General features: G+C 59.9%; 146 protein-coding genes, 1 tRNA gene, 1 pseudogene and 1 riboswitch (1 of these 149 running past the window's edge). Of the genes and pseudogenes, 55 read left to right on the top strand and 93 right to left on the bottom strand.

Annotated elements, in window-relative coordinates:
- Positions 1–120: 120 nt before the first annotated feature.
- Both HMPREF2860_RS01480 and HMPREF2860_RS01475 read right to left on the bottom strand, forming a co-directional pair.
- Positions 121–822 carry a potassium channel family protein gene (locus HMPREF2860_RS01480; RefSeq protein ID WP_049172150.1) on the bottom strand — a complete coding sequence of 234 codons (702 nt, stop codon included), beginning with the start codon at positions 820–822 and terminating at the stop codon, positions 121–123.
- Positions 815–2,245, bottom strand: a complete 1,431-nt coding sequence (locus HMPREF2860_RS01475) for a TrkH family potassium uptake protein (protein ID WP_070628498.1) — start codon at positions 2,243–2,245, stop codon at positions 815–817. Before HMPREF2860_RS01475 ends, HMPREF2860_RS01480 begins: the two co-directional genes overlap by 8 nt.
- A gap of 422 nt (positions 2,246–2,667) precedes the next feature.
- Here HMPREF2860_RS01475 and trpB point away from each other — a divergent pair, with 422 nt between their 5' ends.
- Positions 2,668–3,993: a tryptophan synthase subunit beta gene (gene trpB / locus HMPREF2860_RS01470; RefSeq protein ID WP_070628497.1), complete on the top strand. Its 1,326-nt coding sequence runs from the start codon at positions 2,668–2,670 to the stop codon at positions 3,991–3,993.
- A 66-nt stretch (positions 3,994–4,059) separates the two neighbouring features.
- On the opposite strand, the gene HMPREF2860_RS11125 is transcribed toward trpB, so the two are convergent.
- The 3 genes from HMPREF2860_RS11125 to purD all read right to left on the bottom strand — a co-directional run bounded on the left by HMPREF2860_RS11125 (position 4,060) and on the right by purD (position 7,680).
- On the bottom strand, positions 4,060–4,215 hold the full coding sequence (locus HMPREF2860_RS11125) for a hypothetical protein (protein ID WP_162837147.1): 156 nt from the start codon (positions 4,213–4,215) through the stop codon (positions 4,060–4,062).
- An 815-nt stretch (positions 4,216–5,030) separates the two neighbouring features.
- A complete protein-coding gene (locus HMPREF2860_RS01465) occupies positions 5,031–6,158 on the bottom strand; it encodes a pyridoxal phosphate-dependent aminotransferase (RefSeq protein WP_038626546.1) in 1,128 nt (375 codons plus the stop codon).
- Positions 6,159–6,405: 247 nt separating this feature from the next.
- The gene (gene purD / locus HMPREF2860_RS01460; protein WP_070628509.1) at positions 6,406–7,680 is read right to left on the bottom strand and encodes a phosphoribosylamine--glycine ligase; all 1,275 of its coding nucleotides are present in this window, start codon (positions 7,678–7,680) and stop codon (positions 6,406–6,408) included.
- A gap of 81 nt (positions 7,681–7,761) precedes the next feature.
- Between purD and HMPREF2860_RS01455 the strand changes: the two genes are divergently transcribed.
- The 3 genes from HMPREF2860_RS01455 to HMPREF2860_RS01445 all read left to right on the top strand — a co-directional run bounded on the left by HMPREF2860_RS01455 (position 7,762) and on the right by HMPREF2860_RS01445 (position 9,834).
- The gene (locus HMPREF2860_RS01455; RefSeq protein WP_038626548.1) at positions 7,762–8,184 is read left to right on the top strand and encodes an HIT family protein; all 423 of its coding nucleotides are present in this window, start codon (positions 7,762–7,764) and stop codon (positions 8,182–8,184) included.
- A gap of 167 nt (positions 8,185–8,351) precedes the next feature.
- Entirely contained in the window at positions 8,352–9,071 is a 720-nt protein-coding gene (locus tag HMPREF2860_RS01450) for an esterase/lipase family protein (protein WP_038626550.1), read from the top strand.
- Positions 9,061–9,834, top strand: a complete 774-nt coding sequence (locus tag HMPREF2860_RS01445) for an esterase/lipase family protein (RefSeq protein ID WP_070560511.1) — start codon at positions 9,061–9,063, stop codon at positions 9,832–9,834. The genes HMPREF2860_RS01450 and HMPREF2860_RS01445 overlap by 11 nt, the downstream gene beginning before the upstream one ends.
- A 9-nt stretch (positions 9,835–9,843) precedes the next feature.
- Here HMPREF2860_RS01445 and HMPREF2860_RS01440 read toward each other — a convergent pair whose 3' ends face one another.
- Both HMPREF2860_RS01440 and HMPREF2860_RS01435 read right to left on the bottom strand, forming a co-directional pair.
- A complete protein-coding gene (locus HMPREF2860_RS01440) occupies positions 9,844–10,686 on the bottom strand; it encodes a PaaI family thioesterase (protein WP_038626554.1) in 843 nt (280 codons plus the stop codon).
- A gap of 138 nt (positions 10,687–10,824) precedes the next feature.
- A complete protein-coding gene (locus HMPREF2860_RS01435; protein WP_016421434.1) occupies positions 10,825–11,199 on the bottom strand; it encodes a hypothetical protein in 375 nt (124 codons plus the stop codon).
- 524 nt (positions 11,200–11,723) lie between these two features.
- Between HMPREF2860_RS01435 and HMPREF2860_RS01430 the strand changes: the two genes are divergently transcribed.
- Positions 11,724–13,226 (top strand): hypothetical protein, encoded by a 1,503-nt coding sequence (locus tag HMPREF2860_RS01430; protein ID WP_070560509.1) that lies wholly within the window; start codon positions 11,724–11,726, stop codon positions 13,224–13,226.
- A gap of 493 nt (positions 13,227–13,719) precedes the next feature.
- Here HMPREF2860_RS01430 and HMPREF2860_RS01425 read toward each other — a convergent pair whose 3' ends face one another.
- The 3 genes from HMPREF2860_RS01425 to HMPREF2860_RS01420 are packed head-to-tail and all read right to left on the bottom strand — an operon-like array spanning position 13,720 to position 14,466.
- Positions 13,720–13,929 (bottom strand): hypothetical protein, encoded by a 210-nt coding sequence (locus tag HMPREF2860_RS01425; protein WP_070628496.1) that lies wholly within the window; start codon positions 13,927–13,929, stop codon positions 13,720–13,722.
- A gap of 1 nt (position 13,930) precedes the next feature.
- Complete coding sequence (locus HMPREF2860_RS11380; protein ID WP_083309489.1) at positions 13,931–14,092, bottom strand: helix-turn-helix domain-containing protein; 162 nt, start codon at positions 14,090–14,092, stop codon at positions 13,931–13,933.
- The gene (locus tag HMPREF2860_RS01420; protein ID WP_070628495.1) at positions 14,065–14,466 is read right to left on the bottom strand and encodes a DUF6011 domain-containing protein; all 402 of its coding nucleotides are present in this window, start codon (positions 14,464–14,466) and stop codon (positions 14,065–14,067) included. The genes HMPREF2860_RS11380 and HMPREF2860_RS01420 overlap by 28 nt, the downstream gene beginning before the upstream one ends.
- Positions 14,467–14,689: 223 nt before the next feature.
- Here HMPREF2860_RS01420 and HMPREF2860_RS01415 point away from each other — a divergent pair, with 223 nt between their 5' ends.
- The 5 genes from HMPREF2860_RS01415 to HMPREF2860_RS01395 all read left to right on the top strand — a co-directional run bounded on the left by HMPREF2860_RS01415 (position 14,690) and on the right by HMPREF2860_RS01395 (position 19,022).
- The gene (locus HMPREF2860_RS01415; RefSeq protein WP_070628494.1) at positions 14,690–14,884 is read left to right on the top strand and encodes a hypothetical protein; all 195 of its coding nucleotides are present in this window, start codon (positions 14,690–14,692) and stop codon (positions 14,882–14,884) included.
- Between the two features lie 168 nt (positions 14,885–15,052).
- Positions 15,053–15,685 carry a hypothetical protein gene (locus HMPREF2860_RS01410; protein ID WP_070628493.1) on the top strand — a complete coding sequence of 211 codons (633 nt, stop codon included), beginning with the start codon at positions 15,053–15,055 and terminating at the stop codon, positions 15,683–15,685.
- Positions 15,678–16,415, top strand: a complete 738-nt coding sequence (locus tag HMPREF2860_RS01405; protein WP_070628492.1) for a hypothetical protein — start codon at positions 15,678–15,680, stop codon at positions 16,413–16,415. The genes HMPREF2860_RS01410 and HMPREF2860_RS01405 overlap by 8 nt, the downstream gene beginning before the upstream one ends.
- Before the next feature lie 9 nt (positions 16,416–16,424).
- Positions 16,425–18,374, top strand: coding sequence for an FtsK/SpoIIIE domain-containing protein (locus HMPREF2860_RS01400; protein WP_070628491.1), 1,950 nt, complete (start codon positions 16,425–16,427; stop codon positions 18,372–18,374).
- A gap of 9 nt (positions 18,375–18,383) precedes the next feature.
- Positions 18,384–19,022, top strand: a complete 639-nt coding sequence (locus tag HMPREF2860_RS01395; RefSeq protein ID WP_070628490.1) for a hypothetical protein — start codon at positions 18,384–18,386, stop codon at positions 19,020–19,022.
- Positions 19,023–19,342: 320 nt separating this feature from the next.
- Here the strand turns inward: HMPREF2860_RS01395 and HMPREF2860_RS01390 are convergent, their stop codons facing one another.
- From HMPREF2860_RS01390 to HMPREF2860_RS01350, 9 genes are all read right to left on the bottom strand, one after another.
- Positions 19,343–19,753, bottom strand: coding sequence for a hypothetical protein (locus tag HMPREF2860_RS01390; protein WP_070628489.1), 411 nt, complete (start codon positions 19,751–19,753; stop codon positions 19,343–19,345).
- A 209-nt stretch (positions 19,754–19,962) separates the two neighbouring features.
- On the bottom strand, positions 19,963–20,556 hold the full coding sequence (locus tag HMPREF2860_RS01385; RefSeq protein WP_070628488.1) for a hypothetical protein: 594 nt from the start codon (positions 20,554–20,556) through the stop codon (positions 19,963–19,965).
- A 35-nt stretch (positions 20,557–20,591) separates the two neighbouring features.
- On the bottom strand, positions 20,592–23,435 hold the full coding sequence (locus tag HMPREF2860_RS01380; RefSeq protein WP_070628487.1) for a bifunctional DNA primase/polymerase: 2,844 nt from the start codon (positions 23,433–23,435) through the stop codon (positions 20,592–20,594).
- Between the two features lies 1 nt (position 23,436).
- Positions 23,437–25,392, bottom strand: a complete 1,956-nt coding sequence (locus HMPREF2860_RS01375) for a DNA polymerase (protein ID WP_070628486.1) — start codon at positions 25,390–25,392, stop codon at positions 23,437–23,439.
- 50 nt (positions 25,393–25,442) lie between these two features.
- Positions 25,443–26,048 carry a hypothetical protein gene (locus HMPREF2860_RS01370; RefSeq protein ID WP_070628485.1) on the bottom strand — a complete coding sequence of 202 codons (606 nt, stop codon included), beginning with the start codon at positions 26,046–26,048 and terminating at the stop codon, positions 25,443–25,445.
- A 3-nt stretch (positions 26,049–26,051) separates the two neighbouring features.
- Positions 26,052–26,474, bottom strand: a complete 423-nt coding sequence (locus HMPREF2860_RS01365) for a hypothetical protein (protein WP_070628484.1) — start codon at positions 26,472–26,474, stop codon at positions 26,052–26,054.
- 2 nt (positions 26,475–26,476) lie between these two features.
- Positions 26,477–27,070 carry a helix-turn-helix transcriptional regulator gene (locus tag HMPREF2860_RS11190; RefSeq protein WP_210386739.1) on the bottom strand — a complete coding sequence of 198 codons (594 nt, stop codon included), beginning with the start codon at positions 27,068–27,070 and terminating at the stop codon, positions 26,477–26,479.
- Positions 27,071–27,739: 669 nt separating this feature from the next.
- A complete protein-coding gene (locus HMPREF2860_RS11120; protein ID WP_070628482.1) occupies positions 27,740–27,940 on the bottom strand; it encodes a hypothetical protein in 201 nt (66 codons plus the stop codon).
- A gap of 123 nt (positions 27,941–28,063) precedes the next feature.
- The gene (locus HMPREF2860_RS01350) at positions 28,064–28,822 is read right to left on the bottom strand and encodes a hypothetical protein (protein ID WP_070628481.1); all 759 of its coding nucleotides are present in this window, start codon (positions 28,820–28,822) and stop codon (positions 28,064–28,066) included.
- A 78-nt stretch (positions 28,823–28,900) separates the two neighbouring features.
- Here HMPREF2860_RS01350 and HMPREF2860_RS11115 point away from each other — a divergent pair, with 78 nt between their 5' ends.
- The gene (locus HMPREF2860_RS11115) at positions 28,901–29,074 is read left to right on the top strand and encodes a hypothetical protein (protein WP_168164990.1); all 174 of its coding nucleotides are present in this window, start codon (positions 28,901–28,903) and stop codon (positions 29,072–29,074) included.
- On the opposite strand, the gene HMPREF2860_RS11005 is transcribed toward HMPREF2860_RS11115, so the two are convergent.
- A complete protein-coding gene (locus HMPREF2860_RS11005; RefSeq protein WP_141752972.1) occupies positions 29,063–29,278 on the bottom strand; it encodes a hypothetical protein in 216 nt (71 codons plus the stop codon). The genes HMPREF2860_RS11115 and HMPREF2860_RS11005 overlap by 12 nt on opposite strands.
- A gap of 113 nt (positions 29,279–29,391) precedes the next feature.
- Positions 29,392–29,616: a hypothetical protein gene (locus tag HMPREF2860_RS01345; RefSeq protein ID WP_141752971.1), complete on the bottom strand. Its 225-nt coding sequence runs from the start codon at positions 29,614–29,616 to the stop codon at positions 29,392–29,394.
- A 281-nt stretch (positions 29,617–29,897) separates the two neighbouring features.
- On the opposite strand from HMPREF2860_RS01345, the gene HMPREF2860_RS01340 reads away from it, so the two are divergent.
- The gene (locus HMPREF2860_RS01340; protein ID WP_070628479.1) at positions 29,898–30,086 is read left to right on the top strand and encodes a hypothetical protein; all 189 of its coding nucleotides are present in this window, start codon (positions 29,898–29,900) and stop codon (positions 30,084–30,086) included.
- Positions 30,087–30,114: 28 nt separating this feature from the next.
- Entirely contained in the window at positions 30,115–31,578 is a 1,464-nt protein-coding gene (locus HMPREF2860_RS01335) for a tyrosine-type recombinase/integrase (RefSeq protein ID WP_083309488.1), read from the top strand.
- Positions 31,579–31,690: 112 nt separating this feature from the next.
- Here HMPREF2860_RS01335 and HMPREF2860_RS01330 read toward each other — a convergent pair.
- Positions 31,691–31,766: transfer RNA gene (locus tag HMPREF2860_RS01330), tRNA-Thr, on the bottom strand.
- Positions 31,767–32,126: 360 nt separating this feature from the next.
- On the opposite strand from HMPREF2860_RS01330, the gene HMPREF2860_RS01325 reads away from it, so the two are divergent.
- From HMPREF2860_RS01325 to HMPREF2860_RS01315, 3 genes are all read left to right on the top strand, one after another.
- Positions 32,127–33,779 (top strand): threonine/serine exporter family protein, encoded by a 1,653-nt coding sequence (locus HMPREF2860_RS01325; RefSeq protein WP_070628477.1) that lies wholly within the window; start codon positions 32,127–32,129, stop codon positions 33,777–33,779.
- A 221-nt stretch (positions 33,780–34,000) separates the two neighbouring features.
- On the top strand, positions 34,001–34,378 hold the full coding sequence (locus HMPREF2860_RS01320; protein WP_038626573.1) for a hypothetical protein: 378 nt from the start codon (positions 34,001–34,003) through the stop codon (positions 34,376–34,378).
- A gap of 71 nt (positions 34,379–34,449) precedes the next feature.
- A complete protein-coding gene (locus tag HMPREF2860_RS01315) occupies positions 34,450–34,869 on the top strand; it encodes an META domain-containing protein (RefSeq protein ID WP_224786626.1) in 420 nt (139 codons plus the stop codon).
- On the opposite strand, the gene HMPREF2860_RS01310 is transcribed toward HMPREF2860_RS01315, so the two are convergent.
- Complete coding sequence (locus HMPREF2860_RS01310) at positions 34,851–35,474, bottom strand: flavin reductase family protein (protein WP_038626576.1); 624 nt, start codon at positions 35,472–35,474, stop codon at positions 34,851–34,853. The two genes, HMPREF2860_RS01315 and HMPREF2860_RS01310, sit on opposite strands and share 19 nt — an antisense overlap.
- Positions 35,475–35,575: 101 nt before the next feature.
- Entirely contained in the window at positions 35,576–36,682 is a 1,107-nt protein-coding gene (locus HMPREF2860_RS01305; protein WP_038626578.1) for a LacI family DNA-binding transcriptional regulator, read from the bottom strand.
- 317 nt (positions 36,683–36,999) lie between these two features.
- Between HMPREF2860_RS01305 and HMPREF2860_RS01300 the strand changes: the two genes are divergently transcribed.
- From HMPREF2860_RS01300 to HMPREF2860_RS01290, 3 genes are read left to right on the top strand one after another with little or no spacing between them, the layout of a single operon-like run.
- Complete coding sequence (locus HMPREF2860_RS01300; RefSeq protein WP_070560478.1) at positions 37,000–37,962, top strand: metal ABC transporter solute-binding protein, Zn/Mn family; 963 nt, start codon at positions 37,000–37,002, stop codon at positions 37,960–37,962.
- A gap of 2 nt (positions 37,963–37,964) precedes the next feature.
- On the top strand, positions 37,965–38,645 hold the full coding sequence (locus HMPREF2860_RS01295) for a metal ABC transporter ATP-binding protein (protein WP_070560476.1): 681 nt from the start codon (positions 37,965–37,967) through the stop codon (positions 38,643–38,645).
- Positions 38,645–39,517: a metal ABC transporter permease gene (locus tag HMPREF2860_RS01290; RefSeq protein ID WP_070560475.1), complete on the top strand. Its 873-nt coding sequence runs from the start codon at positions 38,645–38,647 to the stop codon at positions 39,515–39,517. Before HMPREF2860_RS01295 ends, HMPREF2860_RS01290 begins: the two co-directional genes overlap by 1 nt.
- Before the next feature lie 556 nt (positions 39,518–40,073).
- On the opposite strand, the gene rlmB is transcribed toward HMPREF2860_RS01290, so the two are convergent.
- From rlmB to HMPREF2860_RS01275, 3 genes are all read right to left on the bottom strand, one after another.
- Positions 40,074–41,018: a 23S rRNA (guanosine(2251)-2'-O)-methyltransferase RlmB gene (gene rlmB / locus HMPREF2860_RS01285; RefSeq protein ID WP_038626584.1), complete on the bottom strand. Its 945-nt coding sequence runs from the start codon at positions 41,016–41,018 to the stop codon at positions 40,074–40,076.
- A gap of 57 nt (positions 41,019–41,075) precedes the next feature.
- Positions 41,076–42,479, bottom strand: a complete 1,404-nt coding sequence (cysS, locus tag HMPREF2860_RS01280) for a cysteine--tRNA ligase (protein WP_049171927.1) — start codon at positions 42,477–42,479, stop codon at positions 41,076–41,078.
- A 139-nt stretch (positions 42,480–42,618) separates the two neighbouring features.
- The gene (locus HMPREF2860_RS01275) at positions 42,619–43,194 is read right to left on the bottom strand and encodes a CarD family transcriptional regulator (protein WP_038626586.1); all 576 of its coding nucleotides are present in this window, start codon (positions 43,192–43,194) and stop codon (positions 42,619–42,621) included.
- Positions 43,195–43,348: 154 nt separating this feature from the next.
- On the opposite strand from HMPREF2860_RS01275, the gene HMPREF2860_RS01270 reads away from it, so the two are divergent.
- A complete protein-coding gene (locus tag HMPREF2860_RS01270) occupies positions 43,349–44,035 on the top strand; it encodes a hypothetical protein (RefSeq protein WP_070628476.1) in 687 nt (228 codons plus the stop codon).
- 289 nt (positions 44,036–44,324) lie between these two features.
- A complete protein-coding gene (gene radA / locus HMPREF2860_RS01265) occupies positions 44,325–45,884 on the top strand; it encodes a DNA repair protein RadA (protein WP_070560471.1) in 1,560 nt (519 codons plus the stop codon).
- Here the strand turns inward: radA and HMPREF2860_RS01260 are convergent.
- Both HMPREF2860_RS01260 and HMPREF2860_RS01255 read right to left on the bottom strand, forming a co-directional pair.
- Positions 45,881–46,600 (bottom strand): hypothetical protein, encoded by a 720-nt coding sequence (locus HMPREF2860_RS01260; protein WP_070628475.1) that lies wholly within the window; start codon positions 46,598–46,600, stop codon positions 45,881–45,883. The genes radA and HMPREF2860_RS01260 overlap by 4 nt on opposite strands.
- Before the next feature lie 4 nt (positions 46,601–46,604).
- Positions 46,605–47,237 (bottom strand): carbonic anhydrase, encoded by a 633-nt coding sequence (locus HMPREF2860_RS01255; protein WP_038626595.1) that lies wholly within the window; start codon positions 47,235–47,237, stop codon positions 46,605–46,607.
- A 29-nt stretch (positions 47,238–47,266) separates the two neighbouring features.
- Between HMPREF2860_RS01255 and HMPREF2860_RS01250 the strand changes: the two genes are divergently transcribed.
- Complete coding sequence (locus tag HMPREF2860_RS01250) at positions 47,267–48,199, top strand: HhH-GPD family protein (protein WP_070560467.1); 933 nt, start codon at positions 47,267–47,269, stop codon at positions 48,197–48,199.
- Positions 48,200–48,261: 62 nt separating this feature from the next.
- Positions 48,262–49,524: a lipase family protein gene (locus tag HMPREF2860_RS01245; protein ID WP_224786627.1), complete on the top strand. Its 1,263-nt coding sequence runs from the start codon at positions 48,262–48,264 to the stop codon at positions 49,522–49,524.
- 39 nt (positions 49,525–49,563) lie between these two features.
- Here the strand turns inward: HMPREF2860_RS01245 and HMPREF2860_RS11110 are convergent, their stop codons facing one another.
- Both HMPREF2860_RS11110 and HMPREF2860_RS01240 read right to left on the bottom strand, forming a co-directional pair.
- Positions 49,564–49,740, bottom strand: a complete 177-nt coding sequence (locus HMPREF2860_RS11110) for a hypothetical protein (protein WP_005510144.1) — start codon at positions 49,738–49,740, stop codon at positions 49,564–49,566.
- 334 nt (positions 49,741–50,074) lie between these two features.
- Entirely contained in the window at positions 50,075–50,908 is an 834-nt protein-coding gene (locus HMPREF2860_RS01240; RefSeq protein ID WP_070560465.1) for a DUF1266 domain-containing protein, read from the bottom strand.
- 130 nt (positions 50,909–51,038) lie between these two features.
- Here HMPREF2860_RS01240 and HMPREF2860_RS01235 point away from each other — a divergent pair, with 130 nt between their 5' ends.
- Together HMPREF2860_RS01235 and HMPREF2860_RS01230 are read left to right on the top strand one after the other, a co-directional pair.
- Complete coding sequence (locus HMPREF2860_RS01235) at positions 51,039–51,599, top strand: hypothetical protein (RefSeq protein WP_049180937.1); 561 nt, start codon at positions 51,039–51,041, stop codon at positions 51,597–51,599.
- Positions 51,599–52,444 carry a hypothetical protein gene (locus HMPREF2860_RS01230; RefSeq protein WP_038626603.1) on the top strand — a complete coding sequence of 282 codons (846 nt, stop codon included), beginning with the start codon at positions 51,599–51,601 and terminating at the stop codon, positions 52,442–52,444. The genes HMPREF2860_RS01235 and HMPREF2860_RS01230 overlap by 1 nt, the downstream gene beginning before the upstream one ends.
- 126 nt (positions 52,445–52,570) lie before the next feature.
- On the opposite strand, the gene HMPREF2860_RS01225 is transcribed toward HMPREF2860_RS01230, so the two are convergent.
- Positions 52,571–55,303: an ATP-dependent Clp protease ATP-binding subunit gene (locus HMPREF2860_RS01225; RefSeq protein ID WP_038626605.1), complete on the bottom strand. Its 2,733-nt coding sequence runs from the start codon at positions 55,301–55,303 to the stop codon at positions 52,571–52,573.
- A 159-nt stretch (positions 55,304–55,462) separates the two neighbouring features.
- Positions 55,463–55,699 carry a hypothetical protein gene (locus HMPREF2860_RS01220; protein ID WP_049180939.1) on the bottom strand — a complete coding sequence of 79 codons (237 nt, stop codon included), beginning with the start codon at positions 55,697–55,699 and terminating at the stop codon, positions 55,463–55,465.
- Between the two features lie 366 nt (positions 55,700–56,065).
- On the opposite strand from HMPREF2860_RS01220, the gene HMPREF2860_RS01215 reads away from it, so the two are divergent.
- On the top strand, positions 56,066–57,784 hold the full coding sequence (locus HMPREF2860_RS01215; RefSeq protein ID WP_070560463.1) for an AMP-binding protein: 1,719 nt from the start codon (positions 56,066–56,068) through the stop codon (positions 57,782–57,784).
- Positions 57,785–57,896: 112 nt separating this feature from the next.
- On the opposite strand, the gene HMPREF2860_RS01210 is transcribed toward HMPREF2860_RS01215, so the two are convergent.
- The 26 genes and pseudogenes from HMPREF2860_RS01210 to dacB all read right to left on the bottom strand — a co-directional run bounded on the left by HMPREF2860_RS01210 (position 57,897) and on the right by dacB (position 87,450).
- Positions 57,897–58,724, bottom strand: a complete 828-nt coding sequence (locus tag HMPREF2860_RS01210) for a hypothetical protein (protein ID WP_070560461.1) — start codon at positions 58,722–58,724, stop codon at positions 57,897–57,899.
- A gap of 149 nt (positions 58,725–58,873) precedes the next feature.
- Positions 58,874–60,331, bottom strand: a complete 1,458-nt coding sequence (locus tag HMPREF2860_RS01205; protein WP_070560458.1) for a purple acid phosphatase family protein — start codon at positions 60,329–60,331, stop codon at positions 58,874–58,876.
- Positions 60,332–60,551: 220 nt separating this feature from the next.
- Entirely contained in the window at positions 60,552–61,763 is a 1,212-nt protein-coding gene (locus tag HMPREF2860_RS01200; RefSeq protein ID WP_049181140.1) for an acyl-CoA dehydrogenase family protein, read from the bottom strand.
- Between the two features lie 42 nt (positions 61,764–61,805).
- The gene (locus HMPREF2860_RS01195; RefSeq protein WP_038626632.1) at positions 61,806–63,212 is read right to left on the bottom strand and encodes an acyl-CoA dehydrogenase family protein; all 1,407 of its coding nucleotides are present in this window, start codon (positions 63,210–63,212) and stop codon (positions 61,806–61,808) included.
- Between the two features lie 122 nt (positions 63,213–63,334).
- Entirely contained in the window at positions 63,335–64,822 is a 1,488-nt protein-coding gene (locus HMPREF2860_RS01190; RefSeq protein ID WP_038626634.1) for a metallophosphoesterase family protein, read from the bottom strand.
- Between the two features lie 131 nt (positions 64,823–64,953).
- Entirely contained in the window at positions 64,954–66,486 is a 1,533-nt protein-coding gene (gene lysS / locus HMPREF2860_RS01185; protein WP_038626637.1) for a lysine--tRNA ligase, read from the bottom strand.
- A gap of 70 nt (positions 66,487–66,556) precedes the next feature.
- Positions 66,557–68,119, bottom strand: a complete 1,563-nt coding sequence (locus tag HMPREF2860_RS01180) for a polyamine aminopropyltransferase (protein ID WP_070628474.1) — start codon at positions 68,117–68,119, stop codon at positions 66,557–66,559.
- Positions 68,120–68,629 (bottom strand): DUF350 domain-containing protein, encoded by a 510-nt coding sequence (locus HMPREF2860_RS01175; RefSeq protein ID WP_083309487.1) that lies wholly within the window; start codon positions 68,627–68,629, stop codon positions 68,120–68,122.
- A gap of 2 nt (positions 68,630–68,631) precedes the next feature.
- Positions 68,632–69,096, bottom strand: coding sequence for a DUF4247 domain-containing protein (locus HMPREF2860_RS01170; RefSeq protein ID WP_070560456.1), 465 nt, complete (start codon positions 69,094–69,096; stop codon positions 68,632–68,634).
- Between the two features lie 4 nt (positions 69,097–69,100).
- Positions 69,101–69,640, bottom strand: coding sequence for a DUF2617 family protein (locus HMPREF2860_RS01165; RefSeq protein WP_141745472.1), 540 nt, complete (start codon positions 69,638–69,640; stop codon positions 69,101–69,103).
- An 11-nt stretch (positions 69,641–69,651) separates the two neighbouring features.
- On the bottom strand, positions 69,652–70,266 hold the full coding sequence (locus HMPREF2860_RS01160) for a DUF4178 domain-containing protein (RefSeq protein WP_049181134.1): 615 nt from the start codon (positions 70,264–70,266) through the stop codon (positions 69,652–69,654).
- A gap of 170 nt (positions 70,267–70,436) precedes the next feature.
- Positions 70,437–72,632, bottom strand: coding sequence for a PhoX family protein (locus HMPREF2860_RS01155; protein ID WP_049181133.1), 2,196 nt, complete (start codon positions 72,630–72,632; stop codon positions 70,437–70,439).
- 246 nt (positions 72,633–72,878) lie between these two features.
- Positions 72,879–73,301: an aspartate 1-decarboxylase gene (gene panD / locus HMPREF2860_RS01150; protein ID WP_038626645.1), complete on the bottom strand. Its 423-nt coding sequence runs from the start codon at positions 73,299–73,301 to the stop codon at positions 72,879–72,881.
- A 314-nt stretch (positions 73,302–73,615) separates the two neighbouring features.
- A pseudogene (gene panC, locus HMPREF2860_RS01145) lies at positions 73,616–74,557 on the bottom strand (pantoate--beta-alanine ligase); the annotation flags it as partial.
- A gap of 97 nt (positions 74,558–74,654) precedes the next feature.
- Complete coding sequence (locus tag HMPREF2860_RS01140) at positions 74,655–75,575, bottom strand: Rossmann-like and DUF2520 domain-containing protein (protein WP_038626649.1); 921 nt, start codon at positions 75,573–75,575, stop codon at positions 74,655–74,657.
- A 64-nt stretch (positions 75,576–75,639) separates the two neighbouring features.
- A complete protein-coding gene (locus HMPREF2860_RS01135; protein WP_038626651.1) occupies positions 75,640–76,890 on the bottom strand; it encodes a DUF6779 domain-containing protein in 1,251 nt (416 codons plus the stop codon).
- Complete coding sequence (locus tag HMPREF2860_RS01130) at positions 76,887–77,393, bottom strand: DUF3180 domain-containing protein (RefSeq protein ID WP_038626653.1); 507 nt, start codon at positions 77,391–77,393, stop codon at positions 76,887–76,889. The genes HMPREF2860_RS01135 and HMPREF2860_RS01130 overlap by 4 nt, the downstream gene beginning before the upstream one ends.
- Positions 77,394–77,395: 2 nt before the next feature.
- Complete coding sequence (gene folK / locus HMPREF2860_RS01125) at positions 77,396–77,908, bottom strand: 2-amino-4-hydroxy-6-hydroxymethyldihydropteridine diphosphokinase (RefSeq protein WP_038626655.1); 513 nt, start codon at positions 77,906–77,908, stop codon at positions 77,396–77,398.
- On the bottom strand, positions 77,905–78,309 hold the full coding sequence (folB, locus tag HMPREF2860_RS01120; RefSeq protein WP_005510214.1) for a dihydroneopterin aldolase: 405 nt from the start codon (positions 78,307–78,309) through the stop codon (positions 77,905–77,907). Before folB ends, folK begins: the two co-directional genes overlap by 4 nt.
- A gap of 5 nt (positions 78,310–78,314) precedes the next feature.
- Entirely contained in the window at positions 78,315–79,256 is a 942-nt protein-coding gene (gene folP, locus HMPREF2860_RS01115; RefSeq protein ID WP_038629186.1) for a dihydropteroate synthase, read from the bottom strand.
- Positions 79,257–79,342: 86 nt separating this feature from the next.
- Positions 79,343–79,918 (bottom strand): GTP cyclohydrolase I FolE, encoded by a 576-nt coding sequence (gene folE / locus HMPREF2860_RS01110; RefSeq protein ID WP_049181131.1) that lies wholly within the window; start codon positions 79,916–79,918, stop codon positions 79,343–79,345.
- A 9-nt stretch (positions 79,919–79,927) separates the two neighbouring features.
- The gene (gene ftsH, locus HMPREF2860_RS01105; RefSeq protein ID WP_070560454.1) at positions 79,928–82,600 is read right to left on the bottom strand and encodes an ATP-dependent zinc metalloprotease FtsH; all 2,673 of its coding nucleotides are present in this window, start codon (positions 82,598–82,600) and stop codon (positions 79,928–79,930) included.
- 269 nt (positions 82,601–82,869) lie between these two features.
- A complete protein-coding gene (hpt, locus tag HMPREF2860_RS01100; protein ID WP_038626661.1) occupies positions 82,870–83,454 on the bottom strand; it encodes a hypoxanthine phosphoribosyltransferase in 585 nt (194 codons plus the stop codon).
- Positions 83,455–83,576: 122 nt separating this feature from the next.
- Positions 83,577–84,650 carry a tRNA lysidine(34) synthetase TilS gene (gene tilS / locus HMPREF2860_RS01095; RefSeq protein WP_224786628.1) on the bottom strand — a complete coding sequence of 358 codons (1,074 nt, stop codon included), beginning with the start codon at positions 84,648–84,650 and terminating at the stop codon, positions 83,577–83,579.
- Positions 84,643–85,923 (bottom strand): amidase family protein, encoded by a 1,281-nt coding sequence (locus HMPREF2860_RS01090; protein ID WP_070560452.1) that lies wholly within the window; start codon positions 85,921–85,923, stop codon positions 84,643–84,645. Before HMPREF2860_RS01090 ends, tilS begins: the two co-directional genes overlap by 8 nt.
- A gap of 48 nt (positions 85,924–85,971) precedes the next feature.
- Positions 85,972–87,450 carry a D-alanyl-D-alanine carboxypeptidase/D-alanyl-D-alanine endopeptidase gene (gene dacB, locus HMPREF2860_RS01085; RefSeq protein ID WP_235191271.1) on the bottom strand — a complete coding sequence of 493 codons (1,479 nt, stop codon included), beginning with the start codon at positions 87,448–87,450 and terminating at the stop codon, positions 85,972–85,974.
- A gap of 124 nt (positions 87,451–87,574) precedes the next feature.
- Between dacB and HMPREF2860_RS01080 the strand changes: the two genes are divergently transcribed.
- The 4 genes from HMPREF2860_RS01080 (at position 87,575) to HMPREF2860_RS01065 (ending at position 93,556) form a co-directional block, all read left to right on the top strand.
- Entirely contained in the window at positions 87,575–88,048 is a 474-nt protein-coding gene (locus tag HMPREF2860_RS01080; protein WP_005510088.1) for an inorganic diphosphatase, read from the top strand.
- 153 nt (positions 88,049–88,201) lie between these two features.
- Positions 88,202–88,498: a rhodanese-like domain-containing protein gene (locus HMPREF2860_RS01075; RefSeq protein ID WP_038626665.1), complete on the top strand. Its 297-nt coding sequence runs from the start codon at positions 88,202–88,204 to the stop codon at positions 88,496–88,498.
- A 157-nt stretch (positions 88,499–88,655) separates the two neighbouring features.
- Complete coding sequence (locus tag HMPREF2860_RS01070; protein ID WP_038626667.1) at positions 88,656–89,510, top strand: MarR family winged helix-turn-helix transcriptional regulator; 855 nt, start codon at positions 88,656–88,658, stop codon at positions 89,508–89,510.
- Complete coding sequence (locus tag HMPREF2860_RS01065) at positions 89,507–93,556, top strand: Pls/PosA family non-ribosomal peptide synthetase (protein ID WP_070628473.1); 4,050 nt, start codon at positions 89,507–89,509, stop codon at positions 93,554–93,556. Before HMPREF2860_RS01070 ends, HMPREF2860_RS01065 begins: the two co-directional genes overlap by 4 nt.
- A 306-nt stretch (positions 93,557–93,862) precedes the next feature.
- Here HMPREF2860_RS01065 and metE read toward each other — a convergent pair whose 3' ends face one another.
- Positions 93,863–96,172 (bottom strand): 5-methyltetrahydropteroyltriglutamate--homocysteine S-methyltransferase, encoded by a 2,310-nt coding sequence (gene metE / locus HMPREF2860_RS01060; RefSeq protein WP_070628472.1) that lies wholly within the window; start codon positions 96,170–96,172, stop codon positions 93,863–93,865.
- Between the two features lie 38 nt (positions 96,173–96,210).
- Positions 96,211–96,394: riboswitch (cobalamin riboswitch) on the bottom strand.
- 209 nt (positions 96,395–96,603) lie between these two features.
- On the opposite strand from metE, the gene HMPREF2860_RS01055 reads away from it, so the two are divergent.
- A complete protein-coding gene (locus HMPREF2860_RS01055; RefSeq protein ID WP_070628471.1) occupies positions 96,604–97,725 on the top strand; it encodes a Dyp-type peroxidase in 1,122 nt (373 codons plus the stop codon).
- 267 nt (positions 97,726–97,992) lie between these two features.
- Here HMPREF2860_RS01055 and ppk2 read toward each other — a convergent pair whose 3' ends face one another.
- Positions 97,993–98,892 carry a polyphosphate kinase 2 gene (gene ppk2, locus HMPREF2860_RS01050; RefSeq protein ID WP_005510168.1) on the bottom strand — a complete coding sequence of 300 codons (900 nt, stop codon included), beginning with the start codon at positions 98,890–98,892 and terminating at the stop codon, positions 97,993–97,995.
- Positions 98,893–99,046: 154 nt separating this feature from the next.
- Here ppk2 and HMPREF2860_RS01045 point away from each other — a divergent pair, with 154 nt between their 5' ends.
- On the top strand, positions 99,047–99,523 hold the full coding sequence (locus HMPREF2860_RS01045; RefSeq protein WP_049181125.1) for a DIP1984 family protein: 477 nt from the start codon (positions 99,047–99,049) through the stop codon (positions 99,521–99,523).
- A 456-nt stretch (positions 99,524–99,979) separates the two neighbouring features.
- Here HMPREF2860_RS01045 and groL read toward each other — a convergent pair whose 3' ends face one another.
- Positions 99,980–101,605: a chaperonin GroEL gene (gene groL / locus HMPREF2860_RS01040; RefSeq protein WP_038626677.1), complete on the bottom strand. Its 1,626-nt coding sequence runs from the start codon at positions 101,603–101,605 to the stop codon at positions 99,980–99,982.
- Between the two features lie 378 nt (positions 101,606–101,983).
- Here groL and HMPREF2860_RS01035 point away from each other — a divergent pair, with 378 nt between their 5' ends.
- The 8 genes from HMPREF2860_RS01035 (at position 101,984) to HMPREF2860_RS01000 (ending at position 111,102) form a co-directional block, all read left to right on the top strand.
- Positions 101,984–103,369: a dipeptidase gene (locus HMPREF2860_RS01035; protein WP_070560443.1), complete on the top strand. Its 1,386-nt coding sequence runs from the start codon at positions 101,984–101,986 to the stop codon at positions 103,367–103,369.
- A 225-nt stretch (positions 103,370–103,594) separates the two neighbouring features.
- Positions 103,595–104,149, top strand: coding sequence for a 2-isopropylmalate synthase (locus tag HMPREF2860_RS01030; RefSeq protein ID WP_070560441.1), 555 nt, complete (start codon positions 103,595–103,597; stop codon positions 104,147–104,149).
- A gap of 222 nt (positions 104,150–104,371) precedes the next feature.
- Positions 104,372–107,506 (top strand): Na+/H+ antiporter subunit A, encoded by a 3,135-nt coding sequence (locus tag HMPREF2860_RS01025; protein ID WP_168164989.1) that lies wholly within the window; start codon positions 104,372–104,374, stop codon positions 107,504–107,506.
- Positions 107,503–108,018: a Na(+)/H(+) antiporter subunit C gene (locus HMPREF2860_RS01020; protein WP_038626682.1), complete on the top strand. Its 516-nt coding sequence runs from the start codon at positions 107,503–107,505 to the stop codon at positions 108,016–108,018. Before HMPREF2860_RS01025 ends, HMPREF2860_RS01020 begins: the two co-directional genes overlap by 4 nt.
- Positions 108,008–109,714 (top strand): Na+/H+ antiporter subunit D, encoded by a 1,707-nt coding sequence (locus HMPREF2860_RS01015; protein WP_070628469.1) that lies wholly within the window; start codon positions 108,008–108,010, stop codon positions 109,712–109,714. The genes HMPREF2860_RS01020 and HMPREF2860_RS01015 overlap by 11 nt, the downstream gene beginning before the upstream one ends.
- The gene (locus HMPREF2860_RS01010; RefSeq protein WP_070628468.1) at positions 109,711–110,364 is read left to right on the top strand and encodes a Na+/H+ antiporter subunit E; all 654 of its coding nucleotides are present in this window, start codon (positions 109,711–109,713) and stop codon (positions 110,362–110,364) included. Before HMPREF2860_RS01015 ends, HMPREF2860_RS01010 begins: the two co-directional genes overlap by 4 nt.
- Positions 110,345–110,755: a monovalent cation/H+ antiporter complex subunit F gene (locus HMPREF2860_RS01005; protein ID WP_038626686.1), complete on the top strand. Its 411-nt coding sequence runs from the start codon at positions 110,345–110,347 to the stop codon at positions 110,753–110,755. Before HMPREF2860_RS01010 ends, HMPREF2860_RS01005 begins: the two co-directional genes overlap by 20 nt.
- The gene (locus HMPREF2860_RS01000) at positions 110,752–111,102 is read left to right on the top strand and encodes a monovalent cation/H(+) antiporter subunit G (protein WP_038626688.1); all 351 of its coding nucleotides are present in this window, start codon (positions 110,752–110,754) and stop codon (positions 111,100–111,102) included. The genes HMPREF2860_RS01005 and HMPREF2860_RS01000 overlap by 4 nt, the downstream gene beginning before the upstream one ends.
- A 170-nt stretch (positions 111,103–111,272) precedes the next feature.
- On the opposite strand, the gene HMPREF2860_RS00995 is transcribed toward HMPREF2860_RS01000, so the two are convergent.
- The 4 genes from HMPREF2860_RS00995 to HMPREF2860_RS00980 form a co-directional block, all read right to left on the bottom strand.
- Positions 111,273–112,496: a glutamate--cysteine ligase gene (locus HMPREF2860_RS00995; protein WP_070628467.1), complete on the bottom strand. Its 1,224-nt coding sequence runs from the start codon at positions 112,494–112,496 to the stop codon at positions 111,273–111,275.
- Between the two features lie 17 nt (positions 112,497–112,513).
- Positions 112,514–113,071, bottom strand: coding sequence for a hypothetical protein (locus HMPREF2860_RS00990; RefSeq protein WP_070549995.1), 558 nt, complete (start codon positions 113,069–113,071; stop codon positions 112,514–112,516).
- Between the two features lie 226 nt (positions 113,072–113,297).
- A complete protein-coding gene (locus HMPREF2860_RS00985) occupies positions 113,298–114,224 on the bottom strand; it encodes a LytR C-terminal domain-containing protein (RefSeq protein WP_239392994.1) in 927 nt (308 codons plus the stop codon).
- A gap of 42 nt (positions 114,225–114,266) precedes the next feature.
- A complete protein-coding gene (locus tag HMPREF2860_RS00980) occupies positions 114,267–114,611 on the bottom strand; it encodes a DUF3263 domain-containing protein (protein ID WP_239392993.1) in 345 nt (114 codons plus the stop codon).
- A 198-nt stretch (positions 114,612–114,809) separates the two neighbouring features.
- Here HMPREF2860_RS00980 and HMPREF2860_RS00975 point away from each other — a divergent pair, with 198 nt between their 5' ends.
- Both HMPREF2860_RS00975 and HMPREF2860_RS00970 read left to right on the top strand, forming a co-directional pair.
- Positions 114,810–115,391, top strand: coding sequence for a peptide deformylase (locus HMPREF2860_RS00975; RefSeq protein WP_070628466.1), 582 nt, complete (start codon positions 114,810–114,812; stop codon positions 115,389–115,391).
- Positions 115,392–115,394: 3 nt separating this feature from the next.
- On the top strand, positions 115,395–116,567 hold the full coding sequence (locus HMPREF2860_RS00970) for an N-acetylglutamate synthase, CG3035 family (protein WP_083300202.1): 1,173 nt from the start codon (positions 115,395–115,397) through the stop codon (positions 116,565–116,567).
- 46 nt (positions 116,568–116,613) lie between these two features.
- Here the strand turns inward: HMPREF2860_RS00970 and HMPREF2860_RS00965 are convergent, their stop codons facing one another.
- Positions 116,614–117,441 (bottom strand): RDD family protein, encoded by an 828-nt coding sequence (locus tag HMPREF2860_RS00965; RefSeq protein ID WP_222867038.1) that lies wholly within the window; start codon positions 117,439–117,441, stop codon positions 116,614–116,616.
- Between the two features lie 121 nt (positions 117,442–117,562).
- Between HMPREF2860_RS00965 and HMPREF2860_RS00960 the strand changes: the two genes are divergently transcribed.
- From HMPREF2860_RS00960 to HMPREF2860_RS00950, 3 genes are all read left to right on the top strand, one after another.
- Positions 117,563–118,360: an exodeoxyribonuclease III gene (locus HMPREF2860_RS00960; RefSeq protein WP_049181117.1), complete on the top strand. Its 798-nt coding sequence runs from the start codon at positions 117,563–117,565 to the stop codon at positions 118,358–118,360.
- A gap of 241 nt (positions 118,361–118,601) precedes the next feature.
- The gene (locus HMPREF2860_RS00955) at positions 118,602–119,165 is read left to right on the top strand and encodes a MarR family winged helix-turn-helix transcriptional regulator (RefSeq protein WP_016421518.1); all 564 of its coding nucleotides are present in this window, start codon (positions 118,602–118,604) and stop codon (positions 119,163–119,165) included.
- A 42-nt stretch (positions 119,166–119,207) separates the two neighbouring features.
- Positions 119,208–119,525, top strand: coding sequence for a hypothetical protein (locus HMPREF2860_RS00950; RefSeq protein ID WP_172954624.1), 318 nt, complete (start codon positions 119,208–119,210; stop codon positions 119,523–119,525).
- A 37-nt stretch (positions 119,526–119,562) separates the two neighbouring features.
- Here HMPREF2860_RS00950 and HMPREF2860_RS00945 read toward each other — a convergent pair whose 3' ends face one another.
- Positions 119,563–120,066 carry an NUDIX domain-containing protein gene (locus tag HMPREF2860_RS00945; protein WP_038626710.1) on the bottom strand — a complete coding sequence of 168 codons (504 nt, stop codon included), beginning with the start codon at positions 120,064–120,066 and terminating at the stop codon, positions 119,563–119,565.
- A gap of 135 nt (positions 120,067–120,201) precedes the next feature.
- Here HMPREF2860_RS00945 and HMPREF2860_RS00940 point away from each other — a divergent pair, with 135 nt between their 5' ends.
- From HMPREF2860_RS00940 to HMPREF2860_RS00925, 4 genes are all read left to right on the top strand, one after another.
- Positions 120,202–121,860 (top strand): hypothetical protein, encoded by a 1,659-nt coding sequence (locus HMPREF2860_RS00940; protein ID WP_070560431.1) that lies wholly within the window; start codon positions 120,202–120,204, stop codon positions 121,858–121,860.
- Positions 121,857–122,936: a glutamate ABC transporter substrate-binding protein gene (locus tag HMPREF2860_RS00935; protein ID WP_070560428.1), complete on the top strand. Its 1,080-nt coding sequence runs from the start codon at positions 121,857–121,859 to the stop codon at positions 122,934–122,936. Before HMPREF2860_RS00940 ends, HMPREF2860_RS00935 begins: the two co-directional genes overlap by 4 nt.
- Entirely contained in the window at positions 122,933–125,398 is a 2,466-nt protein-coding gene (locus tag HMPREF2860_RS00930; protein ID WP_038626716.1) for a serine/threonine protein kinase, read from the top strand. Before HMPREF2860_RS00935 ends, HMPREF2860_RS00930 begins: the two co-directional genes overlap by 4 nt.
- Before the next feature lie 112 nt (positions 125,399–125,510).
- The gene (locus tag HMPREF2860_RS00925; RefSeq protein ID WP_070628465.1) at positions 125,511–126,362 is read left to right on the top strand and encodes a L,D-transpeptidase; all 852 of its coding nucleotides are present in this window, start codon (positions 125,511–125,513) and stop codon (positions 126,360–126,362) included.
- Positions 126,363–126,602: 240 nt separating this feature from the next.
- On the opposite strand, the gene HMPREF2860_RS00920 is transcribed toward HMPREF2860_RS00925, so the two are convergent.
- Positions 126,603–127,799 carry an acetate kinase gene (locus HMPREF2860_RS00920; RefSeq protein WP_038626720.1) on the bottom strand — a complete coding sequence of 399 codons (1,197 nt, stop codon included), beginning with the start codon at positions 127,797–127,799 and terminating at the stop codon, positions 126,603–126,605.
- 5 nt (positions 127,800–127,804) lie between these two features.
- Positions 127,805–129,130 (bottom strand): phosphate acetyltransferase, encoded by a 1,326-nt coding sequence (gene pta, locus HMPREF2860_RS00915; protein WP_235191282.1) that lies wholly within the window; start codon positions 129,128–129,130, stop codon positions 127,805–127,807.
- Between the two features lie 715 nt (positions 129,131–129,845).
- Between pta and HMPREF2860_RS00910 the strand changes: the two genes are divergently transcribed.
- Positions 129,846–131,234 carry an FAD-dependent oxidoreductase gene (locus HMPREF2860_RS00910; protein ID WP_038626724.1) on the top strand — a complete coding sequence of 463 codons (1,389 nt, stop codon included), beginning with the start codon at positions 129,846–129,848 and terminating at the stop codon, positions 131,232–131,234.
- 33 nt (positions 131,235–131,267) lie between these two features.
- Here HMPREF2860_RS00910 and HMPREF2860_RS00905 read toward each other — a convergent pair whose 3' ends face one another.
- The 6 genes from HMPREF2860_RS00905 to HMPREF2860_RS00880 all read right to left on the bottom strand — a co-directional run bounded on the left by HMPREF2860_RS00905 (position 131,268) and on the right by HMPREF2860_RS00880 (position 138,394).
- A complete protein-coding gene (locus HMPREF2860_RS00905; protein WP_038626726.1) occupies positions 131,268–132,038 on the bottom strand; it encodes a sirohydrochlorin chelatase in 771 nt (256 codons plus the stop codon).
- Between the two features lie 55 nt (positions 132,039–132,093).
- Positions 132,094–133,395, bottom strand: a complete 1,302-nt coding sequence (locus HMPREF2860_RS00900; protein WP_070560422.1) for a sulfate adenylyltransferase subunit 1 — start codon at positions 133,393–133,395, stop codon at positions 132,094–132,096.
- A complete protein-coding gene (gene cysD, locus HMPREF2860_RS00895) occupies positions 133,395–134,321 on the bottom strand; it encodes a sulfate adenylyltransferase subunit CysD (protein WP_049181109.1) in 927 nt (308 codons plus the stop codon). The genes HMPREF2860_RS00900 and cysD overlap by 1 nt, the downstream gene beginning before the upstream one ends.
- A gap of 152 nt (positions 134,322–134,473) precedes the next feature.
- A complete protein-coding gene (locus HMPREF2860_RS00890; RefSeq protein ID WP_070628464.1) occupies positions 134,474–135,238 on the bottom strand; it encodes a phosphoadenylyl-sulfate reductase in 765 nt (254 codons plus the stop codon).
- Between the two features lie 250 nt (positions 135,239–135,488).
- Positions 135,489–137,195: a nitrite/sulfite reductase gene (locus tag HMPREF2860_RS00885; protein WP_070628463.1), complete on the bottom strand. Its 1,707-nt coding sequence runs from the start codon at positions 137,193–137,195 to the stop codon at positions 135,489–135,491.
- A gap of 173 nt (positions 137,196–137,368) precedes the next feature.
- Positions 137,369–138,394 carry a sulfite exporter TauE/SafE family protein gene (locus HMPREF2860_RS00880; RefSeq protein WP_038626735.1) on the bottom strand — a complete coding sequence of 342 codons (1,026 nt, stop codon included), beginning with the start codon at positions 138,392–138,394 and terminating at the stop codon, positions 137,369–137,371.
- A 252-nt stretch (positions 138,395–138,646) separates the two neighbouring features.
- Here HMPREF2860_RS00880 and HMPREF2860_RS00875 point away from each other — a divergent pair, with 252 nt between their 5' ends.
- Both HMPREF2860_RS00875 and HMPREF2860_RS00870 read left to right on the top strand, forming a co-directional pair.
- Positions 138,647–140,152 (top strand): FAD-dependent oxidoreductase, encoded by a 1,506-nt coding sequence (locus HMPREF2860_RS00875; protein ID WP_049181107.1) that lies wholly within the window; start codon positions 138,647–138,649, stop codon positions 140,150–140,152.
- A gap of 64 nt (positions 140,153–140,216) precedes the next feature.
- Positions 140,217–140,720, top strand: coding sequence for a phosphoribosyltransferase (locus HMPREF2860_RS00870; protein ID WP_038626740.1), 504 nt, complete (start codon positions 140,217–140,219; stop codon positions 140,718–140,720).
- A gap of 90 nt (positions 140,721–140,810) precedes the next feature.
- Here the strand turns inward: HMPREF2860_RS00870 and purT are convergent, their stop codons facing one another.
- The 6 genes from purT to HMPREF2860_RS00840 all read right to left on the bottom strand — a co-directional run bounded on the left by purT (position 140,811) and on the right by HMPREF2860_RS00840 (position 147,677).
- Positions 140,811–142,031 carry a formate-dependent phosphoribosylglycinamide formyltransferase gene (gene purT / locus HMPREF2860_RS00865; RefSeq protein WP_049181106.1) on the bottom strand — a complete coding sequence of 407 codons (1,221 nt, stop codon included), beginning with the start codon at positions 142,029–142,031 and terminating at the stop codon, positions 140,811–140,813.
- 116 nt (positions 142,032–142,147) lie between these two features.
- On the bottom strand, positions 142,148–143,179 hold the full coding sequence (locus HMPREF2860_RS00860; RefSeq protein WP_049181105.1) for a nucleoside hydrolase: 1,032 nt from the start codon (positions 143,177–143,179) through the stop codon (positions 142,148–142,150).
- 96 nt (positions 143,180–143,275) lie between these two features.
- Positions 143,276–144,532, bottom strand: a complete 1,257-nt coding sequence (locus tag HMPREF2860_RS00855) for a glycerophosphodiester phosphodiesterase family protein (RefSeq protein WP_038626746.1) — start codon at positions 144,530–144,532, stop codon at positions 143,276–143,278.
- A 205-nt stretch (positions 144,533–144,737) separates the two neighbouring features.
- Positions 144,738–145,376 carry an LppP/LprE family lipoprotein gene (locus HMPREF2860_RS00850; protein WP_070628462.1) on the bottom strand — a complete coding sequence of 213 codons (639 nt, stop codon included), beginning with the start codon at positions 145,374–145,376 and terminating at the stop codon, positions 144,738–144,740.
- Between the two features lie 163 nt (positions 145,377–145,539).
- Complete coding sequence (locus HMPREF2860_RS00845) at positions 145,540–146,130, bottom strand: LppP/LprE family lipoprotein (RefSeq protein ID WP_070628507.1); 591 nt, start codon at positions 146,128–146,130, stop codon at positions 145,540–145,542.
- Between the two features lie 257 nt (positions 146,131–146,387).
- On the bottom strand, positions 146,388–147,677 hold the full coding sequence (locus HMPREF2860_RS00840; protein WP_016421542.1) for an adenylosuccinate synthase: 1,290 nt from the start codon (positions 147,675–147,677) through the stop codon (positions 146,388–146,390).
- A gap of 51 nt (positions 147,678–147,728) precedes the next feature.
- Between HMPREF2860_RS00840 and HMPREF2860_RS00835 the strand changes: the two genes are divergently transcribed.
- Positions 147,729–148,673, top strand: coding sequence for a hypothetical protein (locus HMPREF2860_RS00835; RefSeq protein ID WP_224792239.1), 945 nt, complete (start codon positions 147,729–147,731; stop codon positions 148,671–148,673).
- A gap of 128 nt (positions 148,674–148,801) precedes the next feature.
- Positions 148,802–149,494: a DUF1707 SHOCT-like domain-containing protein gene (locus HMPREF2860_RS00830; RefSeq protein ID WP_070560418.1), complete on the top strand. Its 693-nt coding sequence runs from the start codon at positions 148,802–148,804 to the stop codon at positions 149,492–149,494.
- Positions 149,495–149,580: 86 nt separating this feature from the next.
- Here the strand turns inward: HMPREF2860_RS00830 and HMPREF2860_RS00825 are convergent, their stop codons facing one another.
- The 8 genes from HMPREF2860_RS00825 to HMPREF2860_RS00790 form a co-directional block, all read right to left on the bottom strand.
- Entirely contained in the window at positions 149,581–150,984 is a 1,404-nt protein-coding gene (locus HMPREF2860_RS00825) for an FUSC family protein (protein WP_070628505.1), read from the bottom strand.
- A gap of 97 nt (positions 150,985–151,081) precedes the next feature.
- The gene (locus HMPREF2860_RS00820) at positions 151,082–151,492 is read right to left on the bottom strand and encodes a DUF3151 domain-containing protein (RefSeq protein ID WP_038626757.1); all 411 of its coding nucleotides are present in this window, start codon (positions 151,490–151,492) and stop codon (positions 151,082–151,084) included.
- Positions 151,493–151,625: 133 nt separating this feature from the next.
- Entirely contained in the window at positions 151,626–152,843 is a 1,218-nt protein-coding gene (locus tag HMPREF2860_RS00815) for a glycoside hydrolase family 76 protein (RefSeq protein ID WP_005510131.1), read from the bottom strand.
- A 71-nt stretch (positions 152,844–152,914) separates the two neighbouring features.
- Positions 152,915–153,586 carry a TrmH family RNA methyltransferase gene (locus HMPREF2860_RS00810; RefSeq protein ID WP_070628461.1) on the bottom strand — a complete coding sequence of 224 codons (672 nt, stop codon included), beginning with the start codon at positions 153,584–153,586 and terminating at the stop codon, positions 152,915–152,917.
- Positions 153,573–154,418: a lysoplasmalogenase family protein gene (locus HMPREF2860_RS00805; protein ID WP_070628460.1), complete on the bottom strand. Its 846-nt coding sequence runs from the start codon at positions 154,416–154,418 to the stop codon at positions 153,573–153,575. Before HMPREF2860_RS00805 ends, HMPREF2860_RS00810 begins: the two co-directional genes overlap by 14 nt.
- Before the next feature lie 109 nt (positions 154,419–154,527).
- Entirely contained in the window at positions 154,528–155,088 is a 561-nt protein-coding gene (pyrE, locus tag HMPREF2860_RS00800; protein WP_070628459.1) for an orotate phosphoribosyltransferase, read from the bottom strand.
- Between the two features lie 51 nt (positions 155,089–155,139).
- A complete protein-coding gene (locus tag HMPREF2860_RS00795; RefSeq protein ID WP_070628458.1) occupies positions 155,140–157,179 on the bottom strand; it encodes a type III secretion system chaperone family protein in 2,040 nt (679 codons plus the stop codon).
- A 207-nt stretch (positions 157,180–157,386) separates the two neighbouring features.
- Positions 157,387–158,217 carry a sulfurtransferase gene (locus tag HMPREF2860_RS00790; RefSeq protein ID WP_070628457.1) on the bottom strand — a complete coding sequence of 277 codons (831 nt, stop codon included), beginning with the start codon at positions 158,215–158,217 and terminating at the stop codon, positions 157,387–157,389.
- Positions 158,218–158,348: 131 nt separating this feature from the next.
- Between HMPREF2860_RS00790 and HMPREF2860_RS00785 the strand changes: the two genes are divergently transcribed.
- The gene (locus HMPREF2860_RS00785; RefSeq protein ID WP_187402509.1) at positions 158,349–158,642 is read left to right on the top strand and encodes an SDR family oxidoreductase; all 294 of its coding nucleotides are present in this window, start codon (positions 158,349–158,351) and stop codon (positions 158,640–158,642) included.
- A 24-nt stretch (positions 158,643–158,666) separates the two neighbouring features.
- Here HMPREF2860_RS00785 and HMPREF2860_RS00780 read toward each other — a convergent pair whose 3' ends face one another.
- From HMPREF2860_RS00780 to clpB, 3 genes are all read right to left on the bottom strand, one after another.
- On the bottom strand, positions 158,667–160,205 hold the full coding sequence (locus HMPREF2860_RS00780; protein WP_049181098.1) for an HNH endonuclease signature motif containing protein: 1,539 nt from the start codon (positions 160,203–160,205) through the stop codon (positions 158,667–158,669).
- 230 nt (positions 160,206–160,435) lie between these two features.
- Positions 160,436–161,083 (bottom strand): GNAT family N-acetyltransferase, encoded by a 648-nt coding sequence (locus tag HMPREF2860_RS00775; protein WP_038626776.1) that lies wholly within the window; start codon positions 161,081–161,083, stop codon positions 160,436–160,438.
- Positions 161,084–161,269: 186 nt separating this feature from the next.
- A protein-coding gene (clpB, locus tag HMPREF2860_RS00770; RefSeq protein ID WP_049181753.1) for an ATP-dependent chaperone ClpB crosses the window boundary here: on the bottom strand, positions 161,270–162,498 show its end. The gene runs 1,351 nt beyond the window's last position; the window shows 1,229 of its 2,580 coding nt (coding positions 1,352–2,580); its start codon lies beyond the right edge, outside the window; the stop codon is at positions 161,270–161,272.

The following is a 162,498-nucleotide window of genomic DNA, read 5'->3' as shown; positions in this document are numbered from 1 at the left end:
ACTCGCACAGTTTCACATTTGCAGCCCGTTGAGCTGGGCGTGGACCCCGCCTTTCCACACTGTTGGTCGTTGATTTCCATCGCGACGGAGCCCCGCGTGCACGGACTCCGTCGCTTCCTGTTACTCTCCGGCGAATGTCTCCAACTGCCGAATAGCGCCGGAGACAATCAGGAGATCACCTGCGGAAATGCGGTCGTCGGCAAGCGCAGGGCGGAATCGCTGACCGCGCTTTTGTACGGCGACAACCGTAATCGGTGCGCTCTGGTTAATCTCCGCCACGGTCTTATCCAGGCAGTGGATTGGTGGCGCAACTTTACCGACTGCGTAGTCGCGGTCGAACTCCAGGAAGTCCTGGACCTTGCCGCCGATGAGGTGCGCGATGCGGCGGCCAGTGTCGGCCTCCGGGCGAATGACGTGGTGCACACCAATCTGGCCCAGGATTTTGGCGTGGGCCTGGTTATCGGCCTTTGCCCAAATCATGGGCACCCCCATATCTACCAGCGCAGACGCGGTCAGTAGCGATGCCTCGATGTCACTGCCGATGGCGATAACAACACGTTCGGCTTCATCGACACCGAGCTGCTTCAGTACCTCCGGCATGGTGGTGTCGGCGGTGACCACGTGGTCGAAGGTCGAAGACAGCTCCTGAACCACCTTTTCGCGATGGTCTACGCAGAGAACCTCGATACCGCCAGCGACCAGCTCCTCGCCGAGTGCCTGTCCGAAACGCCCCATACCGAGGATGACAACAGGCGAAGAGCTGGCTTGGTTGGAGAAATGATCTGCAAAACCAGCAAACGGGTTGAATTTCGAGTTAGCCAATGAAGGGCCTTTCTTCTGGATATTCGTAGACGCGCTGGCGTGGGCGGGCGGCCAAGGCCGTCGCCAAGGCGATTGGGCCAACACGTCCGGTGAACATCAGCACGATGAAGATTGCCTGTGCTGCCACCGGCAGGTCGGCGGTAATACCTGTGGAAAGGCCTACCGTGGCGAAAGCACTGATTACTTCAAAAAGAATTTGGTCAGTAGAAAACTGTGGTGCTAGGAAACTGACGGCGATTACTGCCAGGAATACCTGGCCGATACCGAAGGCAAGGACTACGAGAGCCTGGCGCAGCACCTTTGGGTTGAGGCGCCGCCTAGCCACGGACACGGAGGTGTCACCGCGAATCTCCGCGAGAACAGCGGCGAGAATGACTGCCGACGTCGTGATTTTCACGCCACCTGCAGTACCGCCGGTGCCACCACCAATGAACATGAGGAAGTCAGTGCCCAGCAGTGTCGATGGATGGAACTCCGCGTAATCGAGCGCGTTGAACCCCGCGGTACGCGGGCTCACACCAGCGAAGAATGAGTTGAGTATCTTCTCCCCCGCGGTGAATCCAGACATGGCATTGGACCACTCCCCAAAAGCCACCATGAGCGTACCCAAAGCAATCAGCAGAATCGTGCCTTTAATGGTGAAGCGAGTAGTCAGCGACCAGCGTTTAGGCAGCTGTCCTCGAGTGCAGACACTCAGCCACGCTTTGCCGTGCCGCCAGGCCTCGAGCAAAACAGGAAAACCCAGACCACCCACGATGAGGGCGAAGGCCAGTGGCAAAAGCACCCAGGCATCGCTATAGAACCCGATGACATTGTCGGTATACAGAGCGAAACCGGCGTTGTTGAAGCTTGAGATGGCATGGAACAAGCCTTCCCATGCAGCCTTTCCCCAGCCATACCCGTATTCGGAGTGGAACCGCAGCGTAAGTGCCACTGCCACCACAAACTCCACCAACAGAGTGAAGCTAACGGCAGCACGGACAACCCACGAAATCTCGCCCATATCCATACCGCGGCCTTCAACGCGGGCACCGGCACGGCGGTTCAGGCCGAGCCTTCCTGCTACGAAGAGGCCGAAAAGTGAAGCCAAGGTCATGAACCCGAGACCACCCAGCTGAATCAACAACATGATGACGACCTTGCCGAAGGTTGACCAATGGGTGGCCGTATCTACGGTGATCAGGCCGGTCAGGCTTGTTGCCGAGGTGGCTGTGAACAGCGCATCAGACAGCGCCGTGGGCAAACACATATCCCCAGGGCTCGGGGCGCACTGCCCCGTAGGATGGCTATTGACCGCCGAAATCGGCAGCATTAACAAAACCGTGCCAGCGGTTATCAAGGCGACATAACACCACACCACCAACGTCGTGGGACGAACTCCCCGACGTGTTTTAGTGGCCTGCCGCGACAGCGTAATCACCATCGGAACGTTAGTCCTCGTGGCCAGCGATGTCGAGGGGAATGCTGATATTCCGCCTCTGCATATGCCGGGACTTAGCGGGGAGCTGCTTTACGACCCCAGACACCGTTGCGATATCCCGTACACATTTCGTGCCCCATCCCCGCCCCCACACCCCACCCCGCTTTGGCTACTACGGAAACCTTGAGTTATGGTCAGATTCATGATGACACCCCTGATGAACACACCCGCGCCGTGCGGCGCACAGTGGTGGTGGCTCGCCTAAGTCCGCGAGCAACGTCACGTCATCTCATTAATGTCGACGGCAAACCCGTCAAGTACGAGCTCGCAAGAAGATAAATCTGGCGGGCTCTTTTCTTTTATCGGTTCGGCGAAGAGAACCAGGGCCCGCTGAAATAAACAACAGCAACGAAAGGCTCTCTTCAATGACTGATTACAACCCCAGCGCGGATGCCATCGCCAAGGCTGCAGCACCGACTGCAACCAGGGTGCCGTCGGCAAGCGTTAACGGCGCGGGCGAGGTGCGCGAAACCCTCTTGCCTGCATTTTTCGGTCGCTTCGGTGGACAGGAAGTGCCGGAGTTCCTGCTGCCAGCACTCGATGAGCTGGAAGCGGCTTACATCGAGGCGATGAGCGATCCGGAGTTCCAGCGCGAGCTGGAAGAACTGCGTCGCGATTTCCTCGGCCGCGCAACCCCGCTGTTCGAATGCCGACGTCTATCCACGCCGAACACGACGATTGTGCTCAAGCGCGAGGACTTGAACCACGGCGGCGCGCACAAGGGCAACAACGTGGTCGGCCAGGCGCTGCTGGCAAAGCGCATGGGAAAAACCCGTCTCATTGCTGAGACGGGTGCAGGCCAGCACGGCACGGCCACCGCGATGGCCGCAGCGCTGCTGGGACTTGAGTGCGAGATTTACATGGGCGCGCACGATGTCGCCCGCCAGCACCCCAATGTCGAGCGCATGGAGCTCATGGGCGCGAAGGTCGTTCCCGTCACCACCGGCGAGGCCGGTTTGAAGGATGCTATTGACGAGGCACTGGTCGAGTGGAGCAAGACTCTCGACTCCACTTTCTACCTGCTGGGCACAGCCGCCGGGCCGCACCCATTCCCCACTATCGTGCGTGAATTCCAGCAGGTCATCTCGGAGGAGTCACGCAGTCAGATGGTCGAGCGTTACGGCAAGCTTCCCGACGCTGTCATCGCAGCCGTCGGTGGCGGCTCCAACGCCATTGGCGCATTTGCTAACTACATCGACGACTCCGATGTCGCCCTCATTGGCGTCGAGCCTGCAGGTGAGGGACTCGACACCGATCGTCACGGCGCGCCCATCAATGGGGGCAAGACTGGTGTCCTTCACGGCATGCGCTCATTTGTCATGCTTTCCGACGACGGCGAGGTGTTGCCATCGCACTCCATCTCGGCGGGCTTGGATTACCCGTCCGTTGGCCCGGAGCACGGCATGCTGAAGGAGAATGGCCGCGCCAGCTATGTCGGAATTACCGACGAGGAGGCGCTGGAAGCGTTCCAGCTGCTCAGCCGCATGGAGGGCATTATTCCGGCGATGGAATCCTCGCATGCGCTGGCGCAGGCCATTAAAATTACGCGACTCCGTGAAACCAACCCTGCCGCTGGTAGCGAGTTCGGGCTGCCGGTTCACGAAGGCGATGAGCCTTTGTTGTTGCTCGTGAACCTGTCGGGTCGCGGTGATAAGGATATGGAGCAGGTCCGGGAGTTCCTGAACCAGTAGGAATAACCAGTAGGTATTGCTTCCCCACTAGCTGCCTAGCAGGAATCGGACCAAAGCTAATTCTTGTTAGGCAGCACGGCGATCGTCAGCGGCGATGCCCTGCTTCGGGTTCGCCTCCACGATGGCTTCGGCAAGCAGCGATGCCAGCGCATCCTGCTTGGATTCCTTGCCGTCCTGGAAAATCGGGGACACAGTATCCATAATCTCGTTGAATGCGTTCATCAGAGGTCACCTCTCTTAAGATCTCTTTGATCTTTATTGTTGGACTTCTCCAACCGATTCTTTGCGATTCCGCAGTTGAAACAATGTTTCATCGAACCGTTTGGAACTTATGACTTGCAACCGTAGACGACAACACAAGACCTGGCAAGCACTAAACTTTATTTTTAGTTAACCGTTTGTTAACTTTTGGACACTTTTTAGCTCAGGCACTGAGCCACAAACAGTGCCCCTCAACGCCGCCCCATACCTCGCTTTACTGCCCTTGATAACCGCTTCAAAATCACGCTCTTTTACACAGCCGAAAGCCAGGCGCGAAAGTCTCTTTTGGCCGAACATAAACTATCCCCACTGAAAGCGCTTGTAACCATCGTTGAATGTGGATTACACACCACACTCAATCGTCACCCCGCGCACGAATAGCCACCAGCTTCCCAGGGGTCCACCCCAGCGCCAGTTAAAGAAAAGAACCCACTGCCAGCATAAATAGCCCACCGACAGAGCTGTCGACCGCCGAAACCACTACCGTGAAGGCCATCCCACCCCTCTATCAACTCAACCCTAGCCTCACTGGATGTGGCCGCAGCCACGAAGCCTTCAATCAGAGGCAGTTTTTCCGCCTTTACGGCGAACGAGCAGTCAGGAAAACAGAGCCCCAACGCCTCCCTCCCAAAACTGCCCCAACATCAGCCCAGCAAGCGGTTACCGACACAGGATTTAAAGCAGCGATTCGTCCACCGAGCCCCTATCTCAACCGACCTCAAAAACACCCCTGAAAGGGTGAGGTAAATCACATCGCAAACGTCGCTAACGGCCGCTTAACCACGACCAGTGAACGCCCCAATACGCCGAATAGCCTCTTCCATCTCGGAAGTCTCACCGGCGAAGCAGAGGCGAACCCACTCATGGCCGTTCTCTGTGTCGAAGTCGATTCCAGGGGCAACGGCCACGCCCGTTGCAGCCAACAGTTCCCGAGCCCATGTCATGGAGTCGACGGAGTTCGGGTCGTCGTAAAGCCCTGCGATATTGGCATAGATATAGAAACCGCCGTCGGGCGGGGCGATATTACCGAGACCGACGCGGGGCAGCCCCTCGAGCAAAACGTCGCGGTTGCGCGCGTAACGCCTCACGTGCGAATTGAGCTCGGCAATGGACTCGGCGCTGAACGCCTCTACCGCCGCTTCCTGCGAAATTGCCGGTGGGCAGACAGTGAGGTTGGCTTCGAGTCGATCCAGGGGCGCACGCAGCCACTCTGGAACGATGAGCCAGCCGACGCGCCAGCCGGTCATCGAGAAGTACTTACTGACACTGCCGACTACGACCGCCGCATCAGAAAACTCGCGTGCTGACGCGCACTTTCGACCATAGGTAATGCCGTGATAAATCTCGTCGGAGATGAGCAGGCAATCGTGCTGCTCGCACCACTTCGCAATGGCACGCAGCTCGTCGGCATCGATAATGGTGCCAGTGGGATTGTCCGGACTGGTGACGATCACGGCCTTGGGCACGCGCGGAAGTTCCTGCAGGTGTTGGACAGTGAGCTGAAAGCGGGTCTCGGGACCACAGTCAATCTCGACAATGTTGGCGCCGAGCGCCTGCAGAGTATTGCGGTATGCGGGATAGCCCGGGCGCGCGAGCACAATATCGTCGCCGACGTCGAGCGCTGCGAGGAAAAGTGCCACGAAACCGCCGGAAGAACCGGTGGTGATGACAACATCAGCAGCCTCCGTGGCCGTGCCGTAGTTTTCACGATGCCAGGCGGCGATGGTTTCGCGCAGCTCAGGCGTGCCGACGGCCGCAGTGTAGCCCAGAACCTGATTTTCCAAATCGGCACGAGCACGGGCAATCGCGGCAGCCGGGGCCGCAGTCGCGGGCTGCCCCACACAGAGGAACAGAGCGTCACCGTGAGTACGCTGACGCTCCTGTGCGAGCGCGAGAACATCCATCACATGGAAAGGTGCGACCTCACTGCGGCGGGATGCTAGATCGCGCTCGGGCTGGGATGCCTGCGGAGGCCCCGAAAAGTTTAACGGCTGCGGTGATTGCGGTGACTGCAACGACTTTGGCGACTGCGGAGATTCGGCGTGCATACCTTCATCTTTGCAGCCACCGAGGCCCCCGGGAAATCCAATTCAGCCCGGGTGGGTGCACCAGTGAGGTATTCGAGTGCAGCCTGACCGCCTCGAGCATTATTTAAATGGAAATGCGGCCCTCAACTGCAGGTAGTGCAATGTCGGTGCGGTAGTGCGAGCCCTCGAGCTTAATGGTCTTGATGGTCTCGTACGCCTTGTCGCGAGCCTCTTCCAGCGTGTCACCAACGCCGATGACGTTGAGCACACGGCCACCAGCGGAGACCAGCTCACCTGCAGCATTGCGGGCAGTACCTGCGTGGAGAATGCCATCTGCCTCGCGACCAGGCTCTGCACCTTCAATGACATCGCCCGTGCGCGTCGACACCGGGTAGCCTTCAGCTGCCAGCACAACAGTCAGAGCGTACCCATCACGCCAAGACAGCGGACTGAAGTCCGCCAATGTGCCGGTAGCAGCGGCGTTGAGCAGCTGCGCCACCGGGGACTCCAGCAGCGCCAGCACGGCCTGGGTCTCCGGGTCACCGAAACGGCAGTTGAACTCAATGACAGCCGGGCCGTCCTCGCCCCAGGCCAGACCCGCGTACAGCAGACCCTGGAACGGGCAGCCGCGAGCGGCCATTTCACGAGCGACCGGCTCGCAGACCTCGGTGACGATGCGCTCAGTTGCGCCTTCCGGCAGCCAGGACAGCGGGCTGTAAGCGCCCATGCCACCGGTGTTCGGCCCCTCGTCGTTATTACCGACGCGCTTGTGGTCCTGAGCCGGCAACAGCGGGACGACGGTTTCGCCGTCGACCAGGCAGAACAGGGAAACCTCCGGGCCATCCAGGAAGGACTCCAGCAGCACCGGGTTACCGGCTGCCAGCACCGCCTTTGCGTGTTCAAGAGCTTCAGCGCGGTCCTTAGTGACCACAACGCCCTTGCCAGCAGCCAGACCGTCATCCTTCACGACCCAGTTCGGGCCAAAGCGGTCAATGGCGGCCTCGATGTCTTCATCGGAAGCCTCCGGCTGAATGGCCTCTGCCGAGGCGGTCTTTACTCCAGCCGCCTTCATGACGTCCTTAGCGAAAGCCTTAGACCCCTCAATCCGAGCCGCGTCCGCGTTCGGGCCAAAAACTGCAAAGGCAGCGTCGCGCAGCGCGTCTGCCACACCCGCGACCAGCGGAACCTCCGGGCCAATAACAACCAAATCGGCCCCAATTTCCTTGGCCAGCGCAACAGCGCCAGCGGGGTCATCCACGACCAGTGGATGCATGGTGGCAATTCCACTCATACCCGCATTACCAGGGGCTACGTGAAGATCAGTAGCCTGCGGGTCCTTACTCATTGCGTACAACAGGGCGTGCTCACGGGCACCGGAGCCAATTACGAGGATGCGCATAGCAATCATCTTACTAATCAGCCCGGATAACTCTCATCGCGCCCAACCCCCTCAATCCGCTATTCGGGTTACCCTTGGCACATGAGCACAGTATTTACCAAGATCATCAACGGTGAACTCCCCGGTCGTTTTGTCTACCGCGATGACAAGGTCGTCGCATTTTTGACCATCGAGCCAATCGCACCTGGTCACACTCTGGTTGTCCCTATTGAAGAGGTGGACAAGTGGACAGACGCCTCGCCTGAGCTGTGGGCTCACCTCAATGAGGTTGCCCACAAGGTTGGTCAGGCTGTTGTCTCCGCTTTTGACGCTCCACGTGCTGGCTACCTCATCGCCGGCTTCGAGGTTCCGCACACCCACATCCATATCTTCCCTGCCCACGACATGTCCGGCTACAACCTCCAGTCGGTCGATCGCAATCCTTCCGCAGAGTCCATGGATGAGGCCGCCGCTAAGCTACGGAAGGTCCTCGGGACTGATGAAGACGGAAAGTTGGTGCGCTAATCGCCGCTTCAAACGAGGATTTTCGGGAAGAACAACTTCCGGTTCCTGCCCCTGAAGCGCAGGAACCGGAGGCGCAAAAACCGGCTGCAGCTGAAGGATCAGCATCGCTCCCCTATGCCATCTTCCGTCCGCTGCGCGGTGTTTTCGAAGATAACTGGGGAGCCAAAGTGTCCAAATCCCGGCCGTGGCCGGTCATCCTCCTGCATGGAACAGGCCAGGTCAAGGGTATTTGGGAGACCCTCGGCGGTCAGTTACGGGAGGATGGCTGGGCTGTCTTCGCGCCAGATTTTGGACACCGTGCAACAGACCCCATCAACCAGTCCATCGACATGCTCGTGCCTTACATCAAGGCTGTCCTGCACGCCACTGACGCAAAGCACGCCGTTATCGTGGGGCACTCGCAAGGCGGCTTAATTGCCACTCTGCTTTCTCTGCGCATTTCCAAGTACATCAAGCATGTTGTCTGCCTTGCCGCGCCCAATCACGGCACCAATCTGGGCGGCATCGCTTCCAGTATCACTAAGATCCCCGGCACAAAGTCGCTGATGAGCAACTTCGTTCAGAGTTACTGGGGCGTTTCCGGTTTGGAACAGCTCACGGGTTCAAAGATGGTTTTGAACTCCAATTCCCACGATATCCTCGGTCCCGGTGTTACTTACACCTGCATTGCCACCAAGTATGACCAGCTCATTTCCCCGCCACAGTCCTGTTTCTTGGATGATGGTGACACAGGCATGGTCACCAATCTCTATGTGCAGGACACGTTCCCTCAAGCAATAATTTTGCATGAGCAGATGGCGCACGATTGGCGTCCCCGCGCACTTACTCGCGAGGCACTATTCAAGCTGGTAGGCGAGGATTTTGACCCAATCGAGCATGCGGAATAGACCGCTCCTAACGCGGATTTTCCCACCGACAGCCGCACATCCGTCCTCACCAAATCCGAGTCCAGCGTCGGGGGACCTCAGAGACCCCGTTCCGGTTATCGCACTTCATGGCACGCTCGATAGTCCCGGCGCGTGGGCACCGCTTGCCGACGGTCTCCGTACCCTCGGCCGCCGAGTCTATGTACCGTCCTACGGAGACCGTGGCACTGCTGCCCTTGTAGATTCTGTCGCCGAAGTCGAGTCCTATATCAACGGAGTCTGCACTGAAACGAACTCGGACACGGTCGATATTGTGGCTCACTCGCAGGGTGGGCTACTGGCTTTCCTGCTGTTTACGCGTCTTGCAAACCATGAATGCGAGCGTTTTTCGTTTCGACGTGTCATCAGTGTGTCGGGCTCTGTCGGCGGTGTAAATCTGACTGGAATCTCCCGCATTTTGGGCTGGTGGAATGGGGCTCCTGCCCGCTGGCTAATGGGACAGGCTTTAGCCGATCAGATTGCGGTAGCTGCAGGAAAATATGAACTTCCTGCAGCCAACACTGCCCCGCACCTCCGAGGGCGCAAGGCAGCCGCACCTGACTGGATTAATGTCATCAGCCACCATGACAACCTGGTCATTCCGTGGTCCGATACCGCGCAGAGCTTCCTGCCAGACAGCCAAACTGTTTTGCTCGAAACCGAGCTGGAGGGCAGGTCTGTTGCGCATTGGAAGCAGCAAACAGACTCCGAGGTGATCGACCTAATCACTCGGCTATTGGCGTAGGGCTTCGACCTAGAACTTGGTCAGCGACTCGCGCGCGGTGACGACATCCGCAAGCAGCTGCTGCGCGGCTGGCGAGGGGTTATCGGAGGTGAGGGCCTCAATGACGACGTCGGGAAGCCCTGCGGCGCGGTAGTCGTCGACAGTGACATCGCCGTACTCGAGGACCCCGTGGAGCCATGCGACTGCACGCGACTCTGGCGAAATGCAGCGTCGTGCGGTGCGTTCCTGCTGGACGAGCACATCACGGTTTTCCACCCCGCGCATCCCCAGCCGCGCAAGAGTACGAGCAGCAGAGATGAGGTTCTCACCGGCAACACGATCCTGCTGATTCGGATTGGCCGGCGGCTTCTTACGACCACGACGGCGCACGTAGAGCTCCTGCTGACCAATACCGACCAGGGAACCATCGCGGTTTCGGATTACAGAGGTGTATGGAACGACCGTCGAATAGCCACCTTCGGTTTCGGCCTTAAGCTTTTCGACCATCTCATCCGGCACCTCTACCTCGAGGTACGCACCATTCTTACCCGGCCGGATAAATTCAAACGACCCAGTTCGCGTCCACGCCTCGTACTTCTTGACATCCAGGCGCTGCATAACCAGCGTGCCAAACAGCACATCCGTCATCGAAAACAGTGCACCGCCAAATGCCGCGCCATGCATATTCGCAGTCAGAGCGTTTAGGCGCAGCTCCAATCGTCCCTCAGACCAGTCATCCGCAATCTCGGTGATACGGATGCCGGTGCCAAACAGCGGCGGCCAAATGTTCAGCAAGAACTTTGCCTTAGCCGGGGACATCTCTTTCTCAGCAAGTTTGTACAGGGTGCGTCGCAGCGATGGACCAATAGACATAACTACTTACATTAGGTGTTGACCGGGCGAACGCGGGCATTATTGTCAGAAAACAAAAGTGTGTCAGCTTCAGCACATGCTTTACGACGGTTCCCGCGCCCCACCTTTTATTAAGACAGCGACTATTTCAGCGACTATTTAGGCAGCAAACCGTTCCGCCAGCGTATTGACGCGCAGAGTGAAGAAATCCCGCAATTCCGCGTAGCGGGAATAACCATAAATCCCGCGGTCAGCTGGGTCATCATATTCCCAGCGCTCAGTCTCTACATCTGGCGCGATGTAGTCCGAAACGTCGATTTTCCCCACAACAATGACCACATCCGCACTGTCTGCGAGAGACGGCGTGAGTTGATGAGGATCGCCATCGCACCGTGCCCCCACCTCACAGAGCGCACGCCGCGCGTCTTCATCCAGACCGCGGTCATCATCATCGATGCTGATACCTGCTGACAAAACTGTCAGGCCTGGGGCAGCTTGCCGCAGCAGCCCTTCGAGTACGCGTGAGAGTCCCATGTTTGAACTACTGACAAAGAGCACCTCTGACATGGCTCTATCGTAGAATATTTTTCTCGGAGAAATCACCCCAGCTTGTGGGGTTTTCTGGAAGGTTTTGCAGAAAAATGCCAAAAGCGCCCATAGCGCAGGCCCTTCCCCGAGACCAGCCCTATCGACGCTTATGACTTAAAAACAAAGTCCACTTTACATGCGCATGCAACCCCTGTGAAGCATGGGGCTAGAGTTGCAGATGTGAACGTTCCGTGGCCTGTGATTTTCCGGCTGTCGGTGTTGCGCTGTCCTATCGATGCAATATTCACCTATCGATACGCAGCAGCGTGGCCATAAGTGGAAAGCTCATCCATATGTCGACCGGGACTTCCGACAACGTGCGCATAAGTGACAGAAAATTCCCCCGCCCCAGCCCCCGACAGGCATTTGCCCTTTAATCTGCCTTCAAAAGAATCCTTTGCTCCCCGCCCCGGCCCCCTTAGACCGGATAAAATTGGCGGGGCCAATCGCTCGCGAATAGGAGAATCACCGTGACCGACTCTCGCGATATTAAACCTTTTGCAGCCAACCGCAGCTCCAAAGTGACCTCCATCGGCTCCATCATCGGCGCAGCAGCAGTGAGCGGCCTACTTCTCGGAGGTGTCGGTGCGGGCACCTGCTTGGCAATTCTCGATGTGCCCGAGCGCTCCGACTACGTCATGAAGACTGCGCAGCGTGAGGTACAGGCTGACATCATGGACCCGGACGATGTGCTCACCCCAGAGGAAGAAGAGCGCATGCTTCGCGATGTCTCCCTGATCGCCGCCCCTGACGTGGTCCAAGAGCTGCACTGCATGGTCTTTGCCGAGAACAAGGAAAACGTTAATGACTCCGTAGAGGAGTACCTGCGCGATAACCACCAGGAGCTCATCGGCAAGGATAAGTTTGCTGATGGCCAGGTCTTCGTCGGCGTGGGCCTTGATCCGCGCCAAGCCTTCGTCTTCGCGGGTGAGGACGTGGCTGCTCAAATGAAGCTACGCAAGAATGACAGCCATCTGAAACAGTCCATCGAAGCAATTAAGCCGGGCGTGCGGGATGGCAACATTCCTGCTGGCCTCTTTGCTGGCGCAGCGGCTGCAATCGACGTAGACCGTGCTGCGGATACTCAGTACGAGGGCGCAAAAGAGGATCGGATGGGGGCGGCCGTTGGCCTCGGGGTGGCGGGCCTGAGCGTTGGCGGCGCTGGTGTCGGCCTCGCCGGCGGTATACGCCGCAGCCGACAGAAGAAGGCACAGCAGGCACGCGAGGACTGGGACTACGTGTCGCAGACCTACACCGATGTGGCGCAACGGCTAAGGGAGATTGATATTCGAGCGCACTCGCTCCAATCAGGACTGGTGGATGAGCGCCTGCGCCAGGACTGGGAGGGTTTGCGCGATGACTTCCTAGCGATCGATAGCCAGGTTGGTTCCCTCATGTCGATTCCGGCGGATGCGCCAGATGAGCAATTCCGCTCACGCTCTGAGCTCATCGCCAGTGCGCGCCAACTGTGCGAGCGCGTGGAAACCGCTGAGGTCAATATTGAAAAGCTGCACCGCATTGAGAACGCTGATGCGGATGCTCGCCGCTATGAACTCTACGAGCTGGGGAAGGATCTGGCACAGGCAGGCTACTTGGCCGCAAGCATCGACTCGACGCTTGAGCGCCACGCGAAGGAGTTGGAAGATGCCGCCACTGAATTATCCAAGGAACCACACCATCCGCAGTTCATGGAGCGCTACCTAGAACTCTTGGATCGCTCCGCGCTCTTGTCGGAGCACGTGCAGTCCCAGCTGCAGAAGCGCAATGAGGCCGACGAGCGCCCCGAGCGCACGCGCATCTACGACTCTAATTTCTTCGCTGGCTCCGGCTACCACGGCTACGTGCCCTTCTATGTCGTGAGCACCTGGGATAGCGATGCCACCACTGCCCGCGACAGCTCTTCTAGTAGCGGCGGCGTCAACAGCGGGTTTAGCTCGGGGTTTTCCGGTTCAGGTGGTTCTTCCAGCTTCTAAGCCGGCTTACGGGGCAGAAGGGATGCGGACGTTCTGTTAGACGATTTCACCCCTCACGCTACTTAACCCCCTACTTTTCTCCTTTAAACCAAAGAACCCCAGGCCGGAAAACTTCCTGACCTGGGGTTTTGGAGCCGGAAACGGGACTCGAACCCGTAACCTACTGTTACGGTTACCCTGTAACGTTTTGACCCCAAAATGCCATTTATGCCTGTCAGAGCCGTTTCTCACGCGGTACCGGGGCAGCCCCCTTACTAAATTTGAGGCAAGTCTTTGGGATTGTACGGAGTTTTTCCGGAGTTTTTCAGGAGTAACCCCGGAGTCGGATATGTGCCGTGACCTGGGTACATGACCTACTGTGCGGTGGCTGCGAGGTGTCTGCGGTAGGCCTCGCGCCCCGTGTTTCCGGTAAAACCTGCCCGACGCGGCTCCTACTCCACGCATAGAAAAAGGGGGCCAGGATTGCTCCCAGCCCCTCCGCTCCCGGTTACAGCTACAGCCGCCCCGCGTCGTCGGGTGCGACACCCCGCGCGGGAACCGTCGCGTACCCGCCTGGACTAGTGTCCACCTCTCGCGCCGCGCCTGGCGGCTGCGCTGCACCCTGCGCCTGGTAGATGGCAACCGTCAGCAGCCCCGCTACCGCGAGGCAGGTCACAGCGACCAGCGCGATTACTGCGGCCAGTGGCTTGTTGAAATTCTCCATTTTAAAGACTCCTTTTCATTCGTTGGACTGTAGACGGACTTACCCGCAGTATGTCCGCAATCTCCGCCGTACTCTTCCCCTGCTCGTCGAGCCAACGCACCACGTCGGTACGCTCCTCGGTAATTAGTCGCGGTCTCACTGGACACCGACTTTCCCGGCACATTCGTCGCCAACTCCACGCGCCAGGCTGCGGGGGTTAGTCAGCGGCTTGCCGCAGATAGAGCAGCGCGCCACGAACGCCGTGCCGTATCCGTCGGGCACCTCCTCGGCGGGGTGACGAAGACTGTCGAGCGCCTTGGTGACCTCCTCGTCGCGGCCACGTCCTCGCAGCGCGCGACGCACTGCCCAGTACGGTGTCAGCTCTAGCGGCACTGGCCCCTCGCCGATGACCCAGCCCTTTTGATTGCTAGGCAAGTCGAGGTCACGGATTACGGCGGCCTGCTCTCGCACCCACTGCTGCACTGCCTCGGGCGGCGCTGTGCGGAGATAACGCAGCGTGTCGTCGCCGTAGGTAATCGGGGGTAATCCGGTGGTCATGGTCAAAACCTCCTGCTGTCAAAGTGTTTTTCGCTGTGTCAGAACCCCGCCGCCTTTACCTGCATGTTTGCCGGTGACCTGCGGAAATGCCCTGCCACGACTCCATTCTAAACCCGACCAGCTTTCTTAACAAGAAAGTTAAGTCTAAACACTTGACTTTACTGTCCCGAGTGGTAGTAAGATGTAGTCAGCTAACAGATGATGTAGTGAAAGGCAAACCGAAATGTCGAGAAGTACCCCCTCAACTCTGTCCACGGAGCAGGTTGCAGACCTCCTCCACGTTGACCCGCGCACCCTGACTCGCGCCCGGCGCGTGGTCGTCGGCGACCAGGAAGTCGTTGCGGTGCAGGTTGGCCGCGTGCTGCGGTGGCCCGCCCGCCCACTGCGCGAGGCGCTGGGACTGGGGGCTGGGAAATGAGCAAGAGCATGAAAAAGAAATTGGGCTACGTGGGCCTGGGTTTCCTGCTGGCCGGTGGTGGCGGAGCGGCTGCGGGAATCGACCCCACTGCCCTGCTCCGCCTACTGGGAGGCCTGCTGTGAGCACACAGGGAATTGTCACAGTGACAGTTAGTAAGGAGGTAGCGGCATGAAGGCGGTAATACTCGATGTGCCCCCGTTCCACTCGGACGGGGCGCAAAGAGAGTTCGAAGAATTTTCTTCCACGCTGCCCGGCCCGGAGCCGGTCACGGCCAAGTATGGCGGCGGCCGTCCGCACCCGCGTGATGTATCGCGGCTGGCATACGTCGCTTGCACGGCGCTGGCACTGCTCACCGTGTGGCTGTGGCTGCCCCACGGCACCAGTGGCAGCCGCGAGGCGGCGACAGCTAGCCCGGCTGTGACTAGTTCCACTGCCCCATCGCCGTCGCCGTCTCCCACCTCCTCGCCGTATGAGCGCGGCCAGCAGCTTGTGGACGACCTGGGGCAGGTGCGCCCCTACCGCCCGGACATTCTCAAGGCATGTTTCCAGTGGCCGGGTACTGGTACCCCGCCCGCTTTCCAGGTCAACGCCGACCCCGACGCGGACACCTATTTGGTGCCTGACGGCTGCGACAGCGGTTGGCGCGAGGAGCTGCCACAGGAAGCATGGGTCTGCGGTGAAGTCAGCGACTCCAAGCGGTACTCGATATATAACAAGGCACTCGACGAGGGGCGCGTGAAACAGCCGTACGCAACATATCTGATTGCCTACGGAATGATTTGTGGAGGTTCCAATGACTGACGAAACACGCGCTTTCTACCCGGTGAACGAGGCCGAGACGGCGCTCATGCAGCCACTCGGAGACCCGGATATTGACTTCGCCAAGCCACAGGAGACGGACACCCGCGCCGGACTGCTCGACCGGCTGGGGCTGCCCCGCCCGCAGTGGAGCATGCCTCGTGTCAACACCCCGCGGTGGCTGTGGCAGCCTACCTGGCGCAGGCGGTGGCTCCGCTGGCTGGCAGTGCTCGCTGTCCTGTACATCGTGTCAGTGCTGCTGCATAACGCGGCGGCGGGTTACACGGCGGTCGCTGCGATTGCCCTGTGGCTTTTCGCGTGGTTCAAAGGTCGCCGCTACGAGGTGCAGGTGCCGCCCAGCAGCGCCGTCACCGTCGTGTTCGACCAGAAAACCGGGCAAGGCCGCTTCGCTGATTTGGACGAGGCTCTGGAAGCGGGCGGCATGGCGAAAACCACCTACGACGAAAATGGCAAGGCGGTGCGTACCGGCTGCTACACGGTCGCACTGACCCCGCTGGCGGACACGGGAGACGTAGAAGCCCGTGTGTTCGCACCGAGCCAGTACAGGCTGGCTGACCTGGAAAAGAATGAGGAGCGGGTACGTCGCTGCCTCAATGTAAAAGACCTGTTCGACTTCCACATCGACCGGTCAAGCGGACAATTTGTTTTCACCATGACGACCGCCGACCGCCCCGACGCGGAAGTTGCAACGGAATCGTGGACGAACGTTTAGGAGTTAAAAATGGCTAAAGATTTCTTCGCCGGACTCGGCGATAGCGACCTGCTTCCTGTTCCCGGCGACACGGAGCAGGTAGCAGAGACGGACACGGTGGACGAGGGGTTTTGCGACCGGGCACTTATCGAGGAGGCAGTCGCCGACCTCGCGGCTTACCGTGACCGCTACTCGGAACTCGCGCAGCACGTAAAAGGCGGCAGCTTCCATGAGCCGGGTGTCGGCAAGCTCCCCGCGGAGGCGGTGCGCGACCTGCTCCGAGTGTACGGAGCGGTATTCTCCCCGCAGTCCTGGCACGACCGTGTAGTGCGGTTTGAGCCGGACTCGGTAGGCCTGACGCTGGAACTTGACCAGGGCGACGCGGTAGAAGCCCTGCGCTCTGCCGGTTTCTACGACGTGACCGGCAACGGGCTGACGGCGCAGGTCGCAGGCCACGACATGCAGGCCACCCGCGGCTATCAGCTAGTCAAGCGGGACGCGCGAAGCCTCTGGGAGCTGGTGCAGGCCACGACCCTGGCACACTGGAACCACACCATGAACAAACTGGGTTTAGCCTACGTCACTAAGCGGGCGGACGGCGTAACGAACTACCTGTGCCCGACCCCGCAGGGGTGGGGCGTGACAGGTGACGGGCGCGGGTATCTCGTAGTTAAGACCCCGCCGACAGTTGGTTTCGATGTGTGGAACCGCACGGTAGAGAAGCTGCGCGGTGTTGTCAAGTGCGACGTAGAACTTCGCCGCCTCGCTGCTGACCGGGTGGCTATCGTCACCCCGCCGCGGGCTGTCCGCATGACTCCGTGGGTACCGGGTGCGGACGAACAGCTGCACGTGACGGGCACCGAGACGCTGGAAGAGTTCTACGCGTCCTCGGTTGCTGCCTACCCTCGGCTGTCCTGGGTGCAGGGGCGCACGGCGGACGGTGAAGTGCTCTCCGCAGCTATGGCGCGCTCCCCGCATGCACTCGTCGGCGGCGGCACTGGCTCGGGTAAAAGTTTCTGGGCGAGCTGGCTGCTGACCAGCTGTGTGCTCGCGGGTGCCGACGTGATGATAGCGGACGGCAAAGGCAGCTCCGACTACGTGCCCCTGGTGCAGCACCTACCCAACGTCGCAATGTACACGAGTACGGACGCGGAGCACGTCCGTCTTATCCAGTGGGTACATGCGGAGATGGAACAGCGGTACGCGCGGCAGAAAGCGGCGGCTATCTCTGGTGAGGTGTACGAGCCTCGCCCGCTGGTTGTGCTGTTCGACGAATACGGGGCGTTTGCTAAGTCAATTGACGTCAAAAGTCACCCGCAGAATGCAGGTTGGGCAGATGTGCAGGCGAAGCTGACAACCGTTCTGCAAAAGGCTCGCGCTGTTCGTATCCATGTGCTTTTCGTGGCGCAGACCCTCTACGTGGACACTTTCCCCGGCGATATGAAAGGAAACTTGCAGGCGCGTCTCTCGCTCGGTGTGCCGGAGCCGCACACCCTCGGCGTGGTAGCTGGCGATGCGATAGAGACAGCCAAGGAACTCTCCGCGGCTATCCCCCGCAACACACCCGGGCAGGGCATTGCCATGAGCACGCTGCCCAGCGGAGAGGTCACAGCGCAACGTGTCGCAGCCCCCTACGGTTACGTGCCCGGTCGCTTGGACGGAGAGAAAAGCCCCGACGTTCGCAAGACGTGGCGGACAGTCGAAGCCGTCTACAAATCCATTCCCCGCGTCACCCCGCGACTGGCACCGATGTTCGACGCGGCAGTCGAACCAGCCGGGCGGAAAAAGGGCGAAGAGCTGCCTCCGCGTTGGCAGGACTACACGTGTGACGAGTTGGCGCAGCTGCCCTGGGTGCGGGTCACAGCCTCCGAACTAGCCGGGAAACCGTTGCCGTGGGCAGCCGAGTACGACGTACTCTCTGCCTCCTACCGCGGCCACGAGGCACGCGTTACGGGCGACGAGCACGTGACCTATCACTAGGAGGAAACAATGAAAGATACACAGAAAATTTACAGTGCAGCAGGCCGCGCACGCGCGGAGCTAGAGCAGCGGCTACAGGCGGCGGCGACTGCTACCGACGACTCCGCGATGTGGGCGGCAGCCCCCGCACTGCTCCGCGACTTAGAGCACGCGGGACACCTTGGCACGTTGCAGTGGCACCGCGACGCGGTAGGCGCACTGCACGATTTCGGGGTACCGAAGCGGGCAGTGGCGACACTCGCCGGTGTCTCGCAAGAGCGATTGTTACCGTTCGTAACTAGTCGCGCCCCGGGACTGAAAACGTTGCCGGTGACAGCCCCGCCCGCCCCTACGGAGGCTGCTACACGCCTCATGCGCGAGTCGCTGGCGCAGCTAAAATTCACACAGCAGGCGCGTATCGCGGGCTTGCAGGGCAGCCAGAAAAAGGCCCATTTTGACGCGGGCGATGTGGCAGCCTGGCTCGCCTGTGAAAAGCTCACGGAGCTAGACAGGTTGAGCATTACCAAGGGGCTAGGGGCCTGCTGCATGGCAGGTCTAGCGGTGGCAGACCTCGCCCGCTTGATGGGCACTTCCAGCACTGTAGTGTCGGCGCGACTGGCGGTTGTACCGGGGTCTAGACCGCAAGACCCGCTGATTCCCCGGGTATAGACCCCGAAAATCCGCCTCATTCCTGGGAAAACCCGGAAAAGGGCGGGTTTTCTGTCTCTAAGGGGCTAGGACTTTAACCCTAACTGTCTAGGACTTTAACGCTCCGAGTCTATGCCTATCCTCCTAGTACAAAGCGTACTTTTCTTGGTCTAGACCATGGTCTAGCACCCGGTACAGGGCACGGTACGCCTGCCGCCTGCGACCTGCCGCAGGCCGCCTGTTCCCTGCTCCCCGCAGCCTGCCGCAGCACCCGGCAGCAGCCGAGTTTTGACGCACGAAAAAGCCCCCAGGTATTTCACCTGGGGGCTAGTAGCTTGTTGCTACGCAACAGCCTTTCGGTGCGTGTGCCGACGCTGCGGCAGAACCAAACCGGCCATCTCAATCTGGGGTCGGGTGACCGTCTTGGACTCCACCTCGGCGGTGATTGTCTCCCGCCATGCGTCCTGCGCGGAGTTGACATTCTCCACCGCCGAGTTCACGGTGCGGTCTGCCTCGGCCAGCGTCTCGGCGTAGTCCGCGTCCATCTCCGAGTTAAGGGCGGCACGGGCACGTGCCTGCTCCTCCTCAAGTGCTGCCATGCGCTGCTCGCGCTCGGCCTTTACCGCGTCGTATGTATCAGTGCGCTCGGCTACTGCCGCCTGGTACGCGGCCTCTGCACGGTCATAGGTCTCCTGAGACTCCGCTACACGCGCCATAGCTTCCTGCTGACGCTCGAAAAACGATGTATACATTGGGTACGATCCTTAAATCAACTCTGGACACTTGACTACATTCTAACACGCATGTGCGAGACTGACTAGGGTGCAGCGCCGGAAACATTTTCGACGACCTGCCGCATTTTCCTAGGTCAGGCATAGGAAAAGCCCGGCGCGATTGCACTACTGCGTGGAGTAGTGCAGAGTCGCGTCGGGCGGGGCGGTGGGATAGGTGGCAGGCTAGGCTACGCAGTCTTTCGCGCGAGGATAGGCGCGTCTGCCGCGAGATTACCGCAGCCGGTCACGAGTGCCTGCTCCGCGTAGCGGGTCACATCGCGGTCTGCCCAGTAGGGAGCGCCTGCATAATAGTCCCCGAGACGCGCGACCCTGTACACGTCAACGTCGTCGAGCACGTCCGAGTAAGTCAGCTCTACGCCGGTGCGGTGCGCCTCCTCGACCAGCTGGCCGAGGGTTACCACGTCGGTGGTCAGCAGCTGGTAGAGGCGGCGGGTGCCCGTGCCGTGGAACCACCAAAAGTGCCAGGTGAAGTCTCCCAGCGGGGATAGCTCGACCTCGGCGGGGGCTACTTCGTCGGCCATCTCGTCGAGGAGGTCAGCGACCCGCTGCTGCGCCGCGACGTAGGTGGCAGGTGCCCGGCACACCCGCGACAGCGCCAGGTACAGGTCGTCCTCTGCCTCCTCCGGGTCGCCCGGTAGGTACTCGGCTGCGGCAGAGACCCCCGCAGCGGTGTCTGGGGTGAACGTTACCGAGGTGACTACCCCGTTGCGCGTGCTGCATGTAGCGGTGACAGTGCCGTCGTCGTGTTCGAAGATGTGCATTAGGTTTTCCTCTCTGCCTGGCGCGTCGGGCGGGGTTATGCGGTTGTCACCGCGGGGGCTGTCGGGCTGAATGGGGCGGCTCCGGCTATGGGGGTGACGGAGGCTAGCTGCTGTGGTTGTGCCTGCTCCGCAGCAGGTGTGCCAGCCACTGCGTAGAGGTCGCGGCCTTTGCCGTCTGCCCCGACGACAACGATGTTCCCCTCGGCCAGGAGCATGGCCCACGCCTGGTTATGCTCCGCCCTGGTCAGCCCGGCACGTGCCGTTTTCTTCACTCGGCGGTGTACCTCTGCGCGAGGCAGGGCGCCCGCCTTGGCCAGCTTCGCTAGTGCGTCCTCGGCGTAGCGCGACAGCCCCGCCTCGGCGGCGCGAGCCTCCGCCTGCTTCTCCTCATGACGGCTCTGGCCCTTCTCGGTGCTGGCGCGGGTTTTCGCGTGGCCCGCCGCGATTCGTAGGCGCTGCACGCAGACGGCATGGTGGTCCATGACGAGGCGCGCGACGCGCCACAGCTCCGGAGACACCTCCATGGAGCCATGCATGAGTGCCAGGTGAGCGGCGACCCGCATGGTCAGCAGACCGCGGTGTGAAAAGTCGTTATTGGTTTCGCTAGTGGGGTCGGCGGCCGTCGCCATTGTCGCGGTAGCCTGCTCGTCCACCCACCGCTCAAGGTCCGCCAAAGCCTCCTCCGGGAGGGTGACCTTGAAATCCTCGGAGTTCATGGCACCGTGCGGCGGGCAGATACGCACGTCGTCGCCGACCGGCTCCACGCCGGTCGGGTCGTCGTCGCGCCACAGGTGGGTGGAGGCTTCCGTGAGAATCCAGCGCTGCAGTAGGCCAATGTCGGCGTTGTCCAACAGCTGCGCCGATTTGCTGGGCTGTAGCTGGGACGACAGGTACAGCCGGTAGCTGCCGGACGCTAGCGCCGGCGACTCTGCCCCGCCGCGACTTACCGCCATGGTGCCCAGCCGGGCCGCGTCGAATGCGGTAATCAGCTCGGGGAACAATGTGGAGTTGTTGCGGTTGCCGGTTGCCAAAAGCCCGGACATCTCGGGGCTGCGGCAGGTAATCACCGGGTGCGTGAGTAGTGCCCGGTCGCCCACGAGGGTGGCGTGCGGCAACTTGCCCTTGACCTTACGAGTCTCGACCTCGTCCGCAGTCAGCGGACGAGTAAAGACGGACACTAAAACTTCGCCGCTGGCGGGCATTTGGACGCTGGCGGCGGGGTCCACGGCCTCGCGCCCCTCGTCGTCCAGCGGGGTGCCGGTAGCAAACTCGTCGAGGTCAACATCGAAACGCTTAGCCAGGTCAGCACGCGCCACCGCCACGGCCGACTTGCCCTCGCCGGACTCACCGACCGCGCAATGGAAAAGTCCAAGTGGTGAGGGTGCCCACGACTCGACGGTCGCGCACGCCGGGACGCAGTGGCCGACCATCGGTAGCGCCTCCCCCAGCAGCGTCATGGGCGAAACGCGGCGGCGCTTCGCAATCTGGTAAATCAGCCGCAGCTGTGGGGTGGCCGAGAAGATAGGCGCTAGCAGCTCCTTGCGGTTCGGGTACGCCTGGCCGTAGATAGCTTCCTCGGAGGCACGCGCCTGCTCCACACGGGCACAGCGGGCGCGCCATGCGCCCTCGGACTCGTTCCGGCGGCGCACCATGCGCGGCATGTTGCTATCCACTACAGGGGCGGTCTCCTCCTCGTCGGGCGGGGTTGGCTGGGGGTCAGTCTCGGTCACAGTAGGCACGGACACGTCGAGGCTGCCGAAGCCCTGTGCGCCGCGGTGTGACGACAGGCCGCGGGCGGACAGCAGTGCCCGCATATCGTCGCCGTGACAATAGTGTGCCTCAACCTGCGCCTTAGTGACGCGCACGGTGTCGCCGTCGCCGGTAGCCACTCCCGCCAGCTCGCTCGCCAGTGTGGACGACCACACGGTCAGCGGGCCGGAACCGTTCGAGGTGTCCACAGTGGACTCAGTACAGCCCGGCTCGTGGCCTACGCAGCTACGCGCCTCCGTTGAACCCGCAGGCTTGCCCGGGCGGAGATATTGCGGGCACCCGCACGCTGCCGGGTACGGCAGGCGGGTAAAACCCTGCGGCAGCAGCTGGCTATCCCACGACACCGTAGCGTAATGAGCGTCCAGCGGGGACAGCTGCCCCACGTCCACCTGCGAGGCGACGGGGGCCGCCTGCGTGCGGGCGCGTCGCTCACCGCGGGCTGCCAGCTCCTCGACCAGCTTTGCGGGAGCCTCCTGCACCTGCCCAGTCATGCGGTACATGCCCTCTGCGCGTGCAGACGGCGGGACGAGGACATACGCGCCGACCCCGAGCACCGAGTAGTACACGCCCTCCTCACCGCTGTCGGCATGCACGTCGAATTTCGAGCCGGGTGGCAGCCCCGTATCCTCGGGCAGCCGCAGGTACCAGTGGCCGCCGCCGGAGTGCCCGGCAGCCCGCGACCCTGGCGTGGTGACCGTCGGCTCGCCTACTCCCAGGTCGCGTGTCGCCCACTCCACCTGTGCGGGAGTGTCTGCGTCCATGATTACCAGCGGTGACCCCTCTGCGGGGGCGACGGCAAGGTTCGGCACCTCGCCGTGTTTTTCGATGTAGAGGGAGATGTATCCGTCAAGGCGCTCCTGGTCAGTGGTCGCCAGATACACACCGCCGCGCGGGGAGCCGTCCGGCTTGTACGCCGCGGGGTGGGTGGTGCGGTCAGCCTCCACCATGGCCTCGGTACGCAGGTCCTCCGCCGGGGCCTTGCCTCCGTGTTGGACGAGCAGAACCGGCAAGCCTTGGCCTGCCAGCAGGTGCGCGGCATACCGCACCGTCTCCTCGGTGTGTTCGGTTAACCCTGCCAGCTGGGAAAACGGGTCGATAGTGTTGAGCATTTTAAACCTTCTTCCAGTGGTGCGGCAGGGAGTGATTATCGAGGACGAGGCGGCGGGCGGCGGCCTCCGGGTTCACTCGCACCATGTGGCGGGTAGCCCGTGCCATAATGTCGGTCACCTGGTCGGCGACGCTCGCGTCCACCACCAGCTCGTCATGGACCGCCAGCCGGATATGGTCAGCCAGCCCGGCGGCGTGACACTCGGCGATGGCCTCCGCCAGGAGGTCGTAGGCGCTACCCTGTGCCAGGTAATTCTGGGCGGCGTAGCCGGACCCGTAGGCGACAGGGATACGGCGACCCGAGACGGTCAATACCTCCCCATAGGTGGTGCCACACGCGGCCGCGGTGCCCAGCAGGTTCTCAATTTTCGGGATTGCGGCCAGAATCGTGGCGCGCAGGCGTGCCGCCTCCCGCCTATCCTTTGTGCTGTCAGGGTCCATGCCCAGCGACTCCGCCAGCTTCGCGTCGCCCATGCCGTACATGAGACCGAGAAAGAGCGTCTTCGCCTTTTTCCGGCCCGGGTGCTCTGCCGCCTCCGCGTCGGGCACGTCCTCGGGCACGAAACCCGCCAGGCGCGCCAGGGGCAGATACGCGTCGCCGCCAGTCTCGATGAGGGCGGCGTAGTCCATCTCCCCTGCCGCTAGCGCCAAAACGACCGGCTCCATCGCTTTCACGTCGATGGACACCCACCCGTCCGGGTCGGTGTCGGCGAGAATAGCGGGGCGGGCAGCCGCGTCGAACTGCTGCAGCGCCGGGCTGCGGTAGGACGTGCGGCCCGTGATTGCGCCGAGGACATGCACGTCGGTGCGTACGCGCCCGTCAGTGCCGCGCGCGTCGAGGGTGCCGCGCATGTAGGTTGCTCCGGTCTTGCGGTAGGCGGCCACGCGGAGGTGTGCTGCGACTACCGGGTCGTCGTCATATTTTGACAGGAATGTCTTACCTGCTGCGTAGCGCTCGGGGTTTGTCTCGGTCGCGTTCTTCACGGTCGGCGCGCCGTCCGCCGCGACTTTGCCGGTTTCGACCAGGTGGGCGGTCACCCGGTGCCCGCGGTGCTTGCCGTCCTTGATGACACCGGCCTCGCGCAGCAGTGCCTCGTCGGCGGCGATTTGCTCCCGAGCCTGCTCCTCGTAGCGGGCCACCACCGTCTCGTCCACACCGAGGCCGTGGTGACATTGGCGCAGGAAAACACGGTTGACGGTCTGCTCGCGGTCCCAGATGTGCTGCACCTGCGCCTCGTCAGGTATCCAGTGGCGCAGCGGGTCGTCCGCCTCGCCTCCGTTGCCGATAACCGAGGAGGTTAGAAACTCGCCTGCGCGGCGGCGCAGCGCGGTTGCCAGTCCCGGCAGTACTGCGGTGTCGGCCATGGCACCCACCGCATAGTCTGGCAGGTCAATGTCGCCGTGGCGGTACCAGTCGGCGGTGGAGATACCGAGGGCTGCCAGCGCCTCTGTAATTGCCTGGCGGTCACCGCCCAGGTGGTCGGCCACGCAGTCGGTGAGGGTGACCGCCTGGTGCTGGCGAGTGCGCACCAGGCGGGCGGCGACCAGCGTGTCAGTAATCTTCTCGACGTACTCCGGCGACGACACGATACCGGCCTCCTTGAGGACGGACACGTCATACATGGCGTTATGTGCGATGAGGGCCGGGGCGCGAGCGATGATTTCCTGCGCCAGGGCGCGCTGCTCCTCGTCGCGGGGGTCGCACAGCAGGGCGGTTTTCCCATCGGAGAATGTAACCGCCTTGGGGCGGGCGCGGTCGGCCACGTCGAGGCCGGGGGTCTCCACGTCAAAGGCGACGGCGGGGGCGGTGCGGATACGCTCGGCGGCGACGCGCAGGGCGGGCAGGCCGCCCATCACGTAGTCCACACCGTCGATGGTGCGGGTGCCGCGCCAGGCGGGCGGGCAGGGGGTGGTGGGGTCGTAGGGGCGGCGGGTGCGCACCCACAGTGAGTCGGGCATGGTAAACTCCGTACTTGAATTGATGGTTCGGGCCTTGCAGGGCCGTGGACTTACTCGCCCCCGCGCTGTTGCAGCAGCGCGGGGGCTTTTTCGTGCGCAGCGTTGGCGGCAACGGCGGTGCGTGCCCACGCTGCCGGGTACTCGCTAGGCTCCGCCGTGACGAGGGCTTCTAGGGCTGCCGCGTGTTCTGCGCGGTAGGCGCGGATAGGGCCACGCTCGTCGCGGCCCCACGGGCCGGAGGTGTCCGGCCATGCAACATACGGCAGGCGGTAGCCGATAGAGGCGTTGCCGGTCGCGGCTACGGCGGCCAGTCCGTCCAGAGCGGTGGGAGCCTCCTCCTCCGCGAGGGCTGCGACAATCTCCATTAGGAGGCTGTGGGTGGGGATTTCCAGCCGCAGGGTCGCTCGCCCGGACTCGTGGATAGTGACCTCCCAACCTGTCTCTGCGCGGTCGATACGGATACCGCGACGTTCGGCAGCCAGTCGCTCCTGCACCGTGTCTGTAGCGCGCTGGGCGGCGGCCTCTGCGTCCGCTGCGCGGCGCTCTGCTGCGTCGCGCTTCCGGTCGCCCTCGGCGAGGAGCCGTGCAAGCTGCGCCTTGGTGTACCTCCTGCTCGATAGGCGGGCAATTTTCTGTGCTTCGGTTTCATATCGCATGGCCTATGCCGCCTTTCGCTCGGAGCGGGCGCGCTCGATGGCCGCGAGGGTGCCGCGTGCTCGCAGCGCTTTTTCTGCCGTGTCGCCTGGGAAGCGGGCCGCGTGGAGGGCAACGTCCAGCCTCAGCTGTGCGCGGCGGGTCAGCTCGTCGAGGTCGCCCTCTGGGAGGTCGCCGGTGTACAGCACCTCCTCGTGCCAGGGGCCGACGTGACGGGCCAGGTCGTGCAGGGAGATGTCGAGGTCGGTCAGGTCCACGTCGTCGTCGCCCTGCTCCGCCCAGTCGTCGCGGATTGCCTGCTGCTCCTCAGCCAGGCTTTGGAGGCCGCTAGCCAGGCCCGCGTAGTCGTCCTCGGTCAGGCGATAGTCGCCGATGGTGATGGAGCCGGTCGCTGCCAGCTCGCGCCGGAGTTCTGCGATGGTGCTCATAATTATGCTGCCTTTCGGTAGGTGGCGCTGCTCGCGCCGTTGATGATTGCGGTGTAGATGGCGGAGGTGCCCAGGGAGCGGGCCGCCTCCTCCGGGGTGTGGGGGCGACGCTGCGCGTGGGTGCCCAGCGCGGTTACTGCGGCGGTGACCTCACGCGAGGTTAGAGTGCCGCACCATGTGACCGAGACCAGCGTGCCGTCCAGGCAGGCGGCCTGCGCCAGGTCGAGCACCGTCATGGAGGCCGGGCACTCGGCGAGCGCCGCACGTAGCGCGTGGCGGTCGGCCAGTGTGAGGGTGAACCCGCCGAGCGCCACAGTCGCGCCATCGGTAGCCACCTCGCCGCGGGGAGTGCGTGAGGCCTCGACGATGGAGGCCATGGCGGCGGCTGCCGGGTCAGTGGTACGGGCGGCCAGCCACAGTTCCACGTCGGCCTCGCGGTAGAGGTGGCGGCGGTCGCCGGTCGTTACATGCAGGGGAATGTCGCCGCCTCGACGGCGGCGGGCGGACAGGGTCTGGGGTGAAAGTCCCATGCGGCGAGCGGCCTCCGGCTCGGTGAGCCACCGCTCGGCGGGGGTACTGGGTCGAAAATTTTTCATGGCCCCATAGTAACGCTCGGAATGCGCCGAACATGACGGATATATAGGCCTTTACCTGCAAATATAGCGTTGACACGTGTCAACGCTTTGAGATAGCTCCCTGCAGGGGGACAAGGAAAACGCTGGTCAGCTCACCCCCGCGAAGTTGTCACCGGGCGACCCCTCCTGTAGTGTTGACAACTGTCAACTATATAAATTCCCAGAAATATATTTAAAGCCACCCGAAAATGGGGGTATTTTCTGGTGCCCGGAAGCAGCGTGTCCACCTAGGAGGCGTGCGACGCACGGGAGACCATCGCGCCCACAATGGCAGCAGCGACCCCACAGCGCCGCGCGGAGGGCACCTTGGCGGGGATACATGTCAGGCAGCCCGCCTACCTATAGGGCCAGCAAATCAATAAGTGAGGAATTTTCCGGGTTTTGACCGCCACCAGAGACCCGAGAGAGGGGAAACGTGGTCGATGTGGCCGACCACGATTTAGAAGCGTGGTCGTTTCGTGGTCCTAAAGTCCCTGGTAGAGGCGAAAATGGTCGCGTGGTCGATTTTTGAGGGGGTCGTATGCAAAAGTGAAAAATCACGGCAAAGGGGGGGGGGAGGAAAAGACTGTAGGATAGTAGTAGCTACTTATAAGTAACACCTATAAATTTACTTCACATATAGACTGTTCCCTACCCTGCGGTGCTCCCCTCCTCCTCCTCCCCGCGCTTCCCCATCACACGCGCGAGACCCCGAAAAACGACCATGCGACCATTTTCGCTCTGACCAGCATGAATAGCGACCACGCGGCGACCACGTGGTCGGACCACGCGACCATTTCCCGCCCCGTCGTGCGCCTCCGCCGCCTTTTCTGCCCCCCCCCACACACACATTTCCCGGGCCGCCTATCCGCGCTAGCCTCCCCGTGCTATCCGCCCCACTCCCCTACCGCCGGGCTGACCAGCGGTTTTCTTGTCCCCTAAGCGTGCCCCGCGCCACGTGACGCGGGGCTAGTTTCAGTCAGTGTGTAGCGGCACGGCGAAAACGTCCTGCGTCCAGGACACCGCCCGACGCGACTTCTCGACCCTCTCCCCGTTCCCGTCGATGGTCAGCCCGACGCGGCTACCCTCCTCGGAGGTGTCCACGCCGCGGCGGGCGTGAGCCGCTAGCGCCTCGGAGTTTTCCCACTCGTGCAGTACATCGTCGCCAGGCGCGAGTGGCCCGCGCACGGCACTCTCTGCCTCCGCTGTGTGGTCAGCTGGCGCAGGCTCCCACACGTTACTCTCCACCAGGTGCGTCAGGTCAGGCCCACGGTCAGGCTCCCACACGCGACTCTCTGCCTGCTGTGTGAGGTCAGGGCCGCGGTCAGGCTCCCTGACCGCGCTTTCGACGAGGTGCGTTAGGTCCGGCCCGCGGTCTCCGCTGGTCACAGTGCCCGGCTCCACGCGCCCGGCGGCTGCCACAGCGTCCGTCTCAGCTGCCTCCGCGCCGCTGGCAGTCGCGTCCAACCCTGCTGCGGCCCGGTCGAGACTGTCAGCATAGGCGTAGTGCCCGACGCGCCACCGTTCCAGTGCAGCCTCGACGGTAGCCAGCGGCTCGGCAAACATCGGCGATACGTCGCCGTCCTGGCTAGCCTGCGAGAAGTCCGCTTTCACTGCCGCGAGCAGTTCTGTCACCGTGTCGTCGGCGAGCTGCCGGAGGTCAGCGGCAAGCGCCCGGGTCTCCTCCGCGGCGTGCCTCGTGGTGTCGATATTGATTTCTATTTTCTGCGTCATACGCCCCATTCTACCTGCACTAATAGTAGAATTGTAGGTGTCAATTGACACTAGTTTTCTATGCCCAGGGAGACCTAAATGTACGTTGTAGACCTATCTACTGGAGCCGTGAGCCGCGTCGGGCGGCCTGTGGCAGGTGCCAGTGACCCGCTAGCTGCTTACCGGCTGGCCGCCCTGCTGAACGGCTACGAGCGCCCGGCTACGGAGCAGGAGGCGGCGACGGTGGCTGCGCTACGGCGGTTAGCGGCGTGAGAAAGCTCGGTCATCTTGACCGGGGTTCTCACCGTCCGTGCCAACCGTGGGCGTGAGGGCCATACCTGCCAACCGTGTTGCCCATCGACATAGTTCCCGCCTGTCGCGCCAACCGTGGTCAAAAATCAGACAGTTGCCCGTCTGCACGGTCACGATGACCGTGCAGTCCCAACCCCGGTCATCGTGACCGGGGTTTTCAGTCATACCCCTCAGGGGGACAACTGGCTTTCAGTCGATTTCAACGGCCACGAGCGCCCGGCCATGGAGCGGTTGGCGGCATGAGAAAAGCCCCAGCCGGTTGGCCGGGGCTGCGAAGCTTAGAGCGTCACTAGCTGCTGCGGAGCTGGCAGATACGCCTCTAACTCTTCGAGTGTCATTTGCGGCACAGCGTCGCTGATACCGGAGGCGAAGCCATACAACATCATGTTGAGTTTCAGAACGGCCTGCGTGTAAGTCTCGCGGTCGTCGTAGCAGAGTACGACTTCGGGGAAAGTTATCATCAAAGTTTTGTTGTTGCAGACAGCGCGGTCAAGGTCAATCATTATGTCTCCTAGGTGTCCTGGGCTGGGATACGAGGTAACCGTAACCTGCACCCCGGACTAGCGCCGGGCACTTTCGCACAGCCGTGCGAACATGTAGGCTGTGAGCAGGTCGCCCCTTGTGGTCGGCCCTGGGCAAGGCCCCTGTGCCAGAGGACGGCACAGGGGCCGCTTCACTATCCCCCGGGTTACCCTCGCCGCGCGGCCTGACGCTAGTAGCTTTATATTCGGTTTTGCCCCGGGCGCAATCCCCCTCCCCCGCGCCCGGGGCGGGGAGACCCCTCATGGCAGACCTCGCAGCGCTCCGCGCCATTCTTGCAGGCACCGCGCCGCTGGCCGGTGTCCACACTGCCGCGCGCGGCATATCTACCGCCGAGGCGGAGTCGCTGCTAGGCGTGCCCACTGGCACCCTGGCGGGAGTACACGCTGCTGCGTGCGTAGAGACGGCGGCCTGGCTGCGGGCGTGTCGGTAGTATCCGCTGTACCCACTAGAATGGGCATATGCCCAGACCAAAGCTTGCACCCGGCCAGCGCGGAGAACCTACCCTGACCCCACTCGATAGCGACGGGAAGACAATCCCGCGCGCTCTGCGCAACACGCCGGGTCACAAGGCGCGGAGTTGGAACTGCACGATTTACTACTGCGGGTGGGACGGCAAGTCCTCCGAGGTGCGTGTCCACCGGGTACGACAGACGGACGCAGTAGAAGCAGCTCACGCGAAAGTTGACGCGGCTTTAGCGCGCGGCTCGTCGTCCACCTGGTCGGGTATTACTATCGACACCCCGCTGGCGGACGCAGCGCGCGCCTGGCTTGAGCTACGTACCAGCGACGACACCGAGGACTTGACCCGTGTCCACGGGGAGACCTCCCGTGTGTATGGTTACGTCGCGGACTACATCGACAACCCGCAGCGTGGGCTGCACCTCACCGTGGGGCAGGTAACTCACAAGGTCGCCCGTGACTTTATTTACTTGCAGCGTCGCCCTACTCCCGACGATATTGCCAAGGAGCAGGCGCAGGTAGAGAAGCGACGCGACACGCAGCGGAAAATCGTTGCCGCCTGGGAGAAGTGGGCGGCGGTTCGCCGCTCCGAGGGGCTAGCCGCGTACCCGCTCCCCGCCGACGTGACCGCGCCGGTTCCTGACGTAGACCCTGCGACGCTGCTGTATCCGTCCCGCGCAGAAATGACCTGGGTCGTGCTGCGCGGCCTCTACACCGCGCTAGCCGACAATGGTGTCGTACCCGCTAACCCGCTGCGTGAGATAGCCAAGCCAACAGTACCGGCGGCGCGGAAGTCAGCCCCGCGCGTTCTCCGCGGTGAGCAGATGGGCGCGCTCATGCGCGCGGTACATGCCTACACGGAGACCACTACGCTGCGCACCGCCCCGCCGCGCTCCCAGTGGCTCGTGCCCCAGCTCGCCCTGCTGCTGTCCACTGGCCTACGCATTAGCGAGGTGAACAGCCTCCGCTGGGAGGACATCGACACTTCCGACTCCCGCCTGTGGTGGGTCACTCCGCACCGGCAGAAGAAACGAGACTCGGGAGGTGTCCAGGAGCGTATAGCGCTGCCGCCGTCAGTGATTCCTGTGCTGCGACGCTGGCGCTCCCAGCAGGTACTCTCTCCGTGGGTACTGCCTATGCGCGACGACCCCACCCGCCCCATGACCCGCTCCGGTAAGACGCTAACCGAGGCACTGACGTGGGCACGCTTGCCGCACCGCTCCGCCGACGACGTGGCGCAGGCTGACCGGGAGCTGCTGCCGCCGGTCATCTCCTACCATGACCTGCGTCACACGGTGGCCACCGCCATGGCTGCGACCGGCAACGCGGCCCTGGCGACCTTGCAGCTGGGGCATGCCTCGGCCTCCACCACAGAGGCGGCCTATATTAACCGCGCCGTGGACGTAGACAATTCAGCCCTCATTGAAGCGTTCGCCGCCGACGCGCTCCGGCTGTTCGGATAACCCTCCGCGAGGGCGTTTTCTGGACTCGGGGCGAGTATTTCCGGAGTTTTTCCGGAGTTACGCTTCTCAAACCAAAGAACCCCAGGCCGGAAAACTTCCTGACCTGGGGTTTTGGAGCCGGAAACGGGACTCGAACCCGTAACCTACTGATTACAAATCAGTTGCGCTACCAATTGCGCCATCCCGGCAACTTTAAAGCGACCCTTTTGGCGTTAGCCGTCGCTGGCTCGAAAGAATCAGAGTCAACCTGAGAATCGAACTCAGCTGTGCCGCTGACAGGCGATTGTACAGGTTGGCAAGCAGAAGTTAAAAACGACACCACAGGAATACTGCAACCGCACTTCTTGAACACTTTTCTGCACACTAAAAGCCCCGCTCAGATAGGTAAATTCACCCCACCGAAAACGAATTGAGATTCTCCGTCACCGACGGGGTAGTGTGACTATCGCTAAATCACTGGGGCTATGTTGCTGCAACGCCTCTAGAACTCGTCTTTGCAATAGCGCTGCAACGCACCCCAGGCAGTATCGGGGAAAGGAAGTGCCGACATGCCATTCGATGGTGGCAACAAATCCAACGCCGAAGAAAACTCCGCTGCGAAGGATGATGCCTACGATGCCGAAGCCGCTGTCGCTTACCCCGCTGACCCCACTGTCTCTTACGACGACACTCCGCAGACCCAGTTTCCTGCAATCGACAATCAGTCCACCTTCAAGCAGCGCGTGATTGATTTCGTTTCCGGCCCAACGGCAACTGTCGACCTAGTGCACTCGACCACTACCCCACTGCCGCTGGCACCGATTGATTATTCCGACCCCAGCCAGGTTACGGCCGTACTCGATCTCGCTGCTCGCATCGGAGGACTGCTGCTGGCATGTGGCTCGGGCAACCGCGACACCGAGCTGCAGATTAAGACCGTGACCTCAGCCTATGGTCTCACCCAGATCCAGGTTGACATCACGTTGACCTCGGTGACGGTCTACCACCTCATCGGTGCCCGCCGCACACCAATTACGGCTATGCGCGTAGTCACCGCACCAGTGCCCGACTTCGAGCGCTTGCGCCACACGGACCGTGTCATCCGCCGAATTCGCGCGGGCCATCTGAGCCTGGAGGAGGCTATTGAGGCTATCGACAAGGTCGAGCGTGAGCCCGCAAAATACCGCCTCCGCGTCATCTACGCTGGCTGGGCGTTGCTGGCCTCATCTGTGACAGTGCTACTCGGCTCTGGTTTCGAGGTCGCTCTCATCGCGGCTGCCGTCACACTGGCCATTGTCATTGTGATTGGCGAGCTTGCCGCCCGCGAGTTGCCCACATTCTTCCAAAACGCAGTCGGCGGTCTCATCGCCACACTCTCCGCTGCTGTACTCAATGCGGCACAGGCATACCTTCCCTTTGAAATGCAGCCATCCAGGCTAATTGCCTCGGGAATCATCGTGATGCTCGCCGGCCTAACCCTCGTGCAAGCACTGCAAGACGGCATCACCGGCGCGCCAGTGACTGGCTCAGCGCGCTTCTTCGACACCATGCTGTTGACCGGCGGCATCGTCGCTGGCATCGCGATGGGCATCGAGTTTTCTGGAATGCTGGGCATTCCGCTTCCCGACGTCATCGCGGGCTCCGACCTCAACCTGGCCCAGGCGACAGTGCGGGTGATAGCGGGAACTACCGCCTCAATCGCATTTGCGTTGGCCTCGAATGCTGGGTTCACTGCGTTGGCAGTGTCCGGAACGGTCGCCCTGCTGGGGTCAATGACCTACTACTACGTGTTGACTCCGCTGGGAGTTCATCCGGTGACCAGCGCAGGCGCGGCAGCAACACTGATTGGTCTCATCGGTGGCCTGCTGGCACGACGTTGGTCCATCCCGCCGCTAATTACGGCAGTGGCAGGCGTAGCCCCACTGCTTCCGGGTATGACAATCTACCGCGGTATGCACGCACTGCTGCACGACCACCCGACCAAGGGGTTTACGGCGCTGGCCTCAGCGCTGGGCATTGCGACGGCACTAGCTGCGGGCATTGTCCTCGGTGAATGGATGGCGCGCAGGCTCCGTCGCCCTCGCGCACTGCGCGAAGACAGTGGCCTGACCCGTCCAATCCGGGCCGGTATGCGTCGCATCCGTCCTGTGAATCCGCGGAACAAGCCTCGCCGTCCACGCAACTACCGCTTCAAGGGCGGTATGAACCCGCGCGTGGACTAGCCGTACCGTGGGAGCATTGTCCACACCGCGCGACCTATCAACAACGTGGTAGAATTGGGTTTTTGAATTGTAAGTAGCGCTTAAAGCCGAAACTGCGTCATCACAATCCCATTCCTTCTCCGCTGAACTCGGTTGAGCTCAGTGACGGGAGCATATGGCGAGATGGCTGGCAGAAGTAGGTGTATTGGGCGCAATTAAGGCCATGCTTGCCAGGAGGATTCGTGCCACCGAAGGTCACAGACACTCGCACTGCTCAGAACGAGGCTCTTCACAAGGTCGAAGAAAAGACCGCTGCTGGCGCACGGCGAATTGTGGCTACCTTCGCCGAGGACTTTTACGATGCCGTCACTCTGATGTGCATGCTCGGAGTGGAGAAGGAAGGCCTGAGCTTCAAGAAGGTTCACGAGGAGTACGAGAAGGAAAACGCTCCGAAGACCGCAAAGCGCACACGCAAGTCCACTAAGAAGACTGCAAAGAAGTCGGCCAAGAAGGCAGCAAAGAAGACCACTCGTAAGACGGCGAAGAAGGCTACAAAGAAGGCCGCCAAGAAGACGACGAAGAAGGCTGCTAAGAAGAGCACCAAGAAGGCAGCTAACTAACGGGGTCACGCAGCATGGGGCGGAGCGGGAAAAAGGCGGTTGCCACAGTAGCTGTCGTTGCGGCGGTGTCCATGACGGCTACCGCATGCCAGGCAAAGCCGGCAGCGGAGATCGTCGGCAAGCAGTGGCAGATAACCGCGATTTTTGATGACCCAAACCTGCCCCACGGTGTGCCGGACGGAACGCAGGCACCGACTATTACGCTGGGGCAGACAACATATACTTTCGCTGATTCCTGTGGCAACGGCTCTGGTTCGCTGCAGTGGAAGGGCGAGGCGGTCGAATTCGGCGCCCCGGAGCAGACTCGCAGTTTGGACTGCTCAGACCAGGCGCAGACCTATTCGGAGCGCTTCCACAAGATTGTTGCGGGCGAATTCACCTACAAGCAGGACAACAACGGTCTGCGCATGCGAGAGATGAAAGACACCAAGCCAGGCGAGGATCGCCGTGGCTGGACTGCGACAACCTCGGGTTACACCGAGGGGCGCTGACGCCACTTTTGATCAACAGGCGCATCGATGCCGGGGTGAGAAACCCGTGCGTAAGAACCGCGGTGGTAAATGAGCGGATTGATTTCTTCACGCTTGCCGATAGCCACAATATCCGCCGTCACAATCCAGTGATCGCCGCCTTCGTAAACATCGACGACGGTGCAATCAATCCACACGGAGCAGCCGTGCAGTAAAGGGTTGCCCAGCTCAGAGCGGGTCCACTTCCCCGTCTTGAACTTTTCTCCATTACTGCGACCGAAGGCTGCCGAGATATCCTCCTGATCCTCAGCCAACACGTTGACGGAGAAACGTCCAGCGTTCCGTATGTGCGGCCACGACCGCGAGGTCTTCATGACAGTAAACAGAACCATCGGTGGAGTGAGGCTGAGAGAGGAAAAAGACTGGCAGGCAAAACCGTACGCCTCGCCTTCATCCTCGGTGGCGATAATGGTCACGCCAGTGGTGAACTCACTCATCGCGCCACGGATAGACATTTCATCCAATTCGACGGGGCCACCAAGTTCGACATGGTCGTCGCGGGTAGCTTCCGGACTATTGAGAGCCGCAGCTGATCGGTCGGTGCTCGAATTTGTTGAATCTGTCATGTAATAGACCTTAATCTGAATCCGAACACAGTAAAGACGAGGTGGGGTTTACCACCCCAGGAACCTCCGATAGCGCCACGATGTTGTTACCCTCGTGCCCGCTACCCGGCTGACGGTACCGACGGCGCTGCAGTTGTCGCTCCAACGACAAACTCAGTCTCTAGCAAGACGCGCGGAGCGCGACCGCTGTCCTCGTGTGCGGCCTCAAGCTCCTCGGCCAGCGCGCGGCCGACGGCAATGCCCTTCTGCCTATTCGGCTGAATCACGGTGGTCAGGTTGTGGAAGAGGGCGCGCTCAATTCCGTCAAAGCCGGTGATGGACAGATCCTCCGGAACACGAATTCCGTTCTCCTTGGCATATTCCAAGACCGCAATTGCCTGAGTATCGGTAGTGCAGACCACCGCCGTGAGATCTGGGTTGTCGGTCAGCAGCTGGCGAGCCGCATCGCGGTTGTTCTCGCGGTCATTGAGGTGACGCTCGATGATGGGCACATCTGCCTGCTGAATACCGGCCTCGGCAAGCGCTTCCAGCGCACCTTCGACACGATTCTTCTGCACCTGGTGATGAGCTTCTGCCAGTCGCTTCTCCGTGACATATCCCGAGTTCGGGGTACGCGACAAGCGCACCGAAAGGATTCCCACCTTCCTATGCCCCAACTCAGTCAGGTGCCGCACCGCGGGCTTGATGGCCTCACGGTCGTCGATGCCCACAAACGGTAGAGCCGCCGCATCTGCAGGCTGGTCGCACACGACCGTCGGCAAGCCGCGAGCGCGCACCGCAGCGAGGAACGGATCGTTGTCCGCGACGGAGTAGACCACGAAGCCGTCGACCACCGCCTGCCGAATCAGATTGAGATCTACGTCCCCGCCCTCCTCGGAGGAAGCTGGGATGACCAACATGGAGTCGCCCATTTCGCCGAGCTCTTCTGCAAGGCCGGCGAGAAAATCCACCGACGCAGGGTCTTCAAAAGCGAATGGGAGGTGCTCGGTGAACAGCACGCCGATGGCGCCAACCCGGCGCATGCGCAGACCCCGAGCCATTGGGTCCGGCCCCGGATAACCAAGCCTTTCCGCCGTTTCCAGGATGTGCTCGCGCAACTTCTCTGAGAGCTGGTCAGGGCGGTTGTAAGCATTGGACACAGTCGTGCGCGAGACCCCAAGTTCTGCTGCGATGGAAGCCAAGGTGCCACGACGACGCCGACTTTGCACGGAATACCGACCCTTCTTGAAAAACCAACAGTGACTGCGCGCTCAGCTATCTTCACTCATCTACCTCAGGTAGAAAACCTCAGTTTTATGGAAAAGAACTGCAACGAGCATTACACGCATCTAATCGCGGACAACTTTACCCAACGAATGTGCGCGACTGTCATTTCTGCCACTCCGGCAGCGATCCGCCTTGTGACTGGGTCTCCGCAGCCCCTACTATATTCTTTGAACTAAAAGACAACTGTTTTCAATAGCGGTTAATACTCAGGAGCTGAATAGAGGAAATAATTCAGCCCGCAACAGGATTGGATACATATATGAAGGCACGCTTTTCCACGCGCATCGCGGCGCTAGTCGCCAGCGCCGGCCTCGTCGCAGGTCTCGGCGCATGCTCCAGCAATGATGACAGCGCTACGTCCGCGGACAAGTCCGAAGACACCATTAAGGTGGTCACCTCCACCAAGGTCTGGGCGGACGTCGCCGACGCAGTCACCGACGACGAGAAGGTCGCCATCGACCCGATTATCGCGTCCAACGACATCGATCCTCACTCCTACGAACCGGCCGCAGCCGACATGGCAAAGGTAGAGGACGCCGATATTCTCGTCGCAGGTGGCGGGCATTACGACGCATGGCTGACCTCCTCTCTGCGTGACGCAAAGGATAAGGTCATCATCTCTGCGCTGCCGCAGGAAGAGGGCCACAATCACGATCACGACCACGAAGGCCATGACCACGACGGCCACGACCACGACCATGGCGACCACGAAGGCCACGAGCACCACCACGATGGCGAGGCCAACGAGCACGTCTGGTACGACACCGATGCGGTTGAAGAAACTGCAGAGCAGCTCGCCGAAGCTCTGACCAAGATGGGCGCCAAGGCCGACACCAAGGCTGTCGACAAGGAAATCAAGGACATCGAAGAGGCCAAGAGCAAGCTCAAGGCCGCTAAGGTTGCTCAGGTTCACCCGCTGGCCGATGACATCCTGAAGGACACGAAGATCAAGGACATCACCCCGAAGGGCTACCGTCAGTCCACGCTGAATGAGTCCGAGCCGTCGGCAAGCGATGTCAATGAAATGCTCAAGCTGATCGAGTCCGGCGAGCTGGACTACCTCATCGACTCGCCACAGACCCACGACCAGGTCTCGCAGCGACTCGTCGAGGCAGCCAAAGCAAAGGGCGTTAAAATCGTCGATGTTTTTGAGTCACCCAGCACTGACCAGTCGTTCTTTGACCTCTACAAGCAAACCCTTTCCGATATGGAGTCCGCATAACTTTGCCCTCACTGACTTTTACTGACGCAGCCGTCGAACCGCTGTGGTCCGGTCTGAATTTGGATATCGAGCCCAGCGAGTTCTTGGCCATCCTGGGTCCGAACGGCGTCGGCAAATCCACGCTGCTGACCACCGCCCTTGGCATGCGACGGCTGACTCACGGTTCAGTAAAAGTCGACGGAAACCTGGGCTACATTCCGCAGCAGCGGATGTTCGAGCCCTCGCTGCCCATTCGGGTTCGCGACCTCGTCGAGCTGGCGGCCGGCAAGAACCGCTCCGCCACCGACCAGATGCTGGAGTTTGTCGGCGCAACGGGTATTGCGGACCGTCGTGTCGGCACGCTCTCTGGCGGTCAGCAGCAGCTTGTCCGTCAGGCACAGGCGCTCGTTTCGGCGCCGGATTTTTTGCTTTGCGACGAGCCTCTGCTCTCCCTCGACCCTGCGGCACAACGAACCACGGTCAAGCGCCTGGACCGGCATCGCCGGGAAAATGACACGGCAGTCGTCTTTGTCACCCACGACATCAACCCCATCCTGGGCGTCTGTGACCGGGTGCTCTACCTGACGCCGCATGGACATGCGGTCGGATCGGTCGAGGAAATTATCACCTCAGAGACGCTCTCGGAGCTCTACCAAACCAAAATTGTGGTTGCCCGTGTCGAGGGAAAGTTGGTTATCGCCTAATGACCCTACTGGCTCAGTATTTCTCCGACACCGCCGCCCTACTCCAGGTCGGATTCGTCCACAATGCCCTCATTGCAGCAGCACTGCTTGGGCTAATTTCCGGCATCATCTCGCCCCTGATTGTCATGCGGCAGATGAGCTTCACGGTCCACGGCACCAGTGAGCTGGCACTCATGGGCGCATCCGCGGCTCTATTACTGGGTGTCAGTGTCAGCAGCGGCGCCATTATCGGCTCGGTGCTCATCGCAATAGTCCTGGCAGCACTGTCGCTTCGAGGGCGCCAAGATGCGGTTGTGGGCGTGGTTTTGAGCTTCGGCATGGGCTTATCGGTGCTGTTTATCCACCTCTACCCTGGCCGGACAAGTACCGCGTTTTCACTTCTCACCGGCCAGATCATTGGTCTGACTGACACTTCTCTATGGACGATGGCCATCGTCGCGGTCATCGTCGTCGGCGGCGTTGCCTGGAAATGGCGGCCGCTGCTATTCGCCTCCGCTGACCCCATCATGGCCGCCGCCTGTGGTGTCAACGTCAAGGCGCTATCGATCTACTTCGCGATTCTCACCGGTCTCGTCGCCGCCCAGGGCGTGCAAATTGTCGGCTCCCTGCTCGTCATCGCCCTGATTATCACCCCGGGTGCCGCGGCCGCATTCGTCACTGCCTCGCCGGTGAAGGCCATCATCCTGTCGACCATCTTCGCCGAGGTCGCGGCTGTCGGCGGCATCGTCCTCTCGCTCGCACCGGGCATCCCGGTCAGCGTTCTAGTGACGACAATCGCGTTTGTCCTCTACCTGATTTGCTACGCCATCGGAACGGTGCGGTCGCGTAAGGCAACGCGTGACGACGTTCAGGCTGCCAAGTGGAGCAAATAGACACATACGCTTTTCGGAGTGGCTTTTAAAACAACAAAAACATCGGGCAGCTCCTCGAGTGACGATTGCGGAGAAGGTGCGTCCACCTCCCCTCTCGCCACCGAGGGGCTGCCCGTATTTTTACTGGATTCTCTAAAAGCAGACTCCAATACCCCCGCTCTTTTTAAGACTGCGAGGCTGCCGAAATGGGGTGACCCGGCAGACAGAAAAACTAACGCTGAGGATGTCGTGGTCTGACATCTCAGTGACCCAAAAGCTAGCTGTACAAGCCACCGCTAGGTCCGTGAGCATCCCTAAATTACGGCCAATTACGCCCCCATTTCTAGGAGCATGATTTGCCCGCCCTCCCCTTCAGGAAACTACGGATAATTTTCTGTTGGAAGTGATAATAACGCCGTCATTTCTGCAGCGCACGCCGGAAATAGAATTATCTTTAAAGCGCTGAACTACTGGGGGTAGCCATAAGTACCGGCCGCCATTTAGAACGCAAAATACCCCACGTAAACGCCATTACTATGACGAATTGGTAATGGTGCCTACGGGGGTATCAAATGCGCTACTGGCTACTCTTTGCCCGGCGCTGGCGGGCAAACTCACTCAGAGTCACGCCGGCAGCAACGGAAGCGTTGAGCGACTCAACCCAACCGGTCATCGGAATGGACATGATGGTGTCACAGGTATCGCGCACCAGGCGCGAAAGTCCCTTGCCCTCGGAGCCGACGACCACAACCACCGGGGTGGTGCCGTCGTAAGTGTCCAGAGTGTGATCGCCACCGGCATCCAGTCCAACGACCTGGTAACCAGCCTTCTGGAACTGCTTGAGCGAGCGCACCATGTTGGTCGCCCGCGCAACCGGCAGACGCGCAGCAGTACCAGCAGAGGTACGCCAGGCGACGCCCGTAATGGCAGCCGAGCGACGCTCCGGAATCACCACACCGTGACCACCAAAGGCCGCCACCGAGCGAATGACCGCACCCAGGTTACGCGGATCAGTGATGTTATCCAGGCAGACGATAAGGCCCGGCTCACCGGTCTTGGCCACAGAATCAATCAGATCTTCGACAGATGCGTACTTGTACGGCGGAATCTGCAGGCCGATACCCTGGTGCATGGTGTTGCCGGTCATGGTGTCCAACTCGTGGCGGGGTACCTCGCGAATCGGGATACCACGGGAGTTAGCAATACGCACTGACTCCTGCAGGCGCTCGTCATTGTCGGTACCCAGCGCCACAATCAGCGCGGCCGCTGGCACCTTTGCATGCAGGCACTCCACGACCGGGTTACGGCCAACTACCAGCTCGGTGCCATCCCCCTTGCGCTCATGACGCCCCGAGTCACGGCGGCGCTTCTCTTTCGCCCGCTTATGAGCTGCGTGATAAACGCGGTCCTCTGCTTTCGGGGTCGGCCCCTTGCCACGCAAGCCACGCTTTTGGCCACCGGAGCCGCCAACGTTCTTCTTGCTTGCCTTGCGCACTGCACCACGACGACCGTTGCCTGCCATAGCTACCTGCTTCCTGTTGTTAATAGTTTTCTTTAGCCTAAAGCCAGCTTTTCAGCCCTAGTCAGCGACAGACCATGCTGGACCATCCGCGGTATCAGTTACCTCGATACCCGCTTCCTTCAGGCGGTCGCGCACAGCATCAGCCGTAGCCCAGTCCTTCTCTGCACGAGCCCGGGTGCGTTCCTCCAACTGGTGCTCAACCAGCACACCGAGCGCATGCATTGCTGCATCAGAACCGGAATCGGAGGTTGCCCACTGCTCATTCAGCGGATCGAATCCAAGGACTGCGGCCATAGCGCGGACAGCACCGGCAATCTCCTTGGCCTTGGTCTCGTCGCCGTCGGCAAGCGCCTGATTGCCTCCACGAACAGCGTTGTGGATTTCTGCGAGCGCGCGCGGGACAGCGAGGTCGTCGTCGAGCGCTGCTTCGAACGCCGGCGTCCACTCACCGATTTCGATATCGCCGAGCTTATCGACGGCACGGTGCATAAACGCCTCGATACGACGGTAGCCCGCTGCCGCTTCCTGCAGAGCCTCCTCGGAGTACTCCAGCACGGAGCGGTAGTGCGCACTGCCGAGGTAGTAACGCAGCTCAACCGGACGAACCATGGTCAAAATGTGCGGCACAGACAAAACGTTGCCGAGCGACTTCGACATCTTTTCACCGGACATGGTGACCCAGTGATTGTGCATCCAGTAGCGGGCAAAGCCGTCGCCAGCTGCGTGCGACTGCGCAATCTCGTTTTCATGATGCGGGAACTGCAGGTCGAGACCGCCACAGTGGATGTCGAACTCCGAACCCAAGTAGTAGGTGGCCATGGCCGAGCACTCCAGGTGCCAGCCCGGACGCCCATTGCCCCACGGCGTCGGCCAGGAGGGCTCGCCCGGCTTGGCGGCCTTCCACAGCGCAAAATCGTGCGCGCCACGCTTGCCCGGAGTATTGGTCTCGCCCTGCTCCATCTCGTCGACGCGGTTGCCGGACAGGCTGCCGTAGTCACTACCTTCAGCCTTTGACCAGGCATCCACGTCGAAATAGACGCTGCCATCGACAGCGTAGGCGAAGCCGTTATCCATCAGACGCTGCATATACTCCACCATCTGAGTGACATGCCCGGTAGCGCGCGGCTCAACGCTCGGCGGGAGAACACCGAGCTGGTTGTAAGCCCAGGTAAATTCGCGTTCAAAGCGGGAGACCCACTCCCACCAAGGGCGGCCGTGCTCGGCGGCCTTGTTCAAGATCTTGTCATCGATATCGGTGACGTTGCGCACAAAGGCGACGTCATACCCCTTGGCGATCAGCCAACGGCGCAAGATATCAAAGGCCACGCCGGAACGAACATGGCCAATGTGCGGCTGAGCCTGCGGGGTCGCACCGCACAGGTAAATGGAGGCATGCCCCTCGCGGAGAGGCTCAAAATCCTTCAGTTGGCGGGTTGCGGTATCGAAGATTTGAAAAGTCACAGCCCCGAGCATAGCGGGGAAATAGATACGGGTGAAAAAGAGAAAACGGCTAGCGCACACGGGCAATGTGTGTGCGCTAGCCGTTAACCGGAAAAGTGCAGAAAATCCCTACTGGAAGGAACCGGGGAAGGGAAACGACTTATGCGTCTGCGTCCAGGTCCACCGGCTTATCGTCGGCTTCATCCTTCTTCTCACCAGCGGCACCTTCCTGTGCCAGTGTGCGGTGACGTTCGATAGTGGCATCGACGCGGGCAAAGACTTCCTCGACCTTGGCCTCATCAACGCCGTCGGCAAGCGCGAGCTCACCGACGAGAACCTGGCGAGCCTTGCTCAACATACGCTTTTCACCGGCGGACAGACCGCGGTCCTGATCGCGGCGCCACAGGTCACGGACTACCTCAGCGACCTTGTTAATATCGCCCGAACCCAGTCGTTCCTGGTTGGCCTTGTAGCGGCGGGACCAGTTGCCGGCCTCTTCCACATCGGTCTCACGCAGAACGGAGAAGACCTTTAGCAGCCCCTCTTCACCGACAACGTCGCGGACGCCAACCAGCTCGGCATTCTTGGCGGGAACCTGGATATTCAGATCACTCTGCAGAATTTGCAGTACGAGGTACTGAACGGTCTCACCGTTAAGCTCTCGTTCAATGATGTTTTCGATTTTCGCAGCTCCGTGGTGCGGATAAACTACGGTATCGCCAATGCTGAATTCCATGTAATGCACACGCCCTTTCCAACGGCCTTCCACCCTATCATGTCCCCCCATGATTTTACGGGTAGTATGAGAACATCTTAGGAAGACACTAAGGTGTTCTTTAAATACTGAAAATCCTATCGCCCATCCTCAAGCTACTGGAGGAAATCTAGTCATGGCCTTCAAGTCCGTACTTCGCCGCAGCGCCCTCGTCACCGTCTCCGCAGCATCTGCAGTTGCACTTGCTGCTTGTGGCGCCGGTCAGATTTCGCAGACCGCAAATCAGCACCCGGCTGTCGACGGTGCGATGAACGGCGGCGAAGATGCTGCCGGCAAGGGTGCTGAGAACACCAACTCGGCTCTTGGCTTCGTCAACATCCGCGACGCTCACATCCTGGTTGACCCGGAGGCTGGTACCGCTGGTCTGAAGTTCTCCGCCAGCAACCAGCAGCGCGCTGCCGAGTCGGTCTACACGCTGAAGTCCATCACCGTTGAAGGTATCGGCGAGGTTGAGCTGAAGAAGGTCGCTGAGACTCCTTCCTTCGCTAAGGCTGCCAAGGGCGAGAACTCCCTACCGCGTGAGTGCCAGATCGTTGCCGGCCCGAAGTCCGTCATCGATCCGCTGGCTAAGACCGCTAAGGACAACACCGGTTGCATCGCGTACTACACCAATGAGCTGGACCCGAGCACCCTGGTTGGCGACAAGAGCAGCGCTGCCGGCCAGAACCGCGAGGCCACCTTCGAGTTCACTGACCCACAGGGCCAGACCAACACCTACGACCTGGACATCACCGTCTCCGCTGACATTCTGGAAGCTGGCGCACCGAACCGCGGTGCTGACGGCATGATTGAATCCAAGTAAGCGCAGCACGGCGCGGTTCCTGCGCTGTTCACGCGCAGCACACTATTAGCGCTGGTACAGCGCAGTCCTGTCCCGCAAATAACGCGAGGAGCTTCATCGAGCGGGCATGGGCGATTGGTCGCTTGATACGGGCCACGGCGGTACAGTCAGTCCTTGACACATGTCATTGACTCTGCCCTGGCCCGTTCTCGCGTATCTGGGGCAATTTTTTAGCGACATTTCCCGCACATCCCGCACCAAACGTTGTCGGGTCTGTCGCCCCCTCGTTTGAAGCAAAGGCGGTTGCACCGTGGCCAAGACCAAAGACGAAGCCTACGAATGCTCGGCATGCGGTTGGCAGGTGTCGAAATGGGTTGGTCAATGTCCCAACTGCAAAGAGTGGGGCACACTGGAGAAGGTCACTATCCGCTCCAGCAGAGGGAAGTCCGGCTCCACCCTTGAGGACAAAATCGCCACCCGGGCAGCCAAGCAACGTCGCCGAAGTGCTGCCACAACGGAGCCCGGCACGCGAGGTGACCGTCGTAAAGCATCTTCCACTTCCGTCGCGGCTGAGAGCCAGCGTTTAGCACAGCGCGCGCTTGACGACGATGCGGAGGAACGTTTCCTCGCCGAGACATCCGCAACAGATCGAATCCCCACTTCTTCTTCTGAGCTGACGGCCATTACCGGGATTTCCGCCAAAGCTGCGCACGCGGTGCGCACGGGCATCGGTGAGCTGGATCGGGTGCTCGGTTCGGGTATTGTGCCGGGTTCGTTGGTGCTCTTGGCCGGCGAGCCGGGGGTTGGTAAGTCGACGTTGCTGCTTGAAGTGGCCTATCGCTGCGCGGACGGCGATTTGGGGCCGACACTTTACGTCACAGGTGAGGAGTCGGTCGGTCAGGTGCGACTGCGTGCCGAGCGCACTGGCGCGCTGTCGGACTCGCTGTACCTGTCGGCGGTGTCGAATATCGAGGACGTCATCGATCTGACGCTAGAGCTCTCCCCCGGTCTGCTCATTGTGGACTCCGTGCAGACGATGCGTGCCGACGTCGAAGGTGCTCGCGGTGGTGTTGCTCAGGCCCGCGCCGTAACCTCTGCCCTGGCGGCGTTGGCAAAGGAGACCGGGACTGCGATTTTCTTGGTAGGGCACGTGACCAAGGACGGCAATGTGGCCGGCCCGCGCACGATGGAACACCTCGTTGATGTGGTACTCAACTTCGAAGGCGATAGACACTCGGGGCTACGCTTCTTGCGGGGTCTGAAAAACCGCTTCGGCAGCACCGATGAGGTGGGCTGCTTCGAGCAGACCGCGGGCGGTATTGCGGAAGTTGAGGATCCCTCGGGGCTGTTTTTGCATCACCGAACACCGACCTCGGGAACTGCAATTACCGTGGCCATGGATGGCCGCAGACCGCTGCTGGCGGAGGTGCAGGGCCTGGTAATCAACACCGAGGCACATAATCCACGACGCAATGTCTCTGGTCTCGACCCGAGGCGCGTGCCGATGGTCGCGGCCGTGCTGACTGAACACGGTAACTTCAAGCAGTTGGCCCGCATGGAGATGTACGTGTCCACCGTCGGCGGAATGACGCTGTCGGAGCCTGCCGCGGACCTGGCGATTGCGCTGGCACTGGCCTCATCCATGACTAAGCGGACCTTCCAGGACAAAACCATTGCACTCGGCGAACTGGGGTTGGCCGGCGAAGTGCGGCGAGTGACCGATTTGGAGTGGCGCCTTAAGGAAGCTCATCGAATGGGCTTCGACACGGCAATTGTGCCCAGAGGCGCAAAAGGCCCGACAGGGATGCAGCTGCTGGAAGCAGGCACCGTTGCCGAGGCCATTGAGCTTGGGTTAGGAGCTAAGCGCTAGCGCATGTTGAACGTGTAGGCGTCAGAGTTGTTGTCACCAATCACGCCGTAGAAGATGTACGACCCGGAGGGAACTGGGACCCGGTCTTCTTCGGAGCACTTGTTCGGCGCCGAGGTCAGACGCGACCAGGTGGCGGCATAGTTGACTTCCTCGCCCGGTGCCAATAACAGTTCACCGTGGCCTTCGGAGTCATTGCAGTCCACATCCGACCAGACTCGCTCATACGTTGCCAGGTCGTACACCTCGAAGCGCAACTGCTGCTCATCAAGGTTCACGCGGCATTCACCGCCGGTGGGATTGTGGACGGTAATCGCCAGAGTCGGCTGCTCATCGCCGTAGTTCGGCTGATCCGAGGTGGCCGTCACCTGCAGATCTGCAAGGGTACAGTCCTTTTTGCTCGCGAGCGCCGCCTGAGCGTCATCCTTCGCGGAGTCTTCGCCTTCCTTGTCGTCCTTCTTGGCGTCCTTGTCAGACTTGTCAGATTTGTCGTTCTCCGAGTCCTTGTCAGACTTAGGCGCGTAAGGTTCCTTGGGCTGTTCCGGAGGAGTCACCTCTTTCCCGTCATCCCTGGTGACATTCACCGGTTCAGAATCCTCGCTGTCCCGGTTTACCAGTGCGGAAATACCCCAGCCCAGGAGAACGAGGATGATAACGAGCAACACCGCCGCGGCGATACGCCGACGCCGGTAGATTTCTGGAGGCAGCTTATTGGTCACACATTTAGGTTAGCGGGTTCTCGCTGACTCCATGGGTAACGACGGTCTCAGCGCGTCCGTCCTCCAAGCGGTACCGCATACCGACAACGCCTACCTCGCCGGTCTCCAGTCGCGACGAAATCTCCGGAGAGCGATCAATAATGTGATTAACAATCTCGCGCACGTGGCGACGCTCAAATTCGTCGATTTCAGTCTCGCCATCCTTGCGAGCCGCCAGCAGCGACGGGGTGACCTTTTCAATCAGCACACGCTGGAAACCACCCGGCAGTTCGCCACCATCCAGTGCATTCTTCGCCGCAGCCACAGCGCCGCAGGACTCGTGACCGAGAACAATCACCAGCGGAACTCCAAGACCATCAACTGCGAATTCCAGCGAAGCCAGCACCGACAGGTCAGTAATCTCACCGGCAGTACGGATTACAAATACATCGCCCAAGCCCTGATCGAAAATAATCTCCACCGGAGCGCGGGAATCCGAGCAAGCCAGCACAACGGCCTTCGGCTTCTGCCCCTGCGTCAGCTGCTTACGACGAACCAAGTCCTGGCGAGGATGCGCAGTCTTGCTCTCGCAGAAGCGGAGGTTTCCGCGCACCATCGATTGCCATACACTCTCAGGAGTCCTCTCAGAATTGCTCATAGCTATATTGTGCAACGACTCTGCTGTTTATGGGAAAGCGAGAATGTAGATTGAGCTCTGCAATTAACCAATCCGACGACTTCGACGAACACGTCGATGCCGCCTTACGTGATTGGTATCGCACCAACATGCGGCCACTTCCCTGGCGCGAAGAAGGCACTTCACCATGGGCTGTGCTCGTCAGCGAAGTGATGAGTCAACAGACTCCCGTCGCCCGCGTCATCCCCTCCTGGCGCGCCTGGCTGGAAAAATGGCCCACCCCAGCCGATTTGGTAGTCGCGCCCAAGGATGAAGTCCTACGTATGTGGGGAAAACTCGGCTACCCCCGACGTGCACTCCGGCTGCGTGAATGCGCAGAAAAGATCGTCGAAAAGCACGACGGCGAAGTGCCGAGCGACGTGGACACACTGTTAGCCCTTCCGGGGGTAGGAGACTACACCGCTCGGGCGGTAGCGGCGTTTGCCTTTGGCGTGCGTACGCCGGTGGTGGACATCAACGTGCGCCGCGTACTCCGGCGACACCGTCAGGGCACGTACCTACCCGGCATCTCCAAACGCGCCGACATGACGCTCGTCGAAGAGTTCCTACCACTCGACCCCACGACTGCGGCCGAGACTTCCGTCGCACTCATGGAACTCGGCGCTACCGTCTGTCGAACGACACCCGAGTGCGAGGTCTGCCCCATCGCCACCAGTTGCGCATGGATTGCCGCCGGTCGCCCCGAACCCGAAGACCACGAAATCGCCGCTGCTAAACGGCGTGTGCAGAAGTTCGAAGGCACCGACCGTCAAGTCCGGGGCTTGCTTCTCGACGTGCTCCGCGCCGCCGACTCCCCCGTCGAACAGGCCGCTCTGGATGCGGTCTGGGATGATGCGCATCAGCGTTCCCGCGCACTGTTTTCCCTGCTTGACGACGGACTTGCGGAGCAAACCTCCGATGGCCGCTTCCAGTTGCCCCGTTAAAGCCGAGGCAATGCTCCGGTAAAGACCAGATTCGAACAAGTGCGTTGCCTAGAATTAGACACATGAATGCCACGCCCCATCGACCTCAGCGCCAGCGCTGTCTCTTTGGGGCTAGTAAGCGCAGAATTGCGCTGAGCACAGTGCTTGGAGTTGCTCTTCTGGGCTCTAGCGTGGGAACGCTCGGTGGTTGCTCGGCGGTGGATGGTCTAGGAGCGACTGGCTTCGGTTCTTCGGATTCTGACTCTTCTACGGTGAAGCGATTGCCTCCGGGGCAGGTAATTACGAAGACGCCATTTCCGGTCAATACGCCCGCACGCGCACAGCGGGTCGTGTTTTCCTCCACAGGTGCACGCGACCACCGCCAGACAGCCGTGTCCGGCACGATTTTGCAGCCCTACGCCCGATGGTCAGAGAAATCCCCGCGCCCACTGGCAGTAATTGCACCTGGAACTCTCGGCATGGCTGATAACTGTGCCAGTTCGGTCGCCCTGCGTTACGAAGCGCCTCCGACGCCTCCGGCACCTCAGCTGCTGGCACAGGGATGGAATGTTGCCATTGTGGATTACCAGGGGCTCGGCACGCCTGGGGTACATCCGTATCTCAACCGTGAGATTGCCGGGAATAACACGCTCGATATGGCGCGAGCGGCTATTGAGACTTTACAACTACCTGCAGATACTCCCATTGCGCTGTTCGGCTACTCACAGGGCGGAGGCGCCACCGCTGCAGCCGCCGAGCTAGCCGATGCGTACGCCTCGGAGCTGAACATCCGCGCTGTTTACGCCGGGGCTATTCCGGCCGATCTCACCGACACTGCACTGCATATTCGCGGCTCGGCGCTGGCGGGGCTCGTCGGTTACTTCATGAACGGCTTGATTGCAGAGTACCCAGAGACAAAAGAACCGATCGAGCGCATGCTGAGCCCGCTGGGGCAGGATTTCCTGAAGCTCACGGCCGATGAATGCATTGGCGCCACTGTCGAACGTTGGCCTCGCAATGACACCAAGGCATTCACGGCCAACGACTTAGGAATAGCGGAGAATCTGCGCTCGCCGGAGCTCTCCCCCGTCGTTCGGCGCCACGTGGAAGAACAAGCTCTGGGGACAAAGACTCCCAGTATGCCCGTATTCGTTACCCATAACGCATTGGATGATGTGCTACCCGTGACGTCGGCACGCGAACTTGTGCAGAAATGGCAAAAGGCCGGCTCCGACATCACCTACGTGGAGGTCGATACTGACCTCGGTGATGGGACGCACGGCCTTGCCTACGTGCTCACCCACGAAGAGATGCTTGCGTGGGTGAATCAGAAAATGGGGTACTAGCGGCGACAACCGCCGCTTTCCTCCATCTAGCAAGTACAGCTACTTTTTCTTCCAGCGACCACGGAAGGTCAAGCCCTTGCCCAGTCGGACGGTGTAACCGCCACGGCTGTTAATGGTCACCGGACCGATACGCTTCGAACCAGAGACTCCCGAACCCGAGTAGTTCAGCCACGTGTCCTTGTCCAGGTTCTGCTTCTTGCGAAATTGGATCCCCATTTAGTTCTCTCCCTCGGAGTTATCAGATTCGGTCTCTGCCTCGGCAGTGGCCTGATCGACAGTAGCTTTGATGTCGCCAGATACAAACGCTCAGGATACCGTCAGCACTGCCGAGAACGCCCGTCATCTTCCTCAGAATCGGCCAAGGCACCGCCCATCGGCATCAACGTTACCGACCTTGCCCCATATTGGTGAAGGTAACTTCGCCTTGCAGATGCCCCTTGAACTCGCCGTTCCTGCGCCATAGATGCCTCAATCCGTTATTTGTGACCGATTCTAATGAGCTCATGAAACCGGCCGCTGCCACGGCATCCCGAACAATGACGACAGCTAGTTAGTGCAGACCGTCTAAGGATGAAAATGGTTCCTCGGCCACGATGTCATGCAAGGGCACGCGAACCCATGGAGATTCACTGTTAGCAAGCAACTCGGTGAGCCGTTGCGATTGGTCTTTCATCGCAGCGGCAACGTCGGGCTCACCATCACTCGCCCAGATCATTCGTCCCCACCAGAAGCTTGCGGCTACGTCAGCCCACGACACGAAGTAGCGCTGCAACGCCGCCACGGCCTTATCGGAAATCTGAAGGAACTCTTCTGGAGAGATCCATCCCAGCTCCGTTGCCGCACCACCAACGCTGTGAATTCGGATTATGTCCCATGCGCGAGTAGTGGCGGGCAATGCCGGGGCTGCTGCTTTGGCAAAGTTTTCGGAGCGCAACATCCGTACGAGGTAGCGGAACTTATGTTCTGCACCACGCGGATCCACGCCTTGGACAACAAAGAAGTCTTTCAGAAACTCGATCCGCTCCTCCATCTCTGCCTCGAGCTCGTTCTCAGAGATGTCCTTCACTGCATATGCGAGCGGTAAAAGCAGGTCATTTTCCACATGCTGGTTGCCCTCAAGCAGGGCATCAATAACCTGATGCGCTTCCTGGGCACCGGTGACCCCCCAGTTTTGCTCGAGAGATGCTTTGTAGTACTTGACCGCCCTTGCGTTGATGTTCTCAACCCCTAGCGGGGTCGCAAACGCCTTATTGTGCTTGTACGTCATTCCCCACGAGTGGCGGCGCACTTCATCTTTGCTCGGCGCCGGTTCCGGCCACGGGAACTTGGCAAACCTGTAAAGCGAAGAATCATCAAACTTTGCTGGGGTGAATGTAGGGCTCATATCCTCACAAAGTACCGAGGTTTCGGGGTTGAGTCAGTGTTACTTCACGCACCACCCCACACCTGGGATGAGTTATGTCATAGTACTGAACGTCAGGCGCGGTTTTTATTGTGTTGCTAGTCTCGTGTGCATGACAGGATCCCAGATTGCATTGACCGACCGGCCAGATCTCGGTGCCGCACTTGAACGTGCCGGTAATTCCGGGATTGTGCGCACTGCCGCCGTCGCTGTTGTAGAAGGTCTTGGTGTCGACGAGATTGTGCTCGAGGCCGCCGCTACAAAAACCAGTGGAGTCGATGGCGCAGCGTTCGTCACCAACCGAAGAATTCTCGTGACCGCCAACAAGAAAGATCCGTCTCAATTCGAGTTCCTTGAACTCGACAACCTCGCCAATGTAATCGTTCTGCCTTACAAGGGTGGCTGGGCCGTCGTGGCCCAGCTCTACAACACATATAAAGTGTGGAGCGGTTTCACAGAAAAAGCTGCGAAACGTGTGCAATTTGCTGCCCAGTGGGCCCTGACCGCAGGCCGAGAGGCACGAACGGAGGCCTCGCGTGCAGTGTCGTCGACGGAGCTTTTTGAGCGATGGAAAGAAAACAAGCACCGTCTCAATCGCAATAGTTTGGAAGAGCTTGCAGGGTCGATGCGCTCCCTGTATTCCGACATTGATTCACGGTGGTGGACTGAATAATGATTCGACTTGCATACCCGGGTTCGCCCGACCGCTTTAATGGGGCAGAAGACACATCACACATCGAGCAAAACCTGGCTATTGCGGAAAATGGCTATCGCCATTACATCAAGCATGGCTCATTACTAGAAACTGGAGCATCTCCGGCAAATACGACTGCTACCTCCAGGTCAAACTCCAGCGCGGGCACGACAGGTGCTCAGACCAGCGGCGCATCGAAAGGTCTCAGTGTAAAGAAGCAGCTATTACTCCTCCCCTTAGTGATAGCGGGCATCGTGGTGCTAGCGATTGCCTACGTTGCAGCTAAAGACGCGCTCTTTAGTGACAAGTCAGACGAGTCCGCTGCTCCCGCACAGTCCGCCGCTGAAGCACCTGCCAATCCCGGCGCTTCCAACGGTGGCGCTACCGGTGCCACTGGTGGGGATACCGCTGGCGGCCTCACCCCTGCCGACCACGCACCCGAACCGATTGCTAGTTTCGTGCGGGCCTGCACAGACTATGAAGTGGTGTTTAGCTACTATGGTGCGGATAGTGCCCCCGCCCCACAGGCAATGGGTACCAACTGTTCCGTGGATACTACGAAGGCACCCGACGTTGGTTACGTAGTCTTCACCGATGACCCTGCCGCCACCGCCGCCGTTCGTGACGGCAAGCCCGTCTTGGATGCCGTTGAGATTCCGGCAGAATCAACGCGCGGTTCCACATTCAAGGCGCAGCGAGTGGAGTCCCTCATCACAGTTGCGGAAATCCTCCCAGAGGACCAGGGAATCGTTGAGTACATGATCAAAAATGATGACCCTGAAGTAGCAAAGAAAGCATTGGTCGACCTCGGCGTGGCCAAGTAGAACTACAACTCTCCGCGCTTTTAGGAAAGACCGCATATAGACACACTGCCGCCCCAGTTCCTCCTCCCATAATGGAGTCGGAACTGGGGCGGCAGTGTTCGTTGGTACTGCTAGCGGCTAAACCTCTTAGAGCGGCTGGCCAGCACCCGCACCAGCCGGTGGCGGGTTGTGGCCGTCGTCATCGGAGTCCGAACCGGACTCTAGGTCGGTTCCAGCGGCGGTGGAACCGCCGTCACCCGGTACATCCGGGGTGATGATATCGGACTCGCTGGTACCAGCGCTGCCGAGAACGTCCTTGTCTTCCTCAGACTCCCCCAGAGCACCGCCGTCGGCATCAACGTTCCCGGCCTTGCCCTTGTTGGTGAAGGTGAACTTCGCCTTGTCGACGTCCTTGGACTCGCCATCCCAGCCTTCGACATCGATGAAGACGGTCTCGCCGAGACCAACCTCACCGTAGAGAATCTTCTCGGAGAGCTGATCCTCAATCTCGCGCTGGATGGTGCGACGCAGCGGACGGGCACCGAGCACCGGATCAAAGCCACGCTTGGCCAGCAGGTTCTTGGCGCGGTCGGAAATCTCCATGGTGATGCGCTTCTCACCGAGCTGGTCGCTGACGCGGGCCAGCATGAGGTCGACCATCTGAACAATCTCGGCCTGGCTCAGCTGCTTGAAGACCACAATCTCGTCGATACGGTTCAGGAACTCCGGACGGAAGTGCTTCTTCAGCTCGTCGTGGACCTTGTCCTTCATCCGCTCGTACTTGCCGTCTTCATCGGCCTCGCCGACGCCCGAGAAGCCCATACCAACAGCCTTGGAAATGTCGCTGGTACCCAGGTTCGAGGTGAAGATCAGAACCGTGTTCTTGAAGTCCACCACTCGCCCCTGAGAGTCAGTCAGACGACCGTCTTCCAGGACCTGCAGCAAGGTGTTGTAAATCTCCTTGTGGGCCTTCTCAATCTCGTCGAAAAGCACGACGGAGAACGGCTTACGGCGCACCTTCTCAGTGAGCTGGCCGCCCTCTTCGTAGCCGACGTATCCGGGAGGAGCACCGAAGAGGCGCGAAGCGGTGAAGCGGTCGTGGAACTCACCCATATCAATCTGAATGAGGGCGTCTTCCTCACCGAAGAGGAACTCCGCCAGGGCCTTCGACAGCTCGGTCTTACCAACACCGGACGGGCCGGCGAAGATAAACGAACCGGACGGACGCTTCGGGTCCTTCAGACCAGCGCGGGTACGACGAATAGCGCGGGAGACAGCACTGACGGCCTCTTCCTGACCGATAATGCGCTTGTGCAGCTCATCCTCCATGCGCAGCAGACGCGAGGACTCTTCCTCGGTGAGCTTGAACACCGGAATGCCAGTCCAGGAAGCCAGGACCTCCGCAATCTGCTCCTCACCAATCTCAGCGATGGTGTCGGACTCGCCCGCACGCCACTTCTTCTCGCGCTCGCGGCGCTCTTCGCCCAGCTTGCGCTCCTTGTCGCGCAGACCAGCTGCCTTCTCAAAGTCCTGCTCGTCGATGGCGGCTTCCTTCTGGCGGCGCACATCGGCGATCTTGGAGTCAATCTCCTGCAGGTCAGCCGGGGCAGTCATGCGCTTGATGCGCATGCGAGCACCGGCCTCATCGATCAGGTCAACGGCCTTATCCGGCAGGAAGCGGTCGTTGATGTAGCGGTCGGAGAGCGTAGCTGCGGCAACCAGAGCCTTGTCCGAGATGGATACGCGGTGGTGAGCCTCGTACTTATCGCGGACACCGCGCAGAATCTCGATAGTGAGATCCACACTCGGCTCCGGCACGTTCACCGGCTGGAAACGACGCTCAAGAGCGGCGTCCTTCTCAATGTGCTTACGGTACTCATCCAAAGTGGTAGCACCGATGGTCTGCAGCTCACCGCGAGCCAGCTTCGGCTTCAGAATCGAGGCTGCATCAATTGCGCCCTCGGCGGCACCGGCACCAACCAGCGTGTGAATCTCGTCAATAAACAGGATGATGTCACCGCGCTGGTTAATCTCCTTGAGCACCTTCTTCAGACGCTCCTCGAAGTCACCGCGGTAACGGGAACCCGCAACCAGCGAGCCCAGGTCGAGAGAGTAAAGCTGCTTATCCTTCAGCGTCTCCGGCACACGACCGTTGACAATGTCCAGTGCAAGCCCCTCCACGACGGCGGTCTTACCAACACCAGGCTCACCAATCAGCACAGGGTTGTTCTTGGTGCGACGAGAAAGAACCTGCATAATGCGCTCGATTTCTTTCTCGCGGCCAATAACCGGATCCAGCTTGCCCTCACGTGCAGCAACGGTCAGGTTACGACCGAACTGATCAAGCACCAGCGAACCCGACTGGTGGTTACCCTCCTGCACACGAGCGCCGGAAGTAGCACCGACCGGACGCTGCTCCGGAGAACCATCGGACTCATCGCCCTGGAAACCGCTGAGCAGCTGAATAACCTGCTGACGTACGCGCGGCAGGTCAGCGCCGAGCTTAACCAGGACCTGAGCAGCAACACCTTCGCCCTCACGAATCAGGCCGAGCAGCAGGTGCTCAGTACCGATGTACTTGTGACCCAGCTGCAGAGCCTCGCGCAGAGAGTACTCCAGCACCTTCTTTGCACGCGGGGTAAACGGCACGTGACCGCTCGGCGGCTGGGAGCCACGACCAATAATGTCGACTACCTCAGAGCGCACAGCATCCAGGGAAATACCCATGGACTCCAGCGCCTTGGCAGCTACACCGTCGCCTTCACTAATCAGGCCGAGCAGGATGTGCTCCGTACCGATGTAATTGTGATTGAGCTCGCGTGCCTCATCCTGTGCCAGGACGACAACGCGACGTGCTCGGTCCGTAAACCTCTCGAACATCACTGCCCTTTCAAGTGTCTATTTTTGCCGTAATTCAATAAAGGTTGTTTCACCTAGCTTAAACGCGACGCGACGCATATTAATCCCTATAGCCGTACGCCAGTAGCGAACAGACTGGTCGAGAGGGGTGCAACGGCAGTTTCATCCTGGATCGGACGCCTAGTTGTTCACGCGGTCGTCGTGGCCATCATCCCGGTCGTCATCATCGTCGTCCCGATCGTCGTCCACGCTCTCGGTCGAAGTCACCGTAGTGGTCTCGACAGGTGCCGGATCGACGTCATCGCTATCGCCACAAGCTGCAAGACCGAAGGCCGCACCGGTTGCGACTGCTCCGACTACGGCAACTCGGGTCGCCGAAATACGTAGGAAAGTTTGATGCTTGAGACTGGACTTCATGGGTTCCCCTAAGTCATATCGGATGGCCCCACCCTCCACTACTGCGACGAGGACGCAGTCGGATTGGAACATCTTTCAAGAACTTTTTCTAGAGAAATTACCTCAAAACGGAGACTCTAAGTACGGCGACAACATTTCTCGAGACAGAAAAAGCCCCGCACTTTTGAACGTACTCCCTGGTCACACCTCAGGTCTTTACAACTATTCGTTTCTGATAAAAAAATTTTGCAAAAAGCTACACAAAAGTGACCTAGGACACTTATTCTTACTGTAAAAGAAACTAAATCGGCGGTCCTACCGATGAGGTTTCGCCTGATTAGGCCTCTCCGAAGACCACAGGACATGAACCACGGAAGATGAGTGACTATGACATCTAATCCACAGACCTCGATTTTCAATAAGGTGCGCAAAGCTTCGCGAGCTACCTCGGACCTCGTTCTCGGACTCGCACCGGTGACGCAGGCTGGCGTCCTCGGCTCGATGGGACCCGGCGCTGCTGGAAAGGCATTGAATTCCATCTACCGTTGGGACTTCCTGCCAGCTGGTCTCCTCGGCATTGCAGCCGGCCGCGACCCGCACCACACCGCGATTATTGATGACGGCGGCTCGCTGACCTACGAAGAACTGCACGAGCGCTCCACTGCCCTGGCTCGAGCACTCCGCCACGGTGATATTCAGCAGCGCAACCGCATCGGCGTGCTGGCTCGCAACCACCGCGGTTTCATTATGGCGCTGTGTGCCCACGGTCGCCTCGGCACCGACCTGGTACTGCTCAACACCGGCGCCTCTGCCGAGCAGACTCTGGCCGTGATTCGTGAGCAGAAGATTGACTTCCTGTTCATTGATGAGGAATTCACTCACATGTTGCCGGAGGACTTCGATGAGTGCCCGGTCGCAGTGTCGTGGTTCGAAAACTACGGTGACACCTCCTGTGTTCGCGAGGGCTGGACCTCCATGCAGGAGATGCTGAAGACGGCACCGCCGGCAAAGTGGCCAACCGCCGAGCTGCCAAGCCGTCCACGCCGTGGCCGCGTTATTATTCTGACTTCCGGAACCACCGGCACGCCAAAGGGCGCCAAGCGTCCGGAGCCGCGCAGCTGGATGCCGGCATCGTCCATCATGAGCCGCATTCCGCTGCGCCAGCGTCGCCCGGCTTACCTTGCGGCTCCGCTGTTCCACACCTGGGGATTCGCAACTGCACAGCTGTGCATCGCACTGCGTTCCACCATGATCATGCGCCGCAAGTTCGATCCTGCCGACAGTCTCCGCATTATCGAGCAGCACTCTCCGCACACCATCTTCCTGGTGCCGACCATGCTGCAGCGCATGATTGAGATTCTCCCGGAGAACTACGACATCGGCGCGACATCGCTGAAGGTCATCGCATCCTGTGGCTCGGCCATTCCGGAGGGAATTGTCACTAAGACCCTCGAGCGTTTCGGACCGGTTCTCTACAACCAGTACGGCTCCACCGAGGTCAGCTGGGCAACCATTGCTACCCCGGATGAGCTCAAGGCAAACCCGACCACGGCAGGTCGCGCACCACTAGGCACTCGTGTCCAGATTCTCGACGAAGACGGCAACCGCGTTGCCGATGGCGAGACCGGTCGGATCTTCGTGGGCAACAACATGTTGTACGAGGGCTACACCCGCCCCGGCGCGGACAAGCAGGTCATTGACGGCATGGTCTGCACCGGTGACCTGGGTCGAATGGAAAATGGCCTGCTCTACATCTCCGGTCGCGAGGACGACATGATTGTCTCCGGTGGCGAGAACGTCTTCCCACGTCAGACCGAAGATGCACTCAGCCAGCTCGAGGGTATCCGCGAGTGCGCAGTCGCAGGTGTTCCGGATGAGCGCTTCGGTCAGGCCCTGGTCGCCTGGGTTGTCCGCGACGACTCCCCTGAGGGCCGTGCCCTGACTAATGAGCAGATTCGCACATATGTCAAGCAGCACCTCAGCCGATTCGCCGTTCCGCGCGAGACCGTGTTCCTCGATGAACTGCCACGCAACGCAGTCGGCAAGGTGGTTCCTCGCCACCTGCCGAAGCCGTGGGAGAATGTCACCGAGGAGAAGGTGGCTTAGGGCGCAGGGACCGTCGTAAAGCGAACGGCAGACACGAAAAGGACGCGGTAAAAACTTCCGTTATGGAAGTTACCGCGTCCTTTTTGCGTGTCCTAGGAAGAACTAGAGCTGATTAGCCAGCGTTCAAAACACCGTAGTCCGTGACGGGCTCACGGAAAATCTCTTCGCCGTCCTGGGTCACGGTTACCGCATTCGGAGTGACGGTATACGTGTAGCCACCATTTTTCGCGACAGCACGGTTCCCGGAGAAACTATCTACTGTGTACGCATCCGGGGTATCCGAAATCTCACCGAAGTCACCAATGTAATGGTGCTGCTGGCGGTTATTGGAGTTCTCACAAATCACGGCCTTACCCGAAGAAGTCTCCGCCAACACACGCGCGTAATACCCACCCGAGCAGCGAGCGGTACTGCCAACCCAACCTTTGGCATCGATATCATCGCGATTCATACCGAACGCACGAAGACCAAAATTTCCCCGCTGCGTAGTGGTAGGAGCGCTGCTCTCCGGCTGCTTCGTCGTTTCCGGCTCGACGGTCTGGGTATAGGTTTCCGTGTACGTCTCCACCGGCGCCGGGGACGCAGTGCTTGACGACGAGTCCCCTGCCGCAACCGTATCGGGAGACTGCGGGGAATTATCGGAGGAATTATTCAGGTAGTACGCGCCACCGATACCGGCGACCGCTGCAAGTGCGACACCGACGATGCCCAAAACCACGTACAGACCGTTGTTGCTCTTCTGCTCAGGTACCGGAGCCTGCTGATAAGCCGGATACTGCTGGGGTGAACCTCCCTGGTTCGGCCCCTGCGACTGGTACTGGTACTGAGGCTGGTACTCGTCTTGAGCCCCACCCTGCGGCTGCTCCCAGGCAGATGTTGCATAACCGTCCTGCTCCCAATCCTGCGGGGAGGACGAACGCGGGTTGTACTGGTCGGTCATCGCTAAATTCCTTATTACTTCAGAGCCACACTTGTGCTCGGCCAATAACGTGGTGGCTTGCGACTTCGCCCACAGCGGAACTTGCCACTACGTATTTTCCATTAACACTATGCGTTGCCCAGCGTACCCTGCTAGAAGCTAGCACTAGCTCAGAGCGGCACTTTGTTCTTGAAGAAATTGACGTAGTTCCGATCGGAGATCTTTCCCAGCATAAACTCTGGCTCCAACCCGAACATCGACCAACGAGTCTTCGTTGACCAGGCCAGCGACTGCGGTGTTGTGGTGCGGTGGTAGCTGATCTGGTAACCGTCAGTGTGCACTCGAATCTGCGTGTATCCACCCGGATAGCCAAGTGCAGCACCCCGCTCACAGAAGTCCGTATCCCCATAGTCAGCGATACCACGACGGCTGCGGTGCGTATGACCAGCGAACACACCTTTGGCACCCGGCGTGGCAGCCAGGATCTCCTGGAAAATCTTGGCCTGCTGAGCCTCGACCATGAATGCCTCACCACCGAAATGCGAACGCACCGCATCCTGAGTAAACGGGTGGTGCGCAAACAAAATTGTCGGACGCTCTGGATCCTCTGCTAGTTCAGCACGCAATGCACGCATCTGGCGCTCATTAATACGCCCACCTGCATAACCAAACTCGGCAGTATCAACACCGATGAGACGCACTTCGCCGACGCGAGTCGACCAGTGCTGCTGCGTCGGCACAAGACGCTGGCTGAAGTAATCCGGAACCGCGGTCTTGCCCTTGCGGATTCCGCGTCCCCGGAAACCATTGATATTGGGCAGTCCGGGCGGGTGCACATCGTGATTACCACGGGTGACAAACCAGTTTTTCCCAAACTCACCGAAAGTATCCAAAACCCTGATGAGCTCGTCATACTCCTCAGGACGGTTGCTATCCGTGCAATCGCCATTGACGACGAGAGTATCTAACCCGGCAGCCTTTACCGTGTCCACCAGTCCCTGCAATTGCATAGAGGCGAAAGGCTGCTCTCCTGGATCAGAGGAAAGACCGAGGTTGCCAATGCGAATGCCGTCATGATTGGGCTTACCAATGTGTGTGTCATTCGTCAGCGCGAACGTCGCCAAATGTGCACCCGCCAACGCTGGCAGAGTACTTACGACGCCTGTCTTCTCCGGCGCCGTCTTGCTCAAGGTGATATTCAGCGATGGGACCGCGCGGCAGTTGTGGGACCAGCACTCAAAGCGGTACTCCCGTCCCGGCTCCAACCCGTCAATGACCACATGGTGGTAGCCCGACTCTGAGTACCCCTCGTGCACGAGCTCTAGCTGCGTTGAATCCGTTGGAGCAAGCAGCACCCGCTCATCCGAAGGAACGGTCGGCTTAATAAAGCCATACGCTGTCTGCACTCCCGGAGCATATGTTGCCCATGTAAATGCCACTGACGTATCTGTAACAGTAATGACCTCCAAGTCGCTAGCCAGTACCTGCCACGACTTGGAATCCGACTGGGTAAGCCCCAGCCCCGACGTGACGTACTCCAGGCCGTACGCTCCCGAGGTTTTCGCGACGGCCATTGAACTTGCAGCAAGAGTTGCAACAGAGAGGTAGGCCCGGCGGGAAATGCTCATGGCCAATAAGCCTAGAACCTAAAGATGAAAAATAGATGAACTCTTCCTCTAATCTCGGAAAAATAGGAGCACAACAACAAAAAACACACGACTACAACAGCGCAAAATAAAACACCGCCCTACCAGGTCATGGAAGGACGGTGTTTTAAGAAATGTGGCTTGAGCATCTCAAGTGAACTTTTACCGGCTCACCAGTATGTAGATTGCTCTGAAGCTGTAATTACTTCAGTTCCTTGGAGGACAGCCCCAGGGTGCGGCGAGCAACAACCAGCTGCTGAATCTGCTGGGTTCCCTCGAAGATATCCAGGATCTTGACGTCGCGGGACCACTTCTCCAGCAGGTTACGCTCGGAGTAACCGAAGGTGCCTGCCAGCTGAACGGCACGCAAGCAGATCTCAGTGCCTGCGCGGCCGGCCTTGGCCTTACACTCAGAAGCCTCCAGGGTGTTCGGCTGCTTGTTGTCAGCCATCCACGCAGCGCGCAGAGCCAGGAGGTACGCAGCCTCCCAATCGGACTCCAGCTTCAGGTACTCAGCTGCAGCAGCGCTCTGGGTGTGTGCCGGTGCATCGTAGTCAATCTCGATGCCGGCCTCTTCCAGAATGCGACGCAGCTCTTCCAGCGAAGCACGGGAGACACCGATGGCCATACCCGCAACCAGCGGACGAGTGTTGTCGAAGGTCGCCATTGCGCCGGCGAAGGACTTCTTAACGTCAATCTCCGGGGAACCCAGCAGATTCTCCTTCGGAACGCGGACGTTGTCCAGGCGGAGCACTGCAGTATCCGAGGAACGAATACCCAGCTTCTCTTCCAGGCGCTCCACGGTGAAGCCCGGGGTGCCCTTCTTCACCAGGAAGGACTTGATGGCAGCGCGGCCCTTGGACTTGTCCAGGGTCGCCCACACAACGACGGAATCGGAACGCTCACCAGCAGTAACGAAGATCTTCTCACCGTTGATGACGTACTCGTCACCATCGAGCTTGGCAGTGGTGGAAACAGCGGAGGAGTCAGAACCGAAGGACGGCTCGGTAATTGCCATGGAAGCCCAGGTCTTACCGAAAGCCTCCAGCTGCTCATCAGTAGCAACAGCTGCGATAGCTGCGTTACCCAGACCCTGGTACGGCAGGGACAGGGTCAGACCCACGTCACCCCAGCAAGTCTCAATAACGTTGAGCAGCGAAGCCATGTTGCCACCGTTTTTCACACCGGTACGCTTCTTTTTCTTGTCATCGCCACGTCCACCGGAAGCACCGGAGAAGCCACGGCCACCATCTGCCATGCCGTCCATCATGGAGGCAAGGGTGTCGAGTTCCTTCGGGTACTCGTGCTCAGCGAGATCGTACTTACGGGAAATCGGTCGGAAGATCTCAGCGGCGGCCTGATGCGACTGGGACGCGCCCGCCTTGAGGAACTTCGGCAGTTCGAGGTTAATCATTTTCTTTCCTCTTAATTCTTTTCGGCTGAAGTATCTAGCGGTTTACAGAACGACGATGCCTTCGGCGACACCAATTGCGCGGAGGTCACGGTACCAGCGCTCAACTGGGTGCTCCTTGGTGAAGCCGTGTCCACCGAGCAGCTGCACACCGTCGGAACCAATCTTCATACCCTTTTCCGTGGCGAAGGTCTTAGCCAGAGCTGCCTCGCGAGCGAAGCCGCGACCCTGGTCAGCGCGGGAAGCACCGCGGAGGGTGATCATACGGAGACCATCGAGCTCAATCTTGATGTCGGCGACCATGAAGGCCACTGCCTGGCGGTGGGAAATCGGCTCGCCGAATGCCTGACGCTCGTTGACGTAAGGAATGACGTAGTCGAGAACTGCCTGAGAAGTACCCATTGCAAGCGCAGCCCAGCCGAGGCGGGAACGACGCAGAATGTCGAGGTATGCCTCTTCACGATCCTCAGCAGAGGTGCTAGCACCGCCGAGAATGTTCTCAGCCGGAACCTTGACATCCTTCAGGATGACACGGCCCATTGCGGCACCGCGCAGACCCATGGACGGGTCAGCCTCAACGTGGAGGCCCTCAGTGTCGGACTCAACGATAACCAGAGCTGGCTTACCCTCGAGCTCAACACCGATGATGAACAGCTCAGCTGCGCCGGCGTTCGGAACGAAGGACTTAACACCGTTGAGTACCAGCGAATCGCCCTCGCGCTTCGCGGTGGTTTCAGGCTTGCGCGCGTCGAAAAGCGGACGCGGCTCTGCGAGAACAACAGCGGCAGCCGGGACGTTCTCGCCAGCGAATGCCGGCAGGTAGGTCTTCTGCTGCGAGTCGGAGCCGTGAGCGGTCAGGGTGGCAGCGACACCGGCCGGAGCCAGCACAGCCAGAGCCAGACCCATGTCTCCGTAAGACAGAGCCTCTGCGACCAGCGCGTTGGTGGTGACGTCCTCACCTGTAGCGATGCCCTCGAAAGCCTCCGGAACGTTGATCATGGTGACGCCCAGCTCAGAAGCCTCAGAGACGAGGTTCTCCGGCGGAGTTGCCTCGTGGTCGGACTTGTAAGCAGCCTCGCGCAGACGAGACTCAGCGAACTCCTTCACCGTCTCGACGATCATCTGCTGATCCTCGGTCGGGGTGAGGTCGAAGAGCTTCTTTGCCTTCTCCTCGGCTGCGGCCTCCTGTGCAGCCTGGGCTTCCTCAGCCGGACGCTCCGGCTTACCGGAACCGGAAATCTTCTTAAACTGACGATTCGCGGCACCAAGGGTCTTAAAACCGGACTTGGTGGACTGGTACACCACGCGGTCGATCTTTGGCTGAAGGTCGTACTTCTGGGCGAAGTCCGAACCAGTAATCGACGTGATGAACCGCATTGCCGCTCCGATAGCGTCGCGACCAGGGTTATTGCGGCCGACAGTCGAATCTTCGCGGTTCTTCTTCTCGCTCATGTGATCATGGCCTTTCGAGTCAGAACTATTACTGGCATAACAATAAATGAATCACGTGACCGTTGTCACAGGAATTGAAAAAACATTGCCAAGTAACAGAAAACTTTCAGGTTTCTAACTTGTCAGGCGATAACACGGTTAACAACGTAGTTGCGATCAGCGAGCTCACCAAGCAGCGCCTCGGGCTCGAAGCCGTACATCGCCCAACGGGCACGCGCAGTCCACGCAAGCGCATCTTCACTGCTCAAACGATGGAAATTAACCTGGTAACCACCGGAATAGACATGCAGCAGCGTGTAGCCACCGGGGTATGCCTTGCACGCGCCGGTCTCCAAATAATCAACGCCGGCACCAAAATCACCGCGAGTACGCTTTGCACGGTGGGTGTGACCTGCTCCCGCGAAGAATACACCCGAAGCGTCGTTAAGCAGCTGCTGCAAACGTCGTGCATCAGCGCTATTGAGAATGAATATGGGGCCGGCAGCATTTGTCCAGCCAGCCTCAGAAGTAATTGGGTGATGAGCCAGCACAACCGTCGGCTTGTTGGGGTCGCGCTGTAGTTCTTGCTCTAGTGCATCGAACTGTCCCGGGCTAATCTCGCCACCGGACTGATCCAATTTCGACGAATCCAGACCGATGACGCGGACCGGCCCCTGCTGAGTGACCCACAGTTCTTGTCGCGGACGCCCCAGTAGGACTCCGAAGGGATCGCGATGATCTTCGGTGCCCTCCAAAACCGGGAATTCGTCGTAGCCAGCAGACGGATCGGCATCTGGCTTATGCGGACGATCGTGATTTCCGCGGGTGACAAACCACTGCTGCCCCTGAGCGCCAAAAGTATTCATAATCTCGGCAAATCGACGTACCTCCACCGGACGTGCCTCCGACGTGGCATCACCGTTGATGAAAACCCTTTCAATACCCATCCCCCGAAGCTCAGCGAGGGCAGCCGTCAACATGACCTCGGGGTACGGTGCGGCACCGGCTTCAGGGAAAATAGGTGCAGGCAAATTGCCGACAACAATACCGTGCCCGTTTTCGCCGATATGCGTGTCGTTGAGGATGGCAATCGTGGTCAGATACTCCCCCTCCGGAGCGACCAACGTCGTGAACCGTCCAGTTTGTTCAGGCGTATCGGGGAGGTTTCGGGTAATTAATCCCGGCTCGGCGACCAGCCCATTCGATCGACATTCGAAACGGTACGTGGTTCCAGGCCGCAGCTTATCGACGGTCACAAAGTGGTAGCCAACCTGCGCCTCGTCCTTATACACCACGGGCAGCTCGCCGCCCTCATCAGCGTCGACTGGCACTAGCGCAACTTCAGTATCGGCCGGTGCCAGTGGAGCCAGCTTCCCCCACGCTGGATGTGGGCCTGCATACGTCGCCCACGAAAATGTCACTGACGTATCGGTCACGGTCACGACTTCCAGATCCGTCACCACGAGGCCACTGGTCAAACCTGTTAATGGAAACGGCGCCTGGTTCGGAGCCGCCGATGCAACTGCTCGCGTCCCGACGCTATTGACGGCCACCGCTACCGCTCCCGCTGCTGCTCCCAAGCGCAATACGGATCGCCGATTAATTTTCTTATTCCCATTTACCGAAGTCATGGGTGAAGAAATTACGGGATAAAGATAATCCCGGTGATAACACCGGGATAACTACACATGAATTCGCCGACCAGCCGTAATTTTCCGGCTGACCACTACTTGAATAACTTCATGCTAAAAAGAAGCGTCGCTTACGCTTCCGGCTTCACAATCGGGAACAGCACGGTTTCGCGAATACCGAGACCGGTCAAGGCCATCAGCAGGCGGTCAATGCCCATACCCACACCGGTCGTCGGCGGCATGCCCTGTTCCATTGCGTGCAGGAAGTCCTCGTCTAGAACCATGGCCTCGTCGTCGCCACCGGCGGCCAGTCGCGCCTGGTCCTCGAAGCGCTCACGCTGGACAACCGGGTCAACCAGCTCGGAGTAGCCGGTAGCCAGCTCGAAGCCACGGACGTAAAGATCCCACTTCTCGGTCACGCCCGGCTTGGAGCGGTGCTGACGAGTCAGCGGAGAGGTCTCGACCGGGAAGTCGCGGACGAAAATAGGACCGTCGAGCTGATCTTCACAGAGCAGCTCCCAGATTTCCTCGACCAGCTTGCCGTGGCCCCAGCCGCCCTTCTCCGGAACCTCAAGTCCAATCACGTCGGCGATTGCTTTTAGCTCCTCGACGGTCGAGTCGATGGTGACTTCCGGCTGACCAGGGAACTTGCGAGCAAGTGCCTCGTTCAGCGACGGGTACATCTCAATCTGCTTCCACTCGCCGCCGAAATCGAACTCCGTGCCGTCGGCAAGCGTAACGGTCGTCGAACCGAAGACCGCGACGCAGATTTCCTGAATGACCTCGCGGACGGTGCGGGCGGAGTCATCGTAGGTGCCGAAGGCCTCGTAGTACTCCAGCATCGCGAACTCCGGGCTGTGCGAGGAGTCGATGCCCTCGTTACGGAAGTTACGGTTAATCTCAAAGACTCGCTCCATACCGCCGACGACGCAGCGCTTGAGGAAAAGCTCCGGCGCGATACGCAGGTAGAGATCAATGTCCAAAGCGTTGGAATGAGTCACGAATGGACGTGCAGCTGCACCGCCGTGCAGAGTCTGCAACATCGGGGTTTCGACCTCGAGGAAACCGCGACGTTCAAGGGCGTGGCGCAGCTCGCGGATGACCTTGATGCGAGTCAGTGCGTTAGTACGAGCCTGCTCACGCATAATCAGGTCCGTGTAACGGTGACGCACACGGCTGTCCTCGGACAGATCAGCGAACGACACCGGCAATGGACGCAGAGCCTTCGAGGCCATCTGCCACTTGGTAGCCATTACGGACAACTCGCCGCGGCGCGAAGAAATTACGCGGCCAGTAATGAGGACGAAGTCGCCCATATCTACGTCCGACTTCCAAGCAGCCAGGGCGTCCTCGCCGACCTCAGCCTTGGAAAGCATGGCCTGCAGGGTCGTGCCGTCGCCCTCCTGCAGAGCGGCAAAGCAGAGCTTGCCGGTATTACGGATAAACATGACACGACCAATGACGGTCACGACATCCTGAGTCTCCTCGCCGGCCTCGAGGTGGCCCCACTCTTCGCGGACATCCTTGAGAGAGTGCGTACGGGGAACCTCGACCGGGTACGGCTGAATTCCAGCCTCGAGCAGGCGGTCACGCTTCTCGCGTCGAATGCGCAGCTGCTCAGGAACGGTGGCGGTGTTTTCAGGGGTCTTCTTCGCGTCAGTCACGGCTATAAAGGTTAGCCGACTACACCGCCGACCTGCTACTCGCCCGGCTCTTTGCGAAATACTCAGCGCACTACTCCCCCGCCTGCCGCCAACCTCGACGAATATCCTCCACAATTCGAGGATGAGCCAGTGTCGACGGTTCCAATTGTTGCGGACCGTTATCAGCACCGAACACAGCCGCAGCCCGAGCCACGTCAGGAGTGAGGAATTTCAGCGGCGGGGCGCCGTCGTAAAGCTCGAGCGTAGGAGGCTCAGGCTCGGCCTGCGCGAGTACAAACCCCCAGTCCCCGAAGGTGGGAACATGCACATGGTACGGAGTGGTCGACCAGCCTGCGGCACGAATCGAGCTGTCGGTGCGCCAGAAGGCCTGCGGCGTCGAAAATGGCGAACCCGACTGCACCACCAGCTTCGCGCCCGGCGCGGCCACCGTACGGATGAACCCGTAAAACTCCTGAGAGTAAAGCTTGGCTAACACTGCGTTGTCGGGATCGGGAAGATCTGCGTAGATGGCGTCGAATTTTTGCGTCTGGGTCTTGCCACGTGCCTGATCGTGGAGCCATGCGAAAGCATCCGCAGTAACCTTCTCCACTCGGGGATTGTCCAGGCTGCCGCCGTTATCTTCCCGCAGCACAGTGCGGGCGACCTCGATGACGTCCGGATCCAGATCGACCTGAACAATGCGCTCGATGTTGGGCATCCGCAGCAGCTCCCGGGCAGCCAGCCCATCTCCCCCGCCGAGAATCAATGCCGACTTCGTGTCTTTATCCACCGCCGGGTAGACCAGCGACTCGGTGTAGCGGTACTCGTCACGACTGGAGTACTGCAGTCCCCCGTCGAGATAAAGCCGCCGGTCCCCGCCAAATCGGGTGACGACGATGTCCTGGTACTTCGAGTGCTTGGCAAAAACAATGGGTTGGGCGTAGAGCGACTGCCGGGCGGTCGCCTCGATGTCCCGGATTCCGGCCAGCAACGCAACCAACCCAACCAGCGCCGCGACGAGGGCGGCGACAGCTGTGACAAGTGCCCGGCGGGACAACATCTGCTTCAGTAGCAGCGCGGCAATTACCAATGCCGCGGTGACGTTGATCAGTCCGGCGATGGCAGTGGCCTTCAGCATTCCCACTGTAGGCAGGAGCACAAACGGCCAGATTAAACCGCCGACCAAGGCTCCGAAGTAGTCCGCGGCGTTGAGATTCGCCAGCACGCGACCGGTGTCCTCTGCGGAGGACGTCCGACCGGTCTGCAGAAGTGTCATGAGTAACGGCACCTCGGCGCCAACCAGCGTTCCGATTATGAAAGTGGCAGCGACCAATGCTCCTAGGCTCTCACCTGTAACCGAAAATACCCAGTACAGGGCGGTTGCGGACACACCGCCGAGCAAACCCAAAGCACACTCGATACCGAGGAAAGACACCGCGGCACGGCGCACAAACGGTTTCGCCACGACGGCGCCAAAACCCAGCGCTGCGACATAACCGGCCACAATCAGGGAATTCGCAACGACGTCACCGCGGCCAAGAGAAGCCGACAGCGCCAGTAGCGCCAGCTCATAGACCAGGCCGCAGGCAGCGCAGGCCGCCACAGAGCCCAGCAGGAGAGCCCGCCAACGCCGGGAAGTCGTGGTGGTCTCCATCTATGACAGCGCCACCGCGTTAATCACACCGATAACGATGAAGGCGGTCGCAGCCAACGCCGCTCGGGGGCGTACTTTCGCGTCCATCACGACATCACGGAAGCGCCCCGGAATCAGGGCTTCCAGCACCAGCAGCGATGCTGCCTGCAGCACAATGCCGAGGGCACCGTAGACGAGGGTCTCCCCCAGGCCAATCATCAGGGCGTCGTCGGATGCGCGGATTACCGAAACGACAATGCAGGCCAGCGCAATCTGCTGTGAGCCCGCTATCATCGCGGCGCCCGCACGGTTTTCGAGAAACACCAGGTCGCGCAGTTTCCCAGGGGTAATCAGATCAAGGACAATGAATCCGACTACAAGCACTAGGGCACCCGCAAGGAAGTAACCGATGGTGGCCGGTACTCCGACGGCCAGATGCTCGCCCACTGTTGACTGCGCTGTCTCTGATGTCTCCGACCGCGCCGTGAGGATAGCCGTCCCGGTGGTGGCCATGTACGTTACTGGGCCCATGTTTATTTCGCTCCTCCGAATGATCCGGCCGATCCACCCGAACCGCCGGAGGGGGCGGAGGGACCGAAACCGGGGCCGAGATAGATGAAGTGCCCACCCGAATAGCGGCCACTAAATGATTCTCTGGTTATCAGGCACGTGTCCTTCGACCCTGCCTCAGGGGTCTGACGCGAAACGATGAACAGGTGCTTCTTCGTCCTCAGGTACGCCGCCCCGCCATCTTCGTTGTAGGCCTGTGGCTTGATCTCTTCTTTCAGCTCACGCCCCACCTCAATGGGGTCGCGGTCGCCACAGGTCCAACGTCGATCAATTCCGCTGCTGACCTGCGTCGCAGATGCTGCGCCGGGCGCGGACTGATAGCGCTCGCTAATCCTCTCTTCCGCAGATTTCCCGCCGACGAAGAAACCAGCCAGCGTGACCATAATGCCGACAACGATCAGTGCGTAACCAATACTTCCGCGTCCCATAGACTCAGGAACCTCCCTTTACGCGGTCTGCCTCAGCCCCATGGTTACCAGCAACGGCAGTCCAAGTATTCGACGTCCACACGAGCTGCCCCGGCGGGTAGCCGTGCCACGTATCCCAGCGATACCCCTGCTCAATCGGCTCCGCAGACAACACAGTCAGCGCGCCGGGAGAACCGGGAAACTCTGCGACGACCGAATGGGGATGTCCCGCTCCGAACTCACGCCGTAAAGCATTTGCGCGCTGAGCGAAGGCTTCTGGCGAGAGGTTCTCCACACGAGCTTTCACCATCACGCCCGCCCCGCTCAGAGGCACACCGTGTGTCGCAGTACAGGAAATCTCCTCGGTAAAGCACGGGTTCTCCCGCTTACCGACGAAAACCACATGCGACGCTCCGAGGACACCGAGCGTCAGCGACGGTGTTTTGCCGTCGGGGTGTGAGATAACCGCCTCGCAGAGGGTGTCCGGGACTTGGCCGTCAAAAGCAACGCGGAGTTGCTCCGCAGCGGTGTCTTTGAACGGCACATCTAGAATTGCCAGCGACATAGTGACCGTCACTAGCGATTGTCCGTGTCCGGATTATGGTCCGGCGCTGCCATAACATCAATCTCACCGGGAAGAATCCTAATACCGGTGGATGCCTCCCACATCGAGTCACCGTAGCGTTCCAGTCCGAGCAAGCGACCGTCACCGGACTTGTAGTCGACGAAGTCCGTAGCCCCCTCGGGCGGCAGCCCAGTGGTGCCAATCGCGGTGTAGCGGGCGGTCCCCCGCTCTTCCTCCCAGTACTCCACACCGTCGACAACGATGGGATTAGCTGGTTTGAAGCTACCTGGAAGCTTGCGCCACCAGGTGAGGATGACTTCACCCTCATCTTCCTCAACGCCGAACCAAGAACCATCTGCCCCACCGTCGACGAGATGTTCCCACCAGCGGAACGGTCCCTGAGAGAGCTCAAGTGATCCGCGCACAACATGAGAGGCACCACCGTAGTTCAGGATTGCGCCCGGTGCGACAGAGGTTGGGCCGTACTTGCGGTACTCATCAGTCATCAGTGGATCGACGAAGCGCTCCCGATCAGACCCCGGAACCTGAGTATTCCGACGCGCTACAACAACGACGATGACCCCGATGACAACGAGGATGATGCCGATTATGACAATGCTGTTCACTAGGATTAATCCCATCGATAGTGTGGTGGCGCTGAGAAAACGCCCGATTACTAACTTTCTACCGAATACAGTCGCGGCGCGTCGTCGAACATTATTTTCGTTCGAGACGCGCCGCGATAGGTCTACGCGCTAATCCGCGCGTTTTTGCTTAGCTCCTTGCCAAGGGCAACCTACACACCAATCTTCTTGCCATCAGTGCGTACAACCTGAACGACTGCCGGGCGTGGCTGCTCCTTGCCACCGTCCGGCCAGTGCGAGGTCGGGTTGGTGGTCGGGTCCGGGTTGTCGCCGACCGGGTGGCCCTGATCCGTTTCAATCTCGCCCGGGTGCTGGACGTTGACCATCACGCGGTTGGAGAAGATTTGCGGACCACAGGTCTCAGCAGCAACCGGAACAGTCAGGAAGCACTTGGTCTCACCACGACGCTCGCCTTCGACAGCAACGGCGAACAGGCCGTCGTTGGAGTCCAGGGCGTTGCCGTCTGTGGAAACCCACAGGTTGCCGTACTCGTCGAAGGTGACGTTGTCCGGGCAGGAAATTGGCGAGACCGATTCCTTGTCGAAGCCACCGAAGTAGGTGTAAGCCTCGTTCGGGTCACCGCAGACCAGCAGAAGGTTCCACTTGCCCTTGGTACCAGCGTGGTCATCTTCCATCTCCAGAACAAGGCCATTCTTGTTCTCGGTGATTGGTGCAACCTCAGTCGCACCCTCATAGGGGCGCCCTGCGCCATCAGTCTTCTTGGCGGCCTTGTTGTCCTGGGTCTTGCCAGAGCTATCCGGGCTCGCCTTACCGCGGTACTTGTTGTTGGTCAGCGCCGCGTAGACCTTACCGGTCTTCGGGGACGGCTCGATATCCTCCGGGCGATCCATGCGAGTCGCACCGACCTTGTCACCGGCGATGCGGGTGTAGATGCAGACCTCTTCGGCGGTCATGCCATCAACGTGGGACTCGTGCTTGCCGTCTGCCTTGGCGGTCATCAGCGGAAGCCACTCAATGTCACCGTCGAAACGGCCGTCCTTCGGCAGCTCACCGGAGCCGTCAATCTCGGACTCGGAATTACCGTTGAACTTACCGACGTAGAGCGTGCCCTCGGACAGAATGCCCATGTTGTGCTTGAGGTCGCCTTCCTTAACCTTGCGGGAAGAGACGAACTTGTAGATGTACTCGAAACGCTCGTCGTCGCCGGAGTAGCACACAACCGTGCCGTCGTCGGTGACGTAAATCTGACCGGCTTCATGCTTGAAACGACCCAGTGCGGTGTGCTTGACCGGGGTGGAGTTCGGGTCAGATGGGTCAATCTCCACCAGCCAGAAGAAGCGGTTCGGCTCATTCGGCTCCTTGGAGACATCGAAGCGGTCGTAGTACTTCTCCCACGCGCGATCGGACAGCTCTTCATTCTTGACCGAGTAGCGCTTGAGCTTCTTAACTGTGTCCTCGTCCTTGAGCTTGCCAACGTTGCCGAAGTACTGGTCGACGTTCTCCTCGCCGGACAGGTAGGTACCCCACGGAGTAACACCACCGGAGCAGTTGTTCAAAGTTCCCTCGACCTTCATACCGCTCGGGTCAGCCTTGGTCTTCAGCAGATCGTGACCAGCAGCCGGACCGTCAACTGTGAACTCGGTGAAGCCAGTGATACGACGGTTACGCTTGTCGCTCAGGATCGGCTTCAGGAATCCCTTGTCATCCTCTTCCACAGCAAGGATGGTCTGCCCGTGGGCAGCCAGTCCGATGTCGACCTGCTCCTTAGTGGCATCTTCCTTCTTGTAGGCACGGAACATCATCGGCTCAGTGGTGTACTCGTGCGAGCAGACGTACAGCAGTGTGCCGTCTTCAGCCTTAATCAGGCCAGCGAAGTCATTGTTGAAGCCGAACTGCTTCAGCTGGTTTTCCGGAGTCTGCTTGTCAAAGTCGAACTCCGGGCCACCTTCGTGGATTGGGTCGCCCCAGCGAATCAGAACATTCTGCTCGTAGCCGTCCGGGATAACGACTGCGTCTTCCGTGTTCGGCTTAACGGCGTCGAAACGCATACCCTCCGGCGATTCGCCCTTGCTACCGTCACCGGCAGCAGTGGTACCGGAGGCATCGGAGCCACCTGCGGCACTGCCCGAATCATCAGAGGAGCAAGCGGCCAGCACGGCGCCACCGCCGACCGCAAGAGCACTAGCACCAGTGACCTTCAGTGCAGCACGACGGGAGAATGCGCGCTGGGAGAATGCCTGCTTCGCAACATCACCGAAGTACTGGTTGTCAGAGAACTCATTCGGAGCATCGTCAGCACAAGCATTACCACACTTGTAAGTGCAGGTCAGGGAGCTGCGAGAGGTAGCAAACGGATTTGTCAGCAGATTCTTGCCAATACGAACCACGGGGGACACCGCCTTTGTATAGCTTCGACTAGATGAGGAAATGGAAAACTAAAACTTTTAGATCCTCTAAGAAGCTAAGGACGTTGCGTTACCTTTCGGTTTCTAAAGATCAACTCGCCAATGAGCTTTAGCTGACGGTCTAATGGCTTACAATTTAACGCAAAGTAAACACCCTGGTGTGTGGTTTTCCCGCTCGGCTTTCCCTCCAACTACGCAGTCGAGACCCAGCTCTGCGGGCTGCGTGGACTAGCCCTGGTTCTCAGGACTACGCGGATTCTTCAAATCAGAGCCTTCCGGCACATCCGCCGGGTCAGTGCCGCTTTCTAGAATCCTGTTATTCTCATCGACGAAAATGACATTCGGCTTGTACGTACGCGCCTCAGCGTCATCCATCATGCCGTAGCCGATGATAATAACCAGGTCACCCGGCGAAATCAGACGAGCGGCGGCACCATTGATGGAAATGATGCCCGAGCCGCGCTCTCCGGTAATGCAGTAAGTGGTAAGCCGGTTGCCATTATTGATATCGACAATGTCGACGGCCTCGCCTTCAAGCAGGTCGGCCGCTTCCATCAAATCAGCGTCAATCGTGCACGATCCAACGTAGTGAAGATCAGCCTGAGTCACCGTGGCACGGTGAATCTTGGACTTCAACATAGTGCGAAACATGAAAAAGGTAGGTCCCTTCCTGGATTCGTCCCCTGGATGCTTGCCTACCGCGGCACCCCTTAGCGTGGCAGGTTGTTAGTCGGCACACTATAATACGACAACTTCCCAGCCACGAAAAACTACTTCGAAAAGCCGTCCTACTCGCTGTCCTGCTCAACGCCAAAGCCGGCGTTCTTCAGGTTTTCTTTGCTGGACTCATCTTTCAGGCGGGCATCTCGAGCAGCGCGGACCTTTTCCTGCAGCTCAGCCAACTCAGCGGCCTCTTGCTCAGTCAGCTCGCCGTCCAGACCCGCAGCCGACAGGGCCGCTGACGCAATTTCGGCGTCCTTCTGCCCGAGCTGACCGAAACCGTTTGCCGAATCCGGGCGCGGCGCACCCAGAATCAAGCCAACATTATCAATGAGACGAGTAGTGCCGACCTTCGCAGCAACCAGTAGGCGAGCTTCAGTCTCCTGGCCGTCGCCGCGCAACGCCTCGTCGGAAAGCGGGGCGAGCGCAGCGTCACGCAGCTCCAAGTAATCCAACTCGACCTCAGGCTGGCTGGCGAGCACACCACGCGCGGTTTCCAGCACAGCATCCGCACCACGGTCCGCGACAAAAGCACCGGCAGTCAGCGCAGCGGACAGGGTTACTGCGAGATTGCGCTGCTCCTCGGAGAGGTAGCGGTTGCGGGAGCTCATAGCCAGCCCATCGGCCTCGCGGATCACTGGCACACCGTGCAGCTGCACCGGCATATTCAGGTCAGTGACCATCTGCTGCATCAGGCACAGCTGCTGGTAGTCCTTCTCACCAAAAACAGCATCAGTGCAGTTGGTGATGTTGAAAAGCTTGTTAACCACTGTCAACGCGCCGGCGAAATGCCCCGGGCGAGTAGCGCCTTCAAGCTCCGACGCCAGCGGACCCGGCTGCACGGTCGTACGGAAACCGTTGGGGTACATCTCCTTCGCGTTCGGAGCAAAGACCAGCTCAGCACCTACAGCGCGGAGCTTCTCCACGTCTTCCTCCAGAGTGCGCGGGTAGGCGTCAAAGTCCTCCCCCTCACCGAACTGCAGCGGATTGACAAAAATCGACACCACCACAACCGCGCGCGGCAGCGTCTTCGCGGCCTGTACTAGTTCAAGGTGCCCCTGGTGCAGCGCACCCATCGTAGGTACAAGCACCACCGGCCGCCCGGTCTTCCGCAACGCACGGGTGACCTGCGCGATTCCCGCAATAGTCTTGTGAACAGTTGTCTCTCCGGCGGTATAACCCGTCATGTTTCCTCCGCGTTCAGATCTACCGGACCAAGCTTTTCGTCCGACGGCAATACCTTACGCCACATCCCGGATGACCAGAACAGCCAGTCCGCTCAGGTCATCGGCGTAGGTACCGCAAAACCTCGTTGGCGCCGCGCAGCTCGGCGATGCGCTCGGCGAGGGCCAGGTAGGCGGTTCCCATTTCCGGCGCCACCGCTTCAATTTCACGTTCGTGCTTGACGACAGTCCCCAAGTCGTCCCGCGTCACCGGGCCAGTCAGCCCCCGGGAACCCCACCTCAAGGCATTGTCCAATGAAGCTTCCAGCAGTGGGCGGAGCAGCTCGGCGGCTTGGCCTCGACGCAGCTCAGCTATGTCGGTGTCTTCGGCTGCTGCATCTCCGCCGATAGTGGTTGCCAGCATTTCTACTGCATCGACCACAACTGCGCCCAGACCGTTTGAGCCGTGTGCCATGGCCGCGTGATAGAGGCCGCGGTGCCGTTCGTTGATGAACACCGGACGACCGCCGAGTTCACCAATGAGCAGTTCACTGACTGTTTTCGCGAGCTCATCCCCGACCGTGATACCCCATGGGCAACCGGTCAGGAGCTCGGAGTCGTCGTCAAGCCCTGCGAATGTCATTGCGGGATGGGCGGCGATGGTCAGCGCGCCGGTGAGCGCGACCGGATCGAGCACGGCACGCCCGAGGGAACCAGAAGTATGCATGACGATGCGCCCGGGACCAACGTGGCGGGCGACTTCCTCGGCGACCTCTGCGATGGCGCGATCCGGCACAGCGATGACGATGAGCTCGCAGGTGGAAGCTGTGTCGGCAATGCTGCTGACCTGTGCGTTCGGGAGACGTAGATGCGCTCGTGTGACAGATTCTGGTGAGCGCGCGACCACGTGAGTGACACGATGTCCACAGCGCTCTAACGCCTGGCCGAGCGCAACCCCGACTTTTCCGGCAGAAATAATCCCCACCGTCAACCGCGGAGCGGTTGTCCGATGGGGATGGGAATCATGCTGGCTTTGCGTCATGACTGACTAGGTTAGACCAAACCAGCTATGTGCGGTGAGTAGGTCGCGCACACTCGGTAAGCGACTAGGCTTCTTCGTCCTCGCGCTGCTCCCTCTTCTTGCGCATCTGCGCCATCAGCTCGGCAACCGTCAGGCTGCCCTTGTTGTCCTCAGCACGGCGCCGACCGTGGCTTGCAGGCTCCTGTTCAGGAGCCTGAGCTGGCTCTTTTGCGAGGTCCTCATCGCGAATGGTCTGCAGCTGGCGAGTCGGAGAGTCCGAGGCGGCGTCCGATTCCGGCGCAGCGAATGGGTGCCGTGCACCGTGTGCCTCGTGCGCACCGCCCTGAGAATCTTCCTCTGCGGCGTCCTCGGCCGGGGTTTCCTGCCAGTTGATGGCGCGGAAAGAGTTAGTGGAGAACTTCTCCTTGGAAACGGTTTCGTCATCCTTGGAGTCGGCGACTTCGGGGACGTCAACCGGCTGACCAGACGGCGAGAATGTACGGCGCATGTCGGTGGCCTCGGCATCTTCAACCGGCGAAGCGGAGCCAGTGCCACCGTGCTGGGTATGAGCACCGACAGTGCCGTTGGCGGTCATTTCAGCACGGTGGGAAGTCGCGCGTGGTGTCGGCCGGTCGTGGCCTGTCGGGTTCTTCATTGGCGAAGCCTGCTGCGGCGAGTCAAGCTCACGCAGACGCTCGGCCTGAGCGCGAAGAGCAACCTGCTCGTCGTCGAAATCCTCACCCATGAACTCAGCAAGCTGGGCGCGCAGTGCAAAGACCTCAGCGCGCAGCGCCGCAATGTTGTCATCGTTGTTGCCCTCAAGCGAATCCAAGTAGTTCTGCTCGAGAATCAGTTCCTGCTCACGGTGAGTGGCCAGCTCGCGGTCAAGCTCCACCTTGTGCAGCTCCTCGATTGTCTCCAACCGCTTGCGCTCCAGCGCAATAGTCTTGCGGTATCGAGTCACCAGCACAGCCCCGATAACTGCCGACCACAACGCCAGCAGCACGGCAACCTTCATCCAGCCGGCAGAGCTGGCAAAGAGCATGACGATACTGGCAATCACCGCGAGCACCAGCAGCACAACCATGAGAATGACGGCGGTTTTCTCCGTCATACCATCGGTAGAACTAAATTTCGTCACATCATTGCTCTGCTCATCTGCATATGCCGCATCAGCCCCGGAATTAGCTCCAGCGGAGTAGCTTTCGAAGGCTGAAGAAGGCGACGGGGACGGAGACTCAGCCATATCCGACGAAGTAGCTGCCGCGTCGCTCTGAAAATATGCGGCATCACCCGAGCGCTTCGGGTCATTACCGGCGTTGGAGAGGTCAGTCATAACTCCCACCCTACCGAGTTAGTTCCCATTTCCCCGCTAGGAGGCGAAGAATTTTCGCCATCAGTTGGCAATTGGCAAACTTTTTCCAGCCACAACCCCGCCGCAGCGAGCAAAATGCCAGATACTGTGCCGACAATCATGATCGGTCCATCGGCCTGTGCGGCCGCAAGTTCCGTCCACTTCGGCAAGGCCCACAGCACGCCACCGGCGTACAGTCCTCCGAGAATCGCACCCAACCACGCGGATGCCGTACCGACCACCAGCCATCGCGACAACGTTAACGGCTGCACCTGACTGCGATCCTGCCCGACCTTCGCCTCTTTCAGTACCGACTTAATCCACCGCGCTGCCGCCACACAGACTGCTGTGAGCAACCAGGGAAACCCCAGGTCCCACCAACTTCGCGGCCCGAGCGCACCGAAAAACTGTGCCAGAATCATCCATGACGCCAGCGCGAGAACCAGCGCAGATGCTGCCAACGTAATTGGTGAGGTCGGTTTCATCTCTAGGCCCCTTCTCCATCCGCGCTGTCTGCTAGGCGCACCGCGTTTACGTCTTCAAGTGCCAGCTTATCGACGAGTTCCGCGACCCGAACTCCCTCCAATTCGGCATCCGGGTCGGCATCGAGCCATGGCACCAGCACAAAGGCACGCTCGGTTGCCCACGGGTGCGGCAGGGTCAGAGTCGAATCGTCAGAAATAATCTCCTCGCCGGATTCCTTGTCGATGACCTGCACAATGTCCACGTCGAGCGCCCGCGGCCCCCAGTGAATTTCACGCACTCGACCAGCGTCATTTTCCAGTTTCCAACCAGCTTTCAGTAGCTCCATTGGTGTCCGGCGCGTGTCAACAATGAGTACGGCGTTGAGGAAGTCACCCTGCTCTACCCCACCCCAAGGCGGGGTGGCATAAATTTTTGAGGCTGCGACCAATTCATCGGCGAAGAAGTCCTGCACACCTGTTAGGTTTTCTCGCGCGCGATCCATGTTCGCGCCGATAGAAAGAACTGCGCGAATCATGCCAACCGCTTCTTCCGCGAACGGCGAGCTGTCACCGCAGCGTCATCGAAGTCGAGCGGAATGGGCGCATGTGGTTTGTGAATGGTCACTTCCACCGCATGCAACAGTGGGGACAATCCGCGTTCGGCGCGGGCGTCGTCGTCGGCAAGCACTGCTTCGGCGATCTCGGTCGCGACTGTTTCAATGAGGTTGCGAGGAGTGCCGGTCAAAATCCCGTGCGCTGTGGCTGCAATGTCGGCGTAGTTGACGGTGTCGTCCAGCTCATCGCTCGCAGCAGCACCGGAGAAATCCAGCCACAGGGTGACATCACAGATGAAGTCCTGGCCATCCCGGCGCTCGAAGTCGAGACAACCGTGGTAGCCGTGGGCTTTCAGACCTTTGAGTTCAATACGATCAGCCACTGTGTTTACGCGTCTCCTTCCAGAGTCGACTCGGCTGGTGATTCCGCAGCCGACTCGTCGTGCTGCGCAGCGCGGTTAGACCCACCTTCCGGATAGTCGCCGGCCGCTGTGTAACCGGTCAGTGAACGTCCAAGGTTCCATGCCTGCGCCACACGCACTGCGTCGAGGTTGTCGGCCACATTGTGAACTCGAACCGCCCATGCGCCCGCCGCTGCGGACAGCGCGGAAATTGCGGTAGTCGCGGCATCAGCCTGCTTTGGTGCGCGTACCTCACTGCCAACGGCGGCGACGAAACGCTTGCGGGAAGCACCGACCAACACGGGGAAACCGAGGTCAATAAGCTCCGGCAGGTCGTGGAGGAGCGCCCAATTGTCATCGGCATTTTTGGCAAAGCCCAGGCCTGGGTCGAGGACAATATTTTCCTCGACGATTCCGGCGCCCATGGCACCGTCGACAAGCTGAAGCAGGTGCTCACGGACATCGGCGACAATGCCGTCCGGGTGAGTTTCGGCGCGCCCAGAAGCGGAGCCGAAGCGATCGGTCTTCCAGTGCATCAGACAGATGGGCACATCGGCATCGGCGCAGACTGCGTACATGTTGGGGTCTGCGAGACCGCCGGAGACATCGTTGATGAATACCGCACCCTCGGCGATTGCTGCCTCTGCGACACTTGCGCGCATTGTATCGACGCTGATCAGGTGCCCGTCTGCCGCGAGCTCGCGGACCACCGGCACGACCCGGGCAATTTCCTCATCCTCGGAAACGCGGTGTGCGCCAGGGCGAGTGGACTCGCCACCGATGTCGAGAATATGTGCGCCTTCAGCGAGGAGCTCGTGCGCATGGGCAATCGCCGCGTCGAAGGTCTTGTACAGGCCGCCATCGGAAAAGCTGTCCTCGGTGACGTTGACAATGCCCATCACCTTGCAGAGCTGATTCTCGACACCCATCTCCGCCTGCTGTCCTGCCTGCGCTTGCAAGGGGGATTCAGTCACCTTGTTGTCCAGCCTTTCCAATCGACCATTTAACTGTTGCGTTAGCTCTTGCGGATCAGCGCCATTGCCTCTGCGCGCGAACGGGCATCCGTCTTGAAGCCACCGCGGACGGCTGATGTCACCGTGCGCGCACCCGGCTTACGGATACCGCGCATGGCCATGCAGAGATGCTCCGCTTCAATAACGACAATCGCCGAGGCCGGATCCAGCCGCTCCACCAAGGCATCCGCAACCTGACTGGTCAGCCGCTCCTGCACCTGCGGGCGCTTCGCATAGCCATCGACCAGACGAGCGAGTTTGGACAGGCCCGTCACACGACCGTCCTTGCCCGGAATGTAACCAATGTGGGCAACGCCAAAGAACGGCACCAAGTGATGCTCACAGGTGGAGTAAATCGGGATGTCCTTGACCAAAACGAGTTCCTGGTGATCCTCGTTGAAGGTCTTCGCCAGCACCTCAGACGGATCTTCAAACAGGCCCGCGAAAACCTCGCGGTAGGCTCGCGCCACTCGCGCCGGTGTCTCCTTCAGGCCTTCCCTGTCGGGATCCTCACCGACGGCAATCAACAGTTCACGAACCGCAGCCTCGGCTCGCTCCTGATCGAATTCGCGCTCCATGATGTGTACTTATCGCTCCTCGTTGGTGTCCGGCTTGTCCTGCCAGGCGCTGTTGTCTTCGTTTCGTTTGACGACGCTGTCTTTATCCGAATCGTGCATCTGTGCACCCTTGTCATCGGAGTTGTCGGCGTTCTTCGCGTTTTCCGAACGTTCTGTGTGTTCCGGCTGCTCGTTATCCGGCAGGCGGAATCCGCGCAGTTCCTGCTGCTGTCCCGCCGACGGCATCACCGTAGTCGGGGTGGCATCGCTACCAGAGTTTTCCTGGTGGTGACGTCCACCCTGCCTGTCCCACGGCATCTTCGGAGGGGCAGGGATATTCGCGGGGCCGTTGCCACCGTCGCTACCAATACCGGTTGCCTTCGAGCCGAAGTCCGGGGAGCCTGCCGGGTAGTTAGCAGTGCCCGGGTGCTGGCCACGCGCGTTGCCCTGGCCATCCTGCGAACCCGGCTGGCTCTGCCCCTCCGGGCGAGGAGCCGGTGCCGGTGCCGGTGCGGCAGCCGAACCGTGCGTGCTGCCGGTATCCTTCGGCGGCCAACCTGGTGCGGTCCAACCAGCCGGCGGTGGGGTGCCACCGTAAACCGGAACATTTGGTCGGTCCTGCTGAGTGCCTGGCAGACCCGGAGCACTAGCATTACCGGCACCAGCGGAGCCTGCCGCCCCCTGACCATTGCCGTTGTTGCCCGCGTCCTGGTTCTCCGGTTCGCGGCGACGCACCGGCGCGAAGATGTTGACACGCTTCGGCGGTTCCTCACCGCGCTCGATTGCCAACTCCACCGGTGTCTTCACCGGTTCGCGGCCATCGGCCGGGTGTTTGGTGTCCCTATCGAAGAAGTTCAGACGCTCACGCGGAACGACATCGGTGAAGATGACTTCCAGATCCGGACGACGTAGGGTCTCCTTCTCCAGCAGTTTCTCAGCCAGAACATCGAGAGTGTCGCGGTTTTCCTTCAAGATGGCGTAGGCCTCGTCATGAGCCTTATTGATCAGCAAACGAACCTGCTGATCAATTTTCGCCGCCACATCTGGCGAGTAGTCCAGAGAGCCGCTGCCACCGCGGCCGACGAACGGGTCGCCCTGCTCCTCCCCGTACTTCACCGGGCCGAGCTCCGGCGACATTCCGTACTCGGTCACCATGGCGCGAGCAATCTTGGTGGCCTGCTCAATATCGGCAGAAGCACCGGTAGTCGGCAGCCCGAAGACCAGCTCCTCGGCAGCGCGACCACCCATGGCGAAGACCAGACGAGCAAAAAGCTCTGGCAGGTTATACATGCCCTTGTCGTCCTCGGGGACGGTCAACGCATGGCCACCAGTGCGACCGCGAGCCAAGATGGTGACCTTGTAAACACGCTCGATGTCCTTCAGCGCCCACGCAGCCAGGGTGTGACCACCCTCGTGGTAGGCGGTGACCTTCTTCTCCTGCTCGGAGATTACCTTGGAGGTACGGCGCGGACCACCGATAACTCGGTCGACTGCCTCTTCCAGCGCATCCGCAGTAATGATATTGCCGTTGACGCGAGCGGTCAGCAGCGCAGCTTCATTCAGCACGTTCTGCAGATCAGCACCGCTCATACCGGCGGTGCGCTTGGCCAGCGACGTCAGATCCGCGTCCGGCCCCAGCGGCTTGTTCCGAGCGTGGACCTTCAGAATTGCCTCGCGGCCCTTCAGGTCTGGTGCACCCACCGGAATCTGTCGGTCAAAACGGCCCGGGCGCAGCAGCGCCGGGTCGAGAATATCCGGACGGTTGGTCGCAGCCATGATGATCACACCTTGACGATCACCAAAACCATCCATTTCCACCAGCAGCTGGTTCAGGGTTTGCTCACGCTCATCATGGCCGCCGCCCATACCGGCACCACGCTGGCGACCGACGGCGTCAATCTCGTCGATGAAGATAATGCACGGGCTGTTTTCCTTGGCCTGATTAAACAAGTCACGGACACGAGAGGCACCGACACCGACGAACATTTCGACGAAGTCCGAACCCGAGATGGTGTAGAAAGGCACTCCTGCCTCACCAGCGACGGCGCGGGCGAGCAAGGTCTTACCGGTACCGGGAGGCCCGTAGAGCAGGACACCACGCGGAATCTTGGCGCCGAGCTCCTCATAGCGAGCTGGGTGCTGCAGGAAATCCCTAATCTCGTCGAGTTCCTGGACGGCCTCATCGGCACCAGCAACATCCTCGAACGTATTGGTCGGGGTCTCCTTGTTCAGCAGCTTGGCGCGGTTGCCACCAAAGCCGAACATGCCGTTCTTGCCGCCTTGCATGCGGCTGAAGAAGTACATGATGACGAAGAAGAAGATCACCATCGGCAGCAGGAAACCCAAGGTGGACATCAGGAAGGAATCCTGCGTGACCTTGGTATTGAACTTCTCCATGCCCTTGGCGGCAGCGACCTTGTCAAAGACCTGGTCGGTCGCACGCGCTGGATACTTGGTCATCACCTTCGTGACGTCCTCAGTACCCTCGACCTCCACGCCCTTCTTCAGGGTGAGGCGAATTCGCTGTTCGCGATCGTCAATCTGAGCTTCCGTGACATTGCTCTTATCCAATTGGGTCAGGGCAACGGACGTATCCACCTCGCGGTATTCCCGGGAATCATCCGCCAGCTGAGTAATAGCAAAGAGGATAATCAGGATGATGCCGGCAACGGTGGCAAACCGGAACACCTTTTTCTTGTCCATACAGTGGGTTCGCTTTTCGCTCTCTACATCTATTAGTTGCTTTTATTAATTGTACGCATCAACGAGTTCTTCTCGAAGACACATCAATGACACAACATGGGGCCAGGGCTCATGGCACCTGACCCCACAGTAGGCATAACGCATCGCAACCGAAAAAAGTTTCCAACTCCTACTCTTCATAGCTAGAACACAGCTAGAACAGCGTGAGGGTGCGCGCGCAATGCCCGTCGTAAAGCATCGGCACTGTGCAGTAAGTGCCGAAGATTGACCTAGTTCTGATAAACGCGCGGGTGCAGCGTGCCGACGTACGGCAGGTCGCGGTAGCGCTCGGCGTAATCCAGGCCGTAACCGATGACGAACTCGTTCGGAATATCGAAGCCAACATCCGCAACGTCCAGTTTGGTGCGCACAGCCTCCGGCTTACGCAGCAGCGTAATGACCTCCAGGGAGCGCGGATTACGGTTGCGCAGGTTCTTCATCAACCAGGACAGGGTCAGACCAGAGTCAATGATGTCCTCAACGATCACGACATCGCGTCCCTCAATATCGCGATCCAGATCCTTCAAAATACGCACCACGCCTGACGACGAGCTGGAGTTTCCGTAACTGGAAACCGCCATAAACTCCATCTGGCTGGGAATGCTGAGCTGACGGGCGAAGTCAGTCAGGAAGAACACCGCGCCCTTGAGCACTGCGACCAGAATCAGATCGCTGTCGGCATCTTTGTACTTCTCATTCACACGATGCGCCATCTCGGCAATGCGAGCATGCAGCTCCTCTTCGCCAATGAGAACTGCCTCTACCTCATCGCCGTAGGGGTTTGCGGGGACGTTGAAATCCTTCACATCATGCATCGCATTTCCTTTCCGCACTTCTATGGCGGCGTGTCGATGGAGCGTAACTGCCCCAGTGCAAGTTCAGGGTTAAGGCAACCGATAGTTCTCAGCCGCCGGAAGTTGGATTGCGGCACCTTTTCTTAAGACACCGCAGGACGATTCATTACCAATTGTAGAGTGCCATCTTTTCGCTCAACGACCAACCTGGCATTTCTGTCAGCACCATCGCGCCCGCGGGTCACCGGCACTTCCCCCTGGCCGTGATAGCGGTGCACGAGCGCCATAACCATGTCGATCTGTTTACTGCTGGGCTCGGCACCCGCTTGCCTCAACCAACGAGCGAGGACGCGCACCGCGATGGCGTCGTCAAGCTCAGCGACCCCTCGCACAGACAGGCTCCCGCTTGCCGACGTCACTTCCTCCCCCAGCAGCGCATCCAGAGCCGACTCGGCGTGAGCGTCCAAAAAGTCATTGTCGACTGCTGCAATCCCCGCAGTCTTAGCGAGATTTTCCGCAACTCCCGGACCCAGCTCCTGCTCCAGCAGCGGCAAAATCGTCTTTCGAACCCGGACACGGGCGTAATGGTCGTCCTGATTGTGTGGGTCGTGCCAGACTTTTAGGCCCAGCTCTTCACAGCAGCGCTGAGTGTCGGTGCGTCGCACACCGAGCAGCGGACGCAGAATCCGAGTCCCGTCCGACCACGTGAGATTGTCTCTGATAGCGGACAGCGCCTGCGGGCCGCCCCCTCTGGCCAGCCGCAGCAAAACTGTTTCCGCCTGGTCGTCCAACGTGTGGGCGAGCATCAGTGCCGCACCTCGAGATTGGGCAATCTGCCGTAGGACTCGGTGTCGAGCCAAACGCGCCTCGTATTCGGGACCGCGGTCGGAATCGTTATTGATATCGACCGCGATAACCTCGGCCGTAGCCCCCATCCCCCGAGCCATGGTGGCGGCACGCTCGGCGACTTCTGCAGAGCCCTGCTGAAGCTGATGATCAACGACGACGGCGTGAACGTTGCGGCCGGCCAGTGCCCCCTTGGACCCGAAAGCTTCCGCACAGGCCCCGGCGGTCAGGGCGAGCGAATCCGCACCGCCGGAAAGCCCAATGACGATACCGCTGCCCAACTCCTGCCCCACCTGCGGCACTATCGCGCGAACAGCTTGCCGAATGATGAGGAAATGAGGGCTGCGGTCCGGCCAAAAAGGTCTAGCCAACGCGCCCACCACTTGCGATGGTTTCCATCGCTGTAAGCAGAATTCGCTCCTGAGTCGGGCGCGCGATTAGCTGCACCGGCAATCCAGAAGTCGGCTCCACAACGATGCCGGCCGGGAATCCCAGGTAATTCCACGTCGAAACGTAAGGGGTGAAGCGCAGATTGGACAACAGGTTCACAATCCAGGGCATGCGATGCCATGCGCGGATCCGCGGTGGATTCTTGGCCAGAGCCGGAGTAATCAAGATGGTGTCACCCGGCAGCTCACGCTCGATGCGGGCGCCATCGCGTGCCACTTGGCGGCCATTGATTGTGAAACGCAGCAAGCGCCCAATGCCAGCGTGGACTCGGTTGCGCCACTCCAGGTGATCCGGGCACGGCTCGTCACGAAGCTGATCTGCCACCCCCGCAGTCCAGCGCGCGAGCATCGGCAGCGGGTTCAGCGGGTACGGCATGTTCTTTTCCGTGACGGCAAAGCCCTTGTCCGCGAATACTCTCGCCGCCTGTTGCGCCGCATCGACGTACTCCGGTGCAGCCTTTAACCCGAATACGGGCGCAGTGGTGTCCACGCTGACGGCGAAGTTTTCAGGCAGGGTCTTCGCCGGATCCTCCGCATCCACCATGCCATTTGTGAGGATCTTGGTAATCAGGCGCAAGTCCTCGTTGTTGACTGTGAGCACCCCTTGGACAGACATTCCGTACCAGTCATTGCCGCCCACGCGCCCCGGCATTGTTCCCGGGGTCGCCTTCAGGGTCGAAAGCCCGCAGCACGCTGCAGGGATACGCAGCGACCCCATGCCGTCGTTGCCCTGCGCAAAAGGAACCATCCCAGCGGCGACAGCCGCTGCGGATCCGCCGGAGGACCCACCCGGGGTGTGCCCCGGCAGAATCGGATTATCGACGGCCAGCCCCGGCAGCGTCGTCGTCCCCCACGTACAGAACTGCGGATTCACCGTAGTTCCCACCGCGATTGCACCGGCGCTAGTCAACTGCTGGACAAACGGGTTCTCTAGAGCAGTGTTTTCCTTCAGCGCGAATGGCACACCTGCGAGCGGCAACTCCGAGAGGTTCTCGCTGTGCTCGAGTTCCCGCGCAACCTGCAGAGCCCTATCCGCCCACACTTCACGGAAGGCATGAATCCCTCCATCCAGTCTGGCGATAGCGTCGAGACTGCGCTGCACGCTGTCGACCGGGCTTAGCTTTCCCTCGCGAACCTGCGCGGCAATCTCGTGGACGGTGGGCAAGTTCCTAATCGCGGAAGTGTGAGAGGCCATTGCGGATTCATCTCCTCAAATTATTTTCAGTGGTAAATGAATCTCAGTTTAGATATCTGCCAGGGCGCTCGCTGCCTTATCGGACGCAGCTCTTGCCGGCAACAGGCTCGCCTCGTTGGAAATCAGTGCGAACGTCAGCACCTGTCCCGACTTCGTCACCACATACCCCGCCAACGCCGAGGCTTTATTCAGCGTGCCTGTCTTCGCACGGACGATGCCCGCCCCGGACTGGCCGGCAAAGCGCGTCGCCAGAGTGCCGGACACCGCCGCCACCGGCAGGCTATCCAACAGTGGGCGCAACGACGTGCTTTCCGACGACTCCTGTGACTCCCCCAGTCCCCCCTGCTCGGCCGATTCCACCGGACCCGCGGCGGAATTGAGCACCTCGGAGAGATGCTGCGGAGAAATACGGTTATCCGTGCTCAGGCCGCTGGAGTCCGACAGCACCGCACCATCGAGAGGAAAACCGTGCTCCGCGAGAGTGTCACGCACGGCACGTGCGGCCCCATCAAAGGTCGGCGGCAGACCGCGAGAGATAGCCACCTCACGGGCAATGGACTCGGCGAGCACGTTGTCGCTGTAGTTCATCATCTCGTGCACACGGGTAACCAGCGGGGCTGACTGCACGAGCGCGATGAGGTTTGGATCCAGAGGCAGTGACTGACCATCCTTGGCCGCATCCCTCAGACTGCCTCCGTTTTCCGCACCAAGCGCCTCGGCCAGTGCATCAGCGGCATCCACAGCCGGCGTGGCGCTGCGCTGCGATTCTTCATTCGTCGGATCGATACGACCGGCGTCCATCATCACCGACTCCACCGGTGCGATGTAGCCGTCCTCCAGCCCCGCACGCTCCCAGGTCTCGTGGAAACTCTCGGTGAATAGAGAGTTGTCGAGATAGACCTTGCCGACCCCCTCCGGAATGACCACGGAAATCTTTTTCGCCAACTCAGCGATTGAAGCCGAGTCCTGGAAGAACCCTTCCCCGTCCTTGCTTAAGGTGGGGTCGCCCCCGCCGTGCAAAACGATGTCATTAGTCCCCGTAACCCGGTAGACGCGAGTGGAAACCCGATGATCTTCACCTAAGTCCAACAGTGCGGCAGACGCGGTGAGAATCTTCATGCTGGACGCCGGCAAGGCCACCGCGGTGTCATTGATCCCCCACAGTTTCTGGCCGGTCGAAGCATCGCTGACAATTCCATGCAGCTCACCGAAAGCTGGATCAGCCGCAGCAGCGTCCATGATGGCGCTGACTTTTTGGGCCAGAGTGCCGTCGTCAAGCGAAGACTGCGCAGCCGTCACAGGAGCGGAAACATGACTGACGGCGGGCGGCGCATCGACCACAGTCTGACGATTGTTATTGACGACAACCGCTACGCCGCTGCCCGCTGCAATAACGAGAACACCGGCGATGGCACCGCCGATTTTCAGTCCGCGCGACTTCTTGGATTTGCCGGATTTTACGGAACTGGGCGATTTTGGCGTGCCCTTAGCGGCGGTTTTGGAGCTGTCAGAGTCGGTACTCCCCACGGTCACAAACACCTTCTTCCTGGAAACAAAACCTCACTTAAGGTGCACAAATAAACGGTTTTGAGCGGGTTTCGCATAAGATAGCCGTCAGAGAAGTGTACACCGATTATAAGGAGTCATCGCCGTGAGCGTTGAGGTCACTATTGAGATCCCGAAGGGTCAGCGCAACAAGTACGAAGTCGACCATGAGACCGGCAAGGTCTACCTCGACCGTTACCTGTTCACCCCAATGGCCTACCCGGCCGACTACGGCTTCATCGATGAAACCCTCGGCGAGGATGGCGACCCGTTGGACGCTCTCGTAATCCTGCCGGAGCCGGTTTTCCCGGGCGTTATTGTCAAGGCTCGTCCGCTCGGCGTTTTCAAGATGACCGACGAGGCCGGCGGCGACGACAAGCTGCTGTGCGTCCTGGATGACGTCCGCTTTGACCACTACCAGGACATCGACGATGTCTCCCAGTTCACCAAGGACGAGATTGAGCACTTCTTCGTCCACTACAAGGACCTGGAGCCGGGCAAGGAAGTTTCCGGTTCGGGCTGGGGCGACAAGGCCGAGGCTGAGCGCATCCTGGCTGAGGCTATCGAACGCCACAAGTAAGAGCCACAGTTAAGAATTGCGCTGACCAACCCCCCTTCCTGGGGTTCACCCCTTTGACGCAGTTCCTGTGATTCAGCGCTACGGCCGTCGGAGTTTTCCTCCGGCGGCCTTTGCGCTTCCGGCGATAAGGCCAGATTGCGTATAGTGCGCACTATGGAAACCGTAAACGTATCTGAAGTACCCGAAGACGCACAGATCATTGATGTCCGCTCACAGATGGAGTGGAATGACGGCCATGCCACCGGCGCCATTCACATCCCCATGGAAGAGATTCCGTCCCGCTACGGCGAGCTGGATCTGGATTCCGACATTTACCTGATGTGCCGCTCCGGTGGACGTGCCGCTCAGGTTTCTTCCTGGTTGGAGAAGAACGGTATCGACACCATCGTCATCACCGGTGGCATGATCGACTGGGAGCACTTCGGCCGCCCGATGGAGAAGGCCAACTAAATCAACTACAACTGCCCTGCCTACCTGCAGGGCAGTTTTTCATTTATTTACCCACCCCAAAGCACCGACCTTCTAACAATCCGCAGGCAAACAGGGGCATTATTAGTTGGCCATGTCCCATTATTGATGGTTCCCCAGATTGTCTAGTATGGGAAGTATGTCTGATTCATCCGTACTTTCCTCGGCAGACTCCGCCGACGCCAGCGGTGGTGTGGCAGCCGACGTAGGCGCGAAGGTGCCTGCTGTCGACGCACAGAGCGGCACCAAGGCGAAGAAGGCTCGCAAGGGGGCGAAAGCCAAAAACAAGGCCAGTGCTAAGGCCAGAACTAAGTCCAAGTGCAAGCCCGGCTCCGCAAGCGAACCCGCCGTCGCACCGGCGGCCCTGCGCAAATCCGCGTCCTGGTGTCTGGCAAAGCTCGACGCGGCTGTCCGTACCAGTGTCAACGCGGCTCTTGGCCGCACTCAGATTGAGTCGATTTCCATCCGCGGGTATTGGGTTCTGGAGGCCATCGCCGATGGCGGCGACATGGCTCAAACCGAGCTGAGCGCACTGCTCGGCATGGATCGCTCTGACATGGTTCGCCTAATCGACTCTCTGGAGTCGGCAAATCTAGTCGAGCGCACCCGGGACTCCAAAGATCGTCGCCGCCAGCTCATCGCGCTGACAGAAACGGGCAACACCACCCGCGCATCTCTGCGACGCTCACTCCGCAGAGCCGAGCGCGCCGCCGTCTCCGAATGTGCACCCGAGGTACGCGCACTGCTTGCATCGCTTGCCGACGACTCCGCTGCAAGCCACGAAAATGACACCGGTACTCCGCTTTCTGACAATGCCGGCGCGAAGAATCCTGAGACCGCTACCCCAGAGGCCACGGCCACTGAGACAGACACCAAGGGCATGGCGGAGAATAAGACGCAGGCGACGTCGTCAAGCGATGCCCAGCGTCCTAAACGGAAGAAGTCGAAGAAGAAGAAAAAGCGCAAGAAGAATAAGAAGGGGGCTCTCAAGTGACAACCACTGAAGCGAAGTTCCTACGCACTACGGAACAGCCGCTTGAGCGCACACTCATTGACATTGTCCGGGCGACCGCGCGAAGGTTCCCTGAGGCTGAGGCCATCGATGACGGCGAGGTTGTCGTCACGTATGCGGAATTGATCAACGAGATTGATTCCACAGCTACGTGGCTCTACGAACAGGGCATCCGTCGCGGCGACCGCATTGGTGTGCGGATGCCGTCGGGAAGCCGCGAGCTCTACCTGGCAATTTTGTCCATTATGGCTGCCGGTGCCGCCTACGTTCCGGTGGATGCGGACGACCCCGACGAGCGTGCCGAAATGGTCTTCGGCGAGGCCGGTATCGCCGGTTACTTCGATGCTGAAGGCCTACATTTGGCTGGCTCCACGGCACGTAATCGCCCCCGCCCGCTGGACTCCGACGCCGACTCCGACGAGGAAGAGACGGAACCGACGCCGCCAAGCGCACGCGAGATTATCTCGCAGGAGCCCACTCCTGACGATGACTGCTGGATTATTTTCACCTCTGGCTCCACCGGTAAGCCCAAGGGCGTGGCGGTCACCCACCGCAGCGCCGCCGCTTTTGTCGATGCGGAGGCCCGATGGTTCTTGGCCAACCACCCGGAAGGGCCGCTCGGCCCGGACGACCGCGTTCTCGCCGGCCTGTCCGTCGCCTTCGACGCCTCCTGTGAGGAAATGTGGCTGGCCTGGCGAAATGGTGCCTGCCTGGTGCCGGCCCCGCGTTCGCTGGTGCGCTCCGGTGTGGACCTGGGCCCATGGCTGATTTCCCGCCACATCACCGCTGTTTCCACGGTGCCGACACTGGCCGGCCTGTGGCCCGCCGAGGCACTCGACAGCGTGCGCCTGCTCATCGTCGGCGGCGAGGCCTGCCCGCAAGAGCTGGTCGAGCGACTGTCCACCCCAGAACGCGAAATGTGGAACACCTACGGCCCCACTGAGGCCACCGTCGTGGCCTCCGGCATCGAGCTGAAGCCTGGCAAGCCCGTGACCATTGGTTTTCCTCTGGACGGCTGGGACCTCACCGTTATCGACGAGGAGGGCAACCCCGTCCTACCGGGCACCAAGGGCGAGCTGGTCATTGGCGGTGTGGGACTCGCACGATACCTGGATCCGGAGAAGGACGCCGAGAAGTACGCGCCGCTGCCAGCCCTGGGCTGGGAGCGCGCGTACCGCACCGGCGACCACGTCATCATGGATGAGGACGGACTGTACTTCACCGGCCGCGTCGACGATCAGGTGAAAATCGGCGGGCGCCGTATTGAGCTCGGCGAGGTCGAGGCGCACCTGGCTGCCCTCCCCGGCGCTACTCAGGCGACTGTCGTGGTGCAGAAGACCGGTGCTGGCGACTCCATCCTGGTCGGCTACGTCGGCGCCGGTGGCGACGCCGCAGCCATGGACTACGACAAGTGCATGGACACTCTCCGCGATGCCATGCCAGCCGCGATGGTGCCACGCCTGCACATCATGGATGAGCTGCCGGTACGCACCTCCGGCAAGGTCGACAAGGCGGCGTTGCCGTGGCCACTGCCTGCGCGTGCGGGGGAGGGCGACGTCGACAAGCTGAACCCTGTGGAGAAATGGCTGTCCGATATCTGGGCGGACGTGCTGTCCGTACCTGCGCCCGGCGCGGCCTCGGACTTCTTCGCCCTGGGCGGCACGTCGCTGGCGGCGGCGAGCGTCATCGCGCGTATTCGTCAGCGCGCCCCACAGGTCGCCGTGCGCGATCTCTACGACCACCCACGCCTGGGAAACCTCGCCGAGGAACTGGTCGCTCGCGGTTTCATCAGCGACGACATGCTTGCCGACGACGCCAGCGACCCCACCGCCCACCTGGAAAAGGTGCCCGAGCCGACGCCTGTCTCCCGCAAGACCCGTTGGGCGCAGGTCGGCCTCATGGTGCCGCTGCAGTGGGCACGTGGTATGCGCTGGGTAACGTGGCTTGCGATTATCAACTGGGTTATCGGCGGGCCGCTGGCACTACCAGGCTGGTTGGTGGCTGTACTGGCCGTGTTGTTCCTGACCCCGCTGGGGGTTATGCCCATCAACGCGGCGACGACACGCCTGCTCACGCGCAACATCGCCCCGGGTGATTACCCGCGTGGCGGCTCGGTGCATCTGTGCCTATGGGCGGCTGAACGCCTGGCAGAGAGCTCCGGCGCCCACTCAGTGGCGGGCGCTCCGTTCGTGCTGTGGTATGCCCGCATGCTGGGTGCCCGCATTGGTAAGGGCGTGAATCTGCACGCGCTGCCGCCGGTGACGGGTCTGGTCAAACTGGATGATTACTGCTCGATCGAGCCGGAGGTAGACCTGTCCGGATACTGGGTCGATGGTGATGTCGTCCACGTCGGCGAGGTCACTATTGGCAAGCACGCCCGCATCGGTGCCCGTTCAACGCTGCTGCCCGGCGCGCGTATCGGCAATGACGCTCACATCGAGGCGGGTTCCACCGTCACCGGTGAAAAGAAGGTCAAGGCTGGTGCGCGCTGGTCGGGTTCCCCGGCTCGCAAGGTCGGCCGGTCCAAGCACCGCTTCCCGGAGGAAGTCCCGCCGGCGCGTCGCCACTGGGTGGCTATCTACGGTCTTACCGCGGTGTTACTGACGCTGGTGCCGCTGTCCGCTGCGGTCGCGATGGCTGCTGTCATCGGTTGGGGCACGGGACTTATCGACGGCACCACCGAGCTAACCACCTCGAATCTCTGGCCAACGCTGGGCAGCGCCGTGCTGTGGGCTATTCCCGCCACCTTCGTCGGTGTTGCGGTGTATGCCCTGCTGACGCTGATTCTCGTGCGCCTGTTCAGCATCGGCCTGAAGTCGGGAGTGTTCCCGGTGCGTTCGCGCGTGGGTTGGCAGTCCTGGGCGACAATTCGCCTGATGGACGCTGCTCGTCATGACTTGTTCTTCATCTACGCCTCCATGCTGACTCCACTGTGGCTGCGTGCGCTGGGTGCCCAGATTGGTCGCGACAGCGAGGTCTCCACCGCGATTGGTATTCCGAAGTTCTTGCACGTCAAGGACGAGTCCTTCTTGGCTGACGACACCATGGTCGGCAGCTACGAGCTCGGCGGCGGTTGGCTGCTGGTGGGCGACTCCCGCATCGGCAAGCGCGCCTTCCTGGGCAACTCCGGCATCACGCTTCCGGAACGCAAGCTGGCGAAGAACTCACTGGTGGCCGTGCTGTCCTCTACTCCGAAGAAGACCAAGTCCGGCTCCAACTGGTGGGGTTCGCCGCCAGAGCGCATGCGCCGTGTGGGCACTGTCTCCAGCGATGAGTCGGCGCAGACCTACCGTCCGACTACGGGATTGAAGGTCGCCCGCGGCATCGTCGAGACACTGCGCGTCCTGGCACCGATGGTCTCTCTCATGCTGGCGACGATCACGCTGTTTAGCCTGCAGGGAATTGTTATGTTCACCGCGGAGCTGGTCACTGCAGGTGGCGTTGGCGCTGCCCTGCTCGGCCTGGTGGTTGCGTGGCTGCTCTCCCCTGCCGTGCTACTGATTGTTGGTGTGCTGGGGCTGCTCATCACGGTCGTGGCCAAGTGGGTGTGCGTCGGCAAGCACAAGCCGGGTGATCACCCGCTGTGGAGCAAGTTCGTCTGGCTCAATGAGCTGCAGGATACGTTCGTCGAAATGGTCGCCGCGCCGTGGTACCTGAACCCGGCGATGGCCACCGGCGGCATCGCACGCGCAATGCGACTGCTCGGCGCGAACGTTGGCCACGGGGTGTGGCTGGAGACGTACTGGCTGCCCGAGACCGACCTGGTCACCATCGCGCGGGGCGCCTCTGTCGGCCGCGGCTGTGTCGTCCAGACGCACCTATTCACCGACCGCGTGATGACGCTCGACACCGTCCACATCGGACACGGCTCCGTCCTAGGACCGCACTCAGTCGCACTGCCGGCATCTGTGCTTGACGACGGCTGCCGCGTCGAACCCGGTTCTCTCGTCATGCGCGGTGACCACGTTCCTGCGCATACCTCCTGGCGAGGTAACCCGATTGAGCCGGTAGTGGCAAAGAAGAAGTAGCCCGGCTTGTGTAGGGCTTTGTAGGAGCTTTGTTGGGGCCTTGTTGGGGCCTTGTTGGCACAACGGGCTGCAAATGTGAAACTGTGCAAGCTTATAGCACTTTCAAGCCATTTTTCGGGCAATTTTTGCTATAAACGCAGTCAGTAACTCACATTGGCCCGCTGCCGCCAGCCATAAACGCAGTCAGTTACTCGCATTGGGGCTAAGTAGGGCTAAGTAGCAAAAGGTGCCCACCCGGCGACACGCCGAGCGGACACACTTTTGCTACTTAACCCGCTATTTATTTTTCGGCTTTTTGGTTCCGGCTTACTCTGCTAGCTGCAAACGAGCCTGCTTCGCTGCGGCTACCAATACTTTCAGTGAAGCCGTAACTTCTTCCCAACCTCGGGTCTTCAGACCGCAGTCCGGATTGATCCACAGCAAGCTGGGGTCAACACTTTCGAGCGCATCTTCCACGAGCTGGCTGACTTCTCCGTCCGTCGGCACGCGAGGCGAGTGGATGTCCCAGACGCCTGGACCAATCCCACGAACGTATCCCTCATCCTTCAGCGCTGCGAGCACCTGCATGCCGTTGCGAGCTGCTTCGATGGACGTGACATCGGCGTTGAGTTCATCGACGGTGTCAATGAGCTCATTGAAGTCCGAGTAGCACATATGCGTGTGAATCTGAATCTCGTCAGCCACGCCAGAGGTAGCCAGGCGGAAGGACCCCACAGCCCACTTCAGGTAGGCGGACTGGTCCGCTTCATTCAGGGGCAACAACTCGCGAATGGCTGGCTCATCGACCTGCACAATCTGCGCTCCAGCGGCCACGAGATCTGCAATCTCATCGCGCAAAACCAGCGCAACATTATCCGCAGTGTCACCGATTGGCTGGTCATCACGGACAAACGACCATGCCAACATGGTCACTGGCCCAGTGAGCATTCCCTTGACGGGAAGGTCAGTCATGTTTGCCGCTGCCTTGTACCACTGCACCGTCATTGGCTCTGGCCTGGTGATATCACCGTAGAGGATCGGCGGCCGCACGCAGCGGGAACCATAGCTTTGGACCCAGCCATTGGCGGTCGCGAGGTAGCCGTCCAGCTGCTCCGAGAAGTACTGCACCATGTCATTGCGCTCAGGTTCGCCGTGAACCAGCACATCGAGTCCCAGTTCTTCCTGCTGCTCAATGGAGCATCGAATTTCAGCGAGCATTGCTGATTCGTAGTCAACTGGGGTCAACTCTCCCGCGCGCAACTGCGCACGTGCACGACGAATGCTATTGGTCTGCGGGAAGGAACCGATTGTGGTGGTCGGCAGCGGAGGCAGGTTAAGGGCCTCAGCCTGAGCCGCCTGGCGAGCTGCAAACGGGGAACGAGTCCGGTCGCTCTCCTCGATTGCTGCTAAAGCTTCACGAACTTCAGGCTTAACAATCCGCTTCGATTCTGCCCTCGATGCCAGTGCTGCCCGGGACTCCCTCAACGCCTTCAAATCCGCGGCATCGAGTTGGCGGTCATTCAACCTGGCATCAAGCGCCCTCGCCAAGAGGGTCACCTCGGCGATTTTCTCATCCCCGAAGGCCAGCCACTGCAGCACCTCGACTTCTTCTTCGCTCGGGTTTTCCGAGGCCAGGGAGTACGGGACATGCAGCAGCGAACAGCTAGTCGACACCGCGATGGGGCCTCGGACTGCCAGCTTCTCCAGCGTCGCCAGGGCTGCATCCAAGTCGGTGCGCCACACATTACGACCATCGACAATGCCCGCAACCAGCAGTTCCTTGCCGGTCCAATGCGGCAACTCGGAGCTACCTGCTACCAGGTCGCAACCAATGGCCTGCACGCCTGTGCCAGAAAGGGTTTCCAGCGCCTGATCACCACCACCAAAGTAGGTCTGCACCCACAACTTGGTATTCGCAGACTCCGCCACGCCGGCCAACTTCTCATAGACCTGGCGAGTCCTAACAAGAGTCACTTCGTCGAGGTCAGTGACCAATACTGGCTCATCGAGCTGAATCCACTCAAAGCCTTTCTCTCCCAGTTGAGCAATGACGTCAGCGTACGCATCGGTCAACTTTTCCAAAAGGCCAAGTGGGTTCGAATCATCGTCGGTACGCGACAGGCTCAAGTAGGTCACAGGACCAATCAAATGAGGGCGCAGCATGGTGGTGGCGCCATTGTTTAAGCTGCAGGAATCATCCAACCAGTCAGTGAGGTCAGCGGTAAATTCAGTATCGGCTGACAGCTCCGGAACAATGTAGTGGTAATTGGTGTCGAACCACTTGGTCATTGCGGATGCCGGTTGCGTCTTCGTACCGCGAGCGGCGGCGAAGTAGTGGTTGATCCATTCCGGTAGGTTGGAACCGTCCGTTTTCGGGACATTCTGGAAGCGGGCTGGAAGCACTCCGAGCAGCGCCGATGTATCCAGCATAGAGTCGTAGAACGAGCGCCCAATTGTCGGAACCGAGTCGATTCCTGCCTTCAGCGCTGCGCCAATGTAGCTATTGACAGTGTTGCGCGCCGTCGCGGCCAGCAGGCCGCCGGTCGCCGGGTCGCGCCAGTAGTTTTCCAGAGCTCTTTTGAGCTCACGATTACGCCCTATCCGCGGAATGCCCGCGAGGGTTGCGTGAATTGCCATGATCTCGTGATTTCCTCGTCAGTCGTGATCAGCATCGGGTATGAAATTGCACAACCGGCAGGCATTCGGACTTGTCATCACTGAAAAGATTGGTTATCAACGCGTCGGATAAACCAAAGCTCTGGCAGTGATGCTTACCGTTGCGGGACAGTTCCGGACTTGCACCGGGATTCCCCTGCATAACTCGAAGGCCTTATGCGCGCTAGGCTCAAAACACACCTTGCGCGGAAAACGTGCGATATGCAGCACTTTCCTTAATGAACACCTTCGAGGCGGCTGTGGATGTGAAGTATATCGCAATATACAAATATCTCATTCACTTAGCCCCCTCCCCGAGCCTTTGCTTTGATGCTCTCCTGCTGGGACCAAAGTGATTAAGCTCGTAGTCATAAAAGCTATTTATTCTACCTCTTTTCAAGGAGTGACCTCGAGTGACACAGGCTTCCGGACCTTCCCTGAGGGGCGCCAAGATTCCGTTCGATGGCCCGGTCCAGTCAGGCGTTGAACAGCCCGGTCAGGCACATCTTCGCCTTGTCGCATTCGATTTGAAGGACGGCATCGACGCAGCAGATCTGAAGGAACTGTTCTCCTCGCTTACCGACGTTGCCCGCCGCCTCACCCAAGGCCAGGACATCGAGGGATATCTGGAACCGGAAATGGTCGCAGCCACTGCAAACCTGACTATCACAGCCGGTTTCGGTGAGCGCATCTTCGACGTCCTCGGCAAACCAGGGCGCAAGCCGGCTGGTCTGCACGATATCCCGTCATTCCAGCATGACATGCTCCGCCCTGAGTGGGGTCAGTCTGACTTCGCCCTGCAGTTGTGCGGTGATGACCTCGTCACCGTTACGGCCGCGTCCCGTCTACTGGAAAAGAAGGCGGCTCCGTGGGCTCGCGTGAAGTGGTTCCAGAAAGGCTTTTCCTACGCCTGGGGTTCGCAGCCTCACGGCGCTACCCCACGCAACCCGCTGGGTCAGCTCGACGGCACCGTCAACCCGTCCACTCCAGATGAATGGTCCGAACAGGTGTGGATCGACTCCAAGGACAAGGCGATTAACAACTCCTGCGTGATGGTTGTTCGCCGTATTGCGCTCGACTTGAACAATTGGGAGGAGCTCAGCACCGACGAACGCTCCATCGTTATCGGTCGTGACTTCCACACCGGCGCTCCTCTTTCCGGCGGCAACGACGAGTTCGATGAAGAGGACATGGACGCCGTCGATGACCAGGGCGAGTACCTCATCCACCGCCAGTCTCACTTGGCACTGTCCCGTGAGCAGGATGGCCAGCCTGACGACGCCCTGCGTCGCCGCGCCTATGCATACGAAGACCAGCCCGGTGAGCCAGCTTTCCCGTTCGAAGGACCGAACGTTGGCCTGGTCTGGGTTGCATTCCAGAAGAACCCGGACAACCAGTTCAGCGCAATCCAGGCCCGTTTGGATCGCGGCGATTTGCTCAATGAGTGGAACCGCCATATCGGCTCCGCTGTGTACTGGATCGCCCCTGGCACCACCCCAGATTCCTACTGGGGTCAGGAGTTGATTGAGGGGTAAAGGCTGCAAGCTGGCAGGCTAAAGTCTGACGGACTAAAAAGCTGGCGGGCTGCAAATGTGAAACTGACCCAGTTTATGACACTTTCGAGCAAAATTTCTGGCCGTTTTTGTCATAAACTCAGCCACTAACTCGCATCGCCCCGCCGCTGCGAGCCATAAGGGCATCGCCCCGCCGCCGCCAGCCATAAGAAAACGCCCGCCGAGTGCCTGAGCACTCATGCGGGCGTTACCTCTAGACAAGAATTTTGTCAGTTACGAGCCACCGAATTAGTCACCAATCTGGTCGCGGCCACGCTTAACAATCTTCGGATCCGGAGTACCGACCAGCTCGTGGTCCTTCTCCGTGTACTCAAACTTGCTCAGCACATAACGCATCGCGTTGATGCGGGCACGCTTCTTGTCGTTGGACTTAATGGTAATCCACGGGGACTCATCGGTATCCGTGTAACGGAACTGCTCTTCCTTCGCGCGGGTGTAGTCACCCCAACGGTCCAGCGATGCGAGGTCCATCGGAGAGAGCTTCCACTGACGTACCGGGTCGACCTGGCGAATAGCGAAGCGAGTGCGCTGCTCCTTCTGGGTCACCGAGAACCACAGCTTGGTCAGCGAAATACCGGAGCCCAGAATCATGTTCTCCAGCATCGGAACCTCACGCAGGAACTCTGCATGCTGAGACTCAGTACAGAAACCCATCACGCGCTCAACGCCCGAACGGTTGTACCAAGAACGGTCGAAGAAGACGATTTCGCCAGCGCACGGAAAATGCTCAATGTAGCGCTGGAAGTACCACGAGGTGGACTCACGCGGCGACGGCTTTTCCAGAGCCACAGTACGAGCACCACGCGGATTCAGGTGCTCGTTAAAGCGCTTAATGGTACCGCCCTTACCAGCGGCGTCACGGCCTTCGAAGAGGATGATGTGCTTCTGACCAGTTTCCTTGGTCCAGTTCTGCCACTTCAGAAGCTCAATCTGCAGCTTCCTCTTAATAGACTCGTATTCCTTGCGCGTCATGCGCTCCTCGTACGGGTAGCCATCGCGCCAGGTATCAACCCGCTCACCGTCTGGAGTGACCAGTACCGGATCGTCCTCATCAGAATCATCGACGACGTAACCTTCGGTCTTCGCCAAATCGACGATGTGGAATTCCTCTTCATTCTTGTCAGCCATACCCCTTATCCTACTGAATTTCTCTACCACACGTCCCCCATGCGGGTGCCCTTACCTGCAATTTCCCAGCAGTTAACGTTCCGTCTTACCGAAATTGAGGGGGTGGGACTGCACGCAGCGACCGTCGATAAGCACTGCGCGTACAATAAATGCCATGTTGTTATCCGAGGCTCTTGCCGCACGATCCGAAGTTTCCGACCGGCTGGCTGAGATTAATCGCCGTCTCGCGCTGGTGGCGCAGGTGCAGGAAGGCGATACGCCTGATGAAGATCCGCAAGCGCTTATTGCCGAAGCCGAGCGTCTGATGGCGCGCTTCGAATGGCTGGTGCGCTCGATTAATGCCACGAATTCCGCTACTGCCTTCGAGGACGGAACGCTTAGCGACGCACTTGCGAAGCGCGACCACCTGCTAACACGGCGGCGGTTCTACACCTCCGCAGCCGATCAGGGCTCTGGGCGGCGGGATCGATACTCAGCTTCGGAGATTCGCTATGTCGCCACCGTGGATATCCGGTCGCTGCGCCAGAAAGCCGACAAGGCAGCGAAGGAATACCGGGACTTGGATACCCGTATTCAGCAGGCGAACTGGTCGACGGAGCTTATAGAGGCCGAGAATAAGCCGGCCGAGTAGCTAAGCAGCAAGGGCCGTTAGTGAAACTGGCAGAGCGGAAATTGCGGAATAACCAGTAAGACTCGTTAGCGGGATTTGTAGAATCTAAAAAGTCGGTAGTTGCATCCAGATTGTCGGCGAGCGCGACGGCCCGTCTCTGGCCTTAAAGAGGCACCAAGGATCTCACCTCTGTACTGAGGCAACAGGATGAATAACAGACAGTCCTCGGCATTGCGTACATGGGTACAGATCATCGGTTATTTTTCACTACCAAGCGCTGAGGCGTCTGATGCAACGAGGGTGGGTTCGGGGACTTAAAACTTTCGTCAAATTACACAGAAAAAGCGCCGCTGAGGGACAACCCTCAGCGGCGCTTTTTAGGCTAACTCAAGCAGTTAGAACCTGGGTGCCAGCTGAAAAGTTCAGGCTCGGCTGCAGCTACCAGCTACAGCCATGCCTTAAGCCCATGGCCTTCGTTTAGAAGCCCATGCCACCCATCTCGTCGCCACCCGGCATTGCCGGCATAGCCGGTTCCGGCTTGTCAGCAACAACAGCCTCGGTGGTCAGGAACAGAGCCGCAATGGAAGCGGCATTCTGCAGTGCGGAGCGGGTAACCTTCACCGGGTCGTTGATGCCAGCTTCCATCAGGTCGATGTACTCGCCGGTAGCAGCGTTCAGGCCTTCACCCTGCGGCAGGGAAGCAACCTTCTCGGTAACGACGCCGGCCTCGAAACCAGCGTTCAGAGCAATCTGGCGCAGCGGAGCTGCGAGAGCCGCACGCACGATGCGGACACCGGTTGCCTCGTCGCCGGTCAGACCCAGCTCGTCGTCAAGCACGTGCGAGACCTGCAGCAGTGCGGAACCGCCACCTGCGACGATGCCCTCTTCCACAGCAGCCTTTGCGTTACGGACGGCATCCTCAATGCGGTGCTTGCGCTCCTTGAGCTCGACCTCAGTTGCGGCGCCAGCCTTGATAACTGCAACACCGCCGGCGAGCTTAGCCAGGCGCTCCTGCAGCTTCTCCTTGTCGTAGTCGGAGTCGGAGTTCTCGATCTCAGCGCGGATCTGGTTGACGCGGCCCTCGATAGCGGACTGCTCGCCAGCGCCCTCGACGATAGTGGTCTCGTCCTTGGTGACGACCACCTTGCGAGCGCGACCCAGCAGCGGCAGGTCAGCGGTCTCGAGCGACAGGCCGACCTCCTCGGAGATGACCTGGCCATCGGTCAGGATAGCCATGTCCTGCAGCATTGCCTTACGACGGTCGCCGAAGCCCGGAGCCTTGACAGCGACAGACTTGAAGGTACCGCGGATCTTGTTGACGACCAGGGTGGACAGAGCCTCGCCCTCGACGTCCTCAGCAATGATCAGCAGCGGCTTGCCGGACTGCATGACCTTCTCCAGCAGCGGCAGCAGGTCCTTGATGTTGGAGATCTTGCCGGAAACCAGGAGGATGTACGGATCCTCCAGAACGGCCTCCTGGCGCTCCATGTCGGTGGCGAAGTAACCGGAGATGTAGCCCTTGTCGAAGCGCATACCCTCGGTCAGCTCCAGGTCGAGACCAAAGGTGTTGGCCTCTTCCACGGTAATGACGCCTTCCTTGCCGACCTTGTCCATAGCGGTGGCAATCAGCTCACCGATAGCCGGGTCAGCAGCGGAGATACCAGCGGTAGCAGCAATCTGCTCCTTGGTCTCAATGTCCTTAGCGGACTCCAGGAGCTTCTCGGTAACAGCCGTGACAGCCTTCTCGATGCCGCGCTTGATGCCCATCGGGTTGGAGCCAGCAGCAACGTTGCGCAGCCCCTCAGAAACCAAAGCCTGAGCCAGAACGGTAGCGGTAGTAGTACCGTCACCAGCGACATCGTCGGTCTTCTTGGCAACTTCCTTGACCAGCTCAGCGCCGATCTTCTCGTAAGGATCCTCAAGTTCGATTTCACGTGCAATGGAGACACCGTCGTTGGTGATCAGCGGTGCGCCCCACTTGCGCTCGAGGACTACGTTGCGACCCTTCGGGCCCAGCGTAACCTTGACAGCGTCTGCCAGGGTGTTCAGACCCGTTTCGAGACCGCGGCGGGCCTCCTCGTCAAATGCAATCATCTTAGCCATGAGGTTTGAAGAATCCTCCGTCTATTTATGTGGCACTTACATTGGAAGTTGACCCAGGCGCCCGCGACGGCATGTGATTCGAGGGAAGCGCCGCCCTCTCCATCACCGGAGTCAACACTGTACTTTTTAACGACTTTTCAACACTTGTTTCAGCCTGCGCTGCAGTATGTGCTGCAGTTTGCTGCAACTCGCATACAACGCACACATACACAAGGTGTGAAGTTGTTTTTATTAGCACTCAATTAGAGCAAGTGCTAATTCACTTTTTTAGCACTCAACCCCATCGAGTGCAAGGTTAAGCGCCGCAACTCCCAACGCCAATACCACTCCCGACGTCACTCCCAACGCCATCGTGGTTGTGCGCCTACACTGTCGCACATGAGCATTATTAATAAGGAACTCACGGACGCCCTGCGAGACCACATCTCCAGCCAACGCGAGACCATCCGCACCCAGCTGACCGAGCTGGTGGCTTTCCCCTCCGTACACGGCACCGAAGAAACCAAACAGGCTTGCATTGACGCAGCTCAGGCGGTTACCGAGATGTACGCAGAGCTGGACATCGAACTGAAGGCGCACCACACCGTCGACGGCTCGATTGCTCTGTCGGGTTTCGTCCCCGGGTCGTCGGAAAGCGCGAAGACCGTACTGCTCTACTCCCATTACGACGTCCAGCCGGCGGGCGACGAATCCGCTTGGACCGCAGATCCATGGACGCTCGACGAGCGCGACGGTCGCTGGTACGGCCGCGGTACTGCCGACTGCAAGGGCAACGTGGTCATGCACCTAGCTGCGCTGCGCGCGCTGCGTGACGACGCGCTTGCAGGCCGCGTCGATATGCCAAACATCAAGCTCATCGTGGAAGGTTCCGAGGAGCGCGGATCGGCGGGCCTGAACAACCTCATCGCCACGCAGCCGGAGCTTTTCGACGCCGACGTTATCCTCATTGCGGATGTCGGCAATGCCGAGGTTAGCCAACCGACACTCGTAACCACTCTGCGCGGCACCGCCGATGTGGAAGTTCGCGTCGATGCGCTGGAACAGCCTGTTCACTCGGGCATGTTCGGCGGCGCGGCTCCGGATGCACTCGCGGCGCTGATTCGTATGCTCGACAGCCTGCGCGATGAAAATGGCTTTACCTCTATTGATGGCCTGGACTGCTCGCAACGCTGGGAGGGCCTGGACTACACGCCAGAGACTTTCCGCGCCGATGCTGGTGTGCTTGACGGCGTAGACCTGATTAGCAACGAGGACACTTCCGTCTCCGACCTGACCTGGGCTCGTCCGTCTGTGATTGTGACCGGAATCGATTGTCCACCAGCGACCAATGCTGTCAATGCAATCTCATCGACCGCTATGGCGCACATCAACTTCCGCATCCCAGGCGGCGTCGACCCGGCCGAAGCACAGGACGCACTGGAAAATCACCTGCGCGCACATGCTCCGTGGGGCGTGAAGGTGACGGTTGAGCGCGACGAGTTGGCAAACCCATTCCGGGCCAATGTTGAGGGCAAGGTTGTGCAACTGGTTGCCGACAGCCTGTCGGCCGCCTACGGCAAGGAAACCGCAAGCATGGGCGAGGGCGCCTCGATCCCTCTGTGCGCCACTTTGCTGGAGGCCGTACCAGGTGCTGACATCGCGCTCTACGGCGTGGAAGAGCCACAGGCCCGCATTCACTCGGCCGACGAGTCGGTGGACCCGAACGAGATTCGCGACATCGCTATTGGCGAGGCAGTTTTCTTGGCTTCCGTCAACGGAATTTAAGTCAAAGCCAAAAATATTGGCTGAATGACTTGTGTCACATCTTTTTTCTGTAGTAAGGTTCGACCCATGCAGCAGAACATTCTTATTCGAGTAGCGAAGGCTACGAACCCCGGTGGAGGCCGACAGGACTGACCCCTCCACGCGGGGTCTCTGGCCGCAACTTCTCGAAGCACTTGGTTGGTCCGCCACTCACAGCAAAGCAATTAAGCAAAGGACCAGAAAAGAATGTTTTCCACTCGCACCCAGAAGAACATGTCCACCTCGACGACCTTCACGGGCAAGCGCCCTTCGTTGGAGCACCAGGACAATGGCAATGTGCGAACTTATTCCGACGATCCGTTTAGGGCTCGCTTCGGACATCGCCTGCCTCGTGGCTTGAGGCAGGAAGCCCGTGGCATGAACTGGCAGAAGTTCAAGGACACTTACTCCCCCACTAACGGCCCAGTCCAAATCAAGAATTTCGACGCAACCCGTGGCACCCTGGGCCGCTGGAACTTCAACGCTGATTTGTCGCTGACCGACAAGGACGGCCACACTCGCACTTTCACCCAGGAAATCACCGCTATGGGGCCAGTGTCGGCTTGCACCAACTTGCTGGCTGATGCAGGTTACCGCGTTGAAATCGTGGAGTTCCACCAGTTCGAGATTTTCGAGGCTACGGCTACCTTTGTCTACGCAGGTCACAACAATGACCATGTGTGGACCATGGGCTTTGGCCAGACTCCGGAGGCTTCCGTGCTCTCCGCTTTGGTCTGTGCTGCTAACCGCCTGCATGGCTAATGCACAGGTGACATTCGAGTAACGCACGAGTAATAAGTGCACCGATCTTGGGGCTTGGCAGTCGATTGCCAAGCCCCAAAAAATGCCCACATCCTCACCCCCGAATTTTCACCATACCGGAAAAAATTTCCCGTTTTCTCACACTCGGTTAACCCCGTTTTGAATACTTAAGTCCCTAAAACGGGGTTGCATGAACTGGTGTGTTCCATTCATTATGGAATAGTGACTTCTCTCCTGTGCATCCTGTTCCTTACGGCAGCGATTGCACCATGGACGATTAAGTGGCTCGGAACCCGCGGGTTCCTCGTTCTCAGCCTCCCTCTGGCAGGCGGCGCTATCTACACCGGCGCCCATCTGGTTCGCTTAGCTCTAGCGAATGCAAACGGGGAAACTTCCGCGATCACGCAACCCGCCGTCACGCATTTTTCGTGGATGCCCATTATCCACTTGGATGTAAACCTGCGATTAGGCCCTATTGAATCGCTCTTCGGCACACTGGTTTTGACCATCGGCTTTCTCGTACTGGTGTATTGCTCCGGATACTTCGTCAATCCGCCGCCCGGAAAACGCCGTCGCATAGGCTCCTTCGCAGCCCAGATGGTTGCCTTCGCCGCGGCTATGTACGGCCTGGTCATCAGCGACAGCATCATGCTGATGTTTGTCTTCTGGGAAATTACCTCGGTTATTTCCTTCCTCCTGGTGGGCTACTATGCCGAGCGAGCTTCCTCCCGTCGCGCAGCAGGCCAGGCGCTCCTGGTCACGACACTTGGCGGGCTAATCATGCTGGTCGGTATCGTCCTGATGGGAGTGACCACCGGGTTCTGGAACTTCTCTGAACTCACCTCGCCTGGTGCTCTGACCGTGTCGCAGTTGAACTCCACGGCAGTCTCCACAGCCGCAATCCTGCTGGTCATCGGCGCACTTTCTAAGTCCGCTATCGCGCCCTTCCACTTCTGGCTGCCCGGCGCAATGGCTGCCCCTACCCCGGTTTCTTCCTTCCTGCACTCGGCAGCGATGGTCAAAGCCGGTGTGTTCCTGGTCGCCCGCCTCGCGCCAACTTTCAACGCCACCAGCGCGTGGCAACCAATCATCATCCCGCTCGGCCTTTTGACCATGATCATGGGCGGCTGGATGGCTCTGCGCCAGAAGGATCTCAAGCTGATCATGGCGTATGGCACTGTCAGCCAGTTGGGATTCATCATCACGGTAGCGTCGATAGGCACCCGCGCGACGCTACTGGCCGCCCTGGCGCTGACTCTCGGCCACGCCATGTTCAAGGCCACGCTGTTTATGATCGCGGGAACGATTGACAGGCTGACTGGTACGCGCGATATCCGTAAGCTCTCCGGGCTGGGCAAAAAGTCGCCACAGCTGCTGGTGATTTCGATTCTCGCTGCCGCCTCGATGATGGGTGTGCCGCCGTTCTTCGGCTTTGTCGCGAAGGAAGCGGCGCTGGAGGCCACGCTCAATGCCGAGCCGCTGCACGGAATGCCGTCGGTGTTCACCACCATTGGCCTGGTCGTGGGATCGATTCTGACCGTGGCGTACTCTCTGTACCTACTGCGTGCCGCTTTTGCGACCAAGTCCAGCACGCACGCCAGCGGTGGTGGCACTTCTCCTGCCGTCGCCGAGATGGATTCCCCGACCTGGGATCAGATTGGCCCGGCATGGCTGCTCGCGCTGGCAGGTTTGGTTTTCGGCCTGGTTCCGCGCGTCCTCGACTCGATTATCTCGCCTTACCTCACCAGCGCATTCCCGAATACGGAAGCAGAATCGCACCTGGCTCTCTGGCACGGATTCACCCTTCCGCTGGCGCTGACGGCCACAATTCTGCTCGCGGGTGCCATCATGCATTGGCAGCGTAATCTGGTGCGTCAGCTGCAGTTTGATCAACCGGCTCTCGGTAGTGCCGATGCGCTTTACGACGGAATCCTGGACTTGGCCCGCCGTCTTTCTCTCCGTGTCACTGCTGCGACCCAGCGTGGTTCCCTCCCGTTAAATGAAGCGGTCATTTTGCTGACCCTCATCGTGCTGTCCATCGGTGCGTTGTTGCTCGGCGAGCGCGATGAGCTGCGAATGGAACTGTGGGACTCAGCTCCGCAGGGTGCAGTTGCGCTCATCATGATTATCGCGGCGCTGGCCGCTACCCGGCAGAAGAACAGGCTTTCCGGAGTCATCCTGGTAGGCGTGACCGGCTACGGCTTGGCCATTATCTTCGCCATGTTCGGCGCACCTGACTTGGCTCTGACGCAGCTGCTGGTTGAGACGATCTCAATGATTATTTTCGTGTTGGTGTTGCGTACGCTCTCCCCGCGGGCACCGGCATCGAACCCGAGGTGGACACGACACCGTGCTTGGTTGGCCATTGCAGTCGGTGTCACGGTTCCCGTGTTGGCCGCTTACGCCATGGGCTCCCGTCGTACTGAGCCAATCTCCGGCGACATTCCGCCACTGGCTCACGACATTGGGCACGGCCAGAATGCGGTGAACGTACTTCTTGTCGACATCCGTGCCTGGGATACCTTTGGAGAAATCACCGTGCTGGTGATGGTGGCTCTGGGGATTACCTCACTGGTCTTCCGCACGCATACCATGCATATGCGTTCAAAGATTAAGCCGCAGCGGAATCGAGCTCGCCGCACCAACCGTTGGTTGAACACTCTCGATGAGTCCGGTGAAGCCGAGCGGTTGCGCTACCCGATCATGGTGCTGGTGGCATCGCGCGTGCTCTTCCCCGCCATGATGGTGGTTTCCTTCTATCTCTTTTTTGCCGGCCATAACGATGTCGGCGGTGGCTTCGCCGGTGGTCTCGTGACTGCGCTGGCACTGACCATGCGTTATCTCATCGGTGGTCGTCGTGAGTTGGCGGCAACTCTGCCGATTCCTAACGAGATACTTCTCGGCGGCGGTCTGCTGGTGTCGGCACTCAGCGCGTTGTGGCCACTGTTTGTGGGGTGGGCACCGCTAACTTCTACGTATGGCTCGCGGGAAATTCCGCTGCTCGGCGATGTCACTGTTGTCTCCCCCATGCTCTTTGATCTGGGTGTGTACATGATTGTGGTTAGCACGATTGTCTACATCCTGCGCAGTTTGGGCGGTGGCATCGATGCTCAGATAAACCTTCGCGCTGAGCGCAATCGTTCACGTCGTGTGAATCGAGCCGCACTCGGTCAGTCCCGCCAGCTGCGCAGCAAGTTGGCGGCGGCTAAGCCCGCAGGTGTTAAGTCCGCAGGCGCTAACCCCGCAAGCGTTAAACCTGCCGGCACTAAACCCGCAGGCTCTGCCAACACAGCCACCTCAGAGGCCTCAGAAACGACATCCCCAGCTAGGACCGAAGGAAAGGACACTCACCAGTGATTCTCAATTTTGTTCTGCTAGCTACTGTCGGCACACTGATCGCTACAGGGGTGTACCTGTTCCTCGATCGTTCGTTGACAAGGATGCTCATGGGACTGTTGCTGATGGGCAACGGTATCAACCTGCTCATCCTGCTTGGTTCCGGTTCCCCGGGGCAGCCACCGATTTGGGATAGAGAATCGCTAGTCAGCGATGCCCAGGCCGACTCGCTGCCTCAGGCCTTCATCCTCACCGCGATTGTTATTTCCATGGGCATGACCGCATTCCTGTTGGCTCTGCTCTATCGCCAGCACCGCTACCGCATCGGCGATCACGTGCAAGATGACCACGAGGACCGCAGCCTGGCAATGCGTCGGGCCAGCGACCCATCAGCTGCTCCGGATCACGACAAATCCGACGACCCCACCACCGGTCGACCCACAGAGGCCGGCGATAGCTTCGGTCCGGCCAGTTTCGAAAAGCCCGTGACCCCGCCATCAAACTCCCCAGGAGGTGACGACGATGACGACTGAGCAACTAATTCTCGCACTAATTCCGCTGCCTATCATCGTCCCCGCCGCCACCGCCGCAATTGCTCTGCTGCTGGCGCGTTTCCCCAAAGCACAGCAGGCGATCGCGCTGTTTTCGCTCGGCAGTCTGCTGGGAGTCGCCAGCGCCTTGGTGTATCTCATCTACGCGCACGGCGTCCACACTGTCCAGGTGGGTGGCTGGGACGCACCAATCGGCATCACGCTCGTAGCCGACAACCTCGCAGTGTTGATGATTACCGTCTCTCAGCTGGTCCTCTTTGCCGTGATGTGGTTCGGCATCGGCCAGGGTATTAGCGATGGTGACGAAGATGAGCCGATCTCCGTCTTCGTTCCGACGTACATGCTGCTCAACATGGGCGTCTCAATGGCCTTCTTGGCTGGCGACCTGTTCAACATGTATGTCGGTTTCGAGGTTCTGCTCGTAGCCTCCTACGTGCTGCTCACGCTGGGGGCCTCGTCGTCACGCACTCGCGCAGGCGTGTCGTATGTGATGGTCAACATGCTGTCCTCGATGGTGTTCCTGCTGGCGATTGGCCTGGTTTATCAAGCGGTCGGCACGGTGAACTTCGCGCATATTTCCCTGCGTATGGAGGACATTCCCGATGGCACCCGCACCGCGATCTTCGCCGTGCTGCTCGTCGCCTTCGCAGTGAAGGCGGCGGTGTTCCCGCTGTCGGCGTGGTTGCCAGACTCCTACCCCACCGCACCGTCCATGGTCACCGCAGTCTTCGCGGGTCTGCTGACGAAGGTGGGTGTCTACGCGATCATCCGCACGCGCAGTGTCGTCTTCCCCGACGGCAGGCTTGACGACGTCCTGATGTGGGCCGGCCTAGCGACAATGCTCATGGGCATTCTCGGCGCCATGGCCCAAAATGACATCAAACGTCTCTTGTCATTTACGCTGGTGTCCCACATCGGATACATGATCTTCGGTATTGCCGTCGGCAATACGCTGGGACTCGGCGGCGCAATCTTCTACATCGTCCACCACATTTTGGTGCAGACGGCGTTGTTCCTGGTGGTCGGGCTTATCGAACGCCAGGCGGGCTCCTCCTCCCTACGCAGCCTGGGCGGCCTGGCCAAATCCTCGCCGCTGCTGGCGCTGCTATACCTCGTGCCCGCGCTCAACCTCGGTGGTATCCCACCGTTCTCGGGCTTCCTGGGCAAAGTCATGCTGATTGAGGCGGGTGCCCAAGACGGCTCCGCCACCGCGTGGATTCTGGTTGCGGGTTCGATTATCACCAGCCTGCTGACCCTCTACACCATGATTCTCGTCTGGTCGAAGGCCTTCTGGCGCGACCGTTCCGATGCCCCCGAAGGTGACACCGTGCTGGCGCAGCCAGCCGCACTCCGGGAAAGGACGCAGATGGTCGCTATCGCAGATCGTGATGACGTCGGCAGGATGCCACTCGGCATGGTGATGCCGACGGCCCTACTGGTGATTGCCTCTGTGGGCGTGACTCTTCTGGCCGGACCGCTGTCTAATGTGGCTACCGAAGCGGCAAGCAACGTCGCGAATGTTGATGACTACCGCGCGGCAGTTCTCGGTATCGACTCGGCCGATGACAAGGGACTGGAGCAGCTGAAGAACCCAGGCCGCACCAAGAGCCCGTGGGAGTCGGACCCGGTGACCGAACGTCCCACCAGCACGTTGGAAGGAGCAGGTGAAAGCTCATGAGTAAAGCTCGCGCCAAGGTGGCCGCAAAACGACCACCGCGTATTTCAATCCTGCTGTTCCTGTTCACGCTGATTATTTGGGTCATGCTGTGGGGCGAAGTGACATTTGCCAATGTGCTTTCAGGGATTCTGGTAGCCACGTTGCTCAACCTCGCCATGCCTATTCCGCCAAACAGCGCGCTGGACATCAACTTCGGTGGCATGGTGCGACTGTTCGGTTCCTGGACAATCGACTTTGTGAAGGCCTCTATCAGTGTCTCCTGGCTGGCCATCCGACGAGCTGATCCACCACCGACGGCCATCATCAAGGTCCCTATGCGTACCAATGACGATATTTCGCTCACGACTGCAATGGCACTGATTAACTTGCAGCCGGGCGGAATCATCGTGGACATCGACAAGCGGGAAAAGACGCTGACCATGCACATTCTCGACGCGTCGTCGACGAGCAAGGTAGCCGAGCAAATCAACCAGCTGACTCGAATCGAGCGACGGGTGATTCGCGCGTTTGAGAACCGCGATGTACATGAGCAACCGACTAAGCCAGGCTCTGGCGAAGAGCAGCCGAGCAGTGCGAAAAGCCACGAGCAAGGCGAAACGAGCAGCGAAAAAGGGGAGAAAGGAGCAGTCGATGAACCCGGAAGTTTTTAACATTCTGCTCGGCGTAGCTGCTGCAGGCTATTTCATTGCGGTGATGATTACCCTCGGGCACATGATCGCAGGACCAAACTCGCTGGACCGCCTGGTGGCCCTGGAGTCCATGACTGCAATGTTGCAGGGCATGCTCGCTGCGTTCATGGCCTGGAGCTTGGACACTTCGGTGGTCTACCCAATGCTCATCATTGCGCTGCTCGGTTTCCTGTCTTCGCTGGCGGTCGCCAAGTTCCGTGTTCCGGATGACGGAAAGCAGCCCGCGAAGGGCTCCCGAAAGGGTGTGGCGAAAGCAGCCGGAAAGGCCGCCACAAAGAAAACCGCACAGAAAGCAGCGCCTAAGGCAACACCGACAGCAGCTCCGAAAACAGTGAAGGGAGAGCCCAAATGATTCTCGTGGCAGACATTATCGCCATCGCACTCATTATCACCGGAATGCTACTGTGCGTTGCAGCGTCCGTGGGATTAATACGCTTCCGCGACACCATCAGTCGCATGCACGCATCCTCCAAGCCACAAACGCTGGGGCTAATTCTGACGCTGTCGGGTTCGCTTTTGCACGTCGCCACGCACGCGTCAGCTCACACAACTACTAGTAGTGACTTGGCTCTGTTGACCCTGATTATCCTGTTTGCTCTGGGTACATCGCCAATTGTTAGTAACCGCGTTGGCCACGAGGCGTTCAAGGAGAGGCTCGTCGACGAGGACAGCCTCGCCCGCGATGACAGCCGGGAATAACGAGAGGACACTCCCCGTCAAGATTGGACTCCGACCTGGAGCGGAACCGGGTTCGACCGGGGCCGCCCAGGGGGGCGCCTTTCTTCAGTTAGTGGCTAGGTTTATGCACCCCAAAAGTGCTATAGGCCTAGTCACTAATTTATGTCTGGGCACACACCGCTTAACGACGGCTAGTCGTCTACCTGCTCGTGGAAATCTGCAGGCGCTATCGGATGCCCGGCGCGCAGTTCCTGCACTGCAAGATCCACAGCGGCCCGCCACGGGGTGTGGCCAATGCGCTCTTCGTTCGCCCGTACGTCGTCCTCGGTAGCCATCGAAGGCAGCGCCCCGGCCGCATCCGCCACAGTGCGCTGACGCTCGTATGCCGCGCCCATTTCCACGATGTTGTTGATGAATTCCAGTTCGGCTCGGCAGCCCAGTTCGTCGGCAAGCGGGGCGAGCTGAACCACAAGCTCACAGAGTTCATCGCGAACCCACCGCTCGTCGGTATCGCGATTGACGATGACCAGCGCGTCCATCCCATAGCGAGCGGCGCGCCACTTGTTTTCGGCGATGTGCCAGGACTGCAGTGACGGTAGTTCCTCGCCAGCCTCCCACATGCGGTCGTAGTAAACCGTCAGGCAGTGCGTCAATGCCACGATAGCGGCGAGTTCCTGCAGGTTAGAGGTGGCGTCGGCGACACGAATCTCAACGGTGCCGTACTTTGATGCCGGGCGGATGTCCAAGTGCATCGAGCCGGTGTGGTTGATGACGCCGGAGCGGGACTGGTCGTGCATGTAGGACTCCCACTCGGGCCAGGTGTAAATCGCCGGCGGCTGACCCGCGGTGGGAAGCTGCTGGTAGAGCAGGCTTCGGTTGGAAGCGTAACCCATGTCCTCGCCGTTCCAGGCCGGTGAGGAGGCAGACAGCGCCAACATGTGCGGCAGCTTCGTTGCCAGAGCCTGAATAATCGGCCAAACGCGTTCGGAGTCTTTAATGCCTACGTGGACGTGGACTCCCCAGATAATCATCTGGTTCCCCCACCACTGAGTGCGGTTGATGATTTCGGAGTAGTGCCCCTTGGCACTGACCTGCTGAGCAGTACCGCGGGCGAACGGATGCGAGCCCGATGACCACACATCCACCCCAACGCGGTCAGCGGCGTCGAGAACCATATCCAGCTGGCTTTGGAGCTCCGCTACGGCATCGGGCACGTTCATGTGCACACCGGTGACGAGCTCTACAGTGTTGGCGAGGAACTCGCGCTGGAGCCCATGTCCGGGATGCTCCGCATCGATGATGTCGAGCACCTCGGCGGCAGCGGGGGCGGTGTCGCGCGTTCGTCGGTCAACGAACGCCACTTCCCATTCCACTCCCAGAGATGGCTGCGCCGATCCGGAAAATTGCTCAGTCATACCGCTATTTTTTCACACTAGGAGTCGTTTTCCTCAGTTGGCTCCGTCCAGGTGACGGTTTTTGCGCAGGAGGCAAGGTCACCGTTGGAATCGACAAGCGCAACTGTGGTGAAACTGTCTTCATCCACCTTGGACGGAACGTTCCAGACATCTGCATTCCGTTTGTCATCGACGTGCACTTCACCGATAACACCTAACCCCTCAGCTGCGGGACTGCCTATGCCACTGCAGCCAGATGCACCGCGCGCCTGCACTGTGTACTTACCCTTATCCAAGGTAGTGAACTGACCTTTTTCGTCGGAGAGACCCATCCACCCCTTGGCACTCATGACCTGCACAGTTGCCAGCATTTTCATTGATCCGTCGTCGTTTGTGCGGATGAAGTTATAGGCGCTGACTCGCTCGGTCAGCTTCGGTGCAGCCGGATCTACGCTCACTGGCGCAGTGCTTGACGACGCGTCCGCGTTCCCGTCTTTGTCACTGCTGGATTCAACCCCTGAGCAGGAAACCAACAGTGTTGCAGCACAACCCAACGCGGTGGCGACAGCAACGCGACGACGCATTACGGCGAACATAAAAACCTCACAGACCTCACTGGCTACTAGCAGAATACTAGTACCCCTTTTTCAGCCGTGATCTGTTTGAGACTGCAAAATATGCAAAAGCCCCGCGTAGGCCATGAAATGTGTGGCTTACGCGGGGCTTGGGAAGCTATGGGGGGGGGCTTCGTACCACGGCGGCAGGTCTTGACGCTTAGGCCGCAGACCTAAGTGAGAGACCGAAGTCCGGTGGGCCGGGAGTCTAGTGAGCCGGGTCAGTGGCGACCACGACGATTCCCGCCGGAGCGTCCCGGAGACGGTCATCGCGAGGTGCGGCTTCCCAACCGTTGTCGTGCGCAATCTGCTCAGCAGCGGCCTTTTCCTCTTCGTTCCTCGGGTCGAAGTAGACGGTGGTCTTCTCCCACACACCCATCTTCTCTTCAGGAGCGTTGCCGGTCTCGCCGGCACCCCATCCCTGCTCGCCCATCTGCTTGGACAGGTCATCGGCAAGGCCCACGACCTCAGAGTTGTTCAGGACACTGACCTTGACAGTCTTGCGGTCAATCTGTGGCGCTTCGTTGGCCTCATCCTGTGCCGGCGGATTCTCCGCGGGAGGAACCGGTTTGCCTGGCTCATTTGCCGGTGGCGGCAGGACCTCGCCGTCAGCATCTCCAGCAGCACCATCCTTTGCCGGATCCCTGCCGTTGGCCGATTCAGCAGGCGCACCAGAGTCAGCCGGAGCGGATGCCGAGGTGTCATTCGGGCCGGTGTTCTCAGCATCGTCGCCACGCGTGCTGAGTGCGTAGGCACCGTAGGCGACCAGGCACACGCCGATAGCGAGCAGCACGATAGCGAGAACGCGCATGTAGCGGCCATCACCGGCACCGTCGCCGATGTCGCCGTCATCAGCACCATCAGCAGCTGCGGAATTACTAGCAGCAGCCCGAGAGCCAGCACCGGTAGTGGCGGCAGCGGTAGCACCAGCAGCGGCTGCGCCAGCGGCCGGGGCCGCAGATCTGGGAGCTGCGTGTTGAGCATCCGACGGCTCGGAGTACGCGTGAGCGCCGCCAGCGGCGGGAGCCTCCGCGTAATCGCTGTACTCATCGAAGTCGTCGTAGTCGTCATCGAGTCGATGACGGCCCGGACGCGGCGAATTCTGAGGGTTTAGTTGGTCAGACACATCCCACATCCTATATGTTCTGCCGCCGAACCGTGAAGTGAAACTTGAACCTTATGCGTCGTGGTTGTCCCGCACGGCGCGCAGCCGATGAACCAACACGGGTTCGGCTGCTTCGGCTGCTGGAGAGTCGAGAAGTCGCGAAAGTACCTGGTGGTAGCGGATTGTGTTGTTGCCGAAGTCCTCGGCAAAGCGACGTCGAATTGCCTCCTGTCGCGCACCGGCCATACGCGGTCCACGGCGGGCAACTTTCAGCCATTCTTTCTCAAAATCCAGCATTTTCTGAGCCAAAACGGGTTCAATGCCGCTGGTATCACCCACGAGTCCGAGATGCTCGGATGAGTCAAGCCGCCGCTCGGCCTCAGGTTCGTGGCTGCCACCTATGGGCTCCTTGCTCACCACTTTCCGCACCCCGCTTTCCTTCTCGCTCGCCCTGATCCTCTATTCTGCACGACACTGTCTATGCAGATACTTAGTGAAGATACATCGTCAGATCTAGCCACCCAGCCTCACCTACGCCCCACCTACAACTCCCTGACACAACTCGGACATCACCAGGCGATTTAGAAAACATGGACGCCGAGTAGAATCAGCGGCATGACTATCCGTCCCATTGTGATTGCCGGAGACCCCGTTCTCCACACTCCTACCCAGCCGGTGACCGAGGATGTCTCCGAGCTGCGCGAGCTCATCGAGGACATGTACGAAACCATGGACCGCGCCCACGGTGTGGGGCTGGCTGCCAACCAGGTGGGTGTCGGCAAGCGCCTGTTCGTCTACAACTGCCCCGATGACGACGATGTCTGGCACCGCGGCTGCGTCATCAATCCGGTGCTGACCACCAGTGAAATCCCGAAGACCATGCCTAACGACGACGGCTCCGATGACGAAGGCTGCCTCTCTGTACCCGGCCTGTCCTTCCCCACCAACCGCGCGGAGAAGGCTGTCGTCACCGGCCTGGATGAAAACGGCGAAGAGGTCCGCATCGAGGCCACCGGTTTCCTCGCTCGCTGCATGCAGCACGAGGTCGGCCATCTAGATGGGTTCCTTTACACCGACTGTCTCACGGGCCGCTGGAAGCGCATGGCCAAGAAGGAAATCAAGCGCGCCGGTTGGACCGAGGGCAGCCTGACCTGGATGCCGGGCGTGGATCCAGACCCGTTCGGCCACGAGGATTAGATCGTGGCGGATAGGCAATTGGAGTCGTCGGCAAGCGAAAGTGCAGCACAGAAGCTACCGATTTCCCGCTGGGGCGTCGGTGAAGTGGCGGTGGGACGTCGTGTCATTGTGCGGCGCGCGCTGACCGATGAAGAGGCGCTGACCAGCGGCAAGAAGACTACGGACGTCATTGGGCATGTGCTCAGCATGGATCCGTTCGTCGTGCGTCCGCAGGTTCGTGCTGGCGTGCGTGCCGACGAATCCGTGGCAGCGGTGGACTTTAGCGATAAGCACATTTTGATTGTGAAGGCCCTGCCGGATCATCCGGTGCGCAATTCGGATATTCGCGCCGTGGAAACTGCGACAGCGAAGGCCTTCCCGGGTATCGCGCATGTGGTGGAGTCGGGCTGGCTGCTGCGAGCCGGCGATGGCATTACGGAGCGTTCCAACTCTGCGCTGCCGCTCGAACCCGGAGCCAGCACTCAGCCGGTGCCGTTGGAGAAGATTAAGTCGTTTTACGATTCCCACGATTTGCCGGTGCGGATTGCGATTCCGGATAGAATCGCCAAACCGGCACAGGCACTGGTCGCGGGGCCGGAGTGGACGGTCGGGCCGGACATTACGGTTATGACGCGCGCACTCGATGGGGATTTGCCGCCTGCTGAATTGGCAGCTGAATCGGACGGCGCAGCACAGGTGCTTGATGAGCACAGCGCCGAACAGGTGCTCGATGAGCACAGCGTCGAGCTTGCAGACGTGCAGGTGGATATCGCTGATCAACCTGACGACGACTGGCTGGGGCTCTACCATTTCCGCGGCACCACGCTGCCCGAGCATGCGCTGCAGTTCCTGCGCAATGAAATTGATGGCCGCATGTGCTTCGGACGCCTGCAAGTGCCTGACAACAATGCGCCTGAAGGCATACGCACGGTAGCCATTACGCGCGGCACGCTGACCGAATCGGACGACGGCCGTGTATGGCTCGGGTTCTCCGCTGTGGAAGTCGCAGCCGATATGCGCCGCCGAGGACTTGGCACCCTACTGGGAATTCACATGATGCACTGGGGCGCACAACACGGGGCAGATTCTGCATATCTGCAGGTATTGGGCTCAAATGAGGCTGGCATTGCGCTATACCGGACACTCGGTTTTACCGAGCACCACCGACACCGCTATGCGGAGCTGACAGAGGCTTAGGTTTCGGGGCTCACGTTTCGGCCCTGCCCTGCTCGCCCTAATCGCCCTACTTCCCGCGCTTAACCCCTTTAATCCGCTTCAGCTGCTTGCCCTGCTGCTCTTTGCTGCCCATGCGATAGTCCATGCGGCGCTGCCCGCGCTGCAGCTCGCGCGTCTCCGGCTTTTCCACCACACGGGTGTGGACCGAAAGCTCATGGCGACCTCTCCCCAGTGGATCACGTGAGGCAGCCATTGCAATCCAGCCGGCCAGGCCCGCAGAGACAAACCAACCGGCGACCGGAATCATCGACGGCAGAATCCAGGCATTGCGCACAAAACCATCGCGGGCTGAGACTGGCATCCCGTGTGCACCTTCGATTTTCATGCCCATGGCGTGTTTACCCGGCGACCCGTCGAAGATGGAGTCCCCCGCCACGCGGTAGAGGTAAAAACCACCGGGACCGAGGAAGAGGCTGATCAGCATCACCATTACGCCGCTGTCCGATGCCCCCACGATGCTAGTGAGAACTGCAATGGAGGCGATCAATGCAGTGTAGATGACAGAATCCACCAACAGCGCACCACCACGACGTGCCACTGAGCCATTGGCCAGATTGGGGTCAAAGCCGAGGTGTACCGCCATTTGAGCGGTCAGCGGCGCGACTTTGGGATTAGCACTGAGCGCACCGAAGGAAGACGCCCCATAGCTAGCGGGGTACCCGCTTTCATAGCCGACCGGAATGTTTGCTACCGGATATGGCACTTCCTGATACGGCATTGCCGCATCGTACGCCGCATATGCGTCGTGTTCCCGATAAACGTTCCTGCCACTACTACCCAGGTAATCCGTCGGACTGTACTCGCCGCCGTAACGGCGATCGTCCCAGTTAGCCAACCTCGAAACTCCCTTTCCTACCGGGCTTCCGCCCACCTTGTTCGCTTTTGTCCGCTTATTTTGTCACTGCTTTGTTCAACGCATAAGGCCGCCGTTTCGTTCCCCTTTTACAATCGTTGATATGCGAATCTGTGTCTGGAACGTCAATTCGGCTCGAACTCGCCTCGACCGAATGGTGGAAATGCTGCGCCGGAATGACATTGATGTCCTGGCCGTCCAGGAAACCAAGTGCAAGGACGACCAATTCCCCACCGCTGCTTTTGAAGAGCTGGGATACCAAGTCGCCCACCACGGCCTGAATCAGTGGAATGGCGTTGCCATCATCTCCCGCGTCGGCCTTGAGGACATCCAGGCAGAGTTCCCCGGTCAGCCCGGTTTCAACAAGGACCCCGACGCAACTCCCGCATTGGAGGCCCGCCATATCGCCGCTACCTGCGGTGGCGTGCGCGTCCATAGCCTCTACATCCCGAACGGCCGCGACATCACCGACCCGCACTTCGAGTACAAGCTCGAATTTCTGGAGCGGCTCCGTCAGCACATCATCGCCACGCTTGACGACGACCCGGAGGCCACCTTCATGATGGGCGGCGACTTCAACATTGCCCCGACCGACGGCGATGTCTGGTCAATGGCAGCCTTCGCAGGGAAAACACATGTCACACCGCCTGAACGCGCAGCTTTCTATGCGCTGGAGCAGGCGGGTATGAAGGAAGTGACTCGCCAATTCACCCCAAACCAGTGGACCTACTGGGATTACAAGGCTGGCCGCTTTTTCAAGGATGAGGGCATGCGCATCGACTTCCAGCTCGCCTCCCCCGACCTCACGGCAAAGGCGTCCGCCGGATTCATCGACATCGAAGAGCGTCAGGGCAAAGGCGCATCCGACCATGCTCCGGTGATTGTGGATTACGAAGTGTAAATAAACGGGCGGAAAAGCGCGTAGGCCTAGTTCCTGCTAGGGGTGTCGCTGGGGCCGTCGTAAAGCGGAGTCTTTGCTGCCAGCCCCTAAAATCAGGGGCAGAAATGGGCGATAAAGCACCCGCACAGCACTTATGAGCCTAACTTTTTGTTCAATCTACAAATTTTCACCACAGAAAGTTATTTCGACGATATAAGGTGTTTAATCAGAACATCAATTCATTACGTCGGGAAGGAAGATCATGACTTCTGCACGCTCCCCTCAGCGCACCACTACCCCGGAGCCAGCGAGCGGCTTCCCCACCGCGGATGACTCGACTGAGTCCGATGAATCCCTGCGCGAAAGCGTGCAGAAGATTTCCATCGGCCTGTATGACTTCCTTGCGTCGACTCGCCGCCTCGGTGAGCGCCCGAATGCCAGGATGGACATTTCCCAGTCGGAAATGGAAGTACTGCACTTTATTTCAACCCACCCGGGCTGCGGCGTATCCGACATTGCACGCCTGCGTTTCCTACGCCCATCCAACGTTTCGGCAACAGTTCGCCGTCTACTCGACAACGGACTGATTGAACGCGAGAACAATGCAAAGGATCGCCGTGCGCAGAACCTCTATGTCTCCAGCGATGGCGAGACGCTGCTGGAGCAACTTATCGACCACTGGGGTGCGCTGGTGTACGAAATTGTGCGGACAATGTCGCAAAAGGACGTTCGTGCGCTAATTAAGGCACTGCCTTCGCTACTGAAGCTGGCGGAGCACTCGGAAAGCTATGTTGAGGAGCACCAGCGCCGCCAGGAGCCGTTCTAAAAGCGCGCCGCCAAGCCCTTCTTACTAGGTACGATGATGCTTATGGCTATTACTTTGAAGAAGGCAAAAGACGTAAAGACCGCTCCGCTCGTGGCCACTGGCCTCATCGGCGGCTGGCTCACCGCTCGCGAAACAGGCATTCGTCCGCTCGGTGGCGTCATCTTGGGTGCCGCCGGCGCATACGCAGCACGCACCTGGAACGCAAAGACCGGCGCCCTGGGAGCCGCTGGCCTAGTGGCCGCCTACCTCGGCGCTTTCGGCCTCTCACACCCGCTGGCTAAGAAGATTGGCGCATGGCCGTCCGTCCTAACCGTCACCGCGCTGGCCGCTGGCGCGGCAGCAGTTGCCGACTCCAAGTAGTCGACGCAGGGAGCGCCGGTAGGTGCGAAGCCGACACCTAGTCAAGGGCCTCCAGCAGTTTCTCGAGGTGCGCGCGCACCCGGGGCCACGATTCCACAAAAGGCGGCAGCAGATCGAGGCTGTCGACGTCGTCAAGCGGAACCCAGCGCAACTCTAGGGACTCCTCGTTCGGATTCGTCTCCAGCTCTTCGGCAGCTAGTGCGTAGACCGTGTGGTATTTCCAGCCGCCGGCGAGCTCGGGGCGATCCGGATCGGCCGGGAAGGGACCGGTGGTGACCTGCGTGTCGAGGATGCGAAGCTGATGCTCCAGCAGCCCAGTTTCCTCAGCCGTTTCACGCAGCGCGGTCGCCTCAGGAGTCTCATGAGAATCACAAGCCCCACCAGGAACACCCCACGTTAGGGGGAACGATGTCCAGTCAGCTCGATGCTGCATAAGCACAGTGCGCTGAGGGCTCACAATCAGCAGCCCTGCAGCTCCGAAGCGTCCCCAGCAGCGCGTACCGCTGGGGCCGGCTGCCCAACCATTTCCATCCTGAAGCATGTCTCCACCCTACGCCAGATACCCTTGTGTTTTCCGTCACAAGCCCGAGCGACTAAGATTTGCAAGGAACTAACGTTGCTCTGAGCGGAGAGATTGTCGCAGGCGACTTCGGTCACGTCGGAAGGACACGTGCACATGGGTGAAACCACTTCAAGTGCGCCTCATTCCCGTGCCCACGACAAAAACCGAAACCCATTCCACCGCAAGAATCGTGCTCCACGCCGAACTCGTTTCAGCGGTCGCACCACTCCCGGTGGCGAAAGCTTAGACACACACACTGCGGCTCAGGCGGCAAAGGAATCGAAAGATACTCCCGACACCACCCCGGCTACCGAGAGTGCGGCACCATCAACTGCTCTGGAAACTACAGAGTCCTCGGCTAATGCCCCAGCAACGGCCGCAACCCCAACAGCCCTAGCAGACTCTCCGCGTGATACCGACCTGCGCGTGGATGCCCTGGAAATTGGCCCGCGCAACCGGAGATTGACACGTTTTCTCGGTGAGCGTCTCTATGACAAGCTCGGCCCGTCGGCCACGTATGTGCGCCGGTCAGCGTCATTTTTGATGACGTCGCCGGGCCGATTGACCACAGTCGCCCTCATCCTCATCGTCGCTATTCTGGCCGCCGGCCTATCCATGTGGCAAACAACCTCGCAACGCCAGCAGCAGCTCACCCGAATTTCGCAGCTGAGCGAGCCGATGGCCAATGCCTCGCAGAATCTCTATGCCTCGCTGACGATTGCCGATGCGTCGGCCAACACCGCCTTTTCCCGCGGCACACTCAACAGCAGCCAGGACTTGGTCAGCAACTTCGACGATGTCATCGCACAAGCATCCATGTCCGCTACCCGCGCAGCTACGGGCATTGAAAACGTCGATGCCCCAGAGATGAAGAATATCGCGACTGTACAGCGGCTGTTGCCGGTCTACACCGGCATGGTCGAGACAGCTCGCGCGAATGCGCGCCAGGGCAATCCCGTCAGTGTCGCGTACCTCGCCTCTGCCTCAAACTTGATGCAGGTCCAGATTCTGCCAGCTGCAAAATCGCTCTACGAACGCACCAGTACCACCACTAATGATGAGCAGCGCCAACTATCAAAGCCGCCTCTTTTTCCGATGTCAGGCCTGGCAGCGGCAATTTTGATGCTGCTAATCACGCAGTGGTGGCTGACTCGCCGCACCGGTCGACTATTCAACGTCGGCCTGTTTGGTGCAACCATGCTGATGGCCATCGCGCTTGTCGGTGTGGGAATTGCCACCACTCAGCCGTGGCAGTCCAACTCTCTCTTCGGAGAGCAGCGCCCGGATGTTCATGCCCTAACCGAAGTGCGCATTGATGCCCAGCAGCTACGCGCCAGCGAAACCCTCGGCTTAGTGCGCCGTCAGCCCGCGGATGCGGAGTCCTTCTCGCAGTCGGTGCGCACCCTGGTCGGCGAGCTGGAAAGAGTGGACGCCAATGCACCGGACGATGATATCAGAGCCGCCATCCACGGTATCTACAGCTGGGAGTCCGGTCACAACCTAATGATGGAGCACTTGAGTTCAGGCGACTACGCCGGTGCGGTTCGCATCGCGACCGATGTGGATAATGCCAGCTCGTCGGCGGCTGCGTTCAACCAGGTCGATGAGTCGCTACAGAATTCCATCGCCGAGTCCCGCTTGACCGCCCGTGAGAACCTCGACCGATCCCGTCGCGCTATCGCGGCACTGTCTCTCGCCACGGTTACACTGACCGTCATCGCGGCAGTTCTGGTTGTTTTCGGCTTCCGACACCGGCTTCTGGAGTACCTATGATCGTTCCGTTCTCCCCATCGCTCCGCGGTCTCGCCGGCTGGCGGCGCAGAGCCGTCCTTGGTGCACTCGCCATCGCGGGCCTCACCGTCAGTGCCTGCGCGACCGATTCGCTTGCCGACGATCCCTACTCGCGCACAATCCTGGAGGCCACCGGTGACTTTCCCCTGCCACCGGGCGCGTTCTACGACAAAGCCTCCTCGAGGAAGCCTGCGACAGAAGCCAACACGCCAGATCTGTCCACACTCGCCCCCGATGACCAAACGCCGGAAGAGCGAATCCCGGAGATTTACCAGCGCGGTCGCATCATCGTTGGTGTTGACCAATCATTGAACCTGCTCAGCTTCCGCGACTTCAGCACCGGAGAGCTTTCGGGGTTTGAGGTATCCCTGGCACAGGAGATTGCCCGGGACATCTTTGACAATCCCGATGCTGTCGAGTTTCGGTTCGTCGACAGCAACGAACGCACCGCCGCACTCGAAGACGGCACCGTCGATGTCGTTTTGCGCACTATGACGGTCACCGATGCCCGGCGCGAAAAGGTGCTGTTCTCCGCACCGTATTTGACAGCACGAGCTGGAGTTCTCGTCTCTTCACCGGGTGGCGATGCTTCCCCCGAGGACGTCAAGGACGGTCGCATCTGCGTCTCCCGGGGATCTACTACCGAGGATTTGATTCGACGGCTCTCGCCGAACAATACGCTGCTGTTGGTCGGCAACTGGTCGGATTGCCTCATTTCACTTCAAAACAGCCAGGCAGAGATTGTCGTTGCCGATGACACCATCCTCGCTGGTATCAACGACCAAGATCCGGCCACCGCGATTGTCCAGCGGGGCTTGAACGAGGAAAGCTACGCGGCCGGTGTATCCAAGGGGAACCCAGGCCTAGTTCGCCAAATCAACGCGACCCTGGAGCGTATGGCAACCGATGGCACCTGGCAGTCCCTCTACGACACCTGGTTCGGCCCCTTCCTACCAAGTGGTACACAGCCATCGCCACAGTACGGCGACGACGAAGACATACTTGGAATCTCCCCCACACCGGAAGCTGCTCCAGAAGGCGAGGTGGATAACCGATGAGCGATGAAAACCAGTACTCCGAGCAAGCCCAGCAAGCCCAGCATCCGCAATACACGCCAGCGCCCCAGGAGGATGCTCACGCAGAGGCAGAGGCAGCTGCCACTCAGGCCGTCGCCTTCGACCCATTCGCCGATGAAGACGACGAACAAGCGCCCGGCACTGCCGCTGTCGCCTTCGACCCTTTTGCGGACGATGATGACGATGACGAAGAGTTCGATATCGCCGAATTGTTGGGGCGCGGGGGCTCGTCGTCAAGCGTGACGACCGAACCCGGCACCCAGACACCAGATCCGTCGATGGCCTCGCACCGGAAAGCGTTGGAGGACTTTCGCCGGAAGCGATCGACTGCGCACCGTGGACGCACCGTCGCCGACGGCATGGTGCACCTGCCGTACATCACAACGCAGGATCCGCGCGATGCAGTAATGAGTGATGAGAAGATTCGCGCGACGAATAAGCCGACGCCGAGCCTGAAACCCGGCGATATCGTGGCGGATCAGTACGAAATTGTGGGCCCGATTGCCCATGGCGGTCTCGGCTGGATTTATCTGGCGATTGACCACAATGTCTCGGATCGCTGGGTCGTGCTCAAGGGCATGATGGCAGCGAAAAACGAGAAGGATTTCGCCGTAGTCCAGGCAGAACGCGAGTTCCTCGCGGAAATCTCGCATCCGGGAATTGTGAAGATCATCAACTTCATCGATGAGACGGACGCCAACAGCGCCACCGGCTTCATTGTGATGGAGTACGTCGGCGGCCCGTCGTTACGCAAACAGCGACGGAGCTACCCTGACGGCGTCATGCCCTGTGACCTGGCGATTGGCTACATCCTGGAGCTACTACCCGCGCTGGATTACCTGCACTCGCGCGGCGTTGTCTATAACGATTTGAAGCCGGACAACGTGCTGCTCAGCGAAGACCATGTCACGCTTATCGACGTTGGCGCGGTCACCGGCATCGGCGCCTACGGCCATATCTACGGCACGCCCGGATTCCAGGCGCCGGAGATTGCTACGACGGGACCGACGATTGCCAGTGATATCTACACTGTCGGCCGCACGCTGGCCTCGCTGATTCTGAAGTTGCCGGCGACCAACGGCGTCTACGATCCGGGACTGCCCTCACCTGTCGAAGAGCCTCTGTTCCGCCGTTTTTACTCGCTCTACCGCTTTCTACTGCGCGCTTGCCACGAAGATCCGGAGGCTCGCTTCGGTTCTGCCGAAGAGATGAGTGTGCAGCTCATCGGCGTATTGCGCGAGATTCTGGCGGTGCGCGACGGCGTGCAATTCCCACAGGCGGTGTCGAATTTCTCGCCGCAGCGTTCCACGTACGGCACCAAGCACCTGGTGTTCCGCACCGACCAGCTTGTCGACGGCATCACCCGAGGCGTGGAAATCACTCCGCAAGAAGTGACCTTCGCGCTGCCTGTGCCACTGATTAACCCGACAGATCCGGGTGCGCGCATCCTGAGCGCCTCGTCGTTTACGGAACCCAACGAACTAATCGAAACACTGACCAACGCACTGTCCGAACCCGAGTATGGTTCTTCGGTGGAAATTCCGCTGGGCATCGTGCGTGCGAAACTGGACCTCGGATTAATTGATGAGGCCCGCGACAGCCTCTGCGATGTCTCTGAACGCTTGCAGCGCGATTGGCGTTACCACTGGTACGAGGGCGTGACTTATCTGCTTCTCGACCAATTCAACGATGCCCTCACCTCGTTCCACCACGTGCTGACAATGCTTCCCGGTGAGCCCGCCCCGAAGTTGGCGCTGGCAGCGACTCTCGAGTTGATTCAACAGCGCTTGGGCATCGCCAACGCATCTCTCCTCGAGCCCTCTGTCGCCCGCGCCGCCGCGAACTTGAGCAGCGCGCTGGATAATGTCGCTGCCGATACGCCCGAAATCTTCTCCCCGGCCTGGGCCAGCGAGTCCCTGTCGCCTCAGACAATTCGTTTCAACACCCTGCGTCTCTACGCCGTCGTGTGGGCGGCCAACCCGACGACGGTATCCTCCGCCTTCGGGCTAGCTCGTCAGCTGGCCTCTGAGCGCCAACACGAAATGGCTATCTCCCAGCTTGACCGCGTTCCCGGTAACTCCCGCCACCATCGCATGGCACGTTTGACGACGATTCTGATGCTCACCTCCGGGATGCCCTCCGAGTTGACCGAATCGAGAATTCGCCGTGCTGCGCGTCGCCTGGTGGAGCTACCAACAAATGAACCGCGCATGCCGCAGCTGCGCATCGCCGTGATGGCGTCCGCGCTGAACTGGTTGCGCAGCTCGAACCTCGACCATGCAGCTAGCTCCAATGGTCTTTTCGATGCGCCCTTTACCGTGGCTGGCCTGCGTGAAGGACTGGAAAAAGACTTACGGATGCTGGCGCGCTCTTCACAGTTTCCGCGACACCGCTACAACTTGGTGGATATCGCAAATCTCATTCGGCCACGAACTTGGCGTTAGCTCTGTACCAACTCTTTACTGAACCTGGTCAAACATGCGGTTGTGGGGTGAACGCCACCCCAGAATTGGTGAATAAAGAGAGAATTGCCGTTCGTGGTTTAAGATGTCCTCTATGTTTGCCTCCTCGAAATCCTCTTTCCGCAGCGCCAAGCGTGTCATCATCAGCGCTGCAGCTCTCACCACCGCCTTTGGTATTGGGGCCGGCACTGCCGTTGCCCTGCCAGTTTCCCCAGACCTGCAGTCGCTCAGCCAGAGTGTTCGGGACCTCAAGCTGCCGGAGATCTCGACTCTGAACCCGGGCGACCTTGCTCCTGAGCTCTCTGAGGTTCTGGATTCCTCTTCGGTGAAGCTGCCGGATTCGGTCGTCACCCTAATCAATGAAAACTTCAAGTTCGCTGAAAACAACAAGCAGGTGGCGGACAAGGTCAAAACTCAGCTGCTGAACGCCATCGACAGCCTGCCGCTGCCAGCTGCGCAGAAGACCGAAGCCACCCGCGTCGTCAACGAGATTTTCGGTTTGCTGGAGGGCCAAGACAAGCCTTCGCAGCCTGAGCCGGCGCCTGCCCCCGCTCCACAGCCAGAGCAGAAACCACGCCCTGAACCACGCCCAGAGCCAAACAACCCGTGCCCGCCGAGCGCCCGCGCATGCGTTGACCTGGCTAACCAGAAGACCTGGCTGCAGGAAAACGGCAACATCACCTACGGCCCGGTGCCCATGTCCTCCGGTATGCCAGGTTACGAAACCACCCGTGGACACTTGAGCGTTACCCGCAAGGTCCGCGATGAGTGGTCGGTTCCTTACAACGGTCCGATGCCGTTCTCTGTGTACTTCACCAACGACGGTGAGGCTTTCCACGAGGGTTCGGTCAATCAGATGTCCCACGGCTGCATCCATCTGAATCACGATGATGCCGTGATGTACTTCAACACTCTGCAGGTCGGCGACGGCGTCTACATCTGGTAGTTACCTGCGCTGATGCGTTGAAATAATGACCAGGTGACTGAGCCTATTGAGGCATAGGCGCAGTTTCCCTGGCGGTGAAGAATGAGCTCGCCCCACTAGATTCTTCCAGTTTGGAAGACAGTGGGGCGAGCTCATTTTTTGTTGAGTTACAGTCGCGGATTCAACAGGTGAGGTACACGGCGGCCGTCGATTACGGGTTACCGAAACCCTGCCTACTCGTCAGGGTTCCAGTCCAAGGAACTAGTCCACGAAGCTCATTGCGTAGCGGGCAATGGCCAGTTCCTCATTGGTCGGTACCACGAAGACCTTGACCTTCGAGTCATCCGCAGAGATCAGACGCGGGCCATCATTCGGCTGGGAGTTGCGCTCGTCGTCGATCTTGATGCCAAAGTTCTCGAGCTCAGCCATCGAGTCACGGCGGATACCGACGTGATTCTCGCCGACACCGGCAGTGAAGGTGATAGCGTCGAGGCGACCGAGAATCAGCATGTACGAGCCGATGTAGCGGCGCAGCTGGTGAACGTACATCTGGTATGCAGCCCAAGCATCCGGGTCGTGGTCATCCATGCGCTCCTGCAGGACTCGGAAGTCATTGACACCAGAGACACCCTTCAAACCGGACTGGCGGTTGCACAGATTGTCGATCTCATCGATGCTCATGCCGTTGCGGTAGAGGTGGAAGATGACGCCCGGGTCAATGTCACCGGTACGAGTGCCCATCATCAGACCAGCCAGCGGGGTCAGCCCCATCGAGGTATCCACCGCCTGGCCACCTCGGATAGCCGCACACGACGCACCGTTACCCAGGTGCAGCGTAATCTGGTTGATTTCCCCTGCCGGCTTATTCAGAAGGTCCGGCACCTGCTTGGAAACAAACTCATGCGAGGTGCCGTGGAAGCCGTAACGACGGATATCAAACTTCGATGCGACCTCTGCATTTAGCGGGTACAGAGCAGCAGCTGGTGGCATGGTGTGGAAGAAACCAGTGTCGAAGACGGCGACGTGCGGCACGTCGGGAAGCAGCTTGCGAGACTCTTCGATGCCTACGATATTGGCCGGGTTGTGCAGCGGCGCCAGCGGAATAAGATCGCGGATCATGCCGACGATCTCGTCGGTAATCAGCTCCGGTCCAGAGAACAGGCGACCACCGTGAACGACACGGTGACCGACGGCGGCAATATCCACCGACTCCGGACCAACACCGTGCTCATCCATCAGCTCGAACGCGCGGTCAAGGCCACTGGCGTGGTCAGCGATAGGCTCAGTGATTTCAATCTTCTGTCCGGAGAACTTCAGATTAATAATGCCGTCTTCTTCACCAATGCGCTCCACCAGACCGGAGACATACGGCGGCTGCGTTGAGTCCTTCTCCGGATCTACCAGCTGAAACTTGATAGAGGAGGAACCGGAGTTCAAAACAAGTACGTGACGGGACATAATAATTAGTTTCCTCCAGCCTGAATAGCGGTAATTGCAACCGTGTTGATGATGTCCGGCACCGTGGCACCACGGGAAAGGTCGTTGACCGGCTTGTTCAAGCCCTGCAGAATCGGGCCGATTGCCAATGCACCACCACAGCGCTGGGCAATCTTGTACCCGATGTTACCGGCGTCCAGATCCGGGAACACGAAAACAGTTGCCTTACCCGCAACGGAGGAATCCGGCATCTTCTTCGCAGCCACAGACGGGTCAATAGCAGCATCGAACTGCAGCGGACCATCGACGGCGAGGTCCGGAGCCAGCTCCTTGGCCTTGGCCAGGCCCGCCTTCACACGGTCAACATCCTCACCTGTGCCGGATGCTCCAGTGGAGTAGCTCAGCATGGCAACGCGGGCGTCGATACCGAAGGAAGCTGCAGTCTCGGCGGATACTACCGCGATTTCACCCAGCTGTTCCGGAGCCGGCTTCGGCAGCACCGCACAGTCCGCAAAACCCCACAGCGAGTTGTCCATAACCATGAGAAACAGCGACGACACCGTGGAAGCCGACGGCTTGGTCTTAATGATTTGCAAGGACGGACGAATGGTGTGCGCAGTTGTGTGGGCTGCACCGGACACCATGCCGTCGACAAGCCCGTTGTGAATCATCATCGTCGCAAAGTAGGAGATGTCCTGCATCGTCTCACGGGCCTGCTCCAGCGTGACCCCCTTGGCTTTGCGCATCTCTGCGAACTGTTCCGCGAACTGCTCAACATATTCGGAGGTCTGTGGGTTCCAGAGATGGGCGGCGTCGATGTCAAAACCCAGTTCGGCGGCGCGCGCCTTCATAGGATCCGGGTCACCGAGGATAGTGAGCTCACAGATGTCCTCGCGCAGGAGGTAATCAGCGGCCTCAAGAATGCGGTCATCGTCCCCCTCTGGCAGCACAATGTGGCGCTTATCAGCCTTGGCGCGCTGCAACAGCCACCACTGGAAACGCTGTGGAGTCATCACTGCGGTGACCTCGCGGCTTACGACCTTGCGAAGCCCCTCAGCATCGTCAACGGCAACAACGGGAACGTCGAGCTCGAAAGTCTTAGCAGCCTCGGCTGCTTCCTCCCCTGTGAGAACAACAGCGAGTACCTCGCTGTGACGCTGAGCTGCACTGCTGAGCGCCAAACGAACGCGAGCCTTCGCGGCCTCTGTGTGGCAGCCCTCGCCACCAGCGACAACGATGACACCGGCACCGGCGACGGTGGCAATGCGGAAGTCAAAATCGAGGTTGCCGGAGCCGGTCAGAACAGCCGCCCCCTCGTTAGCAGCGCGGTCAGCCTCAACAGCACTGACGATGGTGTCAAGCGCGGATTCCGGATCCACAACAACCTGATCCACAGTGGCGCCGTGAGCCCCACCGACAGTGTGGAGGCAACGTGCCCCACCCAGTGCCTCAGACAATGCCGTAATGACATCCTGTAGATCGTCCGCGCGGTCCACTGAAGTAATCAGGACTGCGGAGTTGTTGGTGGACGCTTGGGCGTTCTTATCGCTCACCGACGTTCCTTTCTCGCACTGCGCTTAATCGTTGACTTATTTGAACGTTGACTTGGCTCGAGCCATTGGACTGCCGGAGGCTCAAGATCATGCTGAGCTTCCAATCCCGCTGAGTCCCAAATCATTATTTTCATCTTATTGTGAGTCACCTTACATCTCACGACGGACTCAAACCTCTTTGGTTACCCCTGGTAGCCACACTTTTCCCCACAGATTCCAACAGTTTTCCCGCATAATCGCGGCTTTTATGCGGTTTTTCTAGTGAACTAGCCCAAATTCCCACATTGGGCGTGACTAAGGTCACATTTAGTTTTGTCCGCCTTCAAAAGCATCTCGCCGATGATGTGATGCTCGCCTCTCGATTTTTCGTAAGTTATCGCTACGATTGGGGGCGCTACCATTGGGAATGTCGAATAAACCAATAACTCCTTTCCCCACGAGGTCACCGCTGGCAGCTACTTACGCCGCGGCCTCGTGGCCGTCGTAAAGCATTAGAGAAAGAAGGACACGCTTCATGAATCGCCCGCTCCGCGTTGCCGTAATTGGCTCTGGCCCGGCCGGTGTTTATGCTTCCGATGCACTGATGAAATCCAGTACTGACGTGGAAGTCGATCTGTTTGAAAAGATGCCGGCTCCATTTGGTCTAATCCGCTACGGTGTCGCCCCCGACCACCCACGTATCAAGGGCATCATTATGGCCTTACACCGTGTGATGGAAAAGCCGGAGCTGCGCCTGTTTTCCAACGTTGAGTTCGGCAAGGACATCACGCTCGACGAATTAAAGGAGCATTACGACGCCGTCATCTTCGCCACCGGTGCCGTCGGCGACCGCGCACTGCCGACTCCGGGAGCAGACCTGCCGGAGCACTTCGGCGCAGGTGAATTCGTGGGCTTCTACGACGGCAATCCGCTCTTTGAGCGCACCTGGGATCTCTCGGCGGAGTCCGTGGCCGTCGTTGGCGTAGGCAACGTCGCGCTGGATGTCTCTCGAATCCTGGCGAAGACCGGTGAGGAACTGCACGTCACAGAGATCCCGGACAATGTTTACGAAGTTCTGAAGACAAATAAGGCCAAGGAAGTCCACGTCTTCGGCCGCCGTGGCCCGGCACAGGCAAAGTTCACTCCGCTGGAGCTCAAGGAACTCGACTACTCACCGAACGTCGAGGTCGTTGTCGATCCGCGCGACATTGACTACGACTCCGCATCCGAGATTATGCGTCGCAACTCCAAGATTACTGACCAGGTCTGCACCATCTTGGAGAACTACGCCATCCGTGAACCGAAGAACGCACCGCACAAGCTCTACATTCACTTCTTCGAGTCGCCAGTGGAAATCCTCAGCGAGGAGGGTGCCGACGGCCAGCAGCATGTGGTCGGCTTGCGCACTCAGCGCATGGAATACGACGGTGCTGGCGGACTGCGGCCGACCGGCGAGACTACCGACTGGAAGGTCGGCGCTGTCTACTCCGCCGTGGGCTACCGCTCTGATGCACTGCCGGGTATCCCGTTCGACAACGTGAAGAATGTCATTTCCAACGTCGGTGGTCGAGTCATCGAATCCGACAACACCGAGGATGAAGCAGCCGAGGCCATCACTGGCCTCTACACCACCGGTTGGGTTCGCCGCGGGCCGGTCGGTCTGATTGGTAATACCAAAGGCGATGCCAACGAGGCCGTGGCCAATCTGCTGGCCGATGCCGCAGAGGGCAAGAAATTCACCCCGTCGAAGCCGGAGTTGTCCGCTGTCAACGAGCTGCTGGAGTCAAAGGGCATCGACTACCTGGACTGGGAGGGCTGGCACAAGCTCGATGCTGCCGAACGCACCGCCGGCGAGGCCGAGGGCCGCGAACGCAAGAAGTATGTCGAATGGGATGAGATGGTCACCCACTCCAAGGGCGAGTAACGGCGAGTAACGAGGGCGGATAGAAAGCGCCGGCTACGCCACTACCTGCACATCCGTGTACGCAGCGCGCGAGTCCCAGCGGCAGCACACGATCGGCGCCAACAGCTCGGCCAATGGCTCACCGAAAGCCACCTGGCCAGCACCGGCGGCAGCGCCCGCATCGAGGACTCGATCCCACAGTAGGCCCGGCGCGGTAAACAGCGGCACCACTACGAGTCCGCGACCGCGCTTGGCCGCGCGCTCCTGTGCCACGGCCACAGCATCGGATCCCTTAATCTTCTCAGGACCGACCACGAATGCTGCACTCACATGTCCCGGCAGCATCCCGCCAAGATTTGCCGCAAATTGGTGCACCGCCGCATTGGCCTCCTCATCAGAGGAGCCGACCCCCATCACCAGCGCATCGACCGGCCAGGAAAAAGATGCATTCTCCGCCGCTTCAATGATTCGCTTCACGACGGCGCGCTTCGTGCCGTCGCCAAGCCCGAGTCCTTCAGCCACTGTGATGTCAACACCATGCCGATTGCAGAGTCGAACCTGCTCGGGAACATCGACTCGCGAGTGGAACGCATCAGTGAACAGCAGCGGTACGGCCAGTGCGCGAGTCTCGCCGGCAGCGGCGAGGTCGGCACAGACGGCATCTAGCGAGGGCTCGTCGAGGTCCAGCCAGGCGAGGCGAATCTGAGAGGGAGCGTCCAGACGGGTGAGCGGCATCTTCTCGCGCACGAGTGCGACCACCTCTTCGAGCACCGGTTTGGTCTCTGGGTGCCGGGAACCGTGCGCAAGCAGAATCAGTGCGGTCATCAATGGTCTCCTCAGGCTCGCTAGCTGTGCTTTCTGGTTTTTCTACCTGGCAGCTCTACTGGGCAGCGCCACGCACGAGGCCAGCGGTGAGAGTGTCACCGGTGCCCGGCTCAATAAGCAGGAAGGCACCGACACGACCACCGACGCGGTAGGCATCGACCGGGAGCGGCTGCGCGACCTCGATGGTCACCTCAGCGACATCATTGACCGCGAGCTGGTCGGCAACGCCGGTGGGCTCACCGGTCTCGATGTCGATAAGGGCATCGACGGAAGCGATACGCCCACGCACCAGCGCGGCACCGTAGCGCACCTCAACGACACGACCGACTGCCAGCGGCTTGTCCGCAAGGTGGACAGCCACGGCGGAGAAACGGCGGACGTCCTCCGGACGGGTGCCACTGATGAGATCACCACGGGCGAGGTCGAACTCGGCATCCAAGCTGATGGCAACCGACTGACCGGCCACGGCCTCAGTGACATCCGCGGCTGCCACGGTGATCTTCGTGACAGTAGCCTGACGGTTGGCGTCTACGGAGACAACATCGCCCACGCGCACGCTACCTGCGGCGATACGGCCGGCGTAACCACGGTATTCAGTGGCGTGATCACGAATGACGTAGTCGATGGGCAGGCGTAGGTCGGCCTCGGCATCGGTTTCCAGGTCGGCACCGATGTTGAGGTTTTCCAGCAGCTCCAACACAGTCGGCCCCTCGTACCACGGGGTATGCTCAGAAGGATCGACAATGTTGTCGCCGACCAAAGCCGACACTGGAACAACGAAGGTGTTCTGCAGACCCAAGCGCTCTGCCAGCACTGCTACATCCGACTCAATCTTGCGGAAGGCTTCTTCGCTGTAGTCCAGCAGGTCGATCTTGTTGACGGCAAAGATTACGTGGCGAACACCCAGCAGACCGGCCACAGTTGCGTGTCGCTTGGTCTGCGTCACGACGCCGTTACGTGCGTCGATAAGCAAAACGACGGCCTCAGCGGTGGACATACCAGTGATGGTGTTTCGGGTGTACTGCTCGTGACCAGGGCAGTCGGCCAAGATGAACGAGCGGACGTCGGTGGCGAAGTAGCGGTAGGCAACGTCGATCGTGATGCCCTGCTCACGCTCGGCCCGCAGACCATCAACCAGCAACGAGAGGTCAGGATTTTCCTGACCGCGCGCCTGCGAGGAGGCGACGACGGCCTCGTACTGGTCAGCGAGGATGTTCTTCGTGTCGTGCAGCAAACGCCCGACAAAGGTCGACTTACCGTCGTCGACGGAGCCAGCGGTGCACAGGCGAAGAGTGCGACGAGCGCGAGTGGCGCGGTCGGCGGTAATCAGGGTAGCTGGGGAATTTGGCTGGCTCATCAGAAGTAACCTTCCTTCTTGCGGTCTTCCATGGAGGATTCGGACAACTTGTCATCTGCGCGGGTAGCGCCGCGCTCGGTGAGCTTGGATGTGCGAAGTTCCTCCATGACCTCCGCAATAGTGGTGGCAGTCGATTCGACAGCGCCGGTACAGCTCATGTCACCGACAGTGCGATAGCGGACAGTGCGAACCTCTAGGGTCTCACCGTCGCGGGGTCCACCCCACTCGCCCGGTGCCAACCACATGCCGCCGCGGTTGAACACCTCACGCTCATGGGCAAAGTAGATGGGTGGCAGCTCGATGTCACGGGCTTCGATGTAGGCCCAGACGTCGGCCTCGGTCCAGTTCGAGATTGGGAAAACGCGAACGTTCTCTCCAGCGGCGTGGCGACCGTTGTAGAGCCCCCACAGCTCCGGCCGCTGACGGCGTGGATCCCAACCGCCGAAGGAGTCGCGGACGGAGAACACGCGCTCCTTGGCGCGGGCCTTCTCCTCATCGCGGCGGGCGCCACCGAGGACGGCGTCGTAACCACGGTTGGCGATGGTCTCCACCAGTGGCACGGTCTGCAAGGGGTTGCGGGTGCCGTCAGCACGCTCGGTGAGCACACCGCTATCAATCCAGTCTTGGACCTTGGCTACGTGCAGCTTAATGCCCGGCTGAGCGGCAATCTTGTCGCGGAATTCAATAACTTCGGGGAAGTTGTGGCCGGTGTTGACGTGGAGCAGCTCCAGCGGGATACCCGCCGGTGCGAAGGCGCGCTTGGCCAACTCGAGCACGACGACGGAGTCCTTTCCGCCGGAGAAAAGCAGTGCCGGACGGTCAAACTGGCCGGCGGTTTGGCGGATAATGTCGATGGCCTCGGCTTCCAGTTCGGCAAGCCGCGGGTCGAGGCGGTTTTGTACGGAAACGGTGGTTGAGCTTGTCATGGGGTTCTTTCTGTTGTGGCTGTGTTAGCTGTGTTAGCTTGTCGGCTGTTTTAAAAAACTGTCTGTATAAGCTGCGGGTCGCAGCTAGCCATGAGCGGCAATTGGCTAGTAGCTAGTGGCTGTCGGTATCGTCTAGCAGCCAGCCGCTCAAACTAGAGGTGCAATCCGCACTCTGTCTTCTCGCTGCCCGCCCAGCGGCCCGAGCGCGGATCCGCACCCTCTGCCACTCGCGCGGTGCATGTCGCGCAGCCAATCGACGGGAACCCCTGTTGTGTCAGCGGATGCACAATGAGGTCGTTATCCTCGATGTACTGGGCAATGTCCTCATCCGTCCAGGTGGCCAGCGGGTTGAGCTTGATGCGACCGGTCTTATCGATTTCCAGTACCGGCGTGTGTGCGCGGGTCGGCGCGTCGACGCGCTTCAGACCTGTGACCCAACCCTCGTAGGGGCGCTTCACAGCTGACAGCGGCTCGACCTTCCGCAGTGCGCAGCATCGCGTCGGGTCGGTCTTGTACAGATCTACGCCCTCTTCAGCATCCTGCTCGGCGCGGGTGCGCTTCGGCTCAATCGACAGCAGTCGGTTGTCGTAGCGCTGTGCGACCTGTTCTGCCACGTCGAGGGTCTCCGGGAAGTGGTAACCCGTATCCAGGAAAACCAGGTCGGCTTCCGGCGCGTGCCGAGCAGCCAGCTCCGCCAATACCGTGTCCTGCATCGACAGGGTCACAGCCAGTGGCGTGTGCAGGTGCTCCGCACCCCATTCCAGTACTTCCCCGGCAGTGGCAGTCTCCAGCTTGGAGCCCCACTCCAGTGCAAGCTCTATCAGACGGCGAGCAGTTTCCGGATTGTCCAGCACATCCTCACGCGCGAGCACCTCCTGAGTCTTAATGACTTCAGCGGTTTTCAGTCCCGTGCTCATGACGCCACCTTCCTATCAATATGACCATGCAGTTTCACTGTGAATACCCGGCAACATTCGCGGCATTGCCAGGCGTAATCGGTTTCCACATCGGGCCACAGATCATCACCGCCGCAGTAAGGGCAATGCATCACCGCACCCCGGTTCGGATTGGGGTGTGCGCTTCGGCCACCGATCCCCAGTCGCGCTGGCGCCTCGTCTTTTTCGCTTGCCGACGGCCCCTGCGACCGAACCTCGTTGGAAGATTCACTCACTTCAGATACTCCTCATCAGCGCGGACAATCCACTCGCGGAACTGTTCACCCTCGTGGCGCTGCTCCTTGAAATGATTGACGACGCGCTCGATGTAGTCACCCAGTTCTGCCGAGGTGACCTTGTGTCCGCGAACCTTGCGGCCGAAGTTGGCATCGAGCCCCAGCGAACCACCGAGGTGAACCTGGAAACCCTCGACACGGTTGCCCTCATCGTCGGTGACAATCTGACCCTTGAGTCCAATATCGGCAATCTGTGTGCGGGCACAGGCATTCGGGCAGCCGTTGAGCGCAATGGTGATTGGGACATCGAGGTCGCCGAGACGTTCCTCCAAGTCGTCCACCAGATCGATTGCGCGCTGGCGCGTGGTGACAAGTGCGAGTTTGCAGAACTCCAGGCCAGTGCAGGCCAGGATGCCCCGCCGGAATGCGGAAGGCTTGGCAGACAGGCCAATTTCGTCGAGCTCAGCGAGCAGGGAGTCGACCTGGTCGTCGGCGACGTCGAGGAGAATGAGCTCCTTCATGACAGTGGTACGGACGCGGGAAACACCGTGGCGCTCGGCGATGTCGGCGAGCTTGACCAGGTCAGAGCCCGGAACACGGCCAACAGCGGGCTTCACACCGACGTAGTTGAGACCGTCGGCCTGCTTGTGCACGCCGATGTGGTCACGGTCGCCCTCGAAAGGCTCGGGCGCGGGGCCGTCGATAAGCTTGCGGTTGAGGTAGTCGTCTTCGAGTACCTGGCGGAACTTCTCCGCACCCCACTCGGCAACGAGGAACTTCAGACGCGCGCGATTGCGCAGGCGACGGTAGCCGTAGTCACGGAAGATGCGGCACACGCCCGCCCATACCTCGGGAACCTCGTCCTCTGGGATCCAGGCGCCGAGACGCTGCGCGAGCATTGGGTTGGTGGAGAGACCGCCGCCGACCCAAACGTCGAAACCGGGGCCGTGCTCTGGGTGATTGACACCGACAAAGGCGACGTCCTGGACCTCGTGGGTGACATCGAGACGCGGGGAACCGGAAACTGCGGACTTAAACTTGCGCGGTAGGTTGGAGAACTCGTCGCCGGAGAGGTACTCGTCCTTGATGCGGCGAATAGCATTGGTGCCGTCGACGATTTCATCGGCAGCAACGCCGGCAACCGGGCTACCTAGGATAACGCGGGGAACGTCGCCGCAGCCAAAGTTGGTGTCGAGACCAACCCGCTCAAGGCGGTCCCAAATCTCCGGCATGTCCTCGACGCGGATCCAGTGCAGCTGGACGTTCTGACGGTCGGAGAAGTCCGCGGTGTCACGAGCGAAGTCGCGGGAAATCTCCCCGATGGTGCGAATACCCTCGGTGGTGGTCTGGCCACCATCGAGACGAACGCGGAGCATAAAGTACTTGTCCTGCAACTCGGCGTTAGTCTTCACACCGGTGTGCTCACCGCTAAGCCCCTGCTTGCGCTGGGTGTAGAGGCCAATCCACTTAAAGCGCGGAGCTAGGTCTTCCGCAGGGATAGAGTCAAACCCCTGCTTGGAGTAGATGTCGATAACACGCTGCTTAACGGCAAAGCCAGCATCTTCTTTCTTGATGCGTTCGTCGTCGTTAAGTGGCTCGCGGCCGTCGATAAGCCACTGTCCCTGCGGCTTCGGTGCACGCTTCTTACGTCGGGTAGCCGCTGCGGAAGCCGGACGCTCGGCGGTTTTCGTAGGAGAGCTCATGGGAATCTACCGAATCACTTTCGTTTTTGTTCTCGTTGACCGAATCAGAGTTGCTTGAATCAGCCCTGAACGAATTAGTTGCTAATTTTTATAGACCGGACGGTCTATGCAGTATTGCAGGCAACATTAGACCGACCAGTCTGGCTAGTGCAAGCCGGGGTATGCTCGGATACCTAGCGAACCCCCGCTTCGCCCACGTGGACACCGTTTTCTGCGCCCACTTTGACACCTCCAGAAGCATCCCCAGCCCCGCCATCAACCGAAGCCGGTGATGGAGATCCAGAACTAGACACATCAGCCGAGGAAGACTGAGAAGTCGACTCAAGTTGGACCCGCTGACGCAGACGCGGAAGAGTGTCATGCGACCGCGCCCACAGCACCAGTGCGACAACGCCAAAAGCCCAGACAAGCAGCACCGTTGCCAACACGCCGCCAGAAACCAGCGGCGAAAACAGTGTTCGAATATTCAGCCCGACCAACACGCCGCCGATCACAATTCCAAGCAGGCGCGGATTAATACGCCCCACCAGGTATGCAGCCAAAGGTGCAGCAATCACACCACCGCACAGCAAACCAATTACCGGCGCGGCATGCTGAGTAAACTCCTCCCGCAGCTTTGGCAAAAAGCCCAGCACAGAAGCTAGAGCGACAAGAAATTCCGCCGCCGAGACAGTACCGATAATCTTGCGCGGCTGATCAGCCTCAGCACCCAACAAAGTAGAGGTGGTAACAGGCCCCCAACCGCCGCCACCAGTGGAATCGAGCAGACCACCAAAGAGCCCCAGCGGAGCGAGCTTCTTCGCTCCCCAGGTCTTTTTCTTGCGCTTAACATTAGCCAGGAAGGCGAAGCGGATAATCACCCACAGGCCGAGAAAAAGCAAGATTGTCGAGGTCACAGGCGTCGCGGCATCACTATCCAGATTGGACAAAAAGGTCGCACCAACAAAGGCACCGATAGCGCCCGGCACACCAAGGCTCAGTGCGCGCCGCCAGTCGACATTGCCGAATCGCCAGTGCGAAATACCAGAGGCCAGCGTCGTGCCCACCTCCGCTACGTGAACTACCGCCGACGCAGTGGCAGCACTACTACCAGCAACAATAAAAAGTGAAGTGGCAGTGACACCGAATGCCATCCCCAGAGTGCCATCGACTAATTGCGCGCCAAGGCCGATTAGCACGAAGACTATGAGTTTTTCCATGACAAGCCCTTCCCCGCTTACCCAACCAGAGCCTGCCGTTGCCACGACGTCCGCACGACAAGCTCTTTTAGACCTCGTTCAGCAGAAGCAATACGCAGCAAAACCCTCTCAAGCCAAAGCAGTGATTCTTGCGGTGTTTTGTGTTTGCTTTTTGTAGACCAGTTTGTCTATATTCTGTTTCAGCAAGCATAGACCGATTGGTCTACGATAAGCAATCGCGACAAAGAAAACGTAGAAAAAGGATTCCACTCAATGACCAACGACCAGACTGCAGCCCAGAACGCGGCCGCTTCCTCACTGCCCAATCTCGCCAACTCCACCACGCCACTGCGTGTAGCCGTGGTCGGCTCGGGCCCGGCCGGTATCTACGCCTCCGACGCACTGATGAAGTCCGGCCGCGACGTCGCCATCGACCTCTACGAGCGCCTTCCAGTGCCGTTCGGTCTCATCCGCTACGGCGTTGCGCCAGACCACCCGCGAATCAAGGGCATCATTAAGTCCCTCCACCGAGTGCTGGACAAGCCGCAGGTCCGACTTCTGGGCAACGTGGACGTCGGTAAGCAGGTCAGCGTCGATGAACTGCGCCAGTTCTACGACGCCATCATCTTCGCCACTGGCGCGACCGGCGACCGCGATCTGAATATCCCGGGCGCCGACCTGCCGGAGCACTACGGCGCGGGTGAGTTCGTAGGTTTCTACGACTCCCACCCGGAGTTCGCCCGCGATTGGGAGCTCTCCGCTGAGTCCGTGGCCGTGGTCGGTGTCGGCAACGTGGGCCTCGACGTCGCCCGCATTCTCGCCAAGACTGCCGATGAGCTGCACGTCACCGAAATCGCCGACAACGTCTACGCTGGCCTGGCAAAGAATGCCGCCCGCGAAATTCACGTCTTCGGCCGCCGCGGCCCGGCCCAGGCAAAGTTCACTCCACTGGAGCTGAAGGAATTGGACCACTCCGACACCATTGAGGTTGTCGTGAATCCGGAGGACATCCAGTACGATGCCGCCTCCGAAACGTCCCGTCGTGAGTCCAAGATCACCGATCAGGTCTGTACGATTCTGGAAAACTACGCCATCCGCGAGCCAAAGGGCGCCCCGCACAAGCTCTTCATCCACTTCTTCGAGTCCCCGGTCGAAATCATCGGCGAGACCGGCGAGGATGGAGTACAGCACGTCAGCGCTATCCGCACCGAACGCACTGAACTCGACGGCGAGGGTGGCGTCCGTGGCACCGGCACGTTCACCGAATGGCCGGTCGGTGCGGTCTACCGTGCAGTCGGCTACCGCTCCGACGCAGTCACCGGCGTACCGTTCGACACCGGCACCCACACCATCCCAGATGCCGGCGGACGCGTGCTTGACGACGTCGACGGCAACCACATCCAGGGTCTGTACACCACCGGCTGGATTCGCCGTGGCCCGGTCGGCCTAATCGGTAACACCAAGGGCGACGCCAACGAAACCGTCGGCAACCTCATCGCCGACTGGGAGGCAGGCCGCCTGGTCGCACCTGCAAAACCCACGTATAACGACGTCGACGAGTTCCTGGCCAACAAGGGCCTCCAGGTCACCACCTGGGAGGGCTGGCACGCACTCGACGCCGCCGAACGTGCAGCGGGCGAAGCCGAAGGCCGCGAGCGCAAGAAGCTGGTCGAGTGGGCCGATATGGTTGCGGCCTCCACGGTCGTCGCAAAGCAGCCAGATGCCGATGACGTGGCCGAAGCTGTACACGAAGCGGTTGTGGAGACTGTCGCCAGCTAGCGTGTCGGGTCTAACCGGGCAGTTGATTGTGCACGTCAGTCGGTCTTCGGATTAGAGTTAATACATGGCTTATCATGCAGACTCATCCAACCTGGACGTCAAGGAAGTTCTGACCTGGGAAGGCTTCGGCGTCGCCTCCCGTGAACTGGCACAGCAGATTGTCGATTCGGGCTACGAGCCGGAGATCATTATCGCCGTGGCCCGCGGTGGTCTTCTACCTGCAGGTGCACTCAGCTACACCATGGGCGTCAAGCTCTCTGACGCCATTAACGTCGAGTTCTACACCGACGTGGCGGAGACCCTGCCGGATCCGGTTCTGCTGGAGCCGCTGCTGGACATCGAATCGATTTCTGAGCGCCGTCTGCTGGTCGTTGACGATGTCGCAGACTCCGGTCGCACGCTGCACCTGGTGCTCGATTTGCTTAAGACCCACGGTGCGGAAGTACGCTCCGCTGTGCTCTACGGCAAGTCCCGCTCGGAGATTGCACCGGACTATGTCTGGAAGCACACCGATGACTGGATCGTCTTCCCCTGGTCGGCCGAGCCACCGGTACAGAAGTCCAAGTAGATCAAGTAGCTTACGCACCATAGCGGGCAAACAAAAAGTGCGCTGCGGGGCCGGTTACGGCCGTACCGCAGCGCACACTACGTCGTCGAACTAGCCCAGTTCGACGACCTTAATCTTTGATGCCGCCTCCGATGCACGCTCACGGGCAGCATCGACAGAATCCGCGGTTGAAACAGCAACGCCCATGCGGCGACGCGGGCCAGCGACCGGCTTACCAAAGATACGAATATCAGTCTCCGGAATAGCCATGGCCTCCGTCAGCCCGGTGTAGCCCGGCTGCTCGATGTCAGCACCGCCGTAGACCACAGCGGAGGCTCCCGGGGACACCAGCGTGACGTCGATAGGCAGACCCAACACTGCACGCGCGTGCAGCTCGAACTCAGAGAAACGCTGGGTGCCCATGGTGACCATGCCGGTGTCGTGCGGACGCGGGCTGACCTCGGAGAACCACACCTCATCGCCGCGAACAAACAGCTCGACGCCGAAGATACCGCGACCGCCCAGCGCGTTGGTGATGCGCGCGGCGACAGAGCGCGCATTGTCCAGGGCGTTTTCACTCATGGCAGCCGGCTGCCATGACTCAACGTAGTCGCCGTCCTGCTGACGGTGCCCAATGGGCTCACAGAACCACGTTGCCCCCTCGCCGGTCTCCGGATCAACGGAGCGCACGGTCAGCAGCGTGATCTCGTAGTCGAAATCGACGAAGCCCTCCACGATGACGCGGCCGGACTCGACGCGGCCGCCACTCATGGCGTAATCCCACGCGGCCTGGACATCCTCCGGCGAACGCAGCGTGGACTGCCCCTTGCCCGAGGAACTCATGACCGGCTTGACCACACACGGGAAGCCAATCTCATCAACAGCTGCGGTGAACTCATCAAAGCTGGAGGCGAAGTGATAGCGGGAAGTCGGCAGCCCAACCTCTTCCGCAGCCAGACGGCGAATACCCTCTCGGTTCATGGTCAGCTGAGTCGCCCGTGCGGTTGGAATAACGGTGACGTCCAGCGTCTCGTCTTCCTCAACCTCTTCCAGCACCTCGGTTGCCAGGGCCTCGATCTCGGGGACGATGAAGTGGGGCTTGACCTCGAGAATCAGGTCCCGCAGTGCACTGGGGTCCGACATATTCAAGACGTAGGCGTGGTGAGCTACCTGGTGTGCCGGTGCATGCTCGTAGCGATCGGCAGCGTGCACCTCAACGCCAAGACGTTGGAAAGCAATGGTCACCTCCTTGCCGAGCTCGCCAGAGCCGAGCAGCAGAACTCGCGTCGCTCCCGGCTGGTACGGGGTTCCGGTGACTTCAGGGGTGAACATCGAGATAAACTCGCTTTCGTCTACGGCACGTACGCTGCACAACCAGCAGCTGTGAAATTGATTGTCTCCAGCATACGACAGCGAGCGGATTCACCGCGGCGGGCACGGGCGGGAACCTAGCGCGGGAACACCCGCTCAAACTCGACCAGCGCCGCACTCCGGTCAGCAGCCAAGACAACGTTCGCCTCAGCACCGGCAGAGTCTGCCACCACTTGACCGCGGCGTCCTGGCTCATCTGCAAAGGTTCGCTTATCGACGCCCACGAGACGCATCTTCTCCACTTCCCCTGTCACCGCACCGACGGCCACCATCGCAGCAAAGAGGTCATGGACCTGCGCCTTGTAACCGACCCCCACACCCTGGTGGAACTCAAAGTAGAACTTCAGCGAACGGCGCAGAACACGCAGCAGCTCCGGGTTCATACCGGCATCGCGCCAGGACTCAATTTCAACATCGCTGATAGTGATGGTCTCGGTGACATTGAGTGGAATCAACGTCGGCACCGGCGCACCTGCGGCGGTGGCGATACTGCGCACGGCATCCTCCGGGCGCTCGACTGCCACAGCGCCCGCGGTGCCGAAGACCTCGGTGACCGCGGTGGGGTCGACCCAGAAGTTCCATTCCGCAAACTCGGTAACGTTACCGTGGTATTCCACAGCACCGCCCATAATGGTTACGCCGTCGAGCTCCCGCATGAGTTCTGGGTACTTCTTCAAAGCGGCCACGTAGGTAGTCATAGGGCCAGTGACCAGCAGGTGCACCTTCTCCCCCGTCGACCGCGCCTGCTCGATGACCTGGCGCCACAGCGCCAGCGGATCCGTCGCTCCTCCGCGCCCCGGCTCGTAGATGACGGCCGGTGGCGCCAGGTTGTAGCCCAGCCCGTACGGGCCATGAGTCTCAGGCGTGGTAGTCAGCTCACGGTCAGCGGGCCCCTCGAAACCGCTGACAACCGGGACCTCCGGACAACCGCAGAGATTCAACATGTATTTTGTGTTGCGAGCGGACCATGCCGCAGTGGTGTTACCACCTGCGCAGGTCACACCCACCAGCTCAATCTCGCCTGCGGTATGCAACCCCGCGAGGTAGACGAGAGCAAGACTGTCATCGATACCCGTGTCAACGTCGGCAAGCACTTTCAAACGCGTCATAAGGTCAAGTGTGACACGAAACACGCTCGGCTCGCAGAGCTAAACCCGGGCAAAACAGGAATACAGACAAGTTTTCGCGGGTGCTAGCCGGATTTACTAGTTCGTCGCCATCCCTGCATCACCCACCGGAGCGGACTCCGGCAGCGGCATAGCCAGCTCGGTCAAGACCTCGCGCAGACGCGTCGGGTAGTCGGTAATGATGCCATCGACACCAGCGGCAATCTGCTCGCGCATGGTCTCCTTTTCATTCACCGTCCACGGCACCACCTTCATGCCAGCCTCGTGTGCGCGGGAAATCAGCTCCGGCGTGGCGACCGGGTGGTAGTCAGAATCCGACGGTGTCTTGCCGTAAGGAATGCTGTGCGTCGGTGAGAGCACCTGCACGCCGAGCTGCTTGGCGGCCTCGATAATGTCGCCATCGACCTCGTCGTAATTGACATCGCCGATCCAAGGAGAATCCTTCTTCCAGGTGGTCTCGTCCCACAGCATGACCAGTGGAATCTCCGGGTTCCGTTCCGCGACCAGCGGCAGCGAGCGCCAATCGAAGGACTGAATCATCACTCGATCAGCCACACCCGCGCGGTCAATCTCGTCGAGAATCACATCGACGAACTCCTGTGGTTCTGCCGAGTCAGCGCGCTTTTCGCCCTCAATCTTGGTCTCAATGTTGAAGTGGATGTCCTGGTTGTCCTTAGTTAGCTCGAACAGCTCCGGCAGGGTCATCATCCTGTTGCCCTTGATTGGCTCCGCATCCGGGAAGTCCTCGAGCTTCTTGTCGCAGACCAGGGTTTGTACCTGCTCATAGGTGAGGTCATGCACGAGCTTGCCGACGTACGGGTACTGCGGATCCCCCTCCGTCACTGGCTCGGTGTCCGAGCACTTATCGTCTTGGATCTCCGGATCGTGCCAGACCATAGGCACGCCATCCTTCGTCAGAACGATGTCCAGCTCCAACGTCGTAACGCCCAGCTCCAGCGAGTTGGCCATCGCCTGCTTGGACTCCTCCGTCCACTCACCGCGACCACCACGGTGCGACTGCAGATCAAAACCCTCCGGCAACTTAGCCATCGCAGCCGGCCGCACATTCGCGGACGCATTCAGCTCAGCGACCTGCTGCTTTTCAAAGGTCTTCTCTTCGCTCGCCGTAGTGCTAACCGCGCTTGTACTGCTTGACGACGACACCGCGTCGTTGTCCGCATCATTGCTGCAGGCTGCAATAGGAGAAATAGCAAACGCACCCATAGCAATGGCCGCAATTGCGCGGCGTGTGCCGTGAGCACGTGAGTTCTGTGGCTGCTCTCTCTGCTCGGTCCGTTCGTCAAGGATGGAGTCAGATGAGTTGTGAGAAGACATGGCCGGTGTTTTTCCTCTTTGGGCTTAGTATTAGCGACTTATGTTAGCGACTTCATAGCGACGGCATAGTACCGACAACAAAGTGTCGACAAACTACCGTCGGAGATTTTACGGAACACAGAAATCTACGTGAAATCTGTGTGTTGCGCCACTACTTTAAAACGGCTTGCCAGCACTCGCATCTGGAGAGAGCACGGGTTAGAGATTAATTTCCCTCTGCCTTTGGAATCTCACCTTCTTGAGCAACTTCTACCCCATCCCAGGAGTACGTAACGGGAGCGTTGTACTGGTCTTTAAAGGCGAAGGCACCGCCGTCTTCAATCATTTTATTGACATCGAAGAAATTGACGGTCACAGTTTTGTCATCGCCTTCGACCGAGTTGATTGTCTGCGGACCACCGGCGGTACCCACGTACTCGCCCTTATGAAACAGCAGCACTGCACCAGAGGTAGTTGAGTGGGTAATTTCATTCTGTACTGCTGAGGCAAAGGTCAACTCGCTGGTGGTATCCCAGTTCGTATTGTCCGTGACTGTCCAACCGCTGCCATTGCCACCTTCCATTGAGTTCAGGTCGGCAACCGCTTCTTCGAAAGACTCTTCCTGGATTGGCGCAGAAGAACCCCCATCGGTGTCGTTATCATCGACATCCGGATTGGGGGTATCTGCACTTTCACTGTCATCCTCGACAGTGGTGGTTGTAGTGATGGTGGTCGTTTCTTCATCTACCTGAGGAGCAGAGGTCGGTGCTGCAGTCTCATCAGTGGAGCAACCGGACAAAGCCACTACACCTGCGACCGCCGCGCTAACCAGCATCGACCCGCGACGAACTGAACGACCACTCATGGCTGGAACCTCTTCTGTTCTCTCAAGTTTTCTCAAGCACCTAGCTACGGCGGAGCATTACTTTTCTCATGTCCGACTCTGAATTGAGTTTACTTGGAAAAATTCAAGAGTCCCCGAGAGTGCCCAAGAATTCTCGAAAGCTCTCGAGAGTTCTCGGGAGCCGTTAGGAAGCGGGCTTCGCGCCGCCGGGAATCTTCCCCTCGTGGACGACGTGATCGCCGTTCCAGAAGAAGTGAACATTAGAGGTGAACTCCGCCGCATCAGCGTTCGGCGCACCTGCGGCCTCCTGGGCCTCCCAGTCGTGGTAGATGACTGAAATGTTCTTACCATCAGGGGTCGGCGTCACCTTGTTGATGTGCTGAGGCCGGTCAGAGTCCGTACCAATGAACTCACCCTTGTGGAACATCAACAACACAGTGGAGGACTGAGCGTTGCCCTGCTTGGCCTGATCTGCGAGAGCAAAGCTCAAATCGCTACACGGGCTGAAGTTGGAGGTGCCAGCGTACTTCCACCCACCATGGTTGTTCGGACGCTCCCTGTTGACCTTATCCAGGGCCGCCTGGATTTCAGGTGCAGCCGGGTTCGGGGTACAGCTATCCACCTGCGCCGGAGCTGGAGCCGGTGCTGGTGCCGGAGCCGGTTTCGCCTGAGCCGCAGGAGCTGCAACTGCTCCACCTACTGCGGAGAAAACCATCGCGCCGGAAAGCACGGCGGAACTTGCCAGTCGTTGTACTCGGTGTCCTGTGTTTTGCATGAAAACCACACGCCTTCTGTCGTTTGGACTTCTGTCGTTGGACCACGCGGTGAGGCCTACGATACAAAAATGACTCTGAGATGCCAGGGTCAACTGACAATTCCCAGAGCCTTCTCGTGGTTAGCAAATGTTCTTTTTTACAGCAGCCAGCAGTTTCGGCACCGAAGATTTTTTATCTAACAGTTCGATAAAGCCGGGTCGAAAGCGGGACTATTTTCCGGTTAGTTCGCCACTGCCTCCAGATTAAGTGTCCAGCGCTAGTTGTCCAGCACGTCGTGAACAACGATGGTCTGGTCACGACCCGGGCCAACACCGATGTAAGAAATGCGAGCGCCGGAGAGCTCCTCCAGGCGGTTCAGGTAATCCTTGGCCTTGTCCGGCAGCTCATCGAAGGTGCGGCAGCCAGTGATGTCTTCGTCCCACGCAGGCATGGTCTCGTAAATCGGGACAGCGTGGTGGAACTCCGACTGGGTGAGTGGCATTTCGTCGTGGCGCACGCCATCAACGTCGTAAGCGACACAAATCGGAATCTCGCCGATACCGGTCAGGACGTCCAGCTTGGTGATGAACAGATCCGTGAAACCGTTGACGCGCGCGGCGTAGCGAGCCAGCACCGAGTCGTACCAACCACAGCGGCGCTTACGGCCGGTGTTGACCCCGACCTCACCGCCGGTGGTCTGCAGGTACTCGCCCCACTTGTCGAACAGCTCCGTCGGGAACGGGCCAGCACCGACGCGGGTGGTGTAGGCCTTCATGATGCCCAGCACCGAAGTGATCTTCGTCGGGCCGATACCGGTGCCCACGCAGGCACCACCAGCGGTTGGGTTCGAGGAGGTCACGAACGGGTAGGTGCCGTGGTCGACATCGAGCATGGTGGCCTGGCCGCCCTCCATGAGGACGTGCTTGCCGGCGTCCAAAGCCTGATTGAGCTCAAACTCCGAGTCGATAATCATCGGGCGCAGACGATCGGCGAAGCCCATGAAGTAATCAAAGACCTCATCCGGATCGATGGCGCGGCGGTTGTACAGCTTGACCAGAATCTGGTTCTTCTGAGCCAGCGAAGACTCAATCTTCTGGCGCAGAATCGACTCATCCAGAATGTCCTGGACACGCAAGCCCGTACGGCCGACCTTGTCTGCGTACGTCGGGCCGATACCGCGGCCAGTAGTGCCGATAGCGCGCTTACCCAGGAAGCGCTCGGTCACGCGATCCAGTGTCTGGTGGTACGGAGCAACCATGTGGGCATTGCCCGAAACGCGCAGGCGGGACGCCTTTGCACCGCGAGCTTCGAGGCCATCAATCTCGTCGAAAAGCGCCTCGAGGTTGACCACACAGCCATTACCGATAATCGGCACAGCGTTTTCCGACAGCACACCCGCCGGAAGCAGCTTCAGCTCGTACTTCTCACCGCCGACGACAACGGTGTGGCCGGCGTTATTGCCACCGTTGGGCTTGACGACGTAGTCGACGCGGCCACCGAGAATATCGGTTGCCTTGCCCTTGCCCTCGTCGCCCCACTGGGCACCGACGATAATGATTGCGGCCATAGTCCTACTTCAACTCCTGGGATTGCAGACGACGCATTAGAGTGTAGTCCTATGCGTATTGTTGTGCTGCAGTGTGGCCCCGATGTACCCGCGTTTTCCCAATTGCTCCGCCAATCATGGTCTATATCAGCACCGTCCGCACCATCAGCACCAGCTACTCCGGCACTACCCGCCTATGCGCTTCACGACGTCGCGATGATCCCCGCCCGCAAGGAGCTGGCTTTCATCGACGACCTGGCCAAGGACGTACTGCCTATCGATACAGCACCGACGCCGGAGGAAATCTCCAAGCAGAAAAAGGTCGACCACTTAGGCGTTCCGCAACCCGCTCCGCAAAAGCCGAGCGAGCCGTTGCGAATTGTGGTCGTTGGCACCGACGCGGCACTGGCTGCCGTGGCAACCTACCTGATGCGCAAGAACCTCCTGTGGATTGAACTGGCACATGTCCCCACCGCCCCCTCGACCGCGGCCAAAAACTGGGGCATCGAAGGAGGAGAAGGACTCGATGCGACGGCCGCGCTCACACGCCCGACGATGCCAGTGCCACTGATCCGCGATGACACCGGGCACGCAATTGTTGGTTACGCCCTACTGACAGAGCCAGGAATTACCGGAGTGTCCTCGGAAAACGGGTTTACTGGCGAGGTCTATGTCGACGAGCATCAGATGTTCTCCGGCACATCCACCGGCCTGCAGATTCGCCCTACCCCCGACGCCCCGGGCATCGTTGCGGCCGAAGTTCCGGCGCCGGACGCGGAAGTCGGTAACGAGGATGGAGGCAACAAAGGCCTGCTGAGCCGACTCGGATTGGGTCGCGGTGGCCGTCGTAAAGCGAAAGAAGCCCCGTCCCGCGAGCTGCACCGCCCGATGACGGGTCGGGCAGTTCAAGTTGGTGGCCTGAGCTTCCGTTACGTACGCGATGGCGTAGAGTCGCGAAAGCCGCGCGAGAAAACAACTCTGTACCGACACCTCCGCGACTTGCAGATTGTGCACTAACTGCGTCGGGGGGGGCAATAGCCACGGTCTGTCTGCGAGAAAGTGGCCTGCATGAAAGTGGCCTGCGCGATAGTTCGAGTACAGATAACATTTGAATGTTAAAGCCACTTCCTCGATAGGACAGCATCATGACTGACAACACCCCACGGTTACGCGCTGGCGACCAAGCCCGCCACACTGCGCTGGAACGCTTGGAATGGGCATTCCGCGATGGCCAGATTGACTTTGCGGAGCTGCAGGAGCGCACCGAGAAAGCCCAAAAGGCAACGTACATTGATGAGTTGCCCGCATTGACACAGGACTTGTCGCTGCCCGCGAACCTGGCCGAGCCGACTCCACATACGCGCCCAAACCCTAACCTGCGCCCGAACCTGCACAGCGTCCCGGACGAGCACCATTCAGTGGCACCGAATGCAGCCAACGATCATCAGCCAGCTCGGATTGATAGCTCCGCCACGGCAACCGGTTCGAAGCTCTCCATCGGCATCTTCGGCGGCACCGACAAGAGAGGCCCTTGGACGTGCGCTCCCACGCACACCACGGTGGCGGCCTTCGGCGGGACTGGCTTGGATTTCCGCGAGGCCATCCTGACCGCGGAAACCACTGTCGTCAACATTGGCTGCGCCTTCGGTGGAGTCGACGTCATTGTCCCCGACCACTACCAGGTTGATGTCGACGTGCTTCCCATCTTTGGCGGCACGGATGTTACTGGAAAACCGGGACGCAACCTACCCGCTCCTGGCGCCGGACAGGCTCCGAAGATTATTGTGCGCGGCTTTGTCGCTTTCGGTGGCGTCGAGGTCAAGCGCGTACCGCAGTAGAGCAGGTTGCAGTAGCACAGGCAGTAGAGCGTACCGCAGTAACCGACTGACGCCTAGCGAGCCGCTACTCGCCCACTCCTCACCGGCTACTCGTCCCATACCTCCGGCGGCATTGCTGGGAACGGCGTCGTCGGCGGCAGCGTTGCCACAGCTGAACGTCTGGACAGGCCACACACCTGCAACAGGTCCACCACCAATGAGCGGGACTGCGCAAACACGACCTGCTCCGATAGCGTTGCGTCCTCGATGACGCGCGGGTGCATTTTCGCTGCTAGACGACGCAAGTACCGAACCACGTCTTCAAGCTTGACCTCTCCGGATCCCTCGGAAAGCTGGGCGATAGCGATGTCGCCGGATTCGAAAGGCAACTCGCCCCACTCTGGGATTCGGCGCACGGCGGCTTCGTCGTCAAGCACATGACTGACCAGGCGCGTGCCTTCAGATACGCCGAGAACAAGCCCACACAGTTCGGGCGAAAAGTCGATGTGGTCCTCGCGGGCTGTGATAGCGCGACGCGCGAGCACACGGATGTTGCGCATGGCGTTGTCGACAGGATGAACCATGCGTGACAGCGAGTGGATTCGATCCCGGGAGCGCCAGAGCAACGGGGAGATGCGGACCTGCTCGCCCGCGTCGGCAACGGTGCGGTCCATCAGCGAGACCTGCGCCTGCATGGAGCGCACGACGCTCAGTGCGGTGCGGATGCGATCGGTGTCGCCCTCTTTCATGCCGATGCCGATGTCATAAAGTACGTCTGCACCCATGTCGAGGACCTTGGCCACCTTGCGGCGAGCACCCGCCAGCGGGCTTCGCGGCAATACCATGAGCACAATAATGCCCACCACACCACCGACGAGAGCATCAATCATTCGGTAATAAGAACCAGCGGTGCCCGGCGGAATAATGGTGGCGATGAGCACGGCTGAAGATGCCGCTTGGTTCACCACAAGCGGGCCTCGACCGACAAACACGCCGATGATCATGGCGACAAACACACCGACGGTCAGCTGCCAAATACCCGAGCCGAGGATGGAGATAATCACATCACCAATGCCGACTCCCAGCGAGGCACCGAGCACCAACTCAACAGAGTGCTTCAGGCGAGGACCTGCGGTCATCACATTGAGGCTGATGAAAGCGGCCATCGGCGCGAAGAACGGGTTGGGGTGCCCCAGTACCTCAAGCGCGAACCAGTAGGCCAACCCGGCGGCTAGCGTGGCCTGGACAATAAGCATCCAGCGGGAGCGCACACGGGCAACGGCATGGAGGAAACGCGTGCGGGGCCTCACTTTCTGACGCAGCTTGTTTGCTGCGCGGGAGGCCGGATGTAGGTACGTATTGCGAAAATCTTGGAAATCCGGGCGCGGATTATCCTCGACGAATTGCGTTTCCTTAGCTTCGACGAGATCGCCGACATGCGCGGGAGCAATGTCCTCAAGATCCCTGGCAGCTGCGGCATCCTTATCTTCCCCACCAGCGATGCCAGCCATGCCGAAGTCACCATCCTCATATGAAAAACTGTGCACTTTTTATGTACCCGATGTGCTGTTGTGCACTTTTATGCGCTCGCTGAATCTCTGTGCACGATTAAAGACCCAACTCTGGCAGCGCGGATTCATCACTGTCACGCAGCAACGCCATCATGCGACCGAATTCATCATCCTCGCCGATAGCCTTAGCAGCCTTAGCCAACGCCGCGAAGGCGCGGAGCACACCACGATTGGGCTCGTGCTCCCATGGAATCGCTCCGAACCCCTTCCAGCCGTTTCCGCGCAGCAGGTCCAGACCGCGGTGGTAACCAGTGCGGGCGAAGGCATAGGCCTGAATCTCCTGACCTTCGGACAAGGCACTTTCAGCCAAGTCTGCCCACGCCTGGGAATCGCGCGGGCATGCGCGAACCACGGCCTCCGGGCTTGCGCCACCGTTGCGGGCAGCAACGGCCTCGTCAAGAACGGGGAGCTTCACGGGAGCAGGAGCCATCATGTCATTGAGTTTCATGCGTCCTATTGTGCCAGGCATGACGTGCCGATGGCAGGATCTAGGCATGCGACTCTCTGTTGGTAAGGGGCGGGCACAGCGTGGTGGTACAAAGTCGGCAAGCGCCAGATGACGACGAACTAGCGTTCCCCGACTACTCCGGGCAGCTCGGCTTCGTCGAATCCAACGACTCACCATTTTCCAGCTTGGTCGCAACAAAATCGGCCACTCGGGCACATGCTTCCATCAGCATCCAACCCGACAGCTGGACAGAGAGGTCACGCTCCTTAATCGCCGAACCGCGAACCGCGCCACCGACTGATTGCGCAACCGAACCGCCCTGTGGGAACTGAGCATTGTCGTTCCAATCTGCGGGGAAAAGCGGCAGGCCATCGACCTCGAGGCGGTGGTACCAGCACTTTTCCCCCGACGCCAGAACCAGTCGGCGAGCAATGCGGGCTGCCGCGCGATTCATGCGATTGTCTCCAGGCAAACGCACCGCCGCATCGGCGAGGTATCGCACGAGGATGCCGTTGAACAGACCACCATCGCCGCCACCGGCACCGGCGATGACATTGTCGGTGGTCGCCAAATCCTTTGCCACCGCGTGGATGAGGTTTTGCACGCGCGTGAAATACTTCGTCGCCTGTTCCCGCTGGCCGTGCGCCCGAAGCGCAAGTCCCACTTCAAGGCAAGCGCCAATCATGACACCCTGGTTGTACGTAAACATGCCCTTCTGCACCACGGCACCTGCCATGGACAAGCGAATGCCGTCGTAGAGCAGACCTGAGTCCGCCAAAAGGTTGGCGTAAACCCAGTCGATAAGTTCCTCTGCCTCCTTGATACGACCAGCCCGGGCCAGAGCGATGGCTGCAGGACCGTTCGAGGGGACGTTGAAAAAGAGGTCCTGCTCACGCCACGGCAGCACACCCGTGGACTCCTGCCGACCATCGCCCAAGCATGAAATCAGCCGCGCTGTCGTCTTCTTGGGCACCGATGCGCCGAGGACAGCGTCGGCACGCCCGAGCGCCAGTGCCATCCACGCGCGATCGTCGTAGTACTTGTTCTTGGTCAGCAGCGTGAGGTTGCGAATGCGGATACCCCGAGTGGTCTGGCGGATAGCGCGGTACTTCTCCTTAGAGGGCACGCGCTTGGCTGCGTCTACCAGACAGTCGAGATACTGCGCCTGCCACCAGTAATGCCAGTTGATGAAGACCTTGTGTCGCAGCGGCGCGGGCCAGGAAGCCATTGCCAGATTCGTGCCCGGAAGACCCCACAGCTTCGCCGCATGACGGTTGCGAATCGCCTGCTCAGCCACGTCCGCGCGATAGGCCCACGTTTCGGCCTCCGGACGCGACATTTTTAGAACCACTGGCTCTCCTTAAAACGGCTGTGAAACAGCTCTAAAACAGCCTTTCGAAAATAAAACACCTAAGCAGACAATTACCAGGCCGCGGTGATGTCTGCATGAGTACGAATCCAAGAGTGCATGGCAATACCCGCCGCTACCCCCGCATTTATCGAACGCGTCGATCCAAATTGGGCAATCGACACCGTCAGGTCCGCCGCCTGCTGTGCTTCTTCAGTCACTCCCGGCCCCTCCTGGCCGAAGAGCAAAAGACAACGCTCGGGCAACTCAACGGTTTCGATGGGTACGGAGCCCGGCACGTTGTCCACGGCCACCACAGCCAGGTCATGCTCGCGCGCCCAGCTAATGACCTCCGACACCGTCTCGTGGTGCAGCAAGTGCTGGTAGCGGTCAGTCACCATTGCGCCGCGACGATTCCAACGCTTGCGCCCCACGATGTGCACGGCCTCTACCAGGAAGGCATTTGCGGTGCGTACCACGGTGCCGATGTTGGAGTCATTCTCAAAATTCTCGATGGCGATGTGCAACGGATGACGACGCTTATCCAGCTCCGCGACGATAGCCTCCATCGTCCAGTAGCGGTAAGCATCGACGACGTTGCGTCGGTCGCCCTCATCCAAAAGCTGCTCATCGTATTCTGGGCCGGTCCGCCGAGGTTCGTTCGGGTGCTCCTGCTCCCACGGCCCCACCCCGACACGAGCCTCAAACCACTCCGTCGGCCCCTTCCCGGGCTCAGGCGCGATCAAGAGCCAACAGCCCCTCGACCAGGAACAACTGCGCCACGGTGTAGGTGTCCATCACTGCAGCATTCAGAAGCTTGCCGACGACGCCCTCCTCCGCAAACATCTTTCGAGCCATCAGTAGCGTGTCGGAGATAAGGAACAGGTTGCCACCGTGACCTAGGCCGTAGGTGGCATCGGCAATCGGCAGGCCGGTCTGCTCATCAGTTCCGACAGCACCGGCCCCCTCCAGCAGTACCGGGTCATCGGCCAGTGCAGAAGTCACGGCCAGCAGCGGACCGTAGCCAACTGCAGCGGGCAGCGCCTCTGGCTTTACAGCACCGACCAGCGGTACCGAACCAGCCCACAGTGGGAAGCGAATGGCAGCACGCAGCGCGCTAATGCGAGCTCCGGCACGCCACAGCAGCACGTGGTAGGCAACCTGGTTAACTGCGAACGGCACAGAACCGCGGTTCAGGTTCGGCTTGTTCGGCATGAGAATCAAGTCGCCCAACCAACCGCCGGCGAGGCCGATGAGCAGGGTGGTCGTCGTAAAGCGAGACGTCTCGTGGCGACGGCGCCAAACATTGGCCGCCAACAGTGGCATGAGGACAGTCTTGGAAACTCGACGTGGAGTCTCCCAGCCGAAGGCGCTGGAGACAACGTTGACCGCACTGGCGGCAATGTAGCCGGCGCGTTCCGGGGCACGGCGGGTGTCGGAGCTCGCGCTGGCGATACCGACGAGTGCGCCGAGGCCCTCGCCCGTGCGACGCACAAACATGTCAGCGACGGTTTCCTTGGTGCCGGGAAGTTTGGTCGTAGTGAGCTTGGACAAGAGTCCTGCACGCTTGGTAGTCATGGGGATGTTCCTCTTTCGTGGGACTGCGTTGGGGCGGGTGAGCTGGGTGAGGCTCGGCGAGGCTCAGTGAGTTGAGTGAGGCTCGGTAAAAGCTCTAGCGCTCAGATTCTTAGGCCAGGCCCAAGTCATCCAAACCGAGCAGGTAACGGTACTCCAGGCCTTCACCCTTGATGACCTCGTCGGCGCCCGTCGCGCGGTCAACCACAGTGGCTACACCGACAACCTCGGCACCGGCCTCGCGTAGGGCAGCTACGGCGGTCAGCGGTGAGTTGCCCGTCGTGGTGGTGTCCTCAACAACCAGGACCTTCTTGCCCACAATGTCCGGCCCTTCAATGCGGCGCTGCATGCCGTGCTTCTTGGCTTCCTTGCGTACTACGAAGGCATCAATCGGACGTCCTTCGGCGTGCATGACAGAGGTGGCCACCGGGTCCGCGCCAAGCGTCAGACCACCGACGTGCGCGTAGTCCCAGTCGGAAGTGAGCTCTCGTAGCAGGGAACCAATCAGGCGCGAGGCCTCATGATGTAGGGTGGCGCGGCGCAGGTCAACGTAGTAGTCAGCCTCACGTCCAGACGACAGCGTGACCTTGCCATGGACAACCGCCAGCTCCTTGACCAGCTCGGCCAAACGCTGCAGCTTCTCCTGATTGACATTGCTCGTGTGGGTGCTCATCTGAGGTTGTCTCCTAAATAAACGACTGTGTGCTCAAGGATATGTCTGGTTCTACTCGTCCGCGGAATCAGGGGTTGCGCCTTTGTCCTCGGATACAGATTCGGTGGGGTCGTCGCTGCTGTCGAGGTCTGGGGCGGCGTCGGTAAAAATACTGGCGGGCTTCACATTTGATCGCACTACACGTCCCCGACTCGAGCGCATCCGGCTATGTTCGGGATCCTCGCCAAGCGCAGGAATCTGCTGGCCAGAATCCCCAATGTCCTCCGACTCACCAACATTTGCACCCATCTTTCGTGCCGTTGACCGCGAAGGCAGCGCCGTCGGATCAAGCGGTATATCCCGCGTAGGGCGCCACGACGAGCCGTCAATCGCCTGCACCACCGTGGGTTGTGCATTGCTTTGCGACGACCACTGCGAATCATCCGTGGTTGCATCCACGGTGGCAGCGGACGAGGACGAAGGAGAATCTGCGTAAACAATTTCCTCAACGTCCAGCGGCTCTTCGCCCTTGCTATTCTGCGCGCTGTGACTCTGGGCATGCCCGTTCTGTGAGCTGTGATTCTGCGATTCATGGTTAGCAGAACCGTTGCGACGCTGGTCTGGTACCGCGTGCAAGTGCCCACGCCCGGTTCCATCCGAGATCAAGGAACCAGAGTCAACGGACTGCTCGGTGAGCTGCAAACGAGTGGGATCCCACTGATTAGCGTCCGGAGCGACGGTTTCACCTTCCGCCGGTGGCAACCTGCGCGCAATGTCGGAGAAGTCCGACAGCGATGCCAGTGCACCGTCCCAGTCCTCTGGCACTGAATTATCAATCAACTGAGCCAAGGACCAGGAGTTTTCGGACCACATGCGGGTAATGGCCGGGTGCACGTCGGCAAGCATGCGGGTTGCACGGTCGTCGAAGATGCGATGAATGAGCTCTGGGTCGGTAGCTGCGACTACCAGGCCGGCTTCGGTGGCTACGTGAGGCAGCGTCGTGCCGCCGCTGCGGCGCAGCTCGAAAACCTCATCGCTGGATACAGAGCGGCGGATAGCGATGGTGGTGATGCCACCGACATCGGCGAGGTGCATTTCCCGGCCAAAGGCGAAACCGGAGACCACGGCCTTGGCATCGCCGTCCGGCGTGCGCTGCCAGTACGACGGCAGCTCATGGTCCACACGGTTGTAGACAGAATTACGTTCCTGCGCCCAGGCCTTCCGCAAGTGACGCACCCGGCGACCACTGATACGTCGACGGACAGGAGCCGCTGACTTCTGCTGGGCGCGCTGCGGTTGCGCGGGCTGGGTGGGCTCTGTGGGCTGGGCGGGTTGGGTGACCTGAGTGGCCTGGGCGTGCGCCGCAAAATCGGATGATTGCGGCACTTCGCCGGTCTCGGTATTTTCGACCGACGCAGCCTGGAATTCTGTACCGTCAACAGTTCCAGTGCGAGCGTCAGCAGCGGTGGTGCTGTTGGCCTCTGTGGCACTGGTGTCGCCCACTAAACCTGTCTCGGGCTCATCCACGGTATCAGTATCTTCAGCAGTCACTGACTCGGCTGGCTCCGCGCCAGCCCCTGTGCCAAACTCCGCGCCAGACTCCGCGTTACTTCGGAGAGTCCCGTCCGTTCCCGCATTCAGGTCAGCTGCTGGTCCCGATGTTTCGGAAGCTCCCGTGTTTTCTGTTGCTTCGGACATTTCAGCAGGGGCCGCCGGTTCGATTCCCGCGACAGATTCAGGCTCCGCCGGCATCATTTGCCCAGCTGAAGTACCCAGTTCTATCGTCGAAAACTCAGTTTCAGGGTCAACTTCAGCGGCACCATCAGTCTCAGCGACAACCTCAGAGTCAGCGCCAGCTGCGACATTCGGTCTCACCACAGAAGCTGTCTCAGAGCTGCCCTGCTCTGAAGAATCCGGCTGTTCAGGCACAACATCTTCTGCCGCCACACCGGTTACTTCGCCGGTGGAGTCCGAAGGCTCGTCGTAAAGCGATGGCGACGAAGGAGACGCCACAGCAGTCTCACTTGTGCTGCGACGGCGGCGGTCGACAACGAACAGCGCGACTGCGGCGATGATGAGGATCGCTGCGAGGGTGAATACTAGGGGAATCATTAATCTCCTAGCTTAAGCCAGAAGCCGTTCTATTTGGTCAGCGACAATATGCCGTCCCCCGTCTGGCGCAATGCCAATGCCCGAGGCGAGAGCGTACAGGACTCTCTAGAACCGTAAGGGCGAGGGGAAATATCCACATGGACGACACATCAGGGGTTCCCTGGGGGCGGTCGCCCTGCCCCGGGACACATGCGAGTCCGGCGCCGCTTAGAAACGGACGATAGGCAGGCTCGGATTGCCAGCCCACTGGGACCAGCCTCCGACATACAGCGAGGCGTCAGTAATGCCCGCTTCTTCCATGGCCTGAATGAACAGTGAGGAATGAAGACCGGAACCGGAGTAGACCGCTACGTTACGACCGGCTTCGATACCGACGGAGGCAAAGCGCTCACGGAGCTGCTCAACAGGCAGGAAGGAACCGTCGGCATTTTGCAGACTGCGAGCCGCCAGGTTCACGGCACCCGGGATGTGACCTGCCTGCAGATCGACGCGCTCACTGCGGCCTTCAAAGCGGCTGGACTCACGCGCATCCACCAAAATTCCACGTTCAGACCAGGTGCGTACGTCGTCGAGGCTGGCAACAGGCATATTGCCCTCGCTCACCGCAATCGTTCCAGGCTGCGGCAGATTGCCGGGACCGAAGGCAGTCTCGTTTCCATCTGCTTCCCAAGCAGCTAACCCGCCGGTGAGGACACGCACATTCTCCAGACCCGCCCAGCGCAGAATCCACCAAGCACGTGACGCGAACAGCCCATCGCCCGCGTCGTAGACGATCACCAGATGCTCCGAGCGGACTCCCCAACGACGGACGGCATCGCGCACACGCTCGATATCCGGCAGCGGGTTGCGACCAGCTTCTCGGCTGGGAACACCCGCTAGATCCAACTCGGGATCACAAAACACGGCCAGAGGGATGTGAGCCGTAGCGTAGGAGTCATATGGTTTTTTAGCGCGCGACCAGCGTGCGTCAACGACGACGATGCGACCGCCACCGGCAATCTTGTCACGAAGCTCTTGTACCGAGATGGATGTTGTCATAATCCCGGATTCTAAATCGATTGACTTGGTAGCGCGATATGTACGTTATTAAAACTAGGAGCTCGGGAAGATGTCTGAAGATGCTGCCCACCTGGCCGTTTTCATCTCAAACGCAGGCCATGGAATCGGCCGTGCCACCGCAGAAAAACTGCTTTCCTGCGGCTAAACCGTCGGAGTTGTTGACGTCTCTGCTCGAAAATGTCAGCACTGACGGCACCAAGCGCATGGGTATTCGCATCACACCAGCTGATGTCGCCAACGCAATCGTCGACTGCATCAACCAGAAACAGGGCACGATTACTAAGGCTGACTTCCCCGTCAGCCTGCCGACAAAACTGCTGCACTATGCCGCCAGCGTCGGTGCCCCTTTCCTCAACCGCTTCATTAATGCAAAGCTGACTACGAAACGGAAGATCAGCCTCTAAGCCAGGACCCCGCTCCCTACCCGACTACCCACCGGGATCCTGTCCCGTCTCGCCATTGCCATCCGCTGTGTCCCCCGCCCGTTTCTCTCGCGCTTTACGACGCAACCAGCGCCCCGGACTATCGAACGTATCGGGGTCCTCATTGGATTCCGCTTTTCGGTTTCCTTCCTTGCCTTTCGGGGCCACCCAGACCACACGATTAGTAGAGGCCGGCTCGCACTCCCCACTACCCTCGTCCCCTTCGTCAGTTCCTAGAATCTCCGGCACCTCATCCGGCCGAAGCGTCCACCAAGCATTTTCATCACATCGAGCATCATCGATCTTTCGATGCGTACCCGGATCAACCAACGTGAGATTATCCAGATCAGTGCCACCACCGGAAGACCACGACTTCACATGGTGAACATCACACATAGCTCCCGGAGTGCCCATGCCCGGCGCGGAGGAGCCTCCTTCCTCTCCAAGAAGGGCCAGATACTGTGGCAAAGTCCCCAGCCTGCGGGACCGACCAAAGTACAAGGTCTGTCCCTCATTCCCCAAGACTTGGAGGAACGAATTTCTATCAACCATCTGTTGCACGGCCTGACTAATGGAAATTCGCACTCCCGCATCAGAGACCGCTTTGCCCGATCCAGGAAGTACAAAATCTTTCCCATCAGGCAAGGAGACTCCAGCTAGCGCTGCCACATCTGCGATATGCGCGACGGTGACCACCGATGTCGTCCCCCGCGCCGGCTGAAGGTCACCGCCTGGTTGAAAACCCCCATTCACCGCCGCTTCCACGGCATCATGAAAACGCTGCTCCGGATTCCTCTGGTCATCGGCACCTTCTTCGAGTAACCCGCCAGGGCTCGCATGATCCGCCTGCAGCCTTTTGAGCACCGCTGCAAACGAAGGCGTAACCACACCGCTCAACCGGCTCATGCCGTCCGGCCCCTGAGCACCGATTTTTAGGCTTCGTTTCCGAGCGCGGTCCTCATCCGTATACGGGTCATCAACCCCCAACATCGCTCGCAGGCGGTTCGGCAATTTATTGAGATCATCAACACGGATTTTGTCCACTAAATCTGCAATGTGCTTGTCCAGCAGCCTAGACAGCTGTGCATGCTCCGTTGCCGGCAGCTCACGAACGGCTTTGTCAATCTTCGAAACAGCATCCGCACCGACAACACCTTCCTCAACTTTCTGACGAAGGTTCGGCATTCGCACATCCTCATTCGCCGGAGCAAACGGATCAACATTCCTACTCAGGCGCCCTACGACGTTGATACGCTGCCTCGCTTCTGCTCGCGAGATTCGCATCTCCTGCGCTAGCCACGCAATCTTTCGATGCTCCGCGCTGGGCATCCGCCCCTTCATGGTCTCCACATAAGTCGCATCAATTACTGCGAGTCGTTTTCGCGCTTTCTCAATCGACTTATATGCATCGTGCGCATGATCCGGCGCAAGTACTTCGAAGTTCTCTACGATGACTGTCGACAGAGCTTCAAACTGCGCAACCGCATCTAAAACCTGAGATGTCGAAAGCGGTCCACTGCCATTTGGCACCGATGGTGTAGACATTTCCCCCACCCCCTTTTTAAAACGCTAGCAATCCGAATCCCCAAATGGACTAACTAATTTCCCTCCCCCACATTATCGCACACCCATTCGGCACCCCACAACCCCTCAGCCAACTTTTTCGAATCTTTTTCCGAAACACTGCCGCACTTCCAGAGCTTGAATACCCCACCATCCGCCCTAAAAACCCGACCAACCCGCCCCCCCCAAAAAAAAGAACTGCACCCGAAAGCCTAAAACCGCACCACCATCACATCGTGGTCCGGGAAGCTCGAGCGCCCCACTAGCTCAAACCCCGCCTTCACATAAGCTTTCGCCGCCCGCGGGTTGGCATCATGGACAGCCAGACTAACCCCCGGGTACCCCAGCTCACGCGCATACTCAAGAAGCCCCGCAATCATCGGCTGCGACAGCCTGCGTCCGACCACACCCGGACGCAGCGCAATCGCTACTTCAGGAATCCCATTTTCCACAAAACCGTACCCCGGATCGTCCTTCGTAAACGTACGCAGCCAGGCCGCCCCCACCGGCACTTCATAGCCCTCGCATTCTTCGCTTGACGACGAATCCCCGCGCTCCAACCATTCCGCCTTAATGGCGGCCGCGCTGTAGGCGACCTCGCGAGAAACTCTCGGCTCAAATGGGTCAGTGCGGGTCATGTCGCTACTGAGCGACTCGAGGTCAGCGTCGTCAAGCGAAGTGGCGAAAAGGATAACCCCGCCCTGACTCGCATCCCATTGGTCGACGTATTGGCGCCTCGTGACTACATAATCTTCCGGCAGTGGCTGACTTTCATCTCCGAACGTTTCCGTTAGTTCGTCCATCCAGGCAATGAAGGGGCGGTCGGAGTCTGTCGCTGGTCGCCACTGAAAGTTAGTCATATTTGCGCACTATACCGGCGCACCCCAGGCCGACCGGAATGCAACAAGCCCACGCGATCGGCCGCAAGGGACATAAGCCCGGACAACAAAAGCACAAAAAAGGGGCAGTTCAGGAGAAAAATCTCCCAAACCGCCCCAACAAACGGACAGCCTGCTGAACAGGTATCGCCCTGAGGATTGGGCGCCCTAGACCCGGGCTACGCCGTCCTCGCCATAGCCGACAACCTTCAGCGACTCCCCATCGTCAGCAACCGTAACCTCTACTCGGTCACCATCGCGAACATCGCCCGCGAGCAGTCGACGTGCCAGCTCATCGCCGATTGCCTTCTGCACCAGGCGACGCAGCGGACGGGCACCATAGGCCGGGTCGTAGCCGCGCTCCGACAGCCAATCCAGTGCCCCATCGGAGACATCCAGCACCAGACGACGTGCAGCCAGACGCTCCGCCAGGTTGCGAACCTGAATGTCCACAATGCCGCGCAGCTGCTCGGAGGTCAGCGGATCGAAGATCACTACATCGTCGAGACGGTTGATGAACTCCGGCTTGAAGGCCATCTTGACCGCATCCATGATCTGTTCATGCGTACCACCAGCACCGAGGTTGGAGGTGAGAATCAGAATCGTGTTTCGGAAGTCCACGGTTCGACCCTGACCATCAGTCAGGCGCCCCTCATCGAGCACCTGCAGGAGCACATCGAACACGTCCGGGTGAGCCTTCTCAACCTCGTCGAAAAGCACGACGGTGTACGGACGGCGACGAACAGCCTCGGTGAGCTGACCGCCAGCGTCGTAGCCGACGTATCCGGGAGGGGCACCAATCAGACGAGCGACAGAGTGCTTCTCGCCGTACTCGGACATATCGATGCGAACCATCGCACGCTCATCGTCGAAGAGGAACTCCGCCAGCGCCTTGGCCAGCTCCGTCTTACCAACGCCAGTTGGACCGAGGAACAGGAAGGAACCAGTCGGACGGTTCGGATCGGCAACACCCGCACGCGAACGGCGGACAGCATCGGAGACAGCCTCCACAGCGGCATTCTGACCAACGACGCGACGGCCGAGGTTGCGCTCCATTTCCAGTAGCTTCTCGGTTTCGCCCTGCATCATCTTGCCAGCCGGGATACCCGTCCAGGCGGAGACAACCTCAGCGACTTCCTGAGGCGTGACCTCCTCCTTGAGCATGGAGTTTTCCTCTGCGTCAGCGACCGATTCCTCGGCGGTCTCCAGCTTCTTCTCCAACTCAGGAATGCGCCCGTAACGCAGCTCTGCGACGCGCCCGTAGTCACCTTCGCGCTCAGCCTTTTCGGACTCAGTGCGCAGGGCATCGAGCTCTTCGCGAACGGAGCGAACATCATCAATCGAGGACTTCTCGTTCTGCCAGCGAGTCTTCAGAGCGTTGAGCTTCTCACGCTCAT

Source organism: Corynebacterium sp. HMSC064E10, assembly GCF_001812505.1.
Taxonomy (GTDB): domain Bacteria; phylum Actinomycetota; class Actinomycetes; order Mycobacteriales; family Mycobacteriaceae; genus Corynebacterium; species Corynebacterium amycolatum.
Note: the sequence above shows the minus strand (reverse complement) of the source record. Positions and strands in the feature narration are given on the sequence as shown.

What these genes read in the sequence shown, in the direction of transcription:
- HMPREF2860_RS01175 (WP_083309487.1), bottom strand. Translation starts at nt 68,629, where the DNA reads ATGGGCCCAGTAACGTACATGGCCACCACCGGGACGGCTATCCTCACG.
- HMPREF2860_RS11380 (WP_083309489.1), bottom strand. Translation starts at nt 14,092, where the DNA reads ATGTGCCGGGAAAGTCGGTGTCCAGTGAGACCGCGACTAATTACCGAG.
- HMPREF2860_RS01270 (WP_070628476.1), top strand. Translation starts at nt 43,349, where the DNA reads ATGGCCTTCAAGTCCGTACTTCGCCGCAGCGCCCTCGTCACCGTCTCC.
- HMPREF2860_RS01235 (WP_049180937.1), top strand. Translation starts at nt 51,039, where the DNA reads ATGACAGGATCCCAGATTGCATTGACCGACCGGCCAGATCTCGGTGCC.
- purT (WP_049181106.1), bottom strand. Translation starts at nt 142,031, where the DNA reads ATGTTCACCCCTGAAGTCACCGGAACCCCGTACCAGCCGGGAGCGACG.
- HMPREF2860_RS11190 (WP_210386739.1), bottom strand. Translation starts at nt 27,070, where the DNA reads ATGAAAAATTTTCGACCCAGTACCCCCGCCGAGCGGTGGCTCACCGAG.
- HMPREF2860_RS00860 (WP_049181105.1), bottom strand. Translation starts at nt 143,179, where the DNA reads ATGACGCGTTTGAAAGTGCTTGCCGACGTTGACACGGGTATCGATGAC.
- HMPREF2860_RS00990 (WP_070549995.1), bottom strand. Translation starts at nt 113,071, where the DNA reads ATGTTCGCCGTAATGCGTCGTCGCGTTGCTGTCGCCACCGCGTTGGGT.
- HMPREF2860_RS01440 (WP_038626554.1), bottom strand. Translation starts at nt 10,686, where the DNA reads ATGTCTATTGGTCCATCGCTGCGACGCACCCTGTACAAACTTGCTGAG.
- HMPREF2860_RS11125 (WP_162837147.1), bottom strand. Translation starts at nt 4,215, where the DNA reads ATGAACGCATTCAACGAGATTATGGATACTGTGTCCCCGATTTTCCAG.
- HMPREF2860_RS00830 (WP_070560418.1), top strand. Translation starts at nt 148,802, where the DNA reads ATGACTGACAACACCCCACGGTTACGCGCTGGCGACCAAGCCCGCCAC.
- HMPREF2860_RS01395 (WP_070628490.1), top strand. Translation starts at nt 18,384, where the DNA reads ATGAAAGATACACAGAAAATTTACAGTGCAGCAGGCCGCGCACGCGCG.
- HMPREF2860_RS00805 (WP_070628460.1), bottom strand. Translation starts at nt 154,418, where the DNA reads ATGACTACCAAGCGTGCAGGACTCTTGTCCAAGCTCACTACGACCAAA.
- HMPREF2860_RS11115 (WP_168164990.1), top strand. Translation starts at nt 28,901, where the DNA reads ATGTACGTTGTAGACCTATCTACTGGAGCCGTGAGCCGCGTCGGGCGG.
- purD (WP_070628509.1), bottom strand. Translation starts at nt 7,680, where the DNA reads ATGCGCATCCTCGTAATTGGCTCCGGTGCCCGTGAGCACGCCCTGTTG.
- HMPREF2860_RS01170 (WP_070560456.1), bottom strand. Translation starts at nt 69,096, where the DNA reads ATGGGACGCGGAAGTATTGGTTACGCACTGATCGTTGTCGGCATTATG.
- HMPREF2860_RS00840 (WP_016421542.1), bottom strand. Translation starts at nt 147,677, where the DNA reads ATGGCCGCAATCATTATCGTCGGTGCCCAGTGGGGCGACGAGGGCAAG.
- HMPREF2860_RS01210 (WP_070560461.1), bottom strand. Translation starts at nt 58,724, where the DNA reads ATGACCGACCAGTACAACCCGCGTTCGTCCTCCCCGCAGGATTGGGAG.
- HMPREF2860_RS00905 (WP_038626726.1), bottom strand. Translation starts at nt 132,038, where the DNA reads ATGACCGCACTGATTCTGCTTGCGCACGGTTCCCGGCACCCAGAGACC.
- HMPREF2860_RS01385 (WP_070628488.1), bottom strand. Translation starts at nt 20,556, where the DNA reads ATGCACATCTTCGAACACGACGACGGCACTGTCACCGCTACATGCAGC.
- folE (WP_049181131.1), bottom strand. Translation starts at nt 79,918, where the DNA reads ATGGAGCGCGAATTCGATCAGGAGCGAGCCGAGGCTGCGGTTCGTGAA.
- HMPREF2860_RS01405 (WP_070628492.1), top strand. Translation starts at nt 15,678, where the DNA reads ATGACTGACGAAACACGCGCTTTCTACCCGGTGAACGAGGCCGAGACG.
- pyrE (WP_070628459.1), bottom strand. Translation starts at nt 155,088, where the DNA reads ATGAGCACCCACACGAGCAATGTCAATCAGGAGAAGCTGCAGCGTTTG.
- HMPREF2860_RS00950 (WP_172954624.1), top strand. Translation starts at nt 119,208, where the DNA reads ATGGCTATTACTTTGAAGAAGGCAAAAGACGTAAAGACCGCTCCGCTC.
- HMPREF2860_RS00935 (WP_070560428.1), top strand. Translation starts at nt 121,857, where the DNA reads ATGATCGTTCCGTTCTCCCCATCGCTCCGCGGTCTCGCCGGCTGGCGG.
- hpt (WP_038626661.1), bottom strand. Translation starts at nt 83,454, where the DNA reads ATGCATGATGTGAAGGATTTCAACGTCCCCGCAAACCCCTACGGCGAT.
- HMPREF2860_RS01190 (WP_038626634.1), bottom strand. Translation starts at nt 64,822, where the DNA reads ATGACTTCGGTAAATGGGAATAAGAAAATTAATCGGCGATCCGTATTG.
- HMPREF2860_RS00795 (WP_070628458.1), bottom strand. Translation starts at nt 157,179, where the DNA reads ATGATTCCCCTAGTATTCACCCTCGCAGCGATCCTCATCATCGCCGCA.
- HMPREF2860_RS01475 (WP_070628498.1), bottom strand. Translation starts at nt 2,245, where the DNA reads ATGGTGATTACGCTGTCGCGGCAGGCCACTAAAACACGTCGGGGAGTT.
- HMPREF2860_RS01140 (WP_038626649.1), bottom strand. Translation starts at nt 75,575, where the DNA reads ATGACGCAAAGCCAGCATGATTCCCATCCCCATCGGACAACCGCTCCG.
- HMPREF2860_RS00945 (WP_038626710.1), bottom strand. Translation starts at nt 120,066, where the DNA reads ATGCTTCAGGATGGAAATGGTTGGGCAGCCGGCCCCAGCGGTACGCGC.
- HMPREF2860_RS01165 (WP_141745472.1), bottom strand. Translation starts at nt 69,640, where the DNA reads ATGTCGCTGGCAATTCTAGATGTGCCGTTCAAAGACACCGCTGCGGAG.
- HMPREF2860_RS00910 (WP_038626724.1), top strand. Translation starts at nt 129,846, where the DNA reads ATGAATCGCCCGCTCCGCGTTGCCGTAATTGGCTCTGGCCCGGCCGGT.
- HMPREF2860_RS00890 (WP_070628464.1), bottom strand. Translation starts at nt 135,238, where the DNA reads ATGAGCACGGGACTGAAAACCGCTGAAGTCATTAAGACTCAGGAGGTG.
- HMPREF2860_RS00995 (WP_070628467.1), bottom strand. Translation starts at nt 112,496, where the DNA reads ATGACTGAGCAATTTTCCGGATCGGCGCAGCCATCTCTGGGAGTGGAA.
- ppk2 (WP_005510168.1), bottom strand. Translation starts at nt 98,892, where the DNA reads ATGGCTGACAAGAATGAAGAGGAATTCCACATCGTCGATTTGGCGAAG.
- HMPREF2860_RS01205 (WP_070560458.1), bottom strand. Translation starts at nt 60,331, where the DNA reads ATGAGCATTTCCCGCCGGGCCTACCTCTCTGTTGCAACTCTTGCTGCA.
- HMPREF2860_RS01370 (WP_070628485.1), bottom strand. Translation starts at nt 26,048, where the DNA reads ATGCGATATGAAACCGAAGCACAGAAAATTGCCCGCCTATCGAGCAGG.
- HMPREF2860_RS00825 (WP_070628505.1), bottom strand. Translation starts at nt 150,984, where the DNA reads ATGGCTGGCATCGCTGGTGGGGAAGATAAGGATGCCGCAGCTGCCAGG.
- HMPREF2860_RS01300 (WP_070560478.1), top strand. Translation starts at nt 37,000, where the DNA reads ATGAAGGCACGCTTTTCCACGCGCATCGCGGCGCTAGTCGCCAGCGCC.
- HMPREF2860_RS01390 (WP_070628489.1), bottom strand. Translation starts at nt 19,753, where the DNA reads ATGTATACATCGTTTTTCGAGCGTCAGCAGGAAGCTATGGCGCGTGTA.
- HMPREF2860_RS00820 (WP_038626757.1), bottom strand. Translation starts at nt 151,492, where the DNA reads ATGAAACTCAATGACATGATGGCTCCTGCTCCCGTGAAGCTCCCCGTT.
- rlmB (WP_038626584.1), bottom strand. Translation starts at nt 41,018, where the DNA reads ATGGCAGGCAACGGTCGTCGTGGTGCAGTGCGCAAGGCAAGCAAGAAG.
- HMPREF2860_RS01465 (WP_038626546.1), bottom strand. Translation starts at nt 6,158, where the DNA reads ATGGATGTTCTCGCGCTCGCACAGGAGCGTCAGCGTACTCACGGTGAC.
- HMPREF2860_RS01090 (WP_070560452.1), bottom strand. Translation starts at nt 85,923, where the DNA reads ATGGCCTCTCACACTTCCGCGATTAGGAACTTGCCCACCGTCCACGAG.
- HMPREF2860_RS01230 (WP_038626603.1), top strand. Translation starts at nt 51,599, where the DNA reads ATGATTCGACTTGCATACCCGGGTTCGCCCGACCGCTTTAATGGGGCA.
- HMPREF2860_RS01380 (WP_070628487.1), bottom strand. Translation starts at nt 23,435, where the DNA reads ATGCTCAACACTATCGACCCGTTTTCCCAGCTGGCAGGGTTAACCGAA.
- cysD (WP_049181109.1), bottom strand. Translation starts at nt 134,321, where the DNA reads ATGACAAGCTCAACCACCGTTTCCGTACAAAACCGCCTCGACCCGCGG.
- HMPREF2860_RS00925 (WP_070628465.1), top strand. Translation starts at nt 125,511, where the DNA reads ATGTTTGCCTCCTCGAAATCCTCTTTCCGCAGCGCCAAGCGTGTCATC.
- HMPREF2860_RS00900 (WP_070560422.1), bottom strand. Translation starts at nt 133,395, where the DNA reads ATGAGCCAGCCAAATTCCCCAGCTACCCTGATTACCGCCGACCGCGCC.
- HMPREF2860_RS01010 (WP_070628468.1), top strand. Translation starts at nt 109,711, where the DNA reads ATGAGTAAAGCTCGCGCCAAGGTGGCCGCAAAACGACCACCGCGTATT.
- HMPREF2860_RS01335 (WP_083309488.1), top strand. Translation starts at nt 30,115, where the DNA reads ATGCCCAGACCAAAGCTTGCACCCGGCCAGCGCGGAGAACCTACCCTG.
- HMPREF2860_RS01340 (WP_070628479.1), top strand. Translation starts at nt 29,898, where the DNA reads ATGGCAGACCTCGCAGCGCTCCGCGCCATTCTTGCAGGCACCGCGCCG.
- metE (WP_070628472.1), bottom strand. Translation starts at nt 96,172, where the DNA reads ATGGCAATTCACGCAACCCTCGCGGGCATTCCGCGGATAGGGCGTAAT.
- HMPREF2860_RS01000 (WP_038626688.1), top strand. Translation starts at nt 110,752, where the DNA reads ATGATTCTCGTGGCAGACATTATCGCCATCGCACTCATTATCACCGGA.
- HMPREF2860_RS01200 (WP_049181140.1), bottom strand. Translation starts at nt 61,763, where the DNA reads ATGATTAACCTCGAACTGCCGAAGTTCCTCAAGGCGGGCGCGTCCCAG.
- HMPREF2860_RS01310 (WP_038626576.1), bottom strand. Translation starts at nt 35,474, where the DNA reads ATGACAGATTCAACAAATTCGAGCACCGACCGATCAGCTGCGGCTCTC.
- HMPREF2860_RS01275 (WP_038626586.1), bottom strand. Translation starts at nt 43,194, where the DNA reads ATGGAATTCAGCATTGGCGATACCGTAGTTTATCCGCACCACGGAGCT.
- HMPREF2860_RS00960 (WP_049181117.1), top strand. Translation starts at nt 117,563, where the DNA reads ATGCGAATCTGTGTCTGGAACGTCAATTCGGCTCGAACTCGCCTCGAC.
- HMPREF2860_RS00780 (WP_049181098.1), bottom strand. Translation starts at nt 160,205, where the DNA reads ATGTCTACACCATCGGTGCCAAATGGCAGTGGACCGCTTTCGACATCT.
- HMPREF2860_RS00790 (WP_070628457.1), bottom strand. Translation starts at nt 158,217, where the DNA reads ATGACAACATCCATCTCGGTACAAGAGCTTCGTGACAAGATTGCCGGT.
- HMPREF2860_RS01135 (WP_038626651.1), bottom strand. Translation starts at nt 76,890, where the DNA reads ATGACTGACCTCTCCAACGCCGGTAATGACCCGAAGCGCTCGGGTGAT.
- HMPREF2860_RS01005 (WP_038626686.1), top strand. Translation starts at nt 110,345, where the DNA reads ATGAACCCGGAAGTTTTTAACATTCTGCTCGGCGTAGCTGCTGCAGGC.
- HMPREF2860_RS00775 (WP_038626776.1), bottom strand. Translation starts at nt 161,083, where the DNA reads ATGACTAACTTTCAGTGGCGACCAGCGACAGACTCCGACCGCCCCTTC.
- folP (WP_038629186.1), bottom strand. Translation starts at nt 79,256, where the DNA reads ATGGGTGTCGAGAATCAGCTCTGCAAGGTGATGGGCATTGTCAACGTC.
- HMPREF2860_RS01325 (WP_070628477.1), top strand. Translation starts at nt 32,127, where the DNA reads ATGCCATTCGATGGTGGCAACAAATCCAACGCCGAAGAAAACTCCGCT.
- HMPREF2860_RS00850 (WP_070628462.1), bottom strand. Translation starts at nt 145,376, where the DNA reads ATGAGTGGTCGTTCAGTTCGTCGCGGGTCGATGCTGGTTAGCGCGGCG.
- HMPREF2860_RS01400 (WP_070628491.1), top strand. Translation starts at nt 16,425, where the DNA reads ATGGCTAAAGATTTCTTCGCCGGACTCGGCGATAGCGACCTGCTTCCT.
- HMPREF2860_RS00845 (WP_070628507.1), bottom strand. Translation starts at nt 146,130, where the DNA reads ATGCAAAACACAGGACACCGAGTACAACGACTGGCAAGTTCCGCCGTG.
- HMPREF2860_RS01375 (WP_070628486.1), bottom strand. Translation starts at nt 25,392, where the DNA reads ATGCCCGACTCACTGTGGGTGCGCACCCGCCGCCCCTACGACCCCACC.
- HMPREF2860_RS11120 (WP_070628482.1), bottom strand. Translation starts at nt 27,940, where the DNA reads ATGTGTGTGTGGGGGGGGGCAGAAAAGGCGGCGGAGGCGCACGACGGG.
- trpB (WP_070628497.1), top strand. Translation starts at nt 2,668, where the DNA reads ATGACTGATTACAACCCCAGCGCGGATGCCATCGCCAAGGCTGCAGCA.
- HMPREF2860_RS00870 (WP_038626740.1), top strand. Translation starts at nt 140,217, where the DNA reads ATGGCTTATCATGCAGACTCATCCAACCTGGACGTCAAGGAAGTTCTG.
- HMPREF2860_RS01035 (WP_070560443.1), top strand. Translation starts at nt 101,984, where the DNA reads ATGAGCATTATTAATAAGGAACTCACGGACGCCCTGCGAGACCACATC.
- HMPREF2860_RS01245 (WP_224786627.1), top strand. Translation starts at nt 48,262, where the DNA reads ATGAATGCCACGCCCCATCGACCTCAGCGCCAGCGCTGTCTCTTTGGG.
- ftsH (WP_070560454.1), bottom strand. Translation starts at nt 82,600, where the DNA reads ATGGACAAGAAAAAGGTGTTCCGGTTTGCCACCGTTGCCGGCATCATC.
- HMPREF2860_RS00920 (WP_038626720.1), bottom strand. Translation starts at nt 127,799, where the DNA reads ATGTCCCGTCACGTACTTGTTTTGAACTCCGGTTCCTCCTCTATCAAG.
- HMPREF2860_RS01425 (WP_070628496.1), bottom strand. Translation starts at nt 13,929, where the DNA reads ATGGAGAATTTCAACAAGCCACTGGCCGCAGTAATCGCGCTGGTCGCT.
- HMPREF2860_RS01455 (WP_038626548.1), top strand. Translation starts at nt 7,762, where the DNA reads ATGAGCACAGTATTTACCAAGATCATCAACGGTGAACTCCCCGGTCGT.
- HMPREF2860_RS00940 (WP_070560431.1), top strand. Translation starts at nt 120,202, where the DNA reads ATGGGTGAAACCACTTCAAGTGCGCCTCATTCCCGTGCCCACGACAAA.
- HMPREF2860_RS00985 (WP_239392994.1), bottom strand. Translation starts at nt 114,224, where the DNA reads ATGTGGGATGTGTCTGACCAACTAAACCCTCAGAATTCGCCGCGTCCG.
- HMPREF2860_RS01365 (WP_070628484.1), bottom strand. Translation starts at nt 26,474, where the DNA reads ATGAGCACCATCGCAGAACTCCGGCGCGAGCTGGCAGCGACCGGCTCC.
- HMPREF2860_RS01290 (WP_070560475.1), top strand. Translation starts at nt 38,645, where the DNA reads ATGACCCTACTGGCTCAGTATTTCTCCGACACCGCCGCCCTACTCCAG.
- HMPREF2860_RS01045 (WP_049181125.1), top strand. Translation starts at nt 99,047, where the DNA reads ATGTTGTTATCCGAGGCTCTTGCCGCACGATCCGAAGTTTCCGACCGG.
- HMPREF2860_RS00955 (WP_016421518.1), top strand. Translation starts at nt 118,602, where the DNA reads ATGACTTCTGCACGCTCCCCTCAGCGCACCACTACCCCGGAGCCAGCG.
- HMPREF2860_RS11110 (WP_005510144.1), bottom strand. Translation starts at nt 49,740, where the DNA reads ATGGGGATCCAATTTCGCAAGAAGCAGAACCTGGACAAGGACACGTGG.
- HMPREF2860_RS01195 (WP_038626632.1), bottom strand. Translation starts at nt 63,212, where the DNA reads ATGAGCGAGAAGAAGAACCGCGAAGATTCGACTGTCGGCCGCAATAAC.
- HMPREF2860_RS01030 (WP_070560441.1), top strand. Translation starts at nt 103,595, where the DNA reads ATGTTTTCCACTCGCACCCAGAAGAACATGTCCACCTCGACGACCTTC.
- HMPREF2860_RS01415 (WP_070628494.1), top strand. Translation starts at nt 14,690, where the DNA reads ATGTCGAGAAGTACCCCCTCAACTCTGTCCACGGAGCAGGTTGCAGAC.
- HMPREF2860_RS01350 (WP_070628481.1), bottom strand. Translation starts at nt 28,822, where the DNA reads ATGACGCAGAAAATAGAAATCAATATCGACACCACGAGGCACGCCGCG.
- HMPREF2860_RS01420 (WP_070628495.1), bottom strand. Translation starts at nt 14,466, where the DNA reads ATGACCACCGGATTACCCCCGATTACCTACGGCGACGACACGCTGCGT.
- HMPREF2860_RS01220 (WP_049180939.1), bottom strand. Translation starts at nt 55,699, where the DNA reads ATGAAGTCCAGTCTCAAGCATCAAACTTTCCTACGTATTTCGGCGACC.
- HMPREF2860_RS01410 (WP_070628493.1), top strand. Translation starts at nt 15,053, where the DNA reads ATGAAGGCGGTAATACTCGATGTGCCCCCGTTCCACTCGGACGGGGCG.
- HMPREF2860_RS00930 (WP_038626716.1), top strand. Translation starts at nt 122,933, where the DNA reads ATGAGCGATGAAAACCAGTACTCCGAGCAAGCCCAGCAAGCCCAGCAT.
- HMPREF2860_RS01015 (WP_070628469.1), top strand. Translation starts at nt 108,008, where the DNA reads ATGACGACTGAGCAACTAATTCTCGCACTAATTCCGCTGCCTATCATC.
- HMPREF2860_RS01345 (WP_141752971.1), bottom strand. Translation starts at nt 29,616, where the DNA reads ATGATTGACCTTGACCGCGCTGTCTGCAACAACAAAACTTTGATGATA.
- HMPREF2860_RS01075 (WP_038626665.1), top strand. Translation starts at nt 88,202, where the DNA reads ATGGAAACCGTAAACGTATCTGAAGTACCCGAAGACGCACAGATCATT.
- HMPREF2860_RS00875 (WP_049181107.1), top strand. Translation starts at nt 138,647, where the DNA reads ATGACCAACGACCAGACTGCAGCCCAGAACGCGGCCGCTTCCTCACTG.
- HMPREF2860_RS00975 (WP_070628466.1), top strand. Translation starts at nt 114,810, where the DNA reads ATGACTATCCGTCCCATTGTGATTGCCGGAGACCCCGTTCTCCACACT.
- HMPREF2860_RS01445 (WP_070560511.1), top strand. Translation starts at nt 9,061, where the DNA reads ATGCGGAATAGACCGCTCCTAACGCGGATTTTCCCACCGACAGCCGCA.
- HMPREF2860_RS00885 (WP_070628463.1), bottom strand. Translation starts at nt 137,195, where the DNA reads ATGAGCTCTCCTACGAAAACCGCCGAGCGTCCGGCTTCCGCAGCGGCT.
- HMPREF2860_RS00835 (WP_224792239.1), top strand. Translation starts at nt 147,729, where the DNA reads ATGCGTATTGTTGTGCTGCAGTGTGGCCCCGATGTACCCGCGTTTTCC.
- HMPREF2860_RS01435 (WP_016421434.1), bottom strand. Translation starts at nt 11,199, where the DNA reads ATGGGACTCTCACGCGTACTCGAAGGGCTGCTGCGGCAAGCTGCCCCA.
- HMPREF2860_RS00880 (WP_038626735.1), bottom strand. Translation starts at nt 138,394, where the DNA reads ATGGAAAAACTCATAGTCTTCGTGCTAATCGGCCTTGGCGCGCAATTA.
- HMPREF2860_RS01250 (WP_070560467.1), top strand. Translation starts at nt 47,267, where the DNA reads ATGGGAAAGCGAGAATGTAGATTGAGCTCTGCAATTAACCAATCCGAC.
- folK (WP_038626655.1), bottom strand. Translation starts at nt 77,908, where the DNA reads ATGATTCGCGCAGTTCTTTCTATCGGCGCGAACATGGATCGCGCGCGA.
- HMPREF2860_RS01240 (WP_070560465.1), bottom strand. Translation starts at nt 50,908, where the DNA reads ATGAGCCCTACATTCACCCCAGCAAAGTTTGATGATTCTTCGCTTTAC.
- HMPREF2860_RS00855 (WP_038626746.1), bottom strand. Translation starts at nt 144,532, where the DNA reads ATGTCTTCTCACAACTCATCTGACTCCATCCTTGACGAACGGACCGAG.
- panD (WP_038626645.1), bottom strand. Translation starts at nt 73,301, where the DNA reads ATGTTTCGCACTATGTTGAAGTCCAAGATTCACCGTGCCACGGTGACT.
- HMPREF2860_RS01180 (WP_070628474.1), bottom strand. Translation starts at nt 68,119, where the DNA reads ATGGAGACCACCACGACTTCCCGGCGTTGGCGGGCTCTCCTGCTGGGC.
- HMPREF2860_RS11005 (WP_141752972.1), bottom strand. Translation starts at nt 29,278, where the DNA reads ATGACTGAAAACCCCGGTCACGATGACCGGGGTTGGGACTGCACGGTC.
- HMPREF2860_RS01070 (WP_038626667.1), top strand. Translation starts at nt 88,656, where the DNA reads ATGTCTGATTCATCCGTACTTTCCTCGGCAGACTCCGCCGACGCCAGC.
- HMPREF2860_RS01315 (WP_224786626.1), top strand. Translation starts at nt 34,450, where the DNA reads ATGACGGCTACCGCATGCCAGGCAAAGCCGGCAGCGGAGATCGTCGGC.
- HMPREF2860_RS01215 (WP_070560463.1), top strand. Translation starts at nt 56,066, where the DNA reads ATGACATCTAATCCACAGACCTCGATTTTCAATAAGGTGCGCAAAGCT.
- HMPREF2860_RS01225 (WP_038626605.1), bottom strand. Translation starts at nt 55,303, where the DNA reads ATGTTCGAGAGGTTTACGGACCGAGCACGTCGCGTTGTCGTCCTGGCA.
- HMPREF2860_RS01130 (WP_038626653.1), bottom strand. Translation starts at nt 77,393, where the DNA reads ATGAAACCGACCTCACCAATTACGTTGGCAGCATCTGCGCTGGTTCTC.
- groL (WP_038626677.1), bottom strand. Translation starts at nt 101,605, where the DNA reads ATGGCTAAGATGATTGCATTTGACGAGGAGGCCCGCCGCGGTCTCGAA.
- HMPREF2860_RS01255 (WP_038626595.1), bottom strand. Translation starts at nt 47,237, where the DNA reads ATGAGCAATTCTGAGAGGACTCCTGAGAGTGTATGGCAATCGATGGTG.